This window comes from Paenibacillus senegalimassiliensis (assembly GCF_001486585.1).
Classification (GTDB): domain Bacteria; phylum Bacillota; class Bacilli; order Paenibacillales; family Paenibacillaceae; genus Fontibacillus; species Fontibacillus senegalimassiliensis.
Genome location: NZ_LN909046.1, coordinates 1,499,458 through 1,730,143, shown reverse-complemented (window position 1 = coordinate 1,730,143; position 230,686 = coordinate 1,499,458). Strand labels below are relative to the sequence as shown.

Annotated in this window: 214 protein-coding genes and 3 pseudogenes (2 of these 217 running past the window's edge); 169 read left to right on the top strand and 48 right to left on the bottom strand. The window is 49.0% G+C overall.

The annotated features are described in order from the left end of the window. The 7 genes from BN3279_RS22115 to BN3279_RS22085 form a co-directional block, all read left to right on the top strand. On the top strand, positions 1-941 hold the end of the coding sequence (locus BN3279_RS22115; RefSeq protein ID WP_059054040.1) for an AraC family transcriptional regulator. It extends 1,342 nt beyond the left edge of the window; 941 of the gene's 2,283 nt are visible here — the last part of the coding sequence; its start codon lies beyond the left edge, outside the window; the stop codon is at positions 939-941. 328 nt (positions 942-1,269) lie between these two features. Beyond that, on the top strand, positions 1,270-2,127 hold the full coding sequence (locus tag BN3279_RS22110) for an ABC transporter permease (protein ID WP_187377830.1): 858 nt from the start codon (positions 1,270-1,272) through the stop codon (positions 2,125-2,127). Between the two features lie 229 nt (positions 2,128-2,356). After that, positions 2,357-3,229 carry a carbohydrate ABC transporter permease gene (locus BN3279_RS22105; RefSeq protein WP_392396887.1) on the top strand — a complete coding sequence of 291 codons (873 nt, stop codon included), beginning with the start codon at positions 2,357-2,359 and terminating at the stop codon, positions 3,227-3,229. 38 nt (positions 3,230-3,267) lie between these two features. Then, complete coding sequence (locus BN3279_RS22100; protein WP_059054035.1) at positions 3,268-4,902, top strand: type 2 periplasmic-binding domain-containing protein; 1,635 nt, start codon at positions 3,268-3,270, stop codon at positions 4,900-4,902. 15 nt (positions 4,903-4,917) lie between these two features. Next, positions 4,918-5,946 carry a glycoside hydrolase family 88/105 protein gene (locus BN3279_RS22095; RefSeq protein WP_059054033.1) on the top strand — a complete coding sequence of 343 codons (1,029 nt, stop codon included), beginning with the start codon at positions 4,918-4,920 and terminating at the stop codon, positions 5,944-5,946. Between the two features lie 43 nt (positions 5,947-5,989). Beyond that, positions 5,990-6,319, top strand: coding sequence for an L-rhamnose mutarotase (gene rhaM / locus BN3279_RS22090; protein WP_059054031.1), 330 nt, complete (start codon positions 5,990-5,992; stop codon positions 6,317-6,319). Positions 6,320-6,500: 181 nt separating this feature from the next. Further along, positions 6,501-7,523: an L-rhamnose/proton symporter RhaT gene (locus BN3279_RS22085; RefSeq protein WP_059054029.1), complete on the top strand. Its 1,023-nt coding sequence runs from the start codon at positions 6,501-6,503 to the stop codon at positions 7,521-7,523. A gap of 1 nt (position 7,524) precedes the next feature. Here BN3279_RS22085 and BN3279_RS22080 read toward each other — a convergent pair whose 3' ends face one another. Beyond that, on the bottom strand, positions 7,525-8,178 hold the full coding sequence (locus BN3279_RS22080; protein ID WP_059054027.1) for a GntR family transcriptional regulator: 654 nt from the start codon (positions 8,176-8,178) through the stop codon (positions 7,525-7,527). 163 nt (positions 8,179-8,341) lie between these two features. On the opposite strand from BN3279_RS22080, the gene uxuA reads away from it, so the two are divergent. From uxuA to BN3279_RS22055, 5 genes are all read left to right on the top strand, one after another. Then, complete coding sequence (gene uxuA / locus BN3279_RS22075) at positions 8,342-9,418, top strand: mannonate dehydratase (RefSeq protein ID WP_059054025.1); 1,077 nt, start codon at positions 8,342-8,344, stop codon at positions 9,416-9,418. Next, positions 9,418-11,034: a mannitol dehydrogenase family protein gene (locus BN3279_RS22070; RefSeq protein ID WP_059054024.1), complete on the top strand. Its 1,617-nt coding sequence runs from the start codon at positions 9,418-9,420 to the stop codon at positions 11,032-11,034. Before uxuA ends, BN3279_RS22070 begins: the two co-directional genes overlap by 1 nt. Positions 11,035-11,044: 10 nt before the next feature. Beyond that, on the top strand, positions 11,045-11,695 hold the full coding sequence (locus BN3279_RS22065; protein ID WP_059054022.1) for a bifunctional 2-keto-4-hydroxyglutarate aldolase/2-keto-3-deoxy-6-phosphogluconate aldolase: 651 nt from the start codon (positions 11,045-11,047) through the stop codon (positions 11,693-11,695). A 156-nt stretch (positions 11,696-11,851) separates the two neighbouring features. Next, positions 11,852-12,298 (top strand): DUF6097 family protein, encoded by a 447-nt coding sequence (locus BN3279_RS22060; RefSeq protein ID WP_059054019.1) that lies wholly within the window; start codon positions 11,852-11,854, stop codon positions 12,296-12,298. A gap of 170 nt (positions 12,299-12,468) precedes the next feature. Next, the gene (locus BN3279_RS22055) at positions 12,469-13,374 is read left to right on the top strand and encodes a copper amine oxidase N-terminal domain-containing protein (RefSeq protein WP_059054017.1); all 906 of its coding nucleotides are present in this window, start codon (positions 12,469-12,471) and stop codon (positions 13,372-13,374) included. A gap of 62 nt (positions 13,375-13,436) precedes the next feature. On the opposite strand, the gene BN3279_RS22050 is transcribed toward BN3279_RS22055, so the two are convergent. Then, positions 13,437-14,291 (bottom strand): helix-turn-helix domain-containing protein, encoded by an 855-nt coding sequence (locus BN3279_RS22050; protein WP_059054015.1) that lies wholly within the window; start codon positions 14,289-14,291, stop codon positions 13,437-13,439. 154 nt (positions 14,292-14,445) lie between these two features. Between BN3279_RS22050 and BN3279_RS22045 the strand changes: the two genes are divergently transcribed. Both BN3279_RS22045 and BN3279_RS22040 read left to right on the top strand, forming a co-directional pair. Continuing rightward, positions 14,446-14,991 (top strand): TetR/AcrR family transcriptional regulator, encoded by a 546-nt coding sequence (locus BN3279_RS22045; RefSeq protein ID WP_059054014.1) that lies wholly within the window; start codon positions 14,446-14,448, stop codon positions 14,989-14,991. 2 nt (positions 14,992-14,993) lie between these two features. Beyond that, positions 14,994-15,395, top strand: a complete 402-nt coding sequence (locus BN3279_RS22040) for a DMT family transporter (RefSeq protein WP_059054650.1) — start codon at positions 14,994-14,996, stop codon at positions 15,393-15,395. A gap of 62 nt (positions 15,396-15,457) precedes the next feature. Here the strand turns inward: BN3279_RS22040 and pelA are convergent, their stop codons facing one another. The 4 genes from pelA to BN3279_RS22020 all read right to left on the bottom strand — a co-directional run bounded on the left by pelA (position 15,458) and on the right by BN3279_RS22020 (position 20,483). After that, positions 15,458-16,642, bottom strand: a complete 1,185-nt coding sequence (gene pelA, locus BN3279_RS22035) for a pectate lyase (protein WP_059054012.1) — start codon at positions 16,640-16,642, stop codon at positions 15,458-15,460. Between the two features lie 312 nt (positions 16,643-16,954). Beyond that, positions 16,955-18,361, bottom strand: coding sequence for an SLC13 family permease (locus BN3279_RS22030; RefSeq protein ID WP_059054010.1), 1,407 nt, complete (start codon positions 18,359-18,361; stop codon positions 16,955-16,957). Positions 18,362-18,370: 9 nt separating this feature from the next. Further along, complete coding sequence (locus BN3279_RS22025; protein WP_059054008.1) at positions 18,371-19,357, bottom strand: hydroxyacid dehydrogenase; 987 nt, start codon at positions 19,355-19,357, stop codon at positions 18,371-18,373. 229 nt (positions 19,358-19,586) lie between these two features. Next, a complete protein-coding gene (locus BN3279_RS22020) occupies positions 19,587-20,483 on the bottom strand; it encodes a MerR family transcriptional regulator (RefSeq protein WP_059054006.1) in 897 nt (298 codons plus the stop codon). A 141-nt stretch (positions 20,484-20,624) separates the two neighbouring features. On the opposite strand from BN3279_RS22020, the gene BN3279_RS22015 reads away from it, so the two are divergent. The 10 genes from BN3279_RS22015 to BN3279_RS21970 are packed head-to-tail and all read left to right on the top strand — an operon-like array spanning position 20,625 to position 28,767. Next, positions 20,625-21,188, top strand: coding sequence for a biotin transporter BioY (locus BN3279_RS22015; protein ID WP_316245768.1), 564 nt, complete (start codon positions 20,625-20,627; stop codon positions 21,186-21,188). Between the two features lie 18 nt (positions 21,189-21,206). Beyond that, positions 21,207-22,712 carry a class I adenylate-forming enzyme family protein gene (locus BN3279_RS22010; RefSeq protein ID WP_059054002.1) on the top strand — a complete coding sequence of 502 codons (1,506 nt, stop codon included), beginning with the start codon at positions 21,207-21,209 and terminating at the stop codon, positions 22,710-22,712. Then, positions 22,709-23,860: a thiolase family protein gene (locus BN3279_RS22005; RefSeq protein ID WP_059054000.1), complete on the top strand. Its 1,152-nt coding sequence runs from the start codon at positions 22,709-22,711 to the stop codon at positions 23,858-23,860. The genes BN3279_RS22010 and BN3279_RS22005 overlap by 4 nt, the downstream gene beginning before the upstream one ends. Continuing rightward, positions 23,857-24,243 (top strand): FAS1-like dehydratase domain-containing protein, encoded by a 387-nt coding sequence (locus BN3279_RS22000; RefSeq protein WP_059053998.1) that lies wholly within the window; start codon positions 23,857-23,859, stop codon positions 24,241-24,243. The genes BN3279_RS22005 and BN3279_RS22000 overlap by 4 nt, the downstream gene beginning before the upstream one ends. Beyond that, on the top strand, positions 24,236-24,580 hold the full coding sequence (locus tag BN3279_RS21995) for a MaoC family dehydratase (RefSeq protein WP_059053997.1): 345 nt from the start codon (positions 24,236-24,238) through the stop codon (positions 24,578-24,580). Before BN3279_RS22000 ends, BN3279_RS21995 begins: the two co-directional genes overlap by 8 nt. A gap of 3 nt (positions 24,581-24,583) precedes the next feature. Beyond that, positions 24,584-25,414, top strand: a complete 831-nt coding sequence (locus BN3279_RS21990; RefSeq protein WP_059053995.1) for an SDR family NAD(P)-dependent oxidoreductase — start codon at positions 24,584-24,586, stop codon at positions 25,412-25,414. Then, positions 25,414-26,175, top strand: coding sequence for an ATP-binding cassette domain-containing protein (locus BN3279_RS21985; RefSeq protein ID WP_059053993.1), 762 nt, complete (start codon positions 25,414-25,416; stop codon positions 26,173-26,175). Before BN3279_RS21990 ends, BN3279_RS21985 begins: the two co-directional genes overlap by 1 nt. Continuing rightward, the gene (locus BN3279_RS21980; protein WP_059053991.1) at positions 26,160-27,014 is read left to right on the top strand and encodes an ATP-binding cassette domain-containing protein; all 855 of its coding nucleotides are present in this window, start codon (positions 26,160-26,162) and stop codon (positions 27,012-27,014) included. Before BN3279_RS21985 ends, BN3279_RS21980 begins: the two co-directional genes overlap by 16 nt. Before the next feature lie 26 nt (positions 27,015-27,040). Next, positions 27,041-27,808, top strand: a complete 768-nt coding sequence (locus tag BN3279_RS21975; protein ID WP_232436908.1) for an energy-coupling factor transporter transmembrane component T family protein — start codon at positions 27,041-27,043, stop codon at positions 27,806-27,808. Next, on the top strand, positions 27,805-28,767 hold the full coding sequence (locus BN3279_RS21970; RefSeq protein WP_059053987.1) for an NAD(P)H-dependent flavin oxidoreductase: 963 nt from the start codon (positions 27,805-27,807) through the stop codon (positions 28,765-28,767). The genes BN3279_RS21975 and BN3279_RS21970 overlap by 4 nt, the downstream gene beginning before the upstream one ends. 23 nt (positions 28,768-28,790) lie before the next feature. Here BN3279_RS21970 and BN3279_RS24395 read toward each other — a convergent pair whose 3' ends face one another. From BN3279_RS24395 to BN3279_RS21945, 6 genes and pseudogenes are all read right to left on the bottom strand, one after another. Beyond that, positions 28,791-29,033 carry a hypothetical protein gene (locus tag BN3279_RS24395; RefSeq protein ID WP_262362545.1) on the bottom strand — a complete coding sequence of 81 codons (243 nt, stop codon included), beginning with the start codon at positions 29,031-29,033 and terminating at the stop codon, positions 28,791-28,793. Between the two features lie 91 nt (positions 29,034-29,124). Next, positions 29,125-30,159 (bottom strand): annotated as a pseudogene (locus tag BN3279_RS21965) (YfcC family protein); the annotation flags it as partial. 35 nt (positions 30,160-30,194) lie between these two features. Then, entirely contained in the window at positions 30,195-31,394 is a 1,200-nt protein-coding gene (locus BN3279_RS21960) for a M20 family metallopeptidase (protein ID WP_232436907.1), read from the bottom strand. 204 nt (positions 31,395-31,598) lie between these two features. Continuing rightward, positions 31,599-32,492, bottom strand: a complete 894-nt coding sequence (locus tag BN3279_RS23615) for a LysR family transcriptional regulator (RefSeq protein ID WP_059054647.1) — start codon at positions 32,490-32,492, stop codon at positions 31,599-31,601. A 33-nt stretch (positions 32,493-32,525) separates the two neighbouring features. Beyond that, positions 32,526-33,683, bottom strand: a complete 1,158-nt coding sequence (locus BN3279_RS23610; protein WP_089153497.1) for an anaerobic sulfatase maturase — start codon at positions 33,681-33,683, stop codon at positions 32,526-32,528. A gap of 37 nt (positions 33,684-33,720) precedes the next feature. After that, on the bottom strand, positions 33,721-34,911 hold the full coding sequence (locus BN3279_RS21945) for an ROK family protein (protein ID WP_059053983.1): 1,191 nt from the start codon (positions 34,909-34,911) through the stop codon (positions 33,721-33,723). A gap of 281 nt (positions 34,912-35,192) precedes the next feature. Between BN3279_RS21945 and BN3279_RS21940 the strand changes: the two genes are divergently transcribed. Beyond that, entirely contained in the window at positions 35,193-35,828 is a 636-nt protein-coding gene (locus BN3279_RS21940) for a chromate transporter (RefSeq protein WP_059053980.1), read from the top strand. Between the two features lie 17 nt (positions 35,829-35,845). Further along, on the top strand, positions 35,846-36,379 hold the full coding sequence (locus BN3279_RS21935) for a chromate transporter (RefSeq protein WP_059053978.1): 534 nt from the start codon (positions 35,846-35,848) through the stop codon (positions 36,377-36,379). Between the two features lie 87 nt (positions 36,380-36,466). Here BN3279_RS21935 and BN3279_RS21930 read toward each other — a convergent pair whose 3' ends face one another. Beyond that, a complete protein-coding gene (locus BN3279_RS21930) occupies positions 36,467-38,005 on the bottom strand; it encodes a sulfatase family protein (RefSeq protein WP_059053976.1) in 1,539 nt (512 codons plus the stop codon). Positions 38,006-38,133: 128 nt separating this feature from the next. Here BN3279_RS21930 and BN3279_RS21925 point away from each other — a divergent pair, with 128 nt between their 5' ends. The 8 genes from BN3279_RS21925 (at position 38,134) to BN3279_RS21890 (ending at position 49,926) form a co-directional block, all read left to right on the top strand. Beyond that, entirely contained in the window at positions 38,134-38,997 is an 864-nt protein-coding gene (locus BN3279_RS21925) for an AraC family transcriptional regulator (RefSeq protein WP_059054645.1), read from the top strand. A 103-nt stretch (positions 38,998-39,100) separates the two neighbouring features. After that, positions 39,101-40,891 carry a sensor histidine kinase gene (locus BN3279_RS21920; RefSeq protein WP_059053974.1) on the top strand — a complete coding sequence of 597 codons (1,791 nt, stop codon included), beginning with the start codon at positions 39,101-39,103 and terminating at the stop codon, positions 40,889-40,891. A gap of 14 nt (positions 40,892-40,905) precedes the next feature. After that, positions 40,906-42,495: a helix-turn-helix domain-containing protein gene (locus BN3279_RS21915; protein WP_059053972.1), complete on the top strand. Its 1,590-nt coding sequence runs from the start codon at positions 40,906-40,908 to the stop codon at positions 42,493-42,495. Between the two features lie 133 nt (positions 42,496-42,628). After that, positions 42,629-44,203: an extracellular solute-binding protein gene (locus BN3279_RS21910; RefSeq protein ID WP_059053970.1), complete on the top strand. Its 1,575-nt coding sequence runs from the start codon at positions 42,629-42,631 to the stop codon at positions 44,201-44,203. Between the two features lie 33 nt (positions 44,204-44,236). After that, positions 44,237-45,196 carry an ABC transporter permease gene (locus BN3279_RS21905; protein WP_059053968.1) on the top strand — a complete coding sequence of 320 codons (960 nt, stop codon included), beginning with the start codon at positions 44,237-44,239 and terminating at the stop codon, positions 45,194-45,196. A 15-nt stretch (positions 45,197-45,211) separates the two neighbouring features. Then, the gene (locus BN3279_RS21900) at positions 45,212-46,108 is read left to right on the top strand and encodes a carbohydrate ABC transporter permease (RefSeq protein ID WP_059053966.1); all 897 of its coding nucleotides are present in this window, start codon (positions 45,212-45,214) and stop codon (positions 46,106-46,108) included. A 20-nt stretch (positions 46,109-46,128) separates the two neighbouring features. Continuing rightward, positions 46,129-48,141 (top strand): alpha-L-arabinofuranosidase C-terminal domain-containing protein, encoded by a 2,013-nt coding sequence (locus tag BN3279_RS21895; protein WP_059053964.1) that lies wholly within the window; start codon positions 46,129-46,131, stop codon positions 48,139-48,141. An 18-nt stretch (positions 48,142-48,159) separates the two neighbouring features. Further along, a complete protein-coding gene (locus BN3279_RS21890; RefSeq protein ID WP_059053962.1) occupies positions 48,160-49,926 on the top strand; it encodes a glycoside hydrolase family 2 protein in 1,767 nt (588 codons plus the stop codon). A gap of 132 nt (positions 49,927-50,058) precedes the next feature. On the opposite strand, the gene melA is transcribed toward BN3279_RS21890, so the two are convergent. Continuing rightward, positions 50,059-51,357: an alpha-glucosidase/alpha-galactosidase gene (gene melA / locus BN3279_RS21885; RefSeq protein ID WP_059053960.1), complete on the bottom strand. Its 1,299-nt coding sequence runs from the start codon at positions 51,355-51,357 to the stop codon at positions 50,059-50,061. Between the two features lie 193 nt (positions 51,358-51,550). On the opposite strand from melA, the gene BN3279_RS21880 reads away from it, so the two are divergent. From BN3279_RS21880 to BN3279_RS21840, 9 genes are all read left to right on the top strand, one after another. After that, positions 51,551-52,423 (top strand): helix-turn-helix domain-containing protein, encoded by an 873-nt coding sequence (locus tag BN3279_RS21880; RefSeq protein WP_059053958.1) that lies wholly within the window; start codon positions 51,551-51,553, stop codon positions 52,421-52,423. A gap of 152 nt (positions 52,424-52,575) precedes the next feature. After that, complete coding sequence (locus BN3279_RS21875) at positions 52,576-54,123, top strand: extracellular solute-binding protein (RefSeq protein ID WP_059053956.1); 1,548 nt, start codon at positions 52,576-52,578, stop codon at positions 54,121-54,123. Between the two features lie 77 nt (positions 54,124-54,200). Next, positions 54,201-55,169 (top strand): ABC transporter permease, encoded by a 969-nt coding sequence (locus BN3279_RS21870; RefSeq protein ID WP_059053955.1) that lies wholly within the window; start codon positions 54,201-54,203, stop codon positions 55,167-55,169. Between the two features lie 52 nt (positions 55,170-55,221). Then, entirely contained in the window at positions 55,222-56,097 is an 876-nt protein-coding gene (locus tag BN3279_RS21865; RefSeq protein WP_059053953.1) for a carbohydrate ABC transporter permease, read from the top strand. 451 nt (positions 56,098-56,548) lie between these two features. Then, the gene (locus tag BN3279_RS21860) at positions 56,549-57,661 is read left to right on the top strand and encodes a Gfo/Idh/MocA family protein (RefSeq protein ID WP_059053951.1); all 1,113 of its coding nucleotides are present in this window, start codon (positions 56,549-56,551) and stop codon (positions 57,659-57,661) included. Continuing rightward, positions 57,661-58,551, top strand: a complete 891-nt coding sequence (locus BN3279_RS21855) for a carbohydrate ABC transporter permease (protein WP_059053949.1) — start codon at positions 57,661-57,663, stop codon at positions 58,549-58,551. Before BN3279_RS21860 ends, BN3279_RS21855 begins: the two co-directional genes overlap by 1 nt. 12 nt (positions 58,552-58,563) lie before the next feature. Next, positions 58,564-59,406 carry a carbohydrate ABC transporter permease gene (locus tag BN3279_RS21850; protein WP_059053947.1) on the top strand — a complete coding sequence of 281 codons (843 nt, stop codon included), beginning with the start codon at positions 58,564-58,566 and terminating at the stop codon, positions 59,404-59,406. Positions 59,407-59,463: 57 nt separating this feature from the next. Beyond that, complete coding sequence (locus tag BN3279_RS21845; protein ID WP_059053944.1) at positions 59,464-60,816, top strand: ABC transporter substrate-binding protein; 1,353 nt, start codon at positions 59,464-59,466, stop codon at positions 60,814-60,816. A 776-nt stretch (positions 60,817-61,592) separates the two neighbouring features. Next, positions 61,593-62,615 carry a LacI family DNA-binding transcriptional regulator gene (locus tag BN3279_RS21840; protein WP_059053942.1) on the top strand — a complete coding sequence of 341 codons (1,023 nt, stop codon included), beginning with the start codon at positions 61,593-61,595 and terminating at the stop codon, positions 62,613-62,615. A 40-nt stretch (positions 62,616-62,655) separates the two neighbouring features. On the opposite strand, the gene BN3279_RS21835 is transcribed toward BN3279_RS21840, so the two are convergent. Together BN3279_RS21835 and BN3279_RS21830 are read right to left on the bottom strand one after the other, a co-directional pair. Then, positions 62,656-64,419 (bottom strand): leucine-rich repeat domain-containing protein, encoded by a 1,764-nt coding sequence (locus BN3279_RS21835; RefSeq protein ID WP_232436906.1) that lies wholly within the window; start codon positions 64,417-64,419, stop codon positions 62,656-62,658. Positions 64,420-64,653: 234 nt separating this feature from the next. Next, positions 64,654-65,559, bottom strand: coding sequence for an AraC family transcriptional regulator (locus BN3279_RS21830; RefSeq protein ID WP_059053938.1), 906 nt, complete (start codon positions 65,557-65,559; stop codon positions 64,654-64,656). Positions 65,560-65,775: 216 nt separating this feature from the next. Here BN3279_RS21830 and BN3279_RS21825 point away from each other — a divergent pair, with 216 nt between their 5' ends. From BN3279_RS21825 to BN3279_RS21810, 4 genes are all read left to right on the top strand, one after another. After that, the gene (locus BN3279_RS21825; protein WP_059054643.1) at positions 65,776-66,381 is read left to right on the top strand and encodes a carbohydrate-binding family 9-like protein; all 606 of its coding nucleotides are present in this window, start codon (positions 65,776-65,778) and stop codon (positions 66,379-66,381) included. Positions 66,382-66,421: 40 nt separating this feature from the next. Beyond that, a complete protein-coding gene (locus tag BN3279_RS21820) occupies positions 66,422-67,261 on the top strand; it encodes a sugar phosphate isomerase/epimerase family protein (protein WP_059053935.1) in 840 nt (279 codons plus the stop codon). A gap of 53 nt (positions 67,262-67,314) precedes the next feature. Continuing rightward, positions 67,315-68,325: a Gfo/Idh/MocA family protein gene (locus tag BN3279_RS21815; RefSeq protein ID WP_059053934.1), complete on the top strand. Its 1,011-nt coding sequence runs from the start codon at positions 67,315-67,317 to the stop codon at positions 68,323-68,325. A gap of 67 nt (positions 68,326-68,392) precedes the next feature. Continuing rightward, positions 68,393-69,310, top strand: a complete 918-nt coding sequence (locus BN3279_RS21810) for a divergent polysaccharide deacetylase family protein (RefSeq protein ID WP_059053932.1) — start codon at positions 68,393-68,395, stop codon at positions 69,308-69,310. Here the strand turns inward: BN3279_RS21810 and BN3279_RS21805 are convergent. Continuing rightward, positions 69,297-70,004, bottom strand: coding sequence for an N-acetylmuramoyl-L-alanine amidase family protein (locus BN3279_RS21805; RefSeq protein WP_059053930.1), 708 nt, complete (start codon positions 70,002-70,004; stop codon positions 69,297-69,299). The two genes, BN3279_RS21810 and BN3279_RS21805, sit on opposite strands and share 14 nt — an antisense overlap. A 163-nt stretch (positions 70,005-70,167) precedes the next feature. Between BN3279_RS21805 and BN3279_RS21800 the strand changes: the two genes are divergently transcribed. Then, on the top strand, positions 70,168-70,395 hold the full coding sequence (locus BN3279_RS21800; protein WP_059053928.1) for a YqzE family protein: 228 nt from the start codon (positions 70,168-70,170) through the stop codon (positions 70,393-70,395). A gap of 150 nt (positions 70,396-70,545) precedes the next feature. Here the strand turns inward: BN3279_RS21800 and BN3279_RS24095 are convergent, their stop codons facing one another. The 4 genes from BN3279_RS24095 to BN3279_RS21780 all read right to left on the bottom strand — a co-directional run bounded on the left by BN3279_RS24095 (position 70,546) and on the right by BN3279_RS21780 (position 74,270). Further along, positions 70,546-71,013 carry a hypothetical protein gene (locus BN3279_RS24095; protein ID WP_059053926.1) on the bottom strand — a complete coding sequence of 156 codons (468 nt, stop codon included), beginning with the start codon at positions 71,011-71,013 and terminating at the stop codon, positions 70,546-70,548. Next, positions 70,967-71,410 carry a hypothetical protein gene (locus BN3279_RS21790; RefSeq protein ID WP_059053924.1) on the bottom strand — a complete coding sequence of 148 codons (444 nt, stop codon included), beginning with the start codon at positions 71,408-71,410 and terminating at the stop codon, positions 70,967-70,969. Before BN3279_RS21790 ends, BN3279_RS24095 begins: the two co-directional genes overlap by 47 nt. Positions 71,411-71,576: 166 nt before the next feature. Beyond that, entirely contained in the window at positions 71,577-72,542 is a 966-nt protein-coding gene (locus tag BN3279_RS21785) for a YqhG family protein (protein ID WP_059053922.1), read from the bottom strand. Between the two features lie 6 nt (positions 72,543-72,548). Beyond that, complete coding sequence (locus tag BN3279_RS21780; RefSeq protein WP_232436931.1) at positions 72,549-74,270, bottom strand: DEAD/DEAH box helicase; 1,722 nt, start codon at positions 74,268-74,270, stop codon at positions 72,549-72,551. Between the two features lie 464 nt (positions 74,271-74,734). Here BN3279_RS21780 and BN3279_RS21775 point away from each other — a divergent pair, with 464 nt between their 5' ends. Beyond that, positions 74,735-77,461, top strand: a complete 2,727-nt coding sequence (locus BN3279_RS21775; protein ID WP_059053918.1) for an adenosylcobalamin-dependent ribonucleoside-diphosphate reductase — start codon at positions 74,735-74,737, stop codon at positions 77,459-77,461. Positions 77,462-77,577: 116 nt separating this feature from the next. Here BN3279_RS21775 and BN3279_RS21770 read toward each other — a convergent pair whose 3' ends face one another. Next, positions 77,578-78,495, bottom strand: coding sequence for an AraC family transcriptional regulator (locus BN3279_RS21770; RefSeq protein ID WP_059053916.1), 918 nt, complete (start codon positions 78,493-78,495; stop codon positions 77,578-77,580). 164 nt (positions 78,496-78,659) lie between these two features. Between BN3279_RS21770 and BN3279_RS21765 the strand changes: the two genes are divergently transcribed. The 21 genes from BN3279_RS21765 to BN3279_RS21665 all read left to right on the top strand — a co-directional run bounded on the left by BN3279_RS21765 (position 78,660) and on the right by BN3279_RS21665 (position 94,440). Next, positions 78,660-79,622: an aldo/keto reductase gene (locus tag BN3279_RS21765; RefSeq protein ID WP_059054642.1), complete on the top strand. Its 963-nt coding sequence runs from the start codon at positions 78,660-78,662 to the stop codon at positions 79,620-79,622. 45 nt (positions 79,623-79,667) lie between these two features. After that, positions 79,668-80,522: an aldo/keto reductase gene (locus BN3279_RS21760; RefSeq protein ID WP_059053914.1), complete on the top strand. Its 855-nt coding sequence runs from the start codon at positions 79,668-79,670 to the stop codon at positions 80,520-80,522. 86 nt (positions 80,523-80,608) lie between these two features. Next, positions 80,609-81,094 (top strand): nitroreductase family protein, encoded by a 486-nt coding sequence (locus tag BN3279_RS21755; protein ID WP_059053913.1) that lies wholly within the window; start codon positions 80,609-80,611, stop codon positions 81,092-81,094. Between the two features lie 506 nt (positions 81,095-81,600). After that, a complete protein-coding gene (locus tag BN3279_RS21750; protein WP_059053911.1) occupies positions 81,601-82,632 on the top strand; it encodes a hypothetical protein in 1,032 nt (343 codons plus the stop codon). A gap of 33 nt (positions 82,633-82,665) precedes the next feature. After that, entirely contained in the window at positions 82,666-82,929 is a 264-nt protein-coding gene (locus tag BN3279_RS21745) for a helix-turn-helix domain-containing protein (protein ID WP_059053909.1), read from the top strand. 676 nt (positions 82,930-83,605) lie between these two features. Next, complete coding sequence (locus BN3279_RS21735) at positions 83,606-84,139, top strand: DinB family protein (RefSeq protein WP_082673169.1); 534 nt, start codon at positions 83,606-83,608, stop codon at positions 84,137-84,139. A 219-nt stretch (positions 84,140-84,358) separates the two neighbouring features. Continuing rightward, positions 84,359-84,907 (top strand): NUDIX domain-containing protein, encoded by a 549-nt coding sequence (locus BN3279_RS21730; RefSeq protein ID WP_316245767.1) that lies wholly within the window; start codon positions 84,359-84,361, stop codon positions 84,905-84,907. Positions 84,908-84,955: 48 nt separating this feature from the next. Further along, a complete protein-coding gene (locus tag BN3279_RS21725) occupies positions 84,956-85,492 on the top strand; it encodes a P-loop nucleotide/nucleoside kinase family protein (RefSeq protein WP_059053906.1) in 537 nt (178 codons plus the stop codon). Positions 85,493-85,736: 244 nt separating this feature from the next. Further along, a complete protein-coding gene (locus BN3279_RS21720; RefSeq protein WP_059053904.1) occupies positions 85,737-86,228 on the top strand; it encodes an AAA family ATPase in 492 nt (163 codons plus the stop codon). 55 nt (positions 86,229-86,283) lie between these two features. Then, positions 86,284-86,790 (top strand): AAA family ATPase, encoded by a 507-nt coding sequence (locus BN3279_RS21715; RefSeq protein ID WP_059053903.1) that lies wholly within the window; start codon positions 86,284-86,286, stop codon positions 86,788-86,790. A 71-nt stretch (positions 86,791-86,861) separates the two neighbouring features. Next, positions 86,862-87,464, top strand: coding sequence for a class I SAM-dependent methyltransferase (locus tag BN3279_RS21710; RefSeq protein WP_059053900.1), 603 nt, complete (start codon positions 86,862-86,864; stop codon positions 87,462-87,464). A gap of 18 nt (positions 87,465-87,482) precedes the next feature. Then, positions 87,483-87,932 carry a DUF1569 domain-containing protein gene (locus BN3279_RS21705; protein WP_059053898.1) on the top strand — a complete coding sequence of 150 codons (450 nt, stop codon included), beginning with the start codon at positions 87,483-87,485 and terminating at the stop codon, positions 87,930-87,932. Positions 87,933-87,962: 30 nt separating this feature from the next. Further along, positions 87,963-88,544 carry a histidine phosphatase family protein gene (locus BN3279_RS21700; RefSeq protein ID WP_059054636.1) on the top strand — a complete coding sequence of 194 codons (582 nt, stop codon included), beginning with the start codon at positions 87,963-87,965 and terminating at the stop codon, positions 88,542-88,544. Positions 88,545-88,554: 10 nt separating this feature from the next. After that, complete coding sequence (locus BN3279_RS21695) at positions 88,555-89,226, top strand: HAD family hydrolase (protein WP_059053896.1); 672 nt, start codon at positions 88,555-88,557, stop codon at positions 89,224-89,226. Between the two features lie 29 nt (positions 89,227-89,255). Continuing rightward, positions 89,256-89,801, top strand: a complete 546-nt coding sequence (locus BN3279_RS21690; RefSeq protein WP_059053895.1) for a DNA topology modulation protein — start codon at positions 89,256-89,258, stop codon at positions 89,799-89,801. A gap of 40 nt (positions 89,802-89,841) precedes the next feature. Then, positions 89,842-90,306: a hypothetical protein gene (locus BN3279_RS21685; protein WP_059053893.1), complete on the top strand. Its 465-nt coding sequence runs from the start codon at positions 89,842-89,844 to the stop codon at positions 90,304-90,306. Positions 90,307-90,383: 77 nt separating this feature from the next. Next, positions 90,384-90,638: a hypothetical protein gene (locus BN3279_RS24315; RefSeq protein WP_222860896.1), complete on the top strand. Its 255-nt coding sequence runs from the start codon at positions 90,384-90,386 to the stop codon at positions 90,636-90,638. A 135-nt stretch (positions 90,639-90,773) separates the two neighbouring features. Beyond that, positions 90,774-91,700, top strand: coding sequence for a DUF2268 domain-containing putative Zn-dependent protease (locus tag BN3279_RS21680; protein ID WP_059053892.1), 927 nt, complete (start codon positions 90,774-90,776; stop codon positions 91,698-91,700). After that, positions 91,675-92,442: a MerR family transcriptional regulator gene (locus tag BN3279_RS21675; protein ID WP_059053890.1), complete on the top strand. Its 768-nt coding sequence runs from the start codon at positions 91,675-91,677 to the stop codon at positions 92,440-92,442. The genes BN3279_RS21680 and BN3279_RS21675 overlap by 26 nt, the downstream gene beginning before the upstream one ends. A 183-nt stretch (positions 92,443-92,625) precedes the next feature. Then, positions 92,626-93,459 carry an aldo/keto reductase gene (locus BN3279_RS21670; RefSeq protein ID WP_059053889.1) on the top strand — a complete coding sequence of 278 codons (834 nt, stop codon included), beginning with the start codon at positions 92,626-92,628 and terminating at the stop codon, positions 93,457-93,459. A 492-nt stretch (positions 93,460-93,951) separates the two neighbouring features. Continuing rightward, positions 93,952-94,440 (top strand): tetratricopeptide repeat protein, encoded by a 489-nt coding sequence (locus BN3279_RS21665; RefSeq protein ID WP_059053887.1) that lies wholly within the window; start codon positions 93,952-93,954, stop codon positions 94,438-94,440. Between the two features lie 68 nt (positions 94,441-94,508). On the opposite strand, the gene BN3279_RS21660 is transcribed toward BN3279_RS21665, so the two are convergent. Further along, positions 94,509-94,889 (bottom strand): Na-translocating system protein MpsC family protein, encoded by a 381-nt coding sequence (locus BN3279_RS21660; protein WP_059053885.1) that lies wholly within the window; start codon positions 94,887-94,889, stop codon positions 94,509-94,511. A gap of 302 nt (positions 94,890-95,191) precedes the next feature. Between BN3279_RS21660 and BN3279_RS21655 the strand changes: the two genes are divergently transcribed. From BN3279_RS21655 to BN3279_RS21570, 18 genes are all read left to right on the top strand, one after another. Beyond that, a complete protein-coding gene (locus BN3279_RS21655; protein WP_059053883.1) occupies positions 95,192-96,472 on the top strand; it encodes an acetylornithine deacetylase in 1,281 nt (426 codons plus the stop codon). Between the two features lies 1 nt (position 96,473). Next, complete coding sequence (tenA, locus tag BN3279_RS21650; protein WP_059053881.1) at positions 96,474-97,169, top strand: thiaminase II; 696 nt, start codon at positions 96,474-96,476, stop codon at positions 97,167-97,169. 6 nt (positions 97,170-97,175) lie between these two features. Beyond that, a complete protein-coding gene (locus BN3279_RS21645) occupies positions 97,176-98,297 on the top strand; it encodes an LLM class flavin-dependent oxidoreductase (protein WP_059053879.1) in 1,122 nt (373 codons plus the stop codon). A gap of 37 nt (positions 98,298-98,334) precedes the next feature. After that, positions 98,335-98,739 carry a RidA family protein gene (locus BN3279_RS21640; RefSeq protein ID WP_198343588.1) on the top strand — a complete coding sequence of 135 codons (405 nt, stop codon included), beginning with the start codon at positions 98,335-98,337 and terminating at the stop codon, positions 98,737-98,739. Positions 98,740-98,787: 48 nt separating this feature from the next. Then, positions 98,788-99,315, top strand: coding sequence for an NADPH-dependent FMN reductase (ssuE, locus tag BN3279_RS21635; RefSeq protein WP_059053877.1), 528 nt, complete (start codon positions 98,788-98,790; stop codon positions 99,313-99,315). A 27-nt stretch (positions 99,316-99,342) separates the two neighbouring features. Continuing rightward, positions 99,343-100,116, top strand: coding sequence for an ABC transporter ATP-binding protein (locus tag BN3279_RS21630; protein ID WP_059053875.1), 774 nt, complete (start codon positions 99,343-99,345; stop codon positions 100,114-100,116). Continuing rightward, on the top strand, positions 100,117-100,866 hold the full coding sequence (locus BN3279_RS21625; RefSeq protein ID WP_059053874.1) for an ABC transporter permease: 750 nt from the start codon (positions 100,117-100,119) through the stop codon (positions 100,864-100,866). 41 nt (positions 100,867-100,907) lie between these two features. Then, positions 100,908-101,945 (top strand): ABC transporter substrate-binding protein, encoded by a 1,038-nt coding sequence (locus tag BN3279_RS21620; RefSeq protein WP_059054632.1) that lies wholly within the window; start codon positions 100,908-100,910, stop codon positions 101,943-101,945. A 22-nt stretch (positions 101,946-101,967) separates the two neighbouring features. Continuing rightward, on the top strand, positions 101,968-103,287 hold the full coding sequence (locus BN3279_RS21615; RefSeq protein WP_082673168.1) for an amidohydrolase family protein: 1,320 nt from the start codon (positions 101,968-101,970) through the stop codon (positions 103,285-103,287). After that, positions 103,238-104,533 (top strand): MFS transporter, encoded by a 1,296-nt coding sequence (locus BN3279_RS21610; protein WP_082673167.1) that lies wholly within the window; start codon positions 103,238-103,240, stop codon positions 104,531-104,533. Before BN3279_RS21615 ends, BN3279_RS21610 begins: the two co-directional genes overlap by 50 nt. 160 nt (positions 104,534-104,693) lie before the next feature. Next, complete coding sequence (locus tag BN3279_RS21605) at positions 104,694-106,112, top strand: beta/gamma crystallin-related protein (RefSeq protein WP_082673166.1); 1,419 nt, start codon at positions 104,694-104,696, stop codon at positions 106,110-106,112. A 189-nt stretch (positions 106,113-106,301) separates the two neighbouring features. After that, positions 106,302-107,654, top strand: coding sequence for a hypothetical protein (locus BN3279_RS21600; RefSeq protein WP_059053870.1), 1,353 nt, complete (start codon positions 106,302-106,304; stop codon positions 107,652-107,654). 64 nt (positions 107,655-107,718) lie between these two features. Continuing rightward, a complete protein-coding gene (locus BN3279_RS21595; protein ID WP_059053869.1) occupies positions 107,719-109,851 on the top strand; it encodes a hydantoinase/oxoprolinase family protein in 2,133 nt (710 codons plus the stop codon). Positions 109,852-109,875: 24 nt separating this feature from the next. Continuing rightward, entirely contained in the window at positions 109,876-110,583 is a 708-nt protein-coding gene (locus BN3279_RS21590; protein WP_059053868.1) for a hypothetical protein, read from the top strand. Next, complete coding sequence (locus BN3279_RS21585) at positions 110,576-111,235, top strand: GntR family transcriptional regulator (protein ID WP_059053866.1); 660 nt, start codon at positions 110,576-110,578, stop codon at positions 111,233-111,235. The genes BN3279_RS21590 and BN3279_RS21585 overlap by 8 nt, the downstream gene beginning before the upstream one ends. Positions 111,236-111,392: 157 nt before the next feature. Beyond that, the gene (locus BN3279_RS21580) at positions 111,393-112,286 is read left to right on the top strand and encodes a pentapeptide repeat-containing protein (protein ID WP_082673203.1); all 894 of its coding nucleotides are present in this window, start codon (positions 111,393-111,395) and stop codon (positions 112,284-112,286) included. Positions 112,287-112,319: 33 nt separating this feature from the next. Then, positions 112,320-112,778, top strand: a complete 459-nt coding sequence (locus BN3279_RS21575) for a GNAT family N-acetyltransferase (protein ID WP_059053864.1) — start codon at positions 112,320-112,322, stop codon at positions 112,776-112,778. Further along, a complete protein-coding gene (locus tag BN3279_RS21570; protein WP_059053862.1) occupies positions 112,775-113,686 on the top strand; it encodes an aminoglycoside phosphotransferase family protein in 912 nt (303 codons plus the stop codon). Before BN3279_RS21575 ends, BN3279_RS21570 begins: the two co-directional genes overlap by 4 nt. 55 nt (positions 113,687-113,741) lie before the next feature. Here the strand turns inward: BN3279_RS21570 and BN3279_RS21565 are convergent, their stop codons facing one another. Further along, the gene (locus BN3279_RS21565) at positions 113,742-115,823 is read right to left on the bottom strand and encodes an alpha-amylase family glycosyl hydrolase (RefSeq protein ID WP_232436930.1); all 2,082 of its coding nucleotides are present in this window, start codon (positions 115,821-115,823) and stop codon (positions 113,742-113,744) included. A gap of 355 nt (positions 115,824-116,178) precedes the next feature. After that, positions 116,179-117,033 (bottom strand): manganese catalase family protein, encoded by an 855-nt coding sequence (locus tag BN3279_RS21560; protein ID WP_059053859.1) that lies wholly within the window; start codon positions 117,031-117,033, stop codon positions 116,179-116,181. A 144-nt stretch (positions 117,034-117,177) separates the two neighbouring features. Between BN3279_RS21560 and BN3279_RS21555 the strand changes: the two genes are divergently transcribed. From BN3279_RS21555 to BN3279_RS21535, 6 genes and pseudogenes are all read left to right on the top strand, one after another. Continuing rightward, entirely contained in the window at positions 117,178-117,759 is a 582-nt protein-coding gene (locus BN3279_RS21555) for a DJ-1/PfpI family protein (protein WP_059053857.1), read from the top strand. 23 nt (positions 117,760-117,782) lie between these two features. Then, entirely contained in the window at positions 117,783-118,325 is a 543-nt protein-coding gene (locus BN3279_RS21550) for an AAA family ATPase (RefSeq protein ID WP_059053856.1), read from the top strand. Between the two features lie 57 nt (positions 118,326-118,382). Continuing rightward, a complete protein-coding gene (locus BN3279_RS21545) occupies positions 118,383-118,847 on the top strand; it encodes a DinB family protein (RefSeq protein ID WP_059053854.1) in 465 nt (154 codons plus the stop codon). Between the two features lie 16 nt (positions 118,848-118,863). After that, a complete protein-coding gene (locus BN3279_RS21540) occupies positions 118,864-119,499 on the top strand; it encodes a hypothetical protein (protein WP_059053852.1) in 636 nt (211 codons plus the stop codon). Positions 119,500-119,504: 5 nt separating this feature from the next. After that, positions 119,505-119,876 (top strand): annotated as a pseudogene (locus BN3279_RS24310) (GNAT family N-acetyltransferase); the annotation flags it as partial. A gap of 15 nt (positions 119,877-119,891) precedes the next feature. Next, positions 119,892-120,437, top strand: a complete 546-nt coding sequence (locus tag BN3279_RS21535; RefSeq protein ID WP_059053850.1) for a GNAT family N-acetyltransferase — start codon at positions 119,892-119,894, stop codon at positions 120,435-120,437. 66 nt (positions 120,438-120,503) lie between these two features. Here BN3279_RS21535 and BN3279_RS21530 read toward each other — a convergent pair whose 3' ends face one another. After that, a complete protein-coding gene (locus BN3279_RS21530; protein WP_059053849.1) occupies positions 120,504-121,766 on the bottom strand; it encodes a copper amine oxidase N-terminal domain-containing protein in 1,263 nt (420 codons plus the stop codon). Positions 121,767-122,063: 297 nt separating this feature from the next. Here BN3279_RS21530 and BN3279_RS21525 point away from each other — a divergent pair, with 297 nt between their 5' ends. The 7 genes from BN3279_RS21525 to BN3279_RS21495 all read left to right on the top strand — a co-directional run bounded on the left by BN3279_RS21525 (position 122,064) and on the right by BN3279_RS21495 (position 126,861). Further along, positions 122,064-122,630 carry a GNAT family N-acetyltransferase gene (locus tag BN3279_RS21525; RefSeq protein ID WP_059053847.1) on the top strand — a complete coding sequence of 189 codons (567 nt, stop codon included), beginning with the start codon at positions 122,064-122,066 and terminating at the stop codon, positions 122,628-122,630. Beyond that, on the top strand, positions 122,627-123,169 hold the full coding sequence (locus tag BN3279_RS21520) for a GNAT family N-acetyltransferase (RefSeq protein WP_059053845.1): 543 nt from the start codon (positions 122,627-122,629) through the stop codon (positions 123,167-123,169). Before BN3279_RS21525 ends, BN3279_RS21520 begins: the two co-directional genes overlap by 4 nt. 9 nt (positions 123,170-123,178) lie before the next feature. Continuing rightward, positions 123,179-123,730, top strand: a complete 552-nt coding sequence (locus BN3279_RS21515) for a nucleotidyltransferase family protein (protein WP_059053843.1) — start codon at positions 123,179-123,181, stop codon at positions 123,728-123,730. A gap of 75 nt (positions 123,731-123,805) precedes the next feature. Next, positions 123,806-124,252: an RrF2 family transcriptional regulator gene (locus BN3279_RS21510; RefSeq protein ID WP_059053839.1), complete on the top strand. Its 447-nt coding sequence runs from the start codon at positions 123,806-123,808 to the stop codon at positions 124,250-124,252. Positions 124,253-124,365: 113 nt separating this feature from the next. After that, entirely contained in the window at positions 124,366-124,893 is a 528-nt protein-coding gene (locus BN3279_RS21505; protein ID WP_059053837.1) for a cupin domain-containing protein, read from the top strand. A gap of 23 nt (positions 124,894-124,916) precedes the next feature. Beyond that, positions 124,917-125,444, top strand: a complete 528-nt coding sequence (locus tag BN3279_RS21500; RefSeq protein ID WP_198343587.1) for an O-acetyl-ADP-ribose deacetylase — start codon at positions 124,917-124,919, stop codon at positions 125,442-125,444. 244 nt (positions 125,445-125,688) lie between these two features. Then, entirely contained in the window at positions 125,689-126,861 is a 1,173-nt protein-coding gene (locus BN3279_RS21495) for an NAD(P)-dependent malic enzyme (protein ID WP_232436929.1), read from the top strand. Here BN3279_RS21495 and BN3279_RS21490 read toward each other — a convergent pair. Continuing rightward, positions 126,858-127,745, bottom strand: a complete 888-nt coding sequence (locus BN3279_RS21490) for a tyrosine-type recombinase/integrase (protein ID WP_059053832.1) — start codon at positions 127,743-127,745, stop codon at positions 126,858-126,860. The genes BN3279_RS21495 and BN3279_RS21490 overlap by 4 nt on opposite strands. A 137-nt stretch (positions 127,746-127,882) precedes the next feature. Between BN3279_RS21490 and BN3279_RS21485 the strand changes: the two genes are divergently transcribed. The 4 genes from BN3279_RS21485 to BN3279_RS21470 all read left to right on the top strand — a co-directional run bounded on the left by BN3279_RS21485 (position 127,883) and on the right by BN3279_RS21470 (position 130,681). Beyond that, on the top strand, positions 127,883-128,086 hold the full coding sequence (locus BN3279_RS21485) for a cold-shock protein (RefSeq protein WP_018750746.1): 204 nt from the start codon (positions 127,883-127,885) through the stop codon (positions 128,084-128,086). A 115-nt stretch (positions 128,087-128,201) separates the two neighbouring features. Beyond that, complete coding sequence (locus BN3279_RS21480; protein ID WP_059053830.1) at positions 128,202-128,477, top strand: HU family DNA-binding protein; 276 nt, start codon at positions 128,202-128,204, stop codon at positions 128,475-128,477. Positions 128,478-128,855: 378 nt separating this feature from the next. Beyond that, positions 128,856-129,851 (top strand): Delta(5) desaturase DesA, encoded by a 996-nt coding sequence (locus BN3279_RS21475; RefSeq protein WP_059053828.1) that lies wholly within the window; start codon positions 128,856-128,858, stop codon positions 129,849-129,851. Positions 129,852-129,964: 113 nt separating this feature from the next. Next, a complete protein-coding gene (locus BN3279_RS21470) occupies positions 129,965-130,681 on the top strand; it encodes a type 1 glutamine amidotransferase (protein ID WP_232436904.1) in 717 nt (238 codons plus the stop codon). A 20-nt stretch (positions 130,682-130,701) separates the two neighbouring features. Here BN3279_RS21470 and fabF read toward each other — a convergent pair whose 3' ends face one another. After that, on the bottom strand, positions 130,702-131,946 hold the full coding sequence (gene fabF / locus BN3279_RS21465; RefSeq protein WP_059053826.1) for a beta-ketoacyl-ACP synthase II: 1,245 nt from the start codon (positions 131,944-131,946) through the stop codon (positions 130,702-130,704). A gap of 123 nt (positions 131,947-132,069) precedes the next feature. Between fabF and BN3279_RS21460 the strand changes: the two genes are divergently transcribed. The 7 genes from BN3279_RS21460 (at position 132,070) to BN3279_RS21430 (ending at position 139,444) form a co-directional block, all read left to right on the top strand. Then, positions 132,070-132,918 carry a helix-turn-helix transcriptional regulator gene (locus BN3279_RS21460; protein WP_059053824.1) on the top strand — a complete coding sequence of 283 codons (849 nt, stop codon included), beginning with the start codon at positions 132,070-132,072 and terminating at the stop codon, positions 132,916-132,918. 157 nt (positions 132,919-133,075) lie between these two features. Next, positions 133,076-134,380 carry an MATE family efflux transporter gene (locus BN3279_RS21455; RefSeq protein WP_059053823.1) on the top strand — a complete coding sequence of 435 codons (1,305 nt, stop codon included), beginning with the start codon at positions 133,076-133,078 and terminating at the stop codon, positions 134,378-134,380. Between the two features lie 20 nt (positions 134,381-134,400). Beyond that, positions 134,401-135,990, top strand: a complete 1,590-nt coding sequence (gene nikA / locus BN3279_RS21450; protein WP_059053821.1) for a nickel ABC transporter substrate-binding protein — start codon at positions 134,401-134,403, stop codon at positions 135,988-135,990. An 18-nt stretch (positions 135,991-136,008) separates the two neighbouring features. Beyond that, positions 136,009-136,941 (top strand): nickel/cobalt ABC transporter permease, encoded by a 933-nt coding sequence (gene opp1B / locus BN3279_RS21445; protein ID WP_059053819.1) that lies wholly within the window; start codon positions 136,009-136,011, stop codon positions 136,939-136,941. Next, the gene (gene opp1C, locus BN3279_RS21440; RefSeq protein WP_059053817.1) at positions 136,938-137,843 is read left to right on the top strand and encodes a nickel/cobalt ABC transporter permease; all 906 of its coding nucleotides are present in this window, start codon (positions 136,938-136,940) and stop codon (positions 137,841-137,843) included. The genes opp1B and opp1C overlap by 4 nt, the downstream gene beginning before the upstream one ends. After that, positions 137,821-138,633 (top strand): ABC transporter ATP-binding protein, encoded by an 813-nt coding sequence (locus BN3279_RS21435; protein WP_059053815.1) that lies wholly within the window; start codon positions 137,821-137,823, stop codon positions 138,631-138,633. Before opp1C ends, BN3279_RS21435 begins: the two co-directional genes overlap by 23 nt. Before the next feature lie 4 nt (positions 138,634-138,637). Next, positions 138,638-139,444, top strand: a complete 807-nt coding sequence (locus BN3279_RS21430; protein WP_059053813.1) for an ABC transporter ATP-binding protein — start codon at positions 138,638-138,640, stop codon at positions 139,442-139,444. Between the two features lie 104 nt (positions 139,445-139,548). Here BN3279_RS21430 and BN3279_RS21425 read toward each other — a convergent pair whose 3' ends face one another. After that, on the bottom strand, positions 139,549-141,762 hold the full coding sequence (locus BN3279_RS21425; protein ID WP_232436903.1) for an MMPL family transporter: 2,214 nt from the start codon (positions 141,760-141,762) through the stop codon (positions 139,549-139,551). 130 nt (positions 141,763-141,892) lie between these two features. Here BN3279_RS21425 and BN3279_RS21420 point away from each other — a divergent pair, with 130 nt between their 5' ends. The 7 genes from BN3279_RS21420 (at position 141,893) to BN3279_RS21390 (ending at position 148,273) form a co-directional block, all read left to right on the top strand. Further along, positions 141,893-142,507, top strand: a complete 615-nt coding sequence (locus BN3279_RS21420) for a TetR/AcrR family transcriptional regulator (protein WP_059053810.1) — start codon at positions 141,893-141,895, stop codon at positions 142,505-142,507. 86 nt (positions 142,508-142,593) lie between these two features. Beyond that, on the top strand, positions 142,594-143,241 hold the full coding sequence (locus BN3279_RS21415; protein WP_059053808.1) for a GntR family transcriptional regulator: 648 nt from the start codon (positions 142,594-142,596) through the stop codon (positions 143,239-143,241). 191 nt (positions 143,242-143,432) lie between these two features. After that, the gene (locus tag BN3279_RS21410; RefSeq protein ID WP_059053806.1) at positions 143,433-144,248 is read left to right on the top strand and encodes a metallophosphoesterase family protein; all 816 of its coding nucleotides are present in this window, start codon (positions 143,433-143,435) and stop codon (positions 144,246-144,248) included. Positions 144,249-144,275: 27 nt separating this feature from the next. After that, the gene (locus BN3279_RS21405; RefSeq protein ID WP_059053804.1) at positions 144,276-145,640 is read left to right on the top strand and encodes an ABC transporter substrate-binding protein; all 1,365 of its coding nucleotides are present in this window, start codon (positions 144,276-144,278) and stop codon (positions 145,638-145,640) included. Further along, positions 145,637-146,629, top strand: coding sequence for a carbohydrate ABC transporter permease (locus BN3279_RS21400; RefSeq protein WP_082673161.1), 993 nt, complete (start codon positions 145,637-145,639; stop codon positions 146,627-146,629). The genes BN3279_RS21405 and BN3279_RS21400 overlap by 4 nt, the downstream gene beginning before the upstream one ends. A gap of 24 nt (positions 146,630-146,653) precedes the next feature. Beyond that, a complete protein-coding gene (locus BN3279_RS21395; RefSeq protein ID WP_059053802.1) occupies positions 146,654-147,475 on the top strand; it encodes a carbohydrate ABC transporter permease in 822 nt (273 codons plus the stop codon). Positions 147,476-147,517: 42 nt separating this feature from the next. Next, on the top strand, positions 147,518-148,273 hold the full coding sequence (locus BN3279_RS21390) for a tyrosine-protein phosphatase (RefSeq protein ID WP_187377828.1): 756 nt from the start codon (positions 147,518-147,520) through the stop codon (positions 148,271-148,273). Between the two features lie 100 nt (positions 148,274-148,373). Here the strand turns inward: BN3279_RS21390 and BN3279_RS21385 are convergent, their stop codons facing one another. Next, complete coding sequence (locus BN3279_RS21385; RefSeq protein ID WP_059053799.1) at positions 148,374-149,738, bottom strand: PepSY-associated TM helix domain-containing protein; 1,365 nt, start codon at positions 149,736-149,738, stop codon at positions 148,374-148,376. Positions 149,739-149,904: 166 nt separating this feature from the next. Here BN3279_RS21385 and BN3279_RS21380 point away from each other — a divergent pair, with 166 nt between their 5' ends. Beyond that, a complete protein-coding gene (locus tag BN3279_RS21380; protein WP_059053797.1) occupies positions 149,905-150,234 on the top strand; it encodes a hypothetical protein in 330 nt (109 codons plus the stop codon). Positions 150,235-150,389: 155 nt separating this feature from the next. Beyond that, complete coding sequence (locus tag BN3279_RS21375; protein WP_059053795.1) at positions 150,390-151,328, top strand: NAD(P)/FAD-dependent oxidoreductase; 939 nt, start codon at positions 150,390-150,392, stop codon at positions 151,326-151,328. 111 nt (positions 151,329-151,439) lie between these two features. On the opposite strand, the gene BN3279_RS21370 is transcribed toward BN3279_RS21375, so the two are convergent. Together BN3279_RS21370 and BN3279_RS21365 are read right to left on the bottom strand one after the other, a co-directional pair. Beyond that, positions 151,440-154,868 carry an ABC transporter permease gene (locus BN3279_RS21370; protein ID WP_059053793.1) on the bottom strand — a complete coding sequence of 1,143 codons (3,429 nt, stop codon included), beginning with the start codon at positions 154,866-154,868 and terminating at the stop codon, positions 151,440-151,442. Between the two features lie 2 nt (positions 154,869-154,870). Continuing rightward, positions 154,871-155,572 (bottom strand): ABC transporter ATP-binding protein, encoded by a 702-nt coding sequence (locus BN3279_RS21365; RefSeq protein WP_059053790.1) that lies wholly within the window; start codon positions 155,570-155,572, stop codon positions 154,871-154,873. Positions 155,573-155,760: 188 nt separating this feature from the next. On the opposite strand from BN3279_RS21365, the gene BN3279_RS21360 reads away from it, so the two are divergent. The 10 genes from BN3279_RS21360 (at position 155,761) to BN3279_RS21315 (ending at position 165,640) form a co-directional block, all read left to right on the top strand. Next, on the top strand, positions 155,761-157,419 hold the full coding sequence (locus BN3279_RS21360) for a nucleoside recognition domain-containing protein (protein ID WP_059053789.1): 1,659 nt from the start codon (positions 155,761-155,763) through the stop codon (positions 157,417-157,419). 86 nt (positions 157,420-157,505) lie between these two features. Next, positions 157,506-158,102: an 8-oxo-dGTP diphosphatase gene (locus tag BN3279_RS21355; RefSeq protein ID WP_232436902.1), complete on the top strand. Its 597-nt coding sequence runs from the start codon at positions 157,506-157,508 to the stop codon at positions 158,100-158,102. Further along, a complete protein-coding gene (locus BN3279_RS21350; RefSeq protein WP_059053787.1) occupies positions 157,988-158,911 on the top strand; it encodes a DUF7638 domain-containing protein in 924 nt (307 codons plus the stop codon). The genes BN3279_RS21355 and BN3279_RS21350 overlap by 115 nt, the downstream gene beginning before the upstream one ends. A gap of 100 nt (positions 158,912-159,011) precedes the next feature. After that, positions 159,012-159,536: a GNAT family N-acetyltransferase gene (locus BN3279_RS21345; RefSeq protein ID WP_059053786.1), complete on the top strand. Its 525-nt coding sequence runs from the start codon at positions 159,012-159,014 to the stop codon at positions 159,534-159,536. Positions 159,537-159,707: 171 nt separating this feature from the next. Beyond that, complete coding sequence (gene nikB, locus BN3279_RS21340; RefSeq protein WP_059053784.1) at positions 159,708-160,637, top strand: nickel ABC transporter permease; 930 nt, start codon at positions 159,708-159,710, stop codon at positions 160,635-160,637. Between the two features lie 28 nt (positions 160,638-160,665). After that, on the top strand, positions 160,666-161,511 hold the full coding sequence (nikC, locus tag BN3279_RS21335; protein WP_059053782.1) for a nickel transporter permease: 846 nt from the start codon (positions 160,666-160,668) through the stop codon (positions 161,509-161,511). Beyond that, positions 161,508-162,296 (top strand): ABC transporter ATP-binding protein, encoded by a 789-nt coding sequence (locus BN3279_RS21330; RefSeq protein ID WP_059053780.1) that lies wholly within the window; start codon positions 161,508-161,510, stop codon positions 162,294-162,296. The genes nikC and BN3279_RS21330 overlap by 4 nt, the downstream gene beginning before the upstream one ends. A gap of 70 nt (positions 162,297-162,366) precedes the next feature. Beyond that, the gene (locus tag BN3279_RS21325) at positions 162,367-163,182 is read left to right on the top strand and encodes an ATP-binding cassette domain-containing protein (protein WP_059053778.1); all 816 of its coding nucleotides are present in this window, start codon (positions 162,367-162,369) and stop codon (positions 163,180-163,182) included. 29 nt (positions 163,183-163,211) lie between these two features. After that, a complete protein-coding gene (locus BN3279_RS21320) occupies positions 163,212-164,891 on the top strand; it encodes a nickel ABC transporter substrate-binding protein (RefSeq protein ID WP_059053775.1) in 1,680 nt (559 codons plus the stop codon). Then, positions 164,891-165,640 (top strand): class I SAM-dependent methyltransferase, encoded by a 750-nt coding sequence (locus BN3279_RS21315; RefSeq protein WP_059053773.1) that lies wholly within the window; start codon positions 164,891-164,893, stop codon positions 165,638-165,640. The genes BN3279_RS21320 and BN3279_RS21315 overlap by 1 nt, the downstream gene beginning before the upstream one ends. A gap of 73 nt (positions 165,641-165,713) precedes the next feature. Here the strand turns inward: BN3279_RS21315 and murI are convergent, their stop codons facing one another. Next, the gene (gene murI, locus BN3279_RS21310; protein ID WP_059053772.1) at positions 165,714-166,523 is read right to left on the bottom strand and encodes a glutamate racemase; all 810 of its coding nucleotides are present in this window, start codon (positions 166,521-166,523) and stop codon (positions 165,714-165,716) included. A 182-nt stretch (positions 166,524-166,705) separates the two neighbouring features. Between murI and BN3279_RS21305 the strand changes: the two genes are divergently transcribed. After that, on the top strand, positions 166,706-167,389 hold the full coding sequence (locus BN3279_RS21305; protein ID WP_059053769.1) for a hypothetical protein: 684 nt from the start codon (positions 166,706-166,708) through the stop codon (positions 167,387-167,389). Between the two features lie 83 nt (positions 167,390-167,472). On the opposite strand, the gene BN3279_RS21300 is transcribed toward BN3279_RS21305, so the two are convergent. Further along, on the bottom strand, positions 167,473-168,198 hold the full coding sequence (locus BN3279_RS21300) for a M50 family metallopeptidase (RefSeq protein ID WP_059053767.1): 726 nt from the start codon (positions 168,196-168,198) through the stop codon (positions 167,473-167,475). 251 nt (positions 168,199-168,449) lie between these two features. On the opposite strand from BN3279_RS21300, the gene BN3279_RS21295 reads away from it, so the two are divergent. The 5 genes from BN3279_RS21295 to BN3279_RS21275 all read left to right on the top strand — a co-directional run bounded on the left by BN3279_RS21295 (position 168,450) and on the right by BN3279_RS21275 (position 175,036). After that, a complete protein-coding gene (locus BN3279_RS21295; protein WP_059053766.1) occupies positions 168,450-170,207 on the top strand; it encodes a TerB N-terminal domain-containing protein in 1,758 nt (585 codons plus the stop codon). Positions 170,208-170,238: 31 nt separating this feature from the next. Next, positions 170,239-171,591, top strand: a complete 1,353-nt coding sequence (locus BN3279_RS21290) for an ATP-binding protein (RefSeq protein ID WP_059053764.1) — start codon at positions 170,239-170,241, stop codon at positions 171,589-171,591. Continuing rightward, on the top strand, positions 171,588-173,777 hold the full coding sequence (locus BN3279_RS21285; RefSeq protein WP_059053762.1) for a DEAD/DEAH box helicase: 2,190 nt from the start codon (positions 171,588-171,590) through the stop codon (positions 173,775-173,777). The genes BN3279_RS21290 and BN3279_RS21285 overlap by 4 nt, the downstream gene beginning before the upstream one ends. A 39-nt stretch (positions 173,778-173,816) precedes the next feature. After that, the gene (locus BN3279_RS21280) at positions 173,817-174,464 is read left to right on the top strand and encodes a pentapeptide repeat-containing protein (RefSeq protein WP_059053759.1); all 648 of its coding nucleotides are present in this window, start codon (positions 173,817-173,819) and stop codon (positions 174,462-174,464) included. 80 nt (positions 174,465-174,544) lie between these two features. Then, positions 174,545-175,036 (top strand): hypothetical protein, encoded by a 492-nt coding sequence (locus BN3279_RS21275; RefSeq protein WP_187377827.1) that lies wholly within the window; start codon positions 174,545-174,547, stop codon positions 175,034-175,036. Positions 175,037-175,092: 56 nt separating this feature from the next. On the opposite strand, the gene BN3279_RS21270 is transcribed toward BN3279_RS21275, so the two are convergent. Beyond that, entirely contained in the window at positions 175,093-176,337 is a 1,245-nt protein-coding gene (locus BN3279_RS21270; RefSeq protein WP_059053755.1) for an RICIN domain-containing protein, read from the bottom strand. Positions 176,338-176,562: 225 nt separating this feature from the next. Here BN3279_RS21270 and BN3279_RS21265 point away from each other — a divergent pair, with 225 nt between their 5' ends. From BN3279_RS21265 to BN3279_RS21220, 10 genes are all read left to right on the top strand, one after another. After that, a complete protein-coding gene (locus BN3279_RS21265; RefSeq protein WP_059053753.1) occupies positions 176,563-177,132 on the top strand; it encodes a GNAT family N-acetyltransferase in 570 nt (189 codons plus the stop codon). Positions 177,133-177,239: 107 nt separating this feature from the next. Further along, positions 177,240-177,623, top strand: a complete 384-nt coding sequence (locus BN3279_RS21260) for a VanZ family protein (RefSeq protein WP_232436901.1) — start codon at positions 177,240-177,242, stop codon at positions 177,621-177,623. Positions 177,624-177,628: 5 nt separating this feature from the next. Beyond that, positions 177,629-178,186 carry a hypothetical protein gene (locus tag BN3279_RS21255; protein WP_059053749.1) on the top strand — a complete coding sequence of 186 codons (558 nt, stop codon included), beginning with the start codon at positions 177,629-177,631 and terminating at the stop codon, positions 178,184-178,186. Between the two features lie 173 nt (positions 178,187-178,359). After that, positions 178,360-179,073: a YjjG family noncanonical pyrimidine nucleotidase gene (locus tag BN3279_RS21250; RefSeq protein ID WP_059053747.1), complete on the top strand. Its 714-nt coding sequence runs from the start codon at positions 178,360-178,362 to the stop codon at positions 179,071-179,073. A gap of 12 nt (positions 179,074-179,085) precedes the next feature. Next, the gene (locus BN3279_RS24420) at positions 179,086-179,484 is read left to right on the top strand and encodes a zinc ribbon domain-containing protein (protein ID WP_082673159.1); all 399 of its coding nucleotides are present in this window, start codon (positions 179,086-179,088) and stop codon (positions 179,482-179,484) included. Between the two features lie 84 nt (positions 179,485-179,568). Beyond that, positions 179,569-181,566 carry an alpha/beta hydrolase family protein gene (locus BN3279_RS21240; RefSeq protein WP_059053745.1) on the top strand — a complete coding sequence of 666 codons (1,998 nt, stop codon included), beginning with the start codon at positions 179,569-179,571 and terminating at the stop codon, positions 181,564-181,566. Between the two features lie 209 nt (positions 181,567-181,775). Then, the gene (locus tag BN3279_RS21235) at positions 181,776-182,279 is read left to right on the top strand and encodes a GNAT family N-acetyltransferase (RefSeq protein WP_059053743.1); all 504 of its coding nucleotides are present in this window, start codon (positions 181,776-181,778) and stop codon (positions 182,277-182,279) included. 158 nt (positions 182,280-182,437) lie between these two features. Next, entirely contained in the window at positions 182,438-185,236 is a 2,799-nt protein-coding gene (locus BN3279_RS21230; protein ID WP_059053741.1) for a glycoside hydrolase family 3 protein, read from the top strand. Between the two features lie 150 nt (positions 185,237-185,386). Then, complete coding sequence (locus tag BN3279_RS21225) at positions 185,387-186,523, top strand: DUF4349 domain-containing protein (protein WP_059053739.1); 1,137 nt, start codon at positions 185,387-185,389, stop codon at positions 186,521-186,523. A gap of 122 nt (positions 186,524-186,645) precedes the next feature. Next, positions 186,646-188,841, top strand: a complete 2,196-nt coding sequence (locus BN3279_RS21220) for an alpha-galactosidase (RefSeq protein WP_059053737.1) — start codon at positions 186,646-186,648, stop codon at positions 188,839-188,841. A 123-nt stretch (positions 188,842-188,964) separates the two neighbouring features. Here the strand turns inward: BN3279_RS21220 and BN3279_RS21215 are convergent, their stop codons facing one another. From BN3279_RS21215 to BN3279_RS21195, 5 genes are all read right to left on the bottom strand, one after another. Continuing rightward, the gene (locus BN3279_RS21215) at positions 188,965-190,215 is read right to left on the bottom strand and encodes a methyl-accepting chemotaxis protein (protein WP_059053735.1); all 1,251 of its coding nucleotides are present in this window, start codon (positions 190,213-190,215) and stop codon (positions 188,965-188,967) included. 135 nt (positions 190,216-190,350) lie between these two features. After that, complete coding sequence (locus tag BN3279_RS21210; protein ID WP_059053733.1) at positions 190,351-192,792, bottom strand: glycoside hydrolase family 94 protein; 2,442 nt, start codon at positions 192,790-192,792, stop codon at positions 190,351-190,353. Positions 192,793-192,886: 94 nt separating this feature from the next. Then, entirely contained in the window at positions 192,887-193,939 is a 1,053-nt protein-coding gene (locus BN3279_RS21205; RefSeq protein ID WP_059053731.1) for a LacI family DNA-binding transcriptional regulator, read from the bottom strand. A gap of 86 nt (positions 193,940-194,025) precedes the next feature. Continuing rightward, on the bottom strand, positions 194,026-194,940 hold the full coding sequence (locus tag BN3279_RS21200; protein WP_059053729.1) for a hypothetical protein: 915 nt from the start codon (positions 194,938-194,940) through the stop codon (positions 194,026-194,028). A gap of 197 nt (positions 194,941-195,137) precedes the next feature. After that, on the bottom strand, positions 195,138-196,028 hold the full coding sequence (locus BN3279_RS21195) for a C40 family peptidase (protein WP_059053727.1): 891 nt from the start codon (positions 196,026-196,028) through the stop codon (positions 195,138-195,140). A gap of 98 nt (positions 196,029-196,126) precedes the next feature. Here BN3279_RS21195 and BN3279_RS21190 point away from each other — a divergent pair, with 98 nt between their 5' ends. Further along, the gene (locus BN3279_RS21190) at positions 196,127-197,386 is read left to right on the top strand and encodes an MFS transporter (RefSeq protein ID WP_059053725.1); all 1,260 of its coding nucleotides are present in this window, start codon (positions 196,127-196,129) and stop codon (positions 197,384-197,386) included. Positions 197,387-197,480: 94 nt separating this feature from the next. Next, complete coding sequence (locus BN3279_RS21185; protein WP_059053724.1) at positions 197,481-198,473, top strand: aldose 1-epimerase; 993 nt, start codon at positions 197,481-197,483, stop codon at positions 198,471-198,473. A 103-nt stretch (positions 198,474-198,576) separates the two neighbouring features. Here BN3279_RS21185 and BN3279_RS21180 read toward each other — a convergent pair whose 3' ends face one another. Next, on the bottom strand, positions 198,577-198,933 hold the full coding sequence (locus tag BN3279_RS21180; RefSeq protein ID WP_059053723.1) for a LytTR family transcriptional regulator DNA-binding domain-containing protein: 357 nt from the start codon (positions 198,931-198,933) through the stop codon (positions 198,577-198,579). A gap of 186 nt (positions 198,934-199,119) precedes the next feature. Between BN3279_RS21180 and BN3279_RS21175 the strand changes: the two genes are divergently transcribed. Further along, complete coding sequence (locus BN3279_RS21175) at positions 199,120-200,199, top strand: lactonase family protein (protein WP_059053721.1); 1,080 nt, start codon at positions 199,120-199,122, stop codon at positions 200,197-200,199. A gap of 80 nt (positions 200,200-200,279) precedes the next feature. Here the strand turns inward: BN3279_RS21175 and BN3279_RS21170 are convergent, their stop codons facing one another. Next, the gene (locus BN3279_RS21170; RefSeq protein WP_059053719.1) at positions 200,280-201,353 is read right to left on the bottom strand and encodes a bifunctional 3-deoxy-7-phosphoheptulonate synthase/chorismate mutase; all 1,074 of its coding nucleotides are present in this window, start codon (positions 201,351-201,353) and stop codon (positions 200,280-200,282) included. Positions 201,354-201,825: 472 nt separating this feature from the next. Here BN3279_RS21170 and BN3279_RS21165 point away from each other — a divergent pair, with 472 nt between their 5' ends. Further along, positions 201,826-202,902 carry an AI-2E family transporter gene (locus tag BN3279_RS21165; protein ID WP_059053717.1) on the top strand — a complete coding sequence of 359 codons (1,077 nt, stop codon included), beginning with the start codon at positions 201,826-201,828 and terminating at the stop codon, positions 202,900-202,902. Positions 202,903-202,968: 66 nt separating this feature from the next. Here BN3279_RS21165 and BN3279_RS21160 read toward each other — a convergent pair whose 3' ends face one another. After that, positions 202,969-203,481, bottom strand: coding sequence for a hypothetical protein (locus tag BN3279_RS21160; RefSeq protein WP_059053715.1), 513 nt, complete (start codon positions 203,479-203,481; stop codon positions 202,969-202,971). 157 nt (positions 203,482-203,638) lie between these two features. On the opposite strand from BN3279_RS21160, the gene helD reads away from it, so the two are divergent. From helD to BN3279_RS21140, 4 genes are all read left to right on the top strand, one after another. Next, complete coding sequence (gene helD, locus BN3279_RS21155; RefSeq protein WP_059053713.1) at positions 203,639-206,008, top strand: RNA polymerase recycling motor HelD; 2,370 nt, start codon at positions 203,639-203,641, stop codon at positions 206,006-206,008. A 100-nt stretch (positions 206,009-206,108) separates the two neighbouring features. Continuing rightward, complete coding sequence (locus BN3279_RS21150) at positions 206,109-207,374, top strand: bacillibactin exporter BcbE (RefSeq protein WP_059053711.1); 1,266 nt, start codon at positions 206,109-206,111, stop codon at positions 207,372-207,374. A 129-nt stretch (positions 207,375-207,503) separates the two neighbouring features. Continuing rightward, entirely contained in the window at positions 207,504-208,184 is a 681-nt protein-coding gene (rpiA, locus tag BN3279_RS21145; RefSeq protein ID WP_059053709.1) for a ribose-5-phosphate isomerase RpiA, read from the top strand. Then, on the top strand, positions 208,177-208,611 hold the full coding sequence (locus tag BN3279_RS21140; RefSeq protein ID WP_059053706.1) for a GNAT family N-acetyltransferase: 435 nt from the start codon (positions 208,177-208,179) through the stop codon (positions 208,609-208,611). Before rpiA ends, BN3279_RS21140 begins: the two co-directional genes overlap by 8 nt. Positions 208,612-208,689: 78 nt before the next feature. Here the strand turns inward: BN3279_RS21140 and BN3279_RS21135 are convergent, their stop codons facing one another. After that, entirely contained in the window at positions 208,690-209,367 is a 678-nt protein-coding gene (locus BN3279_RS21135) for a tetratricopeptide repeat protein (protein WP_059053704.1), read from the bottom strand. 148 nt (positions 209,368-209,515) lie between these two features. Between BN3279_RS21135 and BN3279_RS21130 the strand changes: the two genes are divergently transcribed. From BN3279_RS21130 to BN3279_RS21115, 4 genes are all read left to right on the top strand, one after another. Next, positions 209,516-210,217 carry a glycoside hydrolase family 73 protein gene (locus tag BN3279_RS21130; protein WP_059053702.1) on the top strand — a complete coding sequence of 234 codons (702 nt, stop codon included), beginning with the start codon at positions 209,516-209,518 and terminating at the stop codon, positions 210,215-210,217. A gap of 57 nt (positions 210,218-210,274) precedes the next feature. Then, positions 210,275-212,740: a GH39 family glycosyl hydrolase gene (locus BN3279_RS21125; protein ID WP_059053700.1), complete on the top strand. Its 2,466-nt coding sequence runs from the start codon at positions 210,275-210,277 to the stop codon at positions 212,738-212,740. A 261-nt stretch (positions 212,741-213,001) separates the two neighbouring features. Then, positions 213,002-215,044 carry a beta-glucosidase family protein gene (locus BN3279_RS21120; protein ID WP_059053697.1) on the top strand — a complete coding sequence of 681 codons (2,043 nt, stop codon included), beginning with the start codon at positions 213,002-213,004 and terminating at the stop codon, positions 215,042-215,044. 40 nt (positions 215,045-215,084) lie between these two features. Next, entirely contained in the window at positions 215,085-216,443 is a 1,359-nt protein-coding gene (locus BN3279_RS21115) for a glycoside-pentoside-hexuronide (GPH):cation symporter (RefSeq protein ID WP_059053695.1), read from the top strand. A 130-nt stretch (positions 216,444-216,573) separates the two neighbouring features. Here BN3279_RS21115 and BN3279_RS21110 read toward each other — a convergent pair whose 3' ends face one another. Further along, positions 216,574-217,107 carry a TetR/AcrR family transcriptional regulator gene (locus BN3279_RS21110; protein ID WP_059053692.1) on the bottom strand — a complete coding sequence of 178 codons (534 nt, stop codon included), beginning with the start codon at positions 217,105-217,107 and terminating at the stop codon, positions 216,574-216,576. A 190-nt stretch (positions 217,108-217,297) separates the two neighbouring features. Here BN3279_RS21110 and BN3279_RS21105 point away from each other — a divergent pair, with 190 nt between their 5' ends. Beyond that, entirely contained in the window at positions 217,298-218,236 is a 939-nt protein-coding gene (locus BN3279_RS21105) for a ketopantoate reductase family protein (protein ID WP_059053690.1), read from the top strand. A 76-nt stretch (positions 218,237-218,312) separates the two neighbouring features. Here BN3279_RS21105 and BN3279_RS21100 read toward each other — a convergent pair whose 3' ends face one another. Then, positions 218,313-221,327, bottom strand: a complete 3,015-nt coding sequence (locus tag BN3279_RS21100; protein ID WP_059053689.1) for an S-layer homology domain-containing protein — start codon at positions 221,325-221,327, stop codon at positions 218,313-218,315. A 252-nt stretch (positions 221,328-221,579) separates the two neighbouring features. On the opposite strand from BN3279_RS21100, the gene BN3279_RS21095 reads away from it, so the two are divergent. From BN3279_RS21095 to coaD, 4 genes are all read left to right on the top strand, one after another. After that, positions 221,580-222,920, top strand: coding sequence for an alpha-helical endospore appendage domain-containing protein (locus tag BN3279_RS21095; RefSeq protein ID WP_059053687.1), 1,341 nt, complete (start codon positions 221,580-221,582; stop codon positions 222,918-222,920). 115 nt (positions 222,921-223,035) lie between these two features. Continuing rightward, complete coding sequence (locus tag BN3279_RS21090) at positions 223,036-223,494, top strand: SMI1/KNR4 family protein (RefSeq protein WP_059053685.1); 459 nt, start codon at positions 223,036-223,038, stop codon at positions 223,492-223,494. A gap of 504 nt (positions 223,495-223,998) precedes the next feature. Beyond that, entirely contained in the window at positions 223,999-224,598 is a 600-nt protein-coding gene (rsmD, locus tag BN3279_RS21085; RefSeq protein WP_059053684.1) for a 16S rRNA (guanine(966)-N(2))-methyltransferase RsmD, read from the top strand. After that, positions 224,595-225,113 (top strand): pantetheine-phosphate adenylyltransferase, encoded by a 519-nt coding sequence (coaD, locus tag BN3279_RS21080; protein WP_059053682.1) that lies wholly within the window; start codon positions 224,595-224,597, stop codon positions 225,111-225,113. The genes rsmD and coaD overlap by 4 nt, the downstream gene beginning before the upstream one ends. 5 nt (positions 225,114-225,118) lie before the next feature. On the opposite strand, the gene BN3279_RS21075 is transcribed toward coaD, so the two are convergent. Beyond that, positions 225,119-226,372 carry a nucleoside recognition domain-containing protein gene (locus tag BN3279_RS21075; protein WP_059053680.1) on the bottom strand — a complete coding sequence of 418 codons (1,254 nt, stop codon included), beginning with the start codon at positions 226,370-226,372 and terminating at the stop codon, positions 225,119-225,121. A gap of 126 nt (positions 226,373-226,498) precedes the next feature. Here BN3279_RS21075 and BN3279_RS21070 point away from each other — a divergent pair, with 126 nt between their 5' ends. Further along, complete coding sequence (locus tag BN3279_RS21070; protein ID WP_059053678.1) at positions 226,499-227,527, top strand: SepM family pheromone-processing serine protease; 1,029 nt, start codon at positions 226,499-226,501, stop codon at positions 227,525-227,527. Here BN3279_RS21070 and BN3279_RS21065 read toward each other — a convergent pair. Beyond that, a pseudogene (locus BN3279_RS21065) lies at positions 227,522-228,678 on the bottom strand (tRNA(Met) cytidine acetate ligase). The gene BN3279_RS21070 and the pseudogene BN3279_RS21065 overlap by 6 nt on opposite strands. Before the next feature lie 178 nt (positions 228,679-228,856). Here BN3279_RS21065 and BN3279_RS21060 point away from each other — a divergent pair. The 4 genes from BN3279_RS21060 to plsX all read left to right on the top strand — a co-directional run. Continuing rightward, positions 228,857-229,378, top strand: a complete 522-nt coding sequence (locus tag BN3279_RS21060) for a YceD family protein (protein WP_059053676.1) — start codon at positions 228,857-228,859, stop codon at positions 229,376-229,378. 57 nt (positions 229,379-229,435) lie between these two features. Then, complete coding sequence (gene rpmF, locus BN3279_RS21055) at positions 229,436-229,609, top strand: 50S ribosomal protein L32 (RefSeq protein ID WP_018750828.1); 174 nt, start codon at positions 229,436-229,438, stop codon at positions 229,607-229,609. Positions 229,610-229,908: 299 nt separating this feature from the next. Further along, positions 229,909-230,505 (top strand): transcription factor FapR, encoded by a 597-nt coding sequence (gene fapR / locus BN3279_RS21050; protein ID WP_082673155.1) that lies wholly within the window; start codon positions 229,909-229,911, stop codon positions 230,503-230,505. Continuing rightward, positions 230,489-230,686 carry the beginning of a phosphate acyltransferase PlsX gene (gene plsX / locus BN3279_RS21045; protein WP_059053674.1) on the top strand. 789 nt of this gene lie beyond the right edge of the window, so the window shows 198 of its 987 coding nt (coding positions 1-198); the start codon lies at positions 230,489-230,491; the stop codon falls past the right edge of the window. The genes fapR and plsX overlap by 17 nt, the downstream gene beginning before the upstream one ends.

Here is a 230,686-nt window from a genome sequence, read left to right as displayed (position 1 = left end):
AGGGTTATTTTGCAATGGTGATGAATTATGGTGAGGAAGAGGCAGGAGGCCATGATGGCACAGGCATTCACGATGCGCTTGTAAGGGTCAGAACTGTGGCGAAGGACATTTTCGGTCATACGGTAACGATTGGGGTGAGCGGTCCGTCTGCCTTGAACGGAAATATTGCTGACCGGGCGGCTGAGGCGAGGGAACTGATCAAGTACAGAATGATTGAAGGGGGACGGGGCATTATTTTCTGGAAAGAAACCGCGGACAACAACAGCAGGAAATATGTCTACCCATCGCGCAGTGAAAGGAAAATTCTCAATTATCTCGACACGGGTAACTTGAACAGTATTCAACAAGAGCTGGCTGTGATTCGGCAGGAAATTGTTACGGCTAATTATATTTCTTACGATAATATTATGTTCATCTATAACCAACTGCTCAGCGTCACCATCAAGCATCTCAGAGAAAATAACATCAGCACGGAACGAATATTTGCGGGGCGGGGTAACATTTATTCGGCTATCGCCTCCTTGGATACGCTTGAGGAGCTTGAGGAATATATGCGCGGCTTCTTTGACGAGATCATTCAATATCTCACAAGAAATCAAGGAGAAGCGGGGCATGGGGAGCGCATTGTCCGCTATTTGGAGCAGCATTATTGCGAAGAAATTGTGTTTGAACATATGGCGAAGGAAATCGGCATCAGTTATTCCTACATGCGTAGAATCGTGTATGAATTCACCGGGAAGAGCTTGCTTGATTATCTTAACCAGCTACGGATAGAGAAGGCGAAGCAACTGTTGCTGGAAACTTCGCTCACCATTACTCAAATCGCTGCTGAAGTGGGGTACTACAATGTCCAGAGCTTCAACCGGTTTTTTCGTAAATATGAGGGCATGGCGCCAAGCAGCTACAAGTCGGCCAAGACACACACCTCGCAACCAGGCTGAAGGAGCTGCTCCGGGTCGTCTATTTTGCTTATGAGCATCATTATTGATTATTTTCCCCGGTAACATTCCCACCACTGCAAGCGGCAATCAAAAATGACAAATAGAATCAAAACTCATGATTTACCGGTGCCAGGGCGGAGCGTAAGATGAGACAGAGCTTCCCTCACGGTTCTCCACGAGATTTCGGATAGGGAAGGAATGATCAAGCGTAGGAGGTGAGATTCTGAAAATTGAAAGCGCTTCAAAAGTTAGAGGTTCTCTAGGCCCCAAGGAGCCATTAGGGAAGAGCATCGCTTTTTATCTTCGGCGAGACCTTCAACTGTACCTGATGCTGCTGATTCCGATCGCTTTTGTGCTTGTGTTCAAATACGCTCCGATGTCCGGCCTTGTATTAGCGTTTAAGGATTACAAAATTGCTCATGGCGTCTGGGGGAGTGAATGGGTCGGCTTGGAGGTATTCAGAGAGCTGTTCGCCAAGCATGATTTCGGCCGTGCTGTCCGCAATACCTTGCTGCTGAACTGCCTTGATCTGGTCTTCAGCTTCACGATGCCCATTGTCCTGGCGCTATTGCTCAATGAGGTAAGAAACCTCCGCTTCAAGCGGATCAACCAGACCCTGCTTTATTTGCCGCATTTCTTGTCCTGGATAATCATCGGTGCCATCGCCTATCAACTGCTGAGCGAAGGTAGCGGTGTGGTCAACAATGTGATTGCCATGATGGGCGGCAACCGGGTTCCGTTCCTGCAAGAAGATTTCAACTGGCTGATCAGTTATCTGGCTATCGGGGTTTGGCAGAGTATGGGCTGGGGAACGATCATTTATCTGGCGGCGATCAGCGGAATTAATCCGGAGCTATACGAGGCGGCAACGGTTGACGGGGCAGGCCGCTGGCGGAAGGTATGGAATGTGTCCCTGCCGTCCATTCGCACGACGATTGTGACTTTGTTGATTATGAACCTGGGACGGGTGATGGAAGGCTCATTCGAACGGATTTATGCCCTGCAAAATAAAGCCACCACCGAGTTTACAACGACGATTCCGGTGCTGGTCTACCGCTGGGGGATCGAGGGTGGGAACTTTAGCCGGGCGACGGCACTCGGATTGTTCCAATCCCTGATTGGCATCATGCTGGTGCTGATGGCGGATCGTATCGCCAAGAAGCTAGGAGAAGACGGACTACTATAAATTGAAAATTCAAAAAGTCGGGTTTACAGGACCAAGAAGGTTGGATGAAGCTAGGGACTGAGTAGCGGAGCGTAGACAGATCTACGTGAGCAACGGAAGGCCCGGCTGAATTCAAGATTCGACGCCCGAATTTACTTCTCGAACAACTACGTCCTGGGAAGATGACTTTTTGAACAACCTATCAAAGAAAGGAGGCGGGTTCTTGAAGTCTTCGGGCAACGTAATTACCATGCATCGCAAGAGACGTTTTGACACTTGGGATGTGCTGATTCATCTATCGCTGATCATCGCCTCGCTGGTTTGCTTGCTGCCATTTCTCCATGTTGCGGCCAAATCGCTTAGCTCGGATGCCTTTGTCATTGCGAACAAGGTATTTCTCCTGCCGCGTGGCTTCACCTTTGAAGCCTATGGCAAGATTTTCGCGGATGCCAGCATTCTGCGTTCTCTTTATGTCTCGGTGATTGTGACGGTTGTATTTACCCTTCTCGGTATGATTATTACAATCTGTGCAGCCTACCCCTTGTCACGTAAGCAGCTTAAGGGCCGTACGGCATTGACCATGATCTTCATGATTACTTTGTATTTCAGTGGCGGGATTATTCCCGAATATATGCTGATGAATCAGCTTGGCATGCTGGATACCTTGTGGGCGCTTATTCTGCCGCAGGCGTTCAGTGCGTTCAATTTCCTGATCATGAAGACTGCTATTTCAAGCAGCATCCCCGTAAGCCTGGAGGAGTCAGCAAGAATAGATGGTGCGGGACATTTTCGCATTTTGTGGAGTATCGTCCTGCCGCTCTCCAAGCCGATTATCGCCACGTTGTCGCTGTTCTATGCCGTTGGCCGCTGGAACGCGTATCAGGATGCTTTGTTCTACATCAAGCAAGCGGTGGAACTTCGGCCCTTGCAGCTCAAATTGTACTACCTGGTCATTCAAGCCAGCGAAAGCTTCCAGTTGGAGGCAACACAGGTTCAACTCAGCAACCCTGAGGTTCTAAAGGCATCATGTGTTGTATTTGCGACACTTCCGATCCTTTGCATTTATCCGTTTATCCAGAAGTATTTCGTGCAAGGCGTCTTGCTGGGAGCAGTGAAAGAATAGCTGAAGCCAAATCATTCGGAAAAAATGGGGGAAAAACGATGAGTAAACGTAAAGTAATCTCGATCGTCATGGCTTTGTTCGTAGCCATCAGCGTGTTGTCGGCATGTTCAGGCAATTCGGAGCAAAATTCTAAAAAATCGAATACGCCAATCGACAACTCTAATCATGTTCCGGAAGAATATGTAGATTATTCGGAAGGATTTCCTGAGAAGGTCACACTGGAAATTCCGGTCTATGAGCGTGCGTTCGAGGGCTGGAATGTGACGGATAACTACTATACCCGCTGGGTTCAGCAGGAATTCGGAGATAAGTATAACATCGAGGTTAAATTTGTTCCGATTACTCGCACCAGCGAGGTCACGGATTATGAGCAATTGCTGGCTTCGCACAAGGCCCCGGACATCATTTTTCACTATGACATGCCGCAAGCCCTGGCCTACTACGGGGAAGATGTGATGCAAGAACTGGATTATGACGAAATTGCTTATTATGCTCCGACCTACTGGGGAAACGTGAACTCAACAATAGAGAAATACGGCAGTGTGGATGGAAACAAAGTATTTTTCTTTGCCAATCGCCCTTCTGCGGACAACTTTACGACGCTCATTCGCAAGGACTGGGTGGAGCAAGCCGGGATGAAGATGGAGGACCTGACTTCCTTGGAGAAATTTAACGAGTTGCTGGCAAAATGGAAGGAAGCTGGCCTTGGCGTGGGTGGCGCTAACTTGCTGCAGAACAATTACAACTTCAACTATCCATTCCGGGATTGGCCGTTCGACGAGAAAGAAAGAGCGTTGTATTCGGATCTTAGTGTGGCGGATTTGCCGTCTCCGGCAACTGAGCGCTATCTGCGCAACCTGAACTATCAATATAATAACGGATTGATCGACAAGGAATTTTATTTGCGTAACGATGAGGCCAAGACGAAGGCTGAATTCGTGGCGGGCAAGACCGGAACGTACGCCTTCTATCTTACCAGCAATACAGACGTTATATCGGCAACCCTGGTGAACAATCCTAATGCCGAGTTCGCCGTACTCCCTCCAGCAGCCAGCGTGGCGGAAGGATATCAGCCGCAAGGACGCGCCTACTGGCCGTTTGGCTTCATCATGGGCATCAACTACGAATCATCAACCGAGGAACGCAGAGCGGTCTGGATGTACCTCGAATGGATGAGCCAACCGGATAACCTGTTCTTCTTGCAAAATGGAGTTGAAGGCCAGAACTATACACTCGACGCGGATGGCATTGCGGTGAAGGTAGCTGATTTTGCGGGCGAGTCAAAGCTATCCAATAACAACAACAAGGATTATTGGGGCCTTGTCACGGAGATGGCTGAATACGCCAGTCCGGAATTGTCGCGGAAGTCGTATATCCGCAACTGGGCACCTCCAGGATACGAGTATCTGGCTGAAGATATGCTCAAGTATTATGACGAGGTGGAGGAGTATCGCACGCCAGACGCTTTGTTCAGTGTCGTTCTTGAGAAAGTGAACGAATATAAGGCCGATCTGAACTCGCTGTTCCAGGAATTGTATGTGAAGTGTGTTCTTGCTCCGGAGGGCGAGTTTGATGCCACATACGAAGCGGCGAAGAAGACTTATCAGAATGCGGGCTACCAGGAAATACTTGACGAGAAGCAGAAAGCGATTGAAGCAGGACAATACAATTAATCCGGAGGGTGATTAGTGTTGAAGCTAACATCGATTCCGTCCGACCTGAAGCCCATCGCGGGACGTGTGGCGGACTATATTTTCAGCATGGACCTGACCTGGGACTGGCCGGGAGGGGTTGCCTTTTACGGAGTCAGCTCCATTTACGAAGCGACCGGGGAAGAGGCTTATCTTGAACGCATGGTGGCATGGTGTGAGGAGTACATTGAGGTGGGGCTTCCGGTATGGAACGTGAACACCTGCGCGATGGGACATATGCTGCTCACCTTGTATGAACATACGCAAGACCAGAAGTATCTTGATCTGATATTAAGCAAGATCGATTACCTCCAGAACAAGGCGCCCCGATTCGGAGAACGGGTGCTGCAGCATACGGTGTCGGCCAAAAATGATTTCCCTGAGCAGTGCTGGGCGGATACCTTATTTATGGCGGCCTACTTCATGCTGCGTACCGGGGTGATGCTGGGGGAGAAGCCACTGATTGAAGATGCCCTACATCAATTTTATTGGCATATCCACTACTTGCAAGACGAAGATTCCGGGCTTTGGTACCATGGCTACAGCAACGTAACTAAGGATCATATGTCAGGGATTCACTGGGCGCGGGCGAATGCTTGGGCAGCTTATACGATGTCCCGGGCAGCCAGGGAGGTTCCAGAAGGCTATCTCTATCCGCCGATGATGCATATATGGAGCTCCCTGCGGGACCAACTGGCTGCGATTAAGAAGCTGCAAAAGGATAACGGCCTCTGGGGAACAGTTCTTGATGTTCCGGAAGCCTATGGGGAAGTGTCAGCGACGGCCGGAATAGCGGCCGCCATGATGATGCAAGGCAACCCCCTTCATGCGAAATATGTACAGAAAGCGTTGAACGGCGTGCTCGATAACATTGCATTAAATGGCCGCGTTCTGAATGTGTCCGGCGGAACCGCCGTAATGAAGGAGGTCGGAGACTATCTTGCAGTGGACCGAAAATGGGCCCAAGGCTGGGGGCAGGGTCTCGTATTAGCCTTATTAGCTGCTGCCATTGAACACGGTGAGTGATATGCTGTTATAGAAGATCATCGTGTGAGAGGGAGGTGGAGGGATGATAAGGAAAGCTTCATTAATGAAGGTGTATGAAGATTGTCATGAGGAATATCATAAACGTCATGATGAGCTTTGGCCCGAGATGGAAGAGATGCTGCTCGCTCACGGAGTTATTAGTTACTCCATTTTTTTAGATGAGTCTACCAGCAATCTGTTTGCCTACCTAGAGATTGAGGATGAAATTCTCTGGAGCCAGGCCGCGGATACGGATGTTTGCCGAAAATGGTGGGACAGCATGAAGGACCTCATGGAGACGAATGCGGATCATAGTCCTGTGAGCCGTGAGTTGCAAGAGGTATTCTTTCTGGAAAGAAAGCTGGGAGAGTAGATGAAGACGGCCCCTGAATGCCTCAGGGGCTGTCTTTATTCATCATGCAGGCTCTCAAAAATTAATATGATAATGCTCTAATTATATAGGTTGTATTATTGTTGCTCTCTCTTTATAGTAAACATGATCGTACATATATTAGTTAGGGCCTTTTTAACAAGGCAGGAGGAGAGAGAATCAATTGTTGACTGGGTTTTTGCTCTTATTATTGGCTTGTTTCTTTCAAGGAAGCTTTGGACTTGGCATGAAGAAATATCAACCCTTCTCGTGGGAGGCCTTCTGGGTTGTCTTCTCCGTGGTGGGTATTTTGCTCGTTCCCTGGTTGTGGACCTGGATTGAAGTCCCGGAATTTCTGAATTATGTTCGCGAGACTCCGGTTAAGGTGCTTGGCCTGGCTTCTCTATGCGGCTTGTTGTGGGGGATTAGCTCCATCCTGTTTGGCAAAGCGGTGGATACCATTGGGGTCTCGCTGACGTATGGGGTGAACATGGGGATTTCGGCATCGCTGGGGTCACTGATTCCGCTGCTCTTGTTCGGAAATCTGCCACGGGCCGCTTCCTTTATCGTGTTGCTTGCTGGCATGGCCATCATGCTGGGCGGGGTTGTGGTGATTACCAAGGCCGGTCTGGATAAGGAGAAGCGGCTCAAGCAGCAAAGGGGAGGACAAGGTGGGGCTTCGTCATCGGAAGTACCGTTGTCCAAGGGGCTGATCATGGCTTCGATTGCTGGTCTTGGCTCGGCGGCGATGAACATTGGCTTCTCTTATGCGAACCGGACGCTGGATATTGCTGCAGGACATGGGGTATCCGAGATGAGCGCCAGCCTGATTCCGTGGGTGGTTACGCTATCCGGTGGTTTTGTGGCGAACTTCGCTTACGCCTTCTTCAAGCTGATTCAGAACCGGACTTATCGCGATTATGTGAAGCCGGGCAGTGGCAAGGCCTATGTCAAAGCCATCGGGACCGCACTAATCTGGTTTTTTGCGCTTGGCTTCTATGCGAAAGCGACGGTCCTGCTTGGCCCAATCGGCTCCAGCGTAGGCTGGCTGGCCTTTAACGGTCTGGCTCTGATCGTGAGCAATGCCTGGGGGCTGAAGGACGGGGAATGGAAGGGATTCCCGGGACCGAAGAAGCAGCTTATGATCGGAAATGCTATTCTGATCGCGTCCTGGATCGTAGTAGGCATCGCCAACAGCTTGGCGTAGATTAAGGTTTAATATACTCTGCAAAATTCTCTTGTAAATACCGTGAATTAATATCCTCTCTGAGATGGTGATGGATCAGCGCGTCGAGCTGGTCCATTTCTTTATGCATCATCAGTTCCAGCATCGTCTGATGCTCCTGGTGGATCTCCACCAGCTTTTCCTTCCTTAACATATGCAATCTGCGGTATCTGGCGTAATGAATGCTGGACTGCTGAATGAGGTCCCATAGGAACTCCCGACCAGCCAGCCGGAACAGGGATTGATGGAAGGCATCATCCAGGTTCAGGAACCGTTCACCATCTTCCTCGTCCTGGATTACGGCCTGCTGCTGATCCAAGATTTCCTTGAGCTCATGTACTCCTGTGAGCAGCAGATGGGAGGACAACTCCTTAATAATTTCCTTCTCCAGCACACTGCGCAAATAGATCATTTGCTCCACCGACTGCAAATCAATGAAGGATACCAGGTTGCCCTTCTTGGGATAGATATCGATATAGGACTCCAGACTAAGCTGCTTGAGCACATCGCGAAGCGGGGTTCTTGAAATTTGATAGCGTTCGGAGAGTGCGGTTTCGCTTAAGATGGAGCCCGGCTTGAGCTTTAACGTCACAATTTCTTGTTTTAGGGTATCTCTGATCTTTTCTTTGATCGGCATTTGTACTCCTGCTTTGTTTTTTATCTAGTATACATGATTTCGAATGGAAGAGGAAGAAGTCCCAGTAATAAACGGTGTTGACAAAAGCAATAACCTGATTTATGATCAAACCGATCTTGTATACAAGATTATTTTAAATATGCTAGGGGAGGCCTGATTATTAATGAACATGACATGGCGGTGGTATGGGGAAGGGAACGATAACATTACACTGGACCATATTCGGCAAATTCCTGGAGTTATGGGGATTGTCTGGTCTTTGCACAACAAGATAGCCGGAGAGGTCTGGGAGATGGAAGAGATTCAGAAGGTGGCGGACCAGATTACGAGCAAAGGGTTCAGCACCGCCGTGGTCGAAAGCGTGAATGTTCATGATGATATTAAAATCGGCTTGCCTACGCGTGATCATTACATTGACATCTATATCGATACCATCCGTAAATTGTCCAAAGTAGGTGTGAAGGTCATTTGCTACAATTTCATGCCAATCTTTGACTGGACGCGTACCGAGCTATATAAAGAGCTTCCCGACGGATCAAACGCCTTGTTTTATGAAAAGGCTGCCATTCTCGATCATCCACGGGAAATGGTGGATCGGATTCTGGCCGGAGCCGGTGCCTTTACGATGCCGGGCTGGGAACCGGAGCGGCTGGCGAAGCTGGATGAGCTCTTTGCCGCTTATGCTGATGTGACGGAAGAGAAGCTGTTCGAGAACTTAATATATTTCCTGAAGCGCATTATTCCAGTGTGCGAGGAAGTCGATATCAAGATGGCGATCCATCCGGATGATCCGGCGTGGCCGATCTTTGGCTTGCCCCGGATTATCCGCAGCCGGGATACAATTCGTCGTATGCTGGACGCCGTGGACAGTAGGTACAATGGCCTGACCTTCTGTACCGGATCGCTTGGCACAAATACGGAGAATGATCTGCCGGCCATGATTCGTGAATTCCATGATCGGATTTATTTTGCTCATATTCGTAACGTGAAGGTATTTGAGAACGGAGACTTTATCGAGGTATCCCATCGCGGAAGTGACGGCAGCGTAGATGTTGCCGAGGTGGTCAAGGCCTATCATGAGAGCGGATACACTGGCTATGTGCGTCCTGACCATGGTCGTCATCTATGGGGAGAAGAGAAGAACTGCCGTCCGGGATACGGTCTGTACGATCGGGCGCTAGGAATCATGTATTTGCTGGGGGTTTGGGACAGTCTGGAAAATGCGAGGGAGGCGAAGTAATGCTTCGTTTATCTTTAAGCAGTATTTCGGATGAAGCATCTGCCTGGGCGACTGCGGGTGTGGAGCTTCCCAAGTTTGATATTGCTCAGGTGACGGAGAATACCCGGAAGAAGCCGCAATGGGTTCATTTCGGGGCAGGCAACATCTTCCGGGGGTTCGTAGCCAACGCGCATCAGCGGTTGCTGGACAGCGGGAAGGCGGATACCGGAATAATCGCTGTTAATTCCTATGATTTGGATAAGGTGGACCCGGATCGCAAGCCTGCCGGTATTTTAACACTGCTGGTGCTGATCAATGCTCGCGGGGAATTTCGGAAGAGTGTCGTTGGCAGCATCGTCGATACGATTACGGCAGACCCGGCCTGGGAAGCTGAATATAACCGCTTAATCCAAGTCTTCGAGCAGCCGAGCCTGCAAATCGCCAGCTTCACCATTACGGAGAAGGGATACGCCCTCACCGGACCGGATGGCAGCTACCTGGATACCGCCAAGCAAGATATCAAGAATGGTCCCGCCGCGCCGAAGCATACGATGAGCAAGGTGGCTGCTCTGGCGTACCGCCGCTATCTGAAAGGCGCTTATCCGATGAGCTTTGTCAGCATGGATAATTGCTCGCATAATGGTGACAAGCTGAAGCAGGCGGTCGTAACGATTGCCCGAGAATGGGCGAAGAACGGCTTCGTGGAAGAGGACTTTATCGCTTACCTTGAGGACGAGAATCGCATCACGTTCCCTTTGTCTATGATTGATAAAATAACGCCGCGCCCATCGGAGCAGGTACAGGCTGCATTGCTGGAGCAGGGCATTGGAGGGATGGAGGTGGCTGTCACCTCCCAGAACACCTATATTGCCCCTTTCGTTAATGCGGAGATCAGCGAATATTTAGTTATCGAAGACAAGTTCGCGGGTGGTCGTCCACCGCTGGAGGATGCGGGTATCATTCTGACTGATCGGGCTACGGTTAATCAGGTGGAGACGATGAAGGTGACGACCTGTCTGAATCCGCTGCATACCGCCCTTGCGGTAACGGGCTGCCTGCTGGGTTATACGCTCATCTCGGATACAATGCAGGATGCCACGCTGCGTAAACTGGTAGAAACTATAGGCTACGCCGAGGGCCTGCCGGTTGTGGTCGATCCGGGTATTCTTGATCCGAAGCAGTTCCTCGATGAGGTGCTGCAGGAGCGGTTCGCCAATCCGTTCATTCCTGATACGCCGCAAAGAATCGCATCCGACACTTCACAAAAGGTAGGCATCCGGTTCGGAGAGACAATTAAATCGTATATTCGCAGAGAGGAACTGGACCCGGTTAGCCTGACGGCAATCCCGCTGGCGATTGCCGCCTGGTGCCGTTATCTGCTGGGGATTGATGATACAGGCAAGCCGTTTACGCCAAGTCCTGACCCCTTGCTTACGGTACTGCAAGGACATTTGGCCGGGGTTAAGTTAGGGGACGCTACTTCAGGCGTACGCGCAATCCTGGAAGATGAGCAGATCTTTGGCGTTTCCTTGTATTCGGCGGGTCTCGGGGAGAAGATTGAACGCATGTTCTATGAAATGCTGGAGGCCCCGGGAGCGGTGCGGAGAACGTTGAATAAATACCTGGAATTGTTGTAAGGAGGAGCCGATGAAGAAGCTTAAGGTATTGGGAGGTTTGCAGGAGTGCGGCGTGGTGGCGGTTATCCGTGCAGAGAGCGGTGAGGAAGCCTATAACATGGCGGTCGCTTGCGTGGATGGCGGACTGACGAATCTGGAAGTGACGTTCACGACCCCGGACGCTCAGGAGGTCATTCGGCGGCTGGTAGCTGAATATGGCGACCGGGCATTGGTCGGAGCCGGTACGGTGCTTGATCCGGTAACCGCGCGGATTGCCATGCTGGCAGGTGCGGAGTTTGTCGTTAGCCCTTCCTTTGATCAGGAGACCGCCCAGCTATGTAATCTGTACGGTATTCCCTATATGCCGGGAGTGCTGACACTAAGCGAAATTAAAGAAGCATTAAAGTATGGAGCAGATGTTCTCAAGTTGTTCCCGGGTAGCGCTTATGGTCCTGGCTTCGTCAAGGCCGTGAAGGGGCCGATGCCTCATGTCAACATTATGCCAACGGGCGGAGTTGATCTTGACAATATGGAGCAATGGTTGAAGGCCGGATGCATGGCTGTGGGCATTGGCGGGAATCTTACCGCTCCGGCCAAGGAGGGGCGCTACGACCAAATTACCGAATTGGCAGCGGCTTATGTAGCCCGGTTCAAAGCCTGCTCTATGGCAAGTGCTAGATAAGACGTAGAGCTCTCGCGAATAATACGTAAGACCCAGGAATATAGCCGTATTTCGGAAATACAGTACCAGGATACTAATGATTTGCACCTCGGTTGGTAGTATAATAATCACATTGTCTTGGTGGTTAACTAATCAATTTCGAGGATGTGCTGTACGATGAATGCGGGAAAAATTTTGTTAAAAACCCTGGAATTCAGCCACGAGTTGGATGTGCTGCATAAGCATATTACAACGAACCAATTGCCAGTCAGAAAGAGCGATTCTTTTGACAAGCAATGCTTTTTCCTGGAGGAATATCTTAAGGAAGATACCTATCAATCGGTGTACCGGAAGATGAACTCGGTTAACAAGTGGTCCGGGATCGTAGCCGTGCCTGTGTTCCTGATTATTGCAGCGGCATTTGTATACGGGAAATGGATTAATCCGTCGTTCGATGTATTCGGGTTCTTCGTAGATAACCCGGTGCTGTATATTGTGCCTGCTATTTTGATTGTCATTACTTTAACGTTGGCGTTGGTTCATCAGTCCTTGCGCAAGAAACTCTATGAGCAAATTTACCCACAGTTGAAGGACAAACTAGGGGTAAGGGAATTAGAATATTAATAAGTTGAACTAAAGAATGAGCAGCATCAGCAAGCATGAAATTACAAAAAGCCGAATGATCCCAAAAAAACAATTTGGGTCATTTCGGTTTTTTGGTTTATATATTAATAGGCAGGCGATTTGTATTTATTTTATGAGGGATATCGATGCGAAGGAGATGAGGGATTACTATGAGAAAACAGAGCTTGATAGCGTTCTTCATTTTGTTAGCAACAGGAATATTCTGGAGCAGTGCGGCATCAGCCGATAATTCATCGGTGACTCTGAACATCAACGGTGAGAAGCTGACCGATGAGAAGGCACTCATTATCAATCAAACGACCATGGTACCGATTCGCACCATCAGCCAACTGCCCTTTTTCACTGTCAATTGGGATAATTCAACCAAGGTGGTTTCTGTGCAGGATACTTTAACCGGGCAAGTGCTCAAGCTAACCGTGGGGAGCAAGGAAGCGCTGAAAGGAACGGAGAAAATAACAGCTAATGAAACGCCTCAAATTGTGGACGGTTCGGTGTATGTGCCATTGCGATTTATTGCAGAGTCTCTGGATACATTAACGTTCTGGGATGCAACGACTAGAACAGCCGTGGTGTATCAAGTTCCGGCCAATCAAGATACGGAAAGCAGTGACTTGGCAGTGGCACGTCAGGCTGTTCTGGAGCTGCCTCGCATTAGCCTGAATGCCCATCTGGGTTCTACTATGGATGTACGGAATACGCTGTATTATTTCCCGTATGGTCATGCCAAAAGCTTCTTTATCCAAGAAGGCAACTATATCCGCTATTATGAAGTTCGTGATGATGCGGCATGGCAGGTCTGGGAAGGAGAAGTTACGTCCAAGCCATCTGGTGAACCGGATGTGATCAAGAATCTGGTTCCGGCTGTGAGTAAGGAATGGGGAGAGCGTCCTTCTTATGCAGGAGACTATGCCTACTACTCTCACGGATGGATGGCAGGAACTCTTCATTATGGAATTCTTACGGAATCCGGCGAGTACAACGAACTGGATAACGTGAATAACGTCCATGATAAGATTAAGGTCTACCTTATTGCCGATGAGGAACGAGTGGATTAATACAGCTACCAGGATAAAGAGAAGGGATTGAGAGCGTCTTACGTTCTCAATCCCTTCGTACGTTAACTGAAATATTGCTTGCGGAACTGGAACGGCGATATCCCCACGTGTTGCTTGAAGCAAGCCGAGAAATAAGGAGTGTAGCGAAAGCCGATCTCCTCGGCGATCCGTTCAATGGACCATTCCGTGGTGATTAATAGCCGTTTGGCCTGTTCCAGACGGAAATCCTGCAAATATTCGAGTGGGGTTCGTCCATATCTCAACTTCATGCAGCGTACAATATAATTGGTGTGAAAATGAAGAGCCGAGGACAGCACTTCATTGGTCATCTTCTCCCGGTAATGCTCCTGAATATAGGCAGACGCTCTTTCAGCGAGCCGTGTGGCTGCCATACCCGCTTCGCTGCTTCCGCCTTCCTCCAGCATGGATAGCAGATCGGAGAGGCATCGTTGCTCCTGCCAGAATGAGTTCGCCATGGGCAAGGCAAGCAACTGCTCCAGCAGGGCATAGGCTGCCGCAGGACCGGCTAGCTGCGTATGCTTGGGCAATCGAACCGTATAGGAGTTGTTGAAGGGCCGCGACAGAGTCGGTGAATCTTCCACCTGGGTAGCAAGGTCCGGTTGGACTGGCGGGGCATCATGCTCGAAATGAACCCAGTAAAATATAGTAGCCTGTTCACAAGGCTTTATGGCGTAATGCTCACCGTCAGGTTCGAGAAGCAAAGTATCGCCCTTTTGCAAGGCCCATTCCTGCCCATTTTCCCCGATATGTAATTCACCTTCCACCATAATTAACAGGTCATAAATACCCAGCTTCTTGCGGTTAGGGTGACGGTCTCCTACCGAGAACTCCGAGCGGCCTGCGCCCAAATAGTAGGGCAGCGGCGGAATTTGAAGCTCAACAATGTCTGTACTCAATGACCTGATCCTCCATCCCTAAGTCCATGCTGTTCATGAGAAAAGCATATAGTCGAGTGGGGGAAGAGTCAATCTGAAATGAGGGAGGGATACATTTTACGCTTGAAAAAAACCGTCTGGACGGTATAATAAATAAACGAAGGGGGTGTATCCGGTGAAATCCAAGAAGGAACAGAAACGCGAACTGATCTTGAACACGGTGTCTAAGCTTATCCGTGAAGAAGGGATGGAGAAGCTGACTTTGGAGGCTGTAGCCACGAAGGCAGGCATCAGCAAGGGAGGTTTGCTTTATCATTTTCCAAGCAAGGATGCTCTGATTCTGGGGATGATCGAACAACTGTCGGATCGCTTTATTACGGATTTCAGAAGCAGGGCAGAAGGGGACACCGAGAGCAAGGGGAAGTGGACGCGTTCTTATGTGGATACGTCGGTACAGGAGGAATTGTGTGATTTGTACGTCGGCATATCGGCGGCCCATTTCACCAACCCCGATATGCTTCGGCAGCTTCAAGAGACCTATGTTGAAATTCAGGAGAAGATGGAGCACGATGAGGTGGACCCGGTTCGCTCGACGATAGCCCGGTTAGCCATCGATGGTCTATGGCTAGCCGACATGTTCGGATTGGCATCACCGCAGGGAGCATTCAGACAACAAATTATTGAACAAATCAAAGCAAGCATACAGGAGGAGCAACAATGATGATGGCTTATCTATTTCTGGCGTTCTCAATCATGCTGGAGCTGCTGGGAACCTCTTTGCTCAAGGCATCGAACGGGTTCACCAAATTGTTTCCAACGTTAGGTACGGTGATAGCATTTGTTGCCGCCTTCTATTTCCTTTCTATATCGCTTAAGACCCTTCCCTTAAATATGACGTATGCTATCTGGTCGGGCGTAGGCACGGTGGCGACGGCACTCATCTCCATCCTGATCTGGAAGGAGAAGGTGAATGCTGGAAGTGTTGTGGGGATTGGCTTGATCGTGGTTGGTGTGATCGTACTGAACTTGTTCGGGGCAGGGCATGGTGAAGGCGAAGCCGGAGCCAAGGAGAAAAGTCCGGTATCCAGTGAAGTTGCTATTTCCAAACCCTATGATGAAGCTTAAGTGCAAGGATACCAGAACAGAAGGACCGACCGGAGCTTGTAAGCCGGACGGTCCTTTGCCTTTTAGCGGGGCAGAGGTCGGGAGAGTTGGTAATAACCGCTGTCCGAGGCTAATTGCAGCAGATCACGGGCATAGGAGCCGGCCCAGGAATATCCATGGCGGCGTTCCTCACTAATTTGCAGGATATCGAAGTATTTCTTGCCATCCCGATCGGCGAAGAAATGGCGGTTGTCCTCTACATTATAGAACCGGTACCAAATGACGCTGGAGGGATCGCTGACGAAATAATCCGGTCCTTGTCTCACATATTTAACACCATCGGTTCGGACGGTATCAAACCATTGGAGAGCGGCCTTGGCGGCTCGTTGGATCTCGGTGGTCTGGGGTCTGGACATCAGGAAAGCTACAATCCCGACGGATTCGCTGCCGGATTTGGAAGGTAACTCATAGGCGCGGGCAGCTACCGGAGCATAGTTCACAGGGTCATGCTGAGCGCCCCATACCGTTCGGACTCCGTTATTAACAATCTGAGAGCGAAGAATATAATCAATGCTTTTATCCATTGCTGTGCCAAGCTTGCTATACTGCTCATTGGTCAGTAGATTGCTGTTGCTGAAATCCCCTTTCCGTTGGATCATGTCATCTATTAATACGAGCACTCGAACCATAGCATCATCATTGAAGGTGACAGCATCGGAATAGTTGCTCCGCTTCGGATAGACTTGGGGGAAGCCGCCGGAGGGATACTGCATACCTGTAATGAAATCTACCGCTTTGCGCAAGCTTGTCCGATAAGCATTGTTGCTGGTTTTGTTATACATATAAGCGAGGAAGCGAATTTCGGCAACGGTAGCTTTATTGTCAATTGTACCCAATTCTACGCCAGAGGCTTTCCAGCCTGATCGGGCTTCTTTGCCGTCCCAAGGCTTCTTGTACTTATCCAGCATATCCTTATAGAAGCCGCCATGGGGCATTTGCCAAGTGATGATATTATTAGCCAAGGTGGTATCTTTGGCCAGATCTCCGCTGATAAAATCACTGATATTCCGATGCTTGTTCAAGAGTGAATCCGTATTGACGGCTTGCAGGGAAATATCTGAATTGTAGGTCAGGGAATCGGCTGATTCGGATGGGGAGGTAGGGACGGGGGTGTTGTCTCCACTCGCAAAGCCGACGGGGAGAGCACCCAGGATAAGTGCGGTCACAAGACAAGGCACGATTAGCTTCTTGAAATGATAGTTCTGCATAGGAATACCTCCTGAAATTGAGATGGGATGTTCATTCCGGCAACATAAGCAGAAATCGAATCCAAGCTGACTATATTTTGTAAGCGATTACATAATAGTATTAAAAAAACATCTTTCCTCCTTTCTTATTAAAATCATAGAACTAGAATCATGGACAATAAAATGGAATAAACATCCATTAATGCAAATTAAATATAACCTTTCTGATTTGGAATGTCAATATTAGTATAATGATTATCAAAATGGAAATTCAAGCGGCGAAAAGCCGCTACATTCCGGAAAGGAGCGTAGCGGCTTAGCGAATGAGTTGTCTTATCCAATCAGGCCAAGCCATTGCCAGATCGGTACGCTGACCAGCAGACCCACGATGTTAACGACCATATAAATGACCGATCCCAGCATGGTTTGTTTGGCGGTAGCCATTTTCCCATCGATGGCATAATACGTTGTCAGGAACGGTGGGTTCTGGTATTGCAAAACCCAGATATTCACCGAGGTAATGGTGGCAAAGGCAATGATAAACGGGCTGATATCCGTATTGGCCAGCAGCGGCAACACAATCAGAATAAAAATAGTCACGGCTGCGGACAAGGAAACGAGCAGGAAGCGAATGGCATAGACCAGCAAGGCCAACACCACGACCAGGATATAAGGATTTTGCAGCACAGGCTTGATAATTGGCGTTAATGTGCTGCCGATCCATTGATCAATACCTACTTCGGGAAGCACTGTGCCCAGATTCAAGGCGCAGCCGATGAAGATAATAGCGTTCCAAGGTATTTTATTCTTGAAGTCAGCGACGCTAATGACCTTCAGGCCCACTAGAATGGATACGGCCAGAATGGCTATAACGGCGGAAGAAATGCCCGTTGTCTTCTCCAGCATCCATAGAGCGAGTGTACCTACTAAGACGATGGCGGTGATTTTTTCGTTTTTGCTCATTTTGCCAAGCTCTTTAAGCTGGTTGCTCAGAAAGTCTCCAGGTAGCTTGGTGTCCTTCTCTGGCTTGAAGAAATGCCGGATGGCAAAATAGCTGCCGACAATAAATACGATGGACCACGGCAAGGCATACAGGAACCAGTTGCCCCAGGTCAATTGCTTCTGAACCGATTCATCCAGCAGCCCGCGGCCGACATAGTTCATAAAGGTGGCGCTTAGAAAGATAGGCGAAGCGCAGACAAAGCCAAAGAACATGGAGAGGAATAGCCCTGCGCTAGGCTTGCTCTTTCTTTCATATCCCATCGTATCGCTGATGGACAAGCTGAGTGGAGCGGCGATGGAGCCTTTAGCGTTGGTGCTCGGAATGGTCGGAGATACGATTAATCCCGCGAGCAGCACAGCCAAGCTTTGTCCTCGGAACGTTGTCGGGAAGAACTTCATCACATGTAGAGCAATGCGCTTCATCAATCCCGAGCCACTAACGGCGATCCCGATGCCAAGGCCGCCAATGACCATCCACCAGCTTGTGCCGGAGAATTGGGAGAAGGCGACGTTGAACGGAACTACCTTCAGAACAACCCAGGACGCACACATAATCAGGGCGACGGCAAAATCGGGCATCACATCGGCGATCCAGAATACGATAGCTCCGGCCAAAGTTCCCAGTACGATCATGGATGATCGATCCAGCCCCTCAAAGGGAGGGAGGAACGCGATGATGATGGCGAAAAGGAGACCGAGAACGGCGCCGATGATTTTTTTGGTATTTGTATTCTTCATGGAGTTCACCTACTTCTCTAGAACTGCCGGATTGACTACATAGGCAGGTGTTTTGCCGGCATGGAAATCGACGATCGCCTGAGCAGCACCGATGGAAAGGTTCTCGATGGCTTCGGCGGTGGTACCCGCAATATGAGGCGTGAGCATAATGTTCTTGGCCGAGAACAACGGGTTAGCCAGCTCTGGCGGCTCGACAGAGAACACGTCTACGGCGGCTCCGGCGATGATATCCTGATTCAGCGCTTCTGCTAAATCCGCTTCGTTGACGATACCTCCGCGACTGGCGTTAATCAAATAAGCGGATGGCTTCATTTGTTTCAAGGTATCCAGAGTAATCATATTCTTTGTTGTTTCTGTCAAAGGTACATTAATCGTGACGAAGTCGGCCAGTTCATACAATTCCCGGGCTGTATTCACTTGCGTAACATTCGGATTTGTTGTCTTCACATATTCATCATAGACGTAGACGGAAACGCCCAAGGATTGGACCAAATCGGCAATGATGCTGCCGATGCTGCCGAACCCGATAATCCCCAGATTCTTGCCTTTGATCTCACTTCCGCCAACCTTATAGCGGTTGACCAATCCAGGCAATGATGCACCGGGCTCGGATAGCTTCCCTGTTCGAATCAGGTGATCCGCCGGGAAGAAATATCTGCCAAGGGTCATCATCGAAGCCACGATGTATTCCGCTACCGAGTAGGCATTGGCATTTAATACCCGGCTTACCAAAATGCCACGTTCTGTTGCTGCTTCCACGTCGATGTTATCCACACCGATCCCGTGACGGGAGATAATGGACAAATTCGGTGCTGCTTCAATCACTTCACGAGGCAAGGGACTGGTGCGCACGATCATGCCGTACACATCCTGGCTCAGGCTGATTAAGGTCTCTGCATCGGTGGAAGGAGAGACGACGACTTCAAATCCTTGTTGCTCCAAAAGGGCCAGCCCTTTAGGGTTAATCGCTTCACATAGCAAAATCTTGGTTGACATAAGAACCCTCCATTACAGTAATATCATGCCGTATTTTCTCACGGGGAAACTTTGTGAAAAAAGTATCAAGCAATTGAAGTGTACTCGCTACACTTACTGTACAGTCAATACAGGCTTTCCAAGAAAAAAGGATGATTTGGATTCCACGAGAACCCAAACCATCCTTTATTTTCCCTTGTTTCAAGGGTTTTATGTTGCTTATACATCATGAATTCGAGCCAGTGTACAGTTACTGTATTTGGTTCGTAAAGGGAATCCAGGCTTCGAAATAACGATACCGTTCCTTAGCGCTATCCGTCTCTTCAAAGATATTAGCGATGGTGGCAAGCTGCACGTCCCCACTCAGCTCGAGCCGATTAAATTGCATGAACTCTTCCACGTAATCGAGGTAGCTCCATTTAACGGAATCATAGGAATCCACCTTGAAAATCGTATAAATACAAGGCTGCGACTCGACGAAAAAAGCTGTAGAAATTTGGTCAAAGCCAAAAAATTCAGCATACTCCTGCTCCAAAGTGAGGTCACAGTAAGTGGAGATTGGCTGCTCCCCGGTTGCAATATCGCTCTGCCGGATGCCCAAGGTATGCCGACATAACGGCATGGCCTCCATAGCGATTTTCCTGGCCAGTGTGCCGTTGCTTGACTTCTCCAAAATATCCTCCTGCAAATGCAGGTGATGCCACCTTGCAGGGCGGACCCGGTAGAAGCATTTTCTATAAAATAAAGGAATGGATTGAACCAGTTGCTGAAGCTGCTTCATGCCTTCCAGGCAGTATTGCTTTCTCAGCAGTTCCTTCTCATTCTCGGCGATCTTGCTGCCCAGGCTGTTTGCCAAATCGTTCATATCATCTTCGTTGAAGATCTTCTCGGTTTCTTCTACGGAGAAGCCCATGTTCTGATACTGCTTGCGAATCATGATCATGTATACGTCATAGGACGCGTAGAGCCGTTCGTTCCGATGATTCTTCTCGCCGGGCAGTACGATGCCAGCCTTGTCGTAATAGCGAATGGTCTGGGGATGCATGCCCAGCATATTTGCGACTTCGCCGATTCGATAGGTAGCCATAAATTTGCGGTCTTTTTGTTCCATAGGTTGCAGCCCCGCCTTCGTGTATTTAATGGTCATTCTATCACTCTATCCTTGCGGGCAACAAGTAGAAGTACATCAATGAATCTATTGTTAACCTAATTTGATAAAAATAGGTTTACAATTGGAGAGAGGCGAAATATAATTCAAAGCATACATTTCGCAATAGGTGGAGGATCAATGATGAAGACAAAAGATTTGGTATATGCTTCGCTGCTAGCTGCATTTATTTCTGTATTGGGCATGCTTCCGCCCCTTCCGTTAGGCTTTATCCCTGTTCCCATTACGGCGCAGACGCTGGGGGTTATGCTGGCCGGGTCTTTTTTGGGTAAAAAAACGGGGGCGATGAGCCTGCTCTTGTTCATTGTTCTGGTGGCTATCGGCTTGCCGGTATTGTCTGGTGGACGTGGGGGATTCGCTGCACTGGTCGGTCCATCGGCCGGGTATATTTTGAGCTTTCCTATCGCCGCTTATGCGATCGGTTGGGCTACGGAAAAAGTGTGGCGTAACATGAAGACGTGGAAGCTGCTGTTCATTCATATCGTATTTGGCGTCCTGCTGGTAAATTTGATTGGCGCTCCTATGATGGCGCTGATTACGAATACATCGATCTGGGCAGGAATGCTCGGCGCAGCCGCGTATCTCCCAGGCGACTTGATCAAGGCTGTAGCCGCAACTCTGATTGCTATGCAGCTTAGAGCGGTCAGTCCCATTGAGGATAAAATACATAGCTCAGCATCTTGAGTTTGGAAGTGATGGAACATGAATTTACTATTACCTATATTAAGTCACGCCAAAGTGAAACCGAGTCAAGTGGCTATTTCTCACACGCGGGGGATATTGACGTATTCCGAACTCGTGGAACGGGTGCAAAGGGTGGCCGTAGGCTTGCGGATGTCTGGCGGTTTTGTTGCAGGCGATAAGGTCGCGATTCTATCGAGGAATCGAGTGGAATTCGTTGAGGTATTTCTAGGCGCCGTTTGTGCAGGGGGAGTGCCGGTAGTGCTTGATCCCAAATGGAGTACGGACGAAGTGGCTGAGGTAATTCGGCAGTGTACTCCCCAAGTGCTGGTTTGTGATCGGGAACTGAATTCAATCGAGGGGTGGGAGGAAGGTGGCTGTGAGCGCCTTACCTTCTCCGGTGACGATGAGCTTGAGCTGCCAGGAAGCTATGATGCATGGTTGGCTGCTCAAGAGCCGGAATCCACGATGGAGACAGTGAATGAACTGTTGTTCATCGGTTTCACCTCAGGGACAACCGGGATGCCCAAGGGGTATACCCGTACGCATAGCTCATGGCTTCGGAGCTTTCAGGCTACGGGTGAAGCGTTTGGATTGAATTGTATGGAGGATGTGATGGCTCCCGGGCCCTTGGCCCATTCCATCTCGTTGTTTGCTCTGATGCAGTGCCTGGTTAGCGGCGGGACCTTCCATATGCAGACGCAATTTGTCGCAGCGGATGTGCTGAAGCTGTGCGGCGGCATTCCGGGGATGATCTTGTATGTGGTGCCGACCATGATCGATGGGCTGATTCAGATGGCCAAGGATGAACCGTACTCGATTGGAGCATTAATCAGTTCGGGGGGGCTATGGTCTGAACAATCCAAAGAGCGATGCAGGGAGAGCTTTGCCGGAGCCAGACTCTATGAATATTACGGTTCGTCTGAGGCGAGTTATATCAGCTATGCCGATGTGACGAGCGAGGAACAGCAGCCAGGCTGCTTGGGCAAGCCCTTCAAGGGTGTAGAGGTGTCCATTCGCGATGAGGATTTCTGCGAAGTATCACCGGGGGCAGCGGCGTTACTTTATGTTCGGAGTCCGATGATGTTTGCCGGTTACTATGGGCTAAACGAGGAGACGGAGGCTGTATTTCGGGCTGGCTGGCTTCGCACCGGAGATTATGTATGTATGGACGGTAATGGTGCGCTCTATCTGGCGGGACGTTCCCAGAACATGATTAAAACAGGCGGCCTGAAGGTCTTCCCGGAGGAAGTGGAGCAGGTGCTACGGCACATTTCTTCCATTCAGGAGGTCATGGTGTTCGGCAAGTCTGATGATCATTGGGGCGAACAGGTCACGGCTATCATTCAATGGCGTGAGGGCTCGCCGTGGGCCTTGGAGGATATCAGGTCCTATTGCCTTAAGAAGTTAGCCAGTTATAAAATCCCCAAGGAGCTTATTAGCGTGGACAGTTTCTGCTATACAAGCAGCGGCAAGGTAGCTCGCCAGCAGATGATGGAGGCGATAGAAGGAGGAATCATCTTATGACAGAGGCGGTCATCGTTATGGCGAAGCGCACCCCTATTGGACGTATGGGGGGAGTGCTCAGCATGCTTGAGCCGGAAGCGTTACTGGCATCGCTCATCAGACAGCTATGTTCAGATACGGGATTAGCGCATGACTCCGTGGATGATGTAATCATCGGCAATGTGGTTGGCCCGGGCGGAAATATCGCCCGGGTTGCAGCTCTGGAGGCCGGTCTTCCCGTTAGCGTCCCCGGCGTTACGATTGATCGCCAGTGCGGCTCCGGCCTGGAGGCCATTCATATGGCGGCACGGCTGATTCAAAGCGGTGCCGGTGAGATTTATTTGGCCGGAGGAGTGGAGAGCACGAGCCGGGCGCCATGGCGGATGCGCAAGCCGCAGGCGCTGGCGGGCGTGCCCGAGCTGTATACACGGGCACCATTTACCCCTGCTGCTTATGGTGATCCGGAGATGGGAATAGCGGCGGAGAATGTGGCTCATGCCTGCGGCATCACCAGGGAGGCCCAGGATTTGTATGCTCTGCGCAGCCATGAGAAGGCAGTGCTGTCTCAGCGGTCGGGGCGATTCAAGCAAGAGATTGTGCCGATCCAAGCCGGAGGCAGATGGATTCACGAGGACGAATGCCCCAGAGTGGATACCAGTCTGGACAAGCTGCAACAGCTCCGGCCTGTTTTTCTCGAAGAAGGAACGGTCACAGCCGGGAATGCCTGTCCTATTAATGACGGGGCAGCACTTGTGCTCATCATGTCGGCAGAGAAATGCCGCGAACTGAAGCTGCAGCCGGTATTGCGTGTTGTAGATGCGAGGGTGGTGGGAGTAGACCCACACTATTTGGGACTAGGTCCCGTCCCGGCGCTACGCAGTCTACTGCAAAGGCAACAGCTAACCGTGGATGATCTGGATGTTGTGGAGTTCAACGAAGCTTTTGCTGCTCAGGTGCTAGGGTCCTTGCAGGAACTGCGGATTCCGCTGGAGAAAGTGAATCTTGCTGGCGGGGCGCTGGCCTTGGGCCATCCCTATGGGGCATCGGGGGCGATTCTCATGACCCGTCTGTATGCAGAGATGCTATACAAGCCCTACAAGCGTGGGGTAGCCATGCTTGGTGTCGGCGGAGGATTGGGGATGGCAACTCTGGTGGAGGCTGCTCTATGACAAGACTTGTTTTTCCCCATCATCTGACAGCCAAAGCTATTACGGCCTATGGGGATAGCCTGGAAGCTCCTTTGCAGAAGCGGGATGGTCACCTGATTGCCCCGCCAACGATGCCAATCACCTTCTGGCATACTGATGAGGTGCCGTGGCTGGCTCAGGAGAAGGCGCTGATTCATGGTCAGCAGTCCTTTAACTATGAGGCTCCTTTGAAGGCGGGAGATGTACTGGCTTGCGAGTTGACGTTAATGAAACGGGAGACAAAAACAGGCCGCAGCGGTACGTTAACCTTGTATACTCATCGGCTGGAATGCTGGTGTAAGGGTGAGTTAATCGTGACAGCGGACACGGTGTTAATTTCCAGAGAGGGGACAGGAGATGAATAAGGCAGTGAAGATAACGAAGGAAGCCCTGCGGCAATATGCGGTCGCTTCTGGCGATACGTCTGCCATCCATCTTGAGCTTGATGCAGCGGAGCAAGCCGGCTTTGAGCGCCCGATCGCCCACGGCATGTATATTATGGGCTTGGCGCATTCCTTGTATGTAAGCCAGCACCCCACCTTCTGGATTAAAACTTCTCGCATGACTTTCATCCGCCCGTTGCTTGTGGATACGGTGGCTTGTTTTGACTACGCTCCTGTGAATGATGAAATTGAGATTACGGTGACTGAAAAAAATGGCGACCTCGTAGCCCGGGGTTATCTCACAGTGAGGGAGGCTTGAACGGTGAATAGACCTGATCGGAGGATTGCTCTCATTACCGGTGCGACTCGGGGAATTGGCCGCAGTCTGGCCCTCCAGCTTGCCCGAAGTGGCTACCTTGTAGCCGTAAATGGCCTAAGGCCGTCCGCTATTGAGCTAGTTGTAGAAGAGATACATACCCAAGGCGGGGAGGCCTTGGGTTATTGTGCCGATGTAGCAGATGCCGCACAGGTGACTGCGATGATGAAGGCTATTGCCGAAGAAGCGGGGCCGGTTGACGTCCTCATTCATAATGCAGGTCATTTGCAGGACGGCAAATGCAAGCAGATGACGGATGAGGAATGGCTATCGGTGTTGAATGTGCATCTGAGCGGTGCTTTCTACTGTATCCGGGGAGTGCTCCCCTATATGTCCGGGCGCGGTGGCGATATCGTGCTGATGACTTCAACGGCCGGGCTGCAAGGTTCCAAGGGACAAGTGAACTATAGTGCGGCCAAGGCGGGAATGCTGGGGATGGTCTGGACGCTGGCAGAGGAACTGCGCGGGGAGCGTATCCGGGTGAATGGCGTAGCTCCGGCCGCGCTGACTGATATGACGAGACCCGTGATTGAACACTTGCAGGCCAAGCATGCCCTTCGTAATGAGCCCTTTCCTGAATTCTGGAACGTAGGAAGTTCAGAGGAAGTAGCTGATTTCATCGACCTGCTCCTGAAGCAGCCAGACGATCATTTGACCGGTGAAATCTTTGGCGTTAACGGTACTACGGTGACGTTATGGCAGAAGCCGGTCAAACAATGGACGACGAATGATCCAGTGTTGGCTTTCGAGCGCTGGAGAAGTGGGGGTAAGGGATAATGCTTGCACTTAAGCAGGTAGAGTTTTTTTACCGGGCCGGGCAACCGGTTCTGGAACAGGTAAGCTTGACGCTGCGGCCGGGCGAGTTCGTGTCTATAATCGGCGGCAATGGCTCTGGCAAGTCGACGCTTGCTCTCCTGATGGCGGGGTTGCAATTGCCTAGACGGGGACACATCCATAGGGAGAACATGCAGGCAGGTATCGTCTTTCAAAATCCGGATGACCAATTCATCACCACGACGGTGGAAGATGAAATCGTGTTTGGCATGGAGAATATCGGACTATCCCGGGAAGAGATGCACCAGCGCTTGCATGAGGTCTTGCGGGCCGTTCAGATGGAGGAATACAGGCAGGCCCAACCGGACCAGTTGTCCGGTGGCCAGAAGCAGCGGGTAGCCATCGCCGCCGTCCTTGCCATGAGGCCCCAACTGATTATATTCGACGAGGCCACCTCCATGCTGGACCCTCAGGGTCGGCAGCAGATGATGTCCATTCTTGGAGAACTGCACCGGCAAGGGGTGACTCTCGTGCAGATTACTCACCACATGGAAGAAGCGCTGCATGCCCCGCGGGTTCTGGTCCTGCACGAAGGGCACCTTGTCTATGACGGGCTACCTTCGGAGGCGTTCCGGACACTTCCATTAGCCGAATACGGGCTACAGCCGCCCTTTGCCGCACGTATGCAACTTGCGCTAGGTGTTGACGCTCCCCTTACTCCGGACTGGAAGGAGCTGATTCGCGCGAAATGGCATACCTGTTAGACGAAGTAAGCGTGAGCTATGCTGGACGGACCGCTCTTCGGCAAATAAGCTGCACCCTTCAGGAGGGAAAGTGGATCTCCGTGATCGGAGCCAGTGGAGCCGGTAAATCAACCCTGGCCCATCTGCTGAAAGGGCTTATTCCTGCGTTTGATGGAGCCTACACCCTTCATGGACAGCCTTTACCCCGCGATTCCCGAGGTCAGGTGGCAGTCCTGCCAGAGATCGGTCTGGTATTCCAACATCCCGAGCATCAAATTTTTGAGACAACGGTGTACAAGGAGCTTGCTTTTGCCCCTCGTATGCAAGGTTGGTCTTCCCCACAAATTGAGAAGGCCATTCAGAAGGTGCTGCCGCTGGTGGGCTTGGATGAAGAGCTGCTGTCATTGGCTCCTTTTCAGCTAAGTGGGGGCCAGAAACGGCGTGTCGCGTTGGCGTCTGTGCTGCTACCTGACCCGAAGCTACTGATTCTCGATGAGCCAACCGCAGGACTTGACCCATCCAGCCGAGTGGACATATTGCAAATGCTCCGTACCTGGCAGCAGGGGAATCAGCATACGGTAGTATTCATTTCACATCATATGGAGGATGTAGCGGAGTATTCGGACGAGGTGATGCTGCTTCATGAGGGACGGTTGCTTGGGCATGAGCCGACTCGCAATTTGTTTCTTGATCATTCCGATTTATTACAACAGGCCGGGCTGCCACAGCCGGAAGCCATACAACTGTTGCAGCTCATTGAGGAATTGTCAGGACAACAAATAGAACCGGCTAGCTGCCGGGAGCAGGACATTCTGCACAGCATCATTCCGGTATGGCAGGCGAGAGGACTTAAGAAATGAGCAATAGAATGATATTGGGGCAATACATGGACAGAGATTCCCTGCTTCATCAGCTTGATCCCCGGACGAAGCTGCTGGGCATGTTGCTGGTGATGCTTGGCGTCATGTCTTTGCGGATGCTGGGGCAATACGTGGTAATTACCGTGTTTGTGCTACTCGTGGTGTTCATGTCAAAGGTTCCTTGGGGCAGTTACTGGCAAATGCTGCGACCTTTACGGCTTATTTTGTTGTTTACCTTTCTCTATAATATCCTTGCTACACCAGGGACGCATACGATCTGGTCCTGGTCGTGGATCACGTTAACCCAAGAGGGAATTTGGGCTGGAGTATCTGTTACCTGGCGGCTTGTGTTATTGATTATTACAGCATCGATATTAACGTTGACGACCAAGCCCTTGGTGTTGGCGCGAGGGCTAGAGAGTCTGTTATCCCCGTTGTCCAGACTACGAGTGCCTATCAGCCAAATCTCCTTGATGATCGTCATTGCCATTCGCTTCATCCCTACGATTATGGAGGAACTGGAGCGGATTATATTAGCGCAGAAGGCTCGGGGGTATGATCTGGCTGCGGTAAAAATGCCAAGGCGCCTGCTCGCGTATATTCCTATCGTCATTCCACTCTTCATGACAACGATTCAGCGGGCCGAGCAGCTAACGATGGCTATCGAGGCGAGGGCGTTCGGGAATGGACAGGGCAGGAGCACGTTCAGGCCGCTGACTCTACGGGCACAGGATTTCTGGGCAGGCGGGTGCTTGCTCGTACTGCTATTTATGATTTGGAGGATAAAAGGATGAACTGGAGCACACGTTTGACCCAGCTATTGCGTATCAAATATCCCATCATTCAAGGGGGGCTTGCCTATCTGGGGGATGCGGGACTGGCGGCCGCCGTGTCCAATGCAGGTGGTTTGGGACAAATTACCGCCATGAGCCTTCCGGATGCCGCTGCCTTGCGCAGGGAAATCGAGCAGGCTCGGGCGCTAACGGACAAGCCCTTTGGTGTGAACTTGGCGATGGGTATGCATCATGCCGATTTCTATGATCGGCTACAGATTATTATGGAAGAGCAGGTTCCGGTCGTCTCTATAACAGGGGGCAATCCGGCCGAGATCTTGCAAATCCTGAGTGCTACCGATATCGCTACCTTGGTACTGGTATCCTCTCGCAGGCAGGCACAGAAGGCGGAGCAGCTAGGAGCCACGGCAGTCATTGCGGTCGGACATGAGGGTGGAGGACATTTGGGACGTGATGGCGTAGGCACGATGGTATTGGTTCCCCGCGTGGTAGATGCGGTGCAAATTCCCGTCATTGCAGCCGGAGGAATTGGTGACGGACGTGGCTGGATGGCGGCCCAGGCCTTGGGGGCGGAGGGAATCTTGATGGGCACCCGGTTTATTGCAACACAGGAATGTACCGCGGCAGCGGAGTCTTATCAGCATGCCCTGATTGAGAACTCGGAGGCCGACACGGCCATTATCAAGCAATCGATTCAATCTCCTGCCAGGGTACTGCGCAATTCTGTTGCTGAGCATATTCTGGAGCTGGAGCGCAGCAATCCCGGCTACGAGAAGCTCAAACCATGGATTAGCGGGGAGGTCAACAAAAGGTGGATTCATGATGGCGACGAGGAAGCGGGCTTCGGCTGGGCCGGTCAGGTGACAGGTCTGATCCAGGATGTCCCCACCGTATCGGAATTGATCGATCGAATGGTTCAGGAAGCCAGACAAATTAAAAGCGCTTGGGGGAGAGCATAATCCCCCAAGCGCTGATGTAATAGTCAGTATTTGATGATGTTGGCAAAGACGATAAATACGGCACCAATCGCAATCCAGATGCACATGAGAGGCCAGAAGAACTTGACCCACTTCTGATAAGGAATGCCGGAGACGGCCAGACTGCCCATCAGTGCAGAGGAGGTTGGCAGAATCATGTTGGAGATGCCATCTCCCAAATGGAAGGCCAGGACCGTAGTCTGGCGGGTGATGCCAAGCAGGTCGGATAACGGCACCATGATTGGCATAGTGGTCACCGCCATACCGGTTCCTGAGGTGAGTGAAGATATTCATGACATTCTGGAAGGCGAACATGCCCAGGACCTGCACGGAACCCGGCAGTTCTCCGACGATTCCGGCCAAGCTATTGACGATTGTGTCGATGACGCGGCCTTCGTCCAATACGATGATGATGCCCCGGGCAAAGCCGATAATGAGGGCGCCATAGGTGATGGATTTGGCTCCTTTGACGAATTCGCTGGCGATGCGGCTAGGGCCGTATCCGGCACAGAAGCCACAGACGATACCCATGCTCAGGAACAGGGCAGCCAATTCCTCGATCCACCAGCCCTTCTGTGATACACCCCAGATTAGAGACCCAAAGCCCAAGACGACAGTGGCGATCGTTAAATAATGCTTGAGTGTCATCGGTGGCAGGTTGGAGAAATCCAGGTCTGGCGTGCCGGATTCCTGCTCCAGATGATGCACCAGGCTATGCGCGGCATTGCTCTTGACCTTGGAAGCATAGCGGATAATGTACAAGCTAGTCGCCGCGATCAGGCAAATCAGCAGAATGACCCGCAGCCAGGCCCCGGAGAAGAGCGGTACTTCCGCAATGGCCTGAGCCAGTCCAACGTTAAAGGGATTCAGAATCCCTGCGGTGAAGCCGCAGGCTGCTCCCAACGAGATCATGGCAGTTCCGGTCAAGGCATCGAAGCCAAGCGCTCGGGCAATGGCGATGCCGACAGGGACAAACACCATGACTTCTGTAGACATCCCCATAGTGAAGCCGGCTATCGAGAAGAGGGTAATGAAGATCGGAATCACCCATTTTCCCTGATTGGCGAACCTGCGGGCTACCCGGCCCGTGATGGCTTCAATCGTGCCAGTGGAAGAAATAATCTCAAAAGTACCGCCGATAATCAGAATGAAGAAGACTACGTCTGCGGAATCGACCAGTCCGTGGACGACAGCCTGAGGCAGGCTAATCAGTCCGACGGGGCTGGCTTCCACCGCTTGATAGGAGTTCGGAACGACCAGGGTCTTGCCGGTAACTTCATCCTGGATTCTTTCAAATTCCCCTGACGGAACAACGTAAGTCAGAATCGCTGCTACCAGGGTCAGGAGAATTAAAATAACGTAGGTGTGAGGCATCTTAAGCCATTGACGTGATGTGTTAGTCTTCGTGTTCATGTGTGAGATGTGCCTCCGTCTTTCTGTGCCTTCCAAGCCTCGAATTCATGGCGTACTTGCTTAAGAGCTTCCGGGTTGCTGCATAGGTCATAGGTAGTCAGCGCCAACGCTTTAGCCGCGCGGTTCAACTCGATCATGCCCTCCTCGGAGCCTGCCAGAGTGGCAAACTCCGGCGTATGCGTATTGGCGTTGCCCAGCCGGATATAGGGATGGATTGCCGCGGTCACCTGGCTGACATTGCCGATATCCGATGATCCAACCCCGCCCTTTTGTGGTGGATCATTAACCTCGATGCCCATTCTCTGCAAATTGTCGGCAAACAGCTCGGCCAGCTTCTCGTTATTGTTGCGTTCAGCGTAGATCAGTCCTTCGCTGATATCGACGGTGGCACCAGTGCCTTCGGCCGCTGCCCGTACCGCTCGGTAAACCTTGTGCCGGACCTCTTCAAGCTCATTAACATTGGCCGCGCGCAGAATAAATACAGCTTCGGCGAGCTCCGGAACGACGTTTGGCGCATCGCCGCCTTTGGTAATGATGCCATGAATACGAACATCATCCTTCATAAATTGCCGTAATGAGTTAATAGATACATAGGCATTCACCAGGGCATCCAGCGCGCTGATTCCCTTCTCAGGAGCAGAAGAGGCATGGGCTTGCTTGCCGTGGAAGGTGAAGGTAGCATCTACACAAGCAAGGGCGCCCCGCAGCACCATCGTTTTATTCTGAGGATGACACATCATGACCGCATCAATCTGATCAAACACCCCGTCCTCGCACATGATGATTTTACCGCCGCCTTCTTCCTCAGCCGGTGTGCCCAGAACAACTATTTTGCCAGGAAGGTCAGGGCAGGAGGCTTTCAGAGACAATGCAGCGCCTACTGCTGCTGTGCCGATCAGATTATGTCCACAGGCATGCCCGATGCCTGGAAGTGCGTCGTATTCGGCTAACAAGGCGATGGTTGGACCACCGGGTGTACCTTCCCAGGTTGCCCGGAAGGAGGTAGGCAAGCCAGAAATACCTTTCTCTACACTGAACCCGGCGGCAATCAGTGGCTCGGTTAACCAGCCCTGGGCCTGATGTTCATGGAAGCTTACCTCCGGGTGGGCATGGATTCGCTGTGAAATGCTCCGCAGCATTTCATCACGCTCATCGACTGCCTGTATAATATCGTCTTTCTTTGCTTCGGTATTCATCATCGCTTCCCCCATCTTATCCATTATGTTGTGACATGTAGCTAATCGTATATCCGCTCTGCATATTTATGCATTTGTCTGAATCAAATAATAAGGTTCTGGGATAGGGATGTACAATTGATATTTTTTTGCACTTGTCCAAAAAAATATTTATGGGAGAGGGGAACGTAAAAGAAGCCCCGCCCATCGGCGAGGCCAGTCAGGTTAACTGGAGGGATGCTCAGCATTCATAAATTCAATGAAGCGGGCAACGATCGTGAGTTCCAGGGAAGGGGTGCCATACAGCATCCAGGTATTCCGGCGCAGCGCCTCCCCATTCTTGTGGTTCAGTTCAAGCGTATACAGGCCATCCTCGGGACGGACAAACACGCCGGGAACAAATGAATATCCAAGTCCATGCTTGACCATCTCCTTGCAGGTCTCATAGGAGTCAACCTCCATGGCGACAAAGGGAGGGACGTCGTAGTGCTCATGCCACCAGGCCTGAATGGTGTCCCCAAACCGGGAGGGGGATTGCCGCATCGCTTTGGCTGTTGGCTGAGCATAACGAATTAACGGCAGCTCTGGCAGGCTTGGCAAAGAGAGCGGCGTGTCAGCAATCAGACAGATGGGCTCGTCATGGAGCAGATAGCTGGCATCCTTCCAGGCAAAATCCCCGCGCACGATCCCGACATGAATCTCCTGAGCATCAAGCATGCCCAACACCTCGGGACTCAGCGCGCAAGTCACATTGAATTGAACCTCGGGGTATACATCGCGAAATTTCTTCAGTAGGGGAGGGAGCTTATACAGGCCATAATAACTGGCCACTCCCAAACGGAGCGTTCCCTTCATCCGTCCCCCCATGCTAAGCAGCCGATCCTTTAATTGCATCAAATCCTCACGGGATTTTCGGGCATAGGCAGCTAATGCTTCCCCTTCAGGGGTCAGATAGGTTCCCTTGGCATGCTTTACTATCAGCGGTACACCAAATTCCCGTTCCATCTGTTGAATTCGGTAAGTTAAAGCCGGTTGGGTCATGTACAGTTTTTCCGATGCTTTGGTCAAGCTTTGTTCTTCGCCTAAATACTGCAAAATGGCGGCGTCCTTGTCATCCACGCGGCCAGGCTCCTTTCTTCCAATCCATTGTCATTAGCGTAAGTGCCGGGCATACTGCTCGTTGCGCAGCTTCTCACCCAGCTTAAGCATCCGCTCATGTGCGTAGGCATAAATTTGCATGTAGCTCTCGCAGAAGTAATCCGGCCCCGCTTGATTCTCCTCTGCATTCCAGCGCCGATTGCGCGGACAACCTCCGTAGCAAAGACGCTGCCATGGGCAAGAACGGCATTTGTCTGGAAGCGCGGGCTTCATTTGGTGGAACCGGGCAAAGTTAGGGTGAGACAGCATATCGGCGATGGAATTTTCGGCCACATTGCCAACCTTCCACTGCTCATTAATGAAGAAATCGCAAGGGAAGGCATCTCCGTTCTGCTCCAGCACCAGGCTGGTGGGGCAGGAGGCCTGATGTATGCAATGCTCGGCCTGTCCATTTACATAAACACTAAGCATATTATCGAAGAAACGCACCGAGACATCCGGTTGCCCATCCTGATACCAGAGATCAAATATTTCACAGAGAAATTGACCGTATTCCTGGGGAGTAATCTCATATACGCCGGGCTTGTCCACCTGTTGGGAACGGAAATCCATGCAGGGGATGAACTGAACATAACGGAAGTGCTGCTCACGGTAAAAGTCCATCAATTCGCGGGCTTTGCCGACGTTCCCTTTGTGCACAACAGTTAAAATGTTGAAGTCGACTTCATGCCTCCGCAGATGTTCGATGCCAGCCATCACCCGATCGAAGCTGCCCTTGCCAGCAGCATTAACCCGGCGGGCATCATGAATCTCCTGCGGGCCGTCAATACTCACTCCCAGCAGGAACTGGTAGGTCTTGAAGAAGGCCGCCCAGCGGTCATTGATCAAGGTTGCATTCGTCTGCAAGGAATTGCTGATCACCGTATGCGGCGGAGCATGCATGGCCTGACGAGCCACGACCTCCTCGAAGAATTCGTAACCTGCGAGCAGTGGTTCGCCGCCCTGCCAGGCAAAGGTAGCGGCCCCTCGGCTATACTGCATATAATCTTGAATAAATTTATCGAGAAGGGCAGAATCAATACGATTGATGCGCGGACCGGTCTTGCCGCCGCAGGTACTGTAGTAGCAATAATCACATGCCAGATTGCAATCCTCAGATACGGTCTTCCACATGACGCCTAGCGCGGAATGCCCACTTTGCATACAGCCCATCGACACGGCTTATCCCTCCTTGTTGTCTGGAAACCCATCATTCCCCTGTCCATTGCTGTATAACCATCACTGCGGCCCCGGTAGCTACCGCTTCATCAGTGAGCGCCCCTTGCGTGAAGACAGGGTTGTATTCAGGATAATGGTACGTATTCTTCTTGGCAATCTCTAGTACGGTATCGAAAACGACGGGATGTGCAGTGACGAGCGGGCCGCCCAAAATCACATATTCGGGATGCAGCGCATTGATGAGATTGGACAATCCAATCCCGAGATAAGCGGCGGTCTCCGTAAATTGTTCCTTTACCAGCGCATCGCCTTGATTAAGTACATCGACCAGTGTAGTGAAGTTGACTTGTTCGGGAGGCATGCCGGACAGCAGACTTTCCCGACCGATCTTAAGCTGGGTGCGAACCCGGTCCTCCAGGGCGGGCACGGATACGAAGGCCTCAAGCGCCCCATAATTCCCGCTCTCCCTTAGGCGTGGGCCGTTGGCTTGAATAATCATCTGGCCGACGGCACCTTCCGTATCAGCGGCCCCGCGGAGAACTTGTCCACCCGACATGGCGGCAGAGCGGATGCTGACCCCGGCATGGACATAAAGCGCATGCTGGATATGGTTGTCACGCAAGGCCCAATGCTCGCCAATCAAAGCCGTATTGGCCCCGTTGTCCAGCTTGGCCGGAATATGCAATAAGCTTTCCAACATACTGCAAATCGGTATGTTCTTCCACAAGGGGGCCGGGAACCATTCAGGCTCCAGAATAATGCCCGTCTTCTGGTTCAAGGGGCCAACGGCTCCTATGCCAATGCCCAGAACGGCCTCAGTAGAGATACCATGCTGGTCCAGGAATTGCTGCGCTCCTTGCGCGACCAGGCTGACCAGCCGTTCCGGCGTCATCTGCTCATCCATACTCCAGCGGGTGAGGGACAAGGTATTGAGGTGCATATCATACAAACCCAGCGTAGAATAAATGCGGGATATTTCCAGTCCAAATACGTATCGGTAGGTTGGATTTGTTTGAAATAGCAGCGGCTTTCTGCCGCCGGTTGAATCACCGAGGCCTGAAACGAGAATCAGGCCTTGGGAGGTCATTTCTTCCAGTAAACGTGTCATACTGCTGCTGGTTATAGGAAAATCTTGTAGCAAATCGGCCTTGGAGGCAGTCCCGAGGTAGGAGATATGAGCATACACCTGTTTTTTTAGCGGTGGATTGGGATGAACCATCATAAAATACCTTTCTCCATTTCCAAGTTATTTAGTCGGGATATATTTTTAGTATAGCGGCAGTACCACAGAATTTCCAGTTAATATCATCTGAATAATCAAGATAATTTCAAAAAGAATTTTTTGTGGATCCAAATCTCTGGTTTTTAAACTTATTTGTTCTAGATGAATGACCTATAGACACTATATTACCAAAACTTTAATCCAAAATGAAATTATTTTATGTTATACTAAGACTACCACTTTCGCGGTGAGGCATGACAAACAGAAAAGGGTGAGACAAGATGAATCATGCGCTGATCCAGCGAATGCAATTGATCGGGCAAATATTCGCAGTTTTCTTGAAAATCGGACCCTCTACCTTTGGTGGGGGCTACGCGATGATTGCAACTATTGAGAAGGAAATTGTCGACAGAAAGGGTTGGCTGGATAGCGAGGAAATGGGCAACATGGTATCGATCGCCGGATCGGCTCCCGGAGGCGTGGCTGTTAACTCTGCCGCCTTCATCGGCTATCGTCTGGCGGGTGTAGCAGGCGCGGTAGCCGCGGTGACTGCAATTACGCTGCCAACCTTCATTATTGTGTTCCTGCTTAGCTTGCTGAGCGCCTTCTTCAAGGATCATGCCAAGGTCCAAGCGGCCTTGAAGGGAATCCATGCGGCGGTGGTCGCTCTTATTATTCTGGCAGCGGCCAAAATGTGGAGAACGTCCATACTCGACGCTACTACGCTGCTTATTGCCGCAGCGGCAGCCGGGCTACTATTATTCACTGGCATTCATTCGCTATATCTGATTGCGGGAGGACCAATTGTCGGGGTCCTTATTGTGATGATTAAGCGCAAATACGGGATTACCGTGCGAACAGAGCGGGCAACCCTGAAGGAGAAGCATGAGCTTCATTTTCCCGAGTATTATATTTGAGAGGAGCTTTCTTGCCCATGTTATGGGAGTTATTATTGGTCTTTATCAAGGTCGGACTTATTTCCTTTGGTGGTGGCTATGCGGTCATGACGCTGATTCAGCGGGAGGTGGCTGACAAGCAATGGATGAATGCCGCTGACTTCCAGGAGATCGTAGCCTTGGCAGGCATGGCCCCGGGCTCCATTGCCACTAATGCCGCGACGCTAATCGGTTACTCTCAAGCGGGAGTAGGGGGAGCCATTGTGGCGACGATTGGCATTATTTTACCTTCACTTCTCATCGTCATTTTTATTACCGCATTCTTTATGCGTCTCCAAGGCAACGACTGGGTCAAATCTTCCTTCTATGGCTTGCGTCCCATCGTGACCGGTCTGATCATATATGCAGCTATTCATTTCGGGCTCAGCGGAAGAACAGAATCTTTCTTTAGCTGGACGATGGCAGGAACGTTGTTGATTAGCGGCGGCTCGCTGCTGCTGGTAGCCAAATACAAGCTGCACCCTTTTGCAGTCATTGGTTTATCGGCTATTGCCGGAATTGTCTTGTTCTAAAATTGATCAATTTTAAAAATAAACGACGCCCCTTGGCTGCGATTTGCGGCAGGGGCGTCGTTTATTGTAGGCAGTGCTTAGTTTGATCTATGCGTGGTGAATTCTTGGCATGGCCAAGGGTTCCTTGCCAAGCTCGGCCCATACATATTTAAGCAGCAATTCTGTCTTTAACTGTTCATACCCGGGCTCATCCCACAGATTGTGCAGTTCCTTCGGGTCCTCCTGCAAATCGAAAATTTCCCCGTAAGTTTGGTTGTAGTACACCGTAATTTTGTAGCGGGCATCCACATAGGTCTTCTGATGAATTGTGGTGGGCTCATGACGGAATTCACATATGGCGTGGTCCCGTGCCTGATCTTGCTGACCAAGCCACACCTTCTTCTGATCTACGCCGGCGATGGATGACGGAATCGGCAAATCGCAGAAGGACAGGAAGGTCGGCACCAGGTCTACCAGTGACTGGATCGCATCGGAACGTTGGCCGGCAGGGACCTTGCCCGGGTATCTCACGATGAACGGCAGCTTGATCAAGTCCTCATAATGGAAGCCGCCCTTGGCTTGCAGACCGTGCTGCCCGAAGAAATGGCCGTGATCGGTCGTAAAGACCACCAGTGTATTGTCGGCCAGACCAAGTTCATCCAACTTGTCGAGTATTCGGCCGATATACTTGTCCATGAGGCTGATCATGCCGTAGTAGACGGCGACCAGCTTCTTCTTGTCGTATTCGGTCAGGCGATGCTTGGCCCCATACTCGTAGTAGTGATGGGATCGGTAGCCATGAATGCCAAAGCCAGTCTCCATCAGATGGGAGAAATCAGGATCATCCTCCTGGGTCAAGCCGAAATGAGGAGGATTGCGATCATGCTCCCCTGGTACAAGGCCCGGAATCGTCAGCTTCTCGGGATCATACATCGTATCCCAAGGCTCGGGGGCCAGATACTCTGGATGTGGATCGAAGAAGCTGGCCCAGAGGAAGAAGGGGTCACCCTCTTTCTGGTGTTCTTCCAGCCGGGCATTTGTACGTTCGGCAATCCAGGTGTTGTAATGATATTTCTCAGGAATTGGCCACTTGTAGGTTTGCTCCGGGTCCATCGTGCCGGTAGGTGGCAGGAAGTAGTCCCGCCAGTTGTGACAACCCTGTTCCTCCAGCCAAAGAGCATAGTGTTGGCCGACATGGGCTTCATTCGTATGATTGCGAGCCAATTCCACATGATCGAATCCATAGAATGGTCCATGGAAGCCCTTCCAGTATTCCAGATCCTGAAGAATCGGATAGGCTTCCTTGGATTCATAAGCTTCCGTAGATTTTAAGGGTTGAAAATGTGCCTTACCGATCAGTGAGGTTTGATAACCTGCTTCATTGAAAGCATCACCAACGGTGGGTTGGTCTTCTGATAGCTTCGTGCCCAAGGTCCAGGCTCCATGCTGGCTGGGATACAGGCCAGTAATCATGGAAGAGCGGCTTGGCGTACAGGTTGGGTTGGGGCAGTAAGCCCGGCCAAATGTTGTCCCTTGCTGGGCCAGACGATCCAGATTAGGTGTGGAAATTTCCGATTGAAATGCACCGATGGTATCCCAATGCTGTTGGTCGCTTGTAATTAGTAAAATGTTAGGTTTACTAGACAAAAAATATCCCCTCCTATTATGATAATAGTGTAATATCAATGTTTAATAAATGTCCTTCTGTTATCTAAAGGTTGTCATTTTGTTGTATACAACAATAAATTTTCAGGAAAGGAGTGGGTTTGGTGAGCATGCAGGAGTATGACCATGAATTTGCTGAGTTCATCTACTATACGCCTGGACAGTGGGACAAAGAGGCGCGGTTGTGGCCCGTTCGCGGCGGCAACAGTATAGCTAAAGCTCACTACCGGGTGGGACCTAAGCGAATCGAATGCTACAGTCTGCACGTTGTACATGCCGGCAGGTTATGTCTTGAATTTGCCGACAAGTCTATTGAACTGGGGAGCGGTGACTTGTTCTGCTTGTTCCCGGGCAGGACGTACAATTATTACGCCCTATCTTCGGAAGAGCCGCTGCAAATGAGCTGGCTGGCGATGGACGGCAGCCGTGTGAAGTCATTGCTGCGTCTGGCCGGAGTTACGCCCGATAGGCCCTATGGTCAAGGGCTAACAACGGCCCAAGCTGAAGAACTGCTGAAGCAGATGCTTGGTAAGATGGCCGCCGTAGAGAGGGGCAATCCTGCCATTGCTCTGGAATTGCAGTCGCTCATCTGCGGTCTGTTGGCGGAGTTTATTCCGGGCACGCTACCTGTGCCTGTGCAGCCAAACGAACCTTCGGACTGGATACGCGAATGTATGGAATTTATGGACCTCCATGCTACAGAAGGGATATCCGTACAGCAGGTGGCTGCATTTGCGGGGGTACATCGGTCTTATTTCTCCAATATATTTGCCGAACAGGTGGGAGTTTCACCGCAGAAGTATTTACAGCAAATCCGTATGGATAAGGCCAAACAATTATTAAGGGAGACGGATGCCTCAGTAACGGAAATTGCCTTGTCTCTGGGTTATCCGAACTTGTACACGTTCACTCGGGCCTTCAAGGTTTATTATAAGGTACCTCCTTTGGTCATGCGGGCTGAGGGCAGCGCCTGAGAGGGAGCGGAAACTATTATAGAGGGGTAGGCTTATTTCAAGTGCATTTGGTAAGCGCTTACTATTTATTCGACTCTGATTTTGCTACAAAGGAGCATAGCCTATGACGCTGGCCAGGTTACGCGAATGGATTTCACCCAGACTGGGAATCCAGGGGAAAATATTTATTGCTTTTGGCTTGCTAACGCTGCTGGCAATCGTTGCGATCACTAGCATTATCTATGTTAATATGCGTGATACGATCAAGCGCAACGCAATCACCTCGGTGTCGGACAGCATCCGTCAGGCCGATGAATCTCTGAACGTGATGTTGACTGAAATCGATCGATTAAACACGGTAGTAGTGACGAACAAAAATACCGTGATCGATACGGTACTGAGTCCAAGCGAGGAGATCAGCTATGAATGGTTCCAGGAGCAGAAGCGAATTACTGAATATCTGTCCGGCCTGATTGATTATAAGCCTTACATTACACGGATAGCGGTAATTGGTCTGAACGGTAAGGTGTTCTTCTCCGGCGGACCATGGATCGATCGTAACTTTCTGGAGACGAAGACGATGGATTTCATGCTCCAGCATGGGGAGCGACATGCCTACTTTAAGTATGAAGGCGGCATTGAAGCTATTTCTGTAGGCCGTGTGCTTCGTTATGATCGTGAGACCATCGGTGTGGTTATGGTTGATTTGAAATATGAGTTTATTCGCAACACATATGGCGTGAAGCCAACGGATGATAGTGTTCTGTACGTGCTGGACGGACAGAAGGAGTTGGTCTACCAGTCGGATTCCGCACCGAGCTCCATCTCGGGCGCCATGTCGAAGGTCATCTATGATACGGCGGCAGTAACGAACACGGTGGAACCCGTCGAGCAGATCATTGACGGGCAACCTTATATTGTCGTTAGCCGAAAGTCGGAATATACGGGCTGGACAACCAGGGCCCTGATTCCTCTGGGTTCCCTGCTGAGTGAATCTATCAGAATTCGCAATTTGATGGTTGAGGTGTCGGTGGTGGTCTTTATCATCGTCTTGATCGGGTCGCTGCAGATGTCCTTTCGCACCACACTTCATATCCGCCGCTTGAAGACGATGATGATGCGGGTGAAGGATGGAAATTTGGACTTTCCGAGGACGGAGATTGAGACCAGGGATGAAATCGGTGACCTGTACCGGGTATTTATTACGATGATTGACGAGTTGAAGCGGCTAATGGAAGACATACGTACCAGTGAACAGGATAAGCGGGAAGCAGAGCTGACGGCCTTGCAGGCGCAAATCCGGCCTCATTTTCTCTATAACTCGCTGAATACGATCAAATATTTAGCGAAGCTAAATGGCGTGCCTAATATTGAAGAGGTGTCCGGGGCTTTGGTTGAGCTAATGCGCGGTGTGCTGGGGAATTCCCGAGAGTTGCTGACGGTGCGGGAGGAACTGGATTATGTAAGCAGCTATGTAGCCATCGCCAAATACAGATTCATGGAGCCGGTTCCCGTTCATTTTCAGATCGAGGACGAGGCTTTGCTGGATTGCCAGATCGTGAAGTTATCCTTGCAGCCAATTGTTGAGAACGCATTGGTGCACGGCTTGGAGCCCTCGGCCCACGGAGGTTATGTGGTGGTACGGGTGTATGAGGAGGATGGGGATTTAAAGATAGAGGTCATGGACAACGGCAAGGGGATGGACAAAGAACATATCGATGCTTTGACGAGGGGGACGGGACCAGCCCATGGAACAGCCTCCCGATTTACGGGCATGGGAGTGCGCAATACTCATGAGCGGATACGTCGGAGGTTTGGCGAGCCGTATGGAATCAAGCTGTATAGTGAGCCAGGGTGGTATACGAAGGTAGAGATCAGGTTCCCCCGGCTGGAGGAGAAGGACACACATCGTTGAAAGAGGGGATGAGCATGTATCAAGTATTGCTGGTAGATGACGAGCCATTGGTGTATCACCATCTCAGAACCTTATCGAATTGGCAGGAGGGAGACTTCGAATTGTGTGGGCAAGCCTTCGATGGGGCTTCGGCACTGGAGATGATAGCGAGCGTTCATCCTCATATCGTCATTCTCGACGTGGATATGCAGGGAATGAACGGGGTTGAATTGAACCGGAAAATTCAGCAGCAGTATCCCTTTGTCAAAACGATCATGCTCAGCAGCTATGACAATTACGATTATGTACGGGAGTGCTTGCAGAATGGAGCAGTGGATTATTTGCTCAAGCATCGGTTGGATGGGTCTACGCTAATCAACGTATTGCAGAAAGCGGTCCGCGTGTCTGTGGTTGAACGGGATACCAAACCGGTTGAGGTGGAGGATATCTGGAAGGTACGCGAACTGGTGGCGCAGATGTTGCAGGGCCAAGCCGAAGCAACCCAGGAGATGATGGACTATGTCCGGGAGAAGGCAATGTTCGAGCAGACCGTATGTTATACCGTGGGAGCGATGCAAATCTCTTCCTTCCTGTTGCTGACGGAAGCTCGTAGCGACGTCCAGACGAACCATATGGTCCGGCAAGCCCTGGATATGATTCAGCAAAGCTTGGGTGAACTGCCGGAGCGAACGGCTGCTTACGTAGAGAATGGACGAATTGCCGTGATTTTTGCCTTTCAGGAACGTAGTGAACGAGTTGCGGCTAGCGAGGCAGAACGATTAATGAGTCACCTGCGCCATTCCCTGGAATTATTTCTTAACCTGACCTGCACCTATGCGGTGGGGCATGTTTGCAGTAGCTTGCTGGGGCTGGAGGCCAGTTATCGTAACGCGGAGAAGCGTCTGGATGCCTGCCCTACCCTGGCATTGGCGGGTAAGCATTCCGAACGGATTGCTCTGACCATAGAGGAACAGAAGCAATTGCTGCTGTCGGTGGAGAATCTGGATCGTCAAGGCGTATACAGCTTGATTGCTTCCGTATTTGACGGTGTACGTGAACAGCCTATCCATGCTCCAGCGGTGCAAATGATTGTCCGGGAGTTGCTGTCGATCGGGGAGAAGGCTGCGCGCAAGTGGATTCCTCTAACCGGTGAAGAAGAGCCGGGAACCTTGCCGACACGCGAAGAATTGGGCCGTATCGCTCAGACAGCGGAGCTAGAGAAGTGGCTGCAATCCTACTATGAGGAACTGTTGCAGCGCCTCAAGGAGGAGCGGGCCGCTGGTCCCTACTCTCGGCATGTATCTCAGGCTGTCCTGCTGATTCTGGAGAAATATTCAAGTTATATTACCTTGGAATTGGCAGCGGGGGCTATTGGCTTGAGCTCGTCTTATCTGAGTCGCATCTTCAAGGAAGAGGCAGGTATGACCTTCTCCGAATATGTCAACCGGGTGCGGATTGATGCTAGCCGAAAGCTGCTGGAGAGTGGCCGTTATTCAGTCAAGCAAGTTAGTGGGCAAGTGGGCTTCAGCACCTATAATTATTTCTTCAAAGTCTTTAAGGAATGGACCGGAATGACTCCGCAGGCCTATGTGCAGCAGCTCAAGTCGGACGAACACGCCAAGTAACTCCACAAATAAGTAGAGTAAGTAGTCATATTTGTGTAATTTGCGACCTGACCTGTACGAAATATAATGAACTCACATCTTAGTAAACGCTTACATGTTATGGCTTTGTACTTTTAAAGGAGGTCATGTCAAGATGTACAAACACAGAAACTGGGGGAAAGCTGCTATCAGCACGATGCTGGTTGCCGCATTGGTGCTGGGAGGCTGTGGCGCCGGGGGCGACAATAAGAAATCCGCCGCCGGGGGAGGTTCCGAGGTGGTGGTCAGCAAGGAAGGATTCCCGATTGTTCAGGAGCCGATTACGCTGAAAATGTTCACCCGAATTGCCCCGGTCAACGGGCCATTCAAGGATATGCCTGTATTCCAGGATTACGAGAAGATGAGCAATGTAAAGGTAGAATTTATTGAAGCACCTACAGATGGGTTCCAGGAGAAGAAAAATCTGCTGTTTGCTTCTAACGAATTGCCAGACGTAATGTTCCGTTCAGGCATCACTCCTCTGGAGGCCGTTCGTTACGGTGCTGGAGGTCAATTGATTCCTCTCGAAGATATGATCGAAGAATATGCTCCGAATTTCAATAAATTGATGGAGCAGTATCCGGAAATTCGCGCAGCGATTACGACTCCTGAAGGGCATATTTACTCACTTCCTGGCATTGTAACTCTGGGTTCCGCGCGTACAGACAAGAAATGGATCAATAAAGCCTGGCTGGAGAAGTTGAACTTGAAGGAACCGGAAACGCTGGATGAGTTATACGATGTGCTGGTTGCCTTCCGCGATGGAGATCCGAACGGGAACGGACAGAAGGATGAGCTTCCATTAACGGCTCGTACAGGACTTCCTATTGTAGTTGCCATGAGCGGATCCTATGGGCTGGATCTACAGTTTGGCTACAACATTAATATCGTGGACGACAAGGTTGAAATTTGGATGGGGAACGAGAAGAACAAGGAATTGCTGATGTATTTGAACAAGCTGTATAAGGAGAAATTGCTTGATCCTGAAATTTTCTCTCAAACCGAAGCTCAATTTTTGGCCAAGCAAGGGACTGGTAACACAGGAATGTTCTTTGATCAAACGAACAATAACTTCCTGCCAATTGCTGACCAATATGTAGGCATTGCACCGCCGGAAGGACCTTATGGTGATCGTCTGCAATCCCAGGGTTCACCGGTTCCGAGAGATCCCGGAGCATTTGCCATTACGTCCGTTAATAAATACCCGGAAGTATCTCTACGCTGGATTGACTACTTCTATACCGATGAAGGCTCAACACTGCTACGGTTCGGCCGGGAAGGTGAACATTACGAAATCGTTGACGGCATTCCGCACTACAAACCGGAATTCTCGACGGCTGAGACACAACCGAAGCTGACACCTTATGCCGGAGGAGGAGCACCACATATCATCAGTGAGTATGTCGCTTCTTATATCAACCCTCCACAGGTTCAGGAAGCACAAAAAAAGCTGGACCCGTATATGCCGGAAGTTCGCTATGCTGCTCCTATGTTTGACGAAGAGACAGCTCAAAAGGTAAATATGCTTCGTAATGATATCGACAAGTATTATGAAGAACAAAGCACCAAATTTATTGCGGGTGCGCTGAGCTTCGATAAATGGGATGAATTCCAGGCCACTCTGAAGAAAATGAATCTGGAAGAATTACAGCAAATTTATCAAGAAGCCTATGACAAAATGGAGAAATAAAGTAAATCGTCTTGCGGATAGGAGTGGATGTTCATGAAGAACGCAAAAATCCATGAGACTGTCGTGGTGCCCCAGTTCCGTTCGGAACGGGGCAACCGCCTGCTCAGACAAATCGCCAAGAGATATGATTTGTACCTCATGTTGCTAGTGCCGATTGTATGGTATTTGTTGTTCCATTACGGCCCTCTTTATGGGCTGCAAATTGCTTTTAAAAATTTCAATCCCGGCAAGGGAATTCTCGGCAGCAGTTGGGTAGGGTTTGAGCATTTCCAGCGCTTCTTCGATTCTTACTATTTTGGAAGATTGCTCTGGAATACTCTGTCAATCAACCTGCTCTCACTATTGCTTGCTTTTCCAATCCCCATTATGTTAGCGCTGTTAATTAACGAAATTCGTAGCAAGAGCTACAGCAAGCTGCTGCAAAATATTACTTATATCCCGCATTTTATTTCAGTTGTTGTTATCGTAGGGATTTTGAACGTGATGCTCTCGGCAAATGGCCCCATTAACATGCTGATTCAGGGCTTGGGTGGATCGTCCGTTCGCTTTATGGAATCGGCGGGATGGTTCAAGACTATCTTCATTGGTTCAAATATTTGGCAGAACATGGGCTGGCAATCGATCATTTATATTGCGGGACTTAGCGGAATTAATCCGCAATTATATGAAGCCGCCAAAATGGACGGTGCCTCTCGGCTACGCCGCATCTGGCACGTATCTCTACCAGGGATTGTTCCTGTCATTGTTATCTTGCTGATCCTGGACATTGGCCAATTTATGAATATCGGATTTGAGAAAATTTTGCTCATGCAAAATAACTTGAATCTCGAAGCAAGTGACGTGATCTCGACCTTTGTCTATACAACGGGGATTCTAAAGGGAGAGTATAGTTACACGGCGGCCATCGGACTCTTCAACTCCTTGATTAATCTGACGCTCTTGCTGCTTGTGAACCGCTTTGCACGAAAAACATCGGAGACGAGCCTTTGGTAGGGGAGGAGAAGAAGAATGGCTGAAAAAATAGCTGCGAAAGGTCCATCGGACGAACTTCGGTTCGATGTCATTGTATATTTGATAGCTGCGGTAATTATTATCATCGTACTTTATCCTTTGTTATTTGTAGTTGCGGCTTCTTTCAGTGATCCTGCGAGGGTCCTGAATGGGGAGGTATGGCTGCTGCCCAAGGGAGTGACACTTGAGGCTTACAATAATATTTTGCATAATGACAAAATCTGGATCGGGTATCGCAACTCCATTCTATACACCGTGGTAGGTACACTCATAAATATCGTAATGACACTGTTAGCCGCGTATCCCCTCTCAAGACCGGATCTACCAGGTCGCAAAGGGCTGATGTTGATTATTACGTTAACCATGTTCTTTAGTGGTGGCTTGATTCCCAGTTATCTGCTCGTCAAAGGGCTTGGGATGGTCGATACGATGTGGGCACTCATCATTCCGGGGGCTATTTCCACATATAATCTGATCGTGATGAGAACTTATTTTCAGTCCAGCATTCCCTGGGAATTACAAGAAGCAGCCCATATGGATGGTTGCTCTAACTGGAGATTGCTCCTTAGCATCATCTTGCCATTGTCTAAGCCGATATTGGCAGTTATGGTTCTGTTCTATGCTGTGGGTCACTGGAATGCATTCTTTAACGCACTTATCTACATCCGTAGTGAAGAGCTGTATCCGCTCCAACTCGTGCTGCGCGAGATCTTGATGATCAGCCAATCGGCTGGAGAAGAAGGTGGAAATGTAGGACTTGAGGATAAAATTCTGTTGTCCGAGAGTATCAAATATGCGGTGATTATCGTATCCAGTCTGCCCGTCCTGATTATGTATCCATTTGTGCAGCGGCACTTTGTCAAGGGCGTCATGATTGGTTCGATCAAAGGGTAAATTGAAACGGAGGTACAACCATGAAAAGCAATGCCATGATAACGATTGATAGCAACCAGAGAAGCAATCATACGGTAAATCCTTATTTGTTTGGTCATTTCGTTGAAGATATCCGGGATCATATGGAAGCGATGTTGGCTTTTCCGCTGAAAGATATGGATTTTGAGAGTGATCCGGAGCTGGCAGTTCAAGTAGCGGGAAGCTGGTCCGCTTATACGAACGGTCGGAATACCAAGTACGCGCTTGAGGCAGCGGCGCCAAAGCATTCGGGACGTGCTCAACGCATTAAAATATTAAGTGATGACGAAGCCTATGCGGGTATCGCTCAGAATGTGGCATTAAAGGGTGCGATGGAATATACCGTTAAGCTGGTGGCGAGAGTCTCGATTGAGATTACTTATGTCATTGTTGAGGCGGTGGATCGGCTGAGCCAGGAGCGGCTTGGGCTGGAGCGCATTGAACTGGACAGTCATAACTGGAAAGAATACGAAGTTGTACTGGGCATCAAACGGGATTGTGCAAATGTAGAACTTCGACTATATGTACCTGCTGAGCATCCCAGATGGAAGGATAGCGTATCTACGGGCATGCTCTGGATTGATCATGTCTCGCTATTACCTAAAGACCACATCGGATTAGTGAAGCGGGAAGTGGTCGAGATGAGCAGAGATTTGAATGCTGGCATGATGAGGCTTGCCGGTAATTATATTAGCGCTTATCATTTCGAACACGGCATCGGCCCAGTGCTTGAACGTCCGGTTATGTTCAATGAGGCATGGGGCGGCTGGACGAGCAAATACTTTGGTACCGATGAATTTATCCAGTTCTGTCGGGAACTGCAGGTAGAACCGTTAATCTGTGTGAACGATGGTTCGGGAACTCCGGAGGAAGCCGCGCAATGGGTAGAATATTGCAACGGAAGTATCGATACACCCATGGGGGCGAAACGTGCAGCCAATGGCTATCCAGAACCGTATAACGTGAAGTATTGGGAGATCGGTAATGAGGTATGGGGACCCTGGCAGGTAGGAACTTGTACAGGAGAAGAGTTCGCCAAACGAACGGTGCCGATCATCAAGGCCATGAAGGAGGTTGACTCTTCGCTCATCATTCTGGCTTGCGGGCATACAGATCAGGAGTGGAACCGGGTGGTGCTCCGGGTCGCTGGCGAACACATTGATTATCTGACATTACACTTGTATCACGGCTATAATCGCTTTGCCATGGATCATAATACGCCTGCTGAGGAGCGCTATAAGGCGATAGCTTCCTTCCCGGAATATACTCGTCTCAATATCGAAGAGACAAGGGAAGAAATTCTGGCTGATCCCAAGCATTCTCATGTTAAGCTGGCCATCACCGAATACAATACGATGTATTATCCCAATACAATTAGAAAAGGTGTGCCGGATGAACATACTCTTGGTGCAGCCGTAGCTAATGCCGCTAACTTGAATGCCATGCTGCGTGCTAGCGATATTGTTCACATTGGCAGCTTCTCGGATTTGGTTAACGGTTGGCTTGGAGGGTGTATACGGGTGGGTGATTACTATGCCGACCAATACTGTGGCAAGAAAGCGGGATGGAGTGGACAGCCGCTCACCATCTACGGCACACCTACCTATGAAGTGATGAAGTTGTATGCTGGCAGGGATATTTCGCGTTTACTTGCTACAGATACGGTCTGCGGGACCTTTGCAGTTAAAGCCAATAAGGCAACTCCAATTAGTCTGGAAAATCTGCCGGACCTGGATACGGTAGCGTTCAGCAATGAGGAGGGAAGTCTGATTACCCTATTTATGGTGAACCGGAGTCTGGATGAGGTGAAGGCCCAGCTTTCGTTACAAGGGCTAAGCTCAGCAGAGGAAACAACGCTGTATGAGATTACGGGAGATTCCGAATGGGAGATTAATTCCGTCTTCGCGCCGGATTGCATTGTCTGCAAGACAAAGACAGTTCCACTTGAAGCCTGGAATGAAGGTTACGCGCTGCGCCCGACGTCTATATATGCGCTGGAAATCAGAAACGGATAGTGAACAGGAGGAGCGGGAATGACAACGAAGGGTTATGTTAAGGATTATCCAAGGCCACAGTTCGTTCGTGATAACTGGATGAACTTAAACGGTACATGGGGATTCCGCTTCGATGACGATCATGTTGGAGAAATCGAGCAATGGCAACAACAGTTAGAAGAGACACATAAGATCATTGTTCCCTTTACTTATGAGACGCAAGCCAGCGGAATCGGGATCGAAGAATTTCATCCCCGGGTATGGTACAGCAGGACGGTCTCTATTCCGGAAGAGGCGGACGGCAAGCGGGTCATCCTTCACTTTCAGGCTGTGGACTACCTGGCCAAGGTCTGGGTAAATGGCACGCTGGCCGGAGAACATCAGGGAGCGTATACGGCATTTTCTTTTGATATTACTCCTTATCTGGTGTTTGGAGCGGACAATATCGTGACCTTGAAGGCAGAAGATAGTGACGATTGCACTCAGCCAAGGGGCAAGCAACGCTGGACGAAGGACAATTTTGAATGTTTTTACGTACAGACAACAGGAATTTGGCAGACCGTCTGGCTGGAATATGTGGAAGAACAGCATCTTGAAACGGTGAAAATTACCCCGGATCTCGATCATGCCCGAGTGTGCTTTGATTATTATGTATCAGGTCTGGAAACAGCAACAGGGAGTCTGAGGTTGGAAGCGATCGTGACCTTCAAGGACCGTGCGGTCAAGACTGTAAGCCTAGGCGTCGACCGGTCTCGATTGAGCGTAGAGGTTGATTTGATCCACGAAGCCATGGGGCCGTGGAAACGATCATTTTGGTCCCCGAAGCAGCCGAATTTGTATGATGTGGAATTTGTGCTCTATCGGGATGATGTAATTATAGATCGCGTTATTTCCTATTTTGGCATGAGGAAGGTATCCATTGAAAAGGGCAAGGTTCTGCTGAACAACGGACCCATCTATCAACGGCTCATCCTGGATCAAGGGTATTGGACAGAAAGCCATCTCACTCCTCCTAGTGAGGAGGCGATTATCGCTGACATCGACCATATGCTGGCCATGGGATACAACGGTGTACGCAAGCATATGAAAATTGAAGATGCCCGCTTCCTGTATTGGTGTGATGTAAAAGGACTGCTGGTATGGTCAGAGATGGCGGCTACCTTCGAGTTCCATGATCATGCCGTTGAGAAGTTCACGAAGGAATGGCTGGAGATCGTCCAGCAGCAATATAACCATCCCAGCATTATTACCTGGGTGCCATTCAATGAATCCTGGGGCATTCATTATATCCTTCACGATCAACGACAGCAGAAGTTCACCGAAGGCATTTATCATCTGACCAAGTCGATTGATCCTTATCGCCCGGTCATTACCAATGATGGCTGGGAGCATACGGTCTCCGATATTATTACACTTCATGATTATGTGGAGACCGGAGAGGGCTTCTTGCAGCGTTATGCAGGTAACAAGGATGAGATTGTCAATAAAGAAACCACGTGCAACCACTGGAAATATGCTTTGGCGGCTGGCTATGAGTACAAAGGGCAACCCATTATGATTACTGAGTTCGGCGGAGTTGCGTTCCAATCGGACAAAGGGTGGGGGTATGGTCGCCAGGTGGATACAGAAGAGGAATTCTTGCAACGGTTCGACGGGTTGATCCAGGCGATCAAGAGTGTGGATTATATTTGTGGATTTTGCTACACGCAATTAACGGATGTACAGCAGGAGATTAATGGGTTATTAACCGAAGATCGCAAGCCGAAATTCCCACTGGAGCAAATCAAGGAGATCAACTTGAAGTAACGTAAGCAAATACAAGAATAGTAAAACAGCAAGGCCTAGGACTCTGAGTAACCGGAGTCCCTCTGGCCTTGCTGTTTTGGCATTGGGCCTTACCTGATGAGGCTGCTGAGCCCAGCCAAGCTGGGTCTACCATCAGCGGAACGCAGGCAACCAGTCGCCGTGGGCGGCGATAAGATCGTCGCAGAGGGCCACGATGTCGTCCATCGACAGCTCTGCCGCCGTATGAGGGTCCAGCATAGCCGCATGGTAGATGTGCTCTTTCTTGCCGGTTATTGCAGCTTCGATCGTAAGTAGCTGCGTGTTGATGTTGGTGCGGTTCAATGCAGCGCATTGCGGCGGCAAGTTCCCGGCATAGGTCGGGGTAACGCCGCTGGCGTCTACCAGGCAAGAGACCTCTACGCAGGCTTCCTGTGGCAAGTTGGGAATCAATCCAGTATTCATCACATTGCCGGCAATTTTGAAGGGGACATCGGTTTCGATCGCTTCCATGATATAAGAGGCATACTCATGGGACCGCTCATGCTTCAAATCATAATTATTGACTAGCTCCTCACGCATCTTCTCCCAATTCGCAATTTGCGATACGCAGCGGCGCGGATATTCATCCAATGGTATTTGGAAGCGTTCGATCAACTCGGGATATTGGCGTTTGATGAAATAAGGATGATATTCGGCATTATGCTCTGAAGATTCGGTGATATAATAGCCGAATTTGAGCATCATTTCAAAGCGTACCATATCTGAATGGGGCGTTTGCTGCTTCTCTGCGGCAAGACGCTTGATCTCCGGGTACAGATCGACGCCATCGCGGGTGACCTCAAGCAGCCAAGCCATATGGTTGATGCCGGCAATCTTGGCCTGTACGCCCGTCTTGTCGAGTCCAAGGCTGTCGAACAAGCCGGGGATACACTGCTGGACGCTATGGCAAAGGCCAACGGTCCGGACCTGTCCGTAAGTATTCATTACGTTGGTGAGTACGGCCATCGGGTTGGTGTAGTTGAGGAACAAGGCGTCAGGACACACCTCGCGGATGTCGGACGCGAAGTCCAGCATCACGGGAATCGTACGCAGGTTGCGAAAGATACCGCCGATGCCCACGGTGTCCGCGATGGTTTGGCGTAGTCCGTACTTCTTGGGAATTTCAAAATCGGTAATCGTACAAGGATCGTACCCGCCAACCTGGATTGCGTTAATTACATATTTGGCTCCGCGCAGCGCGTCCTTGCGATCCGTATAAGCTTTGATAACACATGTGCTGCCGCTGCTGTGCCGGAGGTTGTTCAGCATATTCTCGGAATCCTTCAAGCGTTGCTGGTCAATGTCGAACAGGGCTAACTCGAACCCCTGCAAGGCCGGGGTTTGCATGCAATCCCCCAGCACGTTCTTGGCAAATACGGTGCTGCCGGCCCCGATAAATGTAATTTTAGGCATAATAGACTCCTCCTTATCATATGGACGGATGAATGATACATAACTTTGTTGCACGTCCTCAATATAGTCCAATTAGCTAATTGTGAGTATGGATGAATGAAAGTTATCTATGGATAAATGTTGTGTTTAATCCGAGATGTGGAGTAGGCTATTACTATAAATGTTATGAGGTCGTAAATTACCAGGAGGATCTATGATTCCCGAACATGATATGTATGAAGCTTATATGAATGCCGACAAGCAGGAGAAACAAATCAACTTATTGTTCAGTGGGCAAGCCTATCCTCGGCCCGATCATAAAATTGGGCCTTCAGTACATGACTATTACCTACTACATAGCGTACTGGAGGGGAAGGGGACGTTTGAATGGGGAGGGGTGACTTATGATTGTCGACCAGGAGATACCTTCGTGATCTTTCCGGGGAACTTGTTCTCTTATCAGGCGGATACCATGAACCCTTGGCATTATACCTGGGTGGCGTTGCAGGGACCGGGGGTCTTTAGCCAACTGGCAGAGATCGGAATTACTCAGACGGCACCCGTAGTCCGTTCCGGCGATGTAGTCGCCTTGCGAGAGCTGTATACGAAAATTCGCGTCGCACTACAACAAGGAGCAGATCCTCGACTAGAAAGCCTGGAGGCATCAGGGTGGCTCCTACTGCTATTCCATCATTTCGGGCTGGCTCACCGGGAAGCAACACCTGATCCAGACCTGAAGGAGCTGGCGATGATCGACCGGCAAGTCGAACAGGCCATTCGCTGGTTCTCGCTGCAATATCAGCAGCAGCTTAGCATCGAAGAGCTTGCTCGTCAGCTTGGTTATCATCGTGCCCATCTGTTCCACGCCTTCAAGGCGCGCACCGGATTGTCTCCCAAGCAATACCTCATGAAGGTACGGATGGATAAGGCCAAGCAGTTGCTGACAGGCGTAGCCTTGACCGTCGATCAGATTGCTTCCTCGGTAGGATTCAATGATGCACTATATTTCTCACGGCAATTCCGGAAGATGACGGGCATGTCGCCTAGTGAATACCGGAATAGGGCTGCGAAGTCTGACTCCATTTGAAGAAGGCAATCACTATGATAATCATTTGTTCAGATATGCGGTCTAATCAGGGATGCAGCACGGGATTATGAGCAAATGATTGTTTCTGAAACGCTTCAATGAAATGTACTGTGAAGGAGTAACGATTATATTTCATTGGAGGTCAAAACGGTATGAAAAACAAGTCTTTCACCCTCTTGCTGACCACAATCCTGACGCTTAGCCTTGTGCTGGCCGGTTGTGGAAGCGGTAACAATGGAGGGGGCAACGGAAGCGCAGCGACGACAGACCCGGCTCCATCCAACGTGGAGAACCAGGCTGAAGTACCGCAAGAACCAACGGAAATTACAATTATGCTTCCGTTGAATACGTCAGAAACTCCACCAGATACCATCAAGACCGAGCTTGAGAAACTAACAAACACGAAGCTGACATATCAATTTTTCCCCGCAGATACGTATGAAGAGAAGCTGAACACCGCTTTTGCGACAGGTTCTCTGCCTCAAGTCACTTACCTCAAAAATCAGACTACATTTATCCAGATGAAGGAAGCGATTAAAGACGGACAGTTTTGGGAAATCGAGCCTTACTTGGGCGAATTCCCGAACCTGAGCAAGATGAAACCTGAAATTCTCAACAACACGAAGGTGGATGGCAAGCTGTACTCGCTGTACATCGGCAGACCGCTGGCTCGACAAGGCATGATTTATCGGAAGGACTGGGCAGATAAGCTCGGCATCTCCGCACCGGCTAACGTCGATGAGTTGTTCGAGATGGCCAAGGCATTCACCGAACAGGACCCTGACGGCAATGGACAGAAGGATACAACGGGGCTCGCTGACCGCAATGAGTTGGTCTATGGGGCGTTCAAGACCGTATCTGCCTGGTTCGGCACGCCAAACAATTGGGGTGAGAAGGATGGTAGCTTGCAGCCTGAATTCACCTTCCCGCAATATGTAGACACAATGGAATTTTTCAAAAATCTTCGTAGTAACGGTTACATGAACCAGGACTTTGCAGCCACAAGTAAAACAGATGCCGTTAACATGTTCACCAGCGGCAAAGCCGGTATGTATATCGGTGGTTCCATGCAGGATATTGATTCCCTGAACAAGGATTTGATCAAGAATGCACCGGATGCGGTGCTGGATACACATAGCATGGTTGCCGGGAAAGACGGGGTATTCGCGCAATGGATGATTCCAGGCTATAACAATATCGTCTTGTTCCCGAAATCTGCAGTCAAGAGCGAAGAGGAGCTCAAGAAGCTGCTGGCCTTCTTCGATAAGATGATGACGCCTGAAGTGGCCAACCTGATGTATTGGGGCATCGAAGGTACGCATTACACGGTAGAGGATGGCAAGGCGAAGGTCACGGATGATAAGGAATTGATTGAACGCGAAGTGAAGCCGTTCAAAGACAGCGTCATCGGTGAGTCCGAGACGAACGGGATGTACGAGAGCTATAACACCTTGCCTGGGCGGGTTCATGCGGAAGAGCTGATCAAGGAGAACGTGAAGGTTGGTGTGCCGGACCCAACGGCGGCATTGGATTCGCAAACCTACACGTCAAAGGGTGTAGAGTTGCAGCAAATTATTACAGATGCCACGTACCAATATATTTATGGTCAAATTGACCAGGCTGGCTTCGAAAAGGCTGTGGAGCAGTGGAAATCTCGTGGCGGCGACAAAATTATTGAAGAGTATAATGCTGCCAGATAAATGAATGACGGGGCAGGCTATTGGGGGATTCTCCATAGCCTGCTCAAATGAATTATGAAGCAGAGAGGAAGAGACACATGCAGGAAGCAACCGCTCCGTCGACCGCTGGGCCGAGACTCAAGCCTCGCAAACGCCCGCATACCGGCGAGCTCAAGCGGCGAATATGGCGAAATAAATGGCTATACGTCATGCTGCTGCCGGGATTAATCTATTTTATTATTTTCAAATATTTGCCCATGTACGGACTAATCATCTCCTTCCAGAACTATAAGCCTTACAACGGGATTATGGGCAGTGAATGGGTGGGGATGGAGCATTTCAAAAGGCTGTTTACTGAACCGGATTTCCTTAATATTTTGATGAATACCATCATTTTGTTTGCGCTCAACCTGTTCATTTATTTCCCGGTGCCGATTATACTCGCACTGATGCTTAACGAACTGCGGGGCAACTTCTTTAAACGGCTGTTCCAGACGCTGGTCTATTTACCCCACTTTATGTCTTGGGTCATTATCGTGTCGATTACCTACGTTATGGTGACGATGGATGGCGGGATTATTAACGAGTTGCTCGTTTATCTCGGCTTCGAGAAGGTCAACTTCTTGCTGAACCCCGATTGGTTCAGGCCGATGTACATTCTTCAAGTCATATGGAGAGAAGCAGGTTGGGGAACGATTATTTACTTGGCGGCCATTGCGGCAGTCGATCCAGGACTGTATGAGGCAGCCCGGATGGATGGAGCCGGACGGCTTCGCCAGGTTTGGCATATTACGCTTCCAGCGATCCGCGGTGTAATTATCACGCTGTTCATCTTGAAGATTGGTCATGTTTTGGACCTTGGCTTCGAGCATGTGTACCTGCTGCTGAATTCGATGAACCGCGGAGTTGCAGAGATTATTGATACGTACGTGTACACCGCCGGCTTGCGGCAGGGTCAATATAGCTATAGTACGGCGATTGGATTCTTCAAATCGGTGATTGGCTTAATCATGGTTATGATGGTCAACCGAGTATCCAAGAAAATGGGAGAAGAGGGCGTTTATTAATGCTTGTCCAAAAGATTAAGATATCAGCCCGAAGAAGGTTGGAGGAGTTCAAATGGTAGAAGATAGATCCATTGCCGGCAGAATTTACGCTGCCATCAATTTTACACTGTTGGCCATCATCGCCCTGATTACGGTGCTGCCCTTCGTCCATGTTGTAGCAGGTTCGTTTACGACAAATGCAGAGCTCGCTGCGAATAAATTCGTATTGATTCCGAAGGTGTGGAGCCTGGAGGCTTACAGATTCATCTTCTCGACAAATACGATATTCAAAGCCATGGGCGTATCAATAGGAGTTACGTTGTTCGGCACATTGTTCAGCATGATGCTCACGGCGTTAATGGCTTATGCTCTGGCCCGAAAAGACCTCGATGGGCGCAAGACGATCAATTTCCTGGTTGTATTTACGATGTTGTTCAATGGCGGCTTGATTCCTACATTTCTGGTCGTGAAGGAAATGGGGATGATCGATTCTTATGCTTCGCTAATTATCCCATCAGCCATCAGTGCCTTCAACATGATTATTCTAAAAAACTTCTTCCAGAACATCCCCGAAGGATTGGAGGAATCGGCCAAAATTGACGGGTGCAGTGACTTCGGAATTCTCTTCCGGATTGTATTGCCGTTGTCCTTGCCTGCGATTGCGACCATCTCCTTGTTCTACGCGGTAACGTACTGGAACACGTATATGTCGGCCATCCTGTATTTGAATGACAGCGCAAAATGGCCCATTCAGGTGTTGCTCCGGCAAATCGTCGTGCTGGCGAGCGGACTGGACCACAGTTCGACGCTGGACGGCACGGTGCCTCCTCCGGATCAGACGATCAAGATGGCGGTTATCGTAGTGGCGACTATACCGATTTTGCTGGTGTATCCGTTCTTGCAAAAGCATTTCGCGAAGGGAGCCTTGCTGGGCTCGATGAAGGGATAAAGGTAGCGTTTTCCAGAAGCATGGTGAACCATCAGGCGTGCGGGTAGCCTGGGGTTGGTCAAGCCCTCGAATTTGTCTTTGTGACAATTCGAGGGCTTTTCACGTTGTAATAGAGTGCAAATCAAGAAAGCGTTAACAAGTGCAAAAAATAACCGTTGACTTTCCCAAAAGAAATGTAATAATAAAGTTAACAAAAATTTGCCGCAAATAAATTGATTTTACTACGCAAATTTCACATGGCATGGGAATTTAAACTTTCTTTTTGCTACATGATGGAAATTGCGTTGATCCTTGGAAATCAGCAAATTAGAGGGTGAGTGATTATCCAGTAACAAAATATTGAGGGGTAATGCTTGTTTCGCTAAGTTAAAAAGCTATTTTAGTTAAAGAATATTGTAATTATAAAAACTGAAATTTGCGGCAAAAAACAAGAAAAAGGAGCATGACAACTATGGGGAAGATCAGAATGGGGTTTATTGGCGTCGGTGATATGGGATCGCATCACTGCATGGGGTTCGACCGACTGGATAATTGTGAGGTACGGTACATATGCGATATGAACCAGGCAAATGTAGACCGGACACTAAAGGAATTACGTCATAGTAATCCGACCATCTGCTCCGACTATCATGAACTGCTGGGTAAGGAAGATCTGGATGCGGTCGTTATCAGCGTCCCCAACTATATGCACCGGCAAGTTGCTGTTGCCTTCCTGGAAGCTGGAAAGCATGTATTCCTGGAGAAGCCGATTGCTCATACCCTAGAGGATTGCGATGCTATCATTGAAGCAGCAGAGAAACATCAACGGGTATTGCAAATTGGTCTGGTCTACCGTTACTCCAACCTGTACCGCAGAATGGCGCACGAGATTGGAGAGAAGCGGCTAGGCGATGTGAAGATGATGTGGTGCAAGGAATTCCGCGACTCATTCCCACCAGCCGATTGGTTCTACGACAAGTCCAAATCAGGTGGTTCAATTGTCGAGAAAGATTGCCATCACTTTGATATCTTCAACTGGATGATTGGAGCTACCCCGGTTCGGGTATTTGCTTCCGGTGGACAGCACATCATCAAGCAAGGACAGAGAAATCTGATTCAGAATTCTTACAGCCATTATCCAGCCAAGTATATCGACGATCCTTCCGTAGTCGACCATGCCTTCATCACTGTTGACTATGATAACGGCAGCAAAGCCAACCTGGGCTTATGTCTGTATCTCAAGCCACGGAATCTATCTGATGATGGTCTGGAATTTGGTCTGATCGGCAGCAACGGGGCACAAATGCTGGTTAGAAATGACAAGACCATCGACATTACAGGCGGCGAGGATTCCAGCCGCGATCATTTAGAAGTGGACGTGACCACCGATTCCATCGAAGGTGGACATACGGGTGGGCAAACGCAACGCATCGATTTCCTTGAATGCATCCGTACAGGCAAGCAGCCGTTCGCCAGTGCCCAGGTAGGCCGAAATGCCTTGCTGATCGCCTTGGCCGCAGAGAAATCCATCGTTGAGGAACGTTATGTTTATCTACAGGAACTCCAAGACCATGAGGTGTTGTGATGAGAGTTTCGAGTAGAAGAGATACGCTGGGCTTCTTTCTATTCATTATGCCTTGGATTATTGGTTTCTGCGTGTTCTTCCTGGTTCCGTTCGGCACTTCTATCTTCTATGCATTCACAGATGCCAAGCTGCCGGGTTCTACTGATTACCAATTCGTAGGCATCAATAACTTTGTGGAGATGCTGAAGAGTCCGATCTTCACCAAGAGCGTATTTAACACGATGTATTTCGTTCTGTTCGGGGTACCTATTGTGACGGCAGGCATGCTGCTGCTGGCTACGTTATTGAATTTCAAGGTGAAGGGTATCGCTTTGTACCGGACATTCTACTATCTGCCGACCCTCGTACCTATCGTGGCTACCGTCATTATATGGCGGCTGGTGTTCAATGCGGAGTTCGGTATACTGAATGCCGCGCTTGGTATATTTGGTGCCGATAAGATTGATTGGCTGGGTGGGGAGCATACGATCAAGCCGGTCATCATCCTGCTGCAGGTGTGGATTTCCGGTAGTGGAGTACTGATCTTCCTCGCAGCCCTGAAGAATGTCCCGCGGCATCTGTATGAAGCGGCGGAGATTGATGGAGCAAGCCAGGTTCGCCGGTTCTTCTCCATTACACTTCCAATGATCAGCTCATCGATTCTGTTTGTTGTCATTATTCAAACCATGTATAACTTCCAGATGTTCACGGAGGCGATGCTGCTATCCAAGGGCGGACCTAACTATGCTTCCTATACCTTCGTCTATAACATCTATAAATCGGCCTTTACCGATTTGAAATTCAGTATGGCCATGGCTCAATCGATCTTCCTGTTTGTGCTCATTGCCCTGGTGACCACAACATTAATGAAATTGTCCAATCGGTATGTTTATAATGAATCCGGAAACTAGGGGGGCACATCAATGAGTGAAGGACGAAAAAGCAGTCTTTCCGTTACGATAACCAAATACTTCTTGCTGACAGTGACATTACTATTGTTTGTCGGGCCGCTGGTGTGGCTTCTCTCTACGATGATGAAGACCAAGGCGGAGACCTACAAGGTACCTCCGGCCATATTTCCCGAGCAACTTACGTTCGAGGCCTTTGAACGACTGTTTGCCGTACAACCGCTCATGTGGCGCTGGATTCAGAACTCATTTACGATCTCGATCATTGTGGTTATCGGTGTAGTTCTCTCCAGTTCCATCGTGGCTTACGGGTTCTCGCGGTTCAAGACGAAGTACAAGGATAAGATGTTCTCGGTCGTGCTCGTCACATTAATGATCCCGCCATCCATTATGATGATTCCGTCCTACGTCTTGTATACGAAGCTTGGGTGGATCGATACGTGGCTGCCCCTGATCGTACCAGCGTGGCTTGGAAGCGCATACTACATCTTCTTGTTCCGCCAGTTCTTCATGAGTATTCCTATGGAACTGGATGAAGCAACTTATCTGGACGGAGGAAACCGCTGGACGGTCTACGCCAAGGTTATCATGCCACTGTCGAAGCCGATTATCATCACTACCGTGATTTTGTCCTTTGTCAATTCCTGGCTTGATTTTCTGGGTCCCTTCCTTTATCTGAAGGATAACTTGAAATTCACACTAAGCGTAGGGTTACAATTGCTCATTGGTCAAACCAGCCAGGACTTCCCGGCACTGGCGGCCGGAGCGTTCATCAGCATCATCCCGATTGGCCTGCTCTACTTCTTCGGTCAACGTTATATTGTTGAGGGGGTGGTGCTGACAGGAACGAAGGGATAACTCGGCTAAATCGTTGGTATTTTGTTGTTTCCATACTATCCATAGGGGGAATTTCGCATGAAAACGAAGCGCAAATGGCTACTTAGGAGTTTAAGCCTGATTCTGACTTTGGTTCTTGGCCTGACAGGCTGTTCCCAAGCAACAAATCAACCTGCGGCAGATCCGAATAATTCCGCCGGAACGGGTGCTAATACGGCTGAACCTGTGAGCATTACTTATTCCCAGTGGGGAACCGCCGAAGAACTGCAACGGGTGCAGGAACTGCTGGATCAATTCATGGTAGCCAATCCGGACATCAAGGTGAAGCTGGAAGGCAAGGATTGGGGCAGCTATTGGGATGGTCTGACAGCCAATGCGGCTGGGGGTACCCTTCCCGATGTATTCAAGACAAGTTATGCCTACATCGAGAAATATGCTGAACTGGGTATTTATAAGGAGCTTGACACTTTGCTCGCAGATGGCGGGTTTAATTTAGAAAATATCGATGCCAGCTTGCTTGGCCTCCATCAATATCAAGATAAACAGGTATCACTGCCAATTGACGGCAATGTCATCGTCTGGTATTACAACAAAGGCCTGTTCAATGATGCCGAGCGGAATCCAAAAAATGCGCCTGTACCCTCTTTGGAACCGACTTGGGATGAGGTCATTGAGATTGCTACCAAGATGACGATCGATAAGAATGGCAAGAGTGCAGATGAAGAAGGCTTCGATGCCAAGAATATCGTCCAATGGGGGATGTCCATCTCTCCAGGCTCATCTATGGACTGGTTCCTGGAACCCGAACTATGGTCGAATGGAGCTAAGTTAATGAATGATGACGGTTCGCTGGCTCTGGATACTCCAGAGGCCAAGGAAGTCATGGAATTGTTCATCGATGTGACCAAGAATAAGAAGATCAACACGACTCCGGCCCAAATCGAAGGACTTGGCGGACAGGTCAACCTGAGCATTACGACAGGTAAGGTAGCCATGAACCCGGGTGGTAACTGGAATACGACGAACTATCAAGAGGCCGGTATTGATTACGGCATGACTTATTTGCCTAAATTCAAAACTACCCAAACTGTCGTTCAGCCAGCGGGCGTCGCAATTAGTGCCAGTACGAAGCATGAAGAAGCCGCTTATAAACTGCTCTCCTGGTTGGCTGGTCCCGAAGGGCAAATTGCTTTGGCCAAACAAGGATATTCCTTGCCAGCCAATAAAGAAGCGGCAGATACTTATGTAGAAACCGCAGGGGAAGCGAACCAAATCTTCCTGGATGCGCAGAAGTTCGGCATTATCTCTCCATTTACGGTGAAGAAAACGGATCTCGTATGGACTTATGGTGAGCAAACGTTAAAGCTTCCACTGTCCGGCGAAGGGGATCTGGATACTGCCATTTCGGAGTTGGCGGCGCAAATACAGTAGGGGAAATTAGTGGCTGACGTTTGGGCAAGGAGGGGGCTACGGGTTCGCAGCGTTCTTCCGATCGCTGTTGTTCATGGATTTCTCTAATTTAACAAATTCAAATGATGTAGAAATCCATTCTCAAAGGCGAACACTTCGTTTCTCCAGAATCCCTGCGACCCTTCGCTGCATTGATGCTGCGCGTCAACCACTAATTTTAAGAGAAAGCCCAAATACCAGTAAACATATACAAACGCCAACAGGCCATGTCAGAAGGGGAAGCCCTGGACATGGCCTGTTCCTTACCCAGGCAATCTTGACATATGATGATAAGAAATGTAGAATAAATTTGCCGCAATTTTTCTCTTTTTTTGAGTTGGATAAGCGTTCTATCTTATAAAATTGAAGTTGAACCAAGGGATAAGCAGATTATGCTAAGCGAGAGATAGATTCTTAAGAAGACATAGGAAGGCCAGAGGACGCCTGGATTTTGAGGCCTAAGGGTTTATCCTAACTCAACTCAGCTTAATTCAACTTAACTTAACGGAAAAAGTCCTGTTAATTGGCTTCATATAGCGGAAAATAGATTGTTTATATGGAATTTGTCCTGCTAATTGCGGTGAATTGACCGCTTTGGTGAAAAAACCACTAAATTAACATGAGAAATTCCCGCTAAACCCTTGATTTGGTGAAAATGCGCTGAATTAGCGTGAGGATTTCCCACTAAAGGCACATTCAGCCGGGTTCAACTATATAGAAATTATTGCGACGGGATTGCAGAGAGGAACAGAACAAAGATGGCGACTTTAAAAGATATTGCCGAACAGGTAGGAGTGTCAATCTCAACGGTATCACGAGTCATGAAGAATGATGGCAACCGCTCCGTCAGCGAAGAGACAAGGCGCAAAATTTGGGAAACTGCCGAGCAAATTGGTTATAATACGCAGCGAGCCAATAAAGCCAAGAAGCAGGCGCCCAAGCTAAGTTATCGGGTAGGCTGCATCGTGGCGATGCCTCAAAATAAGTACAATAATCCTTATTTCTCGGTCATTCTGGAGGGAATCGAGAAGGAACTGGCCGCATCCGGTATGAGACTGGAGTTCGTGCACAGTCTGGAGAAGCAAGGCGATCTCCAGCAATTGCAGGCGCTGGTGAAGGAGCACCGTCCCGACGGCGTCTTGATTGTCGAACGTATTGAATACGAGGCCTACAAGTGGCTTCGGGAGAACGTCGGCGTTATCGTTGGTATCGATCTGGCGGATAAGGAGATTCCTACAGTTCGTTATGACCGGGCATCCGCATCGAAGGAAGCGGTCCAGTATCTGATTTCCCAGGGACACCGGCAAATCGCTTATATCGGTGGTGCGGAACTGGGCGGGGACTTCCGCAAAGAAAGACGTTATCTTGGCTACCAAAGCGCAATGCAAGAGGCGGGGCTAACCATCAACGATGATTGGGTCATTGATGTGAAGTGGGACGTAGCGCTAAGCTACGAGCTGACCAAGCAAGCCTTCCAGACACATGGGAACTGGCCAACGGCGATCTTCTCGGCAAGTGATATGATGGCGATTGCTGCGATGCGGGCGGCGACGGAACGTGGACTCAAGATTCCTGAGGATATTGCCTTCTTCGGGGTAGATAATATTGAAATATCGGAGTTTACTTCTCCGCCTTTGTCTACCATTCATGTTCCCAAGCTGGAAATGGGCATGTTTGCGGTCAAGATGCTGCTGGATTATTTAGAGAACCGCTATGCTATTCCGGTCAAGCTGATGATTCCATATAAAATCATGCTCCGTCACTCCTCGGGCAGCGAATAAGCTGCCTGGAGGAGTTTTTTTATGTTGGAGCGTGGGTGGGCTAATACATATGAACCTGCTCGCTTAATACCGATGCATTTCTTACCGGATTGCCGATCAGATAAAGCTGTTTCAAATTAGGCAACTGTATAAGCGGCTGCAAGTCGGTTATGGCATTGTTCTCCAGATGGAGCTCTTCTATTTGCTGCCAGTTCTCCATAAAGGCCAGCGACTGCATCACACTATCCTGCATCGAGAAGGATTGCAGTGAAGTCAACCCGGCGAAGTAGGGCATCACTTTGTCCAGTTCATTGACATAGTCCTGATCGACCCGGAAAGAAGGCTTGGTCAGTCGTAAATGTTCCAGTCCCGAATCCGTAATGGGCTCTTTGTCATCAAGGGTGAGGATACATTCATGGCAGTCGAGCGTGGTCACTTGCTGCAATGTAAACAAATCACGTACTCCCTCTGCAAAAAACATATCGTGCAGCACAAGCGTGCGCATGTTCGTCAGTTGATTCAGCGCTTGAATGTCCACAAGAGGATAAGCCTCGCTAATCGTCAAATGCTCCAGCTTAGGGAAGGACCGGAGTAACGACAAAGGCATTTCCTCGTCGTTTGCATCCACAGTTAACGAGAGAAGGGCAGGGGCGTCCAGTTGTGTCACAAAACCAATCGGGAGTTCTGCCTTGGTTAGATGCGTCAATTGCAGTTGCGCGGCTTTGCCATAATACCCCTGCAGGCTGATTTCCTTCAGTGAGGGGAGAGAATTCAGGACATCCACTTGATCCAGTTGATGTACGGAGGACAAGTAGACTCGGGTCAGGGACTTCTTGTCGCGCAATGCCTCCAGATTGGAAATATTGCTGTTTGTTAACTCTAAAAGTTGCAGATTGGGCATGTTGGCCACAAAATCCAGCGTTTTCAAATTGGAGTCAAAGCTAAGACGCAGCTCTTCCAGTGCGGTCAGCCCATACAAGGCATTGAAGTCAGTCGCCTCACTATATCCAATTCCTAAAGATTTCAGATTGGTCATGGCGCCGATCCAGTTGAAATCATCTAGCCCTGTGACGGTCAAGCTTTCCAAGGGCAGTTGACCTAGTAAATGAAAGTCTGTCACAGATTCATCTACATAAGTCAGATTCAGGGAGTGCAGATTTTTAAATTCAAGTAATAGTGCAAGCTCTGTATTGTTGCGGATTTGTGTCGTGAGCGATTGCACGCGGGATTTGTCGCCCAAATAGGCGGCTGCCTGCTGGAAAGATTCATTAAAGCTCCCGCCAAAGCTCTTGAGATGCTGCAAATGAGCGAGACTAAGTGATTCAGATTTGTTGATTTCATAGGTATTATTGAACTCAAGCAAGGTTAGTCCGGTAAATGCCTCAAAGTCCTTCTGCTCTATGCGCTGGGTATTTAACAGTTTGTCTTGCATCACATAAACCTGCGGTGCACTGCTTCCATTGGTAGATGGGTCCTCCAGGCTGTAGGCAAAATGCCACTGATTATCGATATATTGCACCGAAAGAGAGCGTATGCGGGCCAAGTCCTCAGTGGTTGGCTGTACGTTCCCCTTATCCAAAACCTGCTGTACGAAGGAGAGGAGCACTTCGCTCTCCGGCATCGTTCGCACCGCAGTCACTTGCGCCTGTTCCTGTCTGACCGAGGTAGCGCTATTTAAGAAAATAAAAACCAAAAATCCAGCCAATATAACCAGAACCAGGGCTGCAATCCACTTCGTATTTGGTGCTGGCCGCACTTGAGCGGGCGTTGTCCCGTAGTAGTTGTTAATGGTCTGGTCGACATGATACACATGATTTTTCTTCATAATTAGTTCTGTATTACAGAAGGGACATTGGAACACATCGTCATTCTTCTGACTGATTTGGCCCCCGCAATTTGGACATTTTAACTGGATAAGACTCATGCTCCACTCTCCTCGCACCTGTTTGCTCTTTTACACCGGTTGTATTCTGCTAATTAAATTGTACGAAGTGTGACAAAAATGGTTGCACCACAAGCAGCCTCTGCTGCTGAAAATAAGCCGATAGTCGCAGTGCTTCTACAAAATACTGGAAAGCTTGCGGTAGGCGCGGGGTGATATTCCTTCATTGGCTCGGAACAATCGGCTGAAATGGTGAATATCCGGGTAGCCAACCTGGGCTCCAACTTCTTCAATTGTCCACTCCGTATCCCGAAGCAGCTTGCACGCCTCACGGTGCCGCAGCCCTCTGACGAATTCCCCGGGAGGAACGCCTACGACCTGGCGGAACAGCTTCGCAGCATGATCGATGCTCATTTGCAATTCGGCAGCAATTCGCCGATTGGACCAGTCTTCCGCCGGAGTTGCGTCCATCCGCTCCGTCAGCCGCTCAATTCGCTCGCCATGCTCTGATACACCGGCAATCCGCCGGGTCATTTGCGAGCGCAGCAGGCGCGCGAGTATTTCCAGCATTAATCCCTTACACAGCAATTCATAACCCAGATCGCGTCTTGCGAATTCATGAATAAGCTGCTCCATAAATTGCACGCACTCCAGGGACGGGGTGTAGAGCGGGTCGGTAGAGAAGACGGGACTTCCCCCGATGATCGGTTCAGCCGCCAGCTTATCCCAGACTAATTCGTCCTCTCCCACAATCAAATCTTCTTCTCTGCGAATCATCAGCTCACCAAAAAAATCAAAATGAATACCCATCAGTTTCGTTTCCGGTCTGCCCACAATTTCATTCTGGTGATAGACCCCGGGTGACAGGAAGACGAGCTGTCCCGCGGACAGTACATAACGCTGCTCATGCATGGTTGTTATGAGTTCACCCTGGACTACATAAAGCAGCTCAAAATCATAGAGTCTTCTCACCGGGAAATGGCAAGGGGCAAGGGTTTGGAACTGGGCATAATGGATGCCTGGCGACCAGGCGGTAAAGGGGACTTGTTGCGTCTTGACGGCTGGCAGGTACTCCTCGCTCATCAGGTGATTCCTCCTTATCCTGCATGTAACCTACTTCAATTTATATTATCACGGAATAAGACAAAAATTATCTTTTTGCGCTAAATAATTATTTTCACTAAATCAATATAATTAAAGATGTAAACCACAAATATTAATTCTAATCACTTGAGAAACTAACCAACGGAAAAATGCAAATAGGAGGTGGTTGTAACGGTTTTGCAGGTGGGCATCAACGTGCCGGTATATTTGTGCGAGCAGCTTGTGGCAGACCAGCCTGCAAGTATTCCCTGGGATCAAATCACGCCTGTTCCACTGGTTGATACGGTAACGGGGAAGGCGGTCAAGGAGCCAACAGAGGTACGTACTTGTTGGACAACCGAAGCGTGGCATATTCAATTCCGGTGCAAGGATTCATATGCGATATCTCATTTTGAAAATCGGGACGACCCGCTGTATGAGCAGGATGTCGTGGAAGTGTTCATTGACGTGAGCGGTGAAGGCCGACGTTACATCGAAATCGAGGTCAGTCCGTTAAATGTCATCTTCGATGCCTGGATTGAGCGAGCTGAGGATGGACGGATTCAGGGCGATACCTCCTGGAACATGGAGCGGCTGGACACGAATGTCGTTGCCGAGGAGTCCTATGGACGAATCTATGAATTACGGCTGCCTTGGGAAGACTTTGCCCCAGCCCCGGTGGCGGGGACGGAGTGGCGGGTTAACTTCTATCGCATTGACGAACAGCCAGATGGAACTAGAGAGTATCAGGCGTGGGGGCCAACAGGCGAGGTTAATTTTCACATTCCCTCACACTTTGGCCGGTTGCAGTTTGTTATTTAACATTCCATATATATAAATTTAGAAAACGGAGGAATTTACGATGAAAAAGGGTATTAACATTTGGTCCTTCCCTGAGGGGACAACCATTGCGGAAAGCATTCGCGTAGCTAAGGCGGCCGGGTTCGAAGGGATCGAGCTGTCCCTTAATGAAGACGGTGAACTCGGGCTGAAGACTACGGACAAAGAGGTACAACAAATCCGCCGTCAATTAGACGATGAGGGGCTGGAAATTTGCGGCCTGGCTACCGGCTTGTATTGGTCCTATTCCATGACCAGCGAGCAGGAGTCCAATCGGATTAAGGCGGCCGATGTTTGCAAAAAGCAGTTGGAGCTGGCGGCAGCACTGGGTGTGGATGCGATTCTGGTTATTCCGGGAGCGGTTGGCGTAGACTTTATCCCTGGCTCCGAGGTTGTACCTTATGATAAAGCTTATGACCGTGCGCTGGAGGCCATTACGAAGCTGTCCTCGGAAGCCGAGAAGGTGGGCGTCTCCATCGGGATCGAAAATGTATGGAACAAATTCTTGTTGTCTCCGCTGGAAATGCGCGGCTTCCTGGATGCTGTGAACTCGCCTTATGTCGGCTCCTATCTCGACATCGGCAACGTGGTGTATTCGGGTTATCCGGAGCATTGGGTGCGCATTCTCGGCTCACGTATCAAGAAGGTACACTTCAAGGATTACCGTCGTGAAGCAGGCGGGTTGCATGGATTCGTGGACTTGCTGGCCGGCAATGTAGACTACCCTGCCGTTGTTGCTGCTCTACAGGAGGTAGGTTATACCAATTACGTCACGGCCGAAATGATCCCTCACTACGAGCATCATGCGCATCAAATTATTTACAATACTTCAGCGGCCATGGACGCTATTCTGGGAAGATAGTTCAAAAATCATCTTTTGATCACGCATTATTCTTATTTTGAGGAGGAAGCGATATGTTGAAGATTGGATTGGTTGGCTTCGGTTTTATGGGCCGGATGCATTTTGATAATTATGTACGTCTGATGAATGAAGGACAGCAGATCGAACTGGTGGCTATCTGTGACTTGATTATCGACGAATTGAAGGATAGCAAAGCAGGCGGAAATATGTCTACAGGTCAGGAGGTTTATGATCTGTCTTCCTACCGGTTATATGATGACATCGAGAAGATGGTAGCTGCGGAAGAACTGGATATGATTGACCTTGCTGTTCCGACCTATATCCATGCCGAGATGGCGTGTTCGTTGCTGGAACGTGGCTATCATGTGTTCTGTGAGAAGCCGATGGCCCGTTATTCAGCGGATGCACTCAAGATGGCCGAAACGGCCCGCAAGCACGACAGAAAGCTGATGATCGGGCAATGTCTGCGCTTCTGGCCAGGTTATGAATATCTGAAAGCAACCGTTGAGGAGGAACGTTTCGGTAAGGTGACGGCGGGCTATTTCTATCGCGGCTCGGGAGCTCCTAAGAACTGGTTCCTGGACGAAAGCTTGAGCGGCGGCGCTTTGCTGGATATGCATATCCATGATTCCGATATGATTCAGTGGTTGTTCGGAACACCGGAGAAGGTATCCACCATCGGACGCAACGTGATTCCGGGCAGCGGCTATGACATGGCATCTACACATTATGCCTATCCGGATGGCAAGGTCATTAACTCGCAGGTGGACTGGACGCTGGAAGGGGACCACGGTTTTTACATGGGCTACCGCGTTAACTTCGAGCGGGGCAACATCGTATTTGATGGCGGTACAGTAACGGTGAACCCTAACGATCAGCCGGGCTTCAAGGCAGAATTGTCCGGGGAAGACGGATATTATCGCGAACTGAAGCACTTTATTGGAGCTATCGAAAACAATACAGAAATTGTAATTTGTACACCGGAAAGTGCAGCGGATTCCGTGGTGCTGGTAGAAGGCGAAGAGCAATCGGCCAAGGCTGGAGGCGCTTGGGTTAGTCTGTAATATCATGCGAGTAACGCATGTTTCCGGGAAGGGACAGTCATACTAGCATGGAGGAGGCGTGATGTCCATGTTAGTCAAGACAAGATGTTCAACCTTCATAATTATAGCTGCCTTATGTGTTGGTAGCGGGCTGGAATTCAACCTGCCAATGGCGAAAGCGGCATCCTCTACGCTGTTTCTGCCGTCTGCTTCTGCTGTCGTGAAGTCCAAGTCGGTGACGGCGGGACCGAATTCACGGATAGAGACGGGGAAGCGGGGGGAGAAATCCCGCAAGCTGGTAGTCATTATTGATGATTTGGGCAACAACATGGGTGGCACGGAGGAAATGCTATCCTTGCCGGTGCATTTGACGGTTGCGGTAATGCCTTTCCTCCCAACCTCACGGGAGGATGCGCTCCGTGCCCATAAGCTTGGGCATGATGTGCTGGTGCATCTGCCGCTGGAGCCCAAGCAGGGACGACCGGAATGGCTGGGTCCTGGCGCGATTCTGACCCGAATGACGGATGCCGAAGTCAGACAAAGGGTAGAAGCAGCCATCGATCAAGTGCCATATGCCGTTGGGATTAACAATCATATGGGCTCCAAGGTGACCGGAGACGATCGGGTTATGTCAGTCATTCTGGAGGTATGCCGAGAGCGTGGGCTTTTCTTCGTAGATAGTAAGACCAACTACCGTTCCGTCGTGGGACGGCTAAGTCTGGAGAAGGGACTGCCACAACTGGAAAATCATCTCTTCCTGGATGATTTGCATACCGAGAATCATATGGCGGGTCAGCTTCGGAAGGCTCAGCAATTGCTGGAGAGCCGCGACAACTGTGTATTGATCGGACATGTTGGTGTTCATGGCCGAAAGTCAGCCGCCGTATTGAAGAAGTACATTCCGCTAATGCAAGCAGACGGCGTGGAGTTTATCGGTATTCGCCAGCTTGCCCAGGAACAGATCAGTCCCGGAGTATCTCCGGGACCGGGGTTCACATTACCGTAAGGTATTCCATAATTCCAAGGTACAACGCTTCGGCGATTCTCTGCTGACCGCGCCCATTCGTAAGAAGGGCGCGGTCTTCTGCGTTACTTAGGAAGCCTGTCTCCACAATCACGGCAGGGCAGTCGATATGATTTAGCAAGTAGAAAGGCTTGCCAAGCTCGGGGATGCGCGATACCTGTAAGTTCGGATCATAAAGTCGTTCGAGAGACTGCTGGATGGCATTCGCCAGGTAAGCGCTTCGGCCTTCGTTCTGATGCAGCACCAGGGGGCCGCGCCTGCTCTTGTTCTTGCCCCAATTGACATGCAGGCTAACTACAATAACCGCAGGCACTTGCTCGCTTAACTCCTTACGCTGAGCCAGATCTCGAAGATGACGGGAGCGGCTGCGTGACCAGCGATTATCATCACTCAGAGCGTAATCACCCGTACGGTTCAAAATGGCTCGGTAGCCATGGCTGCGAAGCACGAGGTACAGCCTGCGTCCGATGTCCAAATTAATATCCTTCTCCAGAATCTGCTCGAAAGAGGTGCCTCCGTCGATTCCACCATGCCCCGCATCGATGAGAATGACTGGCTCAGGGAAGGCGTGCCGGAAGTCGTTGTCTCCTTCCGCCCGTGCGAACGGGACTCCCCCCACCAAGGCAAGGGGAAGAAAGACCAGCAGGGCAAGCAAAATAAGGGCAGTTTGTCTCATGAATCTCACCTTTCACGCGGTTTGGCTTAGTGTTCACCATACTTCTATAGATTGATCCTGGATGGGTTAAATCATGCATGCCGGGGAACGAACGGGTTAAAAGATGACCGACCCGGACACACTGATAGCAAAGGATAGCTACAGCATAAAGGAGGTTATCTCCATGGCCAAAGGGGACGAGTTGGTCAAGTACATTACCGAACGTGTTGTGGATTACGTTGAGACACCCCGTGAGGTTCGACGTGAGCGTTCCAAGCCCAGAGAACCCTGGACACGGCGCTGGTTCGGCATGATTCCGTTCTCCCTTTCTTTATGGGCGAAGGAATTGCCCAAGGTGAATCGGAGGAAGGGAAAAGGGAAGGAAACCGAGTCGAGATCAGGACGCGGCTGAGTGTGGGGATGTTTATCACCGCTGAACAGGATGAAATACAGAACAAAAGCAGGCCACTGTAATCCCAAAAAGGGAGAGGGGCCTGCTTTTTGTGTATCTAGAGAGAATAATTGCCTATGGTCTGTGTGAAACGTCAATCATTGATAATGTTTAATATGCTGTAAATTTACCGCTGCTGGTTAAGGCGTCGAGCGCGATGACGCGCATGGTGCTGTCTGAGCTGGTGACAACGTAGACGGCATTTCCTGGCTCGGAGGCTTGCGAGGAGCTGCCTCCGGTCCAGGTCTGATAGCCATACACTGCCAGCGGGAAGGAATAGGTGCGGTCCTGCCCGGAGGTGGCATAGACCAGTTGTTTGCTGGCTTTGAGCTTGGCGATAAAGCTGCTGGTATCCACGGCGACGGATTCGCCCGTCATCCACAGCAGGTTGTCATAGGGGTCGAAGCGCTCGGCAGTCAGCGCGAGACGTCCTGGCGCAAGCGTGCTGCGGCTGCTTGCGGCCTGGCGTGGCGGCGTATACTTCGCCGCCTGCTTGTCCCAGCTACCCGGGGTCTCGGGTAGCCATTCGCCGTCAGCGGCATTGACGTACTGGGGTTCGCCGGTATCCTGGCGAACCATCCACGCGGTCAATGCCGGGCCGGCGTAGAGCGGGACGGCGCCGCGGGGTGATGGTCACGAGCCAGCTATGGGTGCCCGGCCCGAGTGGCTCGATGTTGGCGCTGGCGCCAGCCCAGGCGGTGAACGGCTCGGCGGTGGCGAGCTTGCTGATAGCATCTGCCGCAAAGCGGCGTAGCTCCTCAGGCGCTTGATCCCCGCTTAGCCGAGCCAGGGCGCCTTCCAGCCCGAGTTCAGCGCTCCCAGCCGTAGCCAGGCTTGCAGCACCGCTTGCTGCCCGGGCAGCCTCGGCGGTGCTGCTTCCACTATAAGGTAAAGTTACCGCACTATATATCATCGTAGCGCACAGTAGTATTTTACAGGTGATCGACCACGTTATTTCCGGTTTTCCGATAGGCATGTTTGTCGCCTCCCTAGGGATTAATCGGTGCTAATTGCCATGAGACATTGGCTGCTTGTCCATTGTACCGAAGCCGGTTCGAAAAGGATGTTGCAACCTGTCGCGCGGCGCCGGCATGATCCGCTTCTATTTTTGCGGTCTTTTAGCGAGTCAGGTCTATTTCTGGTTAGCGTGGCGAACGTAGATGAAAGATGCCGCAGCCCAAAGCCGATACGACAATTCTCGGCTCGTACTGCCAGCGTATTTCGCTGCGTCTGGCTTCGTATTGCTCCTGCGCGCCTGCGGCTCGCTCGGCATCGGGGTCCTGAAGCAAGTCGCGGTAGTAGGCGTCGATGAGAGCAAGTTCATCGTTCAGCCGCTCTCTGGCTGCGGTCGCCCAGCTCTCGTCATAGCTCTCCAGCTTGGCGGAAATCCTTGCCTCCAAAGCTTGACGACCTTCGTCAAGCGTCAACTCAGTGGGCTCGATATGCACGTTCTCGGGCAGACGAGGGGAGAGATTCTTAGTGGCCAGCCGCTCTTGAAACGATTCATCCAACTTCCCGCTCAGCAGGGAAATCCCGTAGTTATGCAGCTCCTCCCGCTTCATATCACAGGAGAATTCGACCTTGAAGCAAACGCCCAGCCACGGTTCATAAGCGGCAGGCAACAGAGACAAGCGCTGGCGAGGGGCTGTCTCTTCAAACAGATAGACGTATCTTCCTCCGCGTCTAGTAGCTTCGAAAATTTGTCCCAGTCTTGGGCTGCCGAAGGTCAACTCTTCTCGCTGAATCCGGCCCGGCCCAAGTATAGGCAGCGGTCTGACTCCGCCAAAGTAACGGCCCAGAATGCTATCCTCTTCGGCTTGGGCTTCTCCTGAAGCAGGTTCGCTATTCTTGGTCGCCGCCGCTTGCGCCTTCTTCTCAGCCGCGTGATGCTGCTCCGGATTGAAGATAAACGAGAAGGACATGGTCTCCGGCTCGGCTCCCGTTCGCTCAATGAACCCCCAATAGTAGGGGCGGTTCGTCAGGTCGCGGTCAGCACGGGGCGACAGTTTGACCGTAACGTGATGCGGTGACTTTTCCAGAATATTGCATTCTGTTGCTTCCAGATAGGTCATGACAAAGTCACGAATTTGTTCATGGGTCATGGACATACCGAGTCACCCTCCCAATAAATGCTGAAGTCCGCCATCTGGCGCAGTTGTATCCGCTTCGGCATCCAGCTCAGATTGAATATGATTAAACTCTCGGCCTAAGGTTTCCACGCGACTGGCAATTTCATCTTCGCTGCCGGATTCCAGAATCATCTTGTAGATGCTCTTCTCCAAAGAATGCTGCTTCTCAAACCGTTCCAGAATGACATCCAGATGGCCGATGACCTTCTCGAACATATTGATCTTCTCATGCAGGAGATGGAGAATATGCTCTTCGATCGTTCCCTGCGTGGACAAGTTGTAGATCTTAACGTCCTGCGTCTGTCCCAGCCGGTGGACCCTTCCGATTCGCTGTTCAACCCGCATCGGGTTCCAGGGCAGATCGAAGTTGATCATATGGTGGCAGAATTGGAGGTTGATGCCTTCGCCTCCGGCTTCCGTAGCAATCATGACCTGCGCCCGGCCGCGGAAGAGGTCCATCATCCAGTCCTTCTTACCTCGATTCATGCCACCTCGGTAAGGCACAGCCGTCATGCCGCGATCGCGGAAGTATTTTAACAAATATTCTTGAGTGGCCCGGTATTCGGTGAAGACAATAACCTTGTCGTTCATTTCCCTCACCAGTTCCATGGTCTTCTCGGCCTTGCTATTCGCCCCAATCTGCCGAATCAGGTCCACCAGCTCCCAGATTCGATCCCGAATCGGAGAGTCGGGGTCGAGCTTCTTCGAGAGATTAACGAGAGTAACGAACACGGCATCCCGGCTGCTGCATACTTCCCGCTGCAAGGTGACAAGCGACAACATGCTGTTCAGATCACCGCCAGCGGCATGGTATTGATCCTTAACGAAGGAGGTCACGCCGGCGTAGAGATTCTTCTCTTCCTGCGATAGCTCCACATCGATATTACGAACGATGCGCTTGGTGAATTCAAGCTGACCGTCCCCCCGACGGTTGCGGATCATTACTTTGGACAATTCGTCCTTCAACTGATCTTCATTCTTGGGAAGCCGCTTATCAACGACGAAGTTCGCCGAGAAGTCGCTATGCCCACCAAGCTGGCCCGGCTTGAGCAGCGTAATCAGGTTGAAAAGCTCGCTCAAATCGTTCTGAACCGGAGTAGCGGTGAGCAGCAGGCAGTATTTCTTGCGTAATTGCAGCATGAGCTGGTAATTGGTCGTTTTCTTGTTCTTCAGCTTGTGGGCTTCATCGACGATCAGCATGTCGTATTCCTGACTCAGCAGGATGCTCTTATGCGGGTCGCGCTTGGCCGTGTCCATGGAAGCAACGACAACGTCATTTTGCCAGGAATGCTCCTTCTTCTGGGCTACCGCAGGAATGCCGAACTTCTGGTTCAGCTCTCGTACCCATTGGAGGACCAGGGATGCGGGAACAAGAATCAATATTTTGCGAACGAGTCCGCGTACGATATATTCCTTCAAAATCAAACCCGCTTCAATCGTCTTGCCCAGCCCCACCTCGTCAGCGAGAATGGCGCGTCCACGCATCTCAAACAGCACTTTGCGTGCGGTTTCCGTCTGATGCGGCAGCGGGGTCACATCCTGCAGATGCTTCAGGCATTGCATCTCCTCAAAGCTAGTGACGAGTGAGGCCGTCTCGGCCTTAAGGGCAAGGTTAAACAGCTTCCAGTCGTCCCAAGGGCCGCCCTTCTGCTGCCGAGTGGTCAATTCGCTGAACCAGTTACGGTCAAACTCGGGAGTAAGACGGATATTTGTGGCCTGTTCCGTTGCGGAGCTGCCCTTGGGGCTGGGGGGATGCGGATTCAAGATGGATAACCTCCCTTATGGTGCGTATTCACCTAAACTTTTTAAAATGAAACAAGATTTATAGCTTGTGTGTAGGTGTAGTATGGACGAAAAAGAGGGGGTTCATAACCTTGGACGTAAATCGCCGGCATGTTCGTCTGTTTGCATGTAGGCAGGGTGACGAGGGGAAGCTAGGCGTAGCTTGAAAAGAACGAAATCTGAGAAAATGAGAGGAAATGGCTACTAGGCCAGCGTGTATTCTGGTACAAGCCAAAAAAACCGCTTGTTTGTCCAATGACAACAATATATAGTGTAGTATAATAGTTATTACACACAATATATTGTGTTTTTTACATATGATGATCTTAATTGCTAGCTGATCTTAATTGCTATAAGTACGGAAATTTAATCAGGGAGGTTGTTAGTTCGTGAATCAGGTTCCTGTGCCGAAACAACGCTTGGAAGGCTTAAGCGAGAAAATATTCCTGGATCGTTACGCGTGGAAAAATCCAGACCCCAGTCATGCCAAGGTGGGCGATGTGGTTCTTGTGCTGACGAAGGACGATCCGAAATTCCCGACGAAGGAGGTTGGGGAAATTGTTGCCCGGGAAGGACGTATGGCGACGGTTCGGACGCGCACCGGGGAACTGGTGGAGACGGATGTGGAGAAGCTGACGCTGAATATAGAGAAGACGCCGGAGGAAATGTGGAACCGTCTGGCGAAGGCTATGGCCTCGGTGGAAGCAACACCGGAACTCCAGCAAGAGTGGGAGACCAAATTCCGGCACATTCTGGATGACTGGAAGCTTGTTCCGGGCGGACGGATTGCTGCCGGAGCGGGGGCCAGCGATGAACTGACCTTGTTTAATTGTTATGTTATCCCTTCGCCCAAAGATAGCCGAGGCGGGATCATGGAGACATTGTCAGAAATGACGGAAATTATGGCCCGCGGAGGTGGCGTTGGCATTAATCTGAGTTCCTTGCGACCGCGACGGGCGGTGGTTAAGGGGGTCAACGGTTCGTCGAGCGGGGCCGTATCCTGGGGAGGTCTGTTCAGCTATACGACAGGGCTAATTGAGCAGGGCGGCAGTCGCCGTGGGGCGTTAATGCTGATGATCAACGACTGGCATCCGGATGTGCTGGACTTTATCACGGTCAAGCAGACGATGGGACAGGTGACGAATGCGAATTTATCGGTCTGCGTGAGCAATGCGTTTATGAAAGCCGTGAAGGAAGATCTGGATTGGGAACTGGTCTTCCCAGACACAACCGATGAAGATTACAATGACGTCTGGGACGGTGATCTCGACAAGTGGAAAGCCGCGGGCCGACGGGTGAACCACTACCGCACGGTCAAGGCACGGGAGATTTGGCATACGATCATCGAATCGGCCTGGAAGTCGGCGGAGCCGGGCGTTGTATTTATGGAGTATTACAATCAGATGTCTAATAGCTGGTACTTTAACCCGATTATTTGTACGAATCCGTGCGGGGAGCAGGGCTTGCCAGGTTGGGGTGTCTGCAATCTGTCGGCCATGAATTTATCCCGGTTCTATGACGAGGCGAACCACGATGTGGATTGGGAAGACTTGGCGACGACAACCCGTTATTCAGTCCGCTTCCTGGACAATGTAATCAATAAGACGCCTTATCATTTTGAGGAAAATGAAAAAAATCAGAAGCATGAACGACGTATTGGCCTAGGTACGATGGGACTGGCCGAATTGATGATCAAGCTGAATATCCGTTACGGTAGCCCGGAATCACTTGAATTTCTGGATAAGCTGTATGGTTTTATCGCGCGGGAGGCTTACCTGGCTTCTTCAGACATCGCTGCAGAGAAAGGTTCTTTCCCGGCATTTGAGGCTGACCCTTATTTGCAAAGTGGATTCATGAAGGTGATGACGGAGGTATACCCCGAGGTTGGGGAGGCGATTCGTAAGCAGGGCATTCGGAACGTTACCATCATTACTCAAGCGCCCACCGGCAGTACGGGGACGATGGTGGGTACTTCAACAGGCATTGAACCGTATTTCGCGTTCAAATATTATCGCCAGAGCCGCCTTGGCTTTGACGAGCAATTCGTGCCGATCGCTCAGGAGTGGATGGACGCCCATCCTGGAGAGGAACTGCCGGACTATTATGTTACAGCCATGAGTCTATCCGCCGAGGATCATATTCGCGTGCAGGCAGCGATTCAGCGCTGGGTGGACAGCTCGATCTCCAAGACGGCAAATTGTCCAGCGGACTTCACTGTGGAAGAGACGAAACGGTTGTACGAGCTGGCCTTTGATTTGGGCTGTAAGGGTGTGACCATTTATCGCGACGGCAGTCGGGATGTACAAGTATTGCAAACGGAAAAGAAGGAAACGAAAGAAGCAGAGGTAGAGCTTCCATCAGCCAACGAGGTTGGAACAACAGAGCAAGCGGATGCCAAGGCGGAGCCGGAAGCTGGCGATTCCTTGTTGCCCAGCAATTTTGCTCCTTCCGGGTTGTCCAGATCGTCCAGCAATCAGTACAAGCGGCGGCCGCAAGTGTTGCAGGGAGCCACGTATAAATTGAATACTCCCTTCGGGATGGCTTATATTACGATCAATGATTTGAATGGCACACCGGGGGAAATCTTCCTTAATGTCGGCAAAGCGGGCTCCGATGTGTTTGCCATGGCTGAAGCGCTAGGGCGGGTCTGCTCCTTGTTCCTACGATATGGCGACCATGGGGAGAAGGTGGAGCTGCTGATCAAGCATCTCAAAGGCATTGGCGGTACGGGAGCCATTGGCTTTGGAGCCAATCGCGTGGAATCCATTGCCGATGCCGTAGCGAAGGCCCTGGAGATGCATGTGGGTCATGGCCCTCATGATGGGCATGATTCGGCTCCGATAGCAGCGACTTTGGCTTCCCGCGAAGAGCCTGCTGCCAACTCGACGGGTTGGCAGCAATCGACTTCGATTGCGACGCCGGGTAGCTCTTCGAGTCAGGATAATCACATAGGCCGGGATCATGCAGGGGCTGAACAGGAGATTCACCATTCCGGAGAAAGTCATACGGTTTCAACAACCTCACTTGACCTGTGTCCGTCCTGCGGCACTGCTTCGCTAATCAATGTAGAGGGCTGCAAGACCTGCAGCAATTGCGGGTATAGTCGTTGTTCTTGAGTGGTTTAATCAAAAACGCCCAATTTTGTTATGTATTATGTTGCTGACAACACACCTCTTATTACCTCTCTCGGCTATTCATGAAGAGGTAATTAAGAGGTGTTACTTTTAGGTATTTATATATTTGTCCTTTGGTCGTAAAGTTCTTTTAGTCGCTTTACATCTGTTTTAGGAGGATAACCAAATGTACGGGCGTATTCACGGCTGAACTGGGATATACTTTCATAACCTACACGGAAAGCAACATCAGAGGCATCCGCTGATTCGGATATTAAGAGGCTTCGTGCTTCCTGTAAACGCAATTGTTTTTGAAACTGAATCGGGCTCATGGCCGTCACCTCTTTGAAATTCCGATAAAATGATGAGATGCTCATATTAGCTATTTCTGCAAGTTTTTCAATACGCAAAGATTCATTACTATGACTCATAATATGCTCAATCACTTGTCGTATTTGAAATATGCTGCTTTCTTCTAATGCGATATTGGCCAGTGCTGAACCATACTTCCCTTGCAAAACTCTATACAGTATTTCTTTAGTATAGAAAGGAGCGAGGTAGGCAATGTCATCAGGGGTATCCAGTAAACGAACTAATCGGACAATCGAATCCAGTATAGATATTTCAATTTGGCCGACGAACAATGCCCGTCTAACATCATCTTGTTTGTTAAGTTGAATTTCAGAGCTATTTAAAACCTCAAATATTTGCTCTTTTGTAAAGTTAAGCTTGATACTTAAAAATGGGGCATCGGGAGAGGATGTAATAATCTGTCCGACAACGGGCAACTGCATGGATGAGATTAGGTAGTCCGCAGGACCGTATTCATAACGTTCTTGTCCCAGAAACACCTCTTTTAAACCTTGGGCAATAAAACATAAGGAGGGATTGTAAACTCTGAAAATACGGTCGGAAACATGGGATCTTCGAACTAAAGCCAAAGATGGGATAGCGGTTGAAAATACCCCGTCTTTACTTATATGATGCGTAATAAGCTGGACCAACTCGTCCGTTAGTTTCAGAATTTCCTCAGACATAATAGCCTCCAATTTACTTGCATTTTAATTTAATGATACATTTTCACTTCTTAAAAGTTAAGCTTGTTGAGAGAATTAGGCAAAGATTCGAGATTATCAGGGAAATAATTTTCGATAGAGATATTACATAATGAAATAGATGTTTAAAGAGGAGGACTAGAATGATGGAATATACCAAATTAGGAAATTCAGATCTTGAAGTTTCTCGTTTGTGTGTGGGATGTATGAGCTTTGGCGATGCGGCTAGTCACATGCATGCTTGGACATTAAACGCAGAAGAGAGCGAAGCTCTCATAAAACAGGCTCTTGATTTAGGCATTAATTTTTTCGACACTGCTAACATTTATTCAAATGGCACCAGCGAGGAATATCTCGGACGTGCGATTCGAAACCATGTGGCTCGAGATCAGGTCGTAGTCGCTACAAAGGTCCATTTTAATGAGGGGAAGCTCTCAAGAAAAGCCATACTGCGGGAGATTGACGGTTCACTGCAACGTCTGGGAACTGATTATGTTGACCTTTACATTATTCACCGCTTTGATTACAGCACTCCGATAGAGGAAACGATGGAGGCGCTTGACAGTCTTGTTAAGGCAGGAAAGGTACGGGCTCTCGGTGCTTCTGCCATGTATGGATACCAGTTCAATAATATGCAAATCGCTGCTGAAAGGAACGGTTGGACATCCTTTGTGTCTATGCAAAATCACTACAATCTGCTTTATCGTGAGGACGAGCGGGAGATGATTCCTATATGCAAACAGCAAAATGTATCGCTTACTCCTTACAGTCCTCTTGCTGCAGGCAGACTTTCCCGTCTTGAATGGACGACAGATACAGCGCGCAGTAAAACTGATAAAACGGCTATATCCAAATATGACAGCACTCAACAAACAGACTATAACATTGTGCTTCGTGTAAATGAGCTTGCAGAAAAATATAATGCCACGATGACGCAAATTTCGCTTGCATGGCAATTTGCCAAAGGAGTGACGTCTCCTATTATTGGTGCAACCAAAGCAAAGTACTTTAATGATGCTGTTGGTGCGCTTCAAATAAAGCTGGAAGAAGGTGATATCTCCTATCTGGAGGAATTGTATGTTCCGCACAAGATTGTGGGTGCTATTTAGCGTTTAGTATAGAAATGAAAATACGTTTGCAGGAGAGTAATACCAATGAAACAGAATTATGTAACTTTGAATGACGGAAACCATATCCCGCAATTCGGACTTGGTGTATATCAAATTTCAGGTGATGAAGCCACTAAACAGGCCTGCCTTGAAGCACTGAATCTTGGTTATCGGCATATTGACACCGCCCATGCCTATCAGAATGAGCGTGGTGTTGGGGAGGCTGTGAAGGAAAGCGGGATTCCTCGTAATGAGATCTGGATTACTTCCAAGCTGTGGCCCAGCGAGTATGGAGAAGGTAAGAGCGCTGTGGCTATAGAGAAAATGCTGGACCGTTTGGACACTGATTACATCGACCTGCTCTTGCTGCATCAGCAGTTTGGCGATTATTCGGGAGCGTGGAAGGACATGGAACGTGCGGTGGTACAAGGCAAAGTGAAGTCTATCGGCTTGAGTAATTTTGAATCGGAGCGACTGGAGGAATTAGTGGAGGCAGCAAACATTAAACCCTCCGTTCTACAGGTAGAGTGCCATCCTTACTATCAACAGAATGCTCTGAAGCAGCGCCTTGCTCCTTATGGTACTGCCATAGAGAGCTGGTACCCTATAGGACACGGAGATAACGAATTACTGAATGAGCCAATATTTACCGAACTGGCACAGAAATACGGAAAGACCAATGTGCAGGTTATTCTACGCTGGCATATGCAGGAGGGCATTATTGTATTCCCGAAATCCACTAACCCACAACACCTCAAAGAAAATATAAGCATCTTTGATTTTGGACTGACTGACAAGGAAATGGCACTAATCCGTACGCTTGATAAAGGTGTTCGTTTCTTTAATATGACCCTTGCCGAACAAGAGCAAAATCTGGGGAAATTCATCCCCGCTGATTAATGTTGCTGTTAGCAAAACACATTTTGTAATATGATGGAGATGTCCACTAGACAAAGAGCTTGCAATTATAGAGAGGAGAGATAGTGATGTCGGTACTTGATGCAATTATGGGACGTAGAAATATTAAGGCTTTCAAGCCTGATGCCATTAGTGAGCAGCATGTGCAATCCTGGCTGACAGCGGCGAGTTATGCACCGAACCACCGGATGACGGAACCTTGGCGGGTGTTAATCGTGGGGCCTGAGACCAGAGGACTCCTCAAGCATAAGACAGACTTTGGTGGTGCACCTGTGGTTATAGCTATCTTGTCCAAGTCTGGAGCGACTACTTTGGAGCGCGATGAGAATGTTATGGCGACCGCTTGCTTCATGCAGAACTTTATGCTCGCTGCGCAAGAGGCTGGCGTAGGCACCTTCTGGTCCTCGTTGGGAGCAGCAGCTCATAATCGTGAAATCCTGGGTGCAGCGGAGTCTGAGGACGTGATTGGGGTATTTGGCATTGGTTATCCGGCCGAGATTCCAGCCCTGAAGCCAAGAACTCCGATAGAGGATAAAATCACAAGCTTGCCTTAAAAATGCTGGATAGATGGAGATTTGAGCTAGGTTGAGGACTAAAACGGTGACTCGTAACATTGGTATCTGCGGTAGAAAAGCTTCTAACTAGAAGTATTTCTTCTGAGAGCTGGGTTGGGGTCACCGTTTTTTGCTCTGTTGGTTGACATTTAGAGGGAAAAGCATATATAGTAAGTAGTAAGTGATAAGTAGTAAGCAATAAGTTGGGTAAAAGATTTTTATGGACGAGTGACCCACTTTCATAATAGTGCGTGTTCAAAAAGTCGGGTTTACAGGACCAAGAAGGTTGGATGAAGCTAGGGACTGAGTAGCGGAGCGTACGTAGTGGGTACGTGAGCAACGGAAGGCCCGGGTGAATTCAAGATTCGATGTCGAGTTCACTCCTTGAACAACTTCGTTCTGGGAAGGTGACTTTTTGAACAACCTATAATAGTGATACACATTTCATTTCCTTGCACCTGGGAAGGTCAGGTCACTCCATGACATGAAGATGGGGGAGATTGGTAATGACAGAATTTACGCTGGCCCAAGGTTTCTCAATGATTGCTCTAAATGCACAGAGAAGCAGTCATAGGACGGCGGTGAAGCAGATAGCGCTTCGCTCGTTGGCTGCGGCGGTGGTGTTGGAATGTTATCTGGAAGGGAAACTCCGGGCTGCTGCTGATCAAGGAGAAGATGAACTTGAACTAGATTCTTATCTGCCTGGTTCAGGGCGCAGCGACTATAGTTCGAGTGAGACGGGGGAAGAAGCCTATCAGGCTTCGGTAATAAGCTGGCTGCGAGGTGGGAATCCGGGACGTCATGGTCAACTACGCTGGTGGTTAAAGCGGGCCTCTTCCTTGTCTCAACGAAAGCTCATGCACTTGGAGGAGGTTATGACTCGCTCGCTCATGGATCTAGGAGCGATGGAGGAAATTCCACATTTGCTGGGGTGCGATATGTTCTTTGAGTCCTCAGGCGTGGAGGTAAAGGAGTACCGAAGCAAGTTGCCTGAATACACGCGTATGGCTGAAGGACTACGTGCGGAAGTATTGGAAGACGGTCCGGTGAGCGATGAAGCCATCTGTCTATTGTGGTTGCTGCGCGAAAGCGGGTGTCTGCCTGATCTGTTCTCATATCAGGAGTTGGACCAAGTAGCACAAAGGATCAACGAGTTGGATGTATCGAGTCCCCTGGCGCATAACCTCTTTTGGATACGGATTGGGCAAGGGTGGGGGATGACGGTGAAGCATTTTCTGCAATGGAAAAAAGCCTTCGTACAAACGACAGTTGGTAGAGGTATGTTGTTCTTGTTCCCACTGCTGGAGCGATCCCAGGCGGTATTTATTGAAACAGAGGCATGGTTTGCTAATTCTCAAGATCGTCTGGATGCGGTAAAGCAGCGACTAGAGTCTCAAGGGCATGCCTTTACTGTATTACGAGAGGGGGAGAGCCCCACGATTAAAATCGATAACTTGATCTATGAAGCAGTTCCGCATCTGGTAACAATGCGCGTGCCGATTCAAGGGGTACGGCTACTTCCTAAGCGTCCACTTTAATTGTGAAGGTTAAGCTAAAGGAGATAGACTTTTATGTCCAGACAACGTTCCATGGAAGCCATTGAATCCTCGGAGTTCGTAACGATCGGTGAATTGGTAAGGCTAACGACTACCCGTTACAGTACCTTAAAGTTTTATACGGAAGAAGGAATGCTGCCCTTCGAGCAGGCCGAAGAGAACCTGACGCGCCGTTACCGCCGCGAATCCACCGTCAAGCGCATAGCCCTAATCAAGCAGCTTCGCAGTGACGGTCTGTCCATTCCGGAGGTCAAGAAGGCCTTGGGGTTAGAGGTGTAGAGCAGGTTAGAAAACTGTGGTAGAAGAGCGATGATAGATAACGTGAAGCAAGAGCAATGGAGATTCCTGATAGATCAGGGGTCTCTTATTTTTTTTATAATGTATTTTGTAAAAAGGATTAGCTTCTACCGTGTCTAATATACTGTTATGGAAGATTATGCGAACTGCGGAGGGAGGGATTTTGATTGAGATATCTTCCTAGGTTTCTTGTGTTTATGAGTGTGTATATCTTGCTTCCACTGTTATTAATCTTCACCATTCACTATTTAGATCGGTACATAGTTATAGCTGGGGCAAAAAAGTCTGGAGTACTTTCATTAGGATCTATATTGACATGGATTATTGGTTATTATGTCATTGGAATATTGAATATAGTGTTTTTTTGCCGAGGAGAACGGAGATCGAACTTTTTTATAATTTGGATGATAGGACAGATGCTTATCGGGCTTGGAGTTGTCTTTTATGCTTTTCATTCTACAATGACCAACTTTGGTGGTCTAGTTATCTTCCCTTGGGATTTTGTAATATGGCTATTTACATTATCGTACAGCTTAATTTATAATCTCATTTTCTTTTTGATTGCCCATAATATTATTAATAAAAGGAAAAATAGTGCGGTAACAGTGGAATAACCGTCTATTTTTAGAAATGAACCAGAAACCTGGAGGTAGAACCTATGCTGACTATGCAAAATCTTTTGCTGATAACTGACATCCCCGGCTATACCCCTCAAATTGCTAGATTGATATCTATGATGAATTATGCAAGATTTACAACGCTAGAAGCAGTAAAGGACTTAACGCAAGCTGAACTCGATTTTTTGCTAGATTCCCAGAGTAATTCTATAGGTGCTTTATTATCGCACTTTGCGGCAGTTGAATATGCGTATCAGGTATCTACATTTGAAAAGCGAGATTTAAATGATGAGGAATTATTAATCTGGGGCCCTGCACTTGAACTTGGCAAAGTAGGACAGGAACAAATCAAAGGTCATGACTTGGATTACTACATCCATCAATTGGATCAAGTAAGAAATAAAACGCTCGAATTATTCAGGTCTGTTAATGATGAATGGTTATATGTAGAAGAGGATTTTTGGTATGAGCAAAAGGCGAATTACTATTTTATGTGGTTCCATGTTTTCGAGGATGAACTCAATCATAGAGGTCAAATTAGACTGATCAGAAACAGACTGAACATAATAAAATAAGTAACTGTACAGAAGAGGATGTAAGAGGTTGGAGAAGAACTGACCTAACTTGTAAGCGCTTAGACGTTAAGCCATCCGAAGCAATTTTAGTGGGTGATGGTGGCTCGGACGAATTAATGAGTGCTTACCGATCTTTGGATGCTAAGCTATTCGGAAGAAGATACAGGTAAAATGTCATTACAAATGAAGAAAGATTTGTAGTGGTTGGTTCATTATTTCTTGGCTACAGTTCAAAAAATGAACCTGCTCAAAGGTTTTAAAACCGTTTTTAACGAAAAAATAATCAATTTGCAATCAGTGAGGAAATTTAGGATGAGAATTATAGTAACTGGTGGAGCTATCATAAGAGATCGTCAAGGTAGAATATTGCTACAGAAAAGATCAGATTATGGTGATTGGGGACTTCCTGGTGGAGGGATGAATGCAGGAGAATCCGTTGAAGAAACCATGATTCGTGAAGTGTATGAAGAAACAGGATTAGAAATAAAGCAATATGATTTATATGCTGTATATAGTGGTCCGCGCATGAAATACAGGTATCCGGATGGTAATGAGGTTATTTTTGTAATGTTTATATTTAATGCAGAAGTAGATATTGAAGGAAGGGTCAACGAGGATAGTCTACTGATTTATCGCGATGAAAACTATGAATCTTTAAGACTTGAATTCAAACTCCTTGAAGCAATAAATATTGAAGAAATAAATATAGTACAGAGACCACTATTTGAAGATTTGAAAAATAATGTGATTACAATATTAAGAACTTGATGTTGGAATAAAGAGGCTAAGTGTTTCAAGGGTGGGAGGACAATTCTGATGGTTGATTATCCTCAAATAGAACATGTTATCTATCAAGCAGATACTTCTGTTCCTTTAGTAGTCATGATGTGTGGTGTGGCGGGTTCGGGTAAAACAACCTATGCTCAACTATTGGAACAGAGAGGTTTTATTCGCCTGTCTATTGATGAAGAAATTTGGGCTACGAAGGGTCGCTATGGCATTGATTATCCCATAGAAATGTATGAGCAACTTAAAGTTGAAGCCGAACTAAAGCTGCGTAATGAGCTTGTAAATCTTCTGAATAAAAAGCGCAATGTGGTTATTGATTTTAGCTTCTGGCAGCGAAAGAGACGGAATGATTATAAGAAGCTGATTGAAGAAGGCGGAGGGGAATGGAGACTTCTTTACTTGAAAGTCCATCCTAATGATTTACGGGAACGACTCCGCATTCGTAGCCAACGATTTGATGCTAATGCTGCATTTACCATAACAGAAGAAATATTGTCTTCATATCTTAAAGGGTTTGAAGTACCTTCGGGAGAAGGAGAAATGATTGTTGAAGCCAAGAAATAATGAAAAAACTAGCGGGGTAGAGTTTACGATGAGAAGGGAAATTTTGGCTAAAATAGCTGGATAATTAGCTCCAAGGCCACTCAAAGAAGTTACACTAGTGTATAGAAATTTTTAGGAGAGGTTTTTTTGAATAAATATATTGAGGTCGAAATTGGCAACACGTGGAATAAAAATTCAGACTAAAAGCACAAAGAACTTCAAAATCATCCTTGGGTTATACGGAATTTAAAAGAAGGTGAATTTATTGAAGCAATTAATTATAATCAATGGCCCGGCGGGAATTGGTAAGACAACTGTAAGTAAAAAACTGTATCAATCACTAGAGAGGTCAGTTTGGCTCGATGGGGATTGGTGTTGGATGATGAATCCATGGGTAATTACAGAAGAGAACAAAAAGATGGTTGAAAGTAATATTGTTTATCTACTTCGTAATTATTTAAGTAATTCGACTTTTGACTATATCATATTCAATTGGGTACTTCATAGAGAAGAAATAATGCAGAGGCTGCTGAACAGTATTTCAGATTTTGAGTTTAGATTAACCCCAATAACATTAACTTGCTCTGCGGAAGCTTTAAGAGAGCGGATGTTACTCGATCATAGAACAGATGATCAAATCGAAACGAGTTGCTATAGACAGAGATTATATGAAGAGATGGAGACATACAAAATAGATACAACGAAAATGAATGTAGATGAGACAATAATGGAAATTATGGAACAGATATATTCGTAATGCATTTCTTCAAGTTTAGCAAGTACAGGCTGTAAATTGTAAGGAGGAATGCCTTATAAAAATTCGTATCATTGGACCCTGTGGCAGTGGTAAATCCTATATTGCTAGGGAGTTGTCGAAAAAATATGGAGTTACACATTATGAACTTGATAATTTGGTATGGGACAGGAGCAAACCTTATCAAAAGTACCCTACTGAAATTAGAGATTCCAAATTAAATGAAATTATACATAAAGAATCATGGATCATTGAGGGGGTACATCATAAATGGGGGCAGGAGAGTTTTGAATATGCTGATATGATTTATGTTATTTGCCCAAATAAATTCCAAAGGGACTATAGGGTTATCAAAAGATTTATTCGTACTCGACTAGGATTGGAACAATGGAACTACAAACAAACCTATAAGAATTTATATCAAATGCTATTTGTATGGAATAGAACGTTCAATAAAGAGAATTTAAGCGATATTATGGAAATAACAGAACAATACGCAGGGAAGCGAATAATAGTAACCCATAATAAACAAATATTGGAATTCACAACCGATGCTTTAGTCTAAGATAAAAGTTTATCTAGGGCTGGGGCGTTTCTTCAATATTGAGCTAGAATAGGTGAGGAAGGTGAAATAGGTTGAGTTTATTAAAAAAGCTAATAGGACAGGCGAAGCATCCCCGTGGATTTATTGGGTCGCTCATGTTGAGTATCATGAATACCTCTCATACCCAGATGAATGTATGGGCGTGGGAAAAGGTAAAGATCAGAGAAGATTCGGTTATGCTGGACGTAGGTTGTGGAGGCGGAAGAACGATACAATTATTATCCATATGGAACCCACAGGCGAGAATATACGGTATTGATTATTCTGAGCAGGCTGTCAAAGATTCTATCCGAGCGAACAAAGCGGATATAGCAGAGGGAAAGGTACATATTCAACAGGCTTCTGTGACCGATATTCCCTTTTCAGACCATACTTTTGATATGATCACTGCATTTCAGACCCATTATTTCTGGCCAGACATGGAGAACAGTCTGAAAGAAATCTTCCGAGTGCTTAAGGTAGAAGGGTGCCTCTTAATCACAGCCGATTTATACAAGATTAATTATCATATGAAATCTTATCAGACCAAGGAAGACATGGAGCAGTTATTGCTTAAGACAGGCTTTTCAGATGTAAAGATCGATGAAAACCCAGCAAAAAAGTGGATTCGTATTCAAGGAATTAAAAGGACATAATCATGGAGGGGTGCTTTGATGAAAAGTATTTTCGATGCCAGCTCAACTAAAGAGGTTCTAGATCGGATTGATCAATTGCAATCAGACTCACAGCCGCTATGGGGGAAGATGAACGCCGCGCAGATGCTGGCTCATTGCTCAGCTTTTCAAGAGGTTGCCTTAGGAAATGCCCATGAACCAAGAAGCTGGTTAGGGATATTCATAGGGAGGTTTGTTAAACCTCTATTCTATAATGACAAGCCCCTTCCACAAAATATGTCTACCATGTCAAGCATTATGATTACAGATTCAAGAGAGTTCGAGCTAGAGAAAGAAAATCTGAAGCAAAAGATCACAACATTTCAAAGCGAGGGCTCGGAGAAATGTAATGCACAACTGCATCCCTTTTTCGGTAAACTTACTGCCGACGAGTGGGGGAAGGGGATCTACAAGCATTTGGACCATCATTTGAAGCAGTTTGGTGTTTAGAAAATATAAATGAGAGTTGAGATTAAGATCATGATCGGACTGATAAGGCACGGGTTAACCGATTGGAATTATGAATACAGAGCACAGGGGCACACGGATATCCCATTAAATGAAGATGGACGAAGGCAAGCAGAGTCACTAGCTAAAAGGGTGAAGGGTGAGGAATGGGATTGTATTTATTCCAGTGATTTATCAAGAGCATTGGAGACAGCCAGAATTATAGGAATGAGCAAAAATCTCGAGGTGAAAACGGACCAACGATTAAGAGAAATGAACTGTGGACTTATTGAGGGAACAACTGAACAGGAGCGGGTTAGCAAGTGGGGATACGGCTGGTCTAAGCTAGATCTCGGGATAGAATCTACTGATGAAATAATCTCAAGGGCGGTAAATTGCCTTACCGAAATTTCTGAAAGACATGCTGACAAAAAAGTGTTGATCGTAAGTCACGGAGCCGTTATCGGGCTGACTTTAAAGAAGCTTATACCTCACGTTATTATGGAAGAGCCATTGGAAAATGCATCCTTAACTATTTTGAATAGAAATGAAAATCGCTGGGATTGTCAATTATATAACTGTACTACCCATTTAATAGCTACACAGAATGAATAGGGAGATATAAATGAAAAATTATGATGTTATCAGTTTAGATATGTTTCTAACATTAGTAGATTTGCAGTTGTCTACAGAGAAGATGTGGTATCAAATTTTAGGGACCAAGGATAATATAGATTTTTATCACCAGCAATTAATAGAACATTATTATGAGGTTGCCCAAAGAGAACGTGCAGCAGGGAACTTTGTGCTAACCAGACATATTTATGAGCTTTGCTTCGAAAAAGTATTTCATGCTAATCAAATCAATTTTAGTCCTATTCAAGCCACTAATATTCTGATCCGTGAGCATCAGTCGGCCATTTGTTACGAGGAGACGGAAGCCTTTTTGAACCTCATTAGTAATCAATATCAGGTTTGTATTGTCAGCGATACCGATATAGCTATGTTGCCTGTTTTTTATGAACAATACGGCATTCATTTATTTGCCTCAGAGGTATATAAATCCTATAAGAACGATAGCTCAAATCAAATGTTCAAGGAGGTCATTTCCCATTATGGGGTGACATCTAGCAGGATCATACATATTGGCGACACCATCTCGGATGTATTAGGGGCGAAGAGAGAAGGAATTGTTGCTTGCTGGCTTAATCGTGCAAATGAACCCTGGACACAAGCAGTTGAACCAGACTACATTATTTCAAATTTAAATGAGCTTAAAGTGATTCTGAATAATTAGATTTCAGGGGAACCGGAAAGGATTGTTCAATGAGAATCATGATTATTGGTTCAAGTGGCTCCGGAAAATCCACATACGCACGAAAACTTGGACAAGAACTGGGATTGCCTGTTTATCATCTCGATGCTTATTATTGGAAGCCCGGGTGGGTGGAGACTCCCAAAGAAGAGTGGATTCAATTCAACGAGCAATTAGTCATGAAAGAAGAATGGATTATAGACGGACATTATGGTAGCACCATGGATATTAGAGCTCGCGCTGCCAATGTCATTATTTACTTTGATTTATCACCATGGATTACGATATATAGAGTATTCAAGCGCCGAATACAATATCATGGAAAGACGAGACCTGATCTTAATGAAGGTTGCCCGGAGTCGATTGATTGGCCATTTATAAAATATGTTTGGACTTTTAGAAGAGACAAAAGTGCGAATGTTCTGAACAGACTGACGAAATATCGCAAGGACACAAAAGTAATCATAATTAAGCGACCTAAGGAAGCAAAGCGGATGCTTAATGAAATAAAGAGTCAAGGGTTGCGGTATTTTGAAGAACTTGAAAGTGATTTGTAACACTATATTAGGCGAGAAGTCTTTAGGTTGGAGGAATATCATGAAAAGATATTGGAGCCCACTGTCATTTATTTTTTTATTTGTATTCTTATTTCTCGTAAGTTGTGGTAATGATACTTTTAATCTTTCGGATGTTGTTGATCATGTGCAATTAGAAATAGTTGAGCGGAAGGAAGATCACAGAGGAATAACGTATACGTTAATTTTAAAAAATAATTCTGATCAAATAATTAAGCAAAATAATGTGTTTCTAAGTTACCCAATCAAGACGTCTACTGGAACGCGAAGCAATGAGTTTAAGATTGAAGCGGAAAATAATAAGTTGAACATTAAACCAAAAGAAGAGGTCTTACTTTCTGTATTCGCTCCGAGGGAGATGTACGAAAGTAATATTCATATCGACATAAATGAACCTAATATAAAAATTGAAGGCTTTATTAACGAGGTCAACCAAGAAAATGAATTTTTTAAGGGAGGTGGATTTAAAGCGATGGAGAATTTCTAAGAAGAAAATAATAGAAAAACTCGAATCACCACTTGGTCGAATATTAATATTATTTAGTCGAATGTATGGGGTGAAAAATGAGTAGAATAATATCCCTTTCTAATTTTAAATTAATTAAAGCAAGGGGTCATGGTTATGTTACTATAACTGATAAATATACAGGAAATTGTGTACATCATGTGGTATGTAATTACGTTGCTGAACATAATTTTACTCAAAAAGTATTGGAAAACGCTCAGAAAAATGGAGCATATTTTTTTACGGAAGATTTAAACCAAGCAATGAATCACTTTCCTAATATGAGAAAATGTCAAAAATGTTTTAAATCTTAAGACAAGTTAAAAGATTTGAAAGTATTGTTAGCTTACTCTTGTACTCTCAGTAAATTAACAGATTTGTAAAGAGCCTTGACTATGACGCAACGTCATACTGCATAATTCTCATTAAATCAAAGATGAGGTGAGGATATGAATATCAAGGCATTGCGTTCAGACTATATTTATCGAAAAGTAGCAGAGGCTCCCCTGGAGGAAAAGGTTGAGCTGTTCAGAAGTGAAATGTTGGCTCCCTTTATGCGGAAATGGGATATTCAGCAGATTCCTTTTAAGGCCGATGAGCCTACCGGATTTGATGTCTTGATGCTAAATAACATGATGAATCGATCTCCTGATCAGATCACAAGTCAAATTGAATCCGAGATAGAATTGATATCTTCAGAGGTATTTTGGGCCAACTGTCATGATGCGGTTAGGAAAAGTGTTTTTTCTTTTATCGAACATGGAATCAAACTCCCGGTATCTGAGTATTTGTTCACTATACAGTTAGGCAATCCCGCAAGTCGTTCCTTGATGTTAAGTGAGGGGTATAGTGGAGACGGTGGTATTCCCGGTTACATCTTGTGTACACTGGTGCCTAACGAATACACATTGCCTAGAGTCAAAGCTGCTTTGGCGCATGAATGCAACCATAATGTTCGATATCAATTTATTGATTGGGACCCTACCGTTACGCTGGGCGAATTGATTGTAAGTGAGGGGCTGGCGGAGAATTACGCTACATTTATGTATGGGCAAGAGCTTCTGGGGCCTTGGGTAGCCCGAACATCTGAGAGTACGTTGAATCAGCATATTAAGCCGGTGCTTAAGGAACAATTACAGGTAACGGGGTTTGATAAAATCACTCCTTATCTATACGGAGATGAAATCGCCAAGCTACAAAATTTTGAACCTGCCCATATGCCCTACTGTGCGGGTTATGCTTGCGGTTATTATTTGATACGTCACTATTTAAGGAAAACGGGAAAAACGATTTTTGAGGCAACGATTACGCCGGCGGATAACATACTAAATGAAGTAAAGGATTTTTGGGATGAAGACACCCTTCTTAACGGTTAAGGATATTGTGAGCATCACAGGCATTACAGCTAGAACCTTGCACTATTATGATAAAATCGACCTGTTCAAGCCGACTTATTTAGCGGAGAATGGATACCGCCATTACGACCGGAGTAGCTTGGAAAGGCTACAAACCATTTTGTTTTTAAAGGAAATGGATTTCTCTTTAAAAGAAATTGGAGAGATCCTAAAGCTGACCAAGCAGGAACAAAAAAAGATATTAAAAAGTCATAGCAAGACATTGCTGTCGAGGAAGCAACGACTAGAGACTATAATGCTGGCATTGGAGGATTATGTATCTGGAAAGGACATCTACAATCTCGGTGTCTTTAACCATTCATCGGTTTTGCCTTTACAGGAACAATATGCTAGGGAAGCCAGTCTCGTCTATGCAGAAACCGAGGCCTATAAAAGCTTCCAAGAGAAGCTGAATCAAGTCCCTGCCAGTGAGAAAGAGAAGCTGTTTGCGGAATTTGAACAAGGTATGGAGAATGTGTTCAGAAAGCTGGCTGCTTGCGTGGACCAGTCTCCAGAGTCTCTCCAAGTACAGAAATTAATAGTCGAATGGCGAAATTATGTGGGGAAATTCATGACCCTGGATGCAGAGTTGCTCGGTTGTCTGGCCGACACCTACAAATACGATGGACGATTCAAAAATTATATCAATCAATATAGTAATCAAGATTTGGCCGATTTTATTTCGAGTGCGATTAGGTATCATGTTGATCAAATAGCAAAATGAGTGCTGGATAGTGGATCACTGGAGAGCAGTAAGGGAGGGAGCCTAAAAGGGCTAACTCCCTTATTTTTTATAACTACATAAGAGCTTCAGGACAACAATTGACAAGCGAACACTTACCGGATAAGATCAAAATTATAAAACGGACAAATGTCCGATTTTATTCGAGTAATAAGGAGAGGGCTTATGGAGAATTTTCAACTTAACAACGGTGTACTTATGCCAAAAGTCGGCTTGGGCGTTTACAAAGTTAAAGGGGATAGCACGGAAGCTGTAGTATGGGCTTTGAAACAGGGATACCGACATTTGGACACAGCGGCGATCTATCACAATGAAGAGTTGATTGCCGAAGCCATCCACAAATCTGGTGTGAAGCGGAGCGAATTGTTTATTACCACGAAGATTTGGACTTCGGATCTTGGAGCCAAAACACGGACTACCTTCGAAAGTAGTTTGAAGAAATTAAACACTGATTATGTTGACTTGTACTTGATTCATTGGCCTACCGGTGATTATTTAAGCAGTTGGAATACGATGGAGGATTTATATCGAGAGGGAAAGATCAGAGCCATTGGAGTTTCTAATTTTGAGTCATCCCATTTGAAAGAGATAATGAACCACGGGACAATCATTCCAGCGGTGAATCAGGTCCAAACCCATCCCTTTTTGCAAAAAGATGAACTTCATGATTTCATGACGAGCTATGGCATACAACATGTCGCATGGGCCCCCTTCGGTCGTGGGAACAAGCGGTTGCTCACTCACCCTGTACTGAAAGACATTGGAGACAGAAAAGGCAAAACTGCCGCCCAGGTCATTCTCAGATGGAATCTTCAACGAGATATTGCGGTTATTCCTAAATCAATTACGCCTGCAAGGCTGGAACAAAATATCGACTTGTTTGACTTTACACTCTCTGAACAAGAGATGCGGGAAATTGCAGCCCTGGACCTTAATCAGAAGGGGTTCATTGATTCAAGCAATAAGTTGTATTTGTGGATAACCCGCTGGATTCGATAAACATTAGACATTGTAACTGCTTACTAATTATATCCATATTCGAGACTAGTTAAGTAAAGCAGTCTCCGTCTGCTATACGATGTCCCTTGATGCTGATGCACATTAGTAGGAAATCCTCCCGCTAATTTGCGTAAATGAGCTGGATCTTAGAGTTTAACTGGAAAAGCTCCCTATAAATCCACACGTTTGGTCCATATTCAGCGATTTGAGCCGAATTATATGGAGTAATTCCCTATAATGGTTAGTAATTCCTTGTATTAAAAATTTTAGCTGGAGGATTTCCTGTTAAATACACTTAAGCTGCCTATTCTCATCACACGATGATTTAGGTGTAAGCTTAGGTGTATTTGGCTTGGTGTTCATTTCCCCGTACAATAGAGAGAACTCCAATGATACATACAATATGAGGTGAGGGAGTCATTTGGGGTCGGGCCGGGGCTGTAGTTTTTTTCACGGACGCGCTAACATTAATTAGTATAAGGGATGAGAAGGATGGATCAATTAAATAGGGCTATACAATTAAGAGAGTCCGGAAGCCATGAAGAAGCACGCTCGTTATTGCTGAGGTTAATCGATGAGTATCCACTGAATCCTGCAATCTGGTATCAATGTGCATGGATTCATGATGTGATGGGCTTAGAAAGTGAAGCCGTACCTTATTATAAGAAAGCGTTAGAGCTAGGATTAACAGGAGAGGAAAAACAAGGCGCTGTCCTGGGATTAGGGAGTACCTACAGAACGTTAGGGATGTACGATGAGGCACAAGCCGTATTTGAAGAGGCCATCCAAGAATTCCCTGAGCGCCGTGAGTTTCAGGTGTTCTACGCTATGGTACTGTACAACCAGCAGGCATACAGTAAGGCAATGGGCATCCTGTTGAAGCAATTGGCAGAAACGAGCACGGATCAAGGAATTCAGGATTACAAGAAGGCCATATTATTTTACGCAGATCAATTAGATCGAGTTTGGAAGATAGAGTGAATCTATTTAAACCCAATTAAGTAAGGAAGAACAAAAGCAAGTTACAAAGCGTTCAAAAGCAAGTTGCCCTAGAGGCCCTCTACCGCTTTACTTAATTCCAGACGGGATTCCAGAATGACGATGCCTATAGCTGTATCCTTCTCCACGTCAATGACAACATGTTCATCTATTATTTTCTGCTTAATAATTTTTTCAAATGAGTTTAATCGTTGGAAGCGCCAATTGTTAACAATAAGGTGTCTGCCTTTCTCTACGATTGTTTTACCGTCGGTGCAATTCAGCATATTCTTCTCAAGGAGTGTTAGTAATCCTTCCACAATATAAATGATGGTGTTATCCGCAAACTTGATGTTTACGCTCTTCGGACCCTTGCCTACGTTTTCTTTATAAAATTTTGAGATAAAATTGGATAGTTCAAGCTCCATTGTATGGAAGGAACGAAGTTGCATACGGTATCACCTCTTAGATGTTGTTATGTAATCTTATATCACATGATAACAGATGATTTTCCACTTATACAATGGAAATTAACTGGATAAGACTAGATTTATATAGTGAAAAGACTTGACAGAGCTGAACGTGTTATGTAATATGACATTAATTAAAGGCGTGGAACAAGAGTGAAGAGCTCCTGTTTGCCTGACAATGTCCATAGTTGGTTCTTATCCAAGAACAGGCTGTGACCTAAATGAGAATTATTTCATTGGGTCGTGGTCTGTTCTTTTTTTGTTATCAAGAGAGGAGTGATTGTATGTCTGATATGGATGAACTGCTCGTAGCTATCGACGAGCGACAGCATGAATTACTGGAGTTGCTAGGTACATTGGTTGCCTACGAGACACCGGCTCCCCCGGCTCGGAATACAGCGGGGCTGCAAGCTTTTGTTGAGCAGTATTTACAGGGAATTGGCTTTGAAACCGAGCATTGGGATGTGTATCCGGGTGATCCCAATGTAGTAGGGGTGAAGATGGGGACCCATTCTGGTGAATATCGGAGTCTGATTATCAATGGGCATATTGACGTTGCAGAGGTTAACGAAGGAGAGCAGTGGGATAACAATCCGTTCTCTATGGTGGTCAAAGACGGACTTGTCATCGGTCGAGGAGTAGCGGATATGAAGGGCGGCATCGCGGGAGCGTTGTTCGCATTAAAGTTATTGCATGAGCATGGGTTGCCGCTCCTAGGAGATGTTATCTTCCAATCCGTTGTGGGTGAGGAGGTCGGGGAAGCGGGTACGCTGCAATGCTGTAATAAAGGGTACACAGCAGATCTGGCCATTGTCGTTGACACATCCGATTTGCATTTGCAAGGTCAAGGAGGTGTTATCACGGGCTGGATAACCGTCAAGAGTGAACAGACGTTTCATGATGGCAATCGGCGTGATTTGATTCATGCCGGGGGGAATCTGGTGGGTGCTAGCGCCATTGAGAAGATGATGAAAATTGTGCAGGCACTGCAAGAACTGGAAAGACATTATGCTGTCACCAAGTCTTACCCTGGCTGCAAGCCGGGATCGAATACAATTAATCCTTCGGTCATTGAAGGTGGACGACATGCTGCCTTTATTGCTGACGAATGCAAACTGTGGATTACGGTACATTATTATCCGAATGAAACTCATGAGCAGGTTGCACGGGAGATTGAGGAATACGTGCTGGGAGTTGCCCGCGCGGATATCTGGATGAAGGATCATCTGCCAACATTTGAGTGGGGAGGCACTTCTATGATTGAAGAGCGGGGCGAAATTTTCCCTGCGCTTGAACTGGACTCGAAGCATCCAGGAGTACAACGACTGGCCGAGCTGCACGGTGAAATTAGTGGTGAAGATGCCATCCTGGACGTATCACAGACCGTCACTGATGGAGGCTGGTTCGGGCATGCAGGCATCCCCGCTGTAATCTATGGACCGGGCGAGTTGAAACACGCTCATGCAGTTAATGAACGGCTGTCCATAGACCAACTTGTCACATATACGAAGGTCATTTTAGCGATGATCCATGATTGGACATCCGCCCAGAAGGAGAGTGCTTGATATGAAATTCACACAGCGTTTGATGAGCAAATTAGAGCCCGTCTGGAAGCAAAATCACAACCATCCTTTTGTTACGGGCATGGGCGATGGTACGCTGGATGCTGCCAAATTTCGTTTTTTTATGATTCAGGACTATCTGTATCTTATTGAGTACGCCAAATTATTTGCTCTGGGTGCGGTCAAGGCCAAGGATGTTCCTACGATGAGCAAGTTCGCGACGTTACTCGAATCTACCCTGAATACAGAGATGGGGTTGCATCGGGAGTACTGTGAGAAGTTTGGAATTACAACTGAAGATCTGGAAGAGGCAGAGCATGCACCTACCACACTGGCTTACTCTCACTATATGCTGCACGTTTCAGCGAACGGTACGCTGGCCGATCTTGTAGCGGCGCTATTACCGTGCATGTGGAGCTACTGGGAGATTGGCAAGGAGCTTAATGCAATCCCGGGGGCTGCTCAGCATGAGCTCTATGGAGAGTGGATATCCATGTACAGCTCGGAAGAATTTGGAGAGTTAACGATTTGGTGCATGGATCTGATGAACGAGTTGACCGAGGGCATGCGCGAGCATGAGCTTGAGCACCTGGAGAATATATTCCTCAATACAACCCGGTTCGAGTATCTGTTCTGGGATATGGCATACCATGAGCAGTCCTGGCCGTCAGTTGATGATGAAACAGTGAAGAGAGGATGAGCAAAGATGAATAAGGGGCATTCATTAGAACTTGGCGTGTTCATACCCGTGGGCAACGGAGGATGGATTACTTCAACGACTTCTCCAGAGCTGCCTGCCACGTATTCCTACAACAAGCAGGTCTCCCTTCTGGCGGAGGAATTAGGTTTTGATTTTGTGCTTAGTATGGCTAAATGGCGAGGTTACGGTGGGCAGACCCAGCATTGGAATGAAACGCTGGAATCACTCACGACCATGTCTGGTATTGCTGAAGCAACCACCCGAATAAAAGTATGGGGTACCGTGCATATGATGATTTTCCCCCCAGCAGTCATTGCAAAGATGTCGGCAACAATTGATCAAATCTCCGGTGGACGCTTTGGACTTAACGTGGTATCTGGCTCTAATCCATATGATTTGGGGCAGATGGGGGTCTGGCAGGATCTTGATCATGGACAGCGTTATGACCTTGGTGAAGAGTGGATTCATGTATTGCGTCGACTATGGACGGAGGAACGGGTAGATCACAAAGGAACTTATTTCGAATTAACTGATTGCATGAGTTATCCGAAGCCCGTTCGTCAGCCTACCATCATTTGTGCGGGACAGTCAGATCGAGGCTTCCAGTTTACAGTAGATCATTGTGATGTGGCGTTTTTCTGGGGCAGTGATGATGAAGCAAGCTTGAAGCGTGCATTACGTGCCAAGGAGATTGCCCGTGAGGCGGGGAAGCCGGATTTTAAGACCAACGCACTTATTACGCTGATTCCAGGAGCGACGGATCAGGAGGCAGAGCAGCGCCTGGCTTATTACAATAGCGGGGTGGATCGCGAAGCGCTGGCTGTGCAGGCGGTGGAGTATTCTGCGGACAAGAGTGTCACTCTTAATCAGGCAGCGCAGAATTTCCTGAAGCAGAATGAGACGCTAAGTGCTGTACTTCCTGGCACGATGGCGGGATCTCCGGATACGCTGGCCCGTCGTGTCGCAACTATGGTTAAGGGAGGTAATATTGATGCCGTTACAATCATCGTTCCGGATTTCATTGATGATCTGAAGACTGTAGGGCAGACTGTATTGCCCCTACTTGAGCAATATGGAGTAACAACATATGCTGGCTCGGCGAACGGACAAGATTCACCGGTAAGCTGACTTGGAGAATGTATAAATGTAACGAGGGGGGAATACGGTGAGCGAAGCGAATATCAGAGAGTTCCCTCATCAATGGGAATGGGAGAAGGATATGCCACCGGCTTCAATTGTACAGGTAGGCAAGACACTGTATTTATCAGGGCAAATAGCACTTGCACCTGACGGGAGCTTCGTTGGTGAAGGAGATTTGAGCATGCAGGCAGAGCAAATCTTTGCCAACATACAATCGGTGTTGGGTCGAGCAGGGGCCGGGATGCCGAATATCGTGAAGATGGTCACCTACTATACTGTGGAGATGACGCCGGAGAGGGTACAGGCTTATTGGAAGGTTAGAGGCAGGTACTTCGGCACATACAGGCCAGCCAGTACGGGTGTCCAGGTTATGGGGTTAATCGATCCCAGATGTTTGTTAGAGATTGAAGTTACGGCCGTATTGTCTTGAGCCTTGAGACATATTAAAGAAAAATAATTGGGAGGAAGAGAGCTGACAATGAAAAAAGCGATTATTATTTACGGAGCTCCGGTCAAGCAATCCCGTGTGAAGGGCATAACAGACACGCTGGGGGAAGAATTAAAAACTGCCGGATTTGAGACGGAGGTGCTGTATCCTCAGGATTTGCCTGCAGATAAGCTCCTGTATGCGGACTTTGCAAACCCTGAGATTCAGGATGCGGTAAGACGCGTTGAGCAAGCGGATGTCGTCGTGGTGGCTACTCCCATTTACAAAGCCTCTTTCTCCGGATTTGTAAAGGTATTCCTGGATATGATTCCACAAAAAGGATTAGAGGGCAAAGTAGTGCTTCCTGTTGCTGTTGGCGGCACGCTTGCACATATGCTCGTGCTTGACTATGCTATTCGTCCTGTTGTGGCGGCCCTTGCGAACTCGCACACGCTACAAGGTGTATTCGCGCTTGATCAGTGGATTGAACGCCGAGAGGACGGGGGATATACCTTGACACCTGAGTTGGAGGAACGTGTACGAGCAGCGGTGGGACAATTAGCTCTGGCCGCCTTATAGAGAATGACTACAGAGGAGGGGGAGAGTATGGGAACCCATGCATTAAGCTTTCGATCCGTCAGCTTCCATTACAACCTGGAGGGTGGAAAGGGCATTAGCCCAATTCTCAACGAAGTAAGCTTTGATATCAAGGATAGAGAATTCATTACAATTATCGGACCAAGTGGATCGGGAAAAAGTACGATGTTCCGCCTGATTACAGGGTTGGAACAGCCGGTGTCAGGCTCTATTGATATTAATGGCGTTCATGTACCGGATCGACATGGCAAGGTAGGTTATATGCCGCAGAAGGACTTGCTGCTTCCCTGGCGCACCATATTAGACAATGCAGCTTTGCCCCTGGAGTTTAAGGGGGTGTCTCGTCAGGAGGCACACCGCCAGGTGCTACCTATGTTGGAGGAGTTCGGGCTTAAGGGAACAGAAAGCAAGTTCCCTGGAAATCTCTCAGGTGGCATGCGCCAGAGAGTGTCCTTCCTGCGCTCTGTGCTAAGCGGCTCTAACGTGTTGCTGCTGGACGAGCCGTTCAGTGCGCTAGATGCGATTACGCGTCTGTCGATGCAGGAGTGGCTGCTGGAACAATGGGAAATGCGAAGCAAGACCATCCTGTTCATTACGCATGATGTTGATGAGGCGCTGTTCCTGTCGGACCGGATTTTTATTTTTCGTGAGGCGCCGATATCGCAACTTGAGGAGGTTCAGGTGCCTATGGCGCGTCCCCGTACAATTAAGGATCTAAGCCGGCCGGAGACAGCGGAACTGAAACAATACTTGATTGATCGACTCAGGAAGAAGGTGGTTTAAATGAAACGATATAGAGATATTGCGACCCCTTTTCTGGTGTTTGCCGCGTTTCTTCTCATTTGGGAGGCGGTTGCCCGTATCATCAACGTTTCTTTTATGTTGCCTTCATTCACCCAGGTGATGAGTAAGATTTGGGAGCTGCGTGCGACATTGCTGGGGACACATTTACTATCTACATTGCAAATTGTAGTCATTGGACTGGGTCTTTCCGTGGCACTCGGTATCGGACTTGCCGTCTGGATGAACTATAGCAGGGCGGTGGAAAGAGCATTTTACCCCATTCTGGTTGCTTCTCAAACCATTCCAATTATCGCTATCGCTCCGATCTTTGTTCTATGGTTCGGTTATAGCATCTGGAGTAAAGTAGCGGTGACCTTGTTGTTCACATTCTTCCCGATTACGGTTAGTACCTTTGATGGACTCAAATCCGTCAGCAATGAATACAAGGAGCTGCTGCAAACGATGGGGGCGAGCCGCAAGCATATTTTCTTCAAGCTTAGTGTCCCCTCCGCACTACCGTACTTCTACTCCGGAATTAAAGTTGGAGTAACCCTTAGTGTTATTGGCGCGGCGATTGGCGAATGGCTGGGAGCCCAGGCGGGTCTTGGTTATTTCAGTCGTCGTATGATGACACAGTTTGATGGGGCAGGTGTGTTTGCGCCAATTATTATTTTGTCTCTGCTTGGCATTGTCTTGTTCCTGATTGTCAGTGTTCTGGAGAGACGGGCACTGCGATGGAGGAACAATTAATACAATTACTTATTGCTTATTCCAAATGGGAGGTTGACAAGATGAAGAGAACATGGCTATCAAGTGTATGTCTGGTATTGGCAATTGCCTTAACCGCGTGTGGAAGCAACGGAGGGGCTGCATCGTCACCGTCAGAGGGACCAGCCACTTCAACCGGAGAAAGTAATCCACAATATGGCACTGTGGAGCTGATGCTAGATTGGTATCCCAATGCAGTGCATAGCTATCTGTATGTGGCCCAGGAGAAGGGTTATTTTGAAGAGGAGGGGGTAAAGGTCAACATACAGACTCCGGCTAACGCAACTGACCCTATTAATCTGGCAGCTTCGGGAGCAATTACGCTTGGTATTACGTACCAGCCGGATGTTATTATGGCTCGTGCAACACAGAATGTACCGGTGGTGTCGATCGCTTCTATTGTTCGTACACCACTAAACCGGGTGTTATTTATGCCGGATGCGGGGATTTCATCTCCCAAAGACCTGGAGGGGAAGAAGGTTGGATACCCCGGTATTCCACTTAACGAAAGCATTATTACATCGATGGTACGCCATGACGGGGGCGATCCCTCCAAGGTTGATCTGATAGATGTAGGCTTTACACTCGGCTCATCTCTGGTTAGTGGCAATGTGGATGCTATAGTGGGGGCCTATATTAATCATGAGGTTCCAGCCTTGTCGCACGAGGGCTATGAGACATCCAACATGAATCCTACGGATTACGGGGTTCCCAATTATTATGAGCTGGTCATAGTCACCAATGAGGACACCTGGGCTGCAGATGAGGATAAAATACGGGCGTTCTGGCGGGGAGCTTCTAAAGGTTACCAATTCATGAAGTCTAACCCCCAAGAGGCTTTGGCGCTACTGTTAGATATGCAAGATAAAGCTAATTTTCCGCTGGTTCAGGAGGTTGAAGAGGAGAGTCTGTCTATCCTGCTGGATTTAATGGAGACAGGTCAAGAGTTCGGTTATCAGTCCGCCGAAGAGTGGCAATCATCGATTGACTGGATGCAAGAAGCTGGATTGATTGAGAATCCCGTGGACACCAACAGTATATTCCGAAATTTAGTAGACTAATCAAGCGGAGGAGAGGACCAATATGAGCAGAATAATTATTCAAAATGGCATGATTCTGACGTTGGACGATGCCGGAACCTACTATGAGTCAGGGGTTGTCATCGTGGAGGGAAACCGAATTACTGCGGTTCTCCCTTCCATTGAGGGAATTGAGGCTCTGGAGACTGACGAGATTATTGATGCCACGGACAAAATTGTCATGCCCGGACTGATAGACCTTCATTATCACACAGCCATTGGCAAAGGGTATCTGGATCATCTTCCTTTATGGGAGTATCTCGATGAATGCTGGTATCCGCTAGTGCGTGCGATTGATCCGGAAGCAGCCTACTGGTCTGCACTGGCCAGCTATACCGAGTCCATCAAATCCGGCTGTACCACGGTTAATGACATGTATCGTCAGGTGGACTCGTTGGCTGATGCCGCACTGGATATTGGTATTCGTGCTGTGTTGTGCAACGATGTCGCACTCGACCAGCATAACTTGGATACGCTGGATATTAATCACCAGGCATATCTAAACAATCATGGACGTGGAAATGGTCTGATACAGGTACGCGTCGGAATTGAGTGGCTGCCCTTGGCTTCACCGGAGCTGCTACGCGAAGCGAGAGCACTAGCTAACACACTGGGCACAGGTATTCATGTTCACTTGAACGAATCGCAAACGGAAGTGGACTATTGCCTGGAGCAATTTGGCCGGCGGCCAACAGAGCTTGCCTATGACACCGGTCTGCTCGGCCCAGACACGGTTGCTGCCCATTGCGTATGGCTGGATGATACGGAAATTTCTATGATGGCGGAGACGGGAACTCATATCTCACACAATCCGAATTCCAATGCCAAACTTGGGAATGGAATTGCCCGCGTGCCTGAGATGCTCGCTGCCGGAATTAACGTGGGACTGGGCCATGATGCCGTAGAGTGCAACAACAGTGCGGATATGTTTGAGGTGATGAAGTATGCCTCGCTGTTACAACGCGCGAGTCGCGTCGATGCCAGCCTGCTTCCGGCAGATGATGTGCTGAGAATGGCCACTCGCAACGGGGCCAAGGCGCTTGGCCATCAGACAGGGCAGCTTACGACGGGTTGTCTGGCAGACATAATCCTGATAGATACAAACAACACGATCTTCACTCCCTTACTGCGAGATAACGCGGTGCATATGTCTAGTCATCTTGTGTTTGCGGCCAATGGCAGCGTAGTGGATACGTCAATCATTAATGGCGAAATTGTTATGAAAGGGCGGGTATTAACCAAGGTGGACGAAGCCCAGATTGTTCGCGAGGCAAATGCAGCTTTTAGAAGAATCAAGGATAAAATGGTTGTGGTACGTCGCTAATGAATTGATTGTGTCAAGGCGCCCAAGCCGGCGTGAAGAGCGTGGGAGGCGACCTGTCTCTCCGCCGGCCATCCGGGCCGTGTTCAGGCGGCAAGCCGAGGGGAGTGAATGTATGGAGCGTCTGTGGACAAAATCGTTTATGATGCTGACGGCAAGTATGCTTCTTTTGTACACAGGATTCTATTCCCTGTTGCCCGTTCTTCCATTGCATATTGAGCAAATGGGAGCCACAAGCTGGCAAATTGGGGCTATCGTCGGAATGTACACATTATCAGCTGTAATATGTCGACCATACATCGGTCATTTGCTTGATACGAATGGTCGTAGAAAGTATATGGTGCTCGGCATTATTTTTTTTGCCTTTTTTATGATTAGCTATAGCTGGACAACTAGTTTGATTTGGCTGGTTATACTGCGCGTGGCCCACGGAGCGAGTTGGGGATTAGCCAGTACGGCGCTTGGCACGGCGATTACAGATTGCATCCCTGAGGATCGTAAGGGGGAAGGGATGGCGTGGTATGGTTTATCCATGACCATTGCGATGGCAACGGGGCCGCTCCTGGGAGCATGGATGGTGAAATGGCATTCAGTGAGTGCATTATTCCTGATTGCCGCTATGCTTAGTCTGCTGCCGCTGCTCACTGTCCGGACGCTGCCATCTGGGCAGCCTAACTGGAGGGAATCCAGTGTTTCACTTGTTTGGAGCCGCAGTTTGAAGCTGACGTTACTGGCTGTCACACTCTTAGCCTTCTCCTTCGGAGGAGTTACAACCTATATGCCGCTATATCTGGCTGAATATGGGGCGTCAGCTAGCCAGTTCTTCATGATTTATGCGGCTACGCTCTCGTTGGCCAGGCCGTTGGCGGGACTGTTGATTAACCGCTGCGGGGAACGTTTTGTTATAGCCTCCTCGTTAGCAGTGGTTATTCTGTCTTTATTTCTGCTAGGCCTAATCGGCGGAGCGATAGTGGTTGGGCTGTCAGCGGCGTTCTATGGTTTAGGTTTTGGTATGGCTCAGCCTGCTTTACAAACATTAGTGCTGCATCTCACAGGTAAAGGCAAGAATGGTATGGCCAATGCGTTGTTCTTTACCGCCTTTGACACAGGCATCGGTGTAGGTTCTGTTGCTCTTGGTTTACTGTCTGTTACCGTAAATTATGGTACGTTATTCATAGCAAGTGGGTTGGTTGTGTTGATCGGCTATCTGTTGTTTCTTGGAATTGTGCCAAAGAAGGTCCAAATATAGTAGACTCATATCTGCCTATTCCATAGGCAGATGTTTTTTTATTTGATGTATATTTTTAGGTTGCATTATCTACCAAAATTCATTAATCTATGTCATGTAATGTAATAATATTACAAAATATTTAAATTCAAGGAAAAGAACAAACGAGGAGGAATGTATTGTGAAGAAATCATTGGTTTTCTTTATGGTGTTGGTCATCGTTTTATGTTCCCTTCCCCAAGCTCCGGCAAGTGCCGCGAGCGCCCCACCCGCAACCTGGCAAGAGCACTGGTTCGAGCATAGGGAGTTGCTCAAGTTGGTGCACTATAATGATGAGGTGGCAGTTTATGTAGATGATGAGATCGACCCGAATCAAATCGGCTGGATCTACTCTACGGCGGCTGATGTATGGAGATACACCAAGCAAACTTATGGCTCTATGGGCGGGGATGGTAGACTTTACGTCATTGTCCATAATACAAAGTATAGTGGCGGCCATCCAGGCTACGCTTACAACGCCGACCATGACTACCGCAATGTTATTGATATCGGTGGCTCCAATTTTATTAGTCCAACCGGCTGGAATCTGGATATCCTGGTTCATGAAGTGGCCCATATCGTAGAATCTGCAACTAATGATACCAAGGGTTCTCCTGCCTTTGGATTGTGGGGAGACAGCAAATGGGCAGAAATCTATCAATATGATGTTTATAAAGCATTAGGTTTAAACAGTGAAGCCCAGCGAATTTACAACAGCTTCACCAGCAAGGCGGAAAATTTCCCGCAAACAGGAACCTACTGGTTCAAGAACTGGTATTATCCGATTTATAGCAGCTATGGGGAAAAGCAAGTGCTGAATAGATATTTTCAGTTGCTGGCTCAATACTATCCAAAAAATTCATCGGGTCATTATACGAGAAATATGAACATGGGCGAGTACGTTCACTTTATGAGTGGCGCAGCCAAGGCTGATTTAAAGTCGCTCGCCATAGCTGCCTTTGGCTGGCCGAGTCAATTCGAAAGTCAATATCAAGCGGCACGTCAGGAATTCCCTCAAGTCACCTACGGGGAGACCATTTCCGAGGGGGCTATCTTCTACGGGAACGCCAATTATGGAGGGTATGCCGTAGCGCTTGGAGCAGGCTCCTACAACTACAATGAAATGGTAGCAGCCGGTATTGCAAATGATTCACTCTCTTCATTAAAGGTGACTCCTGGCATTAAAGTTACTCTCTATGAACATTTGAATTTTGGTGGCGCTGAGAGAGTCATTACAGCAGACACCGCATCCCTTGGTGATTTTAATGATAAGACATCATCCCTCAAAGTGGAAAAAATACCTGTCGTTTATATCGATGCGAATTACAAGGGGGCTGCTGTAAGCCTGGATGTTGGCAGTTATAACGTAAGTGATCTAGTTGCAAAGGGAATCCCCAACGACTCCATCTCTTCACTGAAGGTGCCAAGCGGCTATAAGGTTACCCTTTATGAGCATGGCGAATTCCAGGGAGCAACCAAGGTGTTGCTGGGGGATAGCTCCTATCTCGGTGATGATTTTAATGACAAGACTTCCTCTATAAAAGTAGAACGGGTCTCTTAATTCCATATCTGATTAGGGGAAACTATGAATATTTCATGGTTTCCCTTTTTAATTTGTGTGCGGAAACATATTGACGTTATCTAGATGGCATGGTAATATTTGACCGAATAACTAACATGTCAGTAATAAGAATAGCATGTTAGTATGTTAGTCCATGCTTTTTAATTCCTATTTTAAGGAGGGCATTTTGTGGATGTAACGAATTATGTAATCGGTTTCTTGATGGTATTATCATTTTTTGGACTCGTATGGTATTGCGTGAAGGGGTATAACCTCATGGTGGGCTTTTTCATCATGTCGGTGCTGTGGACAGCTATCGCTTTGATTGGCAATGCGATTGCACCTACTTCCATGATGGAGGGGCAGACCTTTGTCTCCGTACTGACCAACGTATTCCAGACGGGGCCGGAAAACTATGGCAAGGCCATTCTTGTAAACGTTTTCTTTGGGGCGTTTTTTGGCCGAATCCTGATGGATACCGGCATTGCTGCCACACTGATTCGTAAAGTAGTAGAGCTTGGCGGAGACAAACCGCGCGTAACGATGTCGCTGCTCTGTATTGTCACGGCTGTTATTTTCACCTCCATGACCGGGATTGGCCCCGTTATCTCCATTGCAGTTATCGTGCTGCCCATCATGTTGTCGCTTGGCATTCCTTCCTCAGTGGCTTTATTCTCCTTCATGGGCTCCATTATGGCCGGGATCTTCGGGAATATCGTGAATTTCAAACAGTATCAAGCCCTCTTTGCTACCGCTAATGAAAGCTACGCCAGCTATGATTATAACGCTTATTTTGGCTTCGGTATGATTGCGATGGCTGTCTCGTTGGTCATTGTGCTTATTGTAGCTAACCTGTCTATGAACAATAAAAAAATCTCCCGTGCTTGGGCGGCCACTACGCCTGAAGAAGAACATTCCAAAGATGCGCCTGCGATTTCCTGGATCTCCATTATTCTGCCGGTCATCGGTGTCGTAGTGTTCAAAATTCCGATTATTTTCGGATTTATCTTTGCCGGTTTGTTCGCCTTGTTGACTTGCGGCAAGCTCAAAGGCGGATTTGCCAGTGTTTGCCGGATGTTATCCAAGCAGTTTGCAGATGGAGCGATTGACGTGGCGCCAATGATCGGGTTCTTGCTGACCCTTGCGATGTTCAACAATGCCGCTACATATGCCTCGCCTTACTTTAAAATTTTGTTCGGTGGTGTGATGCCGCAGACAGCCTTGTTATTATGTATTGTGTTTGCCATTTTGACACCGCTTGGCTTCTTCCGCGGCCCGATGAACTTGGTGGGATCGGGGACAGCTATTCTGGCTGTAGTCGTCTCCACGGCGGCATGGCCTGTGCAATTTCTGTACCCGTTGTTCGCCGTTACTACGGTGGCGCCACAGCATTTGGACGTTACCCAATCCTGGGTTGCCTGGGGATTTGGTTATACCAAGGTTCCAGCTAGAGACTTCATGAAAATGTCCATTCCTTCCGGCTGGATCATCGGGATTATTCTCTGTGCCGTCGTATTCGTGATGTACGGTAGCTTGGTTTAATAGAGCAAGCCGGTTGCCGTAACTTAAGGGCGGCAGCCGGCTATATAAGGATTGGAGGACAAACATGAGTAGAATTATTCGCATGGGCATTGACGTAGGGGGAACCCATACCAAGGCGGTAGCCATCGACAATGAAACCCATGATATCATCGGGAAATCATCGGTCAAAACGACGCATGATGACCCGCGAGGCGTGGCTGCCGGCGTGGTGCGTTGTTTTCAGAACTGCTTGACGGAAAATCAGATTCAGCCGGAGGACGTTGTGTTTGTGGCCCATAGTACGACGCAGGCGACCAACGCGCTCATTGAGGGAGATATCGCCCAGGTTGGCATTATCGGCATGGGCAAGGGTGGATTCGAAGGCTTCCTGGCTAAACGGCAAACGAAGCTGCCAGACATTGATTTGGGGAATAGCAAGGCGATCAAGATTTATAATCATTTTGTTAATGTCAAAAAAATGACGGAAGAGACCGTGGTGCAAGTAATCGAAGATCTGGAGGGGCTGGGGGCACAGGTCATAGTTCCGTCCATGGCCTTCGGCGTTGATAATGGCAGACCGGAGCAACTCGTCTATGAGAAAGCGGAGAATAAAGGTCTTCCCACCACCATGGCATCAGATATTACCAAGCTGTATGGATTGACCCGTCGCACAAGAACGGCGGCGATTAACGCCAGTATTCTTCCCAAGATGCTGGATACCGCCAATTCCACGGAGCAGTCGGTTAATGAGGCTGGCGTTCATGTCCCGCTCATGATTATGCGCGGCGATGGGGGAGTCATGGAGATAAGCGAGATGAAGAAGCGTCCCATTCTCACGATGCTGTCCGGTCCAGCCGCTTCGGTTATGGGCTCTTTGATGTATTTAAGAGCCTCCAACGGGGTGTATTTTGAGGTTGGTGGAACTACAACCAATATCGGAGTCATTAAGAATGGTCGCCCGGCCATCGACTATTCCATTGTTGGTGGTCATCCCACCTATGTCAATTCACTGGATGTCCGGGTGCTTGGGGTAGCCGGAGGGTCCATCGTGCGGGCAGACAAGAACGGGGTCATCGATGTAGGCCCTAGGTCTGCGCATATTGCCGGGCTTGATTATGCCGTGTTCACCGATCCAGCCAAAATCCAAGGACCTAAGGTTGAATTTTTCTCGCCCAAGCCTGGTGATCCGGCAGATTATGTGGCGATTCGGCTGGAGAGTGGGGAGCGGGTGACCATTACCAACTCCTGCGCGGCCAATGTGCTTGGGTTGGTCAAGGAAGATCACTTCTCCCATGGTAACGTGGAAGCGGCCAGAAAAGCGATGCAGGCGTTAGCGGATTACTGCGGCTCGACCGTCGAGGATATTGCCCGGCAAATCATGGAGAAGGCATATGCCAAGATTGAACCCGTCATATTGGCGCTGGCGGACAAATACAAGCTGGAGAAAGATCAGATTTCTCTCGTAGGTGTCGGCGGGGGAGCAGCTTCGTTGATTGTCTATTTTGCCGAGAAAATGGGGCTGAAATACAGCATCCCTGAGAATGCAGAGGTCATTTCCTCCATTGGTGTTGCCCTGGCTATGGTTCGAGACGTGGTGGAGCGGATCATCCCATCGCCTTCCAAGGAACAAATTAGTGCTATTAAGATGGAAGCGATGAATAAGGCCATCCAAAGTGGGGCCACACCGGAAAGCGTTGAAATCCATATCGACATCGACCCGCAAACCTCGAAGGTCACAGCCATTGCTACAGGTTCTACAGAAGTGAAAACCAATGAATTGCTGAAAGAATGCAGTGAAGAGGAACTACAGGAAATCTCCGCAAGCGATATGCGAATTCCGGTGGAACGAACGCAGCTCCTGCAAAAGACGAGATACTTTCATATCTTTGGTGAGAAGACCGCTAAGCCAGGAGACGCCGGAGCTATCCGCATCGTGGACAATAAGGGATTTATTAAAATTCAGCGTGGTCGTGCGATGGCGATCAAGACGACAGCCGCTAACTATGTGCAAGCCCTCAAGAAGCTGTGGGAGGATATGGCTGTATACAAAACAGAGCTTATCGCCCGGCCTGACTATTATTTGTGCATCGGGGCGCGGGTGATGGACTTTACGGCATCTGAATTTGAACAATTGGAGCTGCTGATGGACATTGAGGTGTCTACCTTCGAACCAGATACGGAAATTATCGTGGTTGCTGCCAATATGAAGCAAAGCTAGGATCGTCTAAGAAACGGAGGGATTATGCGAAATCCTAACGAGTTGGAGGATATGATCGGAACGTTGTTGCCGATGGACGACCAAACCTGGGGAGCGTATGCCTTTTCCAGAGATGTGCTAAAGCGCCGAATACGTCCGGAGCAAATGACGGAGATGACGGACGAAGCCATACACTGTGGTAAAGATTATGCTCAGCGCATGATTACCGAATATGGTTGTAGAGATGCGCGCCTGCTTGCTGAGAGAATGGAGCTTACGGTCCAATTTGAGCCAACTTCCATCACAGGTAAGCGGATTTTGTTCGCTTGCTATACGCCACCAGATCACATCGTCATTATGGATGAACCTATAAGCAAAGCGGCGTTATTGGTGTCACAGGAGGCCCCGGGTTTGGTTGAACTATTCCGGCAAGATGATATAATGAATACTATCTTGGGGCATGAAATTTTTCATGCTGTAGAAGAACGGTTTGAGTCGGAAATATATACCCGAACGAGAAAAATCGAATTATGGCATTTTCTTGGTGTGAAGAACTACTCAAGAGTGCGCGCGCTCAGCGAAATTGCCGCCATGGCGTTTACCCGGGAACTGAATAGACTAGACTATTCCCCATTTATTCTGGATTTTCTGTTGTATGTCAGTTACGATTCTTCCGGCGCGGAGAGTATATATCGTGACGTTCTAGGAGTGGGTTCAGGAAGGTGTAGGGAAGCCGTTGAAGATCATGAATAACAGTAGCTCATTAAACGATGTAACTTACAATAAAATCAAAGAAGACATCATGAACATGGTGCTTGAGCCAGGGATGGACGTGAGTGTCCAGAAGCTATCCGAACGTTATGGGGTCAGTCGGACCCCGGTCCGTGAAGCGGTTGTTCGCTTGCAGCAGTCCGGGTTGGTGGAAATCTACCCGCAACGCAAAACGGTAGTGTCCAAGATTGACTTGGGGCGCGTCCGTGAAGAATGGTTCATCCGAACTTCGCTGGAGTCCGCCGTGGTGGATGATTTTATTCGCAAATGCAGCGAACTGGTTGCGGATACGATGCAGGAACTGATTAACAAGCAGAAGAAGTATATGGACAAGAAGCATTTTATCGAGTTTTACCATAAGGACAATCGCTTCCACCAGTTGATCTTCGAGACAGCAGGGGTAACGCTTGCCTGGTACACCATTGAAGAGGTGGCATCCCATTACAACCGGATTTGCCTACTATATGGCAAAATGGAAGGTGCGCGGCAATCGCATATTTCTCAACATGAGGATATGGTGGCTGCCATTCGCCGCCGCGATGCGGAGGCCCTGCGCCAAGTTGTGAAGGAGCATTCAGGCAGTCTGCTGGAGCAAGTGAACAGTATGTCCAAGCAGTACCCGCAATTCTTTTGACAATTTTGATGGCTAAGACGAGTAAAGCCGCGGACACCCCGTTAAGGGATGACTGCGGCTTTTTCTTCATTGTAATAAATGTAAGATCGTTTCACTTGAAGTTATTGATATAATAGATTCGGCAAGTATGCAGGAGCATGCAAGCCAAGGAAACTGGATTTATGAGGTGAGCCTGTTGGAACATTCTAAGCTAGAAAATGAGTGGATTGTGAGTAGAGAGCATCTGCGTGCAGATTGTCAGAGTTGTTTTGGCTTATGCTGCACTGCTTTATATTTTTCAGCCTCGGAAGGCTTTCCGGCAGACAAGGCAGCAGGACATCCCTGTACTCATTTACAGCCGGATTTTCGCTGTGCTATTCATGAAACGCTGGGTAAGCAGGGGCTCAAAGGCTGTATTGCATTTGACTGCTTTGGAGCAGGACAGCGGGTTTCTCAAGTCAGCTTTGGCGGTAAGGATTGGAAGGCTACGCCAAATTCTGCGGAGTCGATGTTTAAAGTATTTTTAATGATGCTGCAACTGCATGAATTGCTCTGGCATTTATCTGAAGCCTTGAACCAGCAAGCAACGCTGGAGATTCGGAATGATCTACAGGATATGCTTGAGCGGACGGAGCGACATACCCTTCTCAGCCCGGAAGAACTCATAAGGTTCGATATGGCAGAGCATCGGCAGGCTGTTAATACTTTGCTGCTTCAAACGAGTGAGCTTGTGCGGACGCAGGCCCTCAGCAAGCTCAAGCATCCGCCGATTCCCTCGCGGCGTCAGAAGCAAATCGGCCGTGGAGCGGACCTGGTCGGTGCGGATTTGCGAAATTTACAGCTCCAGGGAGCAAATTTAAGAGGAGCCCTCTTAATTGCCGCTAACCTCAGAGATACCAATCTTAACGGCGCCGATCTCATTGGGGCAGATCTGCGTGATGCGGATCTAAGGGGGGCTGACCTGTCCCGTAGCATTTTCCTTACTCAGTCTCAAGTCAACTCGGCTAGAGGAAATCATAGGACAGAGCTACCTTCGGTCCTCACTCGTCCGCAGCACTGGGATACGATATAATAAATTATGGTAATAGCATGGGGAGGGATATCCATGATTCAAATCAGCTTAAGACCGATTACTGAGCAGAACAGGGATGAATGCATTAGTCTTAAACCACGCCAGGATCAAATGGGGTTCGTAGCTTCAAATCTGGATTCATTAGAAAAGGCAGTAGAAGAGCCAAGTACAGGGGCCTTTGGAATTTATAACGAAGATACGATGGTGGGATTTACCTTATTTGATGTCACTCCTTATGAAGATGATGATTGCTTCTGGATCGTGAGATTCATGATTGATGAACATCATCAGGGCAGAGGACTTGGTAAGGCAGCTCTCGGGCAGATCATTACTACCATGAGCCACATTGAAGGATGCAGCAAGATTCGAACCTCACATGTTCCTGATAATCAAGTTGTAAATAAACTATACAAGTCCTGTGGGTTTCAGGAAACCGGAGATTTAGTGGATGGAGAGATCGTCTTGGATTTAGTAATTGAGGGGACGGCGTGAAGCACTTACTGTTCAAACATATTCCTTTCTTGCAAGATGATGTTCAGATTGAGCAAATACACAAGGGCTATTCCAGCGACCATAAATATGTGGTTCACAAAGGGGATGAGCTCTTTTTACTCAGAACCTTTGATCATAAGTACCAGGCCTTAAAGCAGATAGAATTTGAAGCGCTTTTCAGAATGAAGGAACTTGACGTGAAATGTTCAAGACCTTTGGAAATAGGCGACTTATCCGATTTTGGGCTTGGTTATATGATATTGTCTTTCATTGAAGGTGAAGATGCCGCAGAGGTTCTCCCAAACCTTTCGTGGGAAGAGCAATTCAATATTGGTGATGATGCGGGGGTTGAATTGCAAAAAATTCATCAATATGCAGCCCCTAAAAATATCCCCTCATGGTATGAAAGAAAGTTAAGTAAGCATACCGGATATTTTAATCAATACTCCCAGTTAGATATTAGATTCAAAAATGATTCGGCTGTAATATCGTTTATAGATGACAATCTATATTTGATGAAACTCAGACCTAATTTATTTCTTCATGATGATTTTCATGTGGGGAATTTGATAGTTAAAGACAATCACCTCTCAGGAATCATTGACTTTAATCGATATGATTGGGGCGATCCTATTGATGAATTTGTGAAATTAGGGATGTTTAGCTCAGAAGTAAGTGTTCCTTTTTCAATCGGCCAGATTAGAGGTTATTTCAAAGGTTCAGAGCCAGGTGTTCACTTCTGGAGGTTGTATTCGCTATATCTAGCGATGTGCCTAGTCTCATCTATCGTTTGGATCATAAAAGTGAAGCCGGAAGAAACGGACATCATGATGGAGAAGATTGAGAGAGTGCTAGAGGATCATGATTATTTTAGGCTGTTAAAGCCAAAATGGTATACCGAAACATAACAAGAACCAGCCAGGGCATACCCAGGCTGGTTCTTGTTGCTCTTATAGTTAGATATTATGGCTGCCAGTCGACCGTAGTAGTCCCGACTCCGCTTGCTGGAGCGGTGTAGCTGTGATTAGTGCCACCTTCCCAGGTGACGGCCGTGCCATTTTTCTTGATAAATTTAAATTGCAGGTTTGTTCCGGCAGGTACACTAACATCATAGTACCAGGACGGATAAGTGGTCATGATCTGATTGAAGAATGGACCAATTGCTTGGTCTGGGTCCCAGTTGCCTAGCTCAGCAGTATTACCGGTCAAGTATACATTCTCACCAAATACTGTGGTAGCGTTATTTATGATGAAGCGGACCGATACCTGATCTCCTGTCAGCAGGTTAAAGCTGTTGTAGCTGTTGCTATCCACGGAGCTAGCCGTGCGAACCTTGATACTCTGATCACCAGGAGTAGCCGCAGGAACAATCACTTGAATCTGGGAATCCTCCCATCCTGTAATTTGGCTACCGGTGACGGCGGTTGTGCCAAAGTATACCGTACCCTTGGTATTACCAAAGCCACGTCCGTCAATGGTTAATAGCGTGCCTGCTTTACCCAGGTCTGGGCCAATGTTGCCGATGATCGGAGATGTTTCGTTAGTGGCAAATTGCCATACGGCGGCACCACCCGCAGGCAAAGTAAATGCATTTACAGCACCCGCAGCATTTACAGTTATGTTAGTACCATTTAACAATCCATCCAGTTCATCTGTATAGGTGCCAGCCGGGAGCGAAGTTTGCAGACCTGTCACGGATGCCGAAGCCGTCGCACTGCGGTTAATGGCAATTAGTGCGGTGCTGCTGCCGAAATTCCGCTCATAAATATAGACGTCGTTATTGATCCAGCGTTCCTGTGTACTGCCGTAGGCAATGGCTGCATTGGACTTGCGAAGCGGGGCCAGCTTGCCAATGAGTTGGTAAGCGGTAGTGTTAGTCGAGAAGCCGGTCATGAAGGAGCGATTCGCCGGATCACCATTGCCAGTCATGTATTGCTCTGTGCCGTAATAGATAGCTGGCACGCCACGCGAGGTAAGTGTAAAGGTTAAGGCTTGCTCCAAACGTCGGTCATTGTTGCCAAGCTTGAAGCGGTCCATGTCATGGTTGTCAATAAAGGTCACCTGATCATGAATATGGGTGTAATCGCCTTCGGTTTCCGCTAACATGTCGTTCAGACCGTACATATTATCCGTATTGTCCCGGAACACCTGCCGAACCTTTTGCCCGAAGCGGAAATCAAGCAGACTCATGCCGGACTCATTGGCAAAGTCGATGTTATTCGGGTCATATTCGTTCACGCCAAGGAACCATTCACCAAAGGTAAATACAGGCTCATAACCTGAAATGTACGCCATCCAGTTCTTCTGCCAGCCCGGTGGCATATGCTTAACCGCATCTACCCGAATTCCGTCAATCCCCATATCAAGCCAGAGTTTGATGGCCTCCTTGAAGTAGGTATCTGTTGTGTTATTGTGGTGATTGATATCGGCCAAATCATACAGATTGCGGTAGATGCCATCCTCCAGGGAGGAGAAGTCGGTCCCCATGTTATGGTGGAAAATATTGTTGGTATCTCCCGTGTAGCCAGCAACTAAACTGCCATTATCGTAAAGCTTCCCATTCTCCGCGAAGGATGGCTGCGTCTCCGAGGCTGGTGAGGTATGATTGGGAGCAAAATCAATAATAATTTTGATGTCATTGGCATGAGCCGTGTTAACCAGATTCTGAAAATCGCTCATGCTACCGAACGCTGGGTTAGTCCGCTTGAAATCACGCGCCCAATATCCATGATAGGCGGTGCTGTTGACGCCTGAGTAGTCGATGATACTATAAATGTTCTCCACAGGTTGGGAAATCCACAATGCGCTGACGCCCATGCCTGCAAAGTAACCGTCATTGATCTTATCTATAATTCCCTGCCAGTCTCCCCCACAGTACAATTTGAGGCTTGTACACCCTGGGGAGTAGGCTCCTCCGGAGGGGTTGTTGGAGACATTCCCGTCCGCGAAGCGATCGGTTACGATTTGATAGATTACATCGGTAGAGAAGCCTTGCTTGTTCAGAACCGAGGTGTCCGGTGCTGCACTTGCCGAAGGAGTGGCCATGAACGGATTAAGCCATGCGGTAAGAAGAAAGGTGGAAGCAATCACTGCAATCATTGATTTTCTAATCATCCATTTCATTGATCAAGCCGCCTTTCGAATATTTTAGTGAAACGATAAATAAAGCCAGACAACCTCCTCTCCTGCTGCCCATGCAAATAACCCCGCAATCTTCGGATGGAAGATTACGGGGTTGTTCCTGAACCCAATCATGATCAGGGAAGCAGCGCCCTCAAATTATAAGTAGATATCCTCGGCCACCCTTTACAATTGCAGAGATCAAACGCCAAGGATGCGCTTTCATTTTAATTGACAGGCGAGTTTTTGTCAAATGATAGAATTACTTCCAATTCTATTTTCAGACTTGCATATCATGCAGACCAGGACTATGCTCGTTTGGCATTTCTGGTAAGAAGGGAACTGGAAATTCCGCAGGTGGCTCGGTGACGGATAGTGAACCGCCATTACGGCTAGGTGTTTGACCTTGATAAATCTCACTGATACGGGTTGGGTCCAAGCGGAAATTAAATTGCATGTTATGGTAGCCCATGTCGACAAACTTCCGGCATTCTGGATACTTGTTAATATCATAATTAGGTACAGGGAACAGCTTGCCCCAGTCAACGCCTAACGTTTCCAACGCTTTGGCAAAGGCATTCTGGTGAGCATTATCCCGGACGATTAAGAAGCCTAGCGTTTCTCTGAAGGTTTGATTGGAGCTCATCTCGTAGATCCGTGTTTTTTGCAAAACTCCCGTTGATTCCAGCACAACATTGTTAAGCATATCGCTGATTAAATTTCCATGGCTATATACCCATGAACCGCTCCAAGGATTACCGCCCGCATCTATGGGCAATGAGGTCTTGGCCCCCATAATGAAGTGGTGTGGATTACCATGTTTGACGGCTTCGTCAATCGGGGCCTGATCTTGCCCTGCATCACCGGGGCTGGATAGACCCGCATCGTTCAATAACGCGTTGATCGTATGCTGCACAAGCTCTACATGTGCAATTTCTTCAAGGAAAACGCCACGAAGCAAATCCTGAAATTGTTTTTCCTTACCCCGGAAGTTGGAGCTCTGAAAGAAATACTGCATCATGGTACGCATCTCGCCAAATTGCCCGCCTAATGCCTCTTGAAGTACCTTCGCTGCAGCAGGATCGGGTTTGTCCGGTTTGATACCATTTATTAATCCCTCTTTGTAATAGAACAAAGCTGTCACTCCTTCTTTGTATTTTTTCCTATAATGCCCTTGAGGTCACGTTTCATGCAGAATACAGGATAGCGTGAAAGGGTTCCAGACCTGCCATCGAGAATAGAAGAAGGAAGTACATCATTTAGAAGGAGGTAGTGACACGTGAGAATTGCCTTTATTCTTTTTAATGGAGTAACGTTTTTAGATTTTATTGGTTTTTATGATGTGATACACAGACTGAAGCTCTTTGAAGAAACCAAGGATGTCAGTTGGGATATATGCGGCGTATCAGATGAGGTGTCTGATGATTTAGGCTTAACGATTAAGGTGGATAAGGTAAAACCTGATTTATCGCATTACGATATGATTTTCATTCCCGGGGGCATGGGAACGCGGAACTTAAGGTATGATGATGAATTTATTACGTGGATCAAGCAAGCTGAAAGGGTAAGGTATCACGTATCGGTTTGTACGGGGTCTTTGCTGCTGGGTGCCGCGGGATTTTTGAGAAACAAAAAAGCCACCACTCATCCAGGTGTATATGATTTACTCGCACCTTATTGCAGTGAGGTCATTGCCACAAGAATCGTGAAGGATGGCAATCTGATTACCGGAGGGGGAGTATCTACTTCCATTGATCTTGCGCTATATATCATTGAGTTGCTGGTGAATAAGGATGCTGTTACCATAGTTAAACAACAAATTGACTATCCGTATGAGATGCAGGGAGTTATAGAAGTCTAAAGCAGGCAGGTGAGCAAACAAATATGATAAACCGAATTCACATCCTAGGTGCTTCTGGTTCGGGGACAACTACATTAGCTAAAGCTATTTCCGAGAAATTCGGATATCGGCATCTGGATACGGACGATTATTTCTGGCACCCTACGGAAGAACCTTTTACCCAAAACCGTTCTGTTGAGGAAAGAATTCATTTGCTGGGACCTGATCTTCAAAAGCATGATAGATGGGTGTTATCCGGTTCCTTATGCGGTTGGGGAGATGTCTTTATTCCGTATTTCGACGTAGTCCTATTTATGTGGATTCCTGAAGAAATCCGAATAAAGAGACTGGAACAGCGGGAGTGGCAAAGATATGGGGAAGATATTGTTGTAGGTGGAAAGCGGCATGAGTCTTATCTAACATTCATGCAGTGGGCATCGGTGTATGATCACGCAGGCTTGGAAGTACGGAGTAGAGCCTTGCACGAAGAATGGTTGGCCGCCTTGCCGTGCCCGGTTGTCAGACTGGAAGGGGACTTAGGTATGGAGAACAAATTAGTTCATGTTGCAGAGCTGCTAGACATCTAGCAAAGCTAAGCGGAACTGATCGGAAGAACAATCCCAATATAAAGGAGTTTGATCTCTATGTCTGCTGAATTAGAACCATTACTCGTAGTATTTAAAGAATGGGTTGAATTTGCTCGTTCTCTTCAGGAACAATCCGAAGACATTTGGAATTCTAGCTTGGAAGAGGGCAAGTGGACGATCAAAGACATCGTTTGCCATATCATGCTCTGGGATAAATATTTCTACGAGGAAGCGGTGCATAAGATGGCTACAGGGCAGCCAGTTGCGCTGGAGCTTGGCGATTTTGATGAGTTCAATAAGCAGGCTATGGTCTACGCCAAGACGATCTCCATCCAAGAGTTGGTTGACAAAGCAGTGTTCTATCGGGAGGCAATCATCTCTGATATCAGAACAATGCCTGCGCATGTTATCGAACAGAACTCAAAGGACCCCAGTAATAAGTTTAACCTGACTGAATATCTGCATGATTTTATATGGCATGATCAGCATCATATCAATCCCATCAAAGATTTTTTGAATTGATAAGGAGCGGATTGTTTTGGCGAAGAAACGATTTTCGATTTTGTCAATGATGGTGTTAACTTTATCTTTAGTGGTTGCTGGGTGCAGCACTCCATCTAATAGCAATGAGAAAATTGCTGATATAGCCGCTAATGAACAGCAAGAATACCAAAAGGCTATTGAGCAAACAGGGCTTGGGATCTTATTTGATTTTCAATTGAAGCTTCCTTCTGCTGATCAAAGCTGGGTGACGATGTGGGTTGAGGCGTATAAGGAAGGGGTTAAACAACCTGACCACCTGACGGAAATATCTTATGGGTTAAGCCCGAATAAAGTGGAGGAAGGGCATACAGGGTTTGGTATTGTTAATCCTGATAGCGAGCAACCGTTGCTGTATATGTATGCTCCATCGGTCAAATCACCTCCTCACAGTATAGCAGATGACACCATCTTCTCTGAGCAAGCGATTATCAAATCTTGGGCTTACACGATTGATCAGAAATCAACGGGTTTAGAGCCTGGTGAAACCAAGGTGCTGGCTATCTATGTCCAAGGAGAAAATGATCTTAAAAATTATGATTATAAACAAGCGGATTCCATTCAAAGTGTGATTGATGATGGTCATACCGTGTTGCTACTGAAAATAAAAGTGGAAGCAAAACAAATAGAATAAGGACGTATGCCCTGATCCATTGTCGAGGCACGGGACTGCCGGATGAAGGAATCAAGCCTGTTGCAGCAAATAACCAAGTTCTATATCAACGACCGGGCTGGAAGTTTTTTATCGCCTATGTAAACGATGAACCTGCGGCGACTGCTGCCATGTGCTCTCAGGGTGGTATTGCTTCTTTGACTTTCGCAGCTACATTGCCGAACTTCAGAGGGCGGGGCTTACATCAATTGTTGTTACAAAGGAGAATATCCGAAGCACAGCGGAACGCTTGCAGGCTGGTGGTAGGGCAATGCAACTTCTTATCTCAAAGCCACCGAAATATGGAACGGGTTGGAATGAAGCTAGGTTATATCCGCACGACATGGACAAAGAAGTAGGGAGCGGAGCAGGTCATGTATCTGAATCACAAAAACTTAACAATACGTTTATTCAGAGAGAGCGATTCGGCTGAATTGTATGATCTGGTTGATTCCTCAAGAGCTACGTTGAACAGGTGGTTAGAATTTCCTCAGCGAATTAAAGCGCTGGACGATTGCCAGGAATTCATTCGCAGTATCCAAACTAAATATCACAACCATGAAGGTTTTTGGGCAGGAATATGGATAGATGACACGCTGGTAGGCTCCATCGGGCTGCTCTCTATAGATGCCAGGAATAAGAAAACCGAAATAGGTTATTGGCTGGGGAGCCAACATGAGGGGAATGGATACATGCTAACTGCGTGTAAGTTAATAATCGGGCACATTTTTGCTGAATTGGGCTTGAACCGTATTGAAATTAGAGTGAAGAGTGGGAATTTCCGAAGCCAGCGGATACCCAAGCAACTTCAATTCAAGCATGAGGGAACTTTAAGGCAAGCTGAAAGCTTCCAAGGAGTTTATTATGACATCTGGGTATATGGCTTGCTTAAGCTGGATAATCGCAAACAGGATCAGTGAAAAAAGCAGCCGAGGTTCAATGATGAACCTTGGCTGCTATGGGTATATGTTGCTGTAAGATTAGATTTAATCCTCCGGATTATAATTATCCTCTCCGATTTGCAGGCTGCCGTCGTCATGAAGGAAGAACAGCAAATTGCTGACAGTCCCATCCTTGTAAGCAAGCACCAAAGTATTGCCCGTGATGCGATATGAACCCGTGCTATCTCCACCAGCGGCACCCGATGTTGGAAGTCCGCCCTCTACATGTCCGAGCATAAGTTCACTGCTTTCAAATGTACCGTCTTTATTTAGTTGAATAGTATGCGTCCATGAGGTGGAACCAGCAGAAATACCAATTAGCCCTTGATAGCCTATATATTCATAAGAACCATCGAGCTTCAAGTCATTGGCTGCCGTCTTCACCCGGGTCATGGCAGTGTCATCAATATGAAGCTCGCCATTTTCCACTTTAATGCTATACGTATCTTTGTTCGCCAGCGTCAGTGTCCCATTCTTGATCGTATAAGTCTGGCAGTCATCCTTGGTGCAATCGATCGTCTCCGGGCCGCCATTCACAGGTGTTCCTACGACCACCTTGCCCCCAGGGAGGAAGGTAAATAAATCGGTGCACAGCCCTCCACATTCATAACCTCCGTTGTCCAGTCGGAATCCATAATACATGCCTTGCAGTTTACTTAAGTCCACGGAGTCAGAAGTAGCAGGCTTATAAACCCCACTTCCTTGTGGTGGTGTGGGGACTTTAACAGAAGTAATCGGTGTATTGGTATTTGTCTGATTTTGGCCTTCGGCCTCACCCTTGATACGGGCAAGCTCTTTGTCAATCAGGTCCTGAACCTGTTCCTTTGTCGATCCACTTGCTGTTATATAATCCTCTGTATATACAATCACTTCCAAGCCGTAAGGATTCCAGGCAACCAGAGAGCCCGTCGATTCACTAATGAAACGAATAGGTACCAGAGTGTGCCCATCAACGGTTTGTGGTGCTACTGTCAAAGTTAAATTTTTGCCATTTACAACGGCTTGCTTGCTGCCCACTTTCAGTTGAAGCGAATAGTTATCTCCGGTAGCGCGAACAGTCTGTTCAGCTTGGTTCCATTCTACCTTAATTCCCATGGCTTCAAACAAAGGGCGGAACGGGACTAAGGTGGTTCCATTTGTTACGATAGGGTCCTTGGCAAGTTCCAGCTTATTCTCGTTAAAAAGAACCTTGATTGGCTTGTCAGCGGCCAAAGCCGTGCTCGCCTGTAATGCAAAACTAATAAGTAAAAGAAATCCAACCAAAATGATCATCTTCTGAGTGACAAGGGCTGTTGTCCTTGTAATCATAAGCTACACATACCTCCTTAAGATGGATGCCTGTGGCATCGTTTTTTTTGAAGTATAAAGTAAACCCTTTCCTTAGCATAGGGGCCAAAGCAACAAGTCTAGTATTTTAGTGCTTTAGTCGGATACATGGGTAAAGAGTGGACTGATATAATTACCTGTTTGTGGTAATCGGCATGAGAATTGTGATTGAAAATAGCCCACCTCAAGGATAATATATTTAGAACAGCCTTTGATGATGACAGCAGGTGACCCAGACTAAAGTATAAAAATCCAATGGGAATGACGAGGGTGATGGGCATGGAGATCAAAGATATATATGGAAATCTTCCGGTGCTGGAGACAGAAAGAACAATGCTGAGAAAAGTACGGCGGGATGATTTGAACGATATGTTCAACTATTGCTCGGATGAGGCGATGACGAAGTACACAACTTGGTATACACATCAAACACCTCAGGATACCCAGGGGTTTATTAATTTTATTTTGAATACATACGATAACCAGGAAGTAGCTCCTTGGGGCATAGAAGACAAGAGCACCGGCAAACTGATTGGAACTTGCGGGTTTATGTATTGGAGTATAGATCATGCAAGGGCGGAGCTGGGGTATGCTTTGTCCAGAGAATATTGGAATAAGGGCATCATGTCCGAGGCAGCTACGCGAATTATTCAATTTGGATTTGAGGTCATGGATCTGATTCGGATTGAAGCAAGATGTCACCCGGATAACATCGGGTCCGCGCGCGTTATGGAGAAGTCAGGCATGACCTTTGAGGGTATTTTAAGAAAGCATTTATTTTGCAAAGGGCATCATCAGGATGTAAAGATGTACTCTATTCTTAGAGAAGAAGCCGGTTATCAATGAAAATACGAACTCTTCAAGCTACAGATGCTCAATTTTATCAGGAGATCAGGCTGAAAGGCTTAAAGGAAAATCCAGAAGCGTTTGGCTCAACGTATGAGCAAGAGTTGGAATTCTCACTTGAAAAGGTCAGTGAACGAATAACGCCAAGTTCGGGAAAATTTGTGCTGGGGGCTTTTAATGAGGAAGAACGGTTGATGGGAGTCCTTACTTTTGTCAGAGAAGACGGAGTCAAAACGAAGCATAAAGGAAATGTCTATGGGATGTATGTTAGCGCAGATGCACGCGGCATGAACATTGGAAGAAGCCTACTGCTTGCGTTAATTGAAAAGGCCAAACAATTAGAAGGTCTGGAGCAAATCAACCTCACGGTAGTGAGCAATAATGAACCAGCCAAAAGGTTATATAATGCTCTAGGTTTTCAAGTATATGGGACTGAACGGAATGCCCTTAAATATGGTGGAAAATATTTTGATGAAAATTTTATGGTGTTACCTATAAATTTCAAATCGTGTACTAAAGAGAGTGGGACAGGGAGGTAGAACTGAAGCATGTTGGAGCAAAAGTTAATTGATATATTGCGATCTAATGAATATTTGCTCAGAGATCTTGAACTGGTTCGCCAGTTAGGTCTGCCTGATTGGTACATTGCCGCGGGGTATGTACGCAATCGGGTCTGGGATCATTTGCATGGCTACTCTGAACCCACTCCACTGAACGATGTGGATATCCTTTATTATGATCCATATGATCTTGCAGAGGATACGGAGAAAAGGCATGAACTTGTATTGAGGGAACAGCGGAATACTTACGATTGGTCCTGCAAAAATCAAGCACGCATGCATATCAGAAATCAAGACGAGCCTTATTTATCAGTGACGGATGCAATGAAGAGATGGCCGGAGACAGCTACTGCTGTGGGTGTTAGCCTTGATGAGGACGGAGGTATCATCATTATTGCTCCTTACGGATTACAGGATTTATTTGATTTGGTGATTCGAAAGAGTCCGCTCTATACGGATGATGATGTTTTTCATCAAAGAATACAAAGCAAGAATTGGCTGGAGAAATGGCCACTGCTCAAGATAAGGGAAAAGAGTTGAAAAAGCTTGCCCAAACCTATATCATGGACAATAAACATCGTTAATGGGCACAATCTTCAGAGGAAGGAGACCATCATGCAATTCTCCAAAAGTACAGACTATGCACTGCATGCGTTGCTTTATTTGGCTCGTACAGAGCGTAGGCAGAATGTGGGCATTAAGGAATTGTCCGCAGTCCTTGGTGTATCGGAAAGTTATTTGTCCAAAATCATGTCCAAGTTGAGACAAGATGGAGTCGTACGGGCAGCACCGGGAGTGAACGGGGGTTATGAATTGTCCAAAGCTCCAGAAGAAATATCCTTTCTGGAAGTGATTCAGGTTATAGAGGGGCGGCAGCATTTATTTGAATGCTCCAATTCAAGCTCTCAGCAACACCGTTCAGAAGTGGGCACAGATCGCCCTGCAAAGCGCGACGGGTGTGTCATTGAGGAAGTCATGATCGGAGCAGAGCAACATCTGTATCAATATCTGCGGGAACATACACTTCAATCCGCTTTGGATAAAGTGGCTCAACGCGTATAATTAATATATGCTCTGACAACAAGAGCCCCAACCTTAAGATAGAGTTATCTAAGGGCTGGGGTACTTCTATTTTAAACCTAGGATAGGCAAATCAAACTTAAGAGGTGATTGCATTGGCTCACATTTTCAACGATAACAATTTGCAGTACAAGTTGAAACAATCCCCCGTTCCGGAGTTTGCATGGCATACCAGTGAACGATTAGCTGAGATTGTCCAGTCCAAGCATTTAGTATTTGATGTCAGATCGCTCGACCCGGGAAAGTATTCCTATCCCTATCATTTCCATAGAAATGCAGAAGAAATTTTCGTATTACTATCCGGAAAGGCGATGTTAAGAACACCGGAGGGAGTAGAGGAAGTCAATACTGGGGATGTCATATTTTTTGAAATGGGTCCATCAGGAGCTCACCAGTTGTATAACCACACTGAGGAACCTTGCAAATTTCTCGATATGCGGACTTCGGTAGGGATTGACGTGTGTGAGTACCCCGATTCCGGGAAGATTAATATTTTGCCTTATCAGGAGATTTATCAAACGGAAGATCGCGTGGATTACCATCTGAACGAAGCGGAAGTTGCTGAGAAATGGAAGCAACACGAGATTGCTACAAGGAAAGAAAATAGGGACCCAGAGAAATAGAAAGGCAACGATGGTGAAATCGAATGAACAAAGCGATGATAGAGGTCATATACGGAGATATTACGAAGTCCAAAGTAGATTGCATCGTGAATGCAGCCAATACGAGCTTGCTGGGCGGCGGTGGCGTTGATGGAGCAATCCATCGTGCTGGCGGTCCGGAAATATTAGAGGCATGCAAGCAAGTCAGAGCGAAGCAAGGTGGCTGTGCGGTAGGGGAAGCGGTAATAACAACAGCGGGCAGGCTGCAAGCCAAATACGTCATACATACGGTTGGTCCCGTGTGGAATGGGGGTACCAAGAATGAGCAAGAAAAGCTGCAAAGCTGCTATCGGAGCACTCTGGAGTTGGCACAAAGTCATCAGGTCAAGAGCATTGCTTTTCCCAACATAAGCACCGGGATATACAAATTCCCCAAAGTGGAAGCCGCGCAAATTGCTATTCGTACAGTTCAGGAATATATAGATGCGCATGATGGCATCGAGAACATCCAGTTTGTTTGTTTTGACGAAGAGAATTACGAGATTTACAAGAGACAGACGGAAGTATTGTAGGGAAGGCACTCGTTTAGAGTGTCTTTTCTTTTTGCATTGAATTGAGAAAGATGCAGTTTTAATTAAAATTGTGATAAATTTGACTTTCTGTTGCGGTGGACTAGTTTATGATTTGCATGTGGGTTTATTGTATCAAAATATTTTTTAGATAAATCAAACAAAGCGCCTGCCATCTGGATAGGGTTAATTGTTGAATTTAGGATTAAATTGGGAGGCGACCACCGTGGAGAGTTTAAATGAAATTATGCATTTGCACGAAGGCGGGAAATTGGAAGTAACGCTCAAGCATCCGATTCTGAGCAAGGAGGACCTCTCTAAAGTATATACTCCGGGCGTGGCCGAGGTCTGCCAGGCGATTCACGGAGATCAGGAGAAGGCTTACCAGTTGACTACGAAAAGAAATACAGTAGCCGTAATAACGGACGGAACGGCCGTGCTTGGCTTGGGAGATATTGGACCGAGAGCGGCTATGCCAGTTATGGAGGGAAAGGCAGCGTTATTTAAGCAGTTTGCAGGAATAGATGCTGTTCCACTTTGCCTGGATACCACAAATACGGAAGAGATTATTCTCATCGTTAAGGCACTGGCGCCGACCTTTGGTGGCATCAATTTGGAGGATATCGGCTCACCTCGCTGCTTCGAGATTGAAGGGCGCCTTAGACAAGAGATGGATATCCCTGTATTTCATGATGATCAGCACGGAACGGCTATTGTGGTCCTGGCCGGCTTGCTTAATGCACTAAAGGTATGCGGCAAGGACATTCGTCAGGCCAAGATCGTAGTTAATGGGGTTGGAGCAGCCGGTATCTCCATCTCTAAAATGCTGCTTCAGGCGGGGGCGGTGCGTCTGATTGGCGTTGACCGGGAAGGTGCTATTAATCGAAGCGTCACCTATGAGAAGGAACATTGGGCTGAATTTGCCAATATCTCGAATCCGGATAATGAGCAGGGACCTCTATCTGAGGTAATTAAGGGTGCCGATGTATTTATTGGCGTATCCACGCAAGGTGCATTGAAGGTGGAGGACTTGCAAAATATGGCCAAGGACCCCATTGTGTTTGCTATGGCCAACCCGATGCCGGAGATTGACCCGGTGCTTGCTGCTCCTTATGTCAAGGTGATGGCGACAGGGCGCTCCGACTATCCAAATCAGATTAATAACGTGCTTTGCTTCCCCGGCATTTTCCGTGGAGCGCTTGATTGTCAGGCCACGGATATTAACGATGAGATGAAGTTGGCTGCCGCGGAAGCTCTTTCTTCCGTGATTGAGGCTTCGGAGTTGAATGAAAACTACATTATTCCGGACGTATTTGATACCCGTGTTGTGGAGAGAATTCGGATAGCGGTAGTGAAGGCCGCTATCCGTAGTGGTGTGGCTCGTAAAAACCGTCTTGTTGAGGAAGTTGTTGTAGGTTAAGGCAACTCTGTACCGATGGCATTTATATAAATCATGGTTGTAGATTGCCTGTCATGTCCCATAATTTGTGCCAAGAGGTCCACAGGGGTTGTTGCTGCCATAACATAGCCAAATCGGTGACGCAAATGATGAGCTTGAAGCCCTTCAAGATGGGCTGCCTTCATGTATTTCTGGATCAGGTGACGAAGTGCCCGTTCGGTTAAACGATCTCCTGTTTTTTCGGATGAGAATAAATAGGTTGAGTTCGGTGAGCGCTTGGACATGTAGTCCTCTAATACAACACGGCATGCAGCATTTAGAGGGACCTCTCGATAATTATTTCTTACTCCGGATTGAACGATAACATGATGAGAAGGCGTATCCAATCGGATGTCCTCAGGCTTAAGATCACATACTTCCATCGGCCATAACCCCGTGTGAAGCATTAGAAACACAATGGCCTGATCCCGGAGGGAACCATATTGCCTGGTGGCACTAATGAGTGCTTCTTCTTCCTGATTTGTCATCTTTCTCGGTTTTTCCTTGTCTTCGGGTAATAGCTTAACTGGCTTAGAGGGGTCGAGTGCAATGATTCCCTCTGAAGCAGCCCATTCAAAGAAACGTTTCAAAGTAATAAGGCGTCGGTTAATCGTGGCCGGCTTTAATCCCATAGTATCTTGCATCGCTTCCCGATAACGGACCAATGTGGCTGTTGCGATATGATCAATGGGGAGGTCGGTGTTCTTCTCATTATCGTTAGCTGTGAACCAGCCGATGAAATGTTTCAAATCACTTGCATATTCTCTTAATGTTTTGGCACTCAAATCTTTTTGTGTAGTGAGAACATGTATGAAATTTTGAATCACCTGTCCACTTTGCTTGGAAATTTCGTGCGGTTCTTTCATTTGCCATACCTCCGAAGTCTTCTTGACTTACATTAGCGGACATGATATTGTTAGTTTAACCGAAACATTAGCGGACATCAATGATGCATTTTTGAAAAGATCTAATGCTCGAGTTAATACATTTTTGGAGGATTCACATGCAAACAGGTACAGTTAAATGGTTTAACGCAGAAAAAGGCTTTGGTTTCATCGAAATCGAAGAAGGCAACGATGTATTCGTTCACTTCAGCGCCATCGAAGGTGAAGGATACAAGTCGTTAGACGAAGGTCAACGCGTTCAGTTCAATGTGGTTCAAGGTAATCGCGGACCGCAAGCTGAGAACGTATCTAAAGTTTATTAATTTGCTTAAAGCTGCTCTATATGGGCAGCTTTTTGTTTATCTAAGTTTATATTTGCAACCATGACATGGTCGTTGTCTTTCTGTAATTTAATTCATATAAGCGAGGTATCGTATAATGAACAAGGATGAGTTAGTGGCAGAAGTTGCAAAATCCAGTGGTTTCACAAAAAAGAATGCCGAGAAGGCAGTTACTCATGTGCTGTATTCTATTTTTGAAGCTTTAGCGGAAGGGAAAGAGGTCCGGTTGGCTGGCTTTGGGAAATTTGATGTCCGCAGTCGCGAGGCACGTGTTGGAACCAGCAAAAAAACGGGAGAGAAGATTGAAATCCCGGCAGGAAACGTCCCTATTTTTACGGCAGGACTTGATTTGAAAAGAGCTTTAAATAAGTAATGAATGCGATTCAAGGGTAAAATAAAGATGGGAAACCATCAGAAAAGTGGTTATTTATAAAAACCAAAACAAGTAATTTAAACGATAATGTTGTGTTTTCCACGGTGGATGACATTATTCGTTACTATTCTAAGCAACAAAATTTAAAAGAAAAAATTAAAGATATTCATTGCATAGAGGATTGTATGAATAAGGAAGTGAGAATTTGATGGTATATCATCAAACTGTACGGTTTGTGAAGAACAGTCCATGGATACGTATGATTACTGGGATGTTCACCTCAATGACTCTCACGATATGGGGAAGCTGCCTTGTGTTAGGCTGTCTACTATATAATGCTTGTACGAATAGGAATTACATTAGGAAACGGGGCTTGTAATGAAGTCACTACAGCAATTTAATCACTGGAAAAAACAGGTGATTTCTTATAGCAAGCCGGTATTAAAGAAAAGTGTCTGGCAATTAGTAAATAGCATTGTTCCTTTTATACTACTATGGAGTTTGGCTTATATGAGTCTTTCCGTTTCTGTCTGGCTCACATTGGCGTTAATTCTTCCGGCTTCAGGCTTTCTGGTTCGCATCTTCATTATCTTTCATGATTGCTGTCATCAATCCTTTTTTAAGGGGAAGAAAGCAAATGAAATTGTGGGGACGATAACAGGAATCCTTACTTTTTTCCCATTTGGTCAATGGAAAAATGAGCATTCTGTCCATCATGCAACCAGCGGTAATTTATCTCGGAGAGGCACAGGCGATATCTGGACCTTAACAGTCAAAGAATATGCCGACCTATCGGGGTGGAAGCGTCTTGGTTACCGACTCTATCGAAATCCAATAGTTTTATTCGGACTTGGACCTATATTTCTATTTGTATTTGAATATCGGTGGAATCGGAAGGGTGCCAAGCGCAAAGAGCGGCTAAGCACTTACTTCACGAATATCATGATCGTTGGATTGGTGGCTTTACTTGGCTGGTTATTAGGCTGGAAAGAAGTTCTCTTGATACAAGGGGCCATCTTATACTTGGCAGGAGCTGCGGGCATCTGGTTGTTTTACGTGCAACATCAGTTTGAGGATACGTATTTCGAGTATGAGAATGAATGGGATTATATTCATGCAGCCGTACAGGGGAGTTCTTTTTACAAGTTGCCTAAATGGTTGCAATGGATAACGGGGAACATCGGCTACCACCATATTCATCATCTGGTTCCTCAAGCACCCAATTATTATTTGCAGCGCATACACGAAAGTAACGATCTACTGAAGAATGTCCCGGCTATTGGATTTCGTTTGAGCTTGCAATCCCTTCGTTATCGGTTGTGGGATGAGGATAACAAACGTTTTGTAGGCTTAAGGCATGGATCAAGAGCATAGTACTATTGAGGATGGGCGGACCACATGCGGTTCGCTTTTTTATTTGCCTGCTGGAAGGAACGTGCTATTATAACACCATAATTATGTACCAATCCCCGGGAGGATGAAGAGTTATGATGAGAATTCACTATTTGCAGCATGTTCCATTTGAATCTCCGGCCCGCATTGCTGATTGGGCGACGGAGCATGAACATGAGCTAACGGGCACTCTATTATATGAAGGAGTAGATGTTCCTCTTACTTCGGAGTTTGATATGCTCGTCGTTTTAGGCGGTCCCATGGGAATCTACGATGAAGAGCAATATCCTTGGCTGGCACCGGAGAAAGTATTGATCCGTGAGGCTATCGCACAACGCAAGCTGATTCTCGGCATTTGTCTGGGCGCGCAACTGTTAGCGGAAGCTCTTGGGGGAAGAGTCTATCAGAATCCATACAAGGAGATTGGCTGGTATCCGGTGAGCATGAAGGAAGAGTCCGGGGATTCGGTGTTTTTCAAAAAATTCCCGCGTGAGCTGCTACCTTTCCATTGGCATGGAGATACGTTTGAGCTTCCGCCAACCGCAGCGACTGTGGCCTCTAGTATCGGCTGTGCCAATCAGGCCTTCGAATACCAAGGGCATGTGGTTGGGCTGCAATTCCACTTGGAATGCGGCGATGACAGTATAGATAAGCTGCTGGAGCATTGTGGAGATGAACTGGAGCCGGGTGGCCCCTATGTTCAATCTCCTGACGAGATGGTGAAGCAGCCCTCTCTTCTGGCGCAGTCCAATGCGCTTCTGATTGAGCTGCTTCAGGCGATGGAAGAGCGCCATCAAGGCTTGAGTAGCTAGTAGCGTGCTTCGCCTGCACGTTAGGAACCGGCGGGATAGGCCTGCAATACGATAACAGCATTATGACCGCCAAAGCCAAAGGAGTTGGATATGCCAATCCCAAGCTTGGCTTCTCTAGCTTTAAGGGGGACATAGTCCAAATCGCAAGCCGGGTCAGGCTCTTCCAGGTTGATGGTTGGCGGTATAATCCCCTCTTGTAAGGACTTCATCAAGGCTATGGCTTGAACGGCGCCGGATGCGCCCAGCATGTGGCCTGTCATCGATTTGTTCGCCGTCACGGGAATATCGTAAGCCGTCGACCCAAACACCGACTTGATAGCCGCTGTCTCGGAGCGGTCCCCGATCCAGGTGCTGGTAGCATGAGCACTGATAACATCCACATCCGTAGGCTGAATCTTGGCCTCCGCTAAGGCTAACCGCATAGCCCGCGCAGCACCGTTGCCATCCTCAGGGGTGGCTACCATATGATAGGCATCCGAACTGGCTCCATATCCGATAACCTCGCCAAGAATGGTGGCGCCGCGTTGCTGCGCGTGGGACAGTGACTCCAAAATCACCATACCAGCCCCCTCCGACATGACAAACCCGTCACGATGCGCATCAAAGGGCCGACTTGCCCGAGCCGGCTCTTCATTTCGTGTAGAGAGGGCCGTGGCATTGGAGAAGCTGGCAAGCGAGATATCGGTAAGCGACGCTTCCGCTCCGCCGGCGATAATCACATCGGCCCGGCCCGCCTGTATGGAGAAGAAAGCTTCACCGATGGCGGTATTCCCGATAGAGCAGGCAGTAACCGGGGAGAGGGTTGCTCCTAGTGCCTGATATTTGATGCTGATCAGCGCGGCAGCCATGTTGGAAATCATCATCGGAACCAGTGTGGGACTCACTCGTTCCGGCCCCCGCGCAGCCAACGTCTCTGCTTGCTTCATCAATGTCTGTATGCCGCCCACACCTGAACCTACATAGACGCCTAGCCGTTCGTGATTCACTTGGGCTAGATCCAGCTCGGCATGGTTCACTGCTTCCTCTGCCGCCGCCAGCGCAAACTGGCAGAAGCGGTCCATTCGTCGTGCTTCCTTTGCATCCAGGTAGTTGAGGGGATTAAATTCAGCTACAGCCCCGGCAATCTTCACCTTATGTCTGGCCGTATCTAGCGAATCAATATTCCTGATTCCAGATACCCCTTGCAGGAGGTTGGTCCACAGCGTGTCGATCTGATTGCCTAGCGGGGAAATGACCCCTGCTCCTGTAATAACAACTCTTTCCATTTGGACGGATAACCTCCCTTGGTAGTTCTTTTCCTCTATTGAATGTTATAATGGCACATGAGTTATCCTATTACAAGTTGTACATTATACTGGTATAAATTCTGATGGAAGGAGCTATTTACCGTGCAGACCGATGCTAGAAGGCAGGTTCTATCCGATTTTCTCAAGAGTAAAAGGGCCAGAATGACTCCCGAATCCGTAGGACTTCCCGCGGGTTCTCGTAGAAGAACGCCAGGCCTTCGCCGGGAAGAGGTAGCTCAATTGGCTGACGTAAGCACGACCTGGTATACCTGGTTGGAGCAAGGAAGAGATATTCAAGTATCTGCATCGGTCCTGGATGGCATCTCCTCAGCGCTCCAACTAAATGCGGACGAGAAGCGTTATCTCTATTCATTGGCCCTTGAGAACACTTCGGACAAAGACAAATATGTGATGGAACCTGAGGGAGTACAACTTAGTTCTTCTTTGCAAAAAATGATGAGCGAGTTGAAATATTGTCCTGTCCTGATCACTGACCGCAAATGCAATATTGTCGGCTGGAACAAGGCGGCGGCCTATGTGTTTGTGGATTTTGAGCGAATTCCGTCAGAAGAGAGAAATGTGATCCGGCTGTTATTTACCCGTCAGGAGTTCCGCCGATTAGCGGTGAATTGGGAACAATTCTCCGGTGGATTTCTATCGATGTTCCGCAGCTATTACGGTCAGTATGTTGAGGATCAATGGTATGAGCAGTTCATTACGGAGATGAAGGAAGCCTATCCGGAATTTCGGGAAATGTGGGAGCAAAGCGAGGTCAGCTATGCACCCGATGTTCATCTGGAGTTCAGACATGCGAAGGCGGGGAAAATGGTATATGAATTAACCTCCTTGAAGGTGTACGGTCCGGATGATCTGCGTTGCAGCATTTATACCCCAACGGCGGGAACGCCTACGGAAGCGAAACTACAGCAGTTACTGGAGCCAACTGAATAAATAAGATTGACAAGAACAGAGCCTATTAATATAATGTTATTCGTATCGATTACGATTAAATGAATGGGTTCTGTTTCGTGCATACCGGCGCAAACATTCAGCGAGCGCCTTTTTTATTGCGCTAAAATCGTAATAATTACATATAAAAGGGAGAGACATGACGCATCGACAGTATTTCAAGCTTGCCATACCGCTCATTTTATCCGGTCTATCGGTCCCGCTGTTGGGCGCGGTGGATACGGCCGTTGCAGGTCGACTGGAGCAGGCTGCTTATATTGGTGGCGTGGCGGTAGGTAGTCTCATTTTCAACAATATGTATTGGTTGTTTGGCTTTCTTAGAGTAAGTACAACCGGGTTCACGGCCCAAGCCTTAGGAGCGAAGCAAGACGATCAGCTTGCTTATGCCTGCTTCAGGCCGATGCTGATTGCTTTGGTAATGGGCATAATCTTAATCATTGCCCAGAAGCCCATCCTTCTGGCCTCCATGCAGTTAATTGGGGGGAGTGAAGCGGTGCTTCAGCAAGCTAGCATTTACTTTAACATCCGGATCTGGGGCGCGCCGTTTGCTCTAATCAATTATGTGATCACCGGCTGGCTGCTGGGCATGTCCAAGGTCAAGTGGACCCTGGTCTCTCAACTGCTGGTGAATGTGCTAAATATGCTGCTTAGCATCTGGTTCGCCTTGGTGTTGCAATATGGAGTGGCCGGGATTGCCGTTGCTACCCTGGTGTCCGAAATCTTTGGCGTGATCATCGGCTTGCTGATTATGCGGTATAGTGGCAGATTGTCCCTGGAGCATCTACAGATAGGGAAGCTGTTCCAGCCGGGACATCTGAAGAGGATGCTGGTAGTTAACCGGGATCTCTTCTTGCGAACAGTCTGCTTACTGATCATGACAAGCTTGTTCATGGCCCAGGGAGCGCGCATGGATGAGACGACACTGGCGGGTAACGCGATTCTGTTGCAGCTTCACTACTTACTGGCCTATGTGTTCAGCGGACTGGCGAACGCCTCCAGCATTATTGCCGGACGAGCGGTAGGTGAAGGCAGCCACCAGGGCTATCGCCGGGCTTACTCATTGTCGGCAGTGTGGGGCGTGATGTTTGCCGTATTGCTAGCCTTGCTGCTGCTAAGCTTTCCAACCGGGATCATCTCGTTCTTCACAGCGAACCCCGAGGTACAGCTAGTGGTGAGAGAGCATATGATTTGGATTGCCTTATACAGTATAGCCGGTGTATGGGGCTTGCAGCTTGAAGGCATCTTCTCGGGAGTAACCCAAGTGTGGGCGATCCGCAACGGCATATTCATTTCGCTGCTGATCTATGTTCCCGTGCAGTGGCTGGCAGTGATCTACTTGGGCAACCATGGGCTATGGCTCGCTTTTGTCACCTTCCATCTCATGCGTACCGTATGTACTTCGGTATACACAAGGAAGGTAGAGCGGCTGGTTTGTATTAAATAACGATTATTCAGGAGGATACGATGAAGACGAAATGGTTAGCAGGACTTATAGCATTACTGATTCTGGTGGCAGGCTGCGGGCAGCAGGCCAAGCAGACGACACAGGCTTCAGGGGAGAAGAAGAATGAGTTGGTATTTGCCAGCACCAAGGATATCCGGGATATCAACCCTCACCTGACAGGCGGGGAATTAGCGGCACAGAATATGGTGTTCGAATCACTGGTTGTCAACACGCCCGAAGGTGTTCAGCCGAAGCTGGCTGAGAGCTGGGACATTTCGGAGGATGGACTGACGTATACGTTCAAGTTGAGAGAAAATGTTGTATTTAATGATGGGGAACCATTTAATGCCGAGGCGGTCAAGCAAAATATTGATGCCGTCGTCGCCAACTATGAGAAGAATGCCTGGCTGAATCTGGTTCAGGTCATTGGCAGCACCGCCGTCGTAGACGAGCACACCTTTGTATTGACCTTGAAGAATCCGTATTATCCGACGCTGGAGGAGCTAGGCCTTACCCGGCCGTTCAGAATGATCTCGCCGAACAGTTTTATCGATGGGACTACCGCGAATGGCGTGAATGGCTACGCCGGGACCGGCCCTTACCAGTTAGCCGAGCATAAAGACAATCAGTATGCGTTGTTTACGATCAATGAGCATTACTGGGGAGATAAGCCGAAGATCGGGCAAGTCCGCTGGAAAGTGATGCCGGATCATCAGACGATTCTGCTGGCCCTGCAAAATGGGGAGATCGACCTGATCTTTGGGGCGGATGGCGATATGCTGGATGCCAATGCCTTCACCTCCTTGCAGGAGCAAGGCAAATACATTACGAAGATCAGCCCGCCGTCAGGCTCGCGTTCCATTCTGCTGAACAGCAAGCGGGAGTTCACCCAAGACAAGCTGATTCGTGAAGCACTGCAATATGCGATTAACAAGCAGACGATTGCAACTGGAATCCTTAATGGTACGGAACAAATTGCTGATGTGCTCATGTCCAAGTCCACACCCTACGCGGACATCGAGCTTACGGCCCGTCCTTACGATGTGGCCAAGGCGGAAGCCTTGCTGGACCAAGCCGGGTGGGTCAAGTCCGAGGATGGGTACCGTTATCAGGAAGGCAAGAAGCTAAGCCTGATGCTCTCCTACAATTCGGACAATGCCCAGGAGAAGACGATTGGCGAATCGATGCAAAATGATCTGAAAGCCATCGGTGTAGAGCTGGAATTGCTGGGCGAGGAGAAGCAGGCCTATTTTGACCGGCAGAAGTCAGGGGAATTTGATCTGCAATATTCCTTGTCCTGGGGACTTCCTTATGACCCTCAGACGTATGTGTCCACTTGGCGTGTACCATCCCATGGCGACTATCAGGCGCAGGCTGGCCTGGAGAAGAAGGAATGGCTGGATCAGACGATTGGGGAAGTATTGGTAGAGCAAGATGAAGCAGCACGGGCCGATAAATACGAGCAAATCTTCAGCTACGTGCATGAGGAAGCAGTATATTTGCCACTAACCTATTCCGTCGTGAAGGCGATCCATTCCGAGGCGCTTCATGGCGTGACATTTAACGTATCGCAATATGAAATTCCATTTGAACTCATGTATTTTGAGTAAGCGAAGAGTGATTCTATCATGAAACAGTATTTGACCAAACGGATATTGGGCACGTTCCCGCTGCTGATCCTGGTTACCTTTATGGCCTTCGTGCTAATCAACTTGCGGACCAGCGATCCGGCGGAGATTGCCCTGCGCGTCAATCAGATTACGCCAACTGAAGAAGTTGTGCAGCAGATGAGGGAAGAGCTGGGCTTGGATGATCCCTTTCTCATTCGCTATAAGAACTGGATACTGAATAGCCTGCAAGGGGACTTTGGCAACAGCTATGTGAACAAGAAGCCTGTCCTGGAGGAGTTGCAGCAAGCCATTCCCCCTACCCTTCAATTAGCCGGGGTTACGCTGCTTCTGATCGTTATATTTAGCATTTCCATAGGCATTATCTGCAGTATCTTTGAAAATCGGTGGCAGGATCGCTTCCTGCGAGGATTTATCTTTGTGCTGGCGGCGATGCCAAGCTTCTGGATTGGCTTGCTGCTAATGTGGTACTTCTCGGTCTACCTGGGCTGGCTGCCGACCAGTGGCATGAATGGACCTGCTTCTATCATTCTGCCAGCCTTGACCTTATCCCTGACCTTCTTGTCTACGTATGTCAGGCTGATTCGCAATAATATGATTCAGAATGCAAGCGAGAATTTTATTCTCTATGCCAAGCTGAGAGGGCTTCGGCAAAGTACGGTCGTCTGGAAGATATTTGCGAATTCCATTCAATCCTCGCTAACGGCCTTTGGCATGTCGATTCCGCGTCTGATCGCGGGGACGGTCATTGTGGAGAACATTTTTGCGTGGCCGGGGATCGGGCGTCTGTGCGTGAAGGCGATTTTCAATTCGGATTATCCGGTTATTCAAGCTTATATTCTGATGATGGCGGTTCTATTTATTGTCTGCAATTTATTAGTAGATATTTGCATTGTCATGATCGATCCCAGATTGCGGAGGGAAGCCAAATGAGTTACTTCAAGCGTCTTAGGCAGGATAAGCTGGGCATGTTGTGTCTGGTCTTTCTGGGCCTTATCTCTCTGGCAGGACTCCTGGCGCCGCTGCTTGCCCCGCATGATCCCACACTGCTTCGGGTCGATATGAAGCTGGCGATGCCAAGCGCCGAATATCCGCTAGGAACGGACCATCTTGGAAGATGCCTGCTTTCCCGGATTTTGTTCGGTATTCGTACCACGTTTTTCTATGCCTTTCTGGCTATGGTAGTCACGATCCTATCCGGAGTCGCCTTCGGCATTCTAGCCGGTTATTCCAACGGGAAAGTTCGGGAAGTCATCTTGCGCGTATGCGATGTAATGTTGTCCTTTCCCTCGGAAGTCATGATTCTGGCCATCGTTGGCGTGCTGGGGCCGGGAATCTTGAATATCGTCATTGCGAATATCCTGTCCAAATGGGCGTGGTATACCCGGATGATCTACAGCAGTGTGCAGCAATATCGTTCCAAGAACTATGTGAAGTTCGCTCAAGTTCATCAGGCGTCTTCGTTATACATTATGAGAAAGCATATCGTACCCGGTATTGCCGGAGAGGTGACGACTCACTCAACCCTGGAGATGGGTTGGGTCATTCTTAGCATCTCGTCATTGTCCTTCCTGGGACTGGGCGTACAGCCGCCCACACCTGAATGGGGCATGATGCTGAACGAAGCCAAGAATGTGCTGTTTACCCATCCGTGGCAGATGATTCCTGCTGGCTTGACCATTTTGCTGGTCGTCGTGGCGCTTAATTTCCTGGGAGACAGCATGCAGCAGGCGATGAATGCCAATTCATATTTGACCAGCCACAAGCCACAACGCAAGCTGCTCCGAATCGGGACAGGAAGGAAGATGGATAGTGCTACTATTGAGCGTAAATAAGCTGAACATCAGGGATCAGAAGACGGGCAAGACAATCGTCCGGGATGCTTCCTTTGCGGTGCAGGCTAATACCTGTTTGGGTATTGTGGGCGAGAGCGGCAGCGGGAAGTCCATGACCGTCCGGGAAATCCTGGGTGTCAATCCGCGCTGGATTCAATCTGACGGTGAGATTTGGTTCGAGGACCGCGATATTTTGCAGGATGATGAGAAGCAGCGCCGGGCCCTTCGTGGCCGGAAGATCAGCATGATTCTCCAGGATGCGATGACAGCCTTTAATCCAATTGAGAAAATGGGCTACCAGATGCGTCAAACCTTTGTCCAGGTCCTGAAAGTAACGAAGAAGGAAGCCGAGCGATTGAGTCTGGACAGCCTTAGAACGATGAACTTCTCTGACCCTGTCGCCGTATATAAGAGTTACCCTCATGAGCTGTCGGGCGGGATGCTTCAACGCTGTATGATTGCTATCGCTCTCGTCTTGAAGCCCAGCCTGATTATTGCCGATGAGCCAACAACTGCGCTGGATTCCATTAACCAACTGGAGGTCGTCAAGCAGTTCCAATACCTGAAGGAGCTTACAGGCACAACGCTGATCCTCATATCCCATGATTTGGGCGTAGTTCAGCGGTTAGCTGATCATGTCATTGTGATGAAGGACGGAGAGATCGTGGAGGACGGTACGGTGGCGAACGTGTTTAATGAGCCACAGCATCCTTACACTCAATATCTGGTCAACACACGTCTGCAATTATCGGACAGCTATGTGAAGACACTGCAAGCAGGGGGAGTTTGAGACCATGATTCAAGTTGAGCATTTGCAGAAGAGCTATAAATCCAGCCGTGGATTCTGGGGGCGCAGCCGTCAGGACGTGCTGACAGATGTCAGCTTCCACCTCAATGATGGAGATTGCTTGGGGATTGTGGGGGAGAGCGGCAGCGGCAAGAGTACGTTGTCCCGTATCCTGCTTGGTCTCGAAGCCTATGATGGCGGGAGCATCCGGATCGACGGCCTGCCCCATCACAAATGGATCAAGCAGAACAAAGGGAAGTTTAGCGTCGTGTTTCAGGACTATCGAACCTCGGTGAACCCGAACTGGACCATCCGGCAAATCGTAGAGGAGCCGCTTCGCATGCTGCATGGCGGTGAGCAGAAACAGAAGCAGACCAGTAACGAATCACTGATTGCTGAGTTGATGGAGCGGGTGCAATTGCCAATGGAGTATTTGGACAAATACCCGCATGAACTAAGCGGCGGACAACTGCAACGGATCTGTATTGCACGAGCCTTGACTACGCGTCCCCGTTATCTCATTTTGGATGAAGCCATCAGTTCATTGGATGTTTCCGTACAGTCACAGATTCTTACCCTGCTTAAGGAACTGCAAGCGGACTTTCAATTAACGTATCTGTTCATTGCCCATGATCTCCAGGCGGTTGCCTATCTGTGCAATCGGCTGGCCTTCCTGCGGGATGGGGTTATACTGGAGGAACTGGATTGCAATCACTATACCTGTGCCAAGAGTGAGTATGTGAATCAGTTGGTGAGTTCGGTCCTGCCGTTTGAATCGGGGTTCACTCGCACTCGGGAAGGACTAACTTCCTAGCTCCGGGCTTCCCTATATATAATGTAAAAAAACAGCCTCCACCGCCCTTGTTCGCAAGGGAGGGTGGAGGCTGTTTGTGATTGGCGGATAGAGTCTAATTCGGCTTAATCCGCAGACGCTTCCTTGAGAGCCTCCTGCTGCTGGATTCGGCTCGGCCAGAAGGCGGCGTTGCCGAGCAAGGAGGTCAGGGCCGGTACGAGAAATGGTCTGACGATGAAGGTGTCCATCAGTACCCCGATGGCAGTAATGAACCCGAACTGGACCAGCACTTGAATGGGCATGGTGGCGAGGACGGCGAACGTTGCTGCCAGAATCAGCCCGGCGGAGGTAATGACACCGCCCGTTTCGGCCACCCCTTCCTTAATTGCTTGCTTGAGCGGCATTCTTTTGGCTTTCTGCCAAATGCTTGAGATCATAAAGATGTTGTAATCCTCACCAAGTGCGATCAGGAAGACAAAGGAGTACAGAGGGATAGAACCCTGAATGGCCTCTACACCAAATCCATAATGCAGAATAATCCACCCCAGTCCAAGTGCCGCCGCATAGGACAACAGAACGGTCAGAACCAGGTAAGCTGTGGCCGTCACGGAGCGCAAGTAGACCAATAATAAGAGGGTAATCAGAGCGATGACCAGGGGAATAATAACCCTATTGTCACGGTCGTTTACCGCTTTCGTATCATATTGCTCCGCCGTTTGGCCAGATACCCACACGGACTCGTGGGCCTGAGCAACACCGTCCGCTTCCAGAGCTGCTGCTGCCACCTCGCGTAGCTCTGGTATAGCTTCCATAGCCTCCAGAGAATAGGGATTGATGGCAAGCACGACGCTATAAGAGGAATAGGCCGGATCAGCAGTACTTACTTGAGCTTCTCCAACATGGTCTACCGCTGGATGGGCCAGTAACGCTTCCGTAAGATCAGGTCCATCCTTGGCGACTACCGTTACCGGCGCCAATTCCCCGGGTGTATAAGCTTTGGCGATTTGTTCAAATCCTTGGCGGGATGGCATATCCTTCGGAAAGGACGACAACAAATCATAGGTAAAAGAAATTTGGGTAGCGAAGGTCGCCAGTATGCCAAGTACCATGATACAAGAAACAACGACGGTCCACGGTTTGGTGACAACAAGCTTGCCAATGCGTGCGCCCCACGCGCGTTCCGGATTTCTCGGCTTGTAGGTTTTCCCTTTCTGGGCTGCTCGGGCTTGCTCTTCCTCAGGCGTACGCGGAATGAACGGGAAGAAGGCGGCCCGGCCGATAATCGAGAGCAAGGCGGGAACCAGGGTCAGACTGGCGATCATCATCACCAGAATGGACAAGCTGAAAGGCACCGCGAAGCGTTCGTAGGCGCCGTATTTGGCGACGAGCAGTGCCAGCAGCGATAACACGACCGTAAAGCCGCTCATGGCAATCGCTCCCGAGGCGCCCTGGAAGGAACGGCGCAGAGCGCTGGTGCGTCGGCCATCATGCAACAACTCCTGCCGGAAGCGGGTGATGAAGAACAGGCAATAGTCGGTTCCTGCGCCGAAGAGCAGCACGGTCATAATCGCAATCGCCTGAGAATCGACTACAATCCAGCCTTCCCGAGCCAACCAGCCCAGAATGGGACTTGTTACTACATAGGCAAATCCGACGCCAACCAGTGGAATGATCGCCAGAATAGGAGAACGATAGATCAAGAGTAAGAGTACCAGTACAAGCAGTACGGTGGCGACCAATAGGACGAAGTCGGCACCTAGGAACAGATCCGTGGCATCCACAGAGATTCCTGCGGGTCCGCTAATGCGGAGGCTTAGCTCACCGGAAGTGCCGGGAGTCACGGAGAAGGGATCGCTGTCTGCTGTGTCCTTGACCCGTTCTTGTAGCTCATGTAAGCTTTCCTTGAGCACTCCCGTCTCTATTCCTTCCTCGAAGATGATCGGTTGCACGAACGTGCTGCCATCCTCCGAGGCCATTTGTGCCAGAGCAGGAGGCGGAAGTCGATGAAGAGGGACCAGAGCTCCTTGGCCTTCAAGAGGCGATTCCTCTAACTGTTGTGAAATATTTGCGATGAGACCATAATCTTGTTCATTCAGACCCTCGGCGCGTTGCCAGACAACCAGAGCAGGGAAGCCGGACTCTCCGGGGAAATACTGCTCAATTACGGCCGCAGCCTGCAAGGAGGGGCTATCAGCCGGAAGATTGGGCGCATTATTGCGTTCTTCGTCGCCTACAGCCGGCAAGAAGATAGTTAGTAGAACCGCGATGGCAATCCAGGCGAGAAGTGTTGCCCAGCGGGCCTTGGGCCCAGTAAACCAAGTTCCAATTTGCTTGAACATCATAATCCTTCCTTTCATCATCGATCAGGTATCGTATACAATATAATTGTGAATACAACAATTATATATACCGGAAGGTTAATTAATCAATGCTTTATTTTAAATTTTGTCTACATAGGAGGATCAGGCCTTGAACAAACCAACGGGCAAACGTAAGCCAGGCCGCCCCAAAGCAACCGAATCCCCACAAACCATGGTGCAAATTATGCGTACCGCCTCCTATCTCTTTATGGAGCAGGGCTTTGAGAAGGTATCGCTGGAGACCGTGGCCAAGGCCTGCGGCGTAACGAAGGCCAGTGTCTATTATTACTTTAGCAACAAAGCGATTTTATTTACCAAATGCTTGGTATTCGTGCTGAAGATTGCGCGTGATCAGACCGCAACCATCATCCAAGGTCCGGGTACGTTGCAGGAACGTCTGCTGGAGGTGGCTATCAAGCATATGCAAAATACCCATGTCGACTTTGAGACGATGATGCGTGAGGCCTCGCCTGGTTTATCCGAGGAACAGATTGCCGAGATCAGAGAAGGCGAAGGGTCGCTGCATACCGTATTGGAGCAGGCTTTTCAGGAAGCGATACAGCAGGGGGAGATTACGCCCTGTGATCCTTTACTACTGTCACATTTGTTCGTAGCTATGCTGACGGTCCGCAACCGGAAGGAAATCATGAACGATCAGCGCACGGTGGAGCAGGCTGCTTCCGATATCGTCCAGTTGCTATGGGGAGGATTGGCTCCGCGTTGAGCAAGATGAGGGGCAATTGGGAAAGATTTATATGGTTAGCAGAGCATCAGGTCGCAAGGCCAATAACAAATTAAAGGAGTACGTTCATGTCGAGTTCGAAATTAGTAGAAGTGGCCTACGAGAAAATCCGCCAAAGTCTGCTTAACGCGGAATATTCCCCGGGCACGTTATTGTCCGAGAGTGAGTTGGCTCTGCAACTGAACATGAGCCGAACGCCGATCCGTGATGCGATTCGGTTGCTGGAGAGAGAAGGCTTTGTTAAGACCTTAACTAAACGTGGTGTCCAGGTGAATACCATCGAAATCAAGGATTTGTTTGATATTTTCGATGTGTTGACGGCATTGTATTTGTTCACTCTTGATATCGTGGAGCAACATGATGATGAGATCAATCTGCCAGTTATGAAGCAGTACTTGGAACAAATCATCGAAGCCAGCGAGCAAAGAAAATATCGGGAATACTATGAGAGCTGCATGCTATTTATGAGAACTTTGCTGAAAACGATACATAATCCCCATATGCTGCAAACCTTTGATTCCTACAGGGATAAAATATTGTTTTATGTTGTGGCCCACCGCTCTCATACTAATCCGAATCGGCCTTATACCGGGAAGAAGACCTACACCGAAATTTATGAGCGTCTAGCGGCAGGCGATATAGCAGGAGCGAAAGCCCCAATCATCAATTCCAAGTGGCAGCTTAAAGACGAATTGCTTAGAGCTGGACGAGAGTAATCGAATATTGCATACTCCCCCGGGATCACTGGTGAACAGATTCAGCCAAGTGATTCCGGGTTTTTTGGCGTGTTGATGAATGAAGCAAGGCATGTTTACAGAAAAATAATCTGAGTTTAACATTCATCTTACATTCAAGATATATGATTCTTGTATGCAAGATTGCGAATTTGAAAAAATGGAGGTCAAAAATGGAGCCGGTCAGATTTATTCACATCACAGATACGCATCTTAATGCCCCCGGGAATAAGCCTTTGTTCAAGCAAGCCGATATGGCAGACAAGCTTCGCAATGTATTCTTACATATGCAGGCGTCGCAATGCCAGCCAGCCTTCGTGCTAATTACTGGAGATTTGACTCATGATGGAGATAAAGAGGATTACGCCTATTTCCGTAGCCTTGTTGACGAAGCCTCATCATCTTTAGGTGTCCCTATCTATGTGGCGCTGGGCAATCATGATCATAGGGAGCCCTTTCGCGAAGGTTATCTAGGTGAACAGGCTTCTACGCAGCCTTATTATTATGCCCTGACGATTGCGGGAATGCGGTTAATTGTCTTGAACTCTCAAGTGGAGGGTCGCCACCATGGGGAGATCGATCAGCAGCAGATGGCCTGGCTAGCGGAAGAGTTGCAGGAGTCTGCGCCGCTGGGAACCGTAATTGCGCTGCATCACCCACTGCTGAACGTCAACATTGCTTCGGCTGGACAAATGCTTGCCAACGCCGAGGAACTGGCGGGTGTACTTAAGGAGGGACATGTGACCGGCATCTTCGCGGGTCATGTGCATTCAAACAACGTAGGCACTTATGCCGGGATGCTTAGCGTCGCTTCCAGTGGTACAGCCTTTAGCGGAGAAATGATCGATGAGGGGCTGTTACGCTTGTATGATAGCTGCAGCTATAATATCGTCACTGTCTCACCAAGCACTACCACGGTTGAGTTAATTACATTGCCTGCAACCGATAGGGAATTTCATCGTTACAATCCAGCACTACACATGGCATAGCAGCCCACATACTAGGAGGTCATTCCTTTGTTTAGACAGAAAATTACTTCAGGAGTTCTTGTTACCTTTATTCTTGCTCTTATTCTTACGGCGTGTGGAACTTCAGGCAGCAATAATGCCCCTGCCACTAATGCTGGTCAAGGCTCTGCAGCAAATTCGTCCCAAGGCAATACAGGTGAGACGGACAAAGAGATTGTCATCAGCTTCTACAGCTATATTCTTGGTAATTCCAAAGGCGGACAAGGCGCTCAGAAGCTGATTGATGAATTTGAAGCTGCTCATCCGAATATTCGGATTGAAGGGGTACCTGTCCCTGTGGCGGATTTATTAGGCAGGGTACAAGCGGACGTTGCGACCGGAACACCTCCCGACGTGGCTCAGCTTGGCTTTGGCTGGATGGACCTGATTGCGAATGGTTTTGGTGCAGTTCCGCTGGAGTCGCTGGTTACCCAGGAAGAATGGAACGCCAACTTTGAAGGCTTCTCTCCTAAAGGTATGGAGCTTGGCAAATACGATGGACATACGTATGGCTTGCCATTTACGTTCAGCACGCCTGTCTTGTTCTACAATGCGGACTTGTTCCGCCAAGCGGGGCTGAGTCCGGATCAACCGCCTGTAACCTGGGATGAAGTCAAAGAAGCGGCATTGCAAATCAATAAGGTCACGGGAGCGGAGGGCGTTCACTTCTCAGGTTTGACACCAACTACAGGGGATTGGATTGTACAATCATTGATTGGTAGTAACAGTGGCAAGATCATCTCGGAAGACAGAAAGACCTTGCAATTTGATTCGCCAGAAGCGATTGAGGCCATCTCGATGTGGCGTGGTCTCGTGGACAGCGGGGCGCACGACAAATTAAATGACAATGAAGCGATGGAAGGGATGATTCAAGGCAAGCTTGGGATGTTTGTTATGACCAGCGCCATCCAGGGCTCCTTGCTCAAAGGAGCGGAAGGAACGGGCTGGGAGCTTCGGTCCGCTGAAATGCCAGCCTTCGCCGGTAAGCCAACGACACCAATGAACTCCGGAAGCGCCTTGTTCATTCTATCTCAGGACCCGGAGAAACAGCAGGCAGCTTGGGAATTTCTGAAATTCGTGACTAGCAAACGAGGTTATTCGATCATCACGTCGGAGATTGGTTACTTGCCGCTTCGTCCGGAAATTCTGAACGAAGAGGAATATTTGAAGGATTGGGCAGCCGAGCATCCGTTGATTGAGCCCAACATTCGGCAGTTGGACCGCCTGACCCCGGCCGAAGCTTTCCCAGGTGCTAACTTTAGTCAAATTGCTACGATTCTGATGAATGCAGTACAGACATCGGTGCTGTCTAACGCAGATGTGGCAGAGACGCTACACGCGGCCCAGGCTGAAGCGCAGAAGCTCATGCCATGAAGACGCAAGCACCGATAGCTGTTCATCAACAGGGGAATCAGAAGAAGGGCGAGCATTCAAGAAGGGATGCAACCGGACAACAGGCTACCCGCCTGTTGTTCCGAGTTATCTCTCGGGTGCAGCCTTACTTGTATGTGCTTCCCGCTGTGTTATGTATTGCGTTTTGGCTGTACTGGCCATTGCTGCAGACGTTTCGCCTTAGTTTCTTTGAATGGAATTTACTGCCTACTACGCCGCAGAAATTCGTCGGTTTACTGAACTATGAACGTATTCTTGGCCTGCCCGACATGAGGACGGCAATTGGTAATTCGCTCATTTATATGCTTGGCATCCTGCCCTTTTCCCTGATCCTGCCGCTAACGATTGCCATAGGAACGGAGAGGTTAGGAAGAAGAGCCAAGAACACGTACCGGATGCTGATCTTCTTTCCTATGATGATGGCTCCTGTCGTTGTTTCGGTGGTTTGGAACTGGATGCTGCATCCCCTGAATGGGATTGTGAATCAGGCACTGCGTCAAGGATTTCATCTGGCGGAACCCCTGAGGTTTCTGTCTGATGAACGGTTTGCCCTCTGGACCATTCTGATTATTACGGGCTGGAAGATCATTGGATTCAGCACATTGATTATTTCTTCGGCCCTAACGGGCATCAACAAGGACTATTACGAAGCGGCGATGATTGATAGAGCTAGTCGCTGGCAAACCATTCGTTATATCACGCTGCCACTTTTATCGCCGACCCTGATTTTCATTTTAATGCTCAGCATTCTGTTTTCTTCGGAATGGAGCTTTGCTTATATTAACGTCCTGACTCAAGGTGGGCCTTCCAATGCCACGTTGAATATTTATTATTTGCTGTGGGTCTACGGTTTCAAGTCGTTCTCCATTGGCTGGGGTTCAGCCGCGGCAGTCTTGTTCTTCCTCGTCTTCGGTCTGATCGCGGGGTTATTGACCAAATTAAGCAACCGCTATTCGTTTTATGACGAATAAAGCGGGTGGAGAAGGAGTGACATCATGAACTATCGTAAATTAACCCTGCGCTCCCTTACCAAACATGCGGTAATGCTGGCATTAAGCTTGTTTGCGGTCTTCCCTTTCTACTGGATGATTATATCCTCGTTCAGAACCGAAGCCGAAATGTATTCCTCTGCCTTATGGCCAAAGCATTGGACCTGGGATAACTATGCCGACGTGTGGCGGATGATTCCGATGCTAGATATGCTTGGGAACTCTACTGCAATGTCGGTAGCACAAACTTTCTTTCAACTGGGAACTGCCATTCTGGCGGCTTATGCCTTTTCCCGATGGACTTTCCCTGGCTCACGGGTGCTATTCCTGATGTTCGCGCTCACGTGGCTTATTCCATTCCAGGTAACGATGATTCCCAATTACGTTACGATTTCCGCCTGGGGCTGGCGCAACACGCTACAGGGGTTGATTGCTCCCAATCTGGTATCTGCGTTTGCCATCATCTCCATGACGCAGTCCTTCAAGGCATTCCCCAAGGGAATTACAGAGGCGGCACTGTTGGATGGAGCGTCAAGCTGGTCGATCTTATGGCGGATGTATGTCCCCAATATGAAGGCGTCCATCGCTTCCCTAGGTATTTTATTGTTCATCAATTCATGGAACGAATATTTCTGGCCACTCTTGCTCACGAACAAATTGGAGAACACGGTCATTCAAATTGGGCTCCAGATGTTCATGTCTAGCGATGGAAATGCATGGGGCCCGCTAATGGCCGCTGCCGTGATTACGAGTGTCCCGATCTTGGCGGTGTATCTGATGCTACAACGTCAGATTGTGGATTCTTTCGTCAAGATGGGCTTGAAATAACATACAGACGAGGTATAGCATATGCAAATGCATGATAAAAGCTTGAAGAGGATCGTAAGGCTGGAGGGAGCGGTTAACTTTCGTGATATGGGAGGTTGTCTGACGGAGGATGGATATCAGGTCAAATCTGGTCTGCTCTTTCGTTCGGACCAATTGACCGCTTTAACCGGGCAGGATTTAGAAATTATTCGAAAGCTGCAACTGCGGACGATATTGGACTACCGGGGAGAAGCCGAGGCACATAGCCATCCCACCCCAATCATGGAAGGGGTTCATTACCGCCGCATTGAGGCTATTGCCCTTGCGGCGCGTACTGGCACGGATGTTGGCGACCGTACGCTTCTGGACAGGCTGCTGGACCGGGATACGATGATTAATATGTACGCCAGGCTTCCCTTTGCCAATCCCGCCTACCGCTTCTTGATGGAAGCCATGGGTGACCCGCAGCGACAGGCCTTGCTGCATCACTGCGCGGGAGGCAAGGACAGAACAGGCATCGGTGCGGCTCTTATGTTGAAGCTGCTAGGTGTCTCCGATGAGGACATTCTGGAGGATTATCTCCTGACGAACGAGATGCTTGGGCCTAAAGCTCAGTTCTTGTATGAGCGGTATTGCGAGACGATGACCCCAACACAGCAGGAATGGTTCCGGGATACCTTCTATGCGTCAGAGGATTATCTGGCTGCAGCCTGGGTCGCGGTCCTTGGCAGGTATGAGAGCTGGGATCATTATTTCGCCGCTGAGTTCAACATCGATGCTTCCGTGCGTGAGCGGATTCGCAGCATGTATCTGGAATGAGAATATACGCGCTAACGCCCCGGTCATTGACGAACATTCGTCATCGGCCGGGGCGTGTTTTTTTGGCGCATAACCCTCAAGGAGAGTATCTCATGGTGGACTAGCTGGCGATTTGTGCTTTACTTTTGGTGATATAGTAGATCGTGAACTCAATCAACAAGATGATGAGGACGGACAAGCCAAACAATGGCATAAGCATTCCCAGAATGAATAAGGTGAGCAGCGCGCCAACAGACCAGGGCTTATTGAGTCGCTGCGGGAGATTGAGATCTCCGGGTTTTACCCTTTTCATCCACGACATGAACCCCATCGTAATCGCCCCCAGGAAGGCAAGACAGACAAGCAGGTTCAACACTTTATTGGCGATGCCGAATAAATGTCCTTCATGCAGCGGAATTCCCCAGGTGAACCATTTGCCGATGATACCATAATCCGCAAAATCGATCTTCGCGATCAGTTCCCCGGAGTATTGATCAAAATAAGCGGTCGTCTCCTCATAAGGACTTACATCCAGACCGGTAACACCGGTGTTGCTGCCTTTGGACACGGTGAATACGCCAAGCTCACCCGTGGGATAGACAATAGAGAAGGGACGACTGATCTGCTCAGCCTGGGCTAGCTTGATGATGGCCGCCAAGCTTTGCTGATTGGCCAAGTTCATAGCGGCCTCGCCCGTTGAATGATGGTCCGCATGACCCCCTTGGTCGGACGCTGGTTGATCCAGGCTTCGGGTAGCCCACGGAATCTCATTGACATCCGATTGTGGCGGATTATATCGCAGCTCCGTTCTGCCCAAGGCCGGATACTCTTGCCCCAGCTTGCTAATATGACTGCCCATGAAGACGGACCAGGGAATGCCGGTCAATATAATTACGACTAATGGCACGGCAATGACTAACCCCAGTACGGCGTGAATCTTCTGCAATCGCAAGGGCTTACCAGCCTGGGCAGATTTGGCCGTGAGCAATCTTTTCTTGAAGGTCATGTAGATACCGGACACGATAAGGAAGACCGTCCAGCAGGCAGTCAGTTCAACCAGATAGCGAACCCAGGTCTGCTCCGTCAGCAGCGAACTATGGAAGTTACGCATCAGGTTGGAATAAGTATGTTTGGCATTTTGACTAGCCACGATCTGATTATGGTGGTCCAGGAAAATATATTGTGTCTCTCCTGAGGAGTTGCTGATGGTTACCCGATGGTTGTACGGGTCCTCCATGATGCTGATTTTGGCAATCGTATAATCGGGGTATTGCTGACTGATTTGCTGAATCGCCTCATCTATCGTTTGTCTGGAGGCGATGCCGCTGTCTCCGAAAAATTCATGCTCGTACATGTTCTTCTCAATATCGGTATAGAACAGAAAGCCAATCCCGGATAAGCTGAGCGTAATGAGCAGTGGCGTAATCAGCCAAGCCGCATAGAAATGAAGCCGACGCAGCGGGTTAAAGGTGTTTTTATGACCCATAAGGTTCTCCTTGTTAACATATTTCCACACCTTCGTGGATCGAATGAAACTATGTTAATCTATTTAGACAGGGAGCACATGACTCTAATGGGCTAGTTTAATTGTGATATTTCTAAATTTTAACGAAAAATAATTTGTGGATGGGGAAGGCAGGGGAGATATAAAGATGAGCACAGAGCAACTCAGGATGGATCAAATTCAGGCGGATGGGATGGACGAGGCCGAGGATGGGTTCTATTGGAAGTCTCATGGCCGCGCGGCCGTCATTTATTTGGTGGAGCATTCGCTAGTTCTGCCTATTGACGTAGAGATGCCGGGAGTGGACCATCTGGATGCCCTTATTTATGGGGAGACCAAGTATTTGGGCAAGCGATATGACCTGACTCGCAAAGTGTCGCACAGCATTGATCCTCAGGACCGCTTGAGAATTCAACAGCTATTGATTGCATGGCTCGCTCTTAAGGGAATAAGACATGATATTGCGGAAGGCTCCTAGTAGCTGTATTCTCACCTGGCGATTTGCAATTGAACGCAAGATGGTATATTATCGACATTATGAATCTACAATTGCAACTGAGGTACTGATTAACCGTAGAATGGTTGCTCTTTACTTTAATTATGGATATCTCAGGTCCAGGGAGGTTTTTTGTAATGGCAAATAAGGAGCTTTTGGATGTTATCATTATCGGCGGGGGTCCTGCGGGCTTGAGCGCGGCACTCGTATTGGGGAGAGCTCGCAAGCGTGTTGTAGTTATTGACGAAGGGAAGCCACGTAATGCTGTTACGCAGGAAGCGCATGGATTCCTCACCAGAGATGGAATTCGGCCAAGTGAACTTCGCCGGTTGGCGATGGAAGATATCAGTAGGTACCCTTCGGTCTCCTTCGTACGGCATGCTGTTACTGGAATTACCGGAGCAGATGGCCATTTTCAGGCATCAACAAGCGAGGGAGAGGTCTTGGCAGCCAAGAAGCTGTTGTTTGCTGTAGGGATGAAGGATCGGCCACTGGATATCCCCGGATTGGCCGAGGTGTATGGCAAGAGCGCCTTCGTTTGCCCTTACTGTGACGGGTGGGAGCTTCGAGACGAACCGCTTGTGATTATTAACTCCGGTCCTGAACTGATGCACTTTGCTCCAATCATCTCGGGTTGGTCCAACCGTCTAACCTTCTGCACCCACGGACCTGATGGCTTGACGGATGAGCAGCGTGAGGAGCTTGGCAGGCATCAAATTCCGCTTCACACCTCTCCGATTCGGGCTATTGATTCCAGGGACGGAATCGTTCAGCAGGTGCTGCTTGAGGACGGAACCGTAATCCCTTGCAGAGGTATCTTTTTCAAGCCTGATTTGGTACCTGGGTCGGATTTGCCGCAGCAATTAGGCTGTGAGATATCAGACACGGGCGTAGTGGCTGTGGACATGCTCGGCATGGTCGGGGCTACGAATGTGCCAGGCATTTACAGTGCGGGAGATATCGCCTCCAGAATGCATCAGGCCATTGCTGCGGCTTCGATGGGCAGTCTGACGGCTGCGAGTATCAATTCCCAATTGAACTTGGAGGCTTGGCAAAGCCAGGGGACAAGCCAATAACAGATGGATCACTCCATAATTCTTGAACACAAAAAAACAGGGATGCCGCTCCATAAGAGAGCAGTATCCCTGTTTTACATTATGTCTCGGAGCCTGATCATGTAGTGTTACTTATTCCACACTTTTTAAAGCCTCCACCATATTGATGCGGTTCAAGGTACGGTTCGTCATCCAGTTGACCAGAATGGCGAAGCAGAACGTAATTCCCGCGGATAGTACATAGCTGACGGGCTCGACATGTACCGCAAAATACATCGCTGGCATATTCAGCGCGCTGGTCAGGAATCCACTTAATACCCGCCCTACGGGTAACCCAACCAAGATGCCTATAAGAGTGAGAATCAACGATTCCTTGTTCACATATTGATGCACTTCTTTATCATAAAAGCCTAATACCTTAATCGTAGCAAGCTCTCTGACACGTTCCGAGATATTCGTATTTGACAGTGTGAACAGCACGACGAAGGCGAGTCCTCCTGCCATGGCCGTAATAAGCAATACGACGGCATTGATCAGATCAAATCCGAAATCTGCTCGCAGCGCTACGGTGCTGACGGCGGAGAGCACGGAATCATTTAGAAGGAGTTGCTCCGCGTAGGCCGGCTGCTCTGGACCTGGAACGGACAGATGGGCAAGTACGCCGTTGAGGGCAACCTGGCCGCCGAATAATTGTTCATACAAAGATTGTGTCATATATACGTTGTTGCCCAAATAGTTCTGGACCACATCCGTAACCACGGTCTCTCGCTGTACCAATTCCATATCCTGCAAGGATACCTTACTTCCTGCCTCAAGACCTAGAATAGTTGCGGCATTCCGCGTAAGGAGAATTCCTTCGTCGCTTGGCGTGATCTCTTGGCCGTCAAGATTCTTGATACGAATGTAATCCTTGAGAGAAGCCCCATCCGGGATGACCATCAATTGTACGCCTTCACCCTTCTCCGCATGATTGATCGCCTTCGCATTTTCAATTCTCAGATTGAGATAATCGGCAATACGGCTGTCCTGCGATATCTCCTGAACTAATTCGCTATTCGACTTGTCCTCGAAGACGCTCATCAAGTCATATTGATAGATGCTTTCGTATTGCTTGGGCGCCAAGTCTACGATGGAGTCCTTGATGGCAAAACCGCAGAGAATCAAGGCGGTGCAGCCCATAATGCCCCCTACCGTCATGAACAAACGCTTCTTATAGCGGAACAGGTTCCGTACGGTAACCTTGTTCAGGAATTTCAGGCGATTCCAGATGAAGGGGAGGCGCTCCAGGAAGACGCGAGAACCTGCCCGTGGTGCCTTGGGGCGCATCAGTGCCGCTGGCATCTTGACTAATTCGCTTCGGCAGGCGATAAAGGTTGCTCCTACGATGCCCAGAATAAATAGCAAGACGCCACCCACTCCATAGAGCATGTCAAATCGTAAATAAATATGGGGGAGACTATACAGCTCCTCCAGGATAATCGCGACAAATTTAGGCATGAACACAAAGCCGAACAAATCGCCCAGGACTCCACCAAGCAGACATGCCAGCAAGGCAAACAGCAGGTATTTACGGTAGACGGTGCCGTTACCAAAGCCCAGCGCTTTGTAAGTTCCAATCAACCCGCGTTCTTCCTCGACCATTCGCGTCATGGATGTCAAGCTCATCAGGATAGCGACAATCAAGAAGATGATGGGGAACACCTTGCCAACGGCTTCAATGGACGACAAGTCGCTGGTCAAGCTGGCGTAGCTATCGATGGAGCTCCGGTCCTGAACATACCACCGGGTAGTGTCAATATCGTCCAGCTTGGCATAAGCATCGGTCAGCTTTTGCTTCGCTTCTTCTTTCTTCCCGGCAAATTCCTGCTCCTGCTCGGTTAGCTTGGCTTCACCGTCGGCCAGTTCCTTCTTGCCCTCAGCGATGTCCTTGCGGGCATCGGCAATCTTGGCCTGCGCCTGCGCTTCCCCTGCCGAGAGTTCGGCTGCAGCATCTGCCAGTTGCTGCAAGCCGGCTTGCTTCTGCTCGGCATAAGCCTGCTTCTGGCGATCCAGCGCCTGCTGGCCGCCAGTGATCTTGCCGCTGCCGAGCGCAGCCTCTACGGTGGCGCCAGACCCCTCCGGAAGCGCGGCGGCAAGCGCCGCACTTTCGCTTCCGGTGCCTTGGGCGATCGCCTGATCATCCGCACCGGCTGCGGCGAGCGTCGCAGCCGCATGGACCAGCGCATTCCATTCCTGCTCGGGCCATAATGGCCCCAGATCGCTCTTCAGCGAAGCGATCTGGGGCTCCAGGCGGGCGCGTGCCTGATCCAACTGCGTCTGGGCCTCGTCCAGTTGGCGTCCCGCTGCCGCGAACTGCTCCTCGGCTTGCTGCCGTTCCTTAGCTAACTGCTGCCGGCCAGCAGTTAGCTTCTCGGCATTGGCGGCAAGCTCCGCCTCGCCTTGCTTGAGCTGAGCTTCACCAGCATCAAGCTGCTTCTGAGCGTCCGCAAGCTTCACTTTATTGCGGTTTAGCTCAGCTCTGGCCTGGGCCAGCTTCTCGGCGGCATCCTTCTCCTCGGCATTCAGGGTGGCCTCACCCTCGGTGAGTTCCTGCTTCGCCTCGCGAAGTTCCTTACGTGCATCGCTTAATTTCTTGTCTGCATCCACGAGCTTTTCATCTACCGTGGCTTCGGCGTCTTCCAGCTTCTTGCGGCCCTCCACAACTACATCCTCATAGCGGGCCTGTTCACGCTGGGCCTTGATCTTGTTCTCGATATGGCTAATCGCCAATTCAACCACTTCATCATATTGGTCTGAATAACTATCCATATTCCGTGTTCCGGCCAGCACCAAATGGGCTACGGTATAGACCTCGGCGTTTACATCCGCTGGCGTGATGAAGAAGGTATAGTCGGAGGAAGCGGTAGCACGGAAGATGTTATCCGCGCCGCTGCCCTGAATATCCATCGGGTCCATCACGACACCCGTGATCGTGAAGCTGGTGCGTTCAAGTGGATCTGTCTCCTCCAGGCTTATGTCTTCCTGAAGCTCTAGCTCGGTCTCTGTATCCGTCTCATCCTGTCCGCTATCAGTCGCTGTAGCATCCTCCTCCGGCTCCTGATCTTCCTCAAGCGTCAGAGTGTCACCAATCGCTTTGCCGCTCTCGTCCAGATACTTGCGGGTCACGGCGATTTCTCCTGCGTTGCCGGGCAGATGGCCTTCCAGCAGATAAGGGGCATTAAGACCTTGAGGGCTCATCATGGTGACATCCGCAGTCTTACGGATGCCATCGACCTCGATATGCCCGGTCTCGCTGTACCCGCCTTCGGCCGTTTCAACGCCGTCTACCTGAGCCAAGACCCCAATATCTTCTTCCGTCAGTCCGAGGGTAGAGAGAATGCGAATGTCAAACAGCTTCTGCTCGTCGTAGAACTTATCCGCTGAATAATACATATCGAGGCAGGCCGCATATAAGCCCGTCAGCATAGCCACACCCAGGGCAGTGATGAACAGGATGGACAAGAAGCGTTTCCAGCCCTTTTGAATGGAACGGAGAATATCCTTTTGATACGCCTTATTCATAACTACCACTCAATCTGGGCAATGGGCACAGGCTGCTGATTCTGTGCCGTTTTGACCACTTTGCCACTTTTGAAATGGATGACCTTGTCGGCCATGGGAGCCAGTGCCGAGTTATGGGTAATGAGCAGCACGGTGATCTTCTCCCGTCGGCAGGTGTCTTGCAGCAGTTGCAGAATTTGCTTGCCGGTCGTATAGTCGAGCGCACCGGTGGGTTCATCACAGAGGAGCAGCTTGGGATTCTTGGCGAGCGCGCGGGCAATGGACACCCGTTGCTGCTCACCCCCTGACAATTGGGCGGGGAAATGCGTAATACGGTCAGCAAGTCCAACCTTGTTCAACGTTTCCTCAGCGTCCAGCGAATTCTCGCAAATCTGCGCGGCCAATTCCACATTTTCCAGTGCCGTCAAATTGGGAACCAGATTATAGAATTGAAAGACGAAGCCAATATCCGTACGGCGGTAGCCGACCAATTGTTTAGGATTGTATTTGGAAATGAGCTCGCCATCTACGATCACCTCGCCCGAAGAGGTCGTGTCCATGCCGCCCAGAATGTTTAATGCCGTAGTTTTACCGGCCCCCGATGCGCCCAGAATCACCGCCAATTCGCCTTCCTCGATGGAGAAGCTTGCATCATCCAGGGCACGGATAGCCACGCCTTCCGAGGCATACTCCTTAATGACATGATTGAATTCAATATAAGCCACCTGTGTTCTCTCCTTATCCACGTTCAACTTTCTACTATATAAAGCTTAAAGATAACGAATAGCTTTTGCAAATAGGATGATCATTATTGTTGACAAGAGAAAAGGAGATTATTATACTCCTCATATCGTAAAAATTACGATTAAATAATATTTCATAGCTAGTATAGAGGGAGGAAGCCGTAAATACGATGGAAGTCATATCACCACGACAGAACGTGATCATGCTTGGCCTTGAATCCTCCGGCAAATCCACATTATTTCGTGGCCTTACTGGTCAAGCCACCGGGGAGGAGGCCAATTTCCGTGGCTCTACTATTACGGCACGGAGAGGGAACATGTCGCGCCAATTCGCTCTGACTGATCTGCCTGGTATCCGGGGAAATGATGATAGCCTGACCACCCGCATGGCCCTGGATGCTACGACGGATGCAGATATCCTGATGCTGGTCGTACGAGCCATGGATGTTGTCAGAGAGTTGCCTATCTTATTAAGTTCCCCCAAGCTCCAAGGTAAACGGACCCTATTGATACTTACCTTTGCTGATAAAATTCCCTCCGGCTTGTCCAGGCTTGAGCAGTCCTGTTCCGAGGAATTGGGGATTCCGGTGTATGCGATGGATGCCCGAACGTTTACGCTAACGGATCGGACCGAGTTGCTCAGCAGACTGAAGGCATCTCGCCCGCTATCTCTTCCAAGTGGTGGTTTACCGTCTTTGGAAGAGATTTATGCTTTGCAGCCGCAAACCTCCTGGCTGGAGCATCCACGCTGGGGTAGCATCCTGTCAGTTGGGCTTATGCTGCTGATTTTTGCCTTGCCCGTATTCGTGGCCTACCTGTTATCGACATGGCTGCAGCCAGGGATAGACCAGTATTTAATAGAACCTGTCAAAATAGCAACCATGAGATGGCCCCAATTGCTTCGATTATTCCTCGTAGGGGATTACGGGATGCTCACCCTTGGCATTTATTCGTTCCTGTGGGCCTTCCCGGTGGTATTACTGCTGGGCCTTAGCGTTGCCGTGACTGAGGAAAGTGGTCTCAAGGATCGGATTACCCAAGCTCTGGACGGTCCGATGCAGCGCATCGGGCTCCATGGGCGTGATCTGATTCCCGTGTTATCCGGGTTTGGCTGCAATGTGGTGGCTGTATTCCAGAGCCGTGCATGCAGTGCCTGCACAAGGCGATCCTGCGTATCGCTAATCGCCTACGGTTCGGCTTGCAGCTATCAGATCGGAGCCTCCTTATCGGTGTTTGGCTCCGCAGGTTATCCATGGCTGTTCGTTCCTTACATCCTGGTGCTTGGTTTTATTGGAGCCTGGCATACGCGAATATGGAATCGGGGGAAGGAGCCGCTAAGTCCTCCCACTACGGAGACGATGACCTTCCTGCAAAAACCGGAGCTGCATGCGGTTAGCTGGCGGGTTCGCGCCGTAATCAAGCAGTTCTTGCTTCAGGCTATGCCTATCTTTCTGCTGATCTGCTTAATTGCTACAGCGATGCAGGCATCAGGCTTGATCGGCATGCTGTCAGCGGCGGTGGGTCCGCTTCTCCGTCTATTCCATTTGCCTGAGGCAGCAGCAGGGGGAATCATATTCTCGATCGTACGCAAGGACGGCTTGCTGGTGCTGAATCAAGGGGAAGGTGAACTGCTAAGATCAATGAGTGCAGGTCAGATATTTCTTCTGGTATATTTGGCGTCGACTCTGACCGCCTGTCTGGTTACGTTATGGACCATCAAGAAGGAGTTGGGCTGGTCCATAGCCTCTGCCTTGGCAGGCAAGCAATTGTTGACGTCCCTTGTGTCATCGGTCATCTTACTGGCCGTCATGAATTTAAGCAGCGGGTGAGTGACATTTATTTGGTAGCTGACCCGACCGTAATGTTATGCTATAGGGTATACAAGCCGATGAGAAATAGCTAAGGAGATGTCAGCATGGCAAATATTGAATTAACGAATATGTGTATGATCTATGATCGGCACACGCATAAGGTTTTGGTCCAGGAGCGAGTGAAGTCTTGGGAGGGCCTGGCTTTTCCCGGTGGTCATCTAGAAGATGGCGAGAGCATCGTGGATTCTACTATCCGGGAGATTAAAGAGGAGACTGGACTGACGGTATCGGAGTTGGAACTGTGCGGCATTATTTATTGGTATAACGAAGAAACTCATGATAAATATTTCGTGTTCAGCTATAGAACGTATGTCTTTACTGGGGAACTGTTGCAAGAAACGGAGGAAGGCAAGTTGTACTGGGTAGACCGGGACGAATTAAGTGACTTGCCTTTGTCCAGAGGGTTGAAGGAACGCTTGCCCATGTTCCTGGACAAGAAGTTCTCTGAAGGTTTTGGTATAGTGAGCCGCGATGGTCGCCGCGAAGTGAATGGCAATAATGCAGATGGGCTGAGGGAGGGAGAGTTATGCAACATATTTATCGTACGAAGAGAGTTGAAGGGGCTGCGGTGCCTGGTATCATTCGAAACGGAGGCAATTACTTCTATATTCAGGCTGACGTGTATGAAGACGGGATGGTGAACTGCTGGGAATTGGTCGATATGCCGGGTCTTCAAGCCAAGCTGCGGTCAGGCTGGCTAACGCCAACGATTCCGGAAGGGGAAGCCATTTCCATATTCGGATTAGGCTCGTATCGTATCCAATCGGCAAGCTGGACGCATGATCAGGATAGCTATTATCAACTTATTCAGGCTACTGTACAGCAGCTTAATCCAGAGCTTAGCAATATATATACAATCTCTGAAGCAGAGGTCAAGCTCAAGGAGCAAAGACGGGTTGCTTCGTCTCCAAGCAGCGTCCATTTTCAAATCGTGCAAGAGCAATTCTATCAGACGGTGGAGGGAAAGGGCTTCTATATATTCATGAAGCGGTCAGAAGGAATCTCTCTGTGTCATTTGGTTGTGTATAAGAATGGGACAGTTAACGTATACGGTTCGGGCTTCGAGGAGCATTGTACGCTCGAAGAGGCCTTGATTCTGTTCGATGACGGTACGCTGTTCACAGAGATTTCCGAACCTACCGAGATTGCCATTCCTGAGTTAGGCAAGATTACCCTGTCGGATATGCTGTATGGATCGGAGGATGACGAGAAGAAGAAGGAACTGCTGGACTCCTATGCGAAGCTGCAAGGCGAGAAGACGGCGCATGAGCTTTGCCGGGAGGCTTATTATAACTATCTGGAGTACCCTACGGAATATAACCGTACCAAGCTCAAGGAGAAATATGAACAGGTGCCTGCTCATGAACGGATGTATCTGGGTGATATGGATTCTAAGGATTGGGATTACCGCCGAATTATTTACAACCCCGAGGAGAAGCGGGAAGTGTAAAACTATAACAGTGCGTGTTCAAAAAGTCGAATTTACTCCTAGAATAGCTTCGTTCTGGGAAGACGACTTTTTGAACATCCTCTAACAGGGAGACTGCCATATGAGTCATTTAAAGCTTGTAGAGCCACAAATGGGGTTGGAGAAGGAGTATCTGTCTTTCTATCAGGAGTGGAAGGACTCCGGGGAAAGTATGGTTCCGTGGGTAATCAGCAAAGATCCCCGCGAGTTTCAAAGGATGCTGGAGGACCTGGAACGTCACCAACATGGGATCGACCTTCCTGAGGGTTGGGTTCCCGACTCCACATTCTGGCTAGTCAACGAGCAAGATCGGATACTGGGGGCCGTGAATATCAGGCATCAGCTTTCTCCCTACTTGCTGCAAGCGGGTGGCCATATCGGGTATGGCATCCGCCCTTCGGAGAGAGGCAAGGGCTACGCTGCCACCATGTTGAAGCTGTCCTTAATCGAGGCGAAGAAACTGGGTATACTCAAAGTGCTGGTGGTCTGTGATGCAGATAATACGGCGTCTGAGAAGACGATTCTGCATAATGGGGGCAGACGAGACAGCGATTTCACCCAGCAGGATGGAAATGTAATTAGACGATATTGGATTATCAATGAATAGCTGGAATAATCAACGCTGTCCGGGTTTATCCGGACGGCGTTTTCTGTCTTTGCAGTTGAGTAGAAGGAATGCCGCTTCCTCAAATCGTAATTTTTTCGAATAATACTATCAATTTTAAAAGATCGTGCTATAATCGTAAATATTACTAATAAGAAAAGGGGATGAAGAACAATTACGCGCTATCTGCTTCAGCGGCTGCTACAGCTTGTTCCGGTGCTGCTGGGGATATCTTGCATCACCTTTGGCCTTATGCAGTTAACGCCGGGCGATCCGGCGGAAATCATGCTGCGGGGCGATGGCATCAAGCCTACATATGAAGCGGTTCAGGCGATCCGGCAAGCGCTAGGTCTGAACGACCCGGTATATATGCAATACGCGCATTGGCTGCTCCGTTTGTTCCAGCTTGATCTTGGTATTTCCTATAGCAGCGGACGGCCTGTATTTACAGAATTGATGAGTCGGTTCCCCGCTACGGCAGCGCTGACTGCAGGCTCCCTGCTGGTAGCGTTGGGAGTTGCCCTGCCTCTTGGCATCGGCTCTGCCCTCTATCCGGGAAGCTTGCTGGATCGCTTGGGTCGGGTCTGTGCGCTGCTTAGTGTATCTATGCCTGGTTACTGGCTTAGCCTGATCCTCATTTACTATGGGGGCGTCAAGCTTAAGCTGTTGCCTGTGACAGGAATGGAGGGGCCATCGAGTCTCGTCTTGCCTTCCATTGCTTTGGGATTTGGCTTGGCGGGCATCTATATCCGGCTGATTCGTACCAGCTTGCTGGATATCCTCGGGAAGCTATATATCAAGGCAGCCCGGGCCAAGGGGCTGGCTGGTGGGGCTGTTATTGCCAAGCACGCCCTCCGTAACGCCTGGTTGCCCAGCCTGACCTTGCTAGGCATTCATATGTCCGCTTTGCTTGGTGGTTCAGTTGTTGTGGAGACGATTTTCTCCTGGCCCGGCATCGGTAAATATGCGGTTGAGGCTATTTTTGCGAAAGATTACATTGTCATTCAAGGTTACGTATTACTGATGGCGCTTGTTGTTGTCCTGGTCAATTTGGCGGTAGATATGCTGCATATGCTGCTGGACCCCAGAATCAGGCTGCGCTAAGTGCTTGTAGAAGGAGCAGTATGTTTTGATGTTTCAGACACGACTACTACGAACGAAAGCGGCTCTGTTCGGGGCAGCTATTGTCCTGCTATTTCTGCTTGTGGGCCTCTTGGCGCCCTGGATTGCCCCTTCAGACCCGCTCCAAATCCATATGGAGCATAAATTAAGCCTGCCTTCTCTGGAATACCCGCTGGGAACAGATCATTTGGGGCGATGCGTGTTATCCCGCTTAATTTACGGCATACGAACTTCGCTATATTATTCGCTGATCGTTCTTGCTGCTGTGTTCTCTATTAGCGTGTCGCTTGGTCTGTTGGCTGGCTATGCCGGAGGCAAGATCGATCATTTTATAATGCGCATCATCGATATCTTGCTGGCCTTCCCCAGCCTGATCCTTTCTCTGGCGATTACGGCGATGCTGGGGCCTAGTATGAAGAATCTGTTAATCGCCTTCGTGGCGGTATGGTGGACAGGATATACCCGCGTCATTCGCGGAATGGTGCTGGAGATCAAGGAAAGTGATTATATTATGGCAGCCCGGGCTGCGGGAACCTCCCATTTCCAAATCGTATTTCGCCATATCCTCCTGAATACCGCTCGCCCCATCCTGGTCTTGGCTTCGCTAGAGATCGGAACCATCATTCTCTCTATTGCAGGATTATCCTTTCTGGGTTTGGGAGCCCAGCCACCTACGCCGGAGTGGGGCATCATGCTGAACGACAGCCGTCCTTATATTCAGACCGCACCACGTCTGCTGCTGTTCCCGGGGCTGACGATTATGCTCGCCGTACTCGGCTTCAACTTGCTGGGCGAAGGGCTTAAGCCGTCTAATCATGGGCTGGACGAAGCGCGGAAAGAGGAGGTAGCTCCATGAGGGATGTAAGACCTCCAGCTTTGCGAATCGAGCATTTACGGGTTAGCTTCCGCACCGGTCAAGGGTTACAGATGGCGGTGGGGGATGTGAGTCTGGAGGTGAAGCCAGGGCAGATTGTGGCACTGGTCGGTGAGAGCGGAAGTGGCAAAAGTGTCACGGCGATGGCGGCCATGGGCCTAATCGATCCTCCGGGACAGGTGGAGGAGGGCAACATTTGGCTGGGCGACCAGAACCTTCGTGCGTATTCGGAGCGCCAGCTTCAGCAAATACGTGGCCGGGAAATAGCTGTCATCTTCCAGGACCCGGTCAATGCGTTGAACCCTGTTATTAGCATCGGCAAGCAGTTGCTGGAGAGCGTGAAGCAGCATCGGCAGGTATCGGCTCAGGAGGCCAAGACGCTGGTCTTAAGCCAGATGCAGCAGGTGGGACTTGCTCAGCCGGAGAGCTTGTTTCACAAATATCCTTTTCAAATTAGTGGAGGCATGTGTCAACGGGTTATGATTGCAAATGCTTTGCTTGGGGGTGCCGGTCTGCTCATCGCCGATGAACCGACCACGGCCCTCGATGTGACGATACAAGCGCAAATCCTTAAGGAATTAAATCGTGTCCGGCGTGAGGAGGGAATGAGCATTTTACTCATTACCCATGATCTTGGCGTTGTCGCCGAACTGGCCGACTATGTGTACGTCATGCGTGCCGGGAGAATCGTGGAGCAAGGGGATGTGTATGACCTATTTGCCGCCCCCAGCCATCCTTATACAAAATATTTACTGGATTGTCGCTAGCGGGCGGACCGAACCTTTGAAGTGGATTACACAGATTTGACTAACAGGGAGTTAGGGAGAACAGAGTGCTATGGAGCTGTTGAGAGCCAACAATTTAAGCAAAGTTTATCGTACGGAAAGGGGCTGGCTGGCGGCAAAAGTTCCCTCTGTACAGGCGGTAAGCCAAGTTAATTTATCTCTTGCACCGGGGGAGAATCTTGGGCTGGTGGGGGAGAGTGGCTGTGGCAAGAGCACCTTGGCCAGGCTGCTGATGGGACTGGAGAAGCCCTCCTCCGGCCAGGTATTATACCGCAACATGGAGTTTACGCATTGGAAGCAGCGACAGATGCAAGCCATCCGGGGCAAGGTGCAGATGATCTTCCAGAATAGTCTGGCGGCATTCAATCCTCTGTTCACGATAGAGCAAATCATTGACGAGCCGCTGCGCAATTATGGATGGAGCAATTCGCAGACTCGTAAGTCCAGAGTGGTTGAGACCCTGGAACGGGTTGGCCTGGGTCGGGAGTATCTCAGCAGGCTTCCTCATGAGCTGAGTGGGGGTCAATTGCAAAGAGTCGGCATCGCCAGGGCGATTGTCTTGCAACCGGAATTGGTCATATGCGACGAACCCTTCTCCAGTCTGGACATGACCCTGCGCAAGCAAATGATTGATTTGCTTAAGGAATTGAAGCAAGAGTTAGGACTAGCCTATATTTTTATCACTCATGATCTGTCCATCGTACACCGCTTATGCGACAGTGTAGCCGTGATGTATCAAGGCGAAATCATAGAGAAGACATCGGGCGAAGATCTGCTGATGCAGGCCAAGCATCCCTATACGCGGACGCTGGTCGCCTCTGTACCGATCCAGGACCCGAGGCAAAGAGACAAATATAATCACATATGAAGTGGAAGACAGAAGGAGAGTTACTATTCATGAATAAACCTTTTATTAGACAGCGTCGTTTGATTACCAGTCTGATCCTGATTTTACTGGCTGTAATGCTGGTGGCAGGCTGCAGCAATAAGGGACAATCCTCCAATAGCATAAATCAAGGGAATACCGGTAATGATCAGCAACAATCCGCCCCTTCGGGCGAAGCAGCGAAAGACCAGGTGCTTACAGTAGCCATCTCTGCCGATGCGGGTCTCGATCAATTGGATGCCGGTGCTTATAAAGGCTCGATGACCGTACATGCCATGATCTATGACGGATTGGTAGAGTATGGGGAGAAGGGAGAGATCAAGCCTGCGCTGGCAGAGTCCTGGGATATTTCCGAGGATGGCAAGGTATATACCTTCCATTTGCGTCAAGGCGTCAAATTCTCGGATGGCACGCCACTTGATGCGGAGGCCGTCAAATTTTCCTTTGAACGCTGGATCAAGGACCCGGCCAATACTTTAAATGTGGCCACCGCTCTGGAATCGCTGGAAGTGGTGGACGAGCATACGATAACCATGACCTTTAGCAAATCCTATTATCCCTTCTTGACGGAGTTGTCCTTTGCCCGTCCGGTACGAATTATTAGCCCATCGGCCGTGGAGCCCGCTGGCGATGTGAACGGTCAATTTGTCTCTCCGATCGGAACCGGGGCCTGGATGGCCGAGAGCTATAAGACGGAACAGGAAGCCGTGCTCGTAGCCAATCCTTATTATTGGGGTGAGAAGCCGCAGCTTAGCAAAATTGTGCTCAAGGTTATCCCTGATCCGCAGTCCCGCGTCATGGCCTTACAAAGCGGGGACATTGACATTGCCGGAGGCCAACTAGGCAAAATTCCGGTAGAGAGCATCCCGGTCATTGAAGGCGATGCTTCCCTGAGTCTGGAGCGGACCCCGGGTACGAACTCCCATTTTATGATTTTCAACTATGACACGCCTGCCTTGCAGGAGCTGAATGTCCGCAAAGCCATCAATCTGGCGATTAATAAAGCAAGTATTGTAGGCGATCTGATGAATGGGATCGGCAGCGAAGCTACCGGCTTGTTCCCTACGACGGTGCCGTATGTTACCGAATCCAATCAGACCTGGTATGGATTTGAACCGGAGGAAGCCAAGCGGTTGCTGGCAGAAGCGGGTTATGGCGAGGCTAACGGTGAGGGTGTGGTTCTGAAGTCCGGGGAGCCGCTGGAGCTGAACCTGGTGTTGCAGCAGGCAGAATTCCCGGAATGGAAGCCTATTGCCGAACTGATTCAATCGGAGTTGCAGGAGATCGGTATCCGGGTTAACCTGCAGGTGCTGGAGCCTAACGCTTATTACGATGCTCTATGGAAAACAAGGGCGTATGATCTGATTCTGTACCGTACGTATGACGATGCTTATAATCCGCATTCCTTCCTGTTATCCTTATTTCATGCAACAGGTGAAGCTCCGGCTGTCGTATGGTCCGATGCCAAGCTGGAGGCATTGATTGACCAGGCCGTAGGCACCACCGAGTTGGAGGAGCGTCAAGCTGCCTATGATTCTATATTTGCTCAGATGTATGAGCAGGCCATGTTTGCAGCCATTTATTTTCCGGATGATATCCTGGTTAGAAGTCAGCGGGTTACGGGGTATAAGGCCGGATACACTACGTTTACACCGATTTTCTGGAATCAACTGAATGTGGGTGAACAATAATGCTGAAGGAAATATCTAAGTATTGGAACTCCAGCTCAGGCAGTTATGATAAAGTAATCCAAACTCAATTTCGGAGTAAAAGAACGGTGGCGTTGTGGAAATCCCTGCTTGTAGAGGGGATCGGGGAGCGGCCTGACCAGAAGGTGCTGGATGTCGGCACGGGACCCGGATTTTTCTCCATTCTGCTGTCCCAGATGGGGCATAAGCCGACGGCAGTGGATGCCTCTTCTGGGATGATTGAGCGGGCCACGGGAAATTTTCGCCACTTTGGTTATGAGGTTCCCGCTTATGTGGGCGATGCTGCGAATTTGCAAGCGGAGGCGGACAACAGTTATGATGCCGTCGTCTGTCGTGATGTCGTCTGGACATTGCCAGAGCCGCAGAAGGCTTACGCTGAATGGTATCGGATATTGAAGCCGGGAGGCGTGTTGATTGTTTTTGACGGCAATTACATGTACAAGGAGAGCCGCAGCTTGATGCGCCGCTTGTGGTATGCACTCTCCTTGTTCTTGATTTTAGTGACGGAAGGGCGCGTTCGGCAGCGGAGTCAGGAGGATCGTAGTTTACTGAGCGGTTTACCCTTTGTTCGGGTCCTGCGTCCGGAGGCGGATCAGGAGACTTTGAAGGCTGCGGGTTTTGAAACTCTTAATGTGCGCCGGAACTACATCCCTGCCGCTGCCTTGCCGCTTCATTATCTGAAGTATGGGCACCAGAACATCAACCGCTTTATGATCATTGCGAAGAAATAAAAGCATGCAGAAATAAAGGTACACACAAATAACCTTCAGCCCGTTTGGGGCTGAAGTTTATTTTGCTTTGCGTTCATGCATGGAGAGACTGGAGGTATTTCAGTGCCTGAGCCATTTTATCCAGATACGCCGGGTTACCGTCCGAGCACATGAAGGTAATTGGCGGGACAGATGTCTGTGACGATGTATTGACCGATGACTCCGCTGCCCGCGGTACCTTTGGAAGATCCAGCATGTCGCATAGCCGATCTACCGTCCCCCCGGTGCCGTCGATTAATTCAATATGGGGTGGTAGCAGGTGATGCAGTATATTTTTATAGTAAGGGAAATGAGTGCATCCCAACACAATGGTACCGTATGAATCCAAATTTATTCCTGCCAGCTTACCTCGAAAATAGGCTTCGATCTCCTGGGGATCGAACATAAGCTGCTCGCAATACTGCACCAGCTCGGGAAGGGGCATGGAATCTACCACTTTATGATCGTCTACCCGATCTACCAGGTCATGATATTTGGTGAGGCTAAGCGTGAGTGAGGTGGCGAATACCAGCACACGTCGACCGGCCTCATGACTTCGGCGTACCGCTGGTTTGACCGCAGGCTCCATACCGATCACCGGAATATGGCTATAGGTGTTCCGCAACTCTTCGATGGCCGCGCTTGTTCCCGTATTACAGGCCACGACCAGCGCATCAACCTGCTCCTTCATAATCAGTTCCGCAGATTGCTGTACATAGCGTTTAACCTCGTTCAGGGTTTTGGTTCCATAGGGAACATGAAGTGTATCGGCAAAATATAAAAAATTCTCGCCCGGCAGCCTGCGCATGGCTTCCTGCAAAACGGTCAGACCGCCGATGCCTGAATCAAAAAATGCAATGCTCATGGGTTGTATCACCTTTATTATTTTGGTTTTTCGCGGGTAAAGTTGCAACGAAGCTGAAAAGTGCCTCCTCAAGCATCCCCTCGCGCCGCCTATCATCTTACCGCAAAATTACGGATCAATAAACTTATTTATTATATACTGGAAGCAGAGAAACAGTCACTAGGAAGAAAAGGAGCGGGAATATGAAGTCAAAGGAGACGGACAAGAGAGTAGTCAAAGCAGGAACAACTCGGATTCTACTTGCATTGAGTTACATTTGTGTACTCGTATTGCTGGCAGGCTGCCAGCAATCAACAGTTACCTATTCAGAGGATTTGCCCGAAGAGCGGGTTGGATCTATATCTATCGATCTCTTAGACACGAGTGATGAGGAATACTCTATTGTTAGTGCTACTGGAGCCGAAGCCAAGATGATATTCCTCCTTGATCCTGGTGAAGAGAAGGTTGGTCATATCAAGCTATGGGTGGACCACTACGTGAATGGAGAAAAGCAGGAATCTGTGATGGGAATGGGGACTACTCTTACATTTAATTTGGAAAGTTCAGATGAACTACTCCCTAAAATTTATTGGACTACGTATCCTTCATGGGAGGGCAAACAGGAAAATTGGGCTCTTGCCGTCAGACAACAGGGAGGTGTTAGCACCGGAAGATCAGTTATTCAAGGCTCCGACTTTGATAGTACGCTGACTCAGCCGGTGATGCATCTATCCTTGAATCTTGGTGATACCGGAACACTTGGGGTGCTTGCAAGGAACAAGGATAGGAGTTCGGTGGACAGTAATGTAGATGTCGAAAAGATGATTCAGGATCATCAAGAGGTTTATGTGCTTCGCTGTGTTATTAGTACAAATGGAGAGACGTGAGGAAAGAAGACAGCGAAAAGTGGAGTGATCAGGTAGTCGGAGAGCCTATATCGACTGTAGACTCTCCATTGTTCACCACGCTGCTAACGGGTATTGCCATAAGGGCCCGGCTGTCCGTATTCTTTCATTTTGCGGGATTGCTTGCTGCGCTCCCGGTCCGACCAATAGAACTGCAATGCCAGCCTGGCGCACAGTAAGGAGATTCCGAGGAATACCAAGGCCCAGACCAAGGCGGGCACTCCCGTCAAACGGGCTAGATTCGTCGCATCTCCGGCATCTCCGGGTGAAGTGAGCGAACGAAGCAACACGGTAATGGGGCCCATCACCGATTCCTCCAGGCAGAGGAACGACAGTAACAAATAGTAGAAATTGCGAATCTTCCCTCCGAACAATATAAACACTACATTGATGACGATAAACAGGATCAACCACCCCAGCCCGTATCCCCCACGTACGAATAGCAAGGCAGTGATTAATGCTAATGCACTGACTGTAATCAGTCCCGCCGCTTGTTGCTTGCGGGCATAACCATAGAAGAGAGCTACTGCAAACAGGGAAGCTGAGATATATCCGGCGAGTGATACCGCCAGTTGGCTCCATCCCGTCGTTAGCACGGAATAAGTGACCCCGCTATGATCGGGGTTCAACTCGATACGAAGAACCTGACCGGACATCAGCAAGGTCATGGCCGCATGACCCAATTCGTGGATCAGCGTATCCAGCATGCGGAACCAATCAGAGAATGGAATCAGCCTGGTCAGAATGGCCGCCCCGAGTAGAAAAAGAATGGCTTTCAGCCATCGGTTCATAAAAAGTTTCCTCCCTTGCTTGAATTCCAGTTGCTTTTCATTATAAAGGAGGGCAAAATAGTATTCAAAAGGCGAACAAACTTTCGGTTTGTTCTTGTTCGGTGATATAATAGTGTTCTAAATAGGTTCGTGTTCAAAAAGACAGATTTTTAGTACCAAAGCTTATGCTAGGCCCGGCTGAATTACTCCGTAATCAAAAGATGACTTTTTGAACTACCTTTAAATAGTGTCGGGATGGAGGTCTTTATACGATGAAGGACAATAAGGACAAGCCGTTCTTCTCCGACATGCCAGCCTGGGAAGGGCGACGAGCAGAGCGGATGGGACAGCCTGCATTCGCCGAACTCGAGATACAGGTCGAGCCGCCGGACCGTCAACAATCGGTGGGGGAGGGCGCAACTCGGGTGGTCGCTCCAGAGTCTTGGAGCCGTGAAGTGGACTGGCAGCAGGATTTCCGTTATATCTCCCGCGAACAGTTATTTGTCCGCAAGGGGAAGGAATTGGAGGTGAGCCAGGGGGATACGGCACAATTCGTTCCCTTTCAGACCTATTGGCCAACCTATGATGAAATGCAGCCCAGACAACTGAAATGGTATCTGTTCTGGCGGACAGAGGTGCGTTCGGGGCATTACCCGGATACGGACCTGTCATATTTATTTGTATATCTATATGAGCTGATTCACGGAATCGGCTGGGTGGAGCCGTCCGAGGGATACGCGCAAATCGAGCGGGTCTGGCAGGCTTACCGGGAGCGTTATCCCAAGCTGGACATTTATGTGCGCGAGTGGCTGTATGATTTTGCACTGATATTTCATCTGGGAGAGGCCCCTGTTAACCCACCGCTAACCAAGCTACCTCGTAGCTTGTCCATGGAACTGAAGGAACTGGAGTGGCAGCGAAAGTTCTCGGCTCACATACTGGAGTTAAGTTGGGACTTGCTCCGGATGCTCATTGATTACGAAGCTGAGAAGAGCCGTTATTACATAGAGCAGGGACGTAAGAATTTGCGGCATTATGCGCCCAAGATCGTTACTCTGGTCGACGGATATTTAAGGAAGGCGAAGGGAAGCCGGTTGCTGGAGCTATTTGTACCCCGGGAGAAGAAAATCTCCCGCTATCTGTTTCGTAGTGCAGTTTATGATCATGGGCAATATGGGCGGACCCGGGAGATAACAGTTCTTCCCTATAGCGAACATCCTCCCCTGCGCGCCTACTTGACCCAGTTAGTGCGGCTTACGGAGAATAAGCTGCGGGAGCTTGACGGGTTCAAGGGCCGACTGAAGGGCGTTACGGTCGAGCCGGATATAGAGCAACTTATAAGCCGCTATCTGCGCAATGAATATGCTCAGCGCGAGGCAGAAGTAGCCAAGGCACGGATGCCCAAGGTCAAGATTAACGTAGCCAAGCTGCGTAAGCTGAAGCAAGAATCGGATGAGGTGCGGGATATGCTGCTGTCCGAGGAAGCGTTGGTGTCGGAAAAGGGCCAAAAGGATATTTTCAGGAAAGACAGCGTTGGCGGTGATCAGATCCCTTCAACACGTCCGGTTCAGGCAGAGCTTGACTTTGAACACGGCTGGCAAGCGGAGGAGGAGACGGCCGTCGCGGCGGAATCGGGATGGCCTGAATTTCAGGCACTACCCGCGTGGGAAGAGACGGCTGGACTTGCCGAACAAATCGACCCGTCGCAGCTTGCCGGGGCAGGATGCCCCGCGGAGGAGAAGTCACGGGCTACTGAGTTGCCTGCACTTTCTTCTGCATGGCATGAACTGTTTGTAAGCCTATCGGTAAGCCAGCGTGGGATGCTCTTAAGCTTGCTGAACGGGGAGGGCTCTGCCGAGCGGCAGGCCATTGCCGAGCAAGCAGGCTCCATGCCGGAATTGTTGGTGGATGAAATCAATAACTTGGCCATGGAATGGCTGGGCGACTTGCTGGTTGACGGAGACGAAATTGTTGCAGAATATCGTGCTGAACTGCGGCAGATGCTGGAAGCCGGGCCAGAGTTGGTATAAAGACGGATCTCAAAAATGAGGTGATTAACGAATGAAATCGATGCAGATCCCCAAGCGGCTGACTACGGCGCTGGTTCATTCTTTGACAGCGGGTGTGGTTCCCCGCATCGGACTGGAGCATATCGCCGTAGGGCGTAAATTAGAAGTAGCATCCATCCTGCAGGATATGGATAATATTGCGGAAGGCGGGGCTGCGTTCCGTCTCATTACGGGCCGCTACGGAAGTGGTAAGAGCTTCTTGCTCCAGATGATCCGCAATTATGCAATGGATCGTGAGTTTGTGGTGGCTGATGCGGATTTATCGCCAGAACGCAGGCTGGTCGGAACCAAGGGACAGGGGCTGGCAACTTACCGGGAATTAATGATGCACTTGTCCACGCGGACAAGACCTGATGGCGGAGCGCTGGAGATGATGCTCCAGCGCTGGATTGCGGGGTTGCAGCAAGAGCAGATGCAACTCTCTGGTCTGGTGCCAGGCGACCCTCAGCTTCATGCTGCGGTAGAGCTACGTATCTATGCGGTGGCTAATGAGCTGCAAAATTTGGTGCATGGGTTTGACTTCGCCAAGGTGCTGGCTGCGTATTGGTCCGGCTATAAGCTGGGAGACGACGACCTCAAGGCGGCGGCACTGCGCTGGTTGCGTGGCGAATTCCCAACGAAGACGGAGGCGCGCCGGGAGCTTGGAGTCGGCGTCATTATTGATGACGACAACTGGTATGATTACATGAAGCTTTGGGGCGAATTTGCCGTGCGAATCGGCTACAAGGGACTGCTGCTCTTTATTGATGAGGGCGTTAATCTATATAAAATTACGAATAGTGTCTCGCGGCAGAGCAATTATGAGAAATTGCTGACGATGTTTAACGATACGATGCAGGGCAAAGCCCAATATCTCGGCATTTATCTTGGCGGAACTCCGCAATTTGTTGAGGATCAGCGCCGGGGCCTGTTTAGTTACGATGCGTTACGGTCCCGATTGATGGAAGGGCGATACAGCAGCAGTGGTAGTCTGCGCTCCTATGCTTCGCCGATATTGAAGCTGGACATGCTGTCTCACGAAGAGATTATGCTGCTCTTGCAGAAGCTGCGTGATATTCATGCCATGCACATGGGCTATGAGCCAAAGCTTGTGGACGAGCAGCTTGTTGTATTCATGCAAGCGGCGGTGAACCGGCTGGGTGCTGAAGAATTGCTGACGACCCGTGAAGTGGTGCGGGATTTCATGGATGTGCTGCATGTACTGCATCAGCATCCCGAGCTTGATTATGAGCAATTGATGGGCGAGCGGGAGCAAGAGTATGAAGCGTCCGGCGGTCGTAAGAATCAGCAAAAGGATGCCTCCACAGATGAAATGGATGATTTCCTGGCGGAGTTTGAGTTATGAGCGGCGCTGACTTATTTTCCCGTCTGGCGCCATTCATTCAGGAATATATCTACCGCAAGCAATGGGATACGCTGCGCGAGGCTCAACTGGAAGCGGCGCGGGTGCTGTTTGATACATCCCATCATTTGCTGATCGCCTCAGGTACCGCCTCGGGCAAAACGGAGGCGGCGTTCTTCCCGGCGCTTACAGAACTGCATAATCGGCCCTCAAGCTCGGTAGGCATCCTCTACATCGGCCCGCTCAAGGCGCTAATTAACGACCAATTTGAGCGAATCAGCGAGCTGTTGCGGGAAGGAGAAGTTCCTGTCTGGCACTGGCATGGCGATGTGGCTCAAGCCGAGAAGACCAAGCTGATGCAGCATCCCTGCGGCGTATTGCAGATTACTCCAGAGTCGCTGGAGGGGCTGCTGATGAATCGCCCGAATGCAATCCCCGCCTTATTCCACGATTTGCGGTACATTATGATTGATGAGGTGCATGCCTTCATGGGGGCGGACCGGGGGATTCAGGTGATTAGTCAATTGAACCGACTGGAGCGGATGGCTTCTTGCACGCCACGGCGAATTGGCTTGTCCGCTACCCTTAGCGATTACGATACCGCCGCTCATTGGTTGGGAGCAGGTACCCCTCAGCCCGTGGAGGTGGTAGCTCCTTCGGGGGGCAGAAAGCTCAAGTTATCGGTAGAGCATTTCTCCTTCCCTGATGCCAGGAACGAGCAGGAAGCCGAGCACTTGGAGCTGGCGAAACAGAACTACTATAACTATATTTATGACCATACACACCAGAAGAAAGCGTTGGTCTTTACCAACAGCCGTAGTGATGCGGAGTTGACCACGCTGGAGATGCGCCGCATTGCTGCCAAGCGGGAGGAACGCGATGTATTTCATGTCCATCACGGAAGCATCTCAGCCATGCTGCGGGAAGAGGCCGAAGCTGCGCTTCGCTCGGGTCCCGGTCCGGCGGTAGCTGCGGCAACGGTAACGTTGGAGCTTGGCATCGACCTTGGCGAATTGGAGCGGGTCATTCAGCTTGGGGCACCTTATAGCTGCTCCAGCTTCGTGCAGCGGCTGGGCCGTTCGGGTCGGCGCGGAGATCAGGCATCCGAGATGATGTTCCTGTGCGCCGAGGAGGAGGACGAAGAGGCCCAGCTTCCTGCCCGGATGCCCTGGATGCTGCTGCGAGCTATCGCCGTCATAGAGCTATATGTCCGAGAGCGCTGGGTTGAACCGGTAGATTTACGGCGTAAGCCCATAGGGGTGTTGTATCATCAGACCATGAGTATGCTTAAGAGCATCGGTGAGGCCGAACCAGCCGAGCTGGCGCGAGCGGTGCTGACATTGCCTGCATTCCGCGGTATCGACCCCGAAGAATACAAGGGACTTCTTCATTATCTACTGAAGACGGACCATATTCAGCAGACGGAGGAAGGCACGCTAATGATTGGGCTTGGTGGCGAGAAGGTAGTTAATAATTTTCGCTTCTATGCCGTGTTCAAGGATGATGAAGAACATGTTGTATATAACGGTTCCGAGGAGATCGGCAGTATTACCACAGTGCCCCCGCCGGGGTATTGCTTCTCGCTGGCGGGCAAGCTGTGGAAGGTCGAGGAAGTGGATAACAAGCATAAGGCGGTGTATGTCAAAGCTTCTCGAGGCAAGGTGGATACGCTGTGGCTGGGAGCTGGGGGAGATGTACATACCCGGGTCATGCAGAAGATGCGCGAAGTGCTGGAGGAGCATACTTTGTATTCGTATCTGGCACCCGGAGCAGCCAACCGGCTGGAAAGGGCGCGCCGCCTGGCTCGGGAAAGTGGTCTGTTGCGCAGCCCCGTGATCCCGGCCGGAGGGGATTCGCTATTTGTATTACCTTGGGCAGGCAGCAAGCAGTTCCGTACGCTGGAACGTTTGCTGAAGCATAACTTGAAGGAGTCGATGGGCTTGCGGCAAGTGGTGCCTATGGAACCTTATTATATGGTGGTTGCCGGAAAGGCAGGAGCCGATGAATTGCTTGACAGTATTCGGTCTGAGCTTGCAGTAGCCCCGGGCCCGGAGGCATTGCTCGATGTGGACGAAGCTCCGTATCTTGGCAAATATGATGAATTTGTGCCTCCCGAGTTAGTTCGGCGTGCTTTTGCTGCCGATGGATTGGATGTAACTGGCTTGTCCGAGGCACTGAGCAAGTTATAACAGAAATATCGATTGAATCGATCAAAGGAGAAGATAACGATGGCGGCAAAATCAAAAATTGTCCTGCCGCAGCTTCCTGCGGATTTGGCTGAAGCTCGGAGAGAGGACCTGCTAGAAGATGAAGATCATGAACTGGTGAATCGGTTGCTGAGCGGTGTACATATCGAACGAGAGGTCATGGATAAATGCATTTTATCCAAGGTACTACTGCGTAGCTGTTCCTTTGCCCATACCCGGTTCGAGCATATCGATTTGACAGATGTGGTACTAGAGAATTGCGACTTGTCTAATGCCGTACTACACCGTGGCATCGTTCATCGTGTTCATTTCAAGGATTGTAAGTTGACAGGAATCAATCTATCCAAGGCCAATATGGGTTCGGTCACGTTTGAGAACTGCGTCATGAATCTGAGTGATTTAGCTGAAGCTTCGCTCAAGCAAATACGCTTTGTCACGTGCTCGCTACAGCATGCTAGCTTCTACGGCAGCAAGCTGAAGGACATCGAATTTGAGGAATGCCAACTGAACGAGGCCGATTTTAATGAAACATCGCTGAAAGGCATCGATATCAGCACTTGTACTTATGACCGAATAGATATTCCAGTACGGGCATTGGCCGGTTGCACGGTATCTCCCGAGCAAGCCATTGGCTTCTCCAAGCTGCTGGGATTAGATATCAAGGATTAACCCACGACAACTTGTCAGGATTTCCACTTTGAGGAATGTCACATCGTTTAGTCCGGATGACTTGCTAAGATGAGAGAAAAGTGGAGGCGGGTGAAGATTTGTTCCATGTAATCAGTTTGATTATACCTGCTGTAGTTTTGTTGCCTAATTTTTTATTCTGGGCGTGGCCTCCAGAGGGGATGCCCTCTTCCGTACAGGCTGTTCAGGTGCATCTTGGACTGAAGGTAGCGGAGGGTGCAGGACGGGTAGGGGTTATGGTGGTGCCTCTTTTTTACGGTATACATATGAATCAAAGCTTAGCCAGTCTAGCGCTGGTCATCATGATCATTGCCATGCTGCTCTATTCGGTAGGGTGGGTGCGGTATCTTCGCCAGGGGAGGAGATATTATTGGTTATTTGCACCGCTGTGGGGAATTCCGGTGCCCATGGCGATTATGCCCGTACTGTATTTCTTGGCTTCTTCCCTGCTGCTGGAGTCTATTCCTATGCTCGTAAGTGCCATTATTCTGGGTATAGGGCATATTCCGTCAAGTCTTCAAATCTATCGGAACCTGGAACCAGGGCAAGCGTGACAACAGCATAGTAACATAGGGGCGGAAGAGGGTTCCGCCCCTATTGCTGCATCAGCTTAATTGATTTTGGTGAGCCGCCATCTTTGAGCATCCGTGCCGTTGTCCGTCCATTGCTGCACGACAGCACCGTCGGCAGTCGATGAATTTGACACGTCCATCACCAGTCCGCTGGCTTTGGATACCAGCTTGTAGTAACCTCCGCCTGCATCGACAATTCTCCATCGTTGTGCATCGGTACCATAATCGACGACTTGCTGGAGCTGAACGCCTCGATCCGAGGTGCCATAAGGTACATCAATCACCAGCCCGCTGTGCATGGCGGTTAGCTTGTAATAGCCGTCGCCCATATGATCCACGCGGAAACGCTGATTGTTACCGTTATTAGAAGTCCATTGGTGCAATTTGGCGCCATCGGCAGTGGAACTACTTGCTACATCAAGTACTTTGCCGCTGACCTTGGAGGTTAAAGTATAAACAGCCCCGCTCTCGATACCCTGTCCTGGTGAGGCTTGATCCTGATACACTCTCACATAATCGACCAGCATTTGTGCAGGGAATGCGGTAGAACTGTTCGGGCTGCCCGGCCAGTTCCCACCTACAGCCAAATTCAGCAGGATAAAAAATGACTTCTGGAATTCTTCGGTACTTCCAACACCATTGGCAATAAGAATCTCATTATACTGAACGCCATCCACGAACCAGCGGATATAGTTGGCGTCCCATTCTATGCTGTATACGTGGAACTGCGAGAAATCGAGATTGCCTGAGGTCCGGCCGAATTCGGCATGGCCTCCTGCATCCCAGTGGACTGTTCCGTTGACGGATGGGTTATGATTGACATGCTCCATAATGTCGATTTCGCCACAATAAGGCCAGCCTACCGAACTGATATTGTCGCCCAACATCCAGAAGGCAGGCCAGATTCCTTGTCCGGTTGGAATTTTAATACGTGCTTCGATTTTACCGTATTTGAAGCTTTTTAATCCTTGAGTTTTGATACGTGCAGAAGTGTAATTCATGCCCCCGTAGTTTTCCTTCTGTGCGGTAATGACGAGATTGCCGCCAGTCACCTGGAGGTTTTGCGATCGGTTGGTGTAATACTGAAGCTCATTATTTCCCCAGCCCGATGATCCGGTGCCGATTTCGGCGGTCCAATTGGATGTATTTAACGAGGAGCCGTTAAATTCATCGGACCAGACCAAATTCCAGTTAGCTGCATTCGCCGTGCCAGAAGGTGGTATAAAGGCGATCAGGAGTGTGACCAGCAGAAATAGGTAGAGAGGTTTACTACGTCTTGGCATTGCATTCGCTCCTTCAAATAGAGTGGGTCTTGCATTTCAAATTTGAAGATGTTGACAAATGAACAAAAAAATGATAGCGCTATCAGATATAGATTACCATTTTGTGATATCATTTACAATTATATTCTTCTTTATTTTGAAAATATTTACATAGATTTGGAGTGGCTGTGAAGGTGTATAATGAACCACAAATTTAGGCAATTGCATGAATAGGGAGGGTTAACTATGAAATATTTCAAGAAGCTGGTGGGAGATCGGGTATATCTATCCCCGGTCAATCCGGAAGATGTGGAAAAGTATACCCACTGGATAAATAATCTTTCTTTATCGGTAAAGCTGGGGGTGTCCAGAGAGGTATTCGGAATACAGCGAGAACAGGAGATTTTGCAGGACATGGCGAAGGAAGGGCACCATTTTGCTATCGTTTCCCTTCAGAATCATGAGTTACTGGGGAGTTGCTCTTTATTCTCAATCCATCCCGTTCATCGCACAGCCGAGGCCGGTATTTTCATAGGAGAAGAAGCATCACGGGGGCAGGGCTTTGGAACAGAAGCTCTACAGTTGCTTTGCGAGTATGGCTTCCAGTTATTAAACGTTCAGAATATTATGCTGCGATTATACGAGTTCAACAAGCCGGCTCTTCGGAGCTACGAGAAGGCAGGCTTCCGTGAGATTGGCCGTCGTACACAAAGCTACTATGTCAACGGGCACTATTTTGACGAGATCTTCATGGAGATGCTGCCACAGGATTTGACCGCTCATCGTCTAAGTGCCACGCTCCCCGTTAAGCCTTGAGTATATAACTAATGACGTGTGAACAAAATGAGAGGGGGTTGTTTGAAATCGGTAGGGAAGGGTTATGTAAAAAGATAACAGCAGTTCTCCTAACGGGCTATGCTTTATTGCTGGCGTATTGGATGCTGCTCGGCTTTGGCAGGACCACGCAGGAGTCTTATATGTACAATGTGCTGCCGTTTCATACGATACTCCAATTTTTCGGGTCCCGGGATTTCCTGTCAAGTGCGTGGCTGATCAATATCGTCGGGAATATCGGCGTATTTGTTCCGTTTGGGATCGGCTTGCCCATCCTGTGTAAAGGAAAACTGCAGTTAGCACTCCCACTCTTCCTGCTTGGGGTACTGGTGCTGGAATTGTTGCAACTTGTACTAAGAAGAGGCAGCTTTGACGTCGACGACTTTATTCTGAATACGGCTGGTTTTTGGCTAGGGTATGCGCTATTCAGGCAGCTTCCCTGGCTTCATGAACAACAAGATCAAAAGGAGTGAGCATGATGAAGACGAACAAATGGCAACGGTATGTGCTTACCTTAGTTATCTTGGCTATCGCTTTACTTCCTGCGCAGGTTGCAGCGGCGCACACCAATCAAGGGAAGAAGTGGCAGCATGACGGACCTCGATCCAAGATGACGGAGTGTGCTCCCCGAGCAGACGATGCCCATGCGGATTTAACTCGAGTTAATTACACCAAAGCAGAGCGCAAAGAAATTGCTCAAGCATTTGCCAAGTTTGAATCCTTTGAAACGCCCTACGCCCCAAGGAAGATGACAAAAGGGGACAGCTTCGAAAAAGTGGTTGCTTCTGATGATGGGGTTCAATTCATATTTGACCGGATGACGGTCAACATCTCCCCGCGAGATTATGCTTACGCTTATGAGGGGGAAGCGGTAACCTTGTCCAATGGAGTTCAGGCCAAGTGGTACACACCCGATCAGACACCTTTGCTTTCCTTTGCCTTGAAGGACCGGTTCGTGACGATAAGCTCGCCGGACGGAGAGTTGAGCCGCTCGCAACTGGAGAAAGTAGCTGTGACGGTAGCCAAGCTTAGATAGTGGACCTCGATCTGTTAAATCAGGTCTGCCTAGCGCATATGCGCTTTGGCAGGCCTTTTTTTGATTAAACATTTACTTCATATGGCATTTTGCCTAAGATTGAGGGAGCGGAAGCAAAAAAGAGAGCCAAATTTGCTTTGTAACGGCATAGGATGGGAACAGGGGGCATTTATTTGACATATACGCATCTTTTATTTGACGCGGACGATACATTGTTTGATTATCCGAAGGCAGAGAGCAGCGCGCTGCTTGGCACATTGGAATACGAGGGGCTGCCTGGCACGGTAGAGGTGATGGAAGCCTATCAAAGCATTAACCAGCAACTTTGGCGGGAGTTCGAACAGGGGACGATAACACTGGCTTCCCTAAGAACAGAGCGCTTTGCTCGTTTATTTACACAGCTTGGCTTGAAGACACGTTCCGAGGTGGAGCTAATCAGCGAATATTATTTGGACCGGCTGGGTGAAGGGCATGAACTGATTGATGGCGCTTATGAAATTTGTTCGTCGCTGATGGAAGCTGGATATCGCTTGTCCATTATCACCAATGGAATCAAGAAGGTGCAGACGAGCCGTATTGCCAAATCAGCCTTGAACGGAATGTTCGAGCAAATTATCGTATCGGAGGACACCGGGTATCAGAAGCCGCATCCGGGGATCTTCGACTACGCCTTTAACAAGCTGGGTATCACTGACAAAAGCCGGGTAATGATCATTGGGGATTCCTTGACCTCCGACATGCAGGGCGGTATCAGTTATGGTATTGCTACCTGCTGGTTCAATCCGCAAGGTAAGCCTAATACGCTTGGGCTTCAGCCAACCTATGAAATTCGCAGTTTGGCTGAGATTAAGGCCTTGGTCGCTTCAGGCCGTAAATTATTCATGTAGGAGGCGGTGCACATGATTCAGTGTCCATGGTGCGGGGAACGGGTCATCCTGATTGGTGGGGTGTGCCCGGATTGCAAGCATGAGGTGTTGCCGGAGCATTTGGAGGGCAAGCCTGGACCCGAGGAGGAGCAAGGGGTGTCCGAACCCACTCGGGTCATGGATCATTTTGACTTGCCGGTGGTACTGCAACATCGGTTCAAATGTGTCAAGTGCGGCGGCCGGGACAGCTCAGTACAGGAAGTGTCCATGACGGGCGCGGGGCTCAGCAAGCTGCTTGATGTCCAGCATCATCACTACTTGCTCGCATCCTGCCTTCATTGTGGATACGTAGAGATGTACAACCCCGATGTATTGAAGGGGCATACCACAGGTAAATTTTCCACGATTCTAGATATTTTATTTGGCCGATAGGGAACTTCATTTGACGACAACTTCTTTTGTTCTGCATCCAGACGTAGTAAAATGGGGGAAATCGGAAAAAAAGGAGTTGTCAGGATGTTTCTGCTACAGGCAGATGATTTTACCAGATACCGATTTTTGTCGGGCGTGGAGCTTTCTCCAAACGGCAAATATGCGGCCTACTGCGTCAAGACGAGTAATAAAGAGAAGAAGGGTTACTTATCTGACCTATGGATTAGTGAAGTCTCCGGCGGTACTGTGAAGCAGTACACAGGGATGGGGGACTTGGGAGCCTTTCGTTGGCTGGACGATGACACTTTGTTTATCCAGGCTAACCGGGAGCACGAAGACAAGACCCCTCATCCGCTGGAACCACGGACCCATTTCTATACGCTTAGTTTTGATGGCGGGGAAGCCTTGAAAGCCTTCTCTATTCCGCTTAAGGTCAGCGAGATTCATCCACTATGGGGAACGCTGTGGGCGGTCAAAGCGGTATATGATCATAATAGTCCCAATGTGACCGGTTTCAGCGAAGAGGATAAAGAGAAGGCGCGGCGCTCCTATCAAGAAGAGCAGGATTACACGGTGCTGGATGAAATCCCCTTCTGGCATAACGGAGAGGGTATATCGAACAAGAAGCGTAATCGCGTCTATTTGTTTGATGCTGCGGATGAGCATTTGACGCCAATTACGGGGGAATGGTTCGATACCGTCTTACTGAAGGTTAGTGAGGATAAGAAGCGCATCTTGTTTACCGGACAGGAATTTTTCAATAAAATGGAGCTCACCGACTCGCTGTGGACCTATGATATTGAACAGGGACGGCTGGAGGAGCGAGTTCCAATGGGTACATATCAGTTTCGCACGGCCGACTTTCTGGGAGAGGATATCATATTCGCCGCTTCGGAATGCCGCAAATTTACGATTAACGAGAACCCTTCCTTTTTAAGACTGAAGCCGGATGGAGACATTATTCGCTTTGCAGACCCTGATCTTTCTCTGGGCAATAGCGTAGGGACGGATTCTCGTCTGGGGGCAGGCAAAGGTGTGGCGGTCACAGAGCAAGGTGTGTATTGTATCGTAACGGACCGGTATTGCTCCAGGTTGTGCCGCATATCGTACGATGGAAGTGTGGAGTTTGTTAGCCGTCGTGAGGGTGCGGTAGACTGCTTTGCCATGAATGGAGATGGCACTGTGGTATTTGTCGGGATGCGAGAGCAGCGACTTCAAGAGCTTTACAGACTGGACTTGCATTCAGGCGAAGAGACTCCACTTAGCAGCTTCAACGAATCGGCACTGGAGGACAAGTATGTGGCCGTGCCGCAGCCGCTGACCTGGATCAATTCAGATGGAGTGGAGCTTGACGGCTGGGTGCTCCTGCCTAAGGATTACGACCCGGAGCGCCGATACCCGGCGATCCTGAATATTCACGGCGGACCCAAGACCGTATATGGCACATTGTACGTCCATGAGATGCAGCTTTGGGCCAATGAAGGTTATTTCGTGCTGTTCAGTAATCCTCGGGGGGGAGACGGACGAGGTAATGATTTTGCCGATATCCGTGGGCGTTATGGCACGATCGATTACGAGGATATTATGGAATTTACCGACCAGGTGCTGGGGGCTTATCCCGCGATTGATTCGCGTAGAGTGGGAGTGACCGGGGGCAGCTATGGGGGCTTTATGACGAACTGGATTATCGGGCATACGGACCGCTTCGCCGCCGCCGTCTCTCAGCGCTCGATTGCTAACTGGATATCGATGTGCTGCACAACGGATATCGGGTACTATTTTGCCACGGAGCAGACCGCCTCAAGTCCTTGGGATGGGGCAGATCGCATGTGGGAGCAGTCTCCACTCAAGTATGCCGACCGGGTTACAACACCAACGCTATTCCTGCATTCAGATGAGGATTTGCGCTGCTGGCAGGTGGAGGCACTGCAAATGTTCACGGCGCTTAAAATGCATGGCGTAGAATCGCGCTTGTGTATGTTCAAGGGAGAGAATCATGATTTGTCCCGCTCCGGCAAGCCGCATCACCGAATTCGCCGGCTGAAGGAAATCTCGGATTGGTTCAGACGTTACTTGCAATAGTTCATGCAAATTACATATTTGAATTTAAATGAAGGGGACCCCGCCGAAGATGGCGGGGTTCCCTTCGCATCTTGCTTTTTCCCTTTTGGAATATGGATTTGTCCCATGATTAAAGGCGTCAAGGATTTTGGAATTAGGGTAGATTTCCCTGTTGATGGCAGTGTATCATAGATTTGTAACGATGTTGACAGAAAGAAAGGATTGAAGCTATGGATTCATTGCTGATCCGTCCGGCAAGGATGAGCGATATCGATGGGATTCGCGAGGTTGCCGTGGAGACGTGGAATAGCACTTATGAGACAATTTATCCGGAGCACTTCATCGCTGCTTATCTGACTCAAGCTTATGCCAAGAGCAGTTTGGAACAAAGTATCATACAGGATGAGGCAAGAATGGCACGTAAATTTCTGGTGGCGTTATGGGACGGAGAGGTTGTAGGCTTCGGTCAGTTGTCTGAGCCGAAGAATGGTGCAAGTGAATTAACAAGGCTGTATGTACTTAAGGAATATCAGCGCAAAGGAATTGGTAAGCGGTTGCTGAATGAATTGCTTCGGCTGGACGCATCGCTGATGGAGATTTATGCCTGGTGCGAGCGTGAGAATGATATCGGCACGGTATTTTATCAATATAATGGATTTGAATACGCGGAAGAGAAGGAAGAATGGCTATTCGATTACCGTACGATCATGTCCAAATATGTCAAACGAATTTGACGGAAATGATAGATTAAGCGACAATGATTGCAAATATGGAGTGCCGGCGGATGATAAACTTATGGATGCGGAGGGCCCTTAGGGGTTCCCGTACCCCTTTGTGAACGCGCGTTCGTAAAATTCCGCAGCGAGCATTTACAGACAGGAGAGAAGAAGCAATGAGTCAATCTAGACTTGGACAACCACTGGAGGGCTTTGCCGAATACAGCAGGATTGCGGCAGCCGAAGGGGGCGTACTGCTGAAGAACGAGAACGAAATGCTCCCGCTTGGGAACGATGAAATTGTATCCGTTTTCGGAAGATGCCAAATTGATTATTACCGCAGCGGAACCGGCTCAGGCGGAGCCGTAAATGTGGAATATGTGGTGAATATACTGGAAGGACTACGGGCTAATAAGGGGATTAACATAAATGAAACGCTAGCGGGGCGTTACGAGCAGTGGATCAGTGAGCATCCATTCGATAATGGCGGCGGAGGTTGGGCTGCCGAGCCTTGGTGTCAGGCAGAGATGCCACTCACTGATGAGATCGTTGCCGAGGCGAGAAGCACTTCTGGCAAAGCCGTCATTGTCATTGGACGTACGGCTGGAGAGGACCAGGACAATGCTGACACAGAGGGCAGCTACCGGCTTACCGCTCAGGAACTGGACAATTTGCGTACGGTCACCCGGCATTTTGAACGAGTTGCGGTAGTGATGAACGTCTCCAACGTAATTGATATGAGTTGGGTTGAGGATGAAGCTCACCAGGGACATATTCAGGCAGTGTTGTATGTGTGGCAAGGGGGAATGATCGGGGGACATGCTGTGGCCGATTTGCTGTCCGGGGATGTTGTCCCTAGCGGGAAGCTGACGGATACGATTGCTTTCCATATTGAGGACTACCCTTCTACGGCGAACTTCGGGGATGAGGTCAGGAACTTTTACCAGGAGGACATTTATGTAGGTTACCGTTATTTTGAAACATTTTGCCCGGAGAAGGTGCAATTTCCCTTTGGTTACGGACTGTCCTATACCACCTTTGATTGGAGGATTGAGCAGGTTCGCTGTACGGGTGACGGGGTAGACGCCTGCGTGGAGCTTGAAGTGGCTGTGACCAATACCGGGGAGAAGTATACCGGCAAGGAGGTCATCCAGCTCTACTATGAGGCGCCGCAAGGGAAGCTGGGTAAGCCGTCTCGCGCGCTGGGGGCATTTGCCAAAACTGGGCTGCTACAGCCTGGTCAAACCGAGGTGATTGAGCTTCGTTTGCCAGTCAAGCGGATGGCCTCTTATGATGACGGTGGAGCGACGGGCCATAAAGCCTGTTATGTGCTGGAAGCGGGAGATTACAAGCTTCATGTGGGCAACAGTGTGCGCCGGACTGAGGAAGTCAGCTTGGCTGGAGAAGTGGCGGTTAGCATGGGTCAATTGCTGCTCGTAGAGCAGGTGACGGAAGCGGCAGCCCCTATGGAGGCCTTCACCCGTTTGAAGCCAGGCAACCGCAAGGTGGATGGTACTTATGAGATGGCTTACGAGGAAGTGCCGCAGCGTACCGTATCGCTGGGACAACGTATTGAAAGCCAGTTGCCGAAGACGTTCCCGGTGACGGGCGACCGGGGCGTACGGCTCAAGGATGTGCAGGCCGGGAACGCCAGCCTTGAGGCTTTCGTTGCCCAATTGACGGCTGAGGAATTGGCTGTCCTAGTGCGGGGCGAAGGCATGAGCAGCCCGAAGGTAACGCCGGGAACGGCTGCCGCCTTTGGCGGGCTTGGTGACAGCTTGAGCGACTATGGGATTCCAGTCGGCTGTGCGGCAGACGGTCCGTCCGGCATCCGGATGGATAGCGGCCATAAGGCGACCCAACTTCCTATCGGCACGTTGCTGGCTTCCAGTTGGGATATCCCGTTGGTGGAGTCCCTTTATGTCATGGAGGGGCAGGAACTGCTGCGAAATGAGATTGATACCTTGCTGGGACCGGGGATCAACATCCATCGCCATCCATTAAACGGACGGAATTTTGAATATTTCTCCGAGGACCCCTTGCTGACCGGGTGCTTTGCCGCTGCAGTAACGCGCGGCATCCACGAAGGCGGCTCGCATGCTACTGTGAAGCACTTTGCCGGTAACAACCAGGAACACGCCCGCTCCAAGGTCGATACGGTGGTGTCCGAACGGGCTTTGCGCGAGATATACCTGAAGGGCTTTGAGCTTACGGTCAAGGAGGGCGGAGCCAGGTCGATTATGACCTCCTATAATCCGGTTAATGGGCATTGGGCTGCATCCAATTATGATCTGAACACAACGATTCTCCGAAATGAATGGGGTTATGAAGGGATCGTTATGACGGATTGGTGGGCGGTCATGAACGATTGCGAGAAGGGCGGGCCGGCGGATGCCACGTACACTTCGTTTATGGTGCGAGCCCAGAACGACCTGTATATGGTCATTAACAACAACGGGGCCGAAATTAATGCCCGGGGAGACAACACGCTGGAGTCGCTGGCGGCCGGCACGTTAACCTTGGGTGAATTGCAGCGTTGTGCCATTAATATCTGCCGATTCCTAATGAATGCTCCGGTATTTGCCCGGGAGCCGAAGCCGCTGGGGGATATCCGTCTGTTCCATTCCGGAAATAAGGCTGCCGCGGCTTCGGGCTTGCCGTACGAGCTGTCTAAGGCAGAGGGGGTCCGCATCGTTCCACAAGCCAAGCAAGCTACATGGCTACAGGTAACGGAAGCGGGAGTTTATGGACTCATGGTCCGTATGCGTTATGCCGCTTCAAATCTGTCGCAGTCCGCTTGCAATTTGCTGTTAAATGGGGAACTGCTGACCACGATCCAAACGAACGGAACCGATGGGAAATGGGTTGCTGAGAAGCTGCTGCGTTTTGAACTGGAAGAGGGCTATTATGAGCTCACATTCGATGAGATCAAGCCAGGACTGGAAATTGGCTGGCTGGAGTTCATGAATTCATAAAATGACTTTCTGGACAACCTCTACAAGGAGCAACCTTCCATCCTTTATCTTCGTTAGGTAGGTAAGAGACGGCCATCACTTGAATATATAACAGAAGAGTGCTGACAACGTAAGAGGACGTCCAAACAAGCGAATATAGGGGGTCATCCTATGGAAAGCTGGATCAGGAAGGTTAGCGGTTGTACCGTCATTATCTTGTTAGTGTTGTTGCTGGGGGGCTGTGGTAGCGCAAGTTATGATTCGCAAAGCCAATCTTCCACCGATAATAGTGCCATGTCTGTAGCAGATATGGCTAGCGAGAGTTCAAACCTGAATAAGGAGGCTCTTGCTTCCCCCGGTCAGGCCGAGGGTTCAGGCAATTTGGCAGATCCTGAAGCTGCAGGCATGGAGCAGGGAGTGGCAGGAGTACAGAGCCAAAACGCTGCTTTCGAGACGGGCTTGCACAAGAAGCTGATCTACCGGGCTAATGTGGTTATGGAAGTAGAGGATTATGCGAAGGCGCAAACCGAGATTCGTAATCTGGTTGCGGTGAGTGGCGGATATCTGGTGGAGTTTAATGAAGATCAATCACGATATGAATTGGGTGGAAGCTTTGTATTGAAGGTTCCAGCTAATGGCTTCTCGGCATTCCTTGATCGTCTGGAGCAGCTTAAGCCGAAGTCCATGCAACGCAATATTCAGGGGCAGGATGTGTCGGAGGAATACGTGGATCTGGAATCCCGCCTTAAGGTCAAGGAAGCGACGGAAGCCCGATATTTAAAGTTCATGGAGGCAGCCACGCAGACTGAGCAGCTTGTGGAATACGTCAATGAGTTAGAGCGGATTCAGACGGATATTGAGCAGATCAAAGGGAGAATGCGCTATATTGATAGCAATGTCGCTTATTCCACGATCGAAATCCGTGTTTATCAGCCGGATGCAGCCAAGATGGCCATAACGGATGAAGATCCGGGCTTGCTGGATCGAATGAAGAATGCACTGACCGGTAGCATTGAAGTGCTGTCCCTGCTAGCGCAATGGCTGGTCGTGTTCCTTGCCGGGGCGCTGCCACTGCTTGTAATCGCCTCAATCATTCTGGTGCCTGTGTGGATCTATCGTCGCAAGACCCGTGAGAAGCGAGCGCAGCGACGGGCTGAACAATTCACGAATAATAGAAGATCACTGATTCCTTACGTAGACCTTGGGAAGCAGGAGAAGCCTGTGGAGCCCGCCGTTAAGCAGGAAGAGCTGCCATTAAACGATGCGAAGACCGATCTGAAGGACGAGTCGGAAGGCAAGCCGGAATAAAGACACAAAAGTCCATATATCAGATCACTTTATTATCGTTACTCCTCCTGGTTTAAATAGTAGAATGAAAGAGAATTCAGAACGATCAAAGTCAGATTGAGACATTCCAGGAGGAGCATGAAATGCCTATTTTCTTCGATGAAGCCAAAGGTCTTTTTCATTTGCAATCTCGCAATACCAGCTATTTGATTCAATTGGTTCAGGGCTATGCCGCCCATGTGTATTACGGTGCCAAGCTGCGGCATGGAAGTCGTCTGGATGGTATGCTCACCTTTCAGGAGAGGTCTTCCTTCAGCCCCAACCCGGTGCCGGATGATAAGTCTATCTCACTGGATACCTTACCTCAGGAATATCCGCAATATGGAACCAGTGATTTCCGTGGCCCTGCCTATCAGGTAAGACTGGAAAATGGAACACGCGTAACGGAATTGCTGTACCGCTCACACCGTATTGTAGCGGGGAAGCCGATCTTGGAAGGCCTGCCTTCGGTATATACGGAGCGTGAGGAAGAAGCGGAAACCCTGGAACTGGAGCTGTTTGATCATTATTCCGGGTTGACGGTGGTCTTAAGCTATTCGGTATTTGCTGATCTGGACGTGATTACGAGATCGGCCCGGATTACTAATAGCAGCGATACAGTCATGCAATTGGAGCGGGCACTGAGCGCTTCGGTAGATTTCCCCGATAATGACTATGACGCTTTGTACCTCTCCGGGGCCTGGGCTCGCGAGCGCCATGTGCAGCGCAGGAGGCTGGCTCCGGGCATCACGGGGATTGGCAGCAGCCGCGGCTCAAGCTCGCATCAATTTAATCCGTTCCTTGCCTTGATGCGTCCAGATGCTACGGAAGCTCAAGGAGAGGTGTATGGATTCAGCCTGGTATATAGCGGTAACTTCACCGCAAGCGCTGAAGTTGAGCAATTCGGTTCAACTCGCGTATCCATCGGTCTCAATCCGTTTGAATTTAACTGGAGACTCGAAGCGGGTGAAAGCTTTCAAACGCCGGAGGCGGTCATGGTATATTCCTCCCGTGGCCTGGGCGGCATGTCGCGAACTTATCACCGCTTGTACCGTACCCGGCTATGCCGCGGACAACACCGTGATCGGGAGCGTCCAATTCTTGTGAACAACTGGGAAGCGACCTATTTTAATTTTGACGCAGACAAAATTGAGTCGATTGCCCAAGAGGGGAGCAAGCTGGGAATTGAGCTGTTTGTGCTCGATGATGGCTGGTTTGGACGGCGCGACAGCGACAATAGCTCCTTGGGCGATTGGTTTGAAGACCGCCGCAAGCTCCCGGAGGGGCTGGCAGACCTGGCTAATCGTGTGAAGGAGACTGGCTTACAATTTGGTCTTTGGTTTGAGCCGGAGATGGTATCACCGGACAGTGATCTGTACCGGGCTCACCCGGATTGGTGCTTGCATGTGCCGGGACGGCGACGGACCGAGGCGAGAGAGCAACTTGTGCTGGATATGTCACGCAGCGATGTGCGCGAATATTTATACGAGCGGCTTAGCGCCATCTTCTCCACGGTGCCCATCTCTTACGTCAAATGGGATATGAATCGCAACATGACGGAGGTAGGCTCGGCGGCAAGTGCGGTGGAGCGGCAAGGTGAGGTTGCCCATCGTTATATACTGGGATTGTATGAGCTGTTGGAGCGTCTGACCAGTCAATTCCCACATATTTTATTTGAAAGCTGCTCCGGTGGGGGCGGACGCTTTGATCCTGGTATGCTGTATTATATGCCGCAAACCTGGACAAGCGACGACACCGATGGGGTAGAGCGCTTGAAAATTCAGTACGGCACGAGTATTGTGTATCCGGTGTCGACGATGGGAGCCCATGTCTCTGCGGTGCCCAATCATCAAGTTGAGCGGGTCACTCCGCTTTCGTTCCGTGGCGACGTAGCTATGTCCGGAAATTTTGGATATGAGCTGGATCTCACCCGGTTTACGGAAGAAGAGAAGGATATTGTGAAAGGCCAAATTGAGCTGTATAAGGAAATTCGGCAGTTAGTGCAGCAAGGGGACCTATACCGTCTGCAAAGCCCATTTACAGGCAATGAGACGTCCTGGATGTTCGTCAGCCCTGACCAAAGTGAAGCACTGTTATTCTATTTCCGCGTGTTGGCTGAGCCGAACGGGCCGCTATTGCGTGTGAAGCTAGATGGACTTGATCCTTCCAGAGACTATGAGGTGCTGGGTAGCGGAGAGATATATGGAGGGGACCGCTTGATGCAGGCGGGCTTGTCCATGGCTTCGGTGCGTGGAGATTTCAGCAGTCTGACGGTGCGGTTAAGAGCGGTTAGCTTCTAAACGAATATCAGCCCAAGCAGCATGCAATTTTATATATGATCTAAAATAAAAGGAACCTTGAGACCACAGAAAATCGTGGAAGTGCAAGGTTCCTTTTGTGTTGGTGTTGCGATGATACGAGCTCTAAAATTTGAAAATATGTATCGTCTTTTGCAGTTGGAATACAGCGTTCTTCATCGCTTCCGTCTCATCGGCCATGGCCTGAATGGAGGTGATTTGCTCGTTCATGGATGCAGACACTTCCTGGGTGCCTGCCGCAGATTGCTCGGTAATGGCTGAAATGTTCTGAATGGCTGCGGAGATGCCTTGGGCACTTTCCAGCATGGCTTCACTTTCCTTAGAGAAGGCTGCCATTTCTTCCGTAATATATTGAAAGCTGTGGACGATATCCTGGAAAATCTGCTCCGCTTCCCGAATCATCCCGCTTTGTTGCTGGACGACCTCTTCATTGATCTTGATGTTATGCCCGGCTTGCTGCACATCCTGCTCAATGCTGCGAACGAGGCCAAATACCTCCTTTGTGGAAGCCGTAGATTCCTCGGCCAGCTTGCGAACTTCGTGGGCAACCACCGCAAAACCAGCGCCGTGCTCTCCGGCTCGTGCTGCTTCAATGGAAGCGTTCAGGGATAGCAGGTTGGTCTGCTCGGCAATCTCCGAGATCGTTGCTGTAATCCGGGTAATGCCTTGGGCATTTCTGGCCAGGGCTTCAATAGATTCGGCGACTTTCTCTGTAGCTTCGATGTTCTTGCGCATTCCACTGGCCTGCCGCGAAACTGACTCACGTCCGCGTTCTACAAGCTCCAGGGTTTCCGCTGAACGCTTGTTCATTTCCCGGGTAGACTCCGTATAATTGGTGACCTTGAGTTCAATCTCCCCAATGGCATCCTTCATGCCGCCAACATCCTCGGAGATGGCATTAGCACCAAGCGCAAGCTCGTTAGAGGAATGGGTGACTTGGGTCATAACCTCAATTAACTGTTGGTTCCGATCCGAGATGCTGCGACTGGAATCCATAACCTTGCGGGTAATGTCCGAAGTCTCTTGCAGAATCTTCCGCAGCTTGTCCACCATGCTGTTGAAGGAGCGGCTAAGCTCATCCATGCCGCCGGTTTCCATGATGCGTCCGGTGAAATCGCCCTTGGCAATCTTGGCGGAGGCACTGGAGATGTCCGAGAAGGAATCCGTGAGCGCCTTCTTGACATAGCTTGATAGAGGATAAGTAAGCGCTGCCAAGACAACCACGAATAAAATACCGATAAAGATATGTCCTAAGACGATGAATACCAGCAAAGCAGGGATAGCGAATAGCGCTGCGACCATATAGCATGCGGCTGTGATCTTGCGCGATAGGGGGAGCTGGTTGAACCATGACATTGGGATCAAGACCTCCTTGGAAGATAGGTTAATTATACCATTGATTATAGCACCTGGTGTGCCAAATGGTATAGAACTAAAAACCCCCTTGAATCAATAGGATACAAGGGGGACTGAAAGAGTGTTTATGAGATTTTAGCCAAGCACGACTTCAACCTGATGAATGGCGCCATCGCCTGCTGGTTTGATAATATTGCCTTCAATAGATTGACCATCGACCGTGATGCTGGCAACGCCTTTCTCAACATGATTCGGGTTGTTTACCTTGATGACATAAGTATCGCCACGGAACACACGCGTAATCTCGTATCCGTCCCAAGCGGCTGGAATACAAGGGTCGACCTTCAGACCGGCAAAGTCGGCTTGCACACCGAGAATAGATTGCGTAATCGCTACATAGTTCCAGGCCGCTGTGCCGGTGAGCCAGGAGTTTTTGGCTTCGCCATGACGCACGGCATCTTTACCGGCAATCATTTGTGAGTAAACATAAGGCTCCATACGGTGAACCTCGCTAATATCCTCCAGATAAGCCGGAGCAATCTTCGCGTACACATCGAAGGCCCGGTTGCCATGTCCTAATACGGTTTCGGCAATCATGATCCATGGGTTGTTATGGCAGAAAATACCGGCATTCTCTTTGTAGCCCGGCGGATAGGTGGAGATTTCGCCCAGGTTCAAGTAATACTTGGAATATGGCGGTTGTTGCAGGACGATGCCATATTTGGTATCCAGGCGTTCCTCGACAGAGGTGAGTGCCTTGGCTGCTTGACCTTCTTCTACACCGATACCGGCCATTACGCAAATGCCTTGCGGCTCGATGAAGATCTGACCTTCTTCATTTTCCTTACTACCGATCTTCTCGCCATAATGGTCGTAGGCCCGCAGGAACCAATCGCCGTCAAAGCCATGCTCCAAGGTGGTCTTGCGCATTTCCTCCGTCAGCTTAAGCGCTTCGCCAGCTTCGGAATCAAGTCCCCGCATCCGGCAAATTTCCGCAAAGTCAGGACCAACGAAGACGAACAAGCCGGCAATAAAGACGGATTCTGCAACGCGGCCTTCAATGTTTGCCGTAGTCTGGAACGACTCGCCTGGCTCTTTGGAGAAGCAGTTGAGGTTCAGGCAGTCATTCCAGTCTGCACGTCCAATCAATGGCAAGCCGTGTGGACCCAGGTTATGCACCACATGATAGAAGGAGCGCTTCAAGTGCTCGAACAGGGTAGCCGTATTGTCCGGATTGCTGTCAAACGGTACTTGTTCGTCCAAGATGCTTACGTCACCGGTTTCCTTAATATAAGCTGCGGTGCCGAGTACAAGCCATAATGGATCATCGTTGAAGCCGCTGCCTACTTCGTTGTTCCCTTTCTTGGTAAGGGGTTGATATTGGTGGTAGGCGCTACCGTCCTCAAACTGAGTAGCAGCGATATCGAGAATACGCTCTTTGGCCCGCTCAGGAATTTGATGGACGAAGCCGAGCAAATCCTGGTTGGAGTCACGGAAGCCCATCCCGCGCCCGATGCCGGATTCGAAATAGGAAGCGGAACGTGACATGTTAAAGGTAACCATACATTGATACGGATTCCAAATGTTCACCATCCGGTTCAACTTGTCGTCGCCGCTGTCAATTTGATATTTGGACAGCAGATTGTCCCAATAAGCAGCCAGGTCACTTAATGCTTGGTCCACATCGGCGTCAGTGGCGAATTTCTCGATCATTTCGAGGGCTGGTTTCTTGTTGATGACGCCCAGCGACTCCCATTTGTCTTCTTCCGGCACTTCTACATAGCCAAGAATGAAGATGAGGCTTTGTTCTTCGCCTGGAGCAAGCTTCAGTACAATTTCGTGAGAGCCGATCGGGGACCAACCACTGGCTACTGAATTGGAAGCTCTTCCTTCCACAACAACTTGCGGCTCATGGAGTCCGTTGTACAGTCCCACAAATGCTTCACGGTCCGTATCAAAACCGTCGATATCGCGGTTAACGGAATAGAAAGCGTAATGGTTGCGGCGCTCCCGGTATTCCGTCTTATGATAGATAACGGAGTCAAGGACTTCAACTTCACCGGTACTCAGATTGCGCTGGAAGTTAGTCATATCGTCTTGAGCGTTCCACAGACAGAATTCGGCAAAGGAGAAGAGGGATACCTTCTTAGTGTCCGAGCTTGTATTCTTCACGGTCAAGCGATGAACTTCGGCGTTGTGACCCAGCGGAATGAAGGCCAATTGCGTTACAGATATCCCGCCACGCTCTCCGGTAATTGAGGTATAGCCCAATCCATGCCGACATTCGTAGTGATCAAGGTCGCGCTTGACTGGCATCCAGCCCGGTGTCCAGAAGTCATCATTATCATGATCACGCAGATAGTAATAGCGGCCGCCAGTATCCAGCGGAATGTTATTATAGCGGTAACGGGTCAATCTGCGCAGACGGGCATCACGGTAAAAGGTGTAACCACCGGCGGTATTGGAAATCAGTCCGAAAAATTGCTCATTTCCGAGGTAATTGATCCATGGATAAGGGGTTTGTGGTGTATGAATCACATACTCTTTACGTTGATCGTCAAATGCTCCAAATTTCATGAATTGAACTCTCCCTTCATTTGTGAACGCGCGTTTATAATAGATAAAATGCACACCCCATCCACCTTGAGGGGAAGGAGGTGCCGTAATGCTGTTACTTGGCGGGAGGCTTGCAGGAATCTCTAACCTCCAAGCGGGTTGGGAAGCTAACGGTGCTAAAGGTAGGCTGCTTGGTATCACATAACTCAATCACCTTTAAGACAGCCGCCTTGGCCATTTCGTCAACGGGAAGATGAACGGTGGTTAGCTTCGGAGTAATCCGCGAAGCCAGCTCTACATCGTCAAAGCCGATGACAGAAAGCTGATCAGGTACGCTTATTCCACGCTCGGCAAACGCTTCCATAGCAATCATGGCCATGTCGTCGTTGGAACAAAATAGGGCCGTAGGCAGGGAGTCTTGGTCTGCCAGTCTATGCGCTTCACGGTGGGCACTTTCTTTCAGGAATTCCCCTTCCAGAATATATTCATCCCGAAGCGGCAAACCGTATTTATCAAGCGTGTGCTCAAAAGCAAGATAGCGTTCGCGTCCCGAATGTGTATTCATCCGGCCCTTCATAATCCCGATCTCACGGTGACCCAGTTCAATGAGGTACTCAATAGCCTGAACCGTGCCCTCATAGTCCATTGAATTAATAACGGCCAAATGATTTTTGTTGAGCCGCTCAGCCATGATTTCAGAAATGTCGTAATCAATCAGCACCAGAGGCGCTTCTTGTCCAACCATCTCACGAACCAGTTCGATGTCCTTCTGTGTACCAACGAGAATCCCGCCGTCAATCCGTTTCTGCTGAAAGGCCTGCTTCACCTTCTGGAAGTCGCCCGGCGAATATACCGTATGAATCAGCACATAGAACCCGCGGGCATTGGCCGTATCAACGACCATGTCGACAATCGGGGCGAAGTAGCTGTTCTGGTAAATCCGGCTGGTATCTTCCTTCTCAATCATACTGATAGCGAAGAGACCAATCGTATCCGTTCGTTTGCCCGCGAGCGCTCTGGCGAAGCTGTTAGGCTCGTAGTGATGCTGCTCGATAACCCGGAGCACTTTAGCTCTCGTGGCCTCGGGAACGTTCGGATAATTGTTGATGACCCGTGATACGGTACTGCGGGACACCCCGGCTAATTTTGCTATATCTTCGCTGCGCATAAGGCTGTCCCCACTTTCGTAAACGCGCGTTTATATCGTTATTGTAAGACATCGCTTACAAATAATCAATGAATAAAAAAAGGCGGCTATTCGGCCGCCTTGGGGAGATGCTCCAAGTATTGCTTGATCATATGAATGGCTTTGTCCTTATTTTGAATGTCAGCCCGCAGGGAGATAATCATTTCCGAGCCGCCAAGAGGCAGTTCGTCCAGCAAAGTGCTGCTTGATATATCAATGCCGTATACATGCTCGGCACCATCGTCATCGGATGTCGCCTTGATTACATGATCTTCGGTGAGCAGAGGCTGGAGTTCTTGGGTAATATCTTCATCCAGATTGTAGAACGCTCCGCCACCTCCCAGCCATTCGAAGGAAGCCTTATCCGTGATATAAATATCCGGACTTGATGTTGCTACAATGGCCATCGCTTTTTGCTGGTAGGCCATATCAGCACTTCCGTTCTCTCCTTGAAGCGGCAAGTATACCAGTTCAAGCTCCAATCTTTGAAAATCAGGGATCTGCGCCGTCATGGCTTGTTCCAGTGCAGGTGTTCCTCCCGCAGCTTCATCGGCCATATAGTTACCAATCATCAGGATAGATAGATCGATAGGAGGGAGGGCAGCCAGGCGTTTTTGCTCCTCGCGATGGTCCAGATAAGCTGTGGTGCCATAGATTAGGGCAGCTATCACAACCAGCCCAATGATAACAAAATGCTTGTACAACCTGAAGAAATCATCTGTTCTCTCGGCAGGTCCAGCCAATTTGCCCCACTTGCGATAACGCTGGCGGCTCATCTCGGCAATTTCTCCTTGTTTCTCGGCCTGCACAATTAATTTGTACGCTTTAAGCTTCCGTTCGTTTTGCTCTTTGTCCTGTGCATTTGAGGTGCGAGAGCGGGACTGACGTAGTATAACGTCAGCTACTCTCTCTACCTCCTCGCGAGAGGCATTTTCAGGTAGGCCTAGCAGCTTATAGGCCTGTGTCAATTCGTCCTTGTTCATCTCGTTCTCCTCTAAGATTCATTCCATTTTATATGTACAAATATTATATAGAAAGTGGCGCTTACATTCATTATACTTTGTATTTGAAGCGAAGGGAAATTCCTTGAAATGACCACTTTTAAGGAACCGAAAAGAAGCCGGAAAGCTCCTGGCCTCCGGCTCCTTCATTCAGGTTCAGTTAACTTGCCTTCCTGGGACTAACGGACGCGCCGCATGGAAATGATGACATCGCTCCAATAGCCCGAATCCATCGAACTGATCTGCACTCCGGGATCGCCCCAGGTGTGGATGAATTTGCCGCCACCGATGTAGATGCCGACATGTCCGGGGATGCTATCCGCTTGAAAGCGGCCCGGCACGGTGAAGAATATCAGATCGCCCACTTGCAGATTGCTACGGCTGACATCACTGCCTTCTTTAGCTTGATCGCGAGCTAGCCGTGGGAGATCTTGCCCAAAGCGCTTGAATACATGACGGGTAAACGAAGAGCAGTCAAAAGTTTTGGATTGCTCATAGGGGGCGGCCCCGAATTCATAAGGAACACCCAGGTATTGCTTGGCGTACGATACCATGGCTTCGCGATTCTCCGCAACGCCGAAGGCAGCATAGCGCTTAGCATCGTTGTAAGAGGGACCTGCCTGATCCTGAAGGCGAATCGTTCCGAGTTCCAAGGCACCGCTGGTCGGATTAAGGCTGGCGTTAGTATGAAGCAGAGCGGATACAGCCTCCGTGGTCATGTAAAGACGTCCATTCTCGCGAATCGGTGCTTCCGGCAGCGAGAGTGGGGAACCAAAGGATACGGCATGTTTGTGGCCCTCATAAACCTCAAACATGATGTCCGTGAAGCCAAGTCTCGCGGCATCGGCTGTCTCCATAATCCGCAAGTCCAGCGCTTGCGCTACCTGCTTGACAGGAATCCAGGTCGTTTCACCGATGACCTTCACGTTTCCCGTATCTGCCGCCAGCATTCCACCACCCCGGGATACAGAATTGGCGCGAGGATGATCTTGTTGTCCACAGGCTCCCATCAAGGGAACCAGAATAGCTAAACTGAGGCATAGTAGGGTTGTTTTTGCAGCATTGCGCATACGTCAGTGCACTCCATTCATCGGGATTGTCCATTCATTTGAAGTATGCAAAAAAGAGGGCATAACTATTCGGTCAATAACAAAGGAGTTTCAACATCATGCGGAGCAGCGTGAAAAACAGGCCGTTATTAGGACGCAAGACCTCCCGGCAACGCCGGAACCTGATGATTGCTACATGGGAGGGCATTCCCTCCACGATTTTCCAAACCCTGCTGGCAGGGCAATTTCTGACGGGATATTTGCTGTATCTGGGGGCAAGTTCCGCTCAAATTGGCTTTGTGCTGGCCATTACAACCTTTGTCAATATCGCTCAGATTGCCGTAGCCTTCCTGATTCAAAGGTTGGCAAGCCGCAAATGGGCACTGGTGCTGGCTGTTGCCTTTAACCGGATTATCTGGTCCTCAACCGGACTCATTCCGTTTTTGTTTCCGGAGAAGTATTGGGTGACCGCATTCATCGGTTTATATATTATTTCCTTTATGTTCAATACTGTTGGGGCGATGTTGTGGAACTCTCTGATTGGGGATATCGTGCCTGCCCGCGTGAGAGGCAGGTATTTCGGTATTCGCAATACGCTGCTGAATGCGCTCAATACAGTGGTCATGTTTGCGGGCGGTATGATGCTGGATCATTTTCCCCAGTCGCAAGGTTTCCTGTATCTGTACATCATTATTTGGGTAGCAGCCGTAGCAAACATCATTATCTTTACGTTTTATCCCGATGTGGAATTTCAGCGTTCCGCCGAGAGCAAATTCATTCCGATGCTGCGCAAGCCGCTCCAGGATGGTCTGTTTATGAAGGCCACCTTATTTCTCGCCGGGTTTCTATTCCTGCAAAATATGGTCGTGCCGCTGTATTCCTATGTGATGCTCGAATTGCTTCATATTAATTACCAGACGATTTCATTGCTCAATGTCACTCAGACGGTGTTTATGATGGCGAGCTTTTATGTGTGGGGCAATTTGAATGCCCGCTTTAGCAACCGCAGCTTGCTGTTCTGGACGCTACCGCTCATCGCAATCTCGATTCTCTGCTGGGGAGGGTTATCCTTCCTGCCGCTGTTGCCAGTGCTGTTCGTCGCCCATGCGATATTTGGTGCCGGGGTTGGCGGTTTTAACCAACTGGCATTTAACTTTATCATCGGGGATACGCCAAAATCCGAGCGCCCGATGTATATGGCAATGTACGCTGCGGTCACCGGGGTTGCCGCTTTCTTTGGTCCGTTGCTTGGGGGACAGGTGTTGGCCTGGATTAAGCCTTGGCCGATCTGGACTCAGGTCTTCGGCATGCAATTAATCGTCGGGATTAGCATGATATTGCTGGCAATTACGTTAGGGCGCCGAATATTGCGTAATTAATCCAAGGATATATGATGGACAGGGGTGACTTTTGGCAGCGCTTTAAGGTATATTACAAGTTGAGCAGCTAAGCATGAAGGGAGAGGTTAGTTCCATGACAGAAAGAAAAGCATACGAAGGAACTTATCAAGGGGAAAAGGCAATTTGGCTAAAATCGGGCCGTTACGAAGCTATCATGCTGCCGGAGATCGGTGGTAATTTAATCGCTTTCCGCGATGTCGAAAGCGGTTACCGCTTCTTGCGTGAACCGGAGGAACAGGAGATGGATGCCTTCAAGAGCAATCCTGGTATTCACGGGATTCCCGTCTTGTTCCCGCCCAACCGTTATGAGGATGGATTATTTCCATGGAGAGGCGAGGTATATCAATTCCCGGTAAATGAAGCCTCCACGCAAAATCATTTGCATGGATTTTTGCATACAACGCCTTGGGAAGTCGAAGATTTTGGACAGACCCCACACGAAAGCTACGTAACTGTGAAAGTAACGGTCAATTCACAGCATAAGGTGTATCAATATTTGCCGTTCACTTTTACAGTGAGACTGAAATATACGCTTAGCGATAACGGACTTGCCCAGCAGTTGTTCGTGCGCAACGATGGAGAGAATGAGATGCCTTGCCTGATCGCCTTCCATACGACGGTTAACGCTCCGTTTGTTCCAGGCGGCGATGCGAAGGACTATCGCGTCAAGCTGACACTTGGAGAACGCTGGGAATTAAGCGATCGTATGTTGCCTACGGGTGTCTTCCAGCCCTTGACGGCGGAAGAGTACCAGATGCAAGGGGAAGGGGTTTACCCGTTCTTTGAATCTATGGATAACCATTATACAGCCGTACCGCAAAACGGTAGAAACCGCATGGAATTAACGGATACCAAGGCTGGCGTCACGCTGGTATACGATGTAGGCACTTCCTATAAACAGTGGATGATTTGGAACAATGGAGCCAAGGAGGGCTTCTTCTGTCCGGAGCCGCAGCTCAATTTGGTTAATGCTCCAAAAAGTGCACTGCCCGCTGAGGAAATTGGCTTATTCAGCTTGCAGCCCGGGGAGATTTGGGAAGAACGTTCGCGCTTCTACGTCAAATAATTGCATAGCCACATACCTCGTATATGAGCAAAGTAAAAAGCAGCCTAGCAGCCATAAGGAATGGCATACATCAGGCTGCTTTTTACTTTGGCCGAGCGAACTGTCAGTTGATACCGGCAGTGACCTTGGCCGCTTGCGATGGCATAAGCCGCTTCATCTGCTCCAGATTCCGTCTAGGCACATGAATGGTCTTGATGCCATGGCGTTCATCCCGGAACAGCACCACATTATCACGAATCTCCGATACTTGGGAAAGATTCACGTAGCAGTTGGCGCTGATGCGGTAAAAGGAAGGGTCCGAGATCAGTTTCGAGGTCTGTTCGGCGGATAATCTCTGTTTGATGCTGTAATACCGTCCATGGAAGCAAACCAGTCCGTGAGCTCCGATCTTGAAGAAATATGTCTCATGTGGATTGAGGTCCGCATAGACATCTCTTTCCTCCAGTCCGACGTTCATCATTCCAAAACCCCCTTCAGAAGATGTTTTCGGAAGCGCTTACAGTATATCATATACAATAAACTTTGGGTAGGTAACTGCTGGAAATCTAAAATTTTATTTAATTGATCAAAGACTGGACTTTTTGGACGATATACGAAAAAATAAAGAAAGGTTTTGAATTCGTTTTGGATGGAGGAGGAAGGTATAATGTCAGCATCAAATCCAAGATTACTGTTGTTTGTAGGGTCGTACGCAGAGATGTCGGACCCTGGCGTTTATGTATATGAGATGAATTCCGCCGATGGCGGCTTGAAGCTTCTTGATCAGACTAACGGCTTGAAGAACCCGACTTTCTTAGGGGTAGCTCCTGACCAGAGCAAGGTATATGCTATTGGTGAAGTGTCCGTTGAGGGAGAACGCACAGGAGAGATTGCTGCATTTGACTGGAATGGAGCCGAAGGGAAGCTACGGGAATTGAATCGTTCGTCGTCCATTCGTCCGTCATCATCCCATATTCAGCTTGATGCAAGCACGAGGTTTGCCGCCGTATCGGGTTATCATGGTGGGAACATAGGCTTGGTTGCTATAGAGGCAGACGGCACGATTGGTAGCCTGGTGGATGAGCAGCAGCACACTGGGCAAGGGGCCGACCCGGTGCGTCAGGATCGCCCGCATCCGCACTCGGTTACTTTCAGTCCGGATAATCGCTACGCGCTGGTCGCCGACTTGGGGCTGGACAAGATTGTAGTATATGCGCTCAAATCAGGGGAAGGTCAACTGGCCTATCATAGCGAGGTTGCTACGCCGCCGGGCGCTGGACCACGTCATCTTGCCTTCCATCCGAGTGGAGCCTGGTTATACTCTATCAATGAAGTAAATTCCTCCATTAGTGTGTTTAGTTATGATGGGGAGCAAGGAACGCTAGCTCTCATCGATACGGTTCCAACTTTGCCTGCGGATTATCAAGGCGAGAACACTACGGCGGAAATTGCCGTATCGAAGGACGGTCGGTATCTGTACGGTTCTAATCGGGGACACGACAGTATCGTACAATTTGCCATCGACTCGACCACCGGCAAGCTGATCTTGAAGGGACATGTCTCTAGTCAAGGTGGTCATCCGCGGCATTTTGCCCTTACACCTGACGGACAATACCTGATTGCTGCCAATCGGGATGACAATGTATTGGCTGTGTTCAAGGTTGAGCCAGAGAGTGGTGCACTCAAGTTCACTGGCCAAACAGCCCAGGTGTCCAAGCCTGTTTGCGTCAAGCCTGTATTTCTGTAAAATGATTGAAAAAGGACTCCGTAGAGCAAAGATTGTTTGCTCTACGGAGTCTTTGTTGTTATAGCTATCATTGGGCCTTGTTATTTATGGATAAGGCCAGATTGTTGTATGCCTGCCCATAGTTGCTCGAATTGCGGGATATCGAGTTGCTGGGCGGCATCGGAGAGAGCGGTTTGCGGGTCGGGATGCACCTCGACCATAATGCCGTCTGCCCCCGCAGCCAAGGCGGCTTTAGCGCAAGGCAGCAGGATATCCTTCCGACCCGTGGAATGGCTAATATCTACTAACACCGGTAAATGAGTCTCCTGCTTAAGCAACGGCACGGCAGAAATGTCCAGCGTATTGCGCGTCCATTTCTCATAAGTTCGTATGCCCCGTTCGATCAACAGGATACGGTCATTGCCATTGACGGCGATATATTCTGCAGCATGCACGAATTCCTCCAGCGTAGCGGCGATACCCCGCTTGAGGAGCACGGGAATTTGGGCCTGACCGGCAGCCTTAAGTAATTCGAAGTTTTGCATATTTCGTGCACCAATCTGGATGATATCGATATATTGTCCCGCCAGTTCGATATGGTCAGGATGGACAATTTCACTGATGGTGGCAAGCCCGAATTCATCACCTACTTCCTTCAGCATCTTCAGTCCATCGATACCCAGCCCCTGAAAATCATAGGGGGAGGTGCGTGGTTTGAAGGCACCTCCGCGCATAATGGTGACGCCGGATTGCTTCAAGGCGGCGGCAACGGTACGGAGTTGCTCATAGGATTCTACCGAGCAAGGACCGGCAATCATGACCTGTGCTGCTCCGCCAATCGTTGTTCCTTTCACCTGAATCAGTGTGTCCTCAGGTTGGTTCTTGCGGCTGACAATCAATTGCTTGGTGTGATCCTCCTCTTGCAAATTGAGGGAAGCCTTGAAAATTTCCTTGAAAATATGCTTAACCGCAGCATCCTTGAAGGGGCCGGGATTGCGATGGGTCAAATCCTCCAACATGGCTCTCTCGCGGACAGGATCAAATTTGGGAACCCCTTGTTTTTCCTTGATCTCGCCGATTTGTCTTGCGATGACTGCGCGTTCGTTCAACAGGGTCAGCAATTGGTCGTTGATGCCATCCAACTGTTGCCGTAATTGCTCCAATGGGTCACTCATGTCTTATTCCTCCTGAAGGTCGATTTGGGCCGATAAAACAAAAAAAGCCGCCTCTCAAGGGACGGGATAACCCGCGGTACCACCCTCGTTAGACAACTTGGTTGTTTCTCAGCTTTGGACACGGATAACGGTGTGTGGCCGGAACCTCCTAACAGGCAAATATGCCGTTCAAAGGTCAACTCAGGAGCGAACTTCGGCGGCGCGTTCCTTCGGGGTGCTTCCAGTCCCTGGCACCACCGTCCCTGGCAGGACGCATTCACTCGCTTACTTTTCTCCGTCATCGTCATTTTTTATGAATTATATGCTTGTATGTCGCTATTGGCAATAACTCGGGGAAACGCTGGGAAACAGTGATGCTTTTCTCGGATAAAGCACCATTTTACCTATTTTTATTTGCAATGTGACAGGGGCTCGCTTAAGATTAACGAAAGAGGCATTTAGATGAGAAAGACGAAGGAGCAGGTTGGGAATCATGACGTTTTTTAGGGAGCTTTTTCAAATGGCGGGTTTTCGCAGGGTCCTGGCCCTGCTGTTTGTCGTGCTGGTCTTGTATTTTGCTCGTAGCATGCTGAATATGCTGCTGATTACATTCATTTTGACGTATCTCATCAATCGGTTTCACAACTTTATCAGCCGCAATGTAGATAAGGTCGTGCGAATTAACAGGACAATCACCATCTTATTGATTTATGCGATTATCATTACGCTTCTGGGGCTCGCTATTTATAATTACATGCCTGTATTGTTGACAGAGATTACGGATCTGTTCAACCAGGTGATTTCCTTTTATTCCAACCCTCCGATACTTCCCGACAATCCAGTGCTGAATTATTTGGTAGAGTATTTGCAGGATATTGACTTATCCGCTTATATCCAAAATGGCTTTACCTTCGCCCTCAACACGTTGACGGATATCGGTGAGTGGAGCTTGAATTTGTTTATAGCCATCGTACTTAGCTTGTTCTTCTTGCTGGAGAAGGAGAAGGTAACTAACTTTACAGTAAAGTTCAGAGAAAGCCGGGTAGGTGGACTGTTCAAAGAGCTGGAGTATTTTGGGCGCAAATTCGTTCAATCTTTTGGTAAGGTCATCGAAGTGCAGTTTCTGATTGCGTTGGTGAATGCCTTGTTATCCACCGTCTTCTTGTGGATTTTCGGGTTCCCTAATCTTGTGGCTTTGGCCATTATGATCTTCCTGCTGGGATTGATTCCGGTCATGGGGGTTGTCATTTCGTTGATTCCTCTGTGCGCCATTGCTTTTAAAATCGGTGGCTTAGTCAAAATTTTGTATGTTCTGATTATGATCGCTGTTGTGCATGCCGTGGAAACGTATTTCCTGAATCCAAAGTTCATGTCTAATAAAACGCATTTGCCCATCTTCTATACCTTCCTGATCCTGCTCGTTTCCGAGCATTTCCTAGGGGTATGGGGTCTGATTGTGGGTGTGCCTATCTTTATCTTCATGCTGGACGTTGTCGAGGTTCCGGTTATGGGAGGCAAGCGTCTTATTCCACCCAAAGTACCTGACACGGCTCCGGCCGAAGGGGAATAACACAATAATAAAACGGCGAAGCAAGGAACTCTTGCTTCGCCGTTTTTTTCGCTAATAATGCTTGTTCTAGTGGGACATATGCCCCCAATTAATCTTGTTGTTCTGCTGCTGCTCTGCTCTTGGAGCGTTAAAGCGATCCTGCCAATTGCGGTGAATGATCTTCTTAAGCTTCGTTGGCAAGGAGGTCTTGATTTGAGCCGCCTTGGCCTGATCCAGCTTGCCCTCCGCAACGGCCTTGTCGATATTGCGATGAGCGGATTCTGTTAGCCGCTTCAAATATTCTTCTTCGCTCCAGCCCTTCTTGTCTTTGACGATTTGCATCAGCGTCTTGCCTTGCTTCAATGGTTCAATCAGGGCCTTCGGCTCCAGCCCCAGCCACTGTGCAGTGTCTATAAAGATGTGTCCACCGTGGATATGAGTAGGACGGCTCGGTTTGTGATTCTCTTGGGGAGCCGACTCGGCGGGTTCGCGCAGGGTTGTCTCTGCCTGTGCAGCCCCTGCCGCAAGCGCAAGGCTTGCGGTTAGCAGCAAAGACAAGGCAAGCTTGCCGTGGAGGGATGCTGTTTCTCGTTTGAACATAGACTTTTTCCACCTCTTCGTTTAGAATAATTTGGTCCTTGCCTTCCTCAGTGTTGACCAAAAGAGGGCAGGATATCTTAAAGAATGCTTAATATTTCATAAAATTTGAATCAGGTACGAAGTTATCTTAGATTGTGGAATGGGTAGAGTATAAGAGATGTCATTCAAGGGAGCGATTCAGTTGGACTATACAGATCAAGCCTGGCAGGAGGAACAACGCCGCGTTGAGGATGTAGCAGATCAAATCGATGCCCGTATCCGGAGGCTGGAACGGGAAGTGGGCAGCGTCCGCGGTGACGTCGTGTCTATGCGGAAGGACTTCTGGGATGAGGTTACTGTCAATTTCAGTGAGGCCGATGATGTTGGAGAAACCTCAACCAGCTTGAGACAGCAATCTCAAGTGCTCTCGGAGCGGGAGAAGAGTCACCAGCATGCTTCCATTGCTTTAGGGAAAATGAAGCGGCTAAAGCAATCGCCTTATTTTGCTCGTATTGATTTTGCAGAAGAAGGAGGACCGGAGGAAGTCATCTATTTGGGCATTGCCTCCTTGCTTGAAGACGGGGATGAACAGTTTCTGGTTTACGACTGGCGTGCTCCAATTTCTAATCTTTATTATGATAGTGTACCTGGTCCTACGTCCTATGAGACGCCTTCCGGCACAATCTCGGGAACGATGTCGCTCAAGCGTCAATTCGTTATTCAAGGACGTATGATTAAACTGATGTTCGATACGGGGGTTACGATTGGGGACGAGATGCTGCAACAGGTGCTTGGACGCAGCTCCGATGCCCAAATGAAAAGCATCGTGGCTACCATTCAGCGCGAGCAGAACAAGATTATCCGTAATGACCACAGCCGGATGTTGATTGTACAAGGTGCGGCTGGCAGCGGGAAAACCTCGGCTGCGCTACAACGTGTCGCTTATTTACTGTATAAGCATCGCGAGGTGCTCAAGGCGGATCAGATGATCCTGTTCTCTCCTAACCCGTTGTTCAACAGCTATGTATCTACCGTACTACCGGAATTGGGCGAAGAGAATATGCGGCAGACGACGTTCCAGGAGTATTTGGAGCATCGACTGGGCCGCGAATTCCAACTCGAAGATCCGTTCGTACAGATCGAATATGTATTATCTGCTCCAGAGGACGAGGTTTATGGGTCCCGGGTTGCAGGTATTCGTTATAAATCATCCGTCCTCTTCCTGGAGACGATTACCAGTTATAAGAAGCTGTTGGAGCAGCAAGGCATGCAATTCAAGCCGCTACGGTTCCAAGGCAGACAGATTGTTGGCACGGAGGAAATTGCCCGTGAATTTTATGCCTTTGACCCGGCGATTCGTTTGGCTAACCGCTGTGAGCTGCTGAAGGAGTGGTTGCTTAAGAAGCTGGCTGCCTTCAGCAAGGCAGAGTTGGACCAGCCTTGGGTGGAAGAGCAGATTCAATTGCTGGACACGGAGGAGTACCAACGGGCATATCGCCGGATGCGCCGCAAGCATCAAGGCGGCAGTCCGTCGTTCAGCGATTATGAGGACGAGAAGACGATTCTGGGCAGAATGGTGGTCAGCGACCGTATGAAGCCCTTGCGCAAATGGGTTAAGTCATTACGATTTGTAGATGTCACCCGCTTGTATACACAATTATTCAACGATCCTGCGATGTTTCGTCAGGTGAGTTCCGGCCCTCTCCCGGAGCGCTGGGAGGAGATTGGCAAGCAGACGCTGGAGAAGATTGGGCAAGGCGAATTATTTTACGAGGATATTACGCCATACCTCTATTTGAAAGAGCTGTTGCTCGGTTTTCGTTCCAACACCGATATCCGCCATGTCATTATTGATGAAGCCCAGGATTATTCGCCATTCCAGTTGTTTTTCTTAAAGCGTTTGTTCCCGCGTGCCAAAATGACAGCGTTAGGCGATTTAAATCAGGCGATATATGCTCATGCTTCAGTGCTCCAGCAATCCTCTGTACTCAGTGATCTCTACGGTACGGAAGAGAGCGATTTGATTATTCTGGAGCAAAGCTACCGTTCTACCCGGCAAATTGTTGAATTTACACGGGAAATGATTCCCGGAGGGCAAGCCATCATTCCGTTCAACCGGGAGGGTGAGAAGCCGGAGGTTCATCTTGTAGATGGGGCGGAGAAGCTTGAGGCTTCTATCGTGGAATGGATTAGTCAGCTTCGTGCGGACGGATTTGAATCCATTGCGATTATCTGTAAGACGGCAGAGGAAAGCGAGCAGGTTCATGAACGCCTACAAAGCGAAATAGCTGTGAGGCTGATGAAGAAGACCACCTTGTCCTTCGAAAAAGGTGTGCATATTATCCCTGCTTATTTAGCTAAAGGCGTGGAGTTTGATGCGGTGCTCATCTATGACGGATCAGACCGGAAGTATACGCGTGAAGCGGAGCGCAAGCTGTTCTACACAGCATGTACAAGAGCCATGCATCTGCTTCGTATCTATTCGCTGGGAGAGCCAAGCCGGTTTATCCGCGAAGCTGCTTCAAGTACGTACGAATTTCGTTCTTAGGACTGTTGGGAATTACCGCTAAAGCATATATTTCGCCTGAATGTATCACACTAACCGGGTCTGTTCCTAATGTCTTACAGAAGGGTGGCCTGAAGGCTTCATGGTCAGCAAAAAAGGCGAAATCATCGCCCTTGCGTCCATTCCGTTAATTATGACGCTGGGCAATTCCATGCTTATTCCTATCCTGCCGCAGATCGCCAGAGAACTTAAAATTTCTTCGTTTCAAGTGAGTATGTTGATTACGGTTTATGCGGTCGTGGCTATTTTGCTGATTCCGATCGCCGGGTACCTGTCGGATAAATTTGGCCGCAAAGCGATCATTGTACCCAGCTTAATCATTGCAGGAGTGGGCGGGGCGGTGTCTGGCTCTGCAGATTGGTACACGGATGGCACAGCGTTGTATTGGGTTATACTTGGCGGTCGCTTCCTCCAAGGGATTGGAGCGGCCGGAGCTTTTCCCATTGTGCTTCCGCTGGTGGGAGATCTGTTCGACGATGAGGAAGAGGTCAGTCATAATTTGGGGATCATCGAGACGTCAAATACGTTCGGCAAGGTACTGAGCCCGATCCTGGGAGCTTTGCTGGGCGCGTGGATCTGGTATGCCCCATTGTTGTCCATCCCTTTACTTTGTTTGATTTCGCTGGTGCTGGTGTGGATTTTGGTTAAGGAGCCCGAGGAACGAAAGGAAGCCAAACCGCTTGGTGAATTTGTCGAGACCATTAAGGGCGTATTTCGGGAAAAGGGACGTTGGTTGTATGCGATTTTCGCGATAGGCTGCATATCGATGTTCCTGCTCTTTGGTGTGTTGTTTTATTTGTCAGAGCAACTGGAAAGCAAGCATGGGCTGGTTGGCGTGATTAAGGGGCTGGTGCTGGCCATTCCGCTTGCCGCATTATGCCTGGCTTCTTATATCACCGGGAAGAAAATTGGCAAAAATAAAGCTTTGATGAAGTGGTCGGGTGTAGCTGGCCTGGTGCTTTCCACAGGGGCGTTATTTGGAATTGGCTTCTTCAACAATATTTATTTTGTTATCGCTTGCCTTATCGTATGTGGTGCGGGCATTGGCATCGTGTTGCCGAGTTCAGATGCACTCATTACGGAAGGTATTGATCAGGAGATGAGGGGAACCATCACTTCCATCTACAGCAGTATGCGATTTATCGGAGTATCGGCAGGCCCGCCGATCATGTCCATACTGATGAAGGCGGGGCATATGACGATGTTTTTTGTTATAGCCGGTGTATCCCTGGTTGCGGTCATTCTGCTGCTGCTCATGGTGAAGCCTGAGCAGGGAGAAGGCGACCCCGGGGACTCGAAGCAGCGGAAACCACGTGCGAAGGTAAATTCTCCGTTACGACAGGGGTAGAGCGATACAGCTTATCTATACAGCTATAGGGCAGCGGGACCTCAGGAACTGAGGCCCCGCTGTTCTATTGTCCGGGCTTTTTTGGTATGATGGACGTAATTATTATCAGCGTTGGAGGGGTAGGTATACATGAATGCCAAGCAAGCGGCGGGTTATCGTGCCGCGGAATGGGTCAAGGACGGAATGACCGTTGGACTCGGAACGGGTTCGACAGCTTATTATGCGATTGAGAGAATTGGACAACGAGTGGCAGAGGGATTGCGTATCCGGGCTATTGCCACCTCGAACGCCTCGGAAGAGTTAGCTCTTAAATATCATATTCCGATCATTCAAGCGGCAGAGGTGGATCGACTGGATCTGGCGATTGACGGTGCCGACGAAGTGGACCCACAAATGGCCTTGATCAAGGGCGGTGGAGGCGCATTACTGCGCGAGAAGCTGGTGGCCAAAGCCAGCGATCGCTTTATCGTCATTGCCGACAGCAACAAGGTGGTGCCACATTTGGGAGCATTCAAGTTGCCTATCGAGCTGGTCCCTTTTTGTTACGAGTGGACATTGAAGGGGCTCAAGGACCGCTATAACGTTCCCTTCGAGATGCGGCAACGTGATGGAGGGTTATACGTAACCGATAACGGCAATTATATTGCGGATGCGTCCTTCGGCCAGATCAATGATCCAGGCCGGCTTAGCGATGAATTGAAGGCGACCACCGGGGTCGTCGAGCACGGATTATTTGTGGGCATTGCCCATACTGTTGTTATTGGGCATGAAGATGGAAGTACCGACGTTAAGGAGACAACTGATGTTTAAATCGATAAAATCTAATTTGAAGGAGCCCTCCATTCAAGAACTGTTGGAGTACGCCGTGGTTGATGATGTCACTTTGGATACCGTCATCGAGTCGTATCGCTCTGAGGAAGATTGCAAATTATTCGGCTATGAAGTTGAAGGGCAAATTACCGGACTGATTGGCTATCGTGTTCAGGAAGACAAAGGAGAATTGGAGATTCTCCATCTTGCCGTCCATCCTGCCAATCGCTACAAAGGGTATGGGCGTGCCTTGGTGTTGCTCTCATTAACGCAGGAAGAGCCAACAAGTGTAGTTGCCGTTACCGATGAGGAAGGAACGGACTTCTTCCGGAGCATTGGCTTTGAGATTACGGGCTTCCGCGAGGCGGGCAGCACGGTGGAACGGTTCCGCTGCCTCTACCTGGTGGACGAGCCGGAAGACGAATAGATTCTGAGTATGCAAATAACGCTGTATCCCTTTTGCCCTGGTGGCTAAGAGGATACAGCGTTGTTTGTGTCTTGGTAATTATCCTAGTGTATTGCGTTTCATTGTGCTGCGCCAGGACCACTTGCGCTCTTGACGTTTCTTATATTTGGGCAATGAACGGTAAACGGTAATAGATTCGGTGTAAGCCTTCCTGGCTTCTTCCTTGCTGCCAAGGGATTGATACAAGCTCCCTAGCAGATAGTACGCTTCGCTGGAGGAAGATTGAATCTCTCCGAATTTGGCTGCGTATTGCAGCGCCTTCTGAGGGTCCTGCTCACGGAAAGCGGAAGCGAGACGAAGGTAAGGCTGACCGTATTTGACCCGATCATTCAGGCTAAGCGCCTGCAAAATATGCTGCTCGCCCTCATCGATACGACCAAGCCCTAATGCTGCCGTTCCTAGGTCATCCCAGAATTCTGCGGAACTCTCGGAGGCATCGCGAGCTTCCATAAGTAGCGTATGAGCTTCTTCGAATTTTTTGCGTTCAATTAACAAGCGGGCAAGCTCGCGTTTGGAAGAAACATCGAAGGGGCTTGCGGCCAGTTGCTGACGAAGCTGAGAGATTCGGCGGCCACGCTTAAATGGCTTGCTGATACTGGGCAGAAGTCCCACATAACGCCGATCAATAAAATAGATGATCAGCAGTAGCACCAGGATAGCGATAAAGGGATTTCCAAATAGCCAGGATAGTAAAATAAACAGCATGAACTTGCTCATAAAACTCCTCCAACGAAAAACTTAATGATTCACCAATTATACCACAGAGAGGCACGTGACGGGAGAACGCGCTTTTGGGGTAGGGGCCAGGAAATTGGTCCATACCTTTGTCCACTCAGGTACATAAGCTGTACAAGAGGTGACGCTTATGAACAGAAATGAGTTTGTCGCGGCTCTTGCTCCGGCGGCCACAGCTAATGCGGCCAAAAGCGGGATTCCGGCGTCTTTGATCCTCGCCCAAGCTATACTGGAATCGAATTGGGGGACCAGCAAGCTGTCGGTAGAAGCGAAAAATTTATTTGGTATGAAAGGGAGCGGCCCGCTGGGTAGCATCCTCTTGCCAACGACCGAGTACCGGAATGGACAGCCGGTTCGGGTGAATGCCTCGTTCCGCAAATATCGCAACTGGGCTGAATCTTTGGCTGATCACACGATCCTCTTGTCGGCTAAGCGTTATGCCGCAGTAGTTAACAAATCCGGTCCGGAAGCAGCTCGTGCCGTAGCCGCCGCCGGGTATGCTACAGACCCGTTATACGCTAATAAACTGATACGCCTAATGAGCGATTATCAGTTGACGCGTTATGACCCGCCGAAAGGAGATGATCCGATGACCCCGGAGGAGAAGAAGCAATTCGAAGCGCTCCGTCAGACCGTTACGGCTCAAGCCAAGCGGATTGCCGAACTGGAGAAATTCACTCAGCCTGGTATTCCTGAATGGGCCAAGGAGGCTGTAGCTGCGGCAGTAAGCTATAGCCGAAATGAACCGCTGCTCAACAATCCCGAGCAAGGAAGTGTCGACTTCTATCGCTTGATCACGGTTATGCACCGACGAGGGCTGTTCAACCGCTAACCATGCTATTTTAAAACTTCCCGGTTGGTTATAATGAATAACTGTGGAGGTGTTGAGTTGAAGCACACAGTTGCTCATATTCCCTATCAACCGGGATGTCCCTATTATTTTACAACCAATGATTACTATTCAGAGGCATTTCATCAACACGCCGGCTTAGAGCTGATCTGGCTGATGTCAGGGAGACTGAAAGTAACGATAGGCTCGCAAGATTATGACCTCCAGCAGAATGATCTGCTGTTAATCAACCACTTGGAATCACATCGCCTTATCTTGCAGTCACAGGATGCCCGCTTTATACAAATGCATATGGACAGCTTGTTTCTTTATGAGCATCATTCCAACTTTTATGACATGATCTATGATCTGAAGTCATTTAAAAATAGCTCGGATCATCAAAGCGCCTACGATATTATCCGAACCTTTATGAGCAGGTGGTTACTTATGAAGAGCGCAACCGAATCCACGGAATCACTTGACGACATACTTCGCATGTCCCGGTATCTGTCGCTTCGCTTCGGCAAGCCCTGCCTGGCAGAGGAGTCTTCAGGCCGTGAGTCTCGGCGGGATAACCCCATCGTTCAGCATATGCTCAATCATGTAGAACTGAACTTCCAGAGTAAAATGACCTTGAATCAGATTGCTGAACAAGAACATTATAATTCATCCTATCTCTCTGATATTTTCAGAAGGCATGCAGGCATCACCTTCAAGACATATCTGGACGAGCTTCGTATCCGTTATTCACTGTATTTGCTGCTGCATCAGGAGGCGTCCATTCTGAATATTGCCCTATCCTCAGGGTTCAGTGACGAGAAGAGCTATTATAAGGCGATTAAATCGAAGTATGCCTGTACGCCCCTGCAACTGCGCAGAAGATACTCACAGATGCCCCAGGCCGAAGTTCCCTTCGTACATACTTTGCCTGAAGAGCGCATTCGTCATTATGCTTCCTTACCGATTGAACCGGGTATGCTGGAGGATAATACGTTGCAGGTGCATCTGGTCGAGAGCGTTCAAGCTGAGGGCTACGAACTGGAGCAGGTCTGGAGCAAGATGATGAACATCGGCTCAGCTAATACCTTGTTGAATCAGAATATTCGGGATCAGATCAAGGAAATACAAGAGGAAATTCCTATTGAATATATGCGATTTGAAGGGATCTTTAATCAAGAAATGGATGTGCTGCAAAAGGACCGCGATGGTTTTAAGTTCAACTGGAAATTCATCAACAACATTCTGGATTACTTGCGGGACATTGAACTGAAGCCCTTTATCTGTCTGAGCTATATGCCCCCACTACTGGCTAGCAAAGGGACAAGCTTCTTCAACTATCAAGGTAATACCTCTCCGCCGAAGGAGATGGATGAATGGCTGACGCTCGTTCAGTCCTTTATCACCAATAGCATTAACCGTTACGGGCTAGAAGCCGTATCCACCTGGTACTTTCAGATATGGACCGAGTTCCCGGTGCAGGATATTCATTGGAGCGGCACACTTGAGCAATATTTCGAGTTGTATAAGCGAACCGCCTTGTTAATTAAGGGAATATCGCCTGCCCTCAGAGTAGGACCCGCCGCAGAAAATTTTCACACAAAGGACCAGCCTTCGGAGAAGCTATTGGAGTTCTGCCTGGATCAGGGGGTTCCTGTTGATTTTTACAGTTGCAATGTTTATCATAATCGCATCCACTTTGAACAATGGCAGCAGCAATCGATTACGGGGCCGGTCGATATCCAGTCTATCCCGTTCCAATATGAGACGAAGGATCATACCAAGCAAGTGTTAAAACGCACATGGGACATGCTTGAATCACGTGGTCAGAAGAATACCGAATTTATTGTAACCCGGTGGAATTTGAGTTGGGATGTGACCCATGTTCTGCATGACACCGCCTTCATGGCGACGTTCATTATAGACAACATGCTGGATGAATCGGCAGCCCGGGCTAAGGCAATCGGTTTTCTGTCCGCCTCGGACATCCTATATGAATGGGATATTAAGAATACTCCCTTTTACGGAGGGACTGGACTGATGAATACAGAGGGCATCAAGAAGTCGGCTTATTATGCCTTTGTGTTCTTGTCCAAGCTGGGAGGCACGGTATTTGCCAAGGGGAAGAATTACTTGATGACGAGGCAAGGCGAGAATATCCAAATCCTTGTCTATAACCATACTTATTTGAACCAGTTGTTTGTCAAAGGGGAGGAAATGGAGCTGCCGCCGTATGACATCTTTGAGGAGTCCGAAGATCTCTTGTTCCATATTCATCTGCAAGATATACAGGGTACTTATAAGTGTAAGCAATATAGTCTGAACCGGCAGTCCGGATCGGCTTATGACGAGTGGATGCGGATGGGAGAATATGTGGATTTAAATCATGAAGAAACGGAATATCTCAAGAGCATTTCCAGGCCTTCGCTGCAATTAAGGCAGGTGACGGTGAAAGGCGACTTCGAGCTTGATCTGCACGTGCCGGTGCATGGGGTAGAGTGCCTGATTCTGAATAAGCTATACAACTAGAATTTAATTTGAACCGATAAATATAGTTGAGCCAAGATTCTCCCGGTATAAGTATGGGGCAATTCTTGGCTTTTTTATATTGAAGCGCATTCACAACTAAAGAATGCGCTTACTTTACTGTCTGAGCATCCAAGAAAGAGGAAGGAAACCAGGGGCGAATGTGGACTAAACTTAGTTCAACGATATTGATAAGACCATCAAATTAGAAATGTAAACGGTTTTATGGATATCCTGAAAATAGGGTTTAGGAGGATGAAATAGATGAAGGCTAATAAACAAACACGCTTGTCGTACACTACCCAGGCACAGGAAATTGTAGATCAACTAAGCTTGGAAGAGAAAGTGTACCTGATGAGCGGAAGGGTATCGATGGAGGAAATGCTGGAGGATTTCAAGGTCAGACATTATAACTGGAGACCGTATCCTGCTGGCGGTAATGAGCGACTAGGTGTACCGGAATTGAAGTTTGTTGACGGGCCACGTGGAGTGGTGTCGGGCAACAGCACCTGCTTCCCGGTCTCTATGGCCAGAGGTGCAGCCTTCGATCCGGCCCTGGAAGAGCGCATTGGACGAGCTATTGGTCAAGAGGTTCGTGCCCAGGGCGGCAACTTCTTCGGCGGCGTCTGCGTCAACCTGCCGTATAATCCAGGTTGGGGGAGAAGCCAGGAGGTATATGGCGAGGAGTCGTTCCATCTGGGGGCGATGGGTGCAGCCCTGGTTAAAGGGGTTCAGCAAGAAAATGTAATCGCTTGCGTGAAGCACTTTGCCTTCAACAGTATGGAATGGGCGCGCTTCAAGGTCAGTGTGCTGGCAGATAAGCGAACTGAACGTGAGGTATTCTTTCCACACTTCAAGGATTGTTTGGATGCCGGAGCAGCCAGCGTCATGAGTGCATACAACCTGTACCATGGAGTTCATTGCGGGCATAGCGATTATCTGCTAAATCAGGTGCTAAAAGAAGAATGGGACTTCGACGGCTTCGTGGTCAGCGACTTTGCGTGGGGCATCAAGGACACGGTGGAAGCGGGTAATGGCGGCATGGATGTGGAGATGTGCCATACCAAATTCTTCGGCGATAAGTTGGTGGATGCGGTTAAGGACGGTCAGGTCAGTGAAGAGAAAATTAACCAGGCGGCGTTACGCATCGTACGGACCTTGCTCGCCTTCGACGAGGCAGACAATGATACGTATGACAAAGACCTGATTGTCAGCCAGGAGCATATTGCTTTGGCATTGGAGGCGGCGGAGAAATCCATGACCCTAATGCAAAATGAAGACCATGTGCTGCCATTCTCCAAGACAGGTACGAAGCGAATTGCCATCATTGGAGCGCTTGGGGAGAAGGGAAATATCGGGGACCATGGATCGAGTCGGGTGTTCCCGCCTTACATCGTTACGCCGCTGGAAGGCATCAAGCGCTTGCTCCCGGATGCAGAGGTTGTCTTCGACAATGGCGAGGATGTTGAACGTGCCAAGCAGTTGGCGAGCTCAGTGGATGCTGTTGTCTTCGTGGCCGGGTACGACCATGATGATGAAGGCGAATCCGTAACGAATGAGGATGCCGATTTGAAGGCGGGCGGGGATCGTCAGAGTAGCCTCGGTCTACATGCGAAGGATATTGAGCTGATTAATGCCGTAGGTCCGGTCAATCGGCAATCGGTTGCCGTACTCATCGGCGGGAATATGATCATGATTGAAGAGTGGAAGCAGTCGGTGTCCGCCATTCTGATGGCCTATTATCCCGGGATGGAGGGGGGTACCGCCATTGCCAGAACCTTGTTCGGTGAGGTTAATCCGGGTGGTAAATTGCCTTTTGTTGTACCGACCAGCGAGGATCATTTGCCACAAGTGGATTGGGATGCCAGTGAGATCAAATACGAATATTATCACGGATATACCAAGCTGGAGAAGGAAGGCATCACACCTGCGTTGCCATACGGATTTGGCTTGTCCTATACGCAATTTACCTTATCGGATGCCCACTTCAAGGTGGAGAAAGATCAAATCATCGCCACTTGTCAGGTTCAGAACACCGGGAAGGTGACGGGAGACGAGACGGTGCAGCTTTATGTTGGCTTTAGCCAGTCCAAAGTGGATCGTCCGGTCAAGGTTCTGCGCGGCTTTAAACGAATTACACTAGCTCCGGGCCAACAAGAAACGGTGGAAATTGCCTGCCCGATTGAAAAAATGAAATGGTACAACCCTTCTACTGGCGGGTGGGAGCTGGAGGCTATGGACTATGAGGTGTTCATAGGTAACAGCAGTGACTCGCAGGATTTGATGCAGGGAAGCATCCGCTTATAAGAACTTAGTAGACAAATTGTTCCCATCTGGAGGGTGCACTATGGCAATAAGAAAAGAGTCAACGCAAAAATTATCCTTGCTGGAAAAAGTAAGCTATGGCCTGGGCGATACAGCCTCGAACCTGATTTATGCGGTAGTTACCACGTATCTGACCTACTACTTTACCGATGTATACGGAATTGGCGCTGCGGCCGTAGGTACGCTTCTGCTGGTAGCTCGGCTTGTGGATATGATCGATAGCCCCATTTTTGGTATTCTGATTGATAAGACACATACAAGATGGGGCAAATCACGTCCATGGATTTTATGGTCCTGCTTTCCCTTTGCCATCGTAACAACGCTGTTGTTCATGGGGCCAGAGCTAAGCGCTTCGGGAAAGCTGGCTTATGCTTACATTTTCTACATCGCATCTAATGTATTATATACGGCGGTGAATAATCCACTGACCACGCTGCTGCCGAGTCTGTCGAGTGACGTTCAGGAGCGAACGGTGGCTAACACCTTCCGGATGTTTGGCGGGCAATTTGGTGGCTTGCTTGTGAACCTGACGTTATTGCCGCTGGTGGCCTTCTTCGGTCATGGGGATCAGCAGAAGGGCTTCTTCCATACGATGATTTTGTTTGGGATCGTAGGGCTGATTATGTTCCTGATCACCTTCTTCAATACCAGAGAACGTGTTCAGGACAAATCGGGCGGGAAGTCCTTGTCTGTTAGAGAGAGCGTCAAGGCGATTAAGGGCAATACGCCTTGGATTGCAGGCGTGCTGGTGGGGGTCGTCTTCTTCATCCTGTACGTGATTAAGTTGTCCTCGGGCATCTACTACATTACGTACAATCTGAATAAACCTGATATTGTCACTACCGTAAATACGCTAGGTTCACTAACCTTGATCGGCATTGTCTTTGTTCCATTCTTGTCCAAAAAGTATAGTAAGAGAACCTTGATGATTATAGGGATGGCCATTTGTATCCTTGGACAGGTTATTATCTATCTCAGTGGACAAAGCACGGCAATCGTTCTGACGGGAACCGTCATTGGAGCGATCGGTTTAGGGTTGCCTGTCGGCTTGCTGTTCGCCCTCATTGCGGATACCGTTGATTATGGGGAATGGAAGTCCGGGGTACGCGCTCAAGGCCTGCTGGCTTCTACGGCTTCCGGTATTGCCATCAAGCTAGGCTCCGGCCTGGGTGGCGCGATTCCTGCATGGCTGCTCGCCGCCGGGGGTTATGTTGCTAACCAGACTCAAAGCGCCTCGGCGCTTCGTATGATCGAAATCAGCTTCATTTGGCTTCCGATCTTGTTATGTGTCCTCTCCATACTTATTCTTCTATTTATGTACAAATGGGAGAAGCCGCATCATGAGATTGTGGCTGAACTGGAGTTGAGAAGAGCAGGGTAGGAAGAGACTTAAAGGCTAGATAACTGAACTATCAACAAACCAACGAGGGACCCCCGTGATCAGCAGGAGAAATGCTGATTGCGAGGGTCTTTGTTATGTAGCTGGATAGCATCGCACAAGCACAGCAGTTTTATAGCGTTTGGCCATAGGCTACATCAGGCATGTTTTTTTCTAATAATAACCATAATTTCTCGGAAACGTCTCTGGGTGCGCACGGCATAGAGTTTTTAATCCACCATTTTAAAACACCAACAATAGCAGAAGCCAAGAATTGAATGTCTATTTCTGAAGCAAAATACTTTCTTAGCATGGTTTCTATTTCGTTAACCATACATGAACTGAATGTATCAAAATTTTCGTTTTTACATAGCATATGCACCATATCAAAATTGTCAGCCAAATAATCAAATATAGATATTAATGTATTTTTGTTGAGTGTTTCATTTTTGTGCTGGCATAGCAGTATTAAATCGGCAAAGTATATTCTGATACTTTTGTTTAATAAGTCGTATTTATCCGTAAAGTTTAAATAAATTGTCCCTCTATTAACATTAGCTTTTTCTGCGATTTGATTCATTGATATTTTTTCAACATCCTTTTCTCCTAATAGTTCGAAGAATGCTTCTATAATTATTTTTTGAGATTTTTGCTGTCTTTTATCCACTTTAATTCCTCCATCTAAAATGATTAATGAACAATTATATTAATGTTGTTGAATATTGAACATGATCAAAAATCTGCGCATTGAGGTCAATAACATTTAATGGTTTAATATTAATGCGCAATTGATTATTAATCAACGATTGTTCATTAATTTTTTAAAGATGAAATCATTTTACTGGGAGGATAATTAAATGCGAGTATTAGTTTATGGCATGGGAAATCAGGGAAGTTTACTAGCTCATACATTAGTAACTGGTAATAACGATGTAACCGTATTAGCCAGAGGGGAACGAGCAAAACAATTCAGGGAAAAAGGAATAGTTATCAGGCATTTCATTCAGCGAAAAACAACTATAGATCAAGTTAAGATAATTACTGAATTAGAGCCTCACGATGTATACGATGTTATTTTTGTGGTTATGAAATATACTGATTTTAAATCTGTTTTGCCTATTTTGGCTATAAATGAAACAAAAAACATTTTGTTAGTAGGTAATAATTTCAACCCCGCTGAAATGGAGGAGTATATAAAGTCCAATAGCACTAATGAAAAAAACATTGCTTTTGGCTTTCAAATGAGTGGAGGGAAAAAAAGTAAAGAACAAATCACCGTTTTAAGAACAAATGCTGGTGAAATGGTGTTAGGCTCCCATGGTGAAAAGATCCAATTTCAAACAACGCTTGAAGATATATTCGCAAAAACAAAATATAAGCTGAGTTTTCAAGAGGATATAGATGCTTGGTTTAAAAATCATATCATTTATGTATTGCCTTTAAATCTTGCACATTTTATAAAGGATTATGACTACAAATCTGCTGGAAAAGACAGCGCTTTGTTAAAAGAGGTGGTAAAGGCGATGCATGAAGGATTTGACCTGCTTGTTGACTTGGGTTATAAAAATATCCCTAAAGGCCAGGCAGATTTCGTGACAAAGCATGAATACTTGAATTTTCTCTTTTATAAGCTGTATCACCATACTCCTATGGTAAAACAATCGGAAAGCAGTTTTATAGAGATTAAGGCTTTTTATGATGAGCTTTATAAATTAAAAGCAACATCAAGCTTCAAAACTCCTAATCTGGATAGTCTTGTGAAAAAAGCAGAAGAGAAGTATTTATTAGATAAGTAAAAATACAAAAACTCCCCTCATAGTAAAGGTAGAATGTTTTTTCTACTGCTACTATGAGGGGGGCATATCGTGCTTTTTAATCCAGTATTCGCAGCATTATCATGGTCGCTTCCGCGCGATTGGCGGAAGAGTTTGGCTCAAAGCGATTGTCGCCACGGCCGATAAGGAAGCCTTGGATGCGACTTGCCTCCACGGCGCTTTTGGCCCATTCGGGAATCGCTTCATCGTCTGCAAACGCGGTAGTGTTGGTCGTTGTTTGCAGCCCAAGCGCTCGGGCGAACATGGTCGCCATTTCAGCACGGGTGATGGGTGCATCTGGAAGGAAACGTCCATCTTCATATCCGTTCAAAACACCAGCCTGTACTGCCTGGGCCACAGCTTCGGTCGCCCATACTCCGATTTGTTCCTGATCTGTAAAAGCAAGCTCCGTCCCAGCATGCTTCCACTCCAGCGTGCGTGCCAACAGAACGGTAAACTCGGCTCGTGTGACCGATTCATTAGGCTTGAACGTATGGTCCGGATATCCGCTCACGATGCCTTGCCTTACCGCACGCTTAATTGCGGCTTCTGCCCAACTGCCAGCGATGTCGGAAAATTCCGTTGCAGGCTCTGACGGTCCAGTGGGCGTATCGGGGGACTCGGGTTGCTTGGGCAAGTCGCGTTGGATGTTCAACCTGTAGGTCTTGCGCGCGCCGTTCTCTGCTTGCACGGTAAGGACAAACAGATTTTCGCCAACTTCCAGCTCATGTCCGGATTTTTCGGTAACCGTTTCATTCTCCAGCCTTACATGCGCGGCTGGATGAGCGGTCTTCCACGTAATGTCAATTCGCACTTCTTCCGTGCGCGCCTTGTACGTTGTCGTTTCAGGGGCAAACGACGGGCTAAGCGCCAACGCGCTGTCTCCTGCCCGTACTAGCAGTTCAGCCAGGTTGGCATTAGCGGAATATACACGATCCGGATTGTTTCCCGGGAGCGGAGAAGACGACGCCCACGATACTTGCGTGGTTCCCCCTACTTCTGCATAGTTGCGAAGATCGGACGGCGTAAATAGCCATGCCTGGCTTGTGTCACTCTGTGACGGGACAACATTGGGGTCAGCCCAGTTCAACGCGCCGGGCACCGGCTTACCCGTTGTCGGATGGTGGAAGCTTCCGCTCAGTGCTGCCTGTCGCAGCGGCTCGCCGCTCCGCAGCCGACCCGCCTGCACGGTATCATCTGATACCGGGACTGCCGCCTGAATATCGATCGTAAACTGCTGTACTGCCGTTGTCCCGGAGGCAGTATCCGTGACCGTTACTTCGAAAACATAATTACCTGCGTTCTCTGCCACACCTTCGATTGCACGGCCATTCAGGGTTAAACCGTCCGGCAAAGCGCCGTCGGTTACGACAAACGTGTAGTTGCCCGTTCCCCCGGTGGCATCCGGTATGGAGGCGCTGTAGGCTTCAGCGTATGTGCCACTCGGCAGCGAAGCACCGGACAAACTCAGTGAATTGCCTGTCCAATGTGCGAACAGCTCGGTTTCGCTTAGCAGTGTAAATGGAAACGCAACTTTCTGCATAGTGTTGGTATACCAGCCATCAAATGTGAACCCGCTGCGTTGGGGAACAGGGGAAGGTGCCGCAATGGACGTTCCGTAAACGGCTTCTGTAACCGGACTTTGTTCTAAAGTCCCCCCGTCCAACTGCCAAAGGAGCGCATAACGGTTGGACCAAAGGATGGTGCCTGCGTTAGGCTGTTGATTGTCCACTTGGATCGTTGAGGGAGTCATGGAAACCGGTCTGTAACCATTCGCTCCGCTTAATTCGAAATCGTCGAGCGTATACGCGCCCGCAACGACATGCAAGGAAATTGTGCCATGTTGATTGGTTCGGATGGTACTGTTTCTCAGAGAAATATCTGCGTTTGCTACCGGCGTCTGAGAGCCTTCGTGCTCTATGAACGTCAACGTAAGCAACAGTGGTGCCTCTGCGTTATTGTTCACCACACCGCTGAACATGTTGCCGTCATAACCAGGTGTGCTGTAGACGATTCCGCCCAGCAACTGAATGGTAGCAGAGGAGGTTACATACACGTTAATGTAGGTAGAGCCTCCGCCTATACCGGCAGAGTAGCCACCACCGCCGGAAGCGATGATCAACCCGTCGGAAATGATAATGTCACCCCCGTCGCCAGAGTACCCACCGCCGATGCCAGCCCCGCTCAAATGGCCGTTATAAAACCCATATCCGCCGTTTGCTGTAATTTCGCCTCCATTGATGATAATTGTATTGCCGCTACCACCACCTCCACCGCCGATGCCAGCTCCGCCGTTGCTTCCTGTGGCATGTATCATTCCACCATTAATGGTAATGGTGCCGCTATCTCCGTAAGACCCACCGCCGATGCCAGCGCCACCGTGGGAACCGGTTGCAGTAATCGTCCCCCCATTAATGATAATCGCTCCGGGAGAGCTAGCGTATCCGCCACCGATGCCAGCGCCACCATTTGTTCCTCCTGGTGTCGGTTCACTGGCTGCAATAATCGTCCCCTCATTGATTACAATGGTTCCTGTTGGTGTATACGCACGGCTGCCAATGCCAGCGGCCGAACTGCCTGATCTGGCCACAAGCGACCCTTCCCCGGATATTGTCAGTTTGGCATTCCCTTCCACAGCGAGTGCTGGAGGAGCGTCTTGGGCAAAGGAGGCTGATGTATCGAGACTATTTGCCCCTTTCAAAATCAAACGCACTTCACCGCTTCCCCTCAAATCAATTGTGCTATTACTATTAGATAATGATTTGAGTTGCAAGCTGTCAATTGTCAGGTTCAGTGATTGGGTGTTGTACGTGCTAATACTCGCCGACAACGTAACATCTCTGAACTGCTGCCGCAGAACAACATCCGTAACACCGTCAGCAATCTGGATCTCCCTTAAATTGCTGTCCGTTCCTGTCAATTCGTAAATGCCATTGGCGACAATTAGCGCGTTCCCGCTAATTGGGATAGTCGGGTCGGCCGCCTTCAGTGTATGTTCCGGTTGTAAAACTGTTGCAAACAGGAGGCTACAGGCCAGCCAGCCTGTAAACCATTTGCGGTGACTTTTCTTCACTTTGTTCCCCACTCCCTTGTCCATGTCATTTCAAAACGAAATCATTGAACAGAAAACTACGCAAACTTGTGTTTATGCGCGAAATCCGTTACATTGTTTTGTCCAGATTAACATATTAATTTTAAATTTTGTCTAATTTTTGATAAGTAAGATTTAATTTTGCGGGATGATGTAATAACACAGGAATCCTCCTGATATCTGGAATATAGCTAATAGGGTAGTATACTTTTACTTGAAGAAAGGGGCTTGCAGATGTCGCAATCTAACATTCCCAATATTACCCCAACTATATCTATAACCAGAGATGATGCTAGTACCCTACTCTTGTCTTCTATAGCATTGGAAGAGTTGGGACTCAGTCACATCATTAATGCAGAGGGTGAAAAACTGCAGTATGTGCTGGGTACGTTGCCTGGATTCACCGGGCCAGCGCCGACGATTTCCGATTTGCTTACCATAAATCAAAGCGTTCGTGACACACTTCGGGCAGTAACAAATAATGAATGGGTGTTGCAAAATAAATTAGATAGCCTCTTGTCGACACCGATCTCCATTGGGCCGACGGGTCCCACTGGACCAACAGGACCTACAGGTGGAGCACCAGGACCCACAGGGGCCACAGGCGCTACCGGAGTCACAGGAACAGCAGGAGCTACGGGTCCAATAGGCCCGACGGGCCCAGATGGAGCAACGGGAGTGACAGGTGCAGTTGGAGCTACCGGAGCAACAGGACCGGCAGGAGTGACAGGTGCAACGGGTCTGGCGGGAGCCACAGGAACAGCAGGAGCTACGGGTCCAATAGGCCCGACGGGAGCAGATGGAGCAACGGGAGTGGCAGGTGCAGTAGGAGCTACCGGAGCAATGGGTCCGGCGGGAGCCACAGGAGTCACAGGCGCTACTGGAGCTACCGGAGTCACGGGAACAGCAGGAGCTACGGGTCCAATAGGCCCAACGGGGGCAGATGGAGCAACGGGAGTGGCAGGTGCAGTAGGAGCTACAGGAGCAACGGGTCCGGCGGGAGCTACTGGAGCTACCGGAGTCACAGGAACAGCAGGAGCTACGGGTCCAATAGGCCCAACGGGGGCAGATGGAGCAACGGGAGTGACAGGTGCAGTAGGAGCTACAGGTGCAACGGGGCCGCAAGGGCCTATCGGCGACACCGGTCCTTCAGGTCCTCCATCGGTCTTGTCAGGCACACAAGTCCAATATATTACGCCAACCACGGTGGATCTGCAGGATGGGGCAGCCGTTCCGTTTAATACTCTCATCAGTTCACAGGGTAGTGCAGTTACATTTAACAGTGTGACAGGGGAAATTATCATCACAGAACCTGGAAACTATTTTGTCAGTTGGTGGGTTTCAGTGGACGGCTCCAGCTTATCCCCGATTGTAACGCTATCGGTCAATGTCAATGGAGTTCTTCATTCCAATTCTTCCTCGCCTTTCCTTACTGAGCAATTTTGCGGTTCTGAATTTATACCTGTTACAATAGTACCGGCTGTACTTACCATAAATAACAGCACTGGAAATGAAATTTTCCTACCTGATCTTGCGGCAACGGCAAATTTGACTGTAGTGTATTTGAATGTGTGACGTCCTTCAGGAAAATCACCGATATTCTAAAGTGACATGTGAAGAAATTGCATAGCCTATCCCGGATCTTTATAATAAAGGCTAACCTTGGCATACAAAGAGAGGAGCCTGACACATGTATGAAAGTTTGCAAGAGAAGCTGAGGACGACAACAGTTATCAAATGCTTTCCTGGACATGAAGCGCAGGAGAGCTGGATAACAGAAGTGGAAGAGGAGCTTGGCTTTCGTTTACCGCCCTCGTACCGCTGGTGGCTGCTTCATTACGGAAATGCCCAATTCGGTGATGGCAGCATCCTCACAGTTGCCCCGCCGGAGCATAGAGAGCTTTTTGACGGCGACCTCCTCTATATACATCGCTTGAATCTGGGTGAGGACTGGTGGGTAAGCCGGTTTCCCAATCGCCTGGAGTTGTTTGTGCCAGATGGGGACGAGCTTTTCTTCTTCGATACGTCAACGCGTAGTGAGGAAGGTGAATTTCCGGTGATGCTGTATGATCTCATGAATGATTATGTGGATGAATATGCTGTGACATTTGCCGAATTTCTCGAAAAGTTGATTGATGAGCGGACTTGATTTTATTTTGGCAACCATAGTGTATGAGTTTGAGAACAGTGAGCATGGCGCGGCGTGGGGACAAGCAGGCATTTGAAAGCTTTACGGCAGTATGCATGATGATTGGCAAACGAAGTGGGATACATCGGAGTGGTATTAATAAGAGCTTTGCAACTCTTAAAAGCTGATTTTTGCATGCGCTATCCATGTGAGAATTGGCTTTTTTTCTATTCAAAATACCCAGCGTTAAACTATTTGAACAATAAAAAAAGCGGGCATCCCTTACGGGACGCCCATCATGGGAGAGGAGAAACCGGACGAAGAGCTTATGGGGAAACGTAAGTCTTCTCCGCGGTTGTCTACGACATTTGGTGATGTCGATAATCCAAGTTTGTCCCGGTGTTTGCATTTTATACCTCATGTCTCCAAAAATTCGATATGATGTTTTTCGTTTTTCATTCTAGGGTGGATTGTGGTACGATATCGACAGGAATTTTAGGTAAATAAAGGTGTGTGAGTAGAGCAATGAGAGTAATTTCGGGCAGCGCCCGAGGCAGAGCGCTGAAGGCAGTCCCTGGTATGGGGACAAGGCCCACGACCGACAAGGTCAAGGAAGCGATTTTTAGCATGATTGGCCCTTATTTTGATGGAGGAGCAGCGCTGGACTTGTTTGCCGGAACGGGTGGACTTGGCATTGAAGCGCTGAGCCGGGGTATGGACAAGGCGGTATTTATTGATAAAGATGCGAAGAGCTTGGAGACGGTTCGTCATAACTTGCAAGTAACCGGTCTGGGTGAACAGGCGGAGGTTTATAAGAACGATGCCGAGCGGGCGCTTAAGGCCCTTGCCAAACGTGAGGTATTGTTTGATCTGATTTTCCTGGACCCTCCTTATCGCTTGAAGCATGGGGATGCATTAATGATGCAGATGGACGAGCTAAAGCTGCTGTCTCCGCAGGCGACAGTGGTGCTGGAGTATGAGTCCGACTATGTGTACCCGGCTAGATTTGGCCCCTTCTTACAGACGCGTAAGGCGGAGTACGGGGAGACGACAGTATCCATTTATGCATACGATCCGGAAGCATTCCCGGTTCAAGATGATGAGCAAGGAGGACAAGCAACATGAATGAACAACCAAAGCTGCGAGTCGCGGTATACCCGGGGAGCTTTGATCCGGTTACAAAAGGACATATGGATATTATTCAGCGAGCTTCCCGGCAATTCGATATATTAGTGGTAGCAGTGCTGAACAATTTGAGTAAAAAGCCCCTATTTACTGTAGAGGAACGTAAAGAGCTATTAAGCCAGGCAACCGCCAATTTGCCGAATGTTGAGGTGGATAGCTTCCGGGACCTATTGGTCAACTATATGGACTATAAGCAAGGAGATGTCATTGTGCGAGGCATTCGCTCTGTGACGGATTTTGAATACGAACTTCAATTGGCATCGCTCAATCATAAATTGAATAGCAATGTAGAGACGATCTTCATGATGACAAATCCGAAATACTCCTATCTTAGTTCCAGTGTAGTTAAGGAAATTGCCAGCTTCCATGGAGATGTGAGTGACCTGGTACCCGCTGAGGTTGAACTGGCGTTGCAGGAGAAATTTGCGAGCAAGCCGGATGAAGATACAGAATAAGTGTCTTAACGTTGGCTAGGCCGTCGCCACAGGAGTGCAATTACGGCAAAACCGAAAGTGAGCAGGGCAAGCATGAAGAGTTGCCACTTCATCACCCCGAATGCCAGTTGCCAATCAGGCAGCCAGGAGGCCGGGGCATTACTATCTAAGGATAAAGAACGGTCACCACTAAATGCGGGTACAATTCCTGGCATCCAGTGGATAAATGGCTTCCATAGCAGTAAAGTAAGTACATAAGCATACATTGCGTGCAGCAAACGGATGATCAAAAAGGTGCGCTCTTTCATGCCGGCTGGACTTAAAATGGCCCGGACTTGCAAATAAGCGCATAATCCGCTCCAGCCCAGCACTACGCCCAGCAAGGCGGCAGCCAAAGCAGGAGCTACTGGGGCCGGAGATAGTTCGGATAGGGCAAAGGTACCCAGATGAACTTCCAGGCTGCTTTTCAGAAGAGAAACGAAAAGAGGCTGGCTTGGCAAAGCCAAAAGAAGGACATGGAGGATTACGGAAAATATAAGCATATAGCCTCCAATAATCATGAGAGTCTGTACTCCGGAGGCCACCGAGTCCCCGAGCAGCTTGCCGAAGGTGCGTCCATCCTCTTGGCGGGCTTGTTCCATGCGCTTCAGGGCCAGACGGAAGAGTGAGGTGCGTTGCTGACCTAGGGGAAGCTTATTGTTCTTCCGGTGTTTTGCTTCTGATTGATTCGGCGTCACTTCAGAGCGTTCGGGCCACAACTGATGCAGGGTAATTCCGGCAAGCAGTCCGGCGGCCCAGTGTATAGCCAGCAGGAGCAACCCGAAGTCCGGGCGGCCAACGAAGCCCGCCCCGATAACGATGACGAGCAGCATGGGACTGCAAAAGTGACTTACCGCCGCGATGCGCTCTGCTTCACGAGAGGACACCTTTCCTTGCTTGTACAGGGTCGCCGCTGCATCGGCCGCTGCGGGAAAACCGGTGGTCATTCCGAGCGCGAGTACCCATCCTGTAGAGCCAGGCAAGCCCAGTAGCTGCCTTGTGAAGGGATCAAGCAAGGTACCCAGTCCATGGGCGAAGCCGCGGGCCAGCAGGATTTGAGAGAGTACCACAAACGGCAATAGGGCGGGGAAGACGATTCGCCACCAGATGGTTAACCCAACTCCAGAGGCCTGAAAGGCTTCGCCTGGAGAATACACCACACAAATGACGACTAGTATAGCCAAGAGCCCGGTAACCATCGTGGCGAACGGGCTTTTTGAGAGATTTCGAAGATTTAACATGTACAATTCACCTTCTTAAGTCGTAAGATCCAGGCTGGTGTTAAGCAGCGTGTAGTACATGCTATGCGCGGGTGGCGCAGGAAAGACTAATGGTTTCGCCAGCCGTAGTCAGAAGGAGGCAGCAGCATGCGTCAAACAAGATCCGGAGCTATCAAAGCGGGTTTATATATTCTGACAGTGTCGATGTTGATTTATGTTGTCGTCTACATGTCCACGCCGTATATGATTAATCAGCCGGGTACGGCAGAGTCTGTGAAGCCGATGGTGAGCATCCAGTCAGGGGATTCCCAGGAGGAAGGGACGTTTATGCTGACGACGGTATCGGTCAGCTATGCCAATCTATGGATGCTGGCTACGGCCAAGCTTCATCGGCATGCCGAGGTGGTCCGCAAGGAGCCGGATCGCAATGAACGGGAGTATGAGACGCAGCAGCGTTATTTCATGAACAGCTCGCAATCCAATGCGATTCTGGCTGCTTACAACAAGGCGAATGTGGGCTATAATATCGTGTCGCAGTATGTCTTCGTCATCGGCCTATCCAAAGACAACAAACCCAAGGGAGACTTTCAATCGGGAGATATTATTCGTCAGGTGGATGGGCAGGAGGTCACTCGCTTTGACCAGCTTGGCAGCTTACTGCAGGCCAAGAAAGCCGGGGATCAAGTGGCTGTGGTGCTGGAGCGAGATGGGAAGCAGACCCAGCAACAAGTTGAATTGGTACCGATTAAGACCACAGATGGAAGCCAAAGAGCGGGCCTTGGCGTGACGGTTGGTGAACTACGTAAAGTACAGCCGACTGACTCTACCAAAGAGGTTACTTTCGTGGATACGCGTATCGGGGGGCCTTCGGCAGGCTTGATGTTTACCTTGGAAATTTACAATCAACTCACGGAAGGTGATTTGACCAAAGGACACCGGATCGCGGGCACGGGTACCATTGCCGAAGATGGTACCGTTGGCGAAATTGGGGGCGTTCAATTCAAGATTGTCGCCTCGGAGCGGGAGAAGGCGGAAATATTTTTTGTCCCTGAGGCAAATTATAAAACAGCGAAGGCCAAGGCCGATGAAATTGGTTCGAATATGAAGCTGGTGCCAGTGAAGCATTTGGACGATGCTTTGAATTATTTGGCGTCGTTGCCAGAGAAAGCTTCATAAGCCATGAGTCTGAATCGGCGGCTGCCGGTATTCGCGCAGCAGTTCGTCCACCTGACGACGAGGCATGGCGTTGGCGTAGACCGCTGCGGCACGGATATCAAGGTCAAGCTGTGGGTGCTCCAGTCCGGCAGCTCTCGTGAGCAAGGGCAGCGTGCCGGAACGCTTGATTTGCTTCAGCAGCCGCTGTCCGGTGTCGGTAAAGCCCAGCACACGTAAATACGCAGGACCTTGGGCCAGTTGTTCCGGAGCCAGGGACTCGCGTGGGTGCTGTAGCAAAATATGCAACAGCATGCGCTGCAGCTTGGTATGGGTGTAGCGTTTGGTCTTGAGCTGTTGCAATAACCCGGTAACAGTGGGCTGTGTAAGCTGGGGCAGCGCTTTTTTGAGGCGGTGCTCAAGTCCTTCGGTCACCTCATGCACGGCGCCAAGCTGCTCTGGCGTAGCCAGCAGCAACTGGTGGAAGAGCGGCGCGGCGAAGCTCTCCCAGGTGACCGGCCCTCGCCCGGCAGCGAATTCGCGGGCGAGGATGTCCGCCGTTGCGGGCGGGAGATAGGGGGCGACGGAGTCAAGACCGCCGTCCTTCAGCAGCCGCCGAACGGCGGTAGCGCTGGCGATATGCGCGTCCTGTGGCGCGAGATCGCTGTAGCCTGCGGCCCGGCGCCGGATGGTCACCGGCGCGATGCCGCTCCGAAGCCGCTGCAGCGCGATCAGGTAGTGCAGCCCCAAGCTGTTGTTGGGCTGCTCCAGCAGCGCTCGCGCTGTGGCGGCTTCGCCGCTTGCCGTGCGCTCTCGGCGGCCAGCCGCTCGGCCAGCGGGAGCAGCGCCTCAAGGCTGCCGGCTTCGCTGCCGAAGCACAGATGCGTCGTGACGCCTGTAGCCGCCAGCAGTGAGACTGCGCCGTAGGCGAACCACTCCGCGGGCTGCACGGCATACGCAACCGGCAGCTCAAAGACCACGTCGACGCCCAGACGCAGCGCCATTTCCGTGCGGGCCCATTTATCTACTAGCGCAGGTTCGCCTCGCTGCAGGAAATTACCGCTCATAACGGCCACGATAGCATCTGCACCGGTTAACCGTCTGGCTTCGGTGATATGATGGACATGCCCGTTATGCAGCGGATTGTATTCGACGACGATTCCGACAACGTTCAATGAATTTCGACTCCTTCGCTTTTCGTTCCATTTTATGAACTATTGCTATAAATATATCATGAAACTCGCGAGAAGCAGAAATAAAAGGAGCCGTTCTGTTAAGGAATTACATGCTTTGTTGTTGACAAAACTTACTTAAAATCGGTATAATAATTTTTGTTTGTTTGGGGTGATGCTGATGTTTATTAATTTACGTCAGGCAATCTCATCCGAAGCTCCGGTGGAGATTCATCAGGCTTTGGATGTAAGCCGTGTCGTTGAAGGTCGCAAGGACATTATCGCAATCAGTCCACTACAGGCTGATCTGCGGGGAGAAGCTCCCGGCGAAGGCGTTGTTCAGGTTAAGGGCACGCTTAAGACGGAGCTGGATATGACCTGTTCTCGTTGTCTTAAGCCTTTGAAACGGGACATTCAAGCGGAGTTTGCAGAAAGCTTCAAGCAAGGCGAACATCCCGAGGTGGACACGCAGGCACAGGAGGAAGACGAAGACTTACACTACGTTCCGGGCGAGAAAGTCGATCTGGTACCGTATGTGGAGGAGACGCTGCTACTGAATCTGCCGTTTGCCGCTGTATGCCAGGAATCCTGCAAGGGACTTTGTCCTCACTGCGGGGCTGATCTGAACGAACAGGAATGCGGCTGCAATAAGGACGTGATTGATCCGCGGCTGGCAGCACTCGGTGATTTCTTCAAAAAGTAAGCAAGTAAACAATGAATATTACAGGTTTAGGTTTGACTTGATAAGGAGGTGGGAACCATGGCAGTACCTCAACGGAGAACGTCCAAGACGCGTCGCGACAAACGCCGCACGCATTTCAAATTGGCTGTGCCGGGCATGGTAAAATGTGAACAATGCGGAGAATTGAAGCTTGCTCACCACGTATGCAAAGTATGCGGAACATACAAATCGAGAGAAATTATCAACCAATAAGCTTGATATCTCGCACTTAAAGTAGCATCTCACTTCGGTGAGATGCTATTTTTTTGCCAGCTTCAGCTTCAGGACTTCATGTAGACAGGCGATTTTGCTTTTCTTTTGCTTCCGGATGATTTATACTAGATTTTAGTACCAGGTTCTAAAGTGATTCTGAACGAAATAGCTGTTAGAATATAATAGAAGCCGGACTGGCCAGGCAGGCTGCCGGATTTAAATTACATAGACGCAAGACATCAAATCAATATTTTTGATTGTAAACATCTACCGGGAGGGAAGGGATACCCATCGAACGATTGCCGAAGCGGGCGAGACAGCAGCAACTCGTCCAGATGATAGAAGCGAACCCGTTCATTACGGATCAGGAATTAACGCGGCATCTTAAGGTAAGCATACAAACCATTCGGTTGGATCGGATGGAGCTGGGAATTCCTGAGCTCCGCGAGCGGATGAAGTTAATGGCTGAACGCTCTTATGATCAGGTCCGTTCATTGCCGTTGCACGAGGTCATTGGGGAGATTGTGGATTTGCAGCTCGACAAGAGCGGAATTTCTATCTTTGAGATTCGCGAAGAACATGTCTTCTCCCGTACGGGCATAGCCCGGGGCCACCATGTGTTCGCCCAGGCCAACTCGCTGGCAGTAGCCGTTATTAATGATGAAGTTGCCTTGACGTTTTCGGCGGATATCCGGTTCGTGCGATCCGTCCACTTGGGCGAGAAATGCATCGCCAAAGCTTATGTCAGGCCGTCTTCCGGCCAGAAGGGCAAAGCCAAGGTCGAGGTATTTACTTACGTGGGTGAAGAGATGGTGTTCCAGGGGAACTTTGTGATCTACCGGTCTACCGGGGAGGAAGGGCAAGAGGGAGGAAGTCAGCATGAGAATCGCGATTGATGCAATGGGGGGCGACCATGCGCCAAACAGTACGGTAGAAGGCGCGTTGGCAGCAGCCAAGGAATGGACCGATACAGAGATTATTCTGGTTGGCGATGAGCAGGTATTGAAGCCCTTGTTAGGGGAGGCTCCCGGCAATTTGCGAGTTCATCATGCCTCCGAGGTTATCGCTGCTGATGAT

Excerpts from the sequence above, each read along its gene's own strand:
- BN3279_RS22110 (WP_187377830.1), top strand. The coding sequence starts at position 1,270 with ATGCTGCTGATTCCGATCGCTTTTGTGCTTGTGTTCAAATACGCTCCG.
- BN3279_RS22105 (WP_392396887.1), top strand. The coding sequence starts at position 2,357 with ATGCATCGCAAGAGACGTTTTGACACTTGGGATGTGCTGATTCATCTA.
- BN3279_RS22100 (WP_059054035.1), top strand. The coding sequence starts at position 3,268 with ATGAGTAAACGTAAAGTAATCTCGATCGTCATGGCTTTGTTCGTAGCC.
- rhaM (WP_059054031.1), top strand. The coding sequence starts at position 5,990 with ATGATAAGGAAAGCTTCATTAATGAAGGTGTATGAAGATTGTCATGAG.
- BN3279_RS22080 (WP_059054027.1), bottom strand. The coding sequence starts at position 8,178 with ATGCCGATCAAAGAAAAGATCAGAGATACCCTAAAACAAGAAATTGTG.
- uxuA (WP_059054025.1), top strand. The coding sequence starts at position 8,342 with ATGAACATGACATGGCGGTGGTATGGGGAAGGGAACGATAACATTACA.
- BN3279_RS22070 (WP_059054024.1), top strand. The coding sequence starts at position 9,418 with ATGCTTCGTTTATCTTTAAGCAGTATTTCGGATGAAGCATCTGCCTGG.
- BN3279_RS22065 (WP_059054022.1), top strand. The coding sequence starts at position 11,045 with ATGAAGAAGCTTAAGGTATTGGGAGGTTTGCAGGAGTGCGGCGTGGTG.
- BN3279_RS22060 (WP_059054019.1), top strand. The coding sequence starts at position 11,852 with ATGAATGCGGGAAAAATTTTGTTAAAAACCCTGGAATTCAGCCACGAG.
- BN3279_RS22055 (WP_059054017.1), top strand. The coding sequence starts at position 12,469 with ATGAGAAAACAGAGCTTGATAGCGTTCTTCATTTTGTTAGCAACAGGA.
- BN3279_RS22040 (WP_059054650.1), top strand. The coding sequence starts at position 14,994 with ATGGCTTATCTATTTCTGGCGTTCTCAATCATGCTGGAGCTGCTGGGA.
- pelA (WP_059054012.1), bottom strand. The coding sequence starts at position 16,642 with ATGCAGAACTATCATTTCAAGAAGCTAATCGTGCCTTGTCTTGTGACC.
- BN3279_RS22030 (WP_059054010.1), bottom strand. The coding sequence starts at position 18,361 with ATGAAGAATACAAATACCAAAAAAATCATCGGCGCCGTTCTCGGTCTC.
- BN3279_RS22025 (WP_059054008.1), bottom strand. The coding sequence starts at position 19,357 with ATGTCAACCAAGATTTTGCTATGTGAAGCGATTAACCCTAAAGGGCTG.
- BN3279_RS22020 (WP_059054006.1), bottom strand. The coding sequence starts at position 20,483 with ATGACCATTAAATACACGAAGGCGGGGCTGCAACCTATGGAACAAAAA.
- BN3279_RS22015 (WP_316245768.1), top strand. The coding sequence starts at position 20,625 with ATGATGAAGACAAAAGATTTGGTATATGCTTCGCTGCTAGCTGCATTT.
- BN3279_RS22010 (WP_059054002.1), top strand. The coding sequence starts at position 21,207 with ATGAATTTACTATTACCTATATTAAGTCACGCCAAAGTGAAACCGAGT.
- BN3279_RS22005 (WP_059054000.1), top strand. The coding sequence starts at position 22,709 with ATGACAGAGGCGGTCATCGTTATGGCGAAGCGCACCCCTATTGGACGT.
- BN3279_RS22000 (WP_059053998.1), top strand. The coding sequence starts at position 23,857 with ATGACAAGACTTGTTTTTCCCCATCATCTGACAGCCAAAGCTATTACG.
- BN3279_RS21995 (WP_059053997.1), top strand. The coding sequence starts at position 24,236 with ATGAATAAGGCAGTGAAGATAACGAAGGAAGCCCTGCGGCAATATGCG.
- BN3279_RS21985 (WP_059053993.1), top strand. The coding sequence starts at position 25,414 with ATGCTTGCACTTAAGCAGGTAGAGTTTTTTTACCGGGCCGGGCAACCG.
- BN3279_RS21980 (WP_059053991.1), top strand. The coding sequence starts at position 26,160 with ATGGCATACCTGTTAGACGAAGTAAGCGTGAGCTATGCTGGACGGACC.
- BN3279_RS21975 (WP_232436908.1), top strand. The coding sequence starts at position 27,041 with ATGGACAGAGATTCCCTGCTTCATCAGCTTGATCCCCGGACGAAGCTG.
- BN3279_RS21970 (WP_059053987.1), top strand. The coding sequence starts at position 27,805 with ATGAACTGGAGCACACGTTTGACCCAGCTATTGCGTATCAAATATCCC.
- BN3279_RS24395 (WP_262362545.1), bottom strand. The coding sequence starts at position 29,033 with ATGCCAATCATGGTGCCGTTATCCGACCTGCTTGGCATCACCCGCCAG.
- BN3279_RS21960 (WP_232436907.1), bottom strand. The coding sequence starts at position 31,394 with ATGAATACCGAAGCAAAGAAAGACGATATTATACAGGCAGTCGATGAG.
- BN3279_RS23610 (WP_089153497.1), bottom strand. The coding sequence starts at position 33,683 with ATGGGCTGTATGCAAAGTGGGCATTCCGCGCTAGGCGTCATGTGGAAG.
- BN3279_RS21945 (WP_059053983.1), bottom strand. The coding sequence starts at position 34,911 with ATGATGGTTCATCCCAATCCACCGCTAAAAAAACAGGTGTATGCTCAT.
- BN3279_RS21940 (WP_059053980.1), top strand. The coding sequence starts at position 35,193 with ATGAATCATGCGCTGATCCAGCGAATGCAATTGATCGGGCAAATATTC.
- BN3279_RS21935 (WP_059053978.1), top strand. The coding sequence starts at position 35,846 with ATGTTATGGGAGTTATTATTGGTCTTTATCAAGGTCGGACTTATTTCC.
- BN3279_RS21925 (WP_059054645.1), top strand. The coding sequence starts at position 38,134 with ATGCAGGAGTATGACCATGAATTTGCTGAGTTCATCTACTATACGCCT.
- BN3279_RS21920 (WP_059053974.1), top strand. The coding sequence starts at position 39,101 with ATGACGCTGGCCAGGTTACGCGAATGGATTTCACCCAGACTGGGAATC.
- BN3279_RS21915 (WP_059053972.1), top strand. The coding sequence starts at position 40,906 with ATGTATCAAGTATTGCTGGTAGATGACGAGCCATTGGTGTATCACCAT.
- BN3279_RS21910 (WP_059053970.1), top strand. The coding sequence starts at position 42,629 with ATGTACAAACACAGAAACTGGGGGAAAGCTGCTATCAGCACGATGCTG.
- BN3279_RS21905 (WP_059053968.1), top strand. The coding sequence starts at position 44,237 with ATGAAGAACGCAAAAATCCATGAGACTGTCGTGGTGCCCCAGTTCCGT.
- BN3279_RS21900 (WP_059053966.1), top strand. The coding sequence starts at position 45,212 with ATGGCTGAAAAAATAGCTGCGAAAGGTCCATCGGACGAACTTCGGTTC.
- BN3279_RS21895 (WP_059053964.1), top strand. The coding sequence starts at position 46,129 with ATGAAAAGCAATGCCATGATAACGATTGATAGCAACCAGAGAAGCAAT.
- BN3279_RS21890 (WP_059053962.1), top strand. The coding sequence starts at position 48,160 with ATGACAACGAAGGGTTATGTTAAGGATTATCCAAGGCCACAGTTCGTT.
- melA (WP_059053960.1), bottom strand. The coding sequence starts at position 51,357 with ATGCCTAAAATTACATTTATCGGGGCCGGCAGCACCGTATTTGCCAAG.
- BN3279_RS21880 (WP_059053958.1), top strand. The coding sequence starts at position 51,551 with ATGATTCCCGAACATGATATGTATGAAGCTTATATGAATGCCGACAAG.
- BN3279_RS21875 (WP_059053956.1), top strand. The coding sequence starts at position 52,576 with ATGAAAAACAAGTCTTTCACCCTCTTGCTGACCACAATCCTGACGCTT.
- BN3279_RS21870 (WP_059053955.1), top strand. The coding sequence starts at position 54,201 with ATGCAGGAAGCAACCGCTCCGTCGACCGCTGGGCCGAGACTCAAGCCT.
- BN3279_RS21865 (WP_059053953.1), top strand. The coding sequence starts at position 55,222 with ATGGTAGAAGATAGATCCATTGCCGGCAGAATTTACGCTGCCATCAAT.
- BN3279_RS21860 (WP_059053951.1), top strand. The coding sequence starts at position 56,549 with ATGGGGAAGATCAGAATGGGGTTTATTGGCGTCGGTGATATGGGATCG.
- BN3279_RS21855 (WP_059053949.1), top strand. The coding sequence starts at position 57,661 with ATGAGAGTTTCGAGTAGAAGAGATACGCTGGGCTTCTTTCTATTCATT.
- BN3279_RS21850 (WP_059053947.1), top strand. The coding sequence starts at position 58,564 with ATGAGTGAAGGACGAAAAAGCAGTCTTTCCGTTACGATAACCAAATAC.
- BN3279_RS21845 (WP_059053944.1), top strand. The coding sequence starts at position 59,464 with ATGAAAACGAAGCGCAAATGGCTACTTAGGAGTTTAAGCCTGATTCTG.
- BN3279_RS21840 (WP_059053942.1), top strand. The coding sequence starts at position 61,593 with ATGGCGACTTTAAAAGATATTGCCGAACAGGTAGGAGTGTCAATCTCA.
- BN3279_RS21835 (WP_232436906.1), bottom strand. The coding sequence starts at position 64,419 with ATGAAGAAAAATCATGTGTATCATGTCGACCAGACCATTAACAACTAC.
- BN3279_RS21830 (WP_059053938.1), bottom strand. The coding sequence starts at position 65,559 with ATGAGCGAGGAGTACCTGCCAGCCGTCAAGACGCAACAAGTCCCCTTT.
- BN3279_RS21820 (WP_059053935.1), top strand. The coding sequence starts at position 66,422 with ATGAAAAAGGGTATTAACATTTGGTCCTTCCCTGAGGGGACAACCATT.
- BN3279_RS21815 (WP_059053934.1), top strand. The coding sequence starts at position 67,315 with ATGTTGAAGATTGGATTGGTTGGCTTCGGTTTTATGGGCCGGATGCAT.
- BN3279_RS21810 (WP_059053932.1), top strand. The coding sequence starts at position 68,393 with ATGTTAGTCAAGACAAGATGTTCAACCTTCATAATTATAGCTGCCTTA.
- BN3279_RS21805 (WP_059053930.1), bottom strand. The coding sequence starts at position 70,004 with ATGAGACAAACTGCCCTTATTTTGCTTGCCCTGCTGGTCTTTCTTCCC.
- BN3279_RS21800 (WP_059053928.1), top strand. The coding sequence starts at position 70,168 with ATGGCCAAAGGGGACGAGTTGGTCAAGTACATTACCGAACGTGTTGTG.
- BN3279_RS24095 (WP_059053926.1), bottom strand. The coding sequence starts at position 71,013 with ATGGTTCGCCAGGATACCGGCGAACCCCAGTACGTCAATGCCGCTGAC.
- BN3279_RS21790 (WP_059053924.1), bottom strand. The coding sequence starts at position 71,410 with ATGCCTATCGGAAAACCGGAAATAACGTGGTCGATCACCTGTAAAATA.
- BN3279_RS21785 (WP_059053922.1), bottom strand. The coding sequence starts at position 72,542 with ATGTCCATGACCCATGAACAAATTCGTGACTTTGTCATGACCTATCTG.
- BN3279_RS21770 (WP_059053916.1), bottom strand. The coding sequence starts at position 78,495 with ATGTCTGAGGAAATTCTGAAACTAACGGACGAGTTGGTCCAGCTTATT.
- BN3279_RS21765 (WP_059054642.1), top strand. The coding sequence starts at position 78,660 with ATGGAATATACCAAATTAGGAAATTCAGATCTTGAAGTTTCTCGTTTG.
- BN3279_RS21760 (WP_059053914.1), top strand. The coding sequence starts at position 79,668 with ATGAAACAGAATTATGTAACTTTGAATGACGGAAACCATATCCCGCAA.
- BN3279_RS21755 (WP_059053913.1), top strand. The coding sequence starts at position 80,609 with ATGTCGGTACTTGATGCAATTATGGGACGTAGAAATATTAAGGCTTTC.
- BN3279_RS21750 (WP_059053911.1), top strand. The coding sequence starts at position 81,601 with ATGACAGAATTTACGCTGGCCCAAGGTTTCTCAATGATTGCTCTAAAT.
- BN3279_RS21745 (WP_059053909.1), top strand. The coding sequence starts at position 82,666 with ATGTCCAGACAACGTTCCATGGAAGCCATTGAATCCTCGGAGTTCGTA.
- BN3279_RS21735 (WP_082673169.1), top strand. The coding sequence starts at position 83,606 with ATGCTGACTATGCAAAATCTTTTGCTGATAACTGACATCCCCGGCTAT.
- BN3279_RS21725 (WP_059053906.1), top strand. The coding sequence starts at position 84,956 with ATGGTTGATTATCCTCAAATAGAACATGTTATCTATCAAGCAGATACT.
- BN3279_RS21705 (WP_059053898.1), top strand. The coding sequence starts at position 87,483 with ATGAAAAGTATTTTCGATGCCAGCTCAACTAAAGAGGTTCTAGATCGG.
- BN3279_RS21700 (WP_059054636.1), top strand. The coding sequence starts at position 87,963 with ATGATCGGACTGATAAGGCACGGGTTAACCGATTGGAATTATGAATAC.
- BN3279_RS21695 (WP_059053896.1), top strand. The coding sequence starts at position 88,555 with ATGAAAAATTATGATGTTATCAGTTTAGATATGTTTCTAACATTAGTA.
- BN3279_RS21690 (WP_059053895.1), top strand. The coding sequence starts at position 89,256 with ATGAGAATCATGATTATTGGTTCAAGTGGCTCCGGAAAATCCACATAC.
- BN3279_RS21685 (WP_059053893.1), top strand. The coding sequence starts at position 89,842 with ATGAAAAGATATTGGAGCCCACTGTCATTTATTTTTTTATTTGTATTC.
- BN3279_RS24315 (WP_222860896.1), top strand. The coding sequence starts at position 90,384 with ATGAGTAGAATAATATCCCTTTCTAATTTTAAATTAATTAAAGCAAGG.
- BN3279_RS21680 (WP_059053892.1), top strand. The coding sequence starts at position 90,774 with ATGAATATCAAGGCATTGCGTTCAGACTATATTTATCGAAAAGTAGCA.
- BN3279_RS21675 (WP_059053890.1), top strand. The coding sequence starts at position 91,675 with ATGAAGACACCCTTCTTAACGGTTAAGGATATTGTGAGCATCACAGGC.
- BN3279_RS21670 (WP_059053889.1), top strand. The coding sequence starts at position 92,626 with ATGGAGAATTTTCAACTTAACAACGGTGTACTTATGCCAAAAGTCGGC.
- BN3279_RS21665 (WP_059053887.1), top strand. The coding sequence starts at position 93,952 with ATGGATCAATTAAATAGGGCTATACAATTAAGAGAGTCCGGAAGCCAT.
- BN3279_RS21660 (WP_059053885.1), bottom strand. The coding sequence starts at position 94,889 with ATGCAACTTCGTTCCTTCCATACAATGGAGCTTGAACTATCCAATTTT.
- BN3279_RS21655 (WP_059053883.1), top strand. The coding sequence starts at position 95,192 with ATGTCTGATATGGATGAACTGCTCGTAGCTATCGACGAGCGACAGCAT.
- tenA (WP_059053881.1), top strand. The coding sequence starts at position 96,474 with ATGAAATTCACACAGCGTTTGATGAGCAAATTAGAGCCCGTCTGGAAG.
- BN3279_RS21645 (WP_059053879.1), top strand. The coding sequence starts at position 97,176 with ATGAATAAGGGGCATTCATTAGAACTTGGCGTGTTCATACCCGTGGGC.
- ssuE (WP_059053877.1), top strand. The coding sequence starts at position 98,788 with ATGAAAAAAGCGATTATTATTTACGGAGCTCCGGTCAAGCAATCCCGT.
- BN3279_RS21630 (WP_059053875.1), top strand. The coding sequence starts at position 99,343 with ATGGGAACCCATGCATTAAGCTTTCGATCCGTCAGCTTCCATTACAAC.
- BN3279_RS21625 (WP_059053874.1), top strand. The coding sequence starts at position 100,117 with ATGAAACGATATAGAGATATTGCGACCCCTTTTCTGGTGTTTGCCGCG.
- BN3279_RS21620 (WP_059054632.1), top strand. The coding sequence starts at position 100,908 with ATGAAGAGAACATGGCTATCAAGTGTATGTCTGGTATTGGCAATTGCC.
- BN3279_RS21615 (WP_082673168.1), top strand. The coding sequence starts at position 101,968 with ATGAGCAGAATAATTATTCAAAATGGCATGATTCTGACGTTGGACGAT.
- BN3279_RS21610 (WP_082673167.1), top strand. The coding sequence starts at position 103,238 with ATGCAGCTTTTAGAAGAATCAAGGATAAAATGGTTGTGGTACGTCGCT.
- BN3279_RS21595 (WP_059053869.1), top strand. The coding sequence starts at position 107,719 with ATGAGTAGAATTATTCGCATGGGCATTGACGTAGGGGGAACCCATACC.
- BN3279_RS21590 (WP_059053868.1), top strand. The coding sequence starts at position 109,876 with ATGCGAAATCCTAACGAGTTGGAGGATATGATCGGAACGTTGTTGCCG.
- BN3279_RS21585 (WP_059053866.1), top strand. The coding sequence starts at position 110,576 with ATGAATAACAGTAGCTCATTAAACGATGTAACTTACAATAAAATCAAA.
- BN3279_RS21575 (WP_059053864.1), top strand. The coding sequence starts at position 112,320 with ATGATTCAAATCAGCTTAAGACCGATTACTGAGCAGAACAGGGATGAA.
- BN3279_RS21565 (WP_232436930.1), bottom strand. The coding sequence starts at position 115,823 with ATGGCCACTCCTTCGGCAAGTGCAGCACCGGACACCTCGGTTCTGAAC.
- BN3279_RS21550 (WP_059053856.1), top strand. The coding sequence starts at position 117,783 with ATGATAAACCGAATTCACATCCTAGGTGCTTCTGGTTCGGGGACAACT.
- BN3279_RS21545 (WP_059053854.1), top strand. The coding sequence starts at position 118,383 with ATGTCTGCTGAATTAGAACCATTACTCGTAGTATTTAAAGAATGGGTT.
- BN3279_RS21535 (WP_059053850.1), top strand. The coding sequence starts at position 119,892 with ATGTATCTGAATCACAAAAACTTAACAATACGTTTATTCAGAGAGAGC.
- BN3279_RS21530 (WP_059053849.1), bottom strand. The coding sequence starts at position 121,766 with ATGATTACAAGGACAACAGCCCTTGTCACTCAGAAGATGATCATTTTG.
- BN3279_RS21525 (WP_059053847.1), top strand. The coding sequence starts at position 122,064 with ATGGAGATCAAAGATATATATGGAAATCTTCCGGTGCTGGAGACAGAA.
- BN3279_RS21520 (WP_059053845.1), top strand. The coding sequence starts at position 122,627 with ATGAAAATACGAACTCTTCAAGCTACAGATGCTCAATTTTATCAGGAG.
- BN3279_RS21515 (WP_059053843.1), top strand. The coding sequence starts at position 123,179 with ATGTTGGAGCAAAAGTTAATTGATATATTGCGATCTAATGAATATTTG.
- BN3279_RS21510 (WP_059053839.1), top strand. The coding sequence starts at position 123,806 with ATGCAATTCTCCAAAAGTACAGACTATGCACTGCATGCGTTGCTTTAT.
- BN3279_RS21500 (WP_198343587.1), top strand. The coding sequence starts at position 124,917 with ATGAACAAAGCGATGATAGAGGTCATATACGGAGATATTACGAAGTCC.
- BN3279_RS21495 (WP_232436929.1), top strand. The coding sequence starts at position 125,689 with ATGCATTTGCACGAAGGCGGGAAATTGGAAGTAACGCTCAAGCATCCG.
- BN3279_RS21490 (WP_059053832.1), bottom strand. The coding sequence starts at position 127,745 with ATGAAAGAACCGCACGAAATTTCCAAGCAAAGTGGACAGGTGATTCAA.
- BN3279_RS21485 (WP_018750746.1), top strand. The coding sequence starts at position 127,883 with ATGCAAACAGGTACAGTTAAATGGTTTAACGCAGAAAAAGGCTTTGGT.
- BN3279_RS21480 (WP_059053830.1), top strand. The coding sequence starts at position 128,202 with ATGAACAAGGATGAGTTAGTGGCAGAAGTTGCAAAATCCAGTGGTTTC.
- BN3279_RS21475 (WP_059053828.1), top strand. The coding sequence starts at position 128,856 with ATGAAGTCACTACAGCAATTTAATCACTGGAAAAAACAGGTGATTTCT.
- BN3279_RS21470 (WP_232436904.1), top strand. The coding sequence starts at position 129,965 with ATGATGAGAATTCACTATTTGCAGCATGTTCCATTTGAATCTCCGGCC.
- fabF (WP_059053826.1), bottom strand. The coding sequence starts at position 131,946 with ATGGAAAGAGTTGTTATTACAGGAGCAGGGGTCATTTCCCCGCTAGGC.
- BN3279_RS21455 (WP_059053823.1), top strand. The coding sequence starts at position 133,076 with ATGACGCATCGACAGTATTTCAAGCTTGCCATACCGCTCATTTTATCC.
- nikA (WP_059053821.1), top strand. The coding sequence starts at position 134,401 with ATGAAGACGAAATGGTTAGCAGGACTTATAGCATTACTGATTCTGGTG.
- opp1B (WP_059053819.1), top strand. The coding sequence starts at position 136,009 with ATGAAACAGTATTTGACCAAACGGATATTGGGCACGTTCCCGCTGCTG.
- opp1C (WP_059053817.1), top strand. The coding sequence starts at position 136,938 with ATGAGTTACTTCAAGCGTCTTAGGCAGGATAAGCTGGGCATGTTGTGT.
- BN3279_RS21430 (WP_059053813.1), top strand. The coding sequence starts at position 138,638 with ATGATTCAAGTTGAGCATTTGCAGAAGAGCTATAAATCCAGCCGTGGA.
- BN3279_RS21425 (WP_232436903.1), bottom strand. The coding sequence starts at position 141,762 with ATGTTCAAGCAAATTGGAACTTGGTTTACTGGGCCCAAGGCCCGCTGG.
- BN3279_RS21415 (WP_059053808.1), top strand. The coding sequence starts at position 142,594 with ATGTCGAGTTCGAAATTAGTAGAAGTGGCCTACGAGAAAATCCGCCAA.
- BN3279_RS21410 (WP_059053806.1), top strand. The coding sequence starts at position 143,433 with ATGGAGCCGGTCAGATTTATTCACATCACAGATACGCATCTTAATGCC.
- BN3279_RS21400 (WP_082673161.1), top strand. The coding sequence starts at position 145,637 with ATGAAGACGCAAGCACCGATAGCTGTTCATCAACAGGGGAATCAGAAG.
- BN3279_RS21395 (WP_059053802.1), top strand. The coding sequence starts at position 146,654 with ATGAACTATCGTAAATTAACCCTGCGCTCCCTTACCAAACATGCGGTA.
- BN3279_RS21385 (WP_059053799.1), bottom strand. The coding sequence starts at position 149,738 with ATGGGTCATAAAAACACCTTTAACCCGCTGCGTCGGCTTCATTTCTAT.
- BN3279_RS21380 (WP_059053797.1), top strand. The coding sequence starts at position 149,905 with ATGAGCACAGAGCAACTCAGGATGGATCAAATTCAGGCGGATGGGATG.
- BN3279_RS21375 (WP_059053795.1), top strand. The coding sequence starts at position 150,390 with ATGGCAAATAAGGAGCTTTTGGATGTTATCATTATCGGCGGGGGTCCT.
- BN3279_RS21370 (WP_059053793.1), bottom strand. The coding sequence starts at position 154,868 with ATGAATAAGGCGTATCAAAAGGATATTCTCCGTTCCATTCAAAAGGGC.
- BN3279_RS21360 (WP_059053789.1), top strand. The coding sequence starts at position 155,761 with ATGGAAGTCATATCACCACGACAGAACGTGATCATGCTTGGCCTTGAA.
- BN3279_RS21355 (WP_232436902.1), top strand. The coding sequence starts at position 157,506 with ATGGCAAATATTGAATTAACGAATATGTGTATGATCTATGATCGGCAC.
- BN3279_RS21350 (WP_059053787.1), top strand. The coding sequence starts at position 157,988 with ATGCAACATATTTATCGTACGAAGAGAGTTGAAGGGGCTGCGGTGCCT.
- BN3279_RS21345 (WP_059053786.1), top strand. The coding sequence starts at position 159,012 with ATGAGTCATTTAAAGCTTGTAGAGCCACAAATGGGGTTGGAGAAGGAG.
- nikC (WP_059053782.1), top strand. The coding sequence starts at position 160,666 with ATGTTTCAGACACGACTACTACGAACGAAAGCGGCTCTGTTCGGGGCA.
- BN3279_RS21330 (WP_059053780.1), top strand. The coding sequence starts at position 161,508 with ATGAGGGATGTAAGACCTCCAGCTTTGCGAATCGAGCATTTACGGGTT.
- BN3279_RS21325 (WP_059053778.1), top strand. The coding sequence starts at position 162,367 with ATGGAGCTGTTGAGAGCCAACAATTTAAGCAAAGTTTATCGTACGGAA.
- BN3279_RS21320 (WP_059053775.1), top strand. The coding sequence starts at position 163,212 with ATGAATAAACCTTTTATTAGACAGCGTCGTTTGATTACCAGTCTGATC.
- BN3279_RS21315 (WP_059053773.1), top strand. The coding sequence starts at position 164,891 with ATGCTGAAGGAAATATCTAAGTATTGGAACTCCAGCTCAGGCAGTTAT.
- murI (WP_059053772.1), bottom strand. The coding sequence starts at position 166,523 with ATGAGCATTGCATTTTTTGATTCAGGCATCGGCGGTCTGACCGTTTTG.
- BN3279_RS21305 (WP_059053769.1), top strand. The coding sequence starts at position 166,706 with ATGAAGTCAAAGGAGACGGACAAGAGAGTAGTCAAAGCAGGAACAACT.
- BN3279_RS21300 (WP_059053767.1), bottom strand. The coding sequence starts at position 168,198 with ATGAACCGATGGCTGAAAGCCATTCTTTTTCTACTCGGGGCGGCCATT.
- BN3279_RS21295 (WP_059053766.1), top strand. The coding sequence starts at position 168,450 with ATGAAGGACAATAAGGACAAGCCGTTCTTCTCCGACATGCCAGCCTGG.
- BN3279_RS21290 (WP_059053764.1), top strand. The coding sequence starts at position 170,239 with ATGAAATCGATGCAGATCCCCAAGCGGCTGACTACGGCGCTGGTTCAT.
- BN3279_RS21285 (WP_059053762.1), top strand. The coding sequence starts at position 171,588 with ATGAGCGGCGCTGACTTATTTTCCCGTCTGGCGCCATTCATTCAGGAA.
- BN3279_RS21280 (WP_059053759.1), top strand. The coding sequence starts at position 173,817 with ATGGCGGCAAAATCAAAAATTGTCCTGCCGCAGCTTCCTGCGGATTTG.
- BN3279_RS21270 (WP_059053755.1), bottom strand. The coding sequence starts at position 176,337 with ATGCCAAGACGTAGTAAACCTCTCTACCTATTTCTGCTGGTCACACTC.
- BN3279_RS21265 (WP_059053753.1), top strand. The coding sequence starts at position 176,563 with ATGAAATATTTCAAGAAGCTGGTGGGAGATCGGGTATATCTATCCCCG.
- BN3279_RS21255 (WP_059053749.1), top strand. The coding sequence starts at position 177,629 with ATGAAGACGAACAAATGGCAACGGTATGTGCTTACCTTAGTTATCTTG.
- BN3279_RS24420 (WP_082673159.1), top strand. The coding sequence starts at position 179,086 with ATGATTCAGTGTCCATGGTGCGGGGAACGGGTCATCCTGATTGGTGGG.
- BN3279_RS21240 (WP_059053745.1), top strand. The coding sequence starts at position 179,569 with ATGTTTCTGCTACAGGCAGATGATTTTACCAGATACCGATTTTTGTCG.
- BN3279_RS21235 (WP_059053743.1), top strand. The coding sequence starts at position 181,776 with ATGGATTCATTGCTGATCCGTCCGGCAAGGATGAGCGATATCGATGGG.
- BN3279_RS21230 (WP_059053741.1), top strand. The coding sequence starts at position 182,438 with ATGAGTCAATCTAGACTTGGACAACCACTGGAGGGCTTTGCCGAATAC.
- BN3279_RS21225 (WP_059053739.1), top strand. The coding sequence starts at position 185,387 with ATGGAAAGCTGGATCAGGAAGGTTAGCGGTTGTACCGTCATTATCTTG.
- BN3279_RS21220 (WP_059053737.1), top strand. The coding sequence starts at position 186,646 with ATGCCTATTTTCTTCGATGAAGCCAAAGGTCTTTTTCATTTGCAATCT.
- BN3279_RS21215 (WP_059053735.1), bottom strand. The coding sequence starts at position 190,215 with ATGTCATGGTTCAACCAGCTCCCCCTATCGCGCAAGATCACAGCCGCA.
- BN3279_RS21210 (WP_059053733.1), bottom strand. The coding sequence starts at position 192,792 with ATGAAATTTGGAGCATTTGACGATCAACGTAAAGAGTATGTGATTCAT.
- BN3279_RS21205 (WP_059053731.1), bottom strand. The coding sequence starts at position 193,939 with ATGCGCAGCGAAGATATAGCAAAATTAGCCGGGGTGTCCCGCAGTACC.
- BN3279_RS21200 (WP_059053729.1), bottom strand. The coding sequence starts at position 194,940 with ATGAACAAGGACGAATTGACACAGGCCTATAAGCTGCTAGGCCTACCT.
- BN3279_RS21195 (WP_059053727.1), bottom strand. The coding sequence starts at position 196,028 with ATGCGCAATGCTGCAAAAACAACCCTACTATGCCTCAGTTTAGCTATT.
- BN3279_RS21190 (WP_059053725.1), top strand. The coding sequence starts at position 196,127 with ATGCGGAGCAGCGTGAAAAACAGGCCGTTATTAGGACGCAAGACCTCC.
- BN3279_RS21185 (WP_059053724.1), top strand. The coding sequence starts at position 197,481 with ATGACAGAAAGAAAAGCATACGAAGGAACTTATCAAGGGGAAAAGGCA.
- BN3279_RS21180 (WP_059053723.1), bottom strand. The coding sequence starts at position 198,933 with ATGATGAACGTCGGACTGGAGGAAAGAGATGTCTATGCGGACCTCAAT.
- BN3279_RS21175 (WP_059053721.1), top strand. The coding sequence starts at position 199,120 with ATGTCAGCATCAAATCCAAGATTACTGTTGTTTGTAGGGTCGTACGCA.
- BN3279_RS21170 (WP_059053719.1), bottom strand. The coding sequence starts at position 201,353 with ATGAGTGACCCATTGGAGCAATTACGGCAACAGTTGGATGGCATCAAC.
- BN3279_RS21165 (WP_059053717.1), top strand. The coding sequence starts at position 201,826 with ATGACGTTTTTTAGGGAGCTTTTTCAAATGGCGGGTTTTCGCAGGGTC.
- BN3279_RS21160 (WP_059053715.1), bottom strand. The coding sequence starts at position 203,481 with ATGTTCAAACGAGAAACAGCATCCCTCCACGGCAAGCTTGCCTTGTCT.
- helD (WP_059053713.1), top strand. The coding sequence starts at position 203,639 with ATGTCATTCAAGGGAGCGATTCAGTTGGACTATACAGATCAAGCCTGG.
- BN3279_RS21150 (WP_059053711.1), top strand. The coding sequence starts at position 206,109 with ATGGTCAGCAAAAAAGGCGAAATCATCGCCCTTGCGTCCATTCCGTTA.
- rpiA (WP_059053709.1), top strand. The coding sequence starts at position 207,504 with ATGAATGCCAAGCAAGCGGCGGGTTATCGTGCCGCGGAATGGGTCAAG.
- BN3279_RS21140 (WP_059053706.1), top strand. The coding sequence starts at position 208,177 with ATGTTTAAATCGATAAAATCTAATTTGAAGGAGCCCTCCATTCAAGAA.
- BN3279_RS21135 (WP_059053704.1), bottom strand. The coding sequence starts at position 209,367 with ATGAGCAAGTTCATGCTGTTTATTTTACTATCCTGGCTATTTGGAAAT.
- BN3279_RS21130 (WP_059053702.1), top strand. The coding sequence starts at position 209,516 with ATGAACAGAAATGAGTTTGTCGCGGCTCTTGCTCCGGCGGCCACAGCT.
- BN3279_RS21120 (WP_059053697.1), top strand. The coding sequence starts at position 213,002 with ATGAAGGCTAATAAACAAACACGCTTGTCGTACACTACCCAGGCACAG.
- BN3279_RS21115 (WP_059053695.1), top strand. The coding sequence starts at position 215,085 with ATGGCAATAAGAAAAGAGTCAACGCAAAAATTATCCTTGCTGGAAAAA.
- BN3279_RS21105 (WP_059053690.1), top strand. The coding sequence starts at position 217,298 with ATGCGAGTATTAGTTTATGGCATGGGAAATCAGGGAAGTTTACTAGCT.
- BN3279_RS21095 (WP_059053687.1), top strand. The coding sequence starts at position 221,580 with ATGTCGCAATCTAACATTCCCAATATTACCCCAACTATATCTATAACC.
- BN3279_RS21090 (WP_059053685.1), top strand. The coding sequence starts at position 223,036 with ATGTATGAAAGTTTGCAAGAGAAGCTGAGGACGACAACAGTTATCAAA.
- rsmD (WP_059053684.1), top strand. The coding sequence starts at position 223,999 with ATGAGAGTAATTTCGGGCAGCGCCCGAGGCAGAGCGCTGAAGGCAGTC.
- coaD (WP_059053682.1), top strand. The coding sequence starts at position 224,595 with ATGAATGAACAACCAAAGCTGCGAGTCGCGGTATACCCGGGGAGCTTT.
- BN3279_RS21075 (WP_059053680.1), bottom strand. The coding sequence starts at position 226,372 with ATGTTAAATCTTCGAAATCTCTCAAAAAGCCCGTTCGCCACGATGGTT.
- BN3279_RS21070 (WP_059053678.1), top strand. The coding sequence starts at position 226,499 with ATGCGTCAAACAAGATCCGGAGCTATCAAAGCGGGTTTATATATTCTG.
- BN3279_RS21060 (WP_059053676.1), top strand. The coding sequence starts at position 228,857 with ATGTTTATTAATTTACGTCAGGCAATCTCATCCGAAGCTCCGGTGGAG.
- rpmF (WP_018750828.1), top strand. The coding sequence starts at position 229,436 with ATGGCAGTACCTCAACGGAGAACGTCCAAGACGCGTCGCGACAAACGC.